The organism is Actinomadura decatromicini, assembly GCF_008121305.1.
GTDB classification, from domain to species: Bacteria; Actinomycetota; Actinomycetes; order Streptosporangiales; family Streptosporangiaceae; genus Spirillospora; species Spirillospora syzygii.
Map to the genome: position 1 here is coordinate 280,794 of NZ_VSRQ01000005.1, position 227,032 is coordinate 507,825.

213 protein-coding genes, 3 tRNA genes and 1 riboswitch (2 of these 217 only partly in view) are annotated in these 227,032 nt (G+C 70.9%); of the genes, 114 read left to right on the plus strand and 102 right to left on the minus strand.

Features of this window, described 5'->3' with window-relative positions:
* Both FXF68_RS24020 and FXF68_RS24025 read left to right on the plus strand, forming a co-directional pair.
* Positions 1-122 carry the final stretch of a tetratricopeptide repeat protein gene (locus FXF68_RS24020; RefSeq protein ID WP_187438077.1) on the plus strand. Its footprint begins 1,834 nt before the window's first position, so 122 of the gene's 1,956 nt are visible here — the last part of the coding sequence; its start codon lies off the left edge, out of view; its stop codon occupies positions 120-122.
* A 177-nt stretch (positions 123-299) separates the two neighbouring features.
* On the plus strand, positions 300-1,976 hold the full coding sequence (locus FXF68_RS24025; protein ID WP_246178909.1) for a carboxylesterase/lipase family protein: 1,677 nt from the start codon (positions 300-302) through the stop codon (positions 1,974-1,976).
* A 115-nt stretch (positions 1,977-2,091) separates the two neighbouring features.
* Here FXF68_RS24025 and FXF68_RS24030 read toward each other — a convergent pair whose 3' ends face one another.
* Entirely contained in the window at positions 2,092-2,622 is a 531-nt protein-coding gene (locus FXF68_RS24030; RefSeq protein ID WP_148762884.1) for a methyltransferase family protein, read from the minus strand.
* A gap of 4 nt (positions 2,623-2,626) precedes the next feature.
* Complete coding sequence (locus FXF68_RS24035) at positions 2,627-3,907, minus strand: nucleotide disphospho-sugar-binding domain-containing protein (RefSeq protein ID WP_148762886.1); 1,281 nt, start codon at positions 3,905-3,907, stop codon at positions 2,627-2,629.
* Positions 3,908-3,961: 54 nt separating this feature from the next.
* Between FXF68_RS24035 and FXF68_RS24040 the strand changes: the two genes are divergently transcribed.
* Positions 3,962-4,435: a MarR family winged helix-turn-helix transcriptional regulator gene (locus FXF68_RS24040; RefSeq protein WP_187438078.1), complete on the plus strand. Its 474-nt coding sequence runs from the start codon at positions 3,962-3,964 to the stop codon at positions 4,433-4,435.
* 371 nt (positions 4,436-4,806) lie between these two features.
* On the opposite strand, the gene FXF68_RS24045 is transcribed toward FXF68_RS24040, so the two are convergent.
* The 3 genes from FXF68_RS24045 to FXF68_RS24055 form a co-directional block, all read right to left on the minus strand.
* The gene (locus tag FXF68_RS24045) at positions 4,807-5,862 is read right to left on the minus strand and encodes a TIGR03118 family protein (RefSeq protein WP_187438079.1); all 1,056 of its coding nucleotides are present in this window, start codon (positions 5,860-5,862) and stop codon (positions 4,807-4,809) included.
* Between the two features lie 813 nt (positions 5,863-6,675).
* The gene (locus tag FXF68_RS44800; protein WP_148762892.1) at positions 6,676-6,888 is read right to left on the minus strand and encodes a helix-turn-helix domain-containing protein; all 213 of its coding nucleotides are present in this window, start codon (positions 6,886-6,888) and stop codon (positions 6,676-6,678) included.
* 390 nt (positions 6,889-7,278) lie between these two features.
* On the minus strand, positions 7,279-7,446 hold the full coding sequence (locus tag FXF68_RS24055; RefSeq protein ID WP_246178910.1) for a hypothetical protein: 168 nt from the start codon (positions 7,444-7,446) through the stop codon (positions 7,279-7,281).
* 688 nt (positions 7,447-8,134) lie between these two features.
* On the opposite strand from FXF68_RS24055, the gene FXF68_RS24060 reads away from it, so the two are divergent.
* The gene (locus FXF68_RS24060) at positions 8,135-8,932 is read left to right on the plus strand and encodes a hypothetical protein (RefSeq protein WP_148762894.1); all 798 of its coding nucleotides are present in this window, start codon (positions 8,135-8,137) and stop codon (positions 8,930-8,932) included.
* A 342-nt stretch (positions 8,933-9,274) separates the two neighbouring features.
* Positions 9,275-10,168, plus strand: coding sequence for a tyrosine-type recombinase/integrase (locus FXF68_RS24065; protein ID WP_148762896.1), 894 nt, complete (start codon positions 9,275-9,277; stop codon positions 10,166-10,168).
* A gap of 102 nt (positions 10,169-10,270) precedes the next feature.
* On the opposite strand, the gene FXF68_RS24070 is transcribed toward FXF68_RS24065, so the two are convergent.
* The 5 genes from FXF68_RS24070 to FXF68_RS24095 all read right to left on the minus strand — a co-directional run bounded on the left by FXF68_RS24070 (position 10,271) and on the right by FXF68_RS24095 (position 14,190).
* Positions 10,271-10,801 carry a hypothetical protein gene (locus FXF68_RS24070; protein ID WP_187438080.1) on the minus strand — a complete coding sequence of 177 codons (531 nt, stop codon included), beginning with the start codon at positions 10,799-10,801 and terminating at the stop codon, positions 10,271-10,273.
* Positions 10,794-12,065, minus strand: coding sequence for a tetratricopeptide repeat protein (locus tag FXF68_RS24075; RefSeq protein ID WP_187438081.1), 1,272 nt, complete (start codon positions 12,063-12,065; stop codon positions 10,794-10,796). Before FXF68_RS24075 ends, FXF68_RS24070 begins: the two co-directional genes overlap by 8 nt.
* Before the next feature lie 1,269 nt (positions 12,066-13,334).
* Complete coding sequence (locus FXF68_RS24085) at positions 13,335-13,802, minus strand: hypothetical protein (protein WP_148762904.1); 468 nt, start codon at positions 13,800-13,802, stop codon at positions 13,335-13,337.
* A 213-nt stretch (positions 13,803-14,015) separates the two neighbouring features.
* Positions 14,016-14,092 (minus strand) — tRNA-Phe (locus FXF68_RS24090).
* Positions 14,093-14,112: 20 nt separating this feature from the next.
* A tRNA-Asp gene (locus FXF68_RS24095) sits at positions 14,113-14,190 on the minus strand.
* A 253-nt stretch (positions 14,191-14,443) separates the two neighbouring features.
* Between FXF68_RS24095 and FXF68_RS24100 the strand changes: the two genes are divergently transcribed.
* The 3 genes from FXF68_RS24100 to FXF68_RS24110 all read left to right on the plus strand — a co-directional run bounded on the left by FXF68_RS24100 (position 14,444) and on the right by FXF68_RS24110 (position 18,928).
* Positions 14,444-15,868, plus strand: a complete 1,425-nt coding sequence (locus FXF68_RS24100; RefSeq protein WP_222870062.1) for an amino acid permease — start codon at positions 14,444-14,446, stop codon at positions 15,866-15,868.
* 124 nt (positions 15,869-15,992) lie between these two features.
* On the plus strand, positions 15,993-17,681 hold the full coding sequence (locus tag FXF68_RS24105) for an adenylate/guanylate cyclase domain-containing protein (RefSeq protein ID WP_246178911.1): 1,689 nt from the start codon (positions 15,993-15,995) through the stop codon (positions 17,679-17,681).
* Between the two features lie 200 nt (positions 17,682-17,881).
* Positions 17,882-18,928, plus strand: a complete 1,047-nt coding sequence (locus FXF68_RS24110) for a glycerophosphodiester phosphodiesterase (protein WP_222870063.1) — start codon at positions 17,882-17,884, stop codon at positions 18,926-18,928.
* An 84-nt stretch (positions 18,929-19,012) separates the two neighbouring features.
* Here FXF68_RS24110 and FXF68_RS24115 read toward each other — a convergent pair whose 3' ends face one another.
* Positions 19,013-19,915 (minus strand): LysR family transcriptional regulator, encoded by a 903-nt coding sequence (locus tag FXF68_RS24115; RefSeq protein WP_148762908.1) that lies wholly within the window; start codon positions 19,913-19,915, stop codon positions 19,013-19,015.
* Positions 19,916-20,107: 192 nt separating this feature from the next.
* On the opposite strand from FXF68_RS24115, the gene FXF68_RS24120 reads away from it, so the two are divergent.
* Positions 20,108-21,439 carry a sensor histidine kinase gene (locus FXF68_RS24120; protein ID WP_148763712.1) on the plus strand — a complete coding sequence of 444 codons (1,332 nt, stop codon included), beginning with the start codon at positions 20,108-20,110 and terminating at the stop codon, positions 21,437-21,439.
* 112 nt (positions 21,440-21,551) lie between these two features.
* On the opposite strand, the gene FXF68_RS24125 is transcribed toward FXF68_RS24120, so the two are convergent.
* Positions 21,552-23,210: a cyclic nucleotide-binding domain-containing protein gene (locus FXF68_RS24125; protein WP_148762909.1), complete on the minus strand. Its 1,659-nt coding sequence runs from the start codon at positions 23,208-23,210 to the stop codon at positions 21,552-21,554.
* 802 nt (positions 23,211-24,012) lie between these two features.
* Here FXF68_RS24125 and FXF68_RS24130 point away from each other — a divergent pair.
* Positions 24,013-24,885, plus strand: a complete 873-nt coding sequence (locus FXF68_RS24130; RefSeq protein WP_148762911.1) for a helix-turn-helix domain-containing protein — start codon at positions 24,013-24,015, stop codon at positions 24,883-24,885.
* A 377-nt stretch (positions 24,886-25,262) separates the two neighbouring features.
* Positions 25,263-25,472: a DUF397 domain-containing protein gene (locus FXF68_RS24135; protein ID WP_222870064.1), complete on the plus strand. Its 210-nt coding sequence runs from the start codon at positions 25,263-25,265 to the stop codon at positions 25,470-25,472.
* A gap of 152 nt (positions 25,473-25,624) precedes the next feature.
* Here the strand turns inward: FXF68_RS24135 and FXF68_RS24140 are convergent, their stop codons facing one another.
* From FXF68_RS24140 to FXF68_RS24180, 10 genes are all read right to left on the minus strand, one after another.
* A complete protein-coding gene (locus FXF68_RS24140; RefSeq protein ID WP_187438082.1) occupies positions 25,625-26,317 on the minus strand; it encodes a maleylpyruvate isomerase family mycothiol-dependent enzyme in 693 nt (230 codons plus the stop codon).
* 141 nt (positions 26,318-26,458) lie between these two features.
* Positions 26,459-29,413, minus strand: coding sequence for a right-handed parallel beta-helix repeat-containing protein (locus FXF68_RS24145; protein ID WP_246178913.1), 2,955 nt, complete (start codon positions 29,411-29,413; stop codon positions 26,459-26,461).
* 140 nt (positions 29,414-29,553) lie between these two features.
* Positions 29,554-30,171 (minus strand): alpha-ketoglutarate-dependent dioxygenase AlkB, encoded by a 618-nt coding sequence (locus FXF68_RS24150; protein ID WP_148762919.1) that lies wholly within the window; start codon positions 30,169-30,171, stop codon positions 29,554-29,556.
* A 52-nt stretch (positions 30,172-30,223) separates the two neighbouring features.
* Complete coding sequence (locus FXF68_RS24155; RefSeq protein ID WP_246178914.1) at positions 30,224-31,090, minus strand: helix-turn-helix domain-containing protein; 867 nt, start codon at positions 31,088-31,090, stop codon at positions 30,224-30,226.
* Between the two features lie 623 nt (positions 31,091-31,713).
* Complete coding sequence (locus FXF68_RS24160; RefSeq protein WP_148762921.1) at positions 31,714-32,787, minus strand: XRE family transcriptional regulator; 1,074 nt, start codon at positions 32,785-32,787, stop codon at positions 31,714-31,716.
* A gap of 243 nt (positions 32,788-33,030) precedes the next feature.
* Positions 33,031-33,690: a hypothetical protein gene (locus FXF68_RS24165; protein ID WP_148762923.1), complete on the minus strand. Its 660-nt coding sequence runs from the start codon at positions 33,688-33,690 to the stop codon at positions 33,031-33,033.
* Between the two features lie 54 nt (positions 33,691-33,744).
* Positions 33,745-34,512, minus strand: a complete 768-nt coding sequence (locus FXF68_RS24170; RefSeq protein ID WP_148762925.1) for a glutamate ABC transporter substrate-binding protein — start codon at positions 34,510-34,512, stop codon at positions 33,745-33,747.
* A gap of 144 nt (positions 34,513-34,656) precedes the next feature.
* Positions 34,657-34,836 (minus strand): hypothetical protein, encoded by a 180-nt coding sequence (locus tag FXF68_RS42520; protein WP_187438083.1) that lies wholly within the window; start codon positions 34,834-34,836, stop codon positions 34,657-34,659.
* A gap of 259 nt (positions 34,837-35,095) precedes the next feature.
* Positions 35,096-38,188, minus strand: coding sequence for a DEAD/DEAH box helicase (locus FXF68_RS24175; RefSeq protein WP_148762927.1), 3,093 nt, complete (start codon positions 38,186-38,188; stop codon positions 35,096-35,098).
* Positions 38,189-38,251: 63 nt separating this feature from the next.
* On the minus strand, positions 38,252-39,085 hold the full coding sequence (locus FXF68_RS24180) for an SUKH-4 family immunity protein (RefSeq protein ID WP_148762929.1): 834 nt from the start codon (positions 39,083-39,085) through the stop codon (positions 38,252-38,254).
* 66 nt (positions 39,086-39,151) lie between these two features.
* Here FXF68_RS24180 and FXF68_RS24185 point away from each other — a divergent pair, with 66 nt between their 5' ends.
* Positions 39,152-39,556 carry a YbaB/EbfC family nucleoid-associated protein gene (locus tag FXF68_RS24185; protein WP_246178915.1) on the plus strand — a complete coding sequence of 135 codons (405 nt, stop codon included), beginning with the start codon at positions 39,152-39,154 and terminating at the stop codon, positions 39,554-39,556.
* Here the strand turns inward: FXF68_RS24185 and FXF68_RS24190 are convergent.
* Genes FXF68_RS24190 through FXF68_RS24220 form a run of 7 tightly spaced genes read right to left on the minus strand, consistent with a single transcriptional unit; the run spans position 39,522 to position 46,283 of the window.
* Entirely contained in the window at positions 39,522-41,615 is a 2,094-nt protein-coding gene (locus FXF68_RS24190; protein WP_148762931.1) for a hypothetical protein, read from the minus strand. The genes FXF68_RS24185 and FXF68_RS24190 overlap by 35 nt on opposite strands.
* The gene (locus FXF68_RS24195; RefSeq protein WP_148762933.1) at positions 41,615-42,460 is read right to left on the minus strand and encodes a nucleic acid/nucleotide deaminase domain-containing protein; all 846 of its coding nucleotides are present in this window, start codon (positions 42,458-42,460) and stop codon (positions 41,615-41,617) included. The genes FXF68_RS24190 and FXF68_RS24195 overlap by 1 nt, the downstream gene beginning before the upstream one ends.
* Entirely contained in the window at positions 42,450-44,360 is a 1,911-nt protein-coding gene (locus tag FXF68_RS24200) for a HEAT repeat domain-containing protein (RefSeq protein WP_148762935.1), read from the minus strand. The genes FXF68_RS24195 and FXF68_RS24200 overlap by 11 nt, the downstream gene beginning before the upstream one ends.
* 36 nt (positions 44,361-44,396) lie before the next feature.
* Entirely contained in the window at positions 44,397-45,041 is a 645-nt protein-coding gene (locus tag FXF68_RS24205) for a nucleic acid/nucleotide deaminase domain-containing protein (RefSeq protein WP_148762937.1), read from the minus strand.
* Positions 45,034-45,528 carry a WXG100-like domain-containing protein gene (locus tag FXF68_RS24210; protein ID WP_148762939.1) on the minus strand — a complete coding sequence of 165 codons (495 nt, stop codon included), beginning with the start codon at positions 45,526-45,528 and terminating at the stop codon, positions 45,034-45,036. The genes FXF68_RS24205 and FXF68_RS24210 overlap by 8 nt, the downstream gene beginning before the upstream one ends.
* A gap of 3 nt (positions 45,529-45,531) precedes the next feature.
* Entirely contained in the window at positions 45,532-45,858 is a 327-nt protein-coding gene (locus tag FXF68_RS24215) for a WXG100 family type VII secretion target (protein WP_148347819.1), read from the minus strand.
* A complete protein-coding gene (locus tag FXF68_RS24220) occupies positions 45,855-46,283 on the minus strand; it encodes a YbaB/EbfC family nucleoid-associated protein (protein ID WP_148762940.1) in 429 nt (142 codons plus the stop codon). Before FXF68_RS24220 ends, FXF68_RS24215 begins: the two co-directional genes overlap by 4 nt.
* A gap of 231 nt (positions 46,284-46,514) precedes the next feature.
* On the opposite strand from FXF68_RS24220, the gene FXF68_RS24225 reads away from it, so the two are divergent.
* From FXF68_RS24225 to FXF68_RS24240, 4 genes are all read left to right on the plus strand, one after another.
* The gene (locus FXF68_RS24225) at positions 46,515-47,000 is read left to right on the plus strand and encodes a nuclear transport factor 2 family protein (RefSeq protein WP_148762943.1); all 486 of its coding nucleotides are present in this window, start codon (positions 46,515-46,517) and stop codon (positions 46,998-47,000) included.
* Positions 47,001-47,110: 110 nt separating this feature from the next.
* Positions 47,111-48,328: a hypothetical protein gene (locus tag FXF68_RS24230; protein ID WP_148762945.1), complete on the plus strand. Its 1,218-nt coding sequence runs from the start codon at positions 47,111-47,113 to the stop codon at positions 48,326-48,328.
* Positions 48,328-49,116 (plus strand): SDR family oxidoreductase, encoded by a 789-nt coding sequence (locus tag FXF68_RS24235; protein WP_148762947.1) that lies wholly within the window; start codon positions 48,328-48,330, stop codon positions 49,114-49,116. Before FXF68_RS24230 ends, FXF68_RS24235 begins: the two co-directional genes overlap by 1 nt.
* A gap of 12 nt (positions 49,117-49,128) precedes the next feature.
* Entirely contained in the window at positions 49,129-50,271 is a 1,143-nt protein-coding gene (locus FXF68_RS24240) for a sulfotransferase family protein (RefSeq protein WP_148762949.1), read from the plus strand.
* A 22-nt stretch (positions 50,272-50,293) separates the two neighbouring features.
* On the opposite strand, the gene FXF68_RS24245 is transcribed toward FXF68_RS24240, so the two are convergent.
* Entirely contained in the window at positions 50,294-50,557 is a 264-nt protein-coding gene (locus FXF68_RS24245) for a hypothetical protein (RefSeq protein ID WP_148762951.1), read from the minus strand.
* A 288-nt stretch (positions 50,558-50,845) separates the two neighbouring features.
* Between FXF68_RS24245 and FXF68_RS24250 the strand changes: the two genes are divergently transcribed.
* Positions 50,846-51,247 carry an STAS domain-containing protein gene (locus tag FXF68_RS24250; protein ID WP_187438084.1) on the plus strand — a complete coding sequence of 134 codons (402 nt, stop codon included), beginning with the start codon at positions 50,846-50,848 and terminating at the stop codon, positions 51,245-51,247.
* Between the two features lie 42 nt (positions 51,248-51,289).
* The gene (locus FXF68_RS24255) at positions 51,290-51,619 is read left to right on the plus strand and encodes a DUF3140 domain-containing protein (protein WP_148762955.1); all 330 of its coding nucleotides are present in this window, start codon (positions 51,290-51,292) and stop codon (positions 51,617-51,619) included.
* 13 nt (positions 51,620-51,632) lie between these two features.
* On the opposite strand, the gene FXF68_RS24260 is transcribed toward FXF68_RS24255, so the two are convergent.
* From FXF68_RS24260 to FXF68_RS24300, 10 genes are all read right to left on the minus strand, one after another.
* Positions 51,633-55,193 carry a CHAT domain-containing protein gene (locus FXF68_RS24260; protein WP_148762957.1) on the minus strand — a complete coding sequence of 1,187 codons (3,561 nt, stop codon included), beginning with the start codon at positions 55,191-55,193 and terminating at the stop codon, positions 51,633-51,635.
* A 152-nt stretch (positions 55,194-55,345) separates the two neighbouring features.
* Complete coding sequence (locus FXF68_RS24265) at positions 55,346-55,834, minus strand: Ohr family peroxiredoxin (protein WP_222870065.1); 489 nt, start codon at positions 55,832-55,834, stop codon at positions 55,346-55,348.
* A gap of 17 nt (positions 55,835-55,851) precedes the next feature.
* Positions 55,852-56,604, minus strand: coding sequence for a sigma-70 family RNA polymerase sigma factor family protein (locus FXF68_RS24270; protein WP_148762961.1), 753 nt, complete (start codon positions 56,602-56,604; stop codon positions 55,852-55,854).
* Positions 56,601-57,509 carry an RNA polymerase sigma-70 factor gene (locus tag FXF68_RS24275; RefSeq protein ID WP_148762963.1) on the minus strand — a complete coding sequence of 303 codons (909 nt, stop codon included), beginning with the start codon at positions 57,507-57,509 and terminating at the stop codon, positions 56,601-56,603. Before FXF68_RS24275 ends, FXF68_RS24270 begins: the two co-directional genes overlap by 4 nt.
* Positions 57,499-57,708 carry a hypothetical protein gene (locus tag FXF68_RS43150; protein WP_222870066.1) on the minus strand — a complete coding sequence of 70 codons (210 nt, stop codon included), beginning with the start codon at positions 57,706-57,708 and terminating at the stop codon, positions 57,499-57,501. Before FXF68_RS43150 ends, FXF68_RS24275 begins: the two co-directional genes overlap by 11 nt.
* 5 nt (positions 57,709-57,713) lie before the next feature.
* Positions 57,714-58,436: an alpha/beta fold hydrolase gene (locus tag FXF68_RS24285; RefSeq protein WP_148762965.1), complete on the minus strand. Its 723-nt coding sequence runs from the start codon at positions 58,434-58,436 to the stop codon at positions 57,714-57,716.
* Positions 58,433-58,651, minus strand: a complete 219-nt coding sequence (locus tag FXF68_RS43155; RefSeq protein ID WP_222870067.1) for a ferritin-like protein — start codon at positions 58,649-58,651, stop codon at positions 58,433-58,435. Before FXF68_RS43155 ends, FXF68_RS24285 begins: the two co-directional genes overlap by 4 nt.
* A complete protein-coding gene (locus FXF68_RS42525; RefSeq protein WP_187438085.1) occupies positions 58,648-58,878 on the minus strand; it encodes a hypothetical protein in 231 nt (76 codons plus the stop codon). Before FXF68_RS42525 ends, FXF68_RS43155 begins: the two co-directional genes overlap by 4 nt.
* Positions 58,875-59,657: a class I SAM-dependent methyltransferase gene (locus tag FXF68_RS24295; protein WP_148762967.1), complete on the minus strand. Its 783-nt coding sequence runs from the start codon at positions 59,655-59,657 to the stop codon at positions 58,875-58,877. Before FXF68_RS24295 ends, FXF68_RS42525 begins: the two co-directional genes overlap by 4 nt.
* A gap of 11 nt (positions 59,658-59,668) precedes the next feature.
* Entirely contained in the window at positions 59,669-60,415 is a 747-nt protein-coding gene (locus FXF68_RS24300) for an SDR family oxidoreductase (protein WP_148762969.1), read from the minus strand.
* Between the two features lie 431 nt (positions 60,416-60,846).
* Here FXF68_RS24300 and FXF68_RS24305 point away from each other — a divergent pair, with 431 nt between their 5' ends.
* Positions 60,847-61,350, plus strand: coding sequence for a DUF1269 domain-containing protein (locus FXF68_RS24305; protein ID WP_148762971.1), 504 nt, complete (start codon positions 60,847-60,849; stop codon positions 61,348-61,350).
* Positions 61,351-61,365: 15 nt separating this feature from the next.
* Here the strand turns inward: FXF68_RS24305 and FXF68_RS24310 are convergent, their stop codons facing one another.
* Genes FXF68_RS24310 through FXF68_RS24320 form a run of 3 tightly spaced genes read right to left on the minus strand, consistent with a single transcriptional unit; the run spans position 61,366 to position 65,641 of the window.
* Positions 61,366-62,382, minus strand: coding sequence for an LLM class flavin-dependent oxidoreductase (locus tag FXF68_RS24310; protein WP_148762973.1), 1,017 nt, complete (start codon positions 62,380-62,382; stop codon positions 61,366-61,368).
* A gap of 9 nt (positions 62,383-62,391) precedes the next feature.
* Positions 62,392-63,342: a PDR/VanB family oxidoreductase gene (locus FXF68_RS24315; protein WP_148762975.1), complete on the minus strand. Its 951-nt coding sequence runs from the start codon at positions 63,340-63,342 to the stop codon at positions 62,392-62,394.
* 10 nt (positions 63,343-63,352) lie between these two features.
* Positions 63,353-65,641 (minus strand): CaiB/BaiF CoA-transferase family protein, encoded by a 2,289-nt coding sequence (locus FXF68_RS24320; RefSeq protein ID WP_222870068.1) that lies wholly within the window; start codon positions 65,639-65,641, stop codon positions 63,353-63,355.
* A gap of 137 nt (positions 65,642-65,778) precedes the next feature.
* On the opposite strand from FXF68_RS24320, the gene FXF68_RS24325 reads away from it, so the two are divergent.
* Both FXF68_RS24325 and FXF68_RS24330 read left to right on the plus strand, forming a co-directional pair.
* Positions 65,779-66,315 (plus strand): FAS1-like dehydratase domain-containing protein, encoded by a 537-nt coding sequence (locus FXF68_RS24325; RefSeq protein WP_222870069.1) that lies wholly within the window; start codon positions 65,779-65,781, stop codon positions 66,313-66,315.
* The gene (locus FXF68_RS24330; RefSeq protein WP_148762979.1) at positions 66,305-66,712 is read left to right on the plus strand and encodes a hotdog family protein; all 408 of its coding nucleotides are present in this window, start codon (positions 66,305-66,307) and stop codon (positions 66,710-66,712) included. Before FXF68_RS24325 ends, FXF68_RS24330 begins: the two co-directional genes overlap by 11 nt.
* A gap of 16 nt (positions 66,713-66,728) precedes the next feature.
* On the opposite strand, the gene FXF68_RS24335 is transcribed toward FXF68_RS24330, so the two are convergent.
* The 5 genes from FXF68_RS24335 to FXF68_RS24355 all read right to left on the minus strand — a co-directional run bounded on the left by FXF68_RS24335 (position 66,729) and on the right by FXF68_RS24355 (position 72,094).
* Positions 66,729-67,463, minus strand: coding sequence for an IclR family transcriptional regulator (locus tag FXF68_RS24335; protein WP_148762981.1), 735 nt, complete (start codon positions 67,461-67,463; stop codon positions 66,729-66,731).
* Between the two features lie 141 nt (positions 67,464-67,604).
* A complete protein-coding gene (locus FXF68_RS24340; protein ID WP_148762983.1) occupies positions 67,605-68,480 on the minus strand; it encodes an alpha/beta fold hydrolase in 876 nt (291 codons plus the stop codon).
* 2 nt (positions 68,481-68,482) lie between these two features.
* The gene (locus tag FXF68_RS24345) at positions 68,483-69,433 is read right to left on the minus strand and encodes a DODA-type extradiol aromatic ring-opening family dioxygenase (protein WP_148762985.1); all 951 of its coding nucleotides are present in this window, start codon (positions 69,431-69,433) and stop codon (positions 68,483-68,485) included.
* Positions 69,430-70,761: a M20 family metallopeptidase gene (locus FXF68_RS24350; protein ID WP_148762987.1), complete on the minus strand. Its 1,332-nt coding sequence runs from the start codon at positions 70,759-70,761 to the stop codon at positions 69,430-69,432. Before FXF68_RS24350 ends, FXF68_RS24345 begins: the two co-directional genes overlap by 4 nt.
* 130 nt (positions 70,762-70,891) lie before the next feature.
* A complete protein-coding gene (locus tag FXF68_RS24355) occupies positions 70,892-72,094 on the minus strand; it encodes a Rieske 2Fe-2S domain-containing protein (RefSeq protein ID WP_148762989.1) in 1,203 nt (400 codons plus the stop codon).
* Positions 72,095-72,306: 212 nt separating this feature from the next.
* Between FXF68_RS24355 and FXF68_RS24360 the strand changes: the two genes are divergently transcribed.
* Positions 72,307-73,266: a quinone oxidoreductase family protein gene (locus FXF68_RS24360; RefSeq protein ID WP_148762991.1), complete on the plus strand. Its 960-nt coding sequence runs from the start codon at positions 72,307-72,309 to the stop codon at positions 73,264-73,266.
* Between the two features lie 2 nt (positions 73,267-73,268).
* On the opposite strand, the gene FXF68_RS24365 is transcribed toward FXF68_RS24360, so the two are convergent.
* Together FXF68_RS24365 and FXF68_RS24370 are read right to left on the minus strand one after the other, a co-directional pair.
* A complete protein-coding gene (locus FXF68_RS24365; protein WP_148762993.1) occupies positions 73,269-73,673 on the minus strand; it encodes a hotdog family protein in 405 nt (134 codons plus the stop codon).
* Complete coding sequence (locus FXF68_RS24370) at positions 73,670-74,167, minus strand: FAS1-like dehydratase domain-containing protein (protein ID WP_222870070.1); 498 nt, start codon at positions 74,165-74,167, stop codon at positions 73,670-73,672. Before FXF68_RS24370 ends, FXF68_RS24365 begins: the two co-directional genes overlap by 4 nt.
* 126 nt (positions 74,168-74,293) lie before the next feature.
* On the opposite strand from FXF68_RS24370, the gene FXF68_RS24375 reads away from it, so the two are divergent.
* Positions 74,294-75,154, plus strand: coding sequence for an alpha/beta fold hydrolase (locus FXF68_RS24375; RefSeq protein ID WP_148762995.1), 861 nt, complete (start codon positions 74,294-74,296; stop codon positions 75,152-75,154).
* Between the two features lie 52 nt (positions 75,155-75,206).
* Here FXF68_RS24375 and FXF68_RS24380 read toward each other — a convergent pair whose 3' ends face one another.
* Complete coding sequence (locus FXF68_RS24380; RefSeq protein WP_148762997.1) at positions 75,207-76,613, minus strand: amidase; 1,407 nt, start codon at positions 76,611-76,613, stop codon at positions 75,207-75,209.
* Between the two features lie 242 nt (positions 76,614-76,855).
* Between FXF68_RS24380 and FXF68_RS24385 the strand changes: the two genes are divergently transcribed.
* From FXF68_RS24385 to FXF68_RS24420, 8 genes are read left to right on the plus strand one after another with little or no spacing between them, the layout of a single operon-like run.
* Positions 76,856-77,884 (plus strand): ABC transporter permease, encoded by a 1,029-nt coding sequence (locus FXF68_RS24385; protein ID WP_148762999.1) that lies wholly within the window; start codon positions 76,856-76,858, stop codon positions 77,882-77,884.
* On the plus strand, positions 77,881-78,756 hold the full coding sequence (locus FXF68_RS24390; RefSeq protein WP_148763001.1) for an ABC transporter permease: 876 nt from the start codon (positions 77,881-77,883) through the stop codon (positions 78,754-78,756). Before FXF68_RS24385 ends, FXF68_RS24390 begins: the two co-directional genes overlap by 4 nt.
* Before the next feature lie 44 nt (positions 78,757-78,800).
* The gene (locus FXF68_RS24395; protein ID WP_187438086.1) at positions 78,801-80,354 is read left to right on the plus strand and encodes an ABC transporter substrate-binding protein; all 1,554 of its coding nucleotides are present in this window, start codon (positions 78,801-78,803) and stop codon (positions 80,352-80,354) included.
* A gap of 16 nt (positions 80,355-80,370) precedes the next feature.
* A complete protein-coding gene (locus FXF68_RS24400) occupies positions 80,371-82,227 on the plus strand; it encodes a dipeptide ABC transporter ATP-binding protein (protein WP_148763005.1) in 1,857 nt (618 codons plus the stop codon).
* Positions 82,224-83,651: an amidase gene (locus FXF68_RS24405; RefSeq protein WP_148763007.1), complete on the plus strand. Its 1,428-nt coding sequence runs from the start codon at positions 82,224-82,226 to the stop codon at positions 83,649-83,651. Before FXF68_RS24400 ends, FXF68_RS24405 begins: the two co-directional genes overlap by 4 nt.
* Before the next feature lie 38 nt (positions 83,652-83,689).
* Positions 83,690-84,478: an alpha/beta fold hydrolase gene (locus FXF68_RS24410; protein WP_148763010.1), complete on the plus strand. Its 789-nt coding sequence runs from the start codon at positions 83,690-83,692 to the stop codon at positions 84,476-84,478.
* The gene (locus tag FXF68_RS24415) at positions 84,475-85,704 is read left to right on the plus strand and encodes an MFS transporter (protein WP_148763012.1); all 1,230 of its coding nucleotides are present in this window, start codon (positions 84,475-84,477) and stop codon (positions 85,702-85,704) included. The genes FXF68_RS24410 and FXF68_RS24415 overlap by 4 nt, the downstream gene beginning before the upstream one ends.
* Positions 85,701-87,131 (plus strand): amidase, encoded by a 1,431-nt coding sequence (locus FXF68_RS24420; protein WP_187438087.1) that lies wholly within the window; start codon positions 85,701-85,703, stop codon positions 87,129-87,131. The genes FXF68_RS24415 and FXF68_RS24420 overlap by 4 nt, the downstream gene beginning before the upstream one ends.
* 16 nt (positions 87,132-87,147) lie before the next feature.
* On the opposite strand, the gene FXF68_RS24425 is transcribed toward FXF68_RS24420, so the two are convergent.
* Positions 87,148-87,768, minus strand: a complete 621-nt coding sequence (locus FXF68_RS24425) for a PadR family transcriptional regulator (protein ID WP_148763015.1) — start codon at positions 87,766-87,768, stop codon at positions 87,148-87,150.
* 122 nt (positions 87,769-87,890) lie between these two features.
* On the opposite strand from FXF68_RS24425, the gene FXF68_RS24430 reads away from it, so the two are divergent.
* A complete protein-coding gene (locus FXF68_RS24430) occupies positions 87,891-88,763 on the plus strand; it encodes an SDR family NAD(P)-dependent oxidoreductase (protein ID WP_148763017.1) in 873 nt (290 codons plus the stop codon).
* Here FXF68_RS24430 and FXF68_RS24435 read toward each other — a convergent pair.
* From FXF68_RS24435 to FXF68_RS24455, 5 genes are all read right to left on the minus strand, one after another.
* On the minus strand, positions 88,760-89,803 hold the full coding sequence (locus FXF68_RS24435; RefSeq protein ID WP_148763019.1) for a C40 family peptidase: 1,044 nt from the start codon (positions 89,801-89,803) through the stop codon (positions 88,760-88,762). The genes FXF68_RS24430 and FXF68_RS24435 overlap by 4 nt on opposite strands.
* A 6-nt stretch (positions 89,804-89,809) precedes the next feature.
* A riboswitch (cyclic di-AMP (ydaO/yuaA leader) is annotated at positions 89,810-89,960 on the minus strand.
* A 90-nt stretch (positions 89,961-90,050) separates the two neighbouring features.
* Positions 90,051-91,025 (minus strand): M56 family metallopeptidase, encoded by a 975-nt coding sequence (locus FXF68_RS24440; RefSeq protein ID WP_148763021.1) that lies wholly within the window; start codon positions 91,023-91,025, stop codon positions 90,051-90,053.
* Positions 91,026-91,029: 4 nt separating this feature from the next.
* Positions 91,030-91,410 carry a BlaI/MecI/CopY family transcriptional regulator gene (locus FXF68_RS24445; protein ID WP_148763023.1) on the minus strand — a complete coding sequence of 127 codons (381 nt, stop codon included), beginning with the start codon at positions 91,408-91,410 and terminating at the stop codon, positions 91,030-91,032.
* Positions 91,411-91,468: 58 nt separating this feature from the next.
* Positions 91,469-91,993: a DUF4396 domain-containing protein gene (locus FXF68_RS24450; protein WP_148763025.1), complete on the minus strand. Its 525-nt coding sequence runs from the start codon at positions 91,991-91,993 to the stop codon at positions 91,469-91,471.
* A gap of 40 nt (positions 91,994-92,033) precedes the next feature.
* On the minus strand, positions 92,034-93,434 hold the full coding sequence (locus FXF68_RS24455; RefSeq protein WP_148763027.1) for an MFS transporter: 1,401 nt from the start codon (positions 93,432-93,434) through the stop codon (positions 92,034-92,036).
* Between the two features lie 89 nt (positions 93,435-93,523).
* Between FXF68_RS24455 and FXF68_RS24460 the strand changes: the two genes are divergently transcribed.
* The 6 genes from FXF68_RS24460 to FXF68_RS24485 all read left to right on the plus strand — a co-directional run bounded on the left by FXF68_RS24460 (position 93,524) and on the right by FXF68_RS24485 (position 98,966).
* Positions 93,524-94,102, plus strand: a complete 579-nt coding sequence (locus FXF68_RS24460; protein ID WP_148763029.1) for a TetR/AcrR family transcriptional regulator — start codon at positions 93,524-93,526, stop codon at positions 94,100-94,102.
* Between the two features lie 92 nt (positions 94,103-94,194).
* A complete protein-coding gene (locus FXF68_RS24465; RefSeq protein ID WP_187438088.1) occupies positions 94,195-95,241 on the plus strand; it encodes a LuxR C-terminal-related transcriptional regulator in 1,047 nt (348 codons plus the stop codon).
* Positions 95,242-95,344: 103 nt separating this feature from the next.
* Positions 95,345-95,743, plus strand: coding sequence for a YybH family protein (locus FXF68_RS24470; RefSeq protein ID WP_187438089.1), 399 nt, complete (start codon positions 95,345-95,347; stop codon positions 95,741-95,743).
* Positions 95,740-97,236, plus strand: coding sequence for an aldehyde dehydrogenase family protein (locus tag FXF68_RS24475; protein ID WP_148763035.1), 1,497 nt, complete (start codon positions 95,740-95,742; stop codon positions 97,234-97,236). The genes FXF68_RS24470 and FXF68_RS24475 overlap by 4 nt, the downstream gene beginning before the upstream one ends.
* A gap of 16 nt (positions 97,237-97,252) precedes the next feature.
* Positions 97,253-98,461: an acyl-CoA dehydrogenase family protein gene (locus FXF68_RS24480; RefSeq protein WP_148763037.1), complete on the plus strand. Its 1,209-nt coding sequence runs from the start codon at positions 97,253-97,255 to the stop codon at positions 98,459-98,461.
* 16 nt (positions 98,462-98,477) lie between these two features.
* The gene (locus FXF68_RS24485; protein ID WP_148763039.1) at positions 98,478-98,966 is read left to right on the plus strand and encodes a flavin reductase family protein; all 489 of its coding nucleotides are present in this window, start codon (positions 98,478-98,480) and stop codon (positions 98,964-98,966) included.
* 65 nt (positions 98,967-99,031) lie between these two features.
* Here FXF68_RS24485 and FXF68_RS24490 read toward each other — a convergent pair whose 3' ends face one another.
* The 6 genes from FXF68_RS24490 to FXF68_RS24515 form a co-directional block, all read right to left on the minus strand.
* Positions 99,032-99,649: a hypothetical protein gene (locus tag FXF68_RS24490; protein ID WP_148763041.1), complete on the minus strand. Its 618-nt coding sequence runs from the start codon at positions 99,647-99,649 to the stop codon at positions 99,032-99,034.
* The gene (locus FXF68_RS24495; RefSeq protein ID WP_148763043.1) at positions 99,646-99,882 is read right to left on the minus strand and encodes a hypothetical protein; all 237 of its coding nucleotides are present in this window, start codon (positions 99,880-99,882) and stop codon (positions 99,646-99,648) included. Before FXF68_RS24495 ends, FXF68_RS24490 begins: the two co-directional genes overlap by 4 nt.
* 306 nt (positions 99,883-100,188) lie before the next feature.
* Positions 100,189-101,052: a hypothetical protein gene (locus FXF68_RS24500; protein WP_148763045.1), complete on the minus strand. Its 864-nt coding sequence runs from the start codon at positions 101,050-101,052 to the stop codon at positions 100,189-100,191.
* A 137-nt stretch (positions 101,053-101,189) separates the two neighbouring features.
* Positions 101,190-102,098, minus strand: a complete 909-nt coding sequence (locus FXF68_RS24505; protein ID WP_148763047.1) for a DUF5753 domain-containing protein — start codon at positions 102,096-102,098, stop codon at positions 101,190-101,192.
* Between the two features lie 412 nt (positions 102,099-102,510).
* Positions 102,511-103,341, minus strand: a complete 831-nt coding sequence (locus FXF68_RS24510; protein WP_148763049.1) for an SAM-dependent methyltransferase — start codon at positions 103,339-103,341, stop codon at positions 102,511-102,513.
* Positions 103,342-103,597: 256 nt separating this feature from the next.
* Positions 103,598-104,347, minus strand: a complete 750-nt coding sequence (locus FXF68_RS24515) for a hypothetical protein (RefSeq protein WP_222870071.1) — start codon at positions 104,345-104,347, stop codon at positions 103,598-103,600.
* A 918-nt stretch (positions 104,348-105,265) separates the two neighbouring features.
* Here FXF68_RS24515 and FXF68_RS43165 point away from each other — a divergent pair.
* The 3 genes from FXF68_RS43165 (at position 105,266) to FXF68_RS24530 (ending at position 108,407) form a co-directional block, all read left to right on the plus strand.
* Positions 105,266-106,924: a TIR domain-containing protein gene (locus tag FXF68_RS43165; RefSeq protein ID WP_342787179.1), complete on the plus strand. Its 1,659-nt coding sequence runs from the start codon at positions 105,266-105,268 to the stop codon at positions 106,922-106,924.
* Between the two features lie 187 nt (positions 106,925-107,111).
* A complete protein-coding gene (locus FXF68_RS24525) occupies positions 107,112-107,789 on the plus strand; it encodes an MIP/aquaporin family protein (RefSeq protein WP_148763053.1) in 678 nt (225 codons plus the stop codon).
* Between the two features lie 33 nt (positions 107,790-107,822).
* A complete protein-coding gene (locus FXF68_RS24530; protein ID WP_148763055.1) occupies positions 107,823-108,407 on the plus strand; it encodes a ferritin-like domain-containing protein in 585 nt (194 codons plus the stop codon).
* 86 nt (positions 108,408-108,493) lie between these two features.
* On the opposite strand, the gene FXF68_RS24535 is transcribed toward FXF68_RS24530, so the two are convergent.
* Together FXF68_RS24535 and FXF68_RS24540 are read right to left on the minus strand one after the other, a co-directional pair.
* Entirely contained in the window at positions 108,494-110,521 is a 2,028-nt protein-coding gene (locus FXF68_RS24535) for a hypothetical protein (protein ID WP_148763057.1), read from the minus strand.
* Positions 110,518-111,372, minus strand: coding sequence for an AfsR/SARP family transcriptional regulator (locus FXF68_RS24540; protein ID WP_187438090.1), 855 nt, complete (start codon positions 111,370-111,372; stop codon positions 110,518-110,520). Before FXF68_RS24540 ends, FXF68_RS24535 begins: the two co-directional genes overlap by 4 nt.
* Before the next feature lie 169 nt (positions 111,373-111,541).
* Between FXF68_RS24540 and FXF68_RS24545 the strand changes: the two genes are divergently transcribed.
* Positions 111,542-111,754: a DUF397 domain-containing protein gene (locus FXF68_RS24545; RefSeq protein ID WP_187438091.1), complete on the plus strand. Its 213-nt coding sequence runs from the start codon at positions 111,542-111,544 to the stop codon at positions 111,752-111,754.
* A 62-nt stretch (positions 111,755-111,816) separates the two neighbouring features.
* Here FXF68_RS24545 and FXF68_RS24550 read toward each other — a convergent pair whose 3' ends face one another.
* On the minus strand, positions 111,817-112,698 hold the full coding sequence (locus FXF68_RS24550; RefSeq protein WP_148763063.1) for a helix-turn-helix domain-containing protein: 882 nt from the start codon (positions 112,696-112,698) through the stop codon (positions 111,817-111,819).
* Between the two features lie 128 nt (positions 112,699-112,826).
* Between FXF68_RS24550 and FXF68_RS24555 the strand changes: the two genes are divergently transcribed.
* A complete protein-coding gene (locus tag FXF68_RS24555; RefSeq protein WP_148763065.1) occupies positions 112,827-113,459 on the plus strand; it encodes a hypothetical protein in 633 nt (210 codons plus the stop codon).
* 58 nt (positions 113,460-113,517) lie between these two features.
* Here FXF68_RS24555 and FXF68_RS24560 read toward each other — a convergent pair whose 3' ends face one another.
* From FXF68_RS24560 to FXF68_RS24570, 3 genes are all read right to left on the minus strand, one after another.
* Positions 113,518-114,264, minus strand: coding sequence for a hypothetical protein (locus FXF68_RS24560; protein WP_148763067.1), 747 nt, complete (start codon positions 114,262-114,264; stop codon positions 113,518-113,520).
* A 212-nt stretch (positions 114,265-114,476) separates the two neighbouring features.
* A tRNA-Glu gene (locus FXF68_RS24565) sits at positions 114,477-114,552 on the minus strand.
* 74 nt (positions 114,553-114,626) lie between these two features.
* A complete protein-coding gene (locus FXF68_RS24570) occupies positions 114,627-116,336 on the minus strand; it encodes a metallophosphoesterase family protein (protein WP_246178916.1) in 1,710 nt (569 codons plus the stop codon).
* Positions 116,337-116,368: 32 nt separating this feature from the next.
* On the opposite strand from FXF68_RS24570, the gene FXF68_RS24575 reads away from it, so the two are divergent.
* Together FXF68_RS24575 and FXF68_RS24580 are read left to right on the plus strand one after the other, a co-directional pair.
* A complete protein-coding gene (locus FXF68_RS24575) occupies positions 116,369-116,710 on the plus strand; it encodes a metallopeptidase family protein (protein WP_148763069.1) in 342 nt (113 codons plus the stop codon).
* 146 nt (positions 116,711-116,856) lie between these two features.
* Positions 116,857-118,206, plus strand: a complete 1,350-nt coding sequence (locus tag FXF68_RS24580; protein ID WP_148763071.1) for an MFS transporter — start codon at positions 116,857-116,859, stop codon at positions 118,204-118,206.
* Positions 118,207-118,218: 12 nt separating this feature from the next.
* On the opposite strand, the gene FXF68_RS24585 is transcribed toward FXF68_RS24580, so the two are convergent.
* Positions 118,219-118,539, minus strand: coding sequence for a PspC domain-containing protein (locus tag FXF68_RS24585; protein WP_246178917.1), 321 nt, complete (start codon positions 118,537-118,539; stop codon positions 118,219-118,221).
* Between the two features lie 129 nt (positions 118,540-118,668).
* Here FXF68_RS24585 and FXF68_RS24590 point away from each other — a divergent pair, with 129 nt between their 5' ends.
* Positions 118,669-119,820: an acyl-CoA dehydrogenase family protein gene (locus FXF68_RS24590; RefSeq protein ID WP_148763073.1), complete on the plus strand. Its 1,152-nt coding sequence runs from the start codon at positions 118,669-118,671 to the stop codon at positions 119,818-119,820.
* 114 nt (positions 119,821-119,934) lie between these two features.
* A complete protein-coding gene (locus FXF68_RS24595; RefSeq protein WP_148763075.1) occupies positions 119,935-120,954 on the plus strand; it encodes an aspartate-semialdehyde dehydrogenase in 1,020 nt (339 codons plus the stop codon).
* A gap of 16 nt (positions 120,955-120,970) precedes the next feature.
* On the opposite strand, the gene FXF68_RS24600 is transcribed toward FXF68_RS24595, so the two are convergent.
* From FXF68_RS24600 to FXF68_RS24615, 4 genes are all read right to left on the minus strand, one after another.
* A complete protein-coding gene (locus FXF68_RS24600) occupies positions 120,971-121,192 on the minus strand; it encodes a DUF2277 domain-containing protein (protein ID WP_148763077.1) in 222 nt (73 codons plus the stop codon).
* A gap of 467 nt (positions 121,193-121,659) precedes the next feature.
* Complete coding sequence (locus FXF68_RS24605; RefSeq protein ID WP_148763079.1) at positions 121,660-123,195, minus strand: M28 family peptidase; 1,536 nt, start codon at positions 123,193-123,195, stop codon at positions 121,660-121,662.
* 71 nt (positions 123,196-123,266) lie between these two features.
* The gene (locus tag FXF68_RS24610; protein ID WP_187438092.1) at positions 123,267-125,231 is read right to left on the minus strand and encodes a M4 family metallopeptidase; all 1,965 of its coding nucleotides are present in this window, start codon (positions 125,229-125,231) and stop codon (positions 123,267-123,269) included.
* A 356-nt stretch (positions 125,232-125,587) separates the two neighbouring features.
* The gene (locus tag FXF68_RS24615) at positions 125,588-126,616 is read right to left on the minus strand and encodes an alpha/beta hydrolase (protein WP_148763083.1); all 1,029 of its coding nucleotides are present in this window, start codon (positions 126,614-126,616) and stop codon (positions 125,588-125,590) included.
* 127 nt (positions 126,617-126,743) lie between these two features.
* On the opposite strand from FXF68_RS24615, the gene FXF68_RS24620 reads away from it, so the two are divergent.
* Entirely contained in the window at positions 126,744-127,478 is a 735-nt protein-coding gene (locus FXF68_RS24620) for an isocitrate lyase/PEP mutase family protein (RefSeq protein WP_148763085.1), read from the plus strand.
* A 116-nt stretch (positions 127,479-127,594) separates the two neighbouring features.
* Here the strand turns inward: FXF68_RS24620 and FXF68_RS24625 are convergent, their stop codons facing one another.
* A complete protein-coding gene (locus FXF68_RS24625; protein WP_246178918.1) occupies positions 127,595-128,728 on the minus strand; it encodes a cytochrome P450 in 1,134 nt (377 codons plus the stop codon).
* 247 nt (positions 128,729-128,975) lie between these two features.
* Between FXF68_RS24625 and FXF68_RS24630 the strand changes: the two genes are divergently transcribed.
* Positions 128,976-129,782: an SAM-dependent methyltransferase gene (locus FXF68_RS24630; protein WP_246178919.1), complete on the plus strand. Its 807-nt coding sequence runs from the start codon at positions 128,976-128,978 to the stop codon at positions 129,780-129,782.
* Between the two features lies 1 nt (position 129,783).
* Here FXF68_RS24630 and FXF68_RS24635 read toward each other — a convergent pair whose 3' ends face one another.
* On the minus strand, positions 129,784-131,208 hold the full coding sequence (locus tag FXF68_RS24635) for a pyridoxal phosphate-dependent decarboxylase family protein (RefSeq protein WP_148763091.1): 1,425 nt from the start codon (positions 131,206-131,208) through the stop codon (positions 129,784-129,786).
* A 70-nt stretch (positions 131,209-131,278) separates the two neighbouring features.
* Here FXF68_RS24635 and FXF68_RS24640 point away from each other — a divergent pair, with 70 nt between their 5' ends.
* From FXF68_RS24640 to FXF68_RS24650, 3 genes are all read left to right on the plus strand, one after another.
* The gene (locus FXF68_RS24640; RefSeq protein WP_148763093.1) at positions 131,279-132,232 is read left to right on the plus strand and encodes a helix-turn-helix domain-containing protein; all 954 of its coding nucleotides are present in this window, start codon (positions 131,279-131,281) and stop codon (positions 132,230-132,232) included.
* Between the two features lie 202 nt (positions 132,233-132,434).
* Positions 132,435-135,389 carry a glycosyl hydrolase family 18 protein gene (locus FXF68_RS24645; RefSeq protein WP_148763095.1) on the plus strand — a complete coding sequence of 985 codons (2,955 nt, stop codon included), beginning with the start codon at positions 132,435-132,437 and terminating at the stop codon, positions 135,387-135,389.
* Between the two features lie 108 nt (positions 135,390-135,497).
* On the plus strand, positions 135,498-136,256 hold the full coding sequence (locus tag FXF68_RS24650) for a DsbA family protein (RefSeq protein WP_222870073.1): 759 nt from the start codon (positions 135,498-135,500) through the stop codon (positions 136,254-136,256).
* Here FXF68_RS24650 and FXF68_RS24655 read toward each other — a convergent pair.
* Positions 136,237-136,989, minus strand: coding sequence for a phytanoyl-CoA dioxygenase family protein (locus tag FXF68_RS24655; protein ID WP_148763097.1), 753 nt, complete (start codon positions 136,987-136,989; stop codon positions 136,237-136,239). The two genes, FXF68_RS24650 and FXF68_RS24655, sit on opposite strands and share 20 nt — an antisense overlap.
* A gap of 50 nt (positions 136,990-137,039) precedes the next feature.
* Complete coding sequence (locus FXF68_RS24660; protein ID WP_148763099.1) at positions 137,040-138,842, minus strand: bifunctional metallophosphatase/5'-nucleotidase; 1,803 nt, start codon at positions 138,840-138,842, stop codon at positions 137,040-137,042.
* 394 nt (positions 138,843-139,236) lie between these two features.
* Here FXF68_RS24660 and FXF68_RS24665 point away from each other — a divergent pair, with 394 nt between their 5' ends.
* Genes FXF68_RS24665 through FXF68_RS24685 form a run of 5 tightly spaced genes read left to right on the plus strand, consistent with a single transcriptional unit; the run spans position 139,237 to position 144,870 of the window.
* A complete protein-coding gene (locus FXF68_RS24665; RefSeq protein ID WP_148763101.1) occupies positions 139,237-140,835 on the plus strand; it encodes an AMP-binding protein in 1,599 nt (532 codons plus the stop codon).
* Complete coding sequence (locus FXF68_RS24670; protein WP_148763103.1) at positions 140,832-142,061, plus strand: acyl-CoA dehydrogenase family protein; 1,230 nt, start codon at positions 140,832-140,834, stop codon at positions 142,059-142,061. Before FXF68_RS24665 ends, FXF68_RS24670 begins: the two co-directional genes overlap by 4 nt.
* 30 nt (positions 142,062-142,091) lie before the next feature.
* Complete coding sequence (locus FXF68_RS24675; protein WP_148763105.1) at positions 142,092-142,850, plus strand: enoyl-CoA hydratase/isomerase family protein; 759 nt, start codon at positions 142,092-142,094, stop codon at positions 142,848-142,850.
* An 8-nt stretch (positions 142,851-142,858) separates the two neighbouring features.
* A complete protein-coding gene (locus FXF68_RS24680; protein WP_148763107.1) occupies positions 142,859-143,791 on the plus strand; it encodes a VOC family protein in 933 nt (310 codons plus the stop codon).
* Positions 143,788-144,870 carry an acyl-CoA dehydrogenase family protein gene (locus tag FXF68_RS24685; protein WP_148763108.1) on the plus strand — a complete coding sequence of 361 codons (1,083 nt, stop codon included), beginning with the start codon at positions 143,788-143,790 and terminating at the stop codon, positions 144,868-144,870. The genes FXF68_RS24680 and FXF68_RS24685 overlap by 4 nt, the downstream gene beginning before the upstream one ends.
* Before the next feature lie 7 nt (positions 144,871-144,877).
* Here FXF68_RS24685 and FXF68_RS24690 read toward each other — a convergent pair whose 3' ends face one another.
* The 5 genes from FXF68_RS24690 to FXF68_RS24710 all read right to left on the minus strand — a co-directional run bounded on the left by FXF68_RS24690 (position 144,878) and on the right by FXF68_RS24710 (position 151,782).
* Positions 144,878-146,386 (minus strand): hypothetical protein, encoded by a 1,509-nt coding sequence (locus FXF68_RS24690; RefSeq protein WP_148763110.1) that lies wholly within the window; start codon positions 146,384-146,386, stop codon positions 144,878-144,880.
* Complete coding sequence (locus FXF68_RS24695; RefSeq protein WP_148763112.1) at positions 146,383-147,291, minus strand: tetratricopeptide repeat protein; 909 nt, start codon at positions 147,289-147,291, stop codon at positions 146,383-146,385. Before FXF68_RS24695 ends, FXF68_RS24690 begins: the two co-directional genes overlap by 4 nt.
* 5 nt (positions 147,292-147,296) lie before the next feature.
* Positions 147,297-149,795 carry an Hsp70 family protein gene (locus tag FXF68_RS24700; protein WP_148763114.1) on the minus strand — a complete coding sequence of 833 codons (2,499 nt, stop codon included), beginning with the start codon at positions 149,793-149,795 and terminating at the stop codon, positions 147,297-147,299.
* A complete protein-coding gene (locus FXF68_RS42535) occupies positions 149,792-150,319 on the minus strand; it encodes a nucleotide exchange factor GrpE (protein WP_187438093.1) in 528 nt (175 codons plus the stop codon). The genes FXF68_RS24700 and FXF68_RS42535 overlap by 4 nt, the downstream gene beginning before the upstream one ends.
* A 149-nt stretch (positions 150,320-150,468) precedes the next feature.
* The gene (locus tag FXF68_RS24710) at positions 150,469-151,782 is read right to left on the minus strand and encodes a hypothetical protein (RefSeq protein ID WP_222870074.1); all 1,314 of its coding nucleotides are present in this window, start codon (positions 151,780-151,782) and stop codon (positions 150,469-150,471) included.
* Between the two features lie 176 nt (positions 151,783-151,958).
* Between FXF68_RS24710 and FXF68_RS24715 the strand changes: the two genes are divergently transcribed.
* The 6 genes from FXF68_RS24715 (at position 151,959) to FXF68_RS24740 (ending at position 158,294) form a co-directional block, all read left to right on the plus strand.
* Positions 151,959-153,155: a histidine kinase gene (locus tag FXF68_RS24715; protein WP_148763118.1), complete on the plus strand. Its 1,197-nt coding sequence runs from the start codon at positions 151,959-151,961 to the stop codon at positions 153,153-153,155.
* Positions 153,156-153,218: 63 nt separating this feature from the next.
* Positions 153,219-153,974: a LytR/AlgR family response regulator transcription factor gene (locus FXF68_RS24720; protein ID WP_148763120.1), complete on the plus strand. Its 756-nt coding sequence runs from the start codon at positions 153,219-153,221 to the stop codon at positions 153,972-153,974.
* A 47-nt stretch (positions 153,975-154,021) separates the two neighbouring features.
* Complete coding sequence (locus FXF68_RS24725) at positions 154,022-154,396, plus strand: DUF485 domain-containing protein (RefSeq protein ID WP_246178920.1); 375 nt, start codon at positions 154,022-154,024, stop codon at positions 154,394-154,396.
* Positions 154,393-156,123 (plus strand): sodium/solute symporter, encoded by a 1,731-nt coding sequence (locus FXF68_RS24730; RefSeq protein WP_148763121.1) that lies wholly within the window; start codon positions 154,393-154,395, stop codon positions 156,121-156,123. The genes FXF68_RS24725 and FXF68_RS24730 overlap by 4 nt, the downstream gene beginning before the upstream one ends.
* Positions 156,124-156,318: 195 nt before the next feature.
* Positions 156,319-156,687, plus strand: coding sequence for a DUF485 domain-containing protein (locus FXF68_RS24735; RefSeq protein ID WP_148763123.1), 369 nt, complete (start codon positions 156,319-156,321; stop codon positions 156,685-156,687).
* Positions 156,684-158,294, plus strand: coding sequence for a solute symporter family protein (locus FXF68_RS24740; RefSeq protein ID WP_148763125.1), 1,611 nt, complete (start codon positions 156,684-156,686; stop codon positions 158,292-158,294). Before FXF68_RS24735 ends, FXF68_RS24740 begins: the two co-directional genes overlap by 4 nt.
* Before the next feature lie 155 nt (positions 158,295-158,449).
* Here FXF68_RS24740 and FXF68_RS24745 read toward each other — a convergent pair whose 3' ends face one another.
* Both FXF68_RS24745 and FXF68_RS24750 read right to left on the minus strand, forming a co-directional pair.
* Positions 158,450-159,007, minus strand: a complete 558-nt coding sequence (locus FXF68_RS24745; RefSeq protein WP_148763127.1) for a PIN domain-containing protein — start codon at positions 159,005-159,007, stop codon at positions 158,450-158,452.
* A gap of 2 nt (positions 159,008-159,009) precedes the next feature.
* Positions 159,010-159,465 carry an excisionase family DNA-binding protein gene (locus tag FXF68_RS24750; RefSeq protein ID WP_148763129.1) on the minus strand — a complete coding sequence of 152 codons (456 nt, stop codon included), beginning with the start codon at positions 159,463-159,465 and terminating at the stop codon, positions 159,010-159,012.
* A gap of 641 nt (positions 159,466-160,106) precedes the next feature.
* Between FXF68_RS24750 and FXF68_RS24755 the strand changes: the two genes are divergently transcribed.
* Together FXF68_RS24755 and FXF68_RS24760 are read left to right on the plus strand one after the other, a co-directional pair.
* On the plus strand, positions 160,107-160,565 hold the full coding sequence (locus FXF68_RS24755; protein WP_148763131.1) for a DNA-processing protein DprA: 459 nt from the start codon (positions 160,107-160,109) through the stop codon (positions 160,563-160,565).
* Positions 160,566-160,713: 148 nt separating this feature from the next.
* The gene (locus FXF68_RS24760; protein ID WP_148763133.1) at positions 160,714-161,034 is read left to right on the plus strand and encodes a hypothetical protein; all 321 of its coding nucleotides are present in this window, start codon (positions 160,714-160,716) and stop codon (positions 161,032-161,034) included.
* Between the two features lie 28 nt (positions 161,035-161,062).
* Here FXF68_RS24760 and FXF68_RS42540 read toward each other — a convergent pair whose 3' ends face one another.
* A complete protein-coding gene (locus FXF68_RS42540) occupies positions 161,063-161,563 on the minus strand; it encodes a DUF7161 family protein (protein ID WP_187438094.1) in 501 nt (166 codons plus the stop codon).
* Between the two features lie 261 nt (positions 161,564-161,824).
* On the opposite strand from FXF68_RS42540, the gene FXF68_RS24770 reads away from it, so the two are divergent.
* The 3 genes from FXF68_RS24770 to FXF68_RS24780 all read left to right on the plus strand — a co-directional run bounded on the left by FXF68_RS24770 (position 161,825) and on the right by FXF68_RS24780 (position 165,246).
* A complete protein-coding gene (locus FXF68_RS24770) occupies positions 161,825-162,055 on the plus strand; it encodes a hypothetical protein (protein ID WP_148763135.1) in 231 nt (76 codons plus the stop codon).
* A 217-nt stretch (positions 162,056-162,272) separates the two neighbouring features.
* Positions 162,273-163,640 carry a DUF2201 family putative metallopeptidase gene (locus FXF68_RS24775; RefSeq protein WP_148763137.1) on the plus strand — a complete coding sequence of 456 codons (1,368 nt, stop codon included), beginning with the start codon at positions 162,273-162,275 and terminating at the stop codon, positions 163,638-163,640.
* A 19-nt stretch (positions 163,641-163,659) separates the two neighbouring features.
* Positions 163,660-165,246, plus strand: coding sequence for a hypothetical protein (locus FXF68_RS24780; RefSeq protein ID WP_148763139.1), 1,587 nt, complete (start codon positions 163,660-163,662; stop codon positions 165,244-165,246).
* Here FXF68_RS24780 and FXF68_RS24785 read toward each other — a convergent pair.
* Entirely contained in the window at positions 165,236-166,498 is a 1,263-nt protein-coding gene (locus FXF68_RS24785; protein ID WP_187438095.1) for an SDR family NAD(P)-dependent oxidoreductase, read from the minus strand. The genes FXF68_RS24780 and FXF68_RS24785 overlap by 11 nt on opposite strands.
* A gap of 54 nt (positions 166,499-166,552) precedes the next feature.
* Here FXF68_RS24785 and FXF68_RS24790 point away from each other — a divergent pair, with 54 nt between their 5' ends.
* The 6 genes from FXF68_RS24790 to FXF68_RS24815 all read left to right on the plus strand — a co-directional run bounded on the left by FXF68_RS24790 (position 166,553) and on the right by FXF68_RS24815 (position 171,295).
* Positions 166,553-168,328, plus strand: a complete 1,776-nt coding sequence (locus tag FXF68_RS24790; RefSeq protein ID WP_148763141.1) for an AAA family ATPase — start codon at positions 166,553-166,555, stop codon at positions 168,326-168,328.
* 180 nt (positions 168,329-168,508) lie between these two features.
* A complete protein-coding gene (locus tag FXF68_RS24795) occupies positions 168,509-168,829 on the plus strand; it encodes a hypothetical protein (RefSeq protein ID WP_148763143.1) in 321 nt (106 codons plus the stop codon).
* A gap of 83 nt (positions 168,830-168,912) precedes the next feature.
* Positions 168,913-169,386, plus strand: a complete 474-nt coding sequence (locus FXF68_RS24800; protein WP_222870076.1) for a PGPGW domain-containing protein — start codon at positions 168,913-168,915, stop codon at positions 169,384-169,386.
* Between the two features lie 82 nt (positions 169,387-169,468).
* On the plus strand, positions 169,469-169,879 hold the full coding sequence (locus FXF68_RS24805; RefSeq protein WP_148763145.1) for a hypothetical protein: 411 nt from the start codon (positions 169,469-169,471) through the stop codon (positions 169,877-169,879).
* 57 nt (positions 169,880-169,936) lie between these two features.
* On the plus strand, positions 169,937-170,605 hold the full coding sequence (locus FXF68_RS24810; RefSeq protein ID WP_148763147.1) for a dienelactone hydrolase family protein: 669 nt from the start codon (positions 169,937-169,939) through the stop codon (positions 170,603-170,605).
* Between the two features lie 144 nt (positions 170,606-170,749).
* On the plus strand, positions 170,750-171,295 hold the full coding sequence (locus tag FXF68_RS24815) for a hypothetical protein (RefSeq protein WP_148763149.1): 546 nt from the start codon (positions 170,750-170,752) through the stop codon (positions 171,293-171,295).
* Positions 171,296-171,387: 92 nt separating this feature from the next.
* Here FXF68_RS24815 and FXF68_RS24820 read toward each other — a convergent pair whose 3' ends face one another.
* From FXF68_RS24820 to FXF68_RS44900, 4 genes are all read right to left on the minus strand, one after another.
* Positions 171,388-172,956, minus strand: coding sequence for an alpha/beta hydrolase (locus FXF68_RS24820; protein ID WP_222870077.1), 1,569 nt, complete (start codon positions 172,954-172,956; stop codon positions 171,388-171,390).
* 158 nt (positions 172,957-173,114) lie between these two features.
* The gene (locus tag FXF68_RS24825; RefSeq protein WP_222870078.1) at positions 173,115-173,984 is read right to left on the minus strand and encodes an intradiol ring-cleavage dioxygenase; all 870 of its coding nucleotides are present in this window, start codon (positions 173,982-173,984) and stop codon (positions 173,115-173,117) included.
* A gap of 95 nt (positions 173,985-174,079) precedes the next feature.
* Positions 174,080-174,454 (minus strand): hypothetical protein, encoded by a 375-nt coding sequence (locus FXF68_RS24830; protein ID WP_148763151.1) that lies wholly within the window; start codon positions 174,452-174,454, stop codon positions 174,080-174,082.
* Positions 174,433-175,044 carry an ATP-binding protein gene (locus FXF68_RS44900; protein ID WP_483902916.1) on the minus strand — a complete coding sequence of 204 codons (612 nt, stop codon included), beginning with the start codon at positions 175,042-175,044 and terminating at the stop codon, positions 174,433-174,435. Before FXF68_RS44900 ends, FXF68_RS24830 begins: the two co-directional genes overlap by 22 nt.
* A 30-nt stretch (positions 175,045-175,074) precedes the next feature.
* On the opposite strand from FXF68_RS44900, the gene FXF68_RS24840 reads away from it, so the two are divergent.
* The gene (locus tag FXF68_RS24840) at positions 175,075-175,890 is read left to right on the plus strand and encodes a helix-turn-helix domain-containing protein (protein ID WP_148763155.1); all 816 of its coding nucleotides are present in this window, start codon (positions 175,075-175,077) and stop codon (positions 175,888-175,890) included.
* The gene (locus tag FXF68_RS24845; protein WP_148763157.1) at positions 175,887-176,066 is read left to right on the plus strand and encodes a DUF397 domain-containing protein; all 180 of its coding nucleotides are present in this window, start codon (positions 175,887-175,889) and stop codon (positions 176,064-176,066) included. Before FXF68_RS24840 ends, FXF68_RS24845 begins: the two co-directional genes overlap by 4 nt.
* 54 nt (positions 176,067-176,120) lie before the next feature.
* Here FXF68_RS24845 and FXF68_RS24850 read toward each other — a convergent pair whose 3' ends face one another.
* The gene (locus FXF68_RS24850; RefSeq protein ID WP_148763159.1) at positions 176,121-176,714 is read right to left on the minus strand and encodes an RICIN domain-containing protein; all 594 of its coding nucleotides are present in this window, start codon (positions 176,712-176,714) and stop codon (positions 176,121-176,123) included.
* A gap of 479 nt (positions 176,715-177,193) precedes the next feature.
* Here FXF68_RS24850 and hisS point away from each other — a divergent pair, with 479 nt between their 5' ends.
* Positions 177,194-178,516 carry a histidine--tRNA ligase gene (gene hisS, locus FXF68_RS24855; RefSeq protein WP_148763161.1) on the plus strand — a complete coding sequence of 441 codons (1,323 nt, stop codon included), beginning with the start codon at positions 177,194-177,196 and terminating at the stop codon, positions 178,514-178,516.
* 18 nt (positions 178,517-178,534) lie between these two features.
* Positions 178,535-179,146 carry a hypothetical protein gene (locus tag FXF68_RS24860; protein WP_148763163.1) on the plus strand — a complete coding sequence of 204 codons (612 nt, stop codon included), beginning with the start codon at positions 178,535-178,537 and terminating at the stop codon, positions 179,144-179,146.
* 84 nt (positions 179,147-179,230) lie between these two features.
* Here the strand turns inward: FXF68_RS24860 and FXF68_RS24865 are convergent, their stop codons facing one another.
* Complete coding sequence (locus FXF68_RS24865) at positions 179,231-180,031, minus strand: hypothetical protein (RefSeq protein WP_148763164.1); 801 nt, start codon at positions 180,029-180,031, stop codon at positions 179,231-179,233.
* A gap of 99 nt (positions 180,032-180,130) precedes the next feature.
* Positions 180,131-180,598 (minus strand): hypothetical protein, encoded by a 468-nt coding sequence (locus tag FXF68_RS24870; protein WP_148763166.1) that lies wholly within the window; start codon positions 180,596-180,598, stop codon positions 180,131-180,133.
* Between the two features lie 98 nt (positions 180,599-180,696).
* Between FXF68_RS24870 and FXF68_RS24875 the strand changes: the two genes are divergently transcribed.
* Together FXF68_RS24875 and FXF68_RS24880 are read left to right on the plus strand one after the other, a co-directional pair.
* Positions 180,697-181,659 carry an ATP-binding cassette domain-containing protein gene (locus FXF68_RS24875; RefSeq protein ID WP_148763168.1) on the plus strand — a complete coding sequence of 321 codons (963 nt, stop codon included), beginning with the start codon at positions 180,697-180,699 and terminating at the stop codon, positions 181,657-181,659.
* A complete protein-coding gene (locus FXF68_RS24880; RefSeq protein WP_148763170.1) occupies positions 181,656-182,441 on the plus strand; it encodes an ABC transporter permease in 786 nt (261 codons plus the stop codon). The genes FXF68_RS24875 and FXF68_RS24880 overlap by 4 nt, the downstream gene beginning before the upstream one ends.
* Before the next feature lie 24 nt (positions 182,442-182,465).
* Here the strand turns inward: FXF68_RS24880 and FXF68_RS24885 are convergent, their stop codons facing one another.
* From FXF68_RS24885 to FXF68_RS24900, 4 genes are all read right to left on the minus strand, one after another.
* The gene (locus FXF68_RS24885) at positions 182,466-185,624 is read right to left on the minus strand and encodes an ATP-binding protein (protein WP_148763172.1); all 3,159 of its coding nucleotides are present in this window, start codon (positions 185,622-185,624) and stop codon (positions 182,466-182,468) included.
* A gap of 38 nt (positions 185,625-185,662) precedes the next feature.
* Positions 185,663-186,583 (minus strand): HAD family hydrolase, encoded by a 921-nt coding sequence (locus tag FXF68_RS24890; protein WP_148763174.1) that lies wholly within the window; start codon positions 186,581-186,583, stop codon positions 185,663-185,665.
* Between the two features lie 59 nt (positions 186,584-186,642).
* On the minus strand, positions 186,643-186,831 hold the full coding sequence (locus FXF68_RS24895) for a hypothetical protein (protein WP_148763176.1): 189 nt from the start codon (positions 186,829-186,831) through the stop codon (positions 186,643-186,645).
* A 164-nt stretch (positions 186,832-186,995) separates the two neighbouring features.
* Positions 186,996-187,673 carry a sigma-70 family RNA polymerase sigma factor gene (locus FXF68_RS24900; RefSeq protein WP_148763179.1) on the minus strand — a complete coding sequence of 226 codons (678 nt, stop codon included), beginning with the start codon at positions 187,671-187,673 and terminating at the stop codon, positions 186,996-186,998.
* 133 nt (positions 187,674-187,806) lie between these two features.
* Between FXF68_RS24900 and FXF68_RS24905 the strand changes: the two genes are divergently transcribed.
* The 8 genes from FXF68_RS24905 to FXF68_RS24940 all read left to right on the plus strand — a co-directional run bounded on the left by FXF68_RS24905 (position 187,807) and on the right by FXF68_RS24940 (position 196,448).
* Entirely contained in the window at positions 187,807-189,120 is a 1,314-nt protein-coding gene (locus FXF68_RS24905) for a putative quinol monooxygenase (RefSeq protein ID WP_148763181.1), read from the plus strand.
* A gap of 5 nt (positions 189,121-189,125) precedes the next feature.
* On the plus strand, positions 189,126-189,386 hold the full coding sequence (locus FXF68_RS24910; RefSeq protein WP_148763184.1) for a glutaredoxin family protein: 261 nt from the start codon (positions 189,126-189,128) through the stop codon (positions 189,384-189,386).
* A 317-nt stretch (positions 189,387-189,703) separates the two neighbouring features.
* A complete protein-coding gene (locus tag FXF68_RS24915) occupies positions 189,704-190,447 on the plus strand; it encodes a redox-sensing transcriptional repressor Rex (protein WP_148763186.1) in 744 nt (247 codons plus the stop codon).
* A 92-nt stretch (positions 190,448-190,539) separates the two neighbouring features.
* Complete coding sequence (locus FXF68_RS24920) at positions 190,540-192,108, plus strand: glutamyl-tRNA reductase (protein WP_342787172.1); 1,569 nt, start codon at positions 190,540-190,542, stop codon at positions 192,106-192,108.
* A complete protein-coding gene (gene hemC / locus FXF68_RS24925; RefSeq protein ID WP_148763188.1) occupies positions 192,105-193,025 on the plus strand; it encodes a hydroxymethylbilane synthase in 921 nt (306 codons plus the stop codon). Before FXF68_RS24920 ends, hemC begins: the two co-directional genes overlap by 4 nt.
* Positions 193,026-193,126: 101 nt before the next feature.
* Positions 193,127-194,659: a bifunctional uroporphyrinogen-III C-methyltransferase/uroporphyrinogen-III synthase gene (locus tag FXF68_RS24930; protein ID WP_281292234.1), complete on the plus strand. Its 1,533-nt coding sequence runs from the start codon at positions 193,127-193,129 to the stop codon at positions 194,657-194,659.
* A gap of 41 nt (positions 194,660-194,700) precedes the next feature.
* Positions 194,701-195,684: a porphobilinogen synthase gene (hemB, locus tag FXF68_RS24935; RefSeq protein ID WP_148763190.1), complete on the plus strand. Its 984-nt coding sequence runs from the start codon at positions 194,701-194,703 to the stop codon at positions 195,682-195,684.
* A gap of 113 nt (positions 195,685-195,797) precedes the next feature.
* Positions 195,798-196,448 carry a bifunctional DNA primase/polymerase gene (locus FXF68_RS24940; RefSeq protein ID WP_148763192.1) on the plus strand — a complete coding sequence of 217 codons (651 nt, stop codon included), beginning with the start codon at positions 195,798-195,800 and terminating at the stop codon, positions 196,446-196,448.
* An 11-nt stretch (positions 196,449-196,459) separates the two neighbouring features.
* Here the strand turns inward: FXF68_RS24940 and FXF68_RS24945 are convergent, their stop codons facing one another.
* Positions 196,460-198,157 carry a serine/threonine-protein kinase gene (locus FXF68_RS24945; protein WP_148763194.1) on the minus strand — a complete coding sequence of 566 codons (1,698 nt, stop codon included), beginning with the start codon at positions 198,155-198,157 and terminating at the stop codon, positions 196,460-196,462.
* Positions 198,158-198,420: 263 nt separating this feature from the next.
* Here FXF68_RS24945 and hemL point away from each other — a divergent pair, with 263 nt between their 5' ends.
* Positions 198,421-199,716 carry a glutamate-1-semialdehyde 2,1-aminomutase gene (gene hemL, locus FXF68_RS24950; protein WP_148763196.1) on the plus strand — a complete coding sequence of 432 codons (1,296 nt, stop codon included), beginning with the start codon at positions 198,421-198,423 and terminating at the stop codon, positions 199,714-199,716.
* On the opposite strand, the gene FXF68_RS24955 is transcribed toward hemL, so the two are convergent.
* Positions 199,713-200,582: a dihydrodipicolinate synthase family protein gene (locus FXF68_RS24955; protein WP_148763197.1), complete on the minus strand. Its 870-nt coding sequence runs from the start codon at positions 200,580-200,582 to the stop codon at positions 199,713-199,715. The genes hemL and FXF68_RS24955 overlap by 4 nt on opposite strands.
* Before the next feature lie 5 nt (positions 200,583-200,587).
* A complete protein-coding gene (locus FXF68_RS24960) occupies positions 200,588-201,511 on the minus strand; it encodes an EamA family transporter (protein ID WP_148763199.1) in 924 nt (307 codons plus the stop codon).
* A gap of 73 nt (positions 201,512-201,584) precedes the next feature.
* On the opposite strand from FXF68_RS24960, the gene FXF68_RS24965 reads away from it, so the two are divergent.
* The 8 genes from FXF68_RS24965 to FXF68_RS25000 all read left to right on the plus strand — a co-directional run bounded on the left by FXF68_RS24965 (position 201,585) and on the right by FXF68_RS25000 (position 209,085).
* Positions 201,585-202,535 carry a LysR family transcriptional regulator gene (locus FXF68_RS24965; RefSeq protein ID WP_148763201.1) on the plus strand — a complete coding sequence of 317 codons (951 nt, stop codon included), beginning with the start codon at positions 201,585-201,587 and terminating at the stop codon, positions 202,533-202,535.
* A gap of 6 nt (positions 202,536-202,541) precedes the next feature.
* Positions 202,542-203,180 (plus strand): histidine phosphatase family protein, encoded by a 639-nt coding sequence (locus tag FXF68_RS24970; RefSeq protein WP_148763203.1) that lies wholly within the window; start codon positions 202,542-202,544, stop codon positions 203,178-203,180.
* Positions 203,181-203,277: 97 nt separating this feature from the next.
* Positions 203,278-203,865: a TlpA family protein disulfide reductase gene (locus tag FXF68_RS24975; RefSeq protein WP_148763205.1), complete on the plus strand. Its 588-nt coding sequence runs from the start codon at positions 203,278-203,280 to the stop codon at positions 203,863-203,865.
* Between the two features lie 43 nt (positions 203,866-203,908).
* On the plus strand, positions 203,909-204,652 hold the full coding sequence (locus tag FXF68_RS24980) for a cytochrome c biogenesis CcdA family protein (RefSeq protein ID WP_148763207.1): 744 nt from the start codon (positions 203,909-203,911) through the stop codon (positions 204,650-204,652).
* A gap of 1 nt (position 204,653) precedes the next feature.
* Positions 204,654-206,462, plus strand: a complete 1,809-nt coding sequence (gene resB, locus FXF68_RS24985) for a cytochrome c biogenesis protein ResB (protein WP_148763209.1) — start codon at positions 204,654-204,656, stop codon at positions 206,460-206,462.
* Positions 206,463-206,466: 4 nt separating this feature from the next.
* Complete coding sequence (gene ccsB, locus FXF68_RS24990; protein WP_148763211.1) at positions 206,467-207,519, plus strand: c-type cytochrome biogenesis protein CcsB; 1,053 nt, start codon at positions 206,467-206,469, stop codon at positions 207,517-207,519.
* A gap of 184 nt (positions 207,520-207,703) precedes the next feature.
* A complete protein-coding gene (locus tag FXF68_RS24995) occupies positions 207,704-208,705 on the plus strand; it encodes a hypothetical protein (RefSeq protein ID WP_148763213.1) in 1,002 nt (333 codons plus the stop codon).
* A gap of 59 nt (positions 208,706-208,764) precedes the next feature.
* On the plus strand, positions 208,765-209,085 hold the full coding sequence (locus tag FXF68_RS25000; protein ID WP_148763215.1) for a hypothetical protein: 321 nt from the start codon (positions 208,765-208,767) through the stop codon (positions 209,083-209,085).
* A gap of 195 nt (positions 209,086-209,280) precedes the next feature.
* On the opposite strand, the gene FXF68_RS25005 is transcribed toward FXF68_RS25000, so the two are convergent.
* Positions 209,281-209,484, minus strand: a complete 204-nt coding sequence (locus FXF68_RS25005) for a BldC family transcriptional regulator (RefSeq protein WP_021593176.1) — start codon at positions 209,482-209,484, stop codon at positions 209,281-209,283.
* 318 nt (positions 209,485-209,802) lie between these two features.
* Here FXF68_RS25005 and FXF68_RS25010 point away from each other — a divergent pair, with 318 nt between their 5' ends.
* The 17 genes from FXF68_RS25010 to FXF68_RS25090 form a co-directional block, all read left to right on the plus strand.
* Positions 209,803-210,816 (plus strand): threonine ammonia-lyase, encoded by a 1,014-nt coding sequence (locus FXF68_RS25010; protein WP_148763217.1) that lies wholly within the window; start codon positions 209,803-209,805, stop codon positions 210,814-210,816.
* 12 nt (positions 210,817-210,828) lie between these two features.
* Positions 210,829-211,092, plus strand: a complete 264-nt coding sequence (locus FXF68_RS25015; protein WP_148763219.1) for a DUF4229 domain-containing protein — start codon at positions 210,829-210,831, stop codon at positions 211,090-211,092.
* A gap of 53 nt (positions 211,093-211,145) precedes the next feature.
* Positions 211,146-211,847, plus strand: a complete 702-nt coding sequence (locus FXF68_RS25020) for a demethylmenaquinone methyltransferase (protein ID WP_148763221.1) — start codon at positions 211,146-211,148, stop codon at positions 211,845-211,847.
* Positions 211,848-211,981: 134 nt separating this feature from the next.
* Positions 211,982-213,238, plus strand: coding sequence for a geranylgeranyl reductase family protein (locus FXF68_RS25025; RefSeq protein ID WP_148763223.1), 1,257 nt, complete (start codon positions 211,982-211,984; stop codon positions 213,236-213,238).
* A gap of 218 nt (positions 213,239-213,456) precedes the next feature.
* Positions 213,457-213,816 carry an NADH-quinone oxidoreductase subunit A gene (locus FXF68_RS25030; protein ID WP_148763225.1) on the plus strand — a complete coding sequence of 120 codons (360 nt, stop codon included), beginning with the start codon at positions 213,457-213,459 and terminating at the stop codon, positions 213,814-213,816.
* A 1-nt stretch (position 213,817) separates the two neighbouring features.
* Positions 213,818-214,363, plus strand: a complete 546-nt coding sequence (locus tag FXF68_RS25035; protein WP_148347591.1) for a NuoB/complex I 20 kDa subunit family protein — start codon at positions 213,818-213,820, stop codon at positions 214,361-214,363.
* A gap of 1 nt (position 214,364) precedes the next feature.
* A complete protein-coding gene (locus tag FXF68_RS25040) occupies positions 214,365-215,111 on the plus strand; it encodes an NADH-quinone oxidoreductase subunit C (protein ID WP_148763227.1) in 747 nt (248 codons plus the stop codon).
* Positions 215,108-216,454 (plus strand): NADH-quinone oxidoreductase subunit D, encoded by a 1,347-nt coding sequence (locus FXF68_RS25045; RefSeq protein WP_148763229.1) that lies wholly within the window; start codon positions 215,108-215,110, stop codon positions 216,452-216,454. Before FXF68_RS25040 ends, FXF68_RS25045 begins: the two co-directional genes overlap by 4 nt.
* The gene (nuoE, locus tag FXF68_RS25050; RefSeq protein ID WP_148763231.1) at positions 216,451-217,230 is read left to right on the plus strand and encodes an NADH-quinone oxidoreductase subunit NuoE; all 780 of its coding nucleotides are present in this window, start codon (positions 216,451-216,453) and stop codon (positions 217,228-217,230) included. Before FXF68_RS25045 ends, nuoE begins: the two co-directional genes overlap by 4 nt.
* Positions 217,227-218,525, plus strand: a complete 1,299-nt coding sequence (gene nuoF, locus FXF68_RS25055) for an NADH-quinone oxidoreductase subunit NuoF (RefSeq protein WP_148763233.1) — start codon at positions 217,227-217,229, stop codon at positions 218,523-218,525. Before nuoE ends, nuoF begins: the two co-directional genes overlap by 4 nt.
* The gene (locus FXF68_RS25060; protein ID WP_148763236.1) at positions 218,522-221,002 is read left to right on the plus strand and encodes an NADH-quinone oxidoreductase subunit G; all 2,481 of its coding nucleotides are present in this window, start codon (positions 218,522-218,524) and stop codon (positions 221,000-221,002) included. The genes nuoF and FXF68_RS25060 overlap by 4 nt, the downstream gene beginning before the upstream one ends.
* Complete coding sequence (nuoH, locus tag FXF68_RS25065) at positions 220,999-222,351, plus strand: NADH-quinone oxidoreductase subunit NuoH (protein WP_148763238.1); 1,353 nt, start codon at positions 220,999-221,001, stop codon at positions 222,349-222,351. The genes FXF68_RS25060 and nuoH overlap by 4 nt, the downstream gene beginning before the upstream one ends.
* On the plus strand, positions 222,338-222,946 hold the full coding sequence (gene nuoI, locus FXF68_RS25070; protein WP_148763240.1) for an NADH-quinone oxidoreductase subunit NuoI: 609 nt from the start codon (positions 222,338-222,340) through the stop codon (positions 222,944-222,946). The genes nuoH and nuoI overlap by 14 nt, the downstream gene beginning before the upstream one ends.
* Positions 222,943-223,836, plus strand: coding sequence for an NADH-quinone oxidoreductase subunit J (locus FXF68_RS25075; RefSeq protein WP_148763242.1), 894 nt, complete (start codon positions 222,943-222,945; stop codon positions 223,834-223,836). Before nuoI ends, FXF68_RS25075 begins: the two co-directional genes overlap by 4 nt.
* Positions 223,833-224,132: an NADH-quinone oxidoreductase subunit NuoK gene (nuoK, locus tag FXF68_RS25080; protein ID WP_067889564.1), complete on the plus strand. Its 300-nt coding sequence runs from the start codon at positions 223,833-223,835 to the stop codon at positions 224,130-224,132. Before FXF68_RS25075 ends, nuoK begins: the two co-directional genes overlap by 4 nt.
* Positions 224,133-224,142: 10 nt before the next feature.
* Positions 224,143-226,059 (plus strand): NADH-quinone oxidoreductase subunit L, encoded by a 1,917-nt coding sequence (nuoL, locus tag FXF68_RS25085; RefSeq protein WP_148763244.1) that lies wholly within the window; start codon positions 224,143-224,145, stop codon positions 226,057-226,059.
* Positions 226,056-227,032, plus strand: the 5' portion of a protein-coding gene (locus FXF68_RS25090; protein ID WP_148763246.1) for an NADH-quinone oxidoreductase subunit M. The gene runs 604 nt beyond the window's last position; only the first 977 of its 1,581 coding nucleotides appear in the window; the start codon lies at positions 226,056-226,058; its stop codon lies off the right edge, out of view. The genes nuoL and FXF68_RS25090 overlap by 4 nt, the downstream gene beginning before the upstream one ends.

The following is a 227,032-nucleotide window of genomic DNA, read 5'->3' on the forward strand; positions in this document are numbered from 1 at the left end:
GCGGCGACCCGGCTACGGCCCGCGCCCACCTGCAACATGTCGTGGACGACCCGACCGAACTCCGAGAAGGCGCCACCGCCGAGGACCTCCAAAGACTCTTCAACGCCGTCCACCCCCACTAACGAGACGCGCGGGTCATGCGGGCCATCCGCACGCCCGCGCCACCTACTCCGCTAAGGCTCATCACCGAGCAGGAAGGTAGAGCTAGGCCCACCAGAGATCTAGAGAAAAGGCTCCTGTGCCCGTGTACCGGTCCCGGCGACTGTAGAGGAAGTCGATTCAACGAGATGGGAGCCGTCATGGATACAGATCGGAAGCGGCGCGGGCGGAGAACGTCGCTGGCCGTTATCGGTGGTCTCGCCGTGATAGGCCTCGGGGCGACAGGACTCGGCGGGACCGGGTTCGGCGAGACCGGTTTCAGCGGGATCGCGATGGCGGCCGGTCCGGCGGCCGGTGACGGTTCACTAGTGCTCACCGACAAAGGCCCGGTGCGGGGCACCGTCAGCGCGGACCACCGGGAGTTCCTCGGCGTCCCGTACGCCTCGCCGCCCGTCCGGTGGGGTTCACCACGCCGGGCAAAGCCATGGACCTCACCGCGGGACGCGACAAAGCCCGGAAATGCGTGCGCCCAGAACGCGGGATTTTTCGGTGAGAAGGCGAGCGACAGCGAGGACTGCCTCTACCTGAACGTGACCACGCCCCGACGTCCCGCTGCCAACGGCAAGCGGCTGCCGGTAATGGTCTGGGTCCACGGCAGCGGATTCCGGAATGGCTCCGGTGCCCTGTACCGTCCGACGGAAATGGCCGTGCGCGGCGACGTGATCGTCGTGACCGTGAACTACAGGCTTGGCATCTTCGGCTTCCTCGACCACCCGTCGCTGGACGGCGGCCCGGCCAGGAACCGCTCAGGAAACTTTGGCTTGGAGGACCAGCAGGCCGCCCTCCGCTGGGTGCGCAGCAACGCGGCGGCGTTCGGCGGCGACGCCCGCAACGTCACAGTCTTCGGCGAGTCAGCCGGCGGAGTGAGCACATGCTCGCAGCTCACCTCCCCAGGTGCCGCGGGCCTCTTCCAGCGCGCGATCGTCCAGAGCGGTCCGTGCACGGTCGAGAACTGGCCCGACTGGGATGGGACGGTCGACCCCTCCGGCAGTTGGCTGCCGCGTTCGCGGAGCAAGGCCGAGCGCCAGGGCCAGGCGGTGGCCACCAGACTCGGCTGCCCCACTCCCGCCACGGCCGCCGCATGCCTACGCGCGCTACCGACGTCGAAACTGCTGAAGGAGTCGGAGTACGGCTTCGCGCCGGTGTACGGCGGCGGGGGCGTTCTCCCGTACTCCCCGAAGCAAGCGCTGCGCGAAGGAAAGTTCGCGAAGGTCCCGGTCATGTACGGCATGACGCGCGACGAATACCGCACCTTCGAGGCCGCGCAGCAGCTCATGGGCGTCCCCCCGCTGGCGGACGAGGCAGATTACGCCGCCCGCGTACGCGCCTACGTAGGCGCGGAAAAGGCACCGAAAGTCCTGGCCCAGTACCCGCTCCGAAACTACGGTTCGCCGAGCGAGGCATGGTCAGCTCTCGTCACAGACGCCACGTTCGCCCGTTCGGTAACGGACTTCGGCCAATCCGTCGCAAGGCGAGTGCCCGCATACGCCTACGAATTCGCCGATGCCCAGGCGCCCTGGGTCGCGGACGTGGGAACCCCTGGCTTCCCAACCGGCGCCTTCCACGCCGCCGAACTGCAATACCAGTTCGACACCGACTATTTCGACGAAGGCCGACTGAGCCCCGCCCAGCGTCGCCTGGCCGACCAGATGACGGATTACTGGACGAGGTTCGCCCGCACAGGCGACCCCAACGTCAAGGGCGCGCCAACCTGGCAGGAGGGAAACATCACCCAGGTCCTCGCACCCGGCAAGGGAGGCATCCAGCGAATCGATTTCGCAAAAGAACATGAGTACGCCTTCTGGAAGGCCCTTTGACCAGGGGAGAGGCGTAAAACGGTCGATGCTTCACCCCGCGGCCGACGGCAGATCGACTGCCGTCGGCCGTACCGAACGAACCCGTCCGAAAAAAGGCTGCACATCGTGGGTGATTTCAGTCTGCGGCAGGGCGCCCGGGGCGATCGTCCGGGTGGAATGGGCGGAGTCTGGGCAACCAGGCTGGCACGGCTTGGACGTACTGCTCGTATTGGGTGCCAAAACGGGCCCGGAGCGCGGGCTGCTCGTACAAGTGCACGAAGGCGACCATGACGGCGGTCGCGGTGGCGAGGTACCACAGGAGTATGCCGCGTTGGAGGATGAGTGTCTGTCCGGCGATCGTGGTGATGACCGCCAGGTACATGGGGTTGCGTACATGCCGGTAGAGCCCGCCGACGACCAAATGTCGGGTCGGGGCGATGGGGGCGGGCGTGCCGAGTCCTTCGGTCACGAACCGGACGAAGGCGTGGATGAGTACGAGACTGCCCGCCGTGACCAGGACGATCCCGGTGATGCGCAGCGGCACCGGCCACAGGAGGTGGTGTCGCGGTCGCCAGCCGGTCAGCCACAGGGGCGTCAGGCCGGCCACGACACCCGGGGCGGCGGCGAAGAACAGGGCGCTGCCCAGCGTTACGGACGGTGTGCGCATGCGGTCACCGTCCCTGAATCGGGGAGGGTGCCGTGGCGAGTTGCAAAATGGCTTCGGCGGCGCGTGCGGGGCCGTCGACATCATCGTAGAGCCGCTGGATTCGCTGGGCCGCTTGCCGGTAGCGGTCGTCGGCGAGCATCAGCCGTGCCAGTGTGGCCAGCTTGGCGGTTCCGGCGTGACGTGGCGGGATCCGGTGGGCGGCGCCTTGGCGTTCCAACAGTGCGACGTTGAGGTCCTGCTCGGAATGGAGTGGGATGCCCAGGGCAGGCGTCCCGGACGCCATCGCGGTCTGCATGCTGCCCTGCCCGCCGGTCACGACCGCGAGGTCCACATGGGGCATGACCAGATGGCTCGGCAGGACGGACTCGACCATCACCCGGTCGGAGGCGAGGTCTGCCAGGTCGTGGACGGTCGCGGCGACCAGGATGCGCGCGTCCACCCCGGCCAGAGCACCGATGACATCGCGGATCAGCTCAGGTCCGGTCGAAGTGAGCGCGACGTAGATGACCGGACCGGGCGGGTGGAGGAACGAGGCGACCCGCTCTGGGAGCGGGATATCAAGGTGGGCGAACAGCGGGCCGGTGTAGCGCAGCGTGGTGCCTTGCCGATAACGGGACCTCCCGCGCGGGCTCCAGGCCGCCATATCCGGCGCGGAAATCCCCACGACCTGCGGGATCTCCGGAACCAGCGTCAGGTCACCCAACAACAGCGCGAGCAGGCTGGGCAGACCCTCGACGCCCAACTCGGCGGCGATCCGGTTGAAGCCCGCGCAGTGGTACCGCAGTCGCGGGATCGCGCGGTTGATGGCCCAGCGCGGCAGCGCGCCACCGAGCAGCCGCGGCAAGCCACCCGGGGCGGGCACCAGGCCGCGCTCGAATACCGGGGGTACGAAACTGCCCGCGTGCTCGGTGACGAGCGGTATGCCGGCCAGCCGCGTTGAAAGCAACGCGGTCAACGTGAAGCCGGTCACCGCTACGGTGACGCGGTTAGCGCTGAAGTAGCCCGCCTCGGCGAGCACGTAAGACCGCAGCTCATCGTCGCTGTACATGCTCTGGTCGACAGATCCGAGCCCTATGGCGGAACGGACGAACGCGGCGCTGCGCTCGGCGTCCATCGGCTGCCCGACCACGTCGTACTCGACGCCCGCGGCCCGCAGCACGCTCTCGTGCACGCCGCCGTGCGTGGCGATTCGGACCGCCGCACCGCGCTCACGCAGAGCCCGGTGGATCTCCAGCATCCGCGTGGTCTCTGACAGGTACGCGCAGTTGGGAAGCAGGCAGATCACGGCTCTCCAACCTCCGCAATATATTGGATGATGCAATCAGGTAATATATTGCACATGGACGTGCCAGGGAAGTCCGTGTTCGACATCGGGCCCGACTCGGACCTTGAACCGGCAGTGCGCGCGTTCCGGGTACTGCTGCTGGTGGGACAGCGGCTGCACCGTCTGATGGACCAGCGGCTACGCGCCGACGGGCTCACCACTCAGCAGGCCGCGCTGCTCACCGTGGTGGCCGCGCTCGGTCAACCGTCTCTCAGCGAGGCCGCCGATGCCATGGGCACCACCCACCAGAACGCCGCCCAACTGGTAGCGGCCCTGAGTCGCAAAGAGTTCCTGCGCGTCGAACCCGACCCGGCCGACCGCCGTCGCCGTCGCCTCATCGCCACCGAGACCAACGACCAGTACTGGCGCGGCCGCGACGCCGCAGACCACAACGCGGTCGCCGACTGGTTCTCCACCCTGACCGACACCGAACTCCAGACCCTGAACACCCTGGTCGAACGCCTGCTCAAGTCCCTACCGGCCAACTGAAGACAACACCCCACGCGGTCGCACACCGCGCATTCCATGCCGCAGACCGGCCACCCGATGACAGATCTCGGCACCCATCCGGACGTACCCAGAAGCAGACGTTCGGCAGCTGCGTTCCAGGGTGTCGACGAGCGGGCGCCCAAGTGCCGGCCCGACCTCGGCCAGTCTGTCGATGGCTTGCTCGATCAACGCGCTGACGTGTCCAAGCCGGACTCACACAGCTTGAGTAACGAGTGCCGTTGGGCACCGGCGTCGCCGTCACTGATCCCACCCGTCGTCCCACCCGTCGTCCCGGCCTTCGGACCGCTGGACGGGCCGCTCGAAAGTGGGGACGGACCAGCGGCCGGTCCGGCCGCCGGTCGCGCCCATGTTCAGTGCAGGCGGGCCTTGCGCAGCAGGCCGACGAGGCCGTGCGTCTCGTCGTTCGGGCCGGACGAGAACCAGACGGCGTCGGTCCCACCGGTCGTCTGCGTCCCGCGCAGGAGCGCCCACAGGCCGTCGATCTCGATCGGGCGGCCGCTCGGCCCGCGCAGCGCGCCCCGCCAACGGCCATGCGGGGTGAAGGCGTTGATCCGGCCGTCGCCGAAGTTGCCGACGAGGACGTCCCCGGCGAAGTCCCCGAACGATCGGGGCGCGATCACCAGCCCCCACGGCGCGTTCAGCGGACCGCGGGAGGCGAAGCGGTGATGGGAGCGGCCGAACTGCCGGTACTTCACGACGAAGCCGAGCCCGGGGCCGGGGACGTCATCCTCGGCGTCCGCGTCCTGCTTGGCGTAGGTGACGAACACGGAGTCGCCGAGGACAGCGACGTTGAACGGTGCGAAGCCCGGTGGGATCGACGGGTCGTCGAAGCTCCCGCTGGGCAGCCTGAGGCGCCGGAACTTACCGTCGAAGACATCGATACGCCTGTTGTGGAAGTCGGTCGCCAGCAGGAACGCTCCATGGCGGGTGCGCAGCAGCGCCAGTCCCTTGTAGATGGCGCCGGGCGCGCCTGCCACGTGGACCGCGGTGGTCCCCGTGTTGCGGTTCCATGCGGTGATCGCGCCGCTCTCACTGCTGAAGATGAAGATGGCCGGCGCGCCGTTCACCGCGAAGTCGGCGGTGTCGTTGAAGACCTCTCCGGTGGGAGCGCCACCCTCGACGGTGACCTCTAGCGCCTGCTTCGTCACACCTCCCGCGCCGCCCGCGTACACGGTCGCGACGCCTGTGCCGTTGTTGGCGGCCCACAGTGGGCCGGTCGGGCTAAGCGCCAGACCCCATGGGTTGACGAGCTTGGGGTCCTGCAGACGCGCCCGCCCCGGGATGTCGGAGACCAGATCGGTCTGTGTGAACCGGGTGCGCCAGCCCGATCCGTCGGCGCGGTTCGCAGTCCCGGCGGACGCGGGACCGGTCGGGACCATTCCTGCCAGCAGGGCAAGAGCGGCCATGAGAATACCTATGGTTTTTCGCATTCAGATCTCCACTGGCTCGATCAGCCGGTCTGGACGGACCGCGGCGATCATTACCCCGGGCATGTTCGGCGAACCCGCCTGCCGCACCACGCGACGAAACCCTGACCAACAACAACGGCCGCTTTACGTTCGGGCCGATCGGCACACCCGGGCCCGGAGAACCAACCTCGTGAGGCGGAACAACCATCTCGGCCCGCCCGGACAGCCAACCCGCGAGCTGGCTGCAGGAAGTCAGGGCGAGAAGCCCGGAGCACAGGCCCCGTCCACGGTCAGAGCACCGGAAGCCCCGCGGTAGCGATCGCCCCGCTCTCGCTCGCCCAACCACGTACGGCGATCGTCTCGGGCCCCAGCAATCGTGTCGGCATATGTGATCGGCGCGCGAGCCAGGAGATTGATGAACTCACACCACCCCTCAGCGGCGGCGTCAGATCCCTAAACCCTTACGATAACCCGCCCAAATTAGATTGGCTGGACACCGCGACCCGCTCTCGGTCATGAATCTCACGAGCTAGATCAGCCTCATGTAAAGGTGCACGCCTCGGCCGGCATTCCTTCCTTGGCATCCACTAATGCGGCCTTGTCGAGGAATGCCCACCCTGAATATCGCCGAGAAAGCGCGTGAGGGCCGGCACGCCTCCACCGTCCTCGATGCGGGTCGAACCGCCGACCTTCCACTTTTCAGAAGTGGTGACCACCCTGCGGGTACCTCGTCAATCGAGGTCAAACGGTGGCCGATGTGCTCTCGTGAGGCTGCTCGGTTGGTGTCGTTGCCGTCACCGGTTGGTGCTGTCAGGCGACCTTGATCGAGTGGGGGCCGACGCTGATGGTGATGTCCACGTGTCCGCCGAGGGCGGTGGCGTAGGCACGAAGAGTCTCCAGCTCCATGGCCTCAAGGTTGCCGTTCTCGATTTGTGAGACGCGAGATTGGCTGACGCCGAGAATCTGGGCGACTTCGGCTTGTGTCTTGCCGATGGCTTTGCGGAGTTCCTTGAGGTTGCGCAGCTCGCCTGTGTTCCAGGGTGTCGACGAGCAGCCGTCCTAGCGTCGGCCCGACCTCAGCCAGCCTGTCGGTGGCTTGCTCGATCAACGCTGCGGTGCCCACTTCGGACTCACACAGGACACCTCACCAATATGACCCCTAGCTAATGGTGAGGGCCGACCGTCCGCTTCCTGACGATGGACGTTGCCGTCAAACACAGCAGCCCCGGGCCATGTGGCTCCGGGGCGTTTCGACTGGTCAGATGAGGTGGGCAGGGGCGGGGTCGAACCGCCGACCTTCCGCTTTTCAGAAGTAGCAACCACCCTGCAGCCGGGCCGTCTACCGAGGTCGTACGGTGCCCGACGTGTGCCCGTGGTGGGCGTTGGTTGTTGTCGTTGTCGTCAGGGCTGTCGTCAGCCTCCGGCGCGTCGACCACGGCCTTTCAACCGCCGGACACGCCGCTCGTGCTGCCCGGCGCGGCGCCGCTGGGCGCGGTCGATGCGCAACGTTCGCGGGTCGGCCGCCAGCTCGTACAACTCGACCTCGAACGGGTCAGCGTCGCACTCGATGAGACACGCCAAGGCGTACCGGTCCTGCTCTGCGGTCCCTCATCGACGCACCTGTACCCGCCAGACCGGCCCAGTCGCCTCCGCCTCGTCCATGCCCTCGAAGTAGCCAAGGGACGGCCACTGGCGCAGGACCGGAACCCACATGGTCCGAGGACAAACCCCGACCCGGAGCGCAGGGCCCAGCCACGGCCGAGCACCGGAAGCGGCGCGTCAGCAACCTGACCTCGCCCCGAGCAACGCCCATGCTCACGGCGACCCGCGTGATGACGCCTTCTATTTACAAGCAAGATCAGAAATGTCCAGGCATGTCCCCACATATCCACTGACCAGCGCAGCACTCTCCCAAGGGTCCACACCCATCCAAGATCATCCAACCCCTGTTGTTAGCAGCACCGTTAGCAGCCGCACCGACCTCAACCGGTCCGGGGTGCTTGTCCGCGCGAACGGCGCGCAAGGCATGACAGATCGTTTCGCGCGAACGAGTGCCCGGCTGATCTGGACCGCAAGACCCGACTCCCCCCGGCCCAAGCGACTGATCGGCGATATCTGGTGGCACACCTTTGGCTGGCTCGCTACGCTCACTCACCGCGAGGGCAGGGCAGGGCAGCGCCTCAGCCGGGGAGGGTGGATGGGTACAAGCACTTGGCGGCCCCGTTCAGTGCGTGAGGGCCTCCGATCCGCTAGCGGCCCATTCGACGGCGTGCCACGTCATCTCCAAGTCGCGCTGACCCATTGGCTTAGGCGTGCATTTACGCAGACTGAAGACTACACCGATGAGTGGGATTACCCGCTCATGATGGTAATCGCAAGTAGCGCCGAACTCTCCCTCCCACCGGACGTTGAAGCCAAGACGAGTGGGTCCAAATCGACGTATAATACGGAATTTTTCGACGCCTTCGTGCAGGAGTGTCGAAATAACGAAGAGAAGTTTCTCGACGCCATCGATGCAACTCTGAGATTCTCCAGGAACGCACAGGCGAATAAGGAGTTGGAGCAAATACTTCAAGCAGGTGGCTCCTCCTGGCGAGTTTCAGATGACGAGACTTCTCTGCAGCTTCGGGTCGAAGCCTCCGCACAGCGCGCAGCAGACGAGGCGATGCAACCTGCCGATCTGGCAAGTGATGAACTTCGTTCTGCCTGGGTCGCAGCTTACGGGAGGACGCCGAATGCTTCGGATGCATGGGATCACTCAATCAAGGCTGTCGAGGCAGTCTTGGTTCCCATCGTGTCCCCGAAGGCGGCTCAAACCGGTCGACTAGGGCAGGCCATCGGCCAACTGCGCAAACAAGGTCATCTCTACAGGCTGACAGTGCCATTTGGCGACGGCTCTCAGGATGTCGGAATAATCGTCGCCATGCTAGATAAACTCTACTCAAACCCCGATCGGCACGCTAATGGCATAAGGCGGGTACCTGGTCTCACGGAAGCTCAAGCACTACTGCACCTTGCGATAACCATCGTCCAGTGGCTACGACAAGGCATACTTGTCCGAATCTAGTATTGGCTTTATTGTCTAGCGGCTAGATACATGCTCTTGAGCCGAGCAAGTTTCTGTCTGTGGGAACTCCGGTGATGGCCGCACGATAGACCACAGCAGTCCACCCGACCTCGGTGCCAGTAGCCCTACCGGACAGCATCCTGCGCGGAAGCACGACGCTCCGGGGTGCTCGTTCGCGCGAACGGCGCGCACCCCGTGACAGACCGATCCGCGCGGGAGTGCCCTCCGGCTCCAGGAGGGGTCTGGGGAACCCCGTGGTTCAATGCCGTTGCTTTTGCGGGATCTGGCCGTGAACGTTGCCGTTGTTGACCCGCGCTGGTGCCGCCACGTGCCGGAGTGCATGTGCGGGAACTCCTCAACGCCGCGGCCACACGCCTCGACGGCCAGCCGGCCGCGCCGTCGACCGTCCAGCGCAACCGCGCGATCCTGCACCACGCGTGCGAATACGCCGTGGAAATCGGCGTGCTTTCCAACAACCCGATCAAGGCGACGAAATGGAAGGCACGGAGCAAGAGTTCCGCCGAGGTCGACCGCCGTTCGGTGGTCAACCACGCCCAAGCGCGCCGACTTCTCGAAGCGGTCCGCCGACAGAGGCCGAGCGGGGAACGCCTCATGGCGTTCTTCGCGGTCATCTACTACGCCGCCCTTCGCCCGGAAGAGGCCGTAAACCTCCGCGTCGAGAACGTCACGCTTCCCGCCCTGGTATGGGACGACGACGTACAGAAGTGGCAGGAACCCGCCGACGACTGGGGAGAACTGCACTTCAACACCGCCAGCCCCGAAGTCGGAACCGACTGGACCGACGATGGCGCCAACCGGGAACGGCGCCAACTCAAGGGCCGCGCCGAGGGCGCATGGCGCCGCGTGCCGACCCCGCCGCCGCTCACCCGCATCCTGCGCGCCCACCTGCGGAACATCGGCCCCGGCCCCGGCGGGCGCCTGTTCTGGGGGATCCGCGGCGGCGAGTTGGCCAGCATCACCTACCGCCGCGCGTGGGACGCAGCCCGCCAAGCGGCGCTGAGTGAGGCCGAGTACGCCTCGCCGCTCGCCGGGAGGGTCTACGACCTCCGCCACGCGTGCGTGTCCACCTGGCTCAACGGGGGAGTGCCGCCGGCCGACATCGCCGAGTGGGCTGGCCACAGTGTCGAAGTGCTGCTCCGCGTCTACGCGAAGTGCATCGAGGGGCAGAACGAGGCAGCCAAACGCCGCATTGAGCAGGCTCTACGGGACATCTGACCGCGACGTTCGCCCGCTCGCTGTCGAACGATACGAAGGGGCTTCCGGCTACACTTTTAGTCGGAAGTCACTTCGTCTCAAATTTGGTCATGCTGTTAGTCGCTACGAAATTATGCCAGCTATCTGCTCTCCAATTGCGGTGAGGTCGGATATCGCTGGAAGGGCGGCAACTATCCCTGTCCACAGAGATTGCACGACTCCCCTTCGGGGAGTGGAAGTCGCTAGTTCCTCGGACATGGCGGCGAAACTTTCGGCCGCTTCGACGTTCTCATTTTCTTCTATTATTTGAGCGAGTCGTTCGAGTGCCTTCGCGAGATCGTCGCCATGATTCGATCTTATACTGTTAAGGGATTGGTTCAGGACACTTCTATTTATGATAGTTGCGCCAGCTCCGATGTTTTCGAACTTATCTCCTTGCACTGAGCCCTCCTTGTAGGTCACGGAGATCGCCTCTGCAGTTGACGCCGACGCCCCATCTATAATGGTTACCATATTGGCTATGATATCTCGCGTGCCATCATCTATTCCTTTTAAATCCCGTGTAGTTCCAGGCGGGATTGACAGCATGCCCTCGATTATTGCTAGCTGCTTCTTGATTATTTCTAGTACTTGAGAAGCGTCAGGCTCACGCATCAACGTCTCCGGGGTCGCCATCGCCCCCTGCTGTGCGGGCTCTCTTCTCGAATTTTTTGAGCTGGTTCTCAACCTGGTTAGCTTTATCGGGCTGGCCCAGGGCTCGGTATGTTATGGCGAGGTTGCCTAGCCGGGCTTGCACCTCCGGGTGGCCGGGGCCGAGGGCGGCTTCGGTGATGGTGAGCGCGCGTTCTTCCAGTGGGAGTGCCTCAGCGGGCCGACCGAGTGTTCGGTAAGTTACCGCGAGGTTTCCTAGTCTGATCGCGGTGTTCGGGTGGTCGGGGCCGAGGGCGGCTTCGGTGATGGTGAGCGCGCGTTCTTCCAGTGGGAGTGCCTCAGCGGGCCGACCGAGGGCGTAGTAGGTGGCCGCGAGGTTTCCTAGTCTGATCGCGGTGTTCGGGTGGTCGGGGCCGAGGGCGGCTTCGGTGATGGCGAGCGCGCGCTGAACCAGTGGGAGTGCTTCCTCTGGCCGCCCCAGATCGCTCATTGTCGCAGCCAGGTTTCCCAGGTGGGCAGCAACGTCAGGGTGTTCAGGGCCATATGTTACTTCGGTGATGTCTAGTGCACGTTGAAAAAGTGGGAGTGCTTCCTCTGGTCGCCCGAGATCGCTAATCGTTGCAGCGAGATTACCAAGTTCAACAACAACGGCGGGGTGCACCGGACCGTATACTTTCTCAGTTAGATCAAGTGCACGTCTAAACAGTGGGAGTGCCTCAGCGGGCCGACCGAGTGTTCGGTAAGTTACCGCGAGGTTTCCTAGTCTGATCGCGGTGTTCGGGTGGTCGGGGCCGAGGGCGGCTTCGGTGATGGTGAGCGCGCGTTCTTCCAGTGGGAGTGCCTCAGCGGGCCGGCCGAGGGCGTCGTAGGTGGCCGCGAGGTTTCCAAGTCGAGTGGCTATGTCGGGGTGGTCGGGGCCGAGGGCGGCTTCGGTGATGGTGAGCGCGCGTTCTTCCAGTGGGAGTGCCTCAGCGGGCCGGCCGAGGGCGTAGTAGGTGGCCGCGAGGTTTCCAAGTCGAGTGGCTATGTCGGGGTGGTCGGGGCCGAGGGCGGCTTCGGTGATGGCGAGCGCGCGCTGAACCAGTGGGAGTGCTTCCTCTGGCCGCCCCAGATCACTCAGCGTCGCAGCCAAGTTACCCAGTCGGGCAGCAACGTCAGGGTGATCGGGACCGATGTTCTCCTGAACGATTCTTAGAGCACGTTGTTCAAGGCGGAATGCGTCAAATGGTCGACCAAGGTCGTGATACGCCCTGGCGAGCTTCTCCAAGTGTCCCACCAGAGCCGGATGATGGGATCCCAGTTGCTCTTCTACTTGACGCAGGTCAAGCTCTTCTTGCACCACCTGCTCGCCCGAGCGTACGTTTACGACTATGTCCCTGCCTTGGACTACCGATCCGAGAACGGTCCCGCCAACAACGTTAGATATGTGAACTGAAGAATCTTTTGATTCACTCATAGCCGCCCTGGCTGTTCTTGATATCCCGGCAACGTTCTTCGTAGGACCTTGACTGCTATCAGGGATGCTAGTCGTTTCCCTAGCGTTCCGGGAGGGTTGCCTGCCGGCAGGTGCTCGATTGACTGCCCTACCTCTTGGTTGATCTTTTTCCTGTGTCCCGCATTCAAATGCTGTGAGAGGCGCCCTGAGCACCTCGTTCGAGCGGCGCGCCTGATGCCGCCCACCGGGCTAGGCGAGCTCGGGCCTGTCTCGAAGTGGCCTCGGCCGCATGCGCGAACGCGTGATCTGGCCGGTGGAGCGAGGCCGGAGGCGAGCGGAGCCGGGCAGATCGCGAGGCGATGCCGTGTTCGCCCAGGCCCCGGCCACGTAGCGAGCCGCCAGGCGAGCGAAGTGGGCCGGGACTTCGAAACACGGCCTAGTTCTCGACCTCACGCTGCACCCGAGCGGTGGGGACGTGCTCCGCACGTATTCCGCACGGCCACCCGCAACCCGCCGGTGACAGCCGGACATGGCCGGACAGACGGGAACGGCCCCCGACCGCGTAAGCGCTGGTCAGGGGCCGTTCTTCGCTGCTTGGGGCGGTGGGCAGGGGCGGGGTCGAACCGCCGACCTTCCGCTTTTCAGAAGTGGCAACCACCCTGCGGTGACCTCATCGACCGAGGTCAGACGGTGCCTGACGTGTGCCCGTGGTGCCGGTTGATCGCTGACGTTGCCGTCATGGTTGCCGTCAGCGGTCGGTGTCCTTGGGGTGCCGAGGGGAGGCGTAGACGATCCAGATTGTTCGGTCGTCATCGTTGATCACATAGCGGACGCGTCCGCCGCTTGTGACCTCGTACTCCCATTGCTCAAGGTTCCGACCGTTGTGTTGGTGAGTTGCGAGGTCGCCGCGGAGTCGGTGCTGTCGCTCGTGGTTGGAACGGGATCGCGGCTCGGAACGCAGGGCTTCCAGACAACGACGGGTATTCGACAGAGCGAGACGGCATAGCTCTTCCCAGCCTCGTACCGCCTCACTGGTGCCGAACCTGACGTCCCATTCGTCGTCCGGTGGTGGGACGGTGACCCTGTCCCCTCGCTTGGGGCTCAAGGCCTTACCTCGACTGGACCGAAGTCACCCGAGGTTGGCCGAAGAGCTTCCTCGTGCTGTGTGCGGTCCGCCTTGATCCGCGCTGTGGCGCGCCAGCCGGTGATGACCTCTTGAGCGTTCGTGTCGAGATCAAGTTCGGCGGCGTCGGACAGAGCGTCGACCAGCTCCACGGTGAAGGCGCGGACCTCTTCAGTGCTCAGGTGACGGATCCAGGGGAACACGTCGGGCATGGCAAGGAGCAATGCCCGAGCGCTCGGATCATGCTTCATGAGCGCCAGGAAGATCCGTGACGCGGTCGTCAGACTTTCATCGCGCTGCTCTTCCCGGTCGGCGGCCGTGAGGTAGAAATCGGGAGCGTCGCGGTGGGTGACACGAAGCCGGCCCAGGCGCGCGGCGCGCTCAGCTACGGACTTGGGATTACGAGACAAGTCGGAGAAGGTCACTGCGTCTGCGGTGGTGCTCATGCCGCCATGATACTCAGATTATGTTCTGAAGTCGAAGCTGTGGGAGCCCTGGTGCAAGATCCTGGCTTCTCGGCGGGCGAGAGGGTTGCGGCTTCGGGGTGCGGCTCATTGATCTTGCGTTGACCTGTGATGACCGTCCGCTGCCGTAGAGGCTACGTTGCCGTCAAGAACAAAGCCCCGAGCCATGTGGCTGCGGGGCTTTCGCTGCTTGGGTGGTGGGCAGGGGCGGGGTCGAACCGCCGACCTTCCGCTTTTCAGGCGGACGCTCGTACCGACTGAGCTACCTGCCCAGGACGTGCGGCCGCACGTCTGGCGGTCCTGACGGGATTTGAACCCGCGGCCTCCACCTTGACAGGGTGGCGAGCACTCCTAGCTGCTCCACAGGACCTTGCGTTTCCGAGCCTGGCTGGCCTCGGAGGGGTGTCTTGACGACGTCCGAGAGCATACGCGATGGCCCAACGGTGCGCCAACTCGTTATCGGCCGGGAGGCGTAACGGCGAGATACCGGGCAGATACCGGTTGGCGGGGTGTGTTTCGTGTTGTGGCGTGGGCTCCTAGTCTGTCCGGGTTGCGCGCAGCGGCGCGTGACCGGAGGGTTGCGCCGCTCCCACTGGGGCGGCCGGAGATGTGAGGGAGGCCGCGTGGTCGCAAAGCTCCCAGACCAGAGCGCGGAAGGCTACCAGCGAGGGCTCGGGACCCGGCAGATCCAGATGCTGGCGATCGGCGGGACGATCGGCACCGGGTTGTTCCTCGGGGCCGGGGAGAACATCGCCAAGGCCGGGCCCAGTCTGATCCTGACGTACGCGGTGGCCGGGCTCGCGCTGTTCTTCGTCATGCGGGCGCTCGGCGAGTTGCTGACGTACCGGCGGGCGGAAGGGGGGTTCGCGGGTTACGCCCGGGAGTTCCTCGGTCCGTTCTGGGGTTATGCCACGACCTGGACGTACTGGATCATCTGGGTGACGACCGGGATGGCGGAGTTGACCGCGGCCGGCACCTACATCCAGAAGTGGTGGCCGGGCGTCGAGCAGTGGCAGACGGCGCTGGTGGCGCTGCTGGTCCTGTTCGTGGTGAACCTGATCTCGGTGAAGCTGTTCGGCGAGCTGGAGTTCTGGTTCGCCATGATCAAGGTCGCCGCGATCGTGATGATGATCCTGGTCGGGCTCGGGGTGCTGGTCTTCGGGTTCAGCGACGCCGGGGACACCGCCGCGGTGAGCAACCTGTGGTCGCACGGCGGCGTGTTCCCGGAGGGCGCCAGCGCGACGATCATGACGTTGCAGATGGTGATGTTCGCTTACCTGGGCGTCGAGCTGGTCGGGGTGACGGCGAGCGAGGCGAAGGACCCGGAGAAGAACATCCCGCGGGCGATCAACGCGCTGCCGCTCCGGTTCGCGCTGTTCTACCTCGGGTCGCTGCTGGTCATCCTGGCCGTCGTGCCGTGGACGGCGTTCAAGGGCGGCGCGAGCCCGTTCGTCCTGGCGTTCGACAAGATAGGCATTCCGGGCGGCGGGGACATCGTCAACTTCGTGGTGCTGACCGCGGCGCTGTCGTCCTGCAACGCGGGCGGGCTGTACTCGACGTCCCGCATGCTGCGGACGGCGGGCGTGAACGGCGACGGCCCGAGGGTGCTCGGACGCCTGAACGGGCGGGGCGTCCCGGTGCTGACGGTCGTTATCTCGGCGCTGGTCATGGGCATCGGCGTCGTGGTCAACGCGGTGGTGCCGGAGAAGGCGTTCGAGTACATCACCTCGGTGTCGACCGGCGGCGCGATCGCGGTGTGGACGGTCATCCTGGTCGCGCACATGATCTACCGGCGGCGGGCGGCGTCCGGGGCGCTGCCGAAGTCGCCGTACCGGATGCCGTGGGCGCCCTACACCAACTGGGCCGTGCTGGCGTTCTTCGTGTTCGTCACCGTGACGATCGCGTGGGAGCACGACACGCGGATCGCGCTGTACGTGATGGCCGCGTGGGTGGCGCTCGTCCTGATCGGGTGGCCGTTCGTCCGGCGGGCCTCGCAGACGGCCCCGGAGGTCAAGGTCGCCGTTGCCGAGGAGGGCTCGCACGCCTGAGCCTGCCTGGAAGGCGGCGTGGACAAGCCCCGGCGGTGGTCACCGCCGGGGCTTTTCGCGTCGTGGCATGATCCGTGCTGAGCGGTTCCATCCCCCCGGAGGCGCGCAGGTGACCAGCCGAAGCATGCTCGAGATCCGCGTGCGGTGGGTGCTGCTCGTGGTCGTGGGCGTGGCGAACGCGGTCGGGTCGCTGGTCGTGCTGCTGTTCGCGACGTTCGTCGTCCCGGATCCGCCGCTGGACGACCGCGACCACGCGCATCTCGTGAACGCGGCGGCGTTCTTCGGATATCCGGTGGTGGCGGTGCCGGTGGCGCTGTTGCTCGGGTTGCGCCTGTGGCGGCCGGTGGTGCGGCTCGTCCGGGACGGCGGGACGCCCGACCGGGGGCAGCGGCGCGCCGTCCTGCTGGGGCCGCTGCGGCTGACCCTGCTCGTCGGCGCGCTGTGGACGGTCGGCGCGCTCGGCTGGGCGGTGCTCGACCTCGTCCTGTTCACCGGGCGGCTGGCGGTGAAGACCGGCCTGACCTGCCTGCTCGGCGCGGCGACCACCTGCACGATCGTCTACCTGCTGTCGGAGCGGCTGCTGCGTCCGGCGGCGGCGCTGGTGCTCGCGGCGGAGCGGCCGCGGGCGGTCCGGCTGCCGGGGGTGACGACGCGGGTGATGCTGGCCTGGACGCTCGGGACGGCGATCCCGGTGTCCGGGCTGATCTGCGTCGCCGTCGCCGCGCTCGCCGCGCCGGACATCAACGTCACCCAGCTCGCGGTCACGATCCTCGGCGTGGGCGGCGCGGCGCTGGCCGCGGGCGGCTGCGTCACGTACATGGCGACGCGGGCGATCGCCGATCCGATCAGGGCCGTCCGGACGGGGATGGCGCGGGTCGAGCGGGGCGACCTCGACACCGAGGTGGACGTGTACGACACGAGCGAGGTCGGGCAGTTGCAGGCCGGGTTCAACCACATGGTCGCCGGGCTCCGCGACCACGAGCGGCTCCGCGACCTGTTCGGACGCCACGTCGGCGAGGAGGTCGCCGACCTGGCGCTGGAGCACGGCGACATCACGCTCGGCGGTGAGACGCGCGAGGTCGCCGTCCTGTTCGTCGACCTGACCGGGTCGACGCGGCTCGCCGACACGCGCAGCCCGGACGAGGTCGTCGGCCTCCTCAACCGGTTCTTCGGCGTCGTGGTGAGCGTGGTCGCGCGGCACGGCGGCTGGATCAACAAGTTCGAGGGGGACGCGGCGCTCGCCATCTTCGGCGCGCCCACCCGGCTGGAGGACTCGGCGGGCGCGGCGCTCGGCGCGGCCCGCGAGCTGGCGCTGCGGCTGCGCGCCGAGGTGCCGACGCTGGACGCGGGGATCGGCGTGTCCGCCGGGCCGGTCGTCGCCGGGTACATCGGCGCGGAGGAGCGGTTCGAGTACACGGTGATCGGCGACCCGGTGAACGAGGCCGCCCGGCTGTGCGACCTCGCGAAGGGCGAGGACGCGCGGGTGCTGGCCTCGGCGGCCGTCCTGGAGCTGGCGCACCTGTGCGAGTCGGGCAGGTGGGAGCTCGGCCGGTCGGAGACCTTGCGCGGACGGAGCCGTCCGACCCGGCTGGGGACGCCCCTTATGTCCTGGTCGCGGCGCGCCGCCGTCCCGGCCCCGGCTCCGTCCCTCGAAGCGGCTCCCGAGGCGGGACCGGCGAAACGTGCGGAACGCCGGGTCAGCCTGCCGCGGGCGCTGCGGCGGAGCCGCAAAGTGCTCATCGGAGCCCTGCTCCTGGCGAGATCGGCCAAGGAGAGCCGTCCCGAGGACGACGCTGCCGACGGCGGGGCGTAGCGCGAACCCGGGACGGCGGCGGGGCCGTACATGGCCATGACGGTTTCCTGATCTGGCCAAGACGCCGTGTCCGACCGGAGTCGCGCGGACACGTTGCGTATCGTCGCCGGTAGTACACGGTCCGCTACCGGCCCGTAACTCCGGCGTCACTGGACGCCCGGATGGTGGGGGCGTCAAGCCCCGGCTCCCGAGAGGTGAAGATGCACCGTCGGAATCGTCTCGCGCTGTTCGCCGTGACCGCCTCGGCGGCGGTCGTCGTCCCGGCGACGCCCGCTACCGCCGGTCCGGTTTCCGCCATCCCCCTCAAGTCCTCGCCTCAAGGGGCGCCCGAGCTTCTGGGGGCGCCCGAGCCGCCCCCGCCCGGCGCTCCCGAACTGTCCCTGCCCGGCGCGCCCGAACCGCGTCCGCGCACGGTCGCCGCGCTCACCGGGCACACCGCCGCCGGTGTTACGGACGTTGCGCACCGCGGCGCGTCCGCCTACGCGCCGGAGAACACGCTCGCCGCGTTCCGCCTCGCCAAGGACAAGAAGGCGGACGTCTTCGAGTTCGACGTCCAGGAGTCCAAAGACCACAAGCTCGTCATTATGCACGACACGACGCTGACCCGGACGACCAACGTGGAGCAGGTATTCCCCGGCCGGAAGTCCTGGAAGGTCTCCGCGTTCACGCTCGCCGAGATCAAGAGGCTGGACGCCGGCTCCTGGTTCGGGAAGAAATTCAAGGGCGAGCGCGTCCCCACGCTCGACCAGGTGCTGAGCGAGATGGACGGCCGCGGCATCGGCCTGCTGCTGGAGATCAAGAGCCCGGAGCTGTACCCGGGCATCGAGAAGCGGATCGCCGCGTCGCTGCGGGGGGCGCCGTCCTGGCTGCGGGCGGACCCGGTCGAGCGGCGCCTCGTCGTCCAGTCGTTCGACTGGGGGTCGGTGCGCCGGTTCCACGCCGAGCTGCCGAAGGTCCCGACCGGGCTGATCGGCACGCCCAAGACCGCCGACCTGCCGAAACTCGCCGCCTACGCCGACCAGATCAACCCGCCGTACGCCGATCTGACCGCGTCCTACGTGAAGAAGGTCCACGCGGCCAAGCTGGACCTCCAGACCTGGACGATCGACGACCCCGCCGCGATGCGCAAGGCGATCGGCCTCGGCGTCGACGGCGTCATCTCCAACAGGCCGGACGTGCTCCGCCGCGTCCTCCAGGAGTCCGCCGCCCGCAAGGCCGCCCGCAAGGCGGCCCACAAGGCGGCCTGACCGCGTACCAGGCCGCCTGATCGCTCGCGAGGCCGCCTGACCGTCCGCAACGCTGCAAAGCCGCCCGACCCGCGCGGCCCGGCGTCAGGGCGCCGGGCGGGGGAGCTGGTCGCGGGCGCGTGCGAGGAGGGCCCGTGCGGCAGGTCCGCGCGGGCCTTCGGCGCGCCAGGCGAGCGCGATCCGCCCGGTCAGCCGAGGCCGGACGATCGGCAGCGCGTGCAGGTCGCCCGCCGCGCCCGTCCCGCCCACGGCGGCCGACTCGGGCAGCACGGCGACGCCGAGCCCGTGCGCGGCGAGCTGCGCCAGCACCGGCGGCTCGCCCGCCTCGAACGCGACGCGCGGACGGAGCCCGGCGTCGGCGCACGCCTCGTCCAGGACGGCCCGGACTCCCGTCCCCTGCGGCAGGCAGATGAGGTCGTGCTCGGCGAGCGCCCGCAACGCGACCGTGGACCGCCGCGCCAGCGGATGATCGGACCGGACGGCGGCGTACAGGTCCTGCTCGATGACGGCGCGGATCGCGATGCCGTCCGGCGGGGTCGCGCCGAGGCTGAGGAAGGCGAGGTCGATCCGGCCGTCCCGCAGCCCGGCGGTCAGCGCGGCCGCCTGCTCCTGGACGACGGTGATCTCCACGTCGGGATGGTCGCGGTGGAAGCCGGCGAGGAGTCCGGGCAGGTCGAGGGACCTTATCCAGTCGATGGTGCCGATCGTGACGTGGCCGCGGAGCAGGCCCGTCAGCTCGTCCACCGCCAGCCGCGCGCCCGCGACCGCGGCGAGCGCCGCCCGCGCGTAGGGGAGAACGGCCTCCCCGGCCTCGGTCAGCCGGACGGTCCGTCCGGACCGGTCGAACAGCGGTTGCCCGAGCTCCCGCTCGAGCTGCCGGATCTGCGCGCTCACGCCGGGCTGCGCGACGTGCAGCCGGGCCGCGGCCCGGGTGAAGCCCGCCTCTTCCGTCACCGCCACAAAATACTCAAGCTGGCGCAGCTCCATAACCAGAAATGCTAACAGCGGTGTGGTTCAGCGCTGGGGCTTCTAGGACGGCCGCAACCCCGCGCACCATTTCTTTGATCTTTCTTGGGTGCTGCGCTGCTGTTCAGAGGACTGTTTTCGATCTGGGCGGTGATTACCTCACCAGCGGGAGGTCGGGTGAACGGACGGCGCACATGGTCCATACGGGTGCGGATGACCGTGATGGCCGGAGCGGTCGCCGCCCTGATCTGCGCCATCCTCAGCACCCTGGTCGTCGTCGGGCTGCACGGCCGGGCGGGCGACTACAAGCGCAACCAGGCGATCACCGCGGCGGTCCGGATCGCCTACGAGGTGCGGCGCAAGCCGCTGACGGGGCCGCTCGACGCGCCGGACGGGGTCATCGTGCAGCTCCTCGACCGCGACCGCCGGGTGATCGCCGGGACGCGCCGGGAGCTGCGCGGCTCGCCCATCGCCGGGTTCCGTCCGGCCGCGGCGAACATCTACAGCACCCGCGTCCTCTGCCCGCCGCGCGGGCTGAGGGGCTGCATGTGGGTGTTCGCGTACCGCGTCTACCAGCCGGGCGGGGACTGGTTCATCTACGCGGCCATCCCCAACACCCCCTGGTATGTCAGCGGGGCGCTCCTGCTGGTCCTGATCTGCGTCTCGCTTCTGATCGTCCTGCTGGTGAGCCTGCGCGCCTGGGGGACGGTCGACCAGACCCTGGCCCCCGTGGACGCGATCCGCGCCGAGCTGGCCGAGATCACCGCGAGCGAGTCGGGCCGCCGTGTGACGGTGCCGGAGAACCGGGACGAGATCAGGCGCCTCGCCGAGGCCGCGAACGCGACCCTCGACCGGCTCGACAGCGCACTGGAACGGCAGCGGAGCTTCACCTCGGACGCGTCCCACGACCTGCGCAGCCCGATCGCCGCCGCGCGCGCCCAGATCGAGGAGGCGCTGCTCGACCCGGACGACGTCGAATGGCCGAAGGTGGCGCGGTCCGTCCTGCAGAGCCTGGAGCGGCTCCAGGCGATCGTGACGGACCTGCTGCAGCTCGCCCGCCTCGACGCCGCCGCCTGGCACGGGACGGAGACGATCGACCTCGCCGCGCTCGTCACGATCGAGGTGGCGCGGTCCGACCGGACGAAGCGGATCGTCCCGCACCTGCAGGACGGCGTGACGGTGCACGGCGACCGGCTCCGGCTCGTCCGGCTGCTGACGAACCTGCTGGACAACGCCGAGCGGCACGCCGAGTCCAGGATCGACATCACGGTGCGGCGGGAGGACTCGGTGGCCGTCCTTGAGGTCCTCGACGACGGGACGGGCATCCGGCCGGAGAACCGCGACCTTGTCTTCCAGCGTTTCGCGCGGCTCTCCGACAGCAAGGCGCGCGACCCGGCGGGCACCGGGCTCGGCCTGCCCATCGCCCGCGAGATCGCGAAGATGCACGGCGGGACGCTCACGATCGAGGACAGCGACTCGGGCGCCCGGTTCGTCCTCCGCATCCCGCGCGGCCAGGACGACGGCCCGGGTGCCGTAGGCCCATGAGAAAGCGTCCGAGACGCGGAAAACCCCGCGTCGCGGGGGCACGCGGGGCATCTGGTCGGGGCCGGGGGCGGCCCGTGCGGGGGGACGGGCCGACGTCAGGCCGGGGACGGGATCACACGGCGGACTGCGCGCGCACTCCGCACAGATGGATCCACCCTTCGGTCTTGAGCTTCTTCACCCTGCAGCTGATGGGCTCGTACTCGGCTGGGTTCACGTAGCCGGGGCCGTGGGCGATGACGGACTCGTAGACGAAGGTGGACGCGATGAAGCCGAGGTCGGCTCCGGACGCGGCGAGGCGGTCCTTGAGCGGACGCGCGTCGAGCAGCCGGGCGGTGCGGATCAGCGCCCAGCCCGACACGCCGGGCGGATCGGGCATGACGGGGCCGACGTGCACCGCGACCCGCAACTGGAATCGGACCGGCGCGCTCGCCTTCTCGTTGTGCCGGCGCAGCCGCCGCGCCAGCGAGGCGATCACGGCGTCGACGACGGCGGCGGTCGGGACCTCGGGCGGGACGACGATCAGCGCGCCGTCGCCGCGGTCCTCCAGGTGGCAGACGCCCCAGGGCACTCCGGCCTCCTCGAACGCCTCGCGCAGCAGCGTGTACATGGCACGCCGCATGTCGAGACGGTCGCGGTCGTTGCGGTGGGACTGGCTGAAGCCCGCGATGTCGGTGTAGGCGATGGTGCAGTTCCGGCCCGTCCAGGAGGGTCCGGCTTGGGGGGACGGGGTGAGGACCATGGGCTGGGTCGCCTTGTCCTCGTCGTCGTCCTCGTCTTCGTAGGGGATGCTCGAAGCCGGGACGAGGTGGGCTCCCTGACCGTTTTGGTGCGTCGGGGGCAGGGCCATGGGCACGGTCGCGTAGGCATGCTGCTGCCCGTACAGGTTCGCCGCGCCGTCGTGCTCGGCCTCGGGCTGCGCCGCGTAACTGCTCTCCTGGCTGTTCTGGCCTGCGTAACCGCCCTGCCCGGCGTATCCGGGTTGGACGGTGTATCCGGCCGCCGTCTCGTAGCCGTGCAGCGTGCCGGGCGCGTACTGCATCCCGGACCCGTTCCGCGGGCCGCCGTACCCGTACTGGGCGGCGGGCCCGTACGGCGGCGGCGCCGTCCGCCTTTGGCCGGACTGCTCGGTCAGCCGGTCGTACAACTCCCGTTCGAGGACGTCGACCACCCGCGGATGGTCGCTCAGGTAGGCGGCGAAGGGCAGCGTCGTCATCCGCAGGCCGCGGACGGTCCCCATGGCGACGATCGTGGCCGACCGGCGCCGCATCAGCAGGGCCGCGCGCTCGCCGATGATGTCGCCCGGACGGCGGAACGCGATGATCCGCTCGTGGCCGTCCCGGTTCACCGAGACCCTGACCGACCCGGCCTGGATCACGACGGCCTGGTCGGCGGCCTGACCCTCCGCCCACAGGATCGTTCCGACGGGGTAGACGACCTCTTGCGCGATGGCGAGCAGCGCGTCCTGCTCGGTCTCGGTCAGAGCGCCCCAGAAGCCCTGGAGCGGGGGCGTCAGAACCTGCCGGACGCCTGCCGCGCCGCCCGCCGGAACCGGCGCCCCGGCCCGCCGCGCGACAGCCTGACTGCCGGTCCCCGGCCAAACATGCGCCTGGTCACGCTTCTCGGCGCCGCCGGGGGCGGGGGGTTGGTGGTCGGTGGTGTCCGCCTGGTGTTCGGCGGCGGTCGCCGGTCGGACGGAGTGCCGGTCGGCGGCCGCGTCGAGTTCGGACGGGACGATCTGGTCCGGGTCGTGATGGCGGGTGTGCTCGTCCATCACCGCACCCGACTGGCGTCCGGCCGGGGGGCGGACGCCGGGTTCGCGGGGCGGTCGGCGCCCGCAGGGTGGATGGAGCTCGAAGGGCCGATGTTCCTAGTGGGGTGGATGCCAAAGATAGGGGGATGAAACAGTTGTCCTGACATATCGAGAACCCCATGCTTCGAATTGCGCCTCGCACGCCCTCGGATCGGTCGGCCGAATTGTCGGCCGGGGATCGTCCGGAGCGCCGAAGTCGCCTTCACCTACTAGCCCGAAGCGCGTGATCGCGGCTAGACTGGGTGAGGTCCGCAGAGAACGTTTTGGCAGGTCAAGCCCAGGTCCTTCTGCGTTTTCACAGGGTGCCGGTAAAGGCCCGCCGCCACGGTCCACGCGGTCCCGAGGAGTCGCTCTCCGCTTTCCCTCCGATCGGCCTGGCTCGCGACCGGTGATCGTCGGAAGGCGGTGGGCGACTCTATTCTCTGTTTCCGGTGATGCTGAAAGGTCGTTGTCGCGTCGCGTGCCTCCCCGTCCGGGCGTCACCCTGAGTGAGAGCCGCCCTGCCCTCTGGTAGCAGCGCGCCCGCTGGCATACCGGAGTCTGGTAGTTTGCTACCTAGCACATTACAACATGGCCTACGGGCATGCAGCAGTCTGGAAGCTTCAGACCGGAGTTATGGGCGATATGACGGGGTCTGTTTCTTGAGTAGGGGCTCGCGGGGGCGACGTCAGGTGGCCGGATGGCGTGACGTACGATGCGAGGTAGCGAGCTGCCAGATTGCACGCGGCCTGGTGGCATCGACTACATAGAGTGAGCGATTGCGATGACCAGTGACCAGGGGCCGATCGTCCAGAGCGCACTTCTCCGGGCCGAGCTCGTCCGGCTGCGGAAAGAGAAGGGCCTGACGCAGGAGCACGTCGCCGGTGAACTCGAATGGTCCCCCTCGAAGCTCATCCGGGTGGAGGGCGGTAAGAACTCCATTACCCGCACCGATCTGCAGGCATTGCTGAGGGTGTACGGGGTCACCTCGGAGGAACGGCAGGAACGGCTGCAGGCCCTGGCCCGCGGCGCGCGCGAGCCCGCCTGGTGGAACGAGTACAAGGGCGAGCTCAATCCCAGCTTCCTCAACTACGTGGGCTATTCGGCGGGCGCGGCCTACATCCGGCAATTCCACGGGACGGTGGTCCCCGGGCTGATTCAGACCCCCGAATACGCGGAGGTGCTGGCCACCGGCAGGGCGTCCGAGCGGTCCCGGGTCCTCGCGGTGAAGCTCCGCATCCAGCGGCAGAAGGAGCTCGCCGAGCGCCGGAACCCGCCCCGGCAGCACTACATCATCGACGAGGCGGTCATCCGCCGCCACGTCGGCATCAGCACCGATCCCGCGATCATGCCCAACCAGCTGAACCACATCGCCGACGTCGCCGAACGCGACGACCTGGTGACCGTGCGGATCATCCCGTTCGCCGTGGGCGCGCACCCGGGGCTCGACGGGCCGTTCAGCCTGCTGGAGTTCGACGGCGACCTCGACGACGTCCTCTATCTGGAGGGCCGGCCCGGCGCCAGCGTGATGCTCTCGGGCGACGACGAGGCGATCCCCGAGTATCGCGACGCCTTCGAGGAACTCCGCGAGACGGCGCTGTCGGCCGACGAGTCGATCACGCTCCTCCGGCAGGCCGCCGAAGACCTGATGGGCTGACCGACCGAAGACCCGACGGCCCCGGCAGGACCGATGGCCCTCCTCGAAGACCCGATGGTCCGACTCGTCGAGCCGATGGCCTGACTCGACCGCCGTAACTCCGTTTCACCGCGAAATCGTCGTATCACTCCTCCCCGACGCCACCGGAGGTGACAGCCGCGCAAGGCACCCACAAGGCGAGTGGCCCGCATAGCACGCAGCGTGATCTTGTGGCCCCGTGTAGGCGGAATAACAGGAACCGTTTACACTCGTGATCGGGAAATTATCCACAAGGTCGTGGTTTGTTGTGCCCTGCTTGGTGTTCGCCGGGCGGGTGTTCTTGCCCGATCGGATGGCGAGACGGCACCCGCCGGCATTGGATGGAGGGTTGCTGGATCGTGAACCTGTCGAAACAAGTGGCGTCGCTGACCTGGCGCAAGGGCAGCAGGAGCGGTGGGGCGAACGAATGCGTCGAGGTGGCGCCCCTCGGCCGAGTGGTCCTGGTCCGGGATTCGCGCGATACCGCGGCGGGCGTCCTGACGCTCGATTCTGCACAGTGGAATGCGCTGGTGTCGGCGATCCAGAGCGGCGAACTGGACGCCCGTTGAGTCCCGCGACGCATTTACCGCACCGTGTTGGAAAACTGTGGACATAAACCGTCGCGCGACGGCTTGACTGTGCACTCCTGACAATAGCCGCCGAAAACGCGGGAAAGAGCCGGAGTGCGGCGCGGCGGAGGCGGCGGAGGCGGGCCGCCGCCTCAGTAGAGGAACGGGACCGCGATCCCCTCGGCGCCCGCGAGGGCGGCGCCGGAGGAGCGTCCCATCAGCCAGGCGAGCAGGGACGCCTCCGTCCCCGCGACGACGCGGTCGCCGCCGCCGAGGTCGCGTCCCGTGTCGGTGGCGCGCAGCCGCAGGTCGGGCGCGTCGTCCCGGCGGGCGAACGCGGCGACCACGGTGTCCAGCATCCGGGCCGTGAAGCCGGCGGGCCAGTCGCGGGGCGTGAACCCGGCGTCCAGGTCGACGTGGTGGACGAGCACCTCGGTCAGTCGCGCGTCCGACGCCCGCGCCGCCGGATGCCGGATGCCCGACGTCCACTGGACGACCCGCTCCCAAGCCTCTTCGGACATCAGCGTGTAGGCGTCGGCGAACCGGCGGGCGCTCTCCCGTACGTCGGCGACGAGCGCGGCGGCGGGACGTCCCGAGCCGTCCTCGATCTCGGCGGCACGGGCCTCCAGGCTCGGGTACTCGTAGGACTCGACGCCCGTCCGCGCCCAGGTCAGCAGGCGCGTGCCGCCGTCGGCGTTGCGCGCGACATGGGTGAGGACGTGCCCCCGCGTCCAGCCGGGCAGCAGGGACGGCGCGCGGCACGCCGCGTCGTCGAGCCGCCCCGCCGTGCCGAGCAGGGCCCGCGTCGCGGCCGTGATCGTGGCGAGCGGCTCGACCCCGCTCACGGCAGGGTGCCCCCTGCGATGCGGCAACACCTGCCGGTCATGGCGCAACACCTGCCGGTGATGGCGGGACGCCTGCCGGTCATGGCGCGACGCCCGCCGGTCATGGCTTGGTGCCCTCGGTCATGGCGCCTTGTTCTTCGGTCATGGCGCGATGTCCGCTGGGAGGAGGGTGGAGAGTTGCTCGGTCGTCAGTTCCGTGCCGCCGCCCGCGAGTTGCTCGGTGCGGCGGGCGTGCGCGGTGACCGCCGATCGGAACAGCTTGTCGACCTCGCGGCCGTTGCCCTCCCGGTACCGCTCGCGGTGCGCTTCCAGGTGCGCGACGAGGGCCTCCCGCGTCGGCTCCGGGACGAGGTAGTCCGCCGCCTCCGCCTTGCCCAGGAAGATCGACACGAGTCCGTCGACGTCGTAGGGACGGAAGGTCAGCGTCCGCGCGAAGCGGGAGGCGAGGCCCGGGTTCGCGGCGAGGAAGCCGTCCATCTCGGACGAGTACCCGGCGGCGATCACGATCACCTCGTCGCGGTGGTCCTCCATCAGCTTGACCAGGGTGTCGATCGCCTCCAGCCCGAAGTCGTGCCCGCCGTCGACGGGCCGCGACAGCGAGTACGCCTCGTCCACGAACAGGACGCCGCCGCGCGCCCGCTCGAACACCTCCGCCGTCTTCTGCGCGGTGTGCCCGACGTACTGCCCGACGAGGTCGACCCGCGCCGCCTCGACGACCTGCCCCTGCGCGAGGACGCCGAGCGCCGCCAGCAGCTCCCCGTACAGGCGCGCGACCGTCGTCTTGCCCGTGCCCGGCGGCCCGGCGAAGACCAGGTGCCCGGTGAACGGCTCCGCTTCGAGCCCGGCCTCGCGGCGGCGCCGGGACGAGGCGAGCAGGTCCAGCAGGTCGCTGATCTCCTGCTTGACCTCCGTGAGCCCGGTCATCCCGATCAGCCGGCCGAGGACGTGCGCGACCTGGTCGGAGTCGCGGGCCTCGCCGAACCGGGCGGCGAGGCCCGTCTCGACGTCGAGGTCCTCGGCGAGGAGCAGGCTCAGCTCGTCGCCGGACGGCAGCTCGGCGAGGTCGGCGAGGCGCTGCGCCTGCCGCTCCACCGCCGCCTCGAACACCCGGCGCGCGGCCCGCCCGTTGCCAAACGTCGCGTCCCGCCGGACGGACTTGAAATGGTCGAGGATCGCGTCGCGCGCGTCGTCGGACAGCCGGTAGCCGTCCTTCTCCGCCTGCGCCGCCGTGATCTGGAGGAGTTCGGCGGGGCTGTAGTTCTCGAACTCCACCGTCCGGGAGATCCGCGATTTCAGGCCGGGGTTCGCGGCGAGGAACTCGCGCATCTCCGCCGAGTATCCGGCCGCGATGACGACGACCTCGTCGCGGTGGTCCTCCATGAGTTTGACGAGGGTGTCGATGGCCTCCTGCCCGAAATCGGTGCCCGACGTCTTGCGGGACAGCGCGTACGCCTCGTCCAGGAACAGCACCCCGCCGCGCGCCCGGTCGAACGCGGCGGACGTCTTCAACGCCGTGCCGCCCACGTTCTCCGACACGAGGTCGGCCCTGCTCACCTCGACGACCTCGCCGTTCTCCACGACGCCGAGCGCCGCGAGAATGCGCCCGTACAGGCGCGCGACGGTCGTCTTGCCCGTGCCGGGCGGTCCGGCGAACACCATGTGGCGGCCGATCGCCGGGCCCGGCGGCAGCCCGGCGAGGCGCCGCTGCTCGGCCACCTTCTGCAGGTTCGTCAGCTTCCTGATCTCGCGTTTCACCCCGGCGAGGCCGACCATCGCGTCCAGTTCGGCGAGCAGCGCGTCGGCCGTGCCTCCGCCGCCGCCGCCGTCCGGGCCCGCGCCCGGCATGCGGCCCGCGCCCTTCGGCGGGACGGGGCCCGCGCCGGGTGCCGCCTCCGGTTCCCGCACCTGCGCGGTAGGCGGCTCCTCCGGCTCGAAGTCGGAGGCGTCCGGGACGGCGTTCCCCTCGCTCGTCACCCGCTCCAGCTGCACCCGCGCCGACGGGGTCGCGAGGACGCCCGACCCGCCGCTGTTCAGGATCGAGCAGTCGCGGAGGAGCACGTCCGAGTCGGGGTCGGCGTTCACCCCGCACGTCGTGCTGTCCGTGACGATGGTGCGGTCGAACGTCCCGTCGCCGTCCGTGCCCACGAGGACGCCGGTCGTCGCGCGCTCCACCCGGCCGCGCAGGAACGTGGCGCGGGCCCGCGCGCCGACGTACACGCCGTTCAAGGACGCTTCGACGACCTCGCAGTCCTCGAAGGTGGCGGTGGCCTCCTCGACGGCGATGCCGGTGCGCAGCGGCGACTCCGCCCGGACGCGCTTCGCGGTCAGCGTCCCGCCCGCCGTCACCCACACGGCCTCCAGCGTCGCGTCCGCGATCAGGCAGTCCTCGGCGAGCACGTTCGCGTTGTCGCGGACGACGAGCGAGCACTGCCCCGACCCGTGCAGCGCCGAGTTGCGGACGGCCGCGTCCGCGCGGTCGTCCACCAGGACGGACGCCGCCCCGGCGCCCGTCACCGTGCACTGCTCGATCAGCGGCCTGGAGCCCTCCGTCACCCAGATCCCGCTGCCGCCCGCGCCCTCGATCCGGCAGGACCGGACCGTGACCGCGCTGCCCATCCGGATCGCGACCGCGTTGCCGTCCGGCCCGGAGACATCGGTGGACTCCATGATCCCGGACGCGGCCGAGTACACGACCGCGCCGTCCTGCACCCGGCAGTTCTTCAGCGCGAGCCGTCCGCCGTTCCACGCCCGCACCGCCACCGCCTCGGACCGGCTCACGAACTGGCACTGCTCGGCGAGGACGCTGCCCTCGGAGACGTCCAGCGCGGCGCCCTCCGCGCTCCAGTTCCGGATGACGAGGCCCTGCAGCGTCACGTTGCCGGTCAGCTCGATCGTGGCGTCCGTGGCGCCGTCCAGCGTGACCGACCCCGGCCCGCCGACGGCCGTCAGCACGAAGTCGCCCGAACTGCGGAACCCGGTGTTCGGGTACTGGCCGGGCTCGATCAGGATGTGCCGCCCGGCGGGCGTGAACGGCGGGACCGGCGCCTGCAGCGCGTCCAGTACCGTCCGATACGCCCCCGGAGAGGTCTGAGACACGACCAGACGAAGCAACGGGCCTCCTCCCGAATCACCGTTATGGTGCCATGAGGTGACCTGTCCCTGCCGCCCGATGCCGCGCGCTCAACCCCCTTCCGTGCGCCTGCCCGAACCCCTGGCCGGTGGCTTGGTGGTGATGGTCAGCGGACTCCGCGGGGCCTGAACTGCACGCTGATCCGTGGGCCGGTCACGCGAGCGCTCTTCGGGATGGCGTGTTCCCACGTGCGCTGGCAGCTTCCGCCCATCACGATCAGATCGCCGTGCCCCAACTCGTGGCGGACGGTCGCGCCGCCGCCGCGAGGCCGCAGGAGCAGGCTCCGGGGAGTTCCCACCGACAGGATCGCGACCATGGTGTCTTCAGATGCGCCCCTCCCTATCCGGTCGCCGTGCCAGGCGACGCTGTCGCGTCCGTCCCGGTAGAGGCAGAGCCCCGCCGTACGGAACGGTTCCTTCAGTTCGCTTGCGTAGTGGTCGTCCAGCGCGGACTTCGCCTCGTCCAGGACGGGGTCGGGCAGGGGAGCGCCCTCGTCGTAGAAGGCGAGCAGGCGCGGGACGTCCACGACCCGGTCGTACATGTGCCGCCGCTCCGCCCGCCACGGCACGGTCTCCAGGAGCCGCTCGAACAGCGCGTCCGCCCCGGGGATCCAGCCGGGCAGGACGTCGACCCAGGCGCCCCCGGACAGCCGTGTCCGCCGCGCGTCGGTCAGCGGACGCGGACCGCGCTCGTCCGTGTCGTCCAGCAGTGAAGCCTGGAACATGCCACCACTGTACCCGCTGAATCAAACATGTGTTCGATCGGCGGCGCCGGACTCAGAATTCCTTCACCAGCTCCTTGAGGAGCGTGATGCTGCGCGCGGGCGGCGCGGCCCGGATCGCGAGCAGGTCCATGATGTGCTGGTAGCGCTCGGCCTCCCGGCCCTCCGGGTAGCGGGCGCTGGTGAGCTGTTCGAGGTAGACGACGTCGTCCAGCTCGTCCTCGCCGAACCGGATGATCGTGACCGGCCCGCCGAGCGCGAGGTGCCCGCCCGCCGCGAACGGCAGGATCTGGATGTTCACGTTCGGCAGCGCCTCCGCGACGGCGATCAGGTGCTCGACCTGGGCGCGCATCGTCGCCGTCCCGCCGATCGGCCTGCGCAGCGCCGCCTCGTCGATGACCGCCCACAGCCGGACCGGCGTGACCGAACGGAAAAGGATCTTCTGCCGCGTCAGCCGCACCGTGAGCCGCCGGTCGAGCCCGTCGTAGCCCGCGTCGAAATGCTCCAGCCCGATGACGGCGCGCGCGTACTCCTGCGTCTGGAGCAGCCCCGGGATGTACTGCACCTCGTAGGAGCGGATCGTCGTCGCCGACTGCTCAAGGCCGACATACTGCTCGAACCAGCTCGGCACGACGTCGCCGTAGCTCTGCCACCAGCCCGGCTTCTTCGCCTCCTGGACGAGTTCGACGAAGCTCTCCCGCTCGTCCTCGTCCTCGATGCCGTAGAGGTCCAGCAGGTCCAGGACGTCGCGGACCTTGAAGCCGTGCCGGCCCAGCTCGAGGCGGCACATCTTGGACTCCGAGCCGCGGATCGCCGCACCGGCCTCGGCCCGCCCGATGCCCCTGTCCTCCCGCATCCGACGCAGCCGCGCGCCGATCTGCATGCGCAGCGCGGTCGGACCGGCCTCCCGATTGTCCAGCACTCTTTCTCCAGTGCTCGTAGGCCACGACGACCCTCGGAGGGTCTCACAGGCATTGCCGGACGCGCAGGAGACCTCGCGTCAGAGATATGTCACTCTCGTCCCGGCTTTACAAATCACATCGTCAGCGTGATTGGCAAGAACCCCCATTGCCCACTCACCGCCCGACCTGCCCCGCACCCTTTCCTGCACCCGCCCCCTTGGTTGACTGCCGTCCCGCCGCGGGCAGACGCCGGGGTGTGCTCCTGCGGCGCCCATCCCCTTTCCCGTGTATGCGGACGGGGCGCCAGGCGGGGTGCCAGCCTCGTTGGGGGGTGCCGTGGGGTTCGGGTCGGGGGTGTCAGCTTCGGGCGGGGCGCTCCGGGTTCGGTGCCGGGCTCGTTCGGGGGCCGTGGGGGTCCGGTCGGGCGTGTCAGCTATGGGCGCGGCGTTCCGAGTTGGGTGCCGGGCTCGTTCGGGGGCCCGTGTGGGGTTCGGGTCGGGGGTGTCAGCTTCGGGCGGGGCGCTCCGGGTTCGGTGCCGGGCTTGTCCGGGGGCCGTGGGGTCCGCTCGGGCGTGTCAATTGCGGGCGCGGCGTTCCAGGTCAGGTGCCGGGCTCGTTGGGGGGCGTGGGGTTGGTCGGTGTGTCAGTTGTTGTTGGGGACGGTGGTGTGGCGGCGGTGGGGGACGAGTAGGTCCAGGTCGGCTCTGGTCACGTGGGCCAGGGCGGCGACCCGGTCGCGGTCGGTGCCCGCCGTGGCGACGATTTCCAGGGCCCGGGTCAGCATCGTCGGCTGTTCGAGCGGGCGCGCCGGGCCCGGCTCCTGGCGCCGCCAGCCCCGCGAGCTCAGCGCGGACATCGCCGTCCGGTACGCGGTCTCCGTCATCACGCCGAGCGTGCGCGCCCGATAGAGGAGCGCCGCCATGCTGACGCCCCAGGCCGCCTTCAGCTCGCCGAGCCGTTCCCAGTCGGCCTGGTTCGGCAGTTCATCGCCGATCTCGTCCGCGGGCATGAGGAATTCCGCCGCGAACCGATGCGCCTGATCTTCGACGATCTTCTCGCCGGGCTCGGCGTCGGCGTGCATCACCAAATGACCCAGCTCGTGCGCGCCGTCGAAACGGTTACGCCAGTAATCGCCTTTGGCCGGATTGAAGAAGACCATCGGGCGCGGATGGACGCCGACGCTGAACGCGTCCACCCGTTCCGCCGCGTCCGGCAGCACGAGCACGACCACGCCGTGCGCCTCCAGCAGGCGCACCACGTGCGGCACCGGCCCGGGCTCGGCGACCAGTGCCTTGCGCGCAAGCCTGGCCGCCTCGACGGGCCCGCTCCCGGCGATCTCGTCCGGCGGGACGACGTACTCCGGCAGCTCCACCTCGGGCAGGTCGACGAGCTCCTCAAGCGCGGCGACGACATCCGTGGCGATGCGCCCGTACGCGAGCGCCTGGTCGCGCTCGATCTGGCTGGTCGAGCGCAGCGAGCGGAAGTGGGCGCCGTCCAGCGACACCGGGCTCCGTCCGGCGCCGAAGAACGCCACGGGCACGCCGAGCGCGATCGCCAGGCGTCTGACGGTCGGCTCGTCGGGCCGCTGCACCCCGGCCTCGTACCGCCCGATCGCCTTCGGCGTCGTCCCGATGGCCTCCGCGAGCTGGTTCTTGCGCAGGCCCCTGAGCCGCCTGGCGAGCGTCAGCCGCTCGCAGTCGAACAGCACCCGCGCCACCCTTTGCTAACCCGATCTCCGTTGCCGACCCGATCCTGCCGCTAAGCCGCCCCAATTGCCAGGCCAACCTTGCCGCCAAGCCGACACCGCCCCGGGCCGACCTCGCATCGAGCTGGCCTGATCGCCAGGCCGACCTCACACGAGGCCGACCTGATTGCTAGGCCGACCTCACCCCAGGCCGACCTGGTCGTCAGGCTGACCTCTCCGGTGAACCCGATCCGGTTCGCCAGGCCGATGTCGTCGTCAGGCCGATCTCGTCTCCCTGCGGAGCCGCATGGGGACGTCGTCGGTGTCGTCCTTGCCGTCGGCGTCGTCCCAGAGCGGCATGGTCCGCTCGACGAGCTTACGACGTGGATCAGGCCCGATGGCGTCGTCGATCTCCCGTATCCAGTGCCAGGCCGTACCTCCGTCCGCGTTCCACCTGGGACGTCCCAGGAAAAGCTCCATTTCCAGCGGTTCCTCGCTGGCGCTGTGCGCGAGGACCAGCGTGATCACCCCGGGCGTGTCGCGCTGGATCCCGAGCGGCAGCTCCAACTGCGGATCGTCGACGTACCCCTGCCGCGCCACGGCCTGCTTGGTGGGACTGTCCCGGTCCCACCGGATCGACCGGACGTTGCCGAACTCGTGCCGCTTGAGCAGCACCCGGTAGGGCCCGTACCGCCACCCGGGCGACCCGTTCAGGTCGTCCCGGACGACCGTCTCCGCCAGGTCGCGCTTGAAGACGCGGTCGAGATGGCTCTCCAGCAACTCGAACGCGCCGACCCCGTACGTCCGCTCCTTGAACCCCGCGGCCCGGCTCAGCCCCCCGAACAGGACCAGCGTGGCCTCCCGGTGCGCGTCCCGCAGGGCATGCAGGAAGCCCGCCGTGCGGAGTTCGTCCCAAACGACCCTGTCCTCAGCCACGCTCGCCACCCTAGGCGGCGCCTCCGACATTCCGAGCCGCCGTCCTCCGAGCCCCTACGAGCAGCCCTCGAACTGCGGGACCTCCTCGACGAGCGGGATACGGCTCTTCCCGAACCATTTGCGCAGGAGCTTGGCGGCCGTCCCGTCCTGGTACATGGTGGTGATGGCCCGGTTGACCTTCTCGCACCGGTCGATCTCGCCCTTGCGCATCCCGACGCCATAACTCTCGTCGGTGAACGGCTGGTTGAGGATGTGCAGGTCGCTCGCCGCGAATCCGGCCAACACCAGATCCCCAGTGGAAACGGCGTCGACCGCCCCGGCCCGCAACTTCGCCACACAGTCGCTATAGGACGACCCCGGGACGAGCCTCGCCGGAATGCTCAGCCCCTTGACGACCCGCTCAGTCGAAACCGAACCGCTCGCCTTGCACATCCGCCGTCCCGCCAGGTCGCGCACACTGCGGATCGCCGTCTCTCCACTCCGCACCATCACGTCCTGATGCGCCACGTAATAGGCACCACCGAACGTCACCAGCTTCGCCCGGTCGGGCGTGATCGAGTACGACGCCAGCACGAGGTCGACGGAATGGTCGTTCAGCTTCCGTTCCCGGTTGTCCGACCGCACTTCCCGGAACCGCACCCGCGATGCCCCGAGCCGCCGAGCGATATAGGTCCCGACATCGACCTCGAACCCGCGGAACACCCCTTGCTCCCGGTAACCGAGACCAGGTTGATCCGCCTTGACTCCGATGACGATGACCCCGTCCCCCGAAACCGAAGCCTGCGCCACGGTGCACCCGACCAGCGCGACGCTCAAAGCCATGACCCCGAATACGGAACGCACCCGCCCATGGCTACAACCACGACGCGATCAAAAGATGAACACCACATGTTCTGCCCGCGACCACAACATGTCACCTACCAAAAGGCCGCAGGTCACACGGCTAACCCGAACCATGAACCGCCATCAGCCCTTACGCAGCTTCCGCTTCTGCTTCTGCCTCCGCTTCTGCTCCCGCTCCCGACTGCTCCGCACGGGCGGGGCCTTCCCCTCCGCCACGTAACTCTCGTGCTGCTGCCACCCCTGCAACCATTTCCACCCGGCCCCCAACGCCGCCGTGGCCCCCGCCACCATGAATGCGGTCACCTGCCCCTCGTCCAGATGAGCCCCAGGCACAGCCTGCGCCACAACCCCCGCCAACCACCCGGCAGCCACAGCGAACACAGGAGTCAACAAAGCAACCCCCCGCCCCAACCAAGACCCTTCCCCATCCGGCCCCTGCTCCGCCGGATTCCCCTCATCCGCCACTGCCCACCACCTGCTCCCTTGCAGAGCGACACGCCTACCTCGGCACGCTAAGCGTGATGGACCAACTACAGACCGCGCGCCTGACCTGGCGCAAGTGTCATCCGGTATTCACTTTGGCGTAGTGAAAGACATCAGCCGGAAGCGGATAGGTCAGCTCCCAGACGATGCGCATCGGCCGCTCACTTTCGTGCGAGAGGTACGTCATGGGCCCGGCGTAGTCATAGGCGTCTTCCTTCTCTTCACGCAGGAACAGGTGGACCGTCGAGCCGCGGGCAGCGTGATTGATGTAGCGCTGCCCGGTCTCCGAACGCTCCCGCGTCCGCCCCTGAGATTCCCACTGGAAGAGCGTCTGGCTGATCGCCCTGTCGTTGTACATCGTGGACGGAGTGAACTGCGCCTCGGTCTTATTGATCGTGACTAGGAAGACGTCCGCCTGCACCTCGGGGAACCATTGGACGCCAGCGACCATGTAGCCCGAGATCTCCAACCCGAACGCAGCCAGGGCCTCGCCCCGCGTGTAGCGGGCGTGAAGCCGTAGTGGCAGGTCAGAGACCTCGGGGATGGCCGGTGTGAGGCGGTCGATTCTCGCGTAGAGCACGTCGATCACTTCGAGGAGTTCTTCGCGGCGCGCGGAGTTGATCCACAACCGGGCCAGGTGCTGCTCCACCGCGCTGAGATCCTTGCGGGCATCGAAGGCCGTGTTCAGCATCGAGAGCAACAGCTGTTCCTGAAGGGTCGCCTCGGCAAGGCTGGGTGGCGTCGGGCGACTGAGAAGATTGCGAAGGAAGTTGAGGCGTTCCGGGTCGTTGATGTGGAGCAGCCGGCCGATCATTTTGCGCTGGCTCGTGTCGTCGTCCGCAGACGGGATCGGGCGCTGATCGAGATTTACATCTCGGCGCAGCGCCGCCCACCCACCTCTGCTGCCGCGGTAGAGATCCTCAACTTCCCGTCCGCTGTGATCGAGGAAGTCGCCCAGGGACACATCGCCTTGTTCTTTCAGCTCGGAAGTAAGGTCCTTCCAGCGAAGGCTGAGGGTCTGCTTGATGTTGGCGAGGACGATCTTGCTGACCTCGCGGTCCAGATCGATGGAGCAGCCGGCTGGCAGGGTGGGGAAACCGGCCTCTATCTCATGCTCTAGCTGCCCGCGACGCTTCCCGGTCAGCGCGGTGAAACGTCTATCGAACCGGAACTCCTTGCGCTGTAGACCAACAAAATCTAGAACAGTGAGGACGGGTTTATTGCTGGTCAGTCTGAGACCGCGACCCAATTGTTGAAGGAAGACGGTAGCGCTCTCGGTGGGTCTGAGGAACAAAACGGTATTGATGTCGGGGACGTCCACGCCCTCATTGAACAGGTCGACAGTAAAGACTATCTTGCTCTCGCTGCTGCGGAGTTTCTGTAGGGCGACGGCGCGCTCCTGGGCGGTCATCTTTGACGTTACGGCCAGGGCGGGAATCCCTCGCTGCGTGAACCGGGCGGCCATGAAATCCGCATGCGCGATGCTCACGCAGAAACCGACGGCCTTCATCGTTGCAAGGTCATCGAGCTTTCTTTCCAAGGCTTCGACGACCATGGAGACGCGGGCATCATGGCGGGTGTAGAGCTCGGTTAGCTCCTGAGCGTCGTAGTGACCGCTTCGCCAGGAGATGTGCGAGAGATCTACATCGTCGTGGATGCCGAAGTAGTGGAATGGCACGAGCATGCCGCGCTCCAGCGCTTCCCACAGGCGAAGCTCGGCAGTGGGGCGCCCTCCGTCGAACCAATGCAGGATGTCTTCGCCATCGGCGCGCTCGGGCGTTGCGGTGAGTCCGAGCAGAGCAACAGGGGTGATGTTGTCGAGAAGCTCACCGTAGGAGCGTGCCGCCGCATGGTGGAATTCGTCGACGATCACCATATCGAAACGATCGGATGCGAGATGAGGTAGGGATCTGAGCGATTGAATGGATGCGAACACGTGCCGCCATTGCGAGGGACGATCTCCGTCCACCAGTAGTTCGCCGAAGTTTGCGTCCTTTAGCACGGTCCGGAACATGGCTAGGCTCTGCGCCAAGATCTCTTTGCGGTGGGCAACAAAGAGAAGTGACTCTATCTTCCCGGCTTCGCGGAGGCGCTTATAGTCAAGAGCGGCCACGATGGTTTTGCCGGTGCCCGTCGCCATGACGACAAGGTTGCGCCAGTGGCCATGGTTCTCCCGTGCTGCCTGCAACACGTCGAGAACTTCTTGCTGGTAAGGCCGTGGCACGACGTCGATGTTGGCCACTTGGAGCGGAAGGTTCCGCTGTTCGCCTTGCTCGCTCGCGAGTGCGGCCGCGAGTCGCTGGTGGTCGCGTTCGGGGTCGTAGAGCTCGAAGGCGGGGTCGTTCCAGTAATCCTCGAAGGTTGCCGCGAACGTATCGACCAGATGTGGCTGCTCGGCTCGGGCGAGCCGCACATTCCACTCCACTCCGTCCAGCATCGCCGTCCGCGATAGATTGGACGAGCCTACATAGGCGGTATCCAGTCCCGAGTTCCGGTGGAACAGCCAGGCCTTGGCATGTAGTCGGGTGCGGTGCGTCTCGTATGAGACGGCCACCTCGGCACCCATGGAGACGAGCTTTTCGACCGCGCGGAGTTCCGTCGCGCCCATATAGGTCGTGGTGATGACCCGCAATTTTCCGCCGCGGGAGAGGAAGCCCTGCAGGGCGTCCTCGATGAGCCGAAGGCCGTGCCACTTGACGAAAGCGATGAGGAGATCGACCCGATTGGCGGAGGCCAGCTCCTTGACGACCTCACGCCCGATCTGCGGCTGCTCGCGGCCGTTGACCAGCAGGGCGCTGGAGGTCAACGGGACGTCCGGCCGTTCCGGGAAGGCGACGGCACCGTCCGGCAAGCGACCTTCGGCAATGGCGAGCAACACGTCCTGGCTCGAAGCGAGGAGGTCGTCGCCGCTCGCCGCCTCCGGGACCACGGACGCGATCGCATGGCTGATGCGGTTGGCGGCACTTACCTGGTCGGCGATGTTCGCCTGCTGCCCTCCGGCGATCCTGAGCGCGCGCCGGATCTGGGTTGCCAGGTGTCGGACGAGCAGTTCCTCGGCGTCGACTCTTTTCAAGTCATCGCGATGGACGAGGTCGTCGTCGACTGCCTCCAGGCGCCGCTGTAGCTCGGCGGTGACCACCTGCTCGTAGATGCCGGGGGCAAGCTCAGCCATGGGCCAACGGTAGGGGACGTCCCCGACAGAAACGCCGATAACTGGAGACTCGGCCAGGGGCGGTTAGGAGGTGGTGGTGGATTGGATTAGGTCTAGGAGGCCTGCTTCTCGGTTTTGGGCGGTGGGGCCGTAGTCGTGGCTGTAGGTGAAGTCGGCGTTGGGGAAGATGTTCAGCCACATGGCGCAGTAGTTGCCAGGCATGAAGCAGGGTTCTAGTTCGGTGTAGACGCGGGTCACCTGGTCGGGGTGGACGCCCTGAGCGGAGAGGCGTGCCCAGAGGGTGTGTTCGGGGTGTTCCACGCCGACGCGGGTTTCCTCGGTCTCTATGTGTTTGGTTCCGTCTGGTTCTTCTATTTCGAAGGCGACGGAGGCGGGGAAGCTCAAAGCGTGGCGGATGAGTTCCAGGACGCGGGGCCACCACGATTCGTCGTCGTCGAGGGCGGGGGCGTCTGTTTCCAGGAGGCGGGTGCGGAGGGTGCGGAAGACTTCGACGGGGTCCTGGGTGCCAGGGGAGCGGAGGGTGGGGAGGGCCTCGTCGAGGGCTAGGAGTGATTCTAGGAAGGACGCTACGTCGGCGTTTACGTGCATTGGGGCTACGTCGGCTACTACGAAGACGGCTTCGACTGCGCCGGTGGGGGTTAGGCAGATTTCGGCGCCTTGGTCTGTGCCCAGGCGGCACCATGTGGCCTTTTCGGGCGGGAGGTGCGGGGCGTCTATTGAGGCCGCGTATTCGCCGAGCGTTAGGGGTTCGTCGTCCGTGGCGTAGAAGTACGGCGGGACTTGGACGGGTAGTCCGGCGGCGAGGGCGGGGCGGGCCGCCTCGGGGACGGGCGCCGGGTCGATGGGGCGCAGGGCGCCGAAGTGCTCGGTGAGGCGGGTGGCCAGGTCTTCCCTCATCGGTCCAGTCTGGCAGTCGGGGGTGGGCGTTAGGCTCCTGTGGGTCGATCGTGAAAGGCGGGCGTGGTGGAGCCGGACGAGTTCGAGCGCGTGCTGGCGCAGGCGCGCAAGACGCTGGAGTCGATGCGGCGCGGCGGGCCGGCGGACGAGGGCGAACCCGTCGAAGGGGTCGGGGAGGCGGCCGAGGGGCGGGTCAAGGTGACCGCGGTGTCGGGCGGACGGCTCAAGAACGTCGAGATCAACCCGCGGGCCATGCGGCTGTCGCCGGAGGAGCTCGGCGGGCATCTGACGGCGGCGGCGAACGCGGCGCTCAAGGATCTGCGCGGCAAGCTCGCGGACGCGGCGGGCGACACGGTCGACGCCGGGGCGCTCGCCCGGCAGGTCGACGAGATCCAGACGGAGGGGCTGCGTCAGCTCGGCGAGTTCAACACGGCGATCAACGAGGTGCTGGGGAAGATCCGGGGCGGGTGATCCGCAGGGTCGCGGTGCCGTGCGGGCCCGCGACGGCGAGGAGGCCCTCGGGGGTGAGGGCCAGCGCGTTGACGGTGAGGCCGGGGTTCATGATCTGCTCCTCGCCGTCCAGGAGGTCCCAGATGCGCAGGTGGCCGTCCGTCCAGGCGACGGCGGCGACCGGGCCGGACGGGAGCACCGCGAAGGCCGCCGCGGTGACGCCGGTGTTGCGGCGGATCATCGGCTCGTCGATCGGGGCCTCGGCGACCGGCCAGAGGCGGACGGTCCCGTCGGCGCCGCCGCTGATCACGCTGAGCCGTCCGCTGCGGCCGTGCACGCCCGCGACGGCGGTCACCGGGCCCTGGTGCAGGCGGTGGGACCGGACCTGTTGCGGAGCGTTCGCGGGCCACACGTGCACCTGGCCGGACGTGTCTCCGGCGACGAAATGGCTCAGGTCGGCTGAGGCGCCGAGCGCGGTCAGGCCCGGCCAGGTCTTGAGGGTGTCGCGGACGGTGCCCGCCGTCACGGGGCCCGCGTCGTTGAGCAGGCCGCTGATGCGGTCGGCGCGGCTCTCGGACTTCGTGACGGCGGACGCGCGGACGGCGCGGTGCGCGTCCAGGTGCAGGACGCTGCCGTCCGAGAGCCAGACGAGGCCCCATATGTCCGGTGTGCCGCCGGCGATGCGTCCGACCGGGGCGCCGGTGGACGCGTTGAGGATGTGGAGCGCGCCGTCGGCGGTGGCGACGAGCAGGGCGCCGTCGCGGTGGACGAGGGCGGAGACGGGGCCCGTCCAGGTGTCGCCGCCGACGTCGCACCAGCCGGGGTGCCAGGAGGCATGGGGAGCGAACCGTCCGGTCAGGGAGTCGTCACCTCTGAGGCGGGCGGAGAGGGTCAGCAGTGACGCGCGTTCGGCGGGGTCGGACGACGCCATGAGCCCGCGCCCGACCGCGCGCCAGGTCGGCCAGAGCGGTGTTTCGAGTGTTTCGAGTACGGCCGTCGCCGCCCGCGGGTCGGCGTGCACGAGTTGCCCCGCGTCCTCGACCAGGCGGTCCGCGACGCCGGTCGCGGCGGCGTGCCGGAGCAGGTGCGTGGTCGTGTACGGGTCGCTGCGCGCCCACTGCGGGACGCCGCCGGAGTCCTTCGGGACCTGCTCGTAGAGGGCGCGGCCGAGCGCGTGCTCGATCTGCGCGGCGAGCTGCGGCGTCCGGGTGCGCAGGACCGCCTCGCGCAACGGGCGCAACGCGAGCTGGAAGCCGTCGTCGACGCGGGTGACGAGCGGCGCGGCCAGCGCGACGGAGGCCTGGGCGCGCTGGACGTCGCCGGTCAGCGCGGCGGTCAGCGCCGTCCACCGGGTGCCTTCGACCAGCCCGTATGCGGACGCCAGCACTTGGATCGCCGGGACGGCGTCCGGCGGCACCTGTGCCAGCCACCGTTCCGGGACGTTCTCCGACGCCCCCGCCAGGAGTGCCAGTTCGGCGAGGCCCACGTTCGGGAACAGCGCCTCGGCGGGCGCTGTTTCGCGGCCGTTCGCGCGCAGCCACGCCGTGAACGCCGCCCGGTCGGTCATCGCGGGATCGTCGAGGTGGACGACCTCGGCGGGCACCGTGAACGCGGCGAGCGACTCGGCGCGTCCCTCGGTGAGGAGCCGGACGTGCTGGGTGTCCAGCAGCGGGTTGAGGAGTTCGGTGATGATCGCGGCGGCGGAGGCGCCGTCGCAGGCGGGGCCGGACTCGTCCAGCTCGCTGATCACGATCGTGGCGGGACGACGATCCGCCGCGATGTTCGCGACGATCGTCTCCGGCGACCGGCCGGGCACCGACAACTGCTCCGCGAGCGCCCACGCCAGCCCGTGCAGGGTCATCCCGCGCGCGCTCAACATGGCGTGGACGGCCCGCACCGGACCCGTGTCGCTGAGCGCCGCCCATGCCGTGAGGTGGCTCTTTCCGCTGCCGGGCGCGCCGGTGACGACGCAGAGCCTCGGGCGCAGGACATCCGTGAGCCAGGCGCGGACGGCCCGTCCCGCCGGGTCCCGGCCCGCGCCGATGGACGGCGCCTGGCTCATCTCGACCGGTGTGTTCATCACGTTTCCTGGGCCGCCTGCTGCATGAGTTCGAGGAAACCGCGCTCGCGTTCGTCCGCCGTCGCGCCGTAGTCGAAACTGTACGTGAATTCGGCGTTCGCGTAGCGGGCGAGCCGCATTTGGCAGTAGTTACCGGGAAGAAAGCACGGCTCCAGCTCCGTATAAACGCGGGTAACCTGCTTTGGAGCGATTCCCTTGGCGTCCAGCCGTTCCCAGAGCAGGCGCTCGGGATGGGGCAGGCCCACACGCGCCTCTTCCGTCTCGACGTATTTCCCGCCGGACGCGTCCTGATATTCGATGGCGGCGGCGAACGGGTAGCTCAGCGCATGCCGGATCTGTTCGAGGACGCGCGGCCACCATGCCTCATCGTTCTCCAACGCGGGTTCGTCTATGCGCAGCAGCGCGGCGCGTAGCTCGCGGAAGAATTCGACGGGGTCTTTGTCGCCGGGCGATCCGAGCAGTGGGAGGTACCGGTCGAGGGCCAGCAGGGACGCGGCGAAGCGGGGCACGTCGCCGTTGGCGGTCATCGGCGGCGCGTCGACGGCCACGAACACGGCCTGGACGTCCCCGGCCTCCGTCACGCAGATCTCCGCGCCCTGGTCGGTCCCGACGCGGCACAATTCCGCGAAGTCGGGCGGCGGGTCGGGATGGCCGACGGACGCGGCGTATTCGCCGAGCGCGAGCGGCTCGCCCGTGGAGGCGGTGAAATACGGGCCGACCTGGAGAGGCAGGCCCGGATCTGCGAGCGCGTCCGCCGCGCCGGGCGGCAGCGGGCCCGGCAGTTCCTCGCCGGGAAAGCGCCGCAGCCCTCGCGGGCCGAAATGGGCGACCAATTCACCGCTCATCGGCGGCCTTTCCCGTGATGCGGGCGAGGGCGTCGGCGGCAATGGCCTGATAGGCGCGGTCGGTCGCAATGACCTCGGTGCTCGGGCCGTCCGCCAGAACGTGCGGGCTCTCGGCGATTTGCTGGATGTCGGGGACGGCCGCCGCCGCGTCCGCGCCGATGTCTCCGAGGCAGCGGACGGCGAGCATCCCGGTCGGGGTCGCGGCCACTGCGTCGACCAGGTGGGGCAGTGTCCTGGCTGTTTCGCCCGTTGCGTGCTGGACGATGGCGGCGCCCGCGGGCGTGGTCTCGTCCAGCAAGGGCAGGGCGGGCGCGGCGGCGGGGCCGAGGTCGAAGAGGCGCTCGGCGTCCTCGTCGTCGGGGCCGTCGCGGAGCGTCCCGGACAGGAAGCGCAGCGGCTCCTCCCCGTCGCCCGTGATTCGCCAGATCGCCCAGGCGGCGTTCTCGCTGTTCTGCGGGCCGTGCTTGCGTCCGAGATAACCGCGCAGGGCGGGCACCGCGTCCGCGGCGGACGGGCCGAGCGCCGCCAGCGCGCGCGCGGCGAACGGGACGCCCTTGCGACGCTCCAGCAAGGAGATCAGGTCGGGCAACAGTGGCAACGCGCGCTCGCCCCACGCGGCGAGCCCCGCCAAGACGCTGTTCAGATAATTGCCCCCGAACCCGGTGCCCTTCTTGGGGTCGCTCAGGAATTCGCGGACGGAATCGAGCAGCACGTCGGCGTGCGCGCTCATCCCGCCGAGCGCGGCGGACGGGTGGAACGACAGGCGCGGTTCGGCGAGGTCGGCGGCGAGGGCGGAGACGCAGCGCGGGTCTCCGACGCGCCCGAGCGCCTCCAGGGCGCTGCCCGCGATCAGGTCGTGCTGGTGGTCGAGCAGCGGGACGAGCGCGTCGGCGACGAGCGAGATGTCCGGTCCGCCCTGTTTGATCTCCCAGGCGGCGTCCTTGACGACCTCGGTCTCCCCGTTCCCGAGCAGCTCGGCGAGGGCGGGGAGCAGCTCCGCCGGCCCGGCCCGCCACGCCCGCATGACCTGGCCCGCGCGGTGGACGGCCGCCGTGTCGGGGACGGCGAGCGCGTCGCGCGCCAGGCCGATCTGCGCGCCCGGATGCAGGTCGAGCGCTGACGTGAAGAAGCCGACGCGGCCGCCGTCCAGCACCCAGAGCTGGTCGTCGAGCGCGGACTCCGGGGCCTGGATCTCGTCGGAGACGGCGCGGAGCAGGTCGTCGTCGAGGTCGTCGACCTCGCACCAGAGCAGGGCGACGGCGGCTGCGGCGCGCACCTCGCGCCGCCGGTCGGCGCCGCGCTCGCGCAGCCAGTCGAGCGGGCGTTCGTCGCGTTCGCAGCACATGTCGCCGACGGCGAGGACCATGCTGGCGGCGGCGCCCGCGTCGTCCTCCGCGACGGCGGCCGACTGGAGGCGCGGGACGAGGTCCGGCTCGTGGTCCGGGAAGTCGGCGAGGACGACCGGCGCGGCGGCGCGGACGGAGGGGTCGCCGTCGTCGAGCAGGCTCGACAGCGTCGGGACGCCCTCCTCGACGGCGGCCCGCGCGTCCCGCGCCCAGGTCAGGACGGTCGCGAGGTCGGGTTCGTCGTACTCGTCCTCGTCGTGCTCCTCGAGCTCCCAGAGGGCGCCCGCGATGTCGGAGAGCAGCCGGAGGATCTGCGGCCGGTGGTGCGTGCCCGGGGCGGAGACCAGCTCATAAAGGACGCCGACCGCCGGTACCGTCGCCGGATACACCCACCCCTGGTGGTAGATGCTCCCGGACAGGTCGTAGAGGGCGCGCTCGACGACCGCCGCGTCGTCGGACGCGACGCGCTCCAGCGTGTCGGGCAGGTCGGCGGCGGGACCGTAGGCGTGGACGAGCCCGGCCCAGTCGGCGACGTCGCCGAACCGTCCGCTCATCGCGGCTCCACCCTTCCGGGCATGGCCTCGGGTTGGTCAGAGTTTTCCGGCATGTCTCTTGACGGCCGAGTTCGCGGCTGACTTGGAACCAGGTATGTCATTGTCATAAGGATAGCTGTAGGTCACGTCGACCTTGTTCTTGAAGTATCTGGGTATCCATTCCTCGCACCACGCCCCCGGGACGTCGCACGGCTGCCGTTCGGTATAGACCTCTTTGAGCTTTCCGCCGCGTTCGAGGATCTCCATCCCGGCGCGCTTCTCGGAGTGGCGGCCGTCGCTGCGCGCGACCATGATGCGCTCTTCGCCGTTCTTGTCGATGTAGCGGAAGGCGGCGAAGTTGCGTCCCGACTTGTCGCCGGTGGCCTTGCGGGCGTCATCGACGGCGCGGGCGAGGTCGTTGCTGTCGCGGCCGACCTTGCGGGTTCGCACATTGGGACCGGTATTGCCCTGCTCGTCGGGCTTTCGGTCTTTCATGTGGTACTTCTTGGAAAGCTCGCCCTCCCGCGCCTTGTTCGGGTGGATCAGTTCGTATTCGCGGGTCTTTCCGCTGCGGCTGTGGAAGGTGCGGGTCTCCGAGAGGACCTTGGAGATGACCTTCGCCCCGGCCGCGCCCGGCTTGCCTCCCGGTTTGCCGCCGGGTTTGCCGCCCGCCTTGTGGCCACCGCCCTTGTGCTTAGCCATTGAGCAGCGCCTCCACCGCCATGTTGAGGAGCTGGTCGATGATCGCCTGACTGATGATCTTGAAGATCGGGATCTCCGCGAGGGACGCGCCGAAGGTGGCGACGGCGGTTGCGATGGCCTGCGCGATCTGAATGGCGAGAATGATCAGCTGGACGATCACGTTGATCTTCAACGCGAGCACCACGACGCCCGCGATGAGGAGCCCGGCGCCGACCAGCATGCAGTCGGTTCCGGCGCCGCGGATGTTGGCGGACGCGGCCTCCTCGTCCGTCCAGTCCTTCTGGAAGGCCTCGAAGTCTTCGCCTTTGTTGGACGTCCAGACGCCCTGCGCCACTTGGTCGGCGTTGGCGGAGGTGGATTGGAGCGTCCCGCCGAAGGAGATCCACTTGCCGCCCATCTCCATCAGCTTCGTCTCGTCGGCCTCCGGCCAGGAGAAGCCGAGCATCCCGAGCAGGCTGATGAGCTCACCGGGTAGTTGCAGGCCCATCGATCACCCCAGTGCCTTGGCGACGGAATTGACGCTCTGGACGTTCGACTCTTCCATCTTGGTGTAGTTCTTCGCGACCGCCTTGAGCGCTTCGGCGCGCTCCCCGAGTTCTTCGGAGTTCTCCTCGAAGCATTTCATCGCGGCCTCGAAACAGGCGGCGTGCGCGATCCCGATGAGCATTCCCATGTCGTCGCCGCCCCACGGCTCGCCGAATCCGGTGATCTCCGACTGGAACTGCGACACCTGCTGGGAGAACTCGTCCGCGACCTGCTTGAGCCGTTCGGCGGACGCGGTGATCTGGTCGGGTGAAACCTGGAAGCTCTCGGTCATCGCCGCCCTCCGTGCAACTGAGCCATCAGATCCGAGATCGACTGCGTCATCTGCCGCATCTGACGCATGCTCATGTCCTGGAGTTCGCGGGCCTGGGCAGTGAGCCGCTCGGTCGCGGCGGCGTCGGGCAGCGCGGCGGGTCCCGCCCGCAGGTCCCCGAAGGCCGCGTTGACGGCGGTGGCGACGTGCTCGCCGATCTCCTCGGACGACATCCGCATCGCGCGCGGGGCGAGGTCGATGGACGTGATCTCCCCGTCCGCCGAGACCGTCGCGCGGATCAGGCCGTCGGCCGCCTCGCCGCGTCCCTCGGCCTTCGGGCCGCCGCCCGGCTGGTCGGGCTTCGCGGCGCCCTGCGGCTCGGATCCCAGTACGGCCCGCGTCAGGTTGAGCAGATGTTCGAGCTCACTCCCCGCCATCCCCGTCATCGAGAGCCTCCCGGTTTAGGTCATCTGGGAGATCATAATCAATCGGACCGAATGTGGCGAGCGTTGGGAAAGGCGGCTGAACTGCGGGAATGGCGAAGTTTGCCGTCTCGGCTCGGTGATAATGATCACTCGTGCGGGAACGCCCAGAACGGCGGGAGCGGCGGGGTCCGTCCCGGCGGCGAAGTAGAACCTGTTCTTGTCTCGGCGGTCCGGACGCGTCAGGCTGGGCGCATGGACCTGATCGCCCTGGAAGAGATCCGCCGCCTGAAGCACCGCTACCTGCGCTGCGTGGACCTGAAGCTGTGGAACGAGTTCGCCGAGGTCTTCACCGACGACGCCATCGCCGAGTACGACACCCCGGTGCTCGGCCGGACCCTCACGCTGGAGGGGCGGGACGCCATCATCGGCTACATGCGCGCCAACCTCGGCCCCGGGATGATCTCCGCGCACACCGCCGGCTGCCCCGAGATCGACGTGGAGGGCGACCAGGCGACCGGCGTCTGGTCCCTGGACGACACGATCATCATCCCGGAGAGTCGCCTGCTCATCAGGGGCGCCGCGTTCTACCGCGACGTGTACCGGCGCGGCGCGGACGGCCGCTGGCGCGTCGCGCGGACCGGGCACCGCCGCACCTACGAGTACACGGTGTCGCTGGACGACGTCCCGAGCCTGAAGTTCACGACGACCGGCGGCCCCTCGGCCGGCGGCTCCCGGTGACCGGGACGGTGCCTTGACCGCGTCCTAGAACGAGTTCTAGCGTCCCGCGCAGTGACTCGGCCGCGACCGGCGCACCGTGCGGTCCGGCGCCGCGATTCCAGGGGAGCCCGGTGGCCAACGACCCAGCACCAAGCCCTGCGGGTGACGACGATGTCACCCGGCCGTTCGCCGACGCCATCGTGGAGGCCGAGCGGATCATCCGGGGCGCGCCGCACGTCAAGACCGACCAGGATCTCGCCGAAGGGCTGGATTACCTGGCCGGAAGCATCAAGGCGTGCCTGCACATGGTGGGCGCCTACCAGCGCGATCATCCGTATTTCGCGTCGTCGACCGGCCCGTACACCAAACTCGGGCTCGATAATCCGGACACGCTCTATTTCCACGCCTACATCCGGGACGACGCCGAATACGTCGTCACCGGACGCCGCGGCACCACCGCCGACCTGAGCTTCCAGGTGATGAACGGCGACTACTCGCCCGCCCGGTCGCCGGACAGCCTCACCGCGTTCGACGACCGCGAGCTGGACATCGCCGCCGACGGGACGTTCCAGCTCCGTTTCGGCCCGCCGAAACCGGACGCGGGACCGGGGTACGTCACGCTCGCGCCCGGGTCGGCGATGCTGATCGTCCGGGAGGTGTTCAGCGACTGGACGGGCGAGCGTCCCGGCGAGATCCGCATCCACCGCGCCGACACGCTCGGGACGTCGCCGCCGCCCGTCCCGGCCGACCGGATGGCCGCCCGGTACGCGGTGGCCGGGAAGATGCTGCTCGCCAGGCTGCGCACTTTCCTGGCCTTTCCGGAATGGCATTACCTGCAATTGCCGGTGAACACGCTGACGGAGCCTCGGCCGACGCCCGGCGGGCTTTCGACGCAGTTCTCGTCCGTCGGCCACTACGACCTGGACGACGACGAGGTCATGGTGATCACCGCCCCGGCCGCCGACCGCGCGGTCGCGCCCTACCAGGGCTTCCAGCTCGGCAGCATGTGGTACGTCTCGCTCGACTACATCAACCACCAGACGAGCCTGACCGCCGACCAGGCCCGGGTGGACGAGGACGGCATGATCCGCTACGTCGTGAGCGAGCGCGACCCCGGCCTCGCCAACTGGGTCGAGCGCACCGGGCACCGCCGCGGCTACCTGCAGTTCCGCTGGCAGCGCCTCGCCCGCGACCTCACCCCCGAGGACGGCCCGACCGCCGAGGTGATGCCGTTCGGCGACCTGCCGCGCCGCCTGCCGTTCCACGATCGGCAACGGGTGACGCGCGCGGAATGGGCGGACCGGATCGCCGCCCGGCAGGTCGCCGTCGCACGCAGGATGCTCGGCTGATGGGCGCCGCCGGGCTGCTGGCCGGAAAGGTCGTCGTCGTCTCCGGAGTCGGGCCCGGCCTCGGCCGCGGACTCGCCGTGCAATGCGCGAAAGCCGGGGCGGACGTGGTGCTCGCCGCGCGAAATGAAGAGCGCCTCGCTGAGGTGGCGGCAGAAGTCGAGAAACTGGGGCAACGCGCGGTGACCGTCCCGACCGACATCACCGACGCGGCTGCCTGCGAACGGCTGGCGGACACCGCGACGGAGGCGTACGGGCGCGTGGACGGCCTCGTCAACAATGCCTTCGCGACGCCTCCGCTGAAGGACCTCACAAAGGTCGACCTCGACGCCGTGCGGGCGGGCTTCGAGACGAACGTGCTGGCGGCGTTGCGGCTGACGAGGCTTTTCGTGCCCGCCCTCGAAGCGCGCGGCGGCTCGGTCGTCATGGTGAACTCGGCGGTGCTGCGCCATTCCCGGCGGACGTTCGGCGCGTACAAGATGGCCAAGGCGGCGCTGCTCGCGATGGCGCAGAACCTGTCGACGGAACTGGGGCCGCGCGGCGTCCGCGTCAACACGATCGCGCCGGGCTACATCTGGGCCGACAACCTCAAGTGGTACTTCGACCATCTCGCGAAGAAGCGCGGAGTCACGGCCCAGCAGGTGTACGACGAGAACGCCGCGACCACCGACCTGCGCAGGCTGCCCGAACCGGACGAGGTCGCCGACGCGGTGGTGTTCATGCTGTCCCCGCTGGCCCGCGCGATCACCGGCCAATGCCTGGACGTCAATTCCGGTGAATGGCACCACTAGAAGGGCGCACCGATGAGCGCGGGACGCGAGAACGTCGGGACGGTCGAGGATCTGCACGCCTCGGCCCGCAAGATCACCGGACTGGACGACTTCGGCGACGACGCCTATCTCGACGGGTTGAAGGTCCTGCTGGAGTCGTATGAGAGGGACGCCGGGCTCACGCCGTTCGGGAACAGGGCGCAGCGGGCGATGCTGCGCGGCGCGCTGACGGCCCGGCAGTTCTCGGAGGCGGCGTGGCGGCGGTTCCCCGCGCATTCCGGCGTCCCGGTCGAGCGTCCGATCTTCGTGACCGGGCTGCCGCGCACCGGGACGACCGCGCTGCACCGGCTGCTCACCGCCGACCCCGCCCACCAGGGCCTCGACCTGTGGCTGGCGGAGGTCCCGCAGCCGCGCCCGCCGCGCGGCACGTGGGCGGAGAACCCGGTCTTCCAGGCGATCGACGCCGGATATCGGCGGCACCACGTCGAGAACCCGGAGTTCATGGGCGTGCATTACATCTCGGCGGACACGGTCGAGGAATGCTGGCAACTGCTGCGGCAGAGCATGCTGTCGATCTCCTTCGAATGCCTGGCGCATCTGCCGACCTATTCGTCCTGGCTCGCCGGACAGGACTGGACGCCCGCCTACCGCAGGCACCGGCGCAATCTGCAACTGATCGGGCTGAACGACGGCGGGCGGCGCTGGGTGCTCAAGAACCCCAGCCATTTGTTCGCCCTGGACGCGCTGCTCGACGTGTATCCGGACGCGCTGATCGTCCAGACGCACCGGGCGCCGCGCACGGCGATGGCGTCGATGTGCAGCCTCGCCGCGCACGCCACCGCCGGATGGTCGGACGTGTTCACCGGCCCGACGATCGGACGCGACCAGCTCGATTTGTGGGCTCGCGGGCTTGAGTTGTTCCGGGCCGAGCGGGCGCGGCATGACCCGGCGCGGTTCGCGGACGTCGACTACGACGACTTCGTCCGCGACCCGATCGGGACTGTGGAAGGCGTCTACCGCCGTTTCGGGCTGTCGTTCACGGAGGAGGCGCGAACGGCGATGGCGGAACTGCACCGCGAAAGCGCGTCCGGCGCCGCCAAACCGGCACACCGTTACTCACTCTCGGACTTCGGTCTGACGCCCGAGCAGATCGACGAACGCTTCCCCGGATACTGACGCCGTCCCGGGTTCTCCCGCTTTACATCACGGCTGAGCCGGCGGCGTAGTGGTGCTCGGTTTCGGTCGTTTCGCGGTGGCGGCCGTGCGCGCTCGGGTCGCGCATCTCCTCCAGTTGCAGGGCGATGCCCATGGCGAAGAACGTCGGGGCCCATTCGCCGACGAAGATGCCCCAGCGGTCGGCGCGGTCCAGTCCGGCGGTCTCGAACAGGCCGGACGCCGCCCAGGACGCGAACGCGAGCCCGATCGAGGCGATCCCCGCCTTGTACATGAGACCGGAGCTCACCCCCCGCCGATGCAATGTCTTGATCACGTTTCCCCCTTTGATCGGTCGGCTGCCTACCCGCCGGCCGGGGACGCAAGCCGTCCTTGCGGGAATTTTGCGTCCGGCGGACCGATGTGCGGTCGAAACGGGTGGACGGCCGGGTGATGGTGGTGCTGACGGTGCTGATCATGGCCACCTGACGGCCACCCGCGCGTTGGACGGCGTTTCTGCGTTCAACCGACTTCATGGACGGGCTGCGGCATCCGCGGCTCGTCCAGGAAATTCCGACCACCCCCGTGGAGGCGCTTTGTGTCCTCTCCGGACCAGCCGGATCATGCGTCCGGCCCGCTTATGCTGGCCATTACCGTCCGAAAGGACGGTTCCACGACAGAACTGCACCTGAACGGCGAGCTCGACATCGCCACCGCCGAGGAGTTGCGTCGGCACATCGCCGAGGTGATCGCCGCGCACGATCCGGATCGGATCCTGCTGGACCTTTCCGAGCTCAGTTTCGCCGACTCCACCGGACTGGCGGTGATGGTGTGGGCGCATCAGCTCATGTCGGGCCGGGGACGCCAATTGCGGTTGTGGCGTCCGCAGTCGCGGGTGCTGCGCATCCTGAACATCTCCGGCCTGCACCGGCGCCTGCACATCATCCCCGCGGGGCCGGCCGGGCGTCCGGCGCGGCGCCGTCCGGGGCGCCGCCGCTGACCTCGCCGAGTAACCGTCCGGACGCCGGGTACCGGGCCTGACATGGGCGAACGCGAGGACACGACGGCTGCCGAGTTCCGCGAGGCCGTCAATCTGACCGCCGGGGAACTGGAGCGCTGGCTGGACACCGAGGAGTCGCGGTCGGTCGGGCAGAAGGACGACGGCGGGGAGTCGACCGGCCATGCGTCCGGTCGGCGGATCGTCGAACTGCTGCGGACCAAGGAGAAGGACCTGACCGAAGAGGACTACGCGCATATGCGGAAGGTCGTCGGCTACGTCCACCGCCATCTGGCGCAGCGTCCGTCCGGCGATGTCACGGATACGCGATGGCGCTATTCGCTGTTGAACTGGGGACACGACCCGCTGCGATGATGATCGGCCGGTTCTACTCGCCCACGTGGATGTGGGATGCCCAGATCGACGGGTGGTCCGGCCACCGGTCGCGCATTTCGCGGGTCGCGCCGTGTACGGCGGCGGCGATACAGGCGTCGGCGTTGATGGACGAATAGATCAGGTCGGCTATGTCCGCGGAATGCCGGTCGCCGACCGGCCAGAGAGTGCCGATGACATGCCGGTATCCGGCTAGCTGGAACGCGGAGGCGAGGTGAATTGCTTCGTCCGCCGGTCGCGCTCCCGGACGTGCTGTCGAACAGGCCGACAGGAATGCCAGTTCGGCGCCGTTCAAGCGGAGGCTGGGCAGATCCGCCACGGTCAGCGGGTGGTCGGAGAGGAGCAGGTGGCTTGACGCCGGGTCCGCCAGATCGGTGTGGCCGTGGCAGGCGAAATGCGCCCATCGCGCCTTGGGCAGCGCGGCGAGCACCGCGCCGTGGGTTGCGGCCGTTCCGGTCAGGATGCTGACCTCTCCGGGGAAATGGCGCTGGAGCAGGGACGCCTCCGCCTCCGCGACCGGTGGTTCGGGACGGTTTCCCGGCGTTCGCGGCATCGCGACCGCCACCGCCCGGTCCTCGCCGCTTCCAGCCGCCCGTCCGGTGAGCGCTCGGATGGTCGGGACGGTGGAGCACACGACCCGGTCGATCACCGTCGCGCCGGACGTCCCGCCGTGGTAGCCCGCCGCGTGCAGCGGAAGGATCGACGTGAACCCGGACGGGCACCACCACAGCCTGGGCCAGGGGTCGTCCTCCCCGGGCGGGCCGATGATCCCGAGGTGGTGGAGCACCGGACCGGCCACCGCGTCCCACAGCCATTCGAGCGTCCGCGTCATGCGGCGTTGGCCGTCCGCCCAGGTGCGCGTCGCGGAGAGCGCGCCGACCGCGTCGAGGAACGCGCCCGCCTCCGCCCGCACGACGCCGGGGGTGAGCTCGGGCACCGCCGACGCCTCCCCGTCCGCGGAGAGGATCAGCGCGGCCGACCGGAACTCGGACACGTTGACGATCACGACATGGCCCTCCGCGGGCGCGAGGTCGCGCACTCGGAGCGGGCGGAGGAAACACTCGAACCCTGGAAGTTCCCGGATCGCTTGGACGAGCCCGTCGAGTTCGGCGACGACGGCCCGGCGTTCGGCGGCCGTAGCCGCCGAAACAGGCGAATCACCGGGTTCCGGGTCGAGTTCCGTGCAGAGGGCGCGAAAGCGTTTCGCCAGCTTCGGGTGCCGTGCCGTCAACGCGGTGAGGTCGGTGCGGGTGTTGAGCGTCCGGTCGAGCAGCAGCCCGCGACTGCGCTCGAACAACTCGATGGCGTCCCCGGCCCGGCCCGCGCGGACGCAGCACGCGGCGGCGTCCGATCCGACGTTGACCGTCCCGTCGAGCGGGAAGTCCTGGTCACGACGTTCAAGGCCGTGCGGAACGGTCCGTCCGAGCAGGTCGACCGTCGCGGTGAAGCCGGACACGGCGTCCTCCCACCGGCCGCCCTTCGCGGCGAGCCGTCCCCACAGCGCGGCCGCCGCCGCTCGGATCCGGGACGGCGCGAGCTCCGCCGCCGCCCCGGTGCGGCAGGCGGCGAGCGCCTCGTCAAGGTCGGTCTTCTCACCGAGTCGGGCGTACCGGGCGCCTAGGCCCCGCGCCAGGTTCACGAGATATCCGGCGTGGTCGGGATGGTCGGGGGCGAGGGCTTCCGCCGCCGTCCGGGCGGAATCGACCGCCTCGTCCAGGTCCGCGAGGTGGCCGGTGTGGTCGTAGCGAGTCTGGAGCGCGAGCGCGCGGTCGTTCAGCACCGGTGCCCGGCGCGGGTTGCCGGGCGGGACGGCCTCGGCCGCATCCCGCGCGACGTCAACCGCCTCATCGATGTCGGCCCGGTCGTCGCTGATCGCGAAGCGTGTCCGGAGGGCCGCGCCCAGGTCGGACAGGCGATCCGCGCGGTTCGCGTGGTCGGACGGGGTGGCGGGCACCGCCTCCCGGCAGGCGCCGACCGCGGCGTCGATGTCCTCGCGCCGGTGCGTCGCGTCATACCGGAGCCGGAGGGCGGCGCCGAGTTTCGCGAGTTTCGTGCCTCGGTCCAGGCCCGTCTCCGGTGTCATGTCGACCGCCCGCTGGAAGGCGTCGACCGAGGCGTCGAGGTCCGGCCGTCCACCCGTGGAGCGGAACCGGCACAGCAGCGCCGCGCCGAGGTCGCCCAGGTGGGAGGGCAGTTCCGGATGGCGGGCGGTGGCTACGGCTTCGCGCCCGGCGGCGATCGCGGCTTCGAGGTCGGCCGCGTCTCCGCCGCGCTCGAACGACCGTCGCAGGACGTAACACAGGTTCGACAGGTAGGAGGCACGGCCGGGATCGTCGGGCGGGCAGTCGGCGGCGGCGTCCCGGGCCAGCGCGACCGCCGCGTCGACCTGGCCGCCGTCGCGCAGCGCGGCCAGCGCTCTGGCCAGGGTGGAACGCCGTCCGCGCAGGTCAGGGTGGTCGTCTGGGGCCGCCGCCAGCCCGGTTCGGGCGGCCTCGACAGCCTCCAGCAAATCCTGCTCCCGTCCTGTCCGGACGAATCGGAGCCGCAAGGCGTCGCTCAGTTTCGCCAGTTGCTCGGCGGCGTGGGCGGGATTGGCAGAGGCGACCGCGTCGCGGAGGGCTTGGACGGCGTCGTCCAGGTCGGCCGGGTCTCCGGAGTGCTGGAACCGGGCCATCAGTAACCCGCCGAATTCGGAAAGGCGTGCGGCGTTGCCGGGGGACGCGCAGAGCGAGGCGATCCGTTTATCCAGGTCGGAGGCGCGGTCGGTGTGGGCGGCCTTCGTCCGGAGTGCGCGGTCGAGGTCGGACGCCATCGCCGCGTGGTCCGGATGGTCGGGCCAGCCGGTCACCGCCGCGAGCCCGGCCTCCACCGCCGCGTCGAGATCCGCCGGGTCGCCGCCGAAACACTCGAATCGGGTCAGCAGCGCATTCCCGAGATTGGACAGGTAAGTCGCTCGGTCGGGATCGTCGGACGCGGCCGCGTCCACCGCCGCGCGGCCGAATTCGACCGCCTCCCGGAGATCCGCCGGGGATTCCGTCCGGTCGAAACGGGTCAGCAGGGAACTGCTCAGATCGGCCAGGCACCGACGGTATTCGGCATGGCCGGTTTCGGTAATCACGACGCCCCGCCGGAAAAGGACGATCGCCTGATCGAGGGCGTCGGCGGCGTCCGAGCGCGAAGCCTCCCGGTGGAGCGAGCGGCCGAGCCGGGCGAGCAGTCCGGGGCCGTCCGCCACGTGCCGCGGCTCGTCGTCGAACAGGTCGCGGATCAGCGTCGGGATCCCTTCCGGGCTCAGCCGGTGGACGGGCGTGAGCAGCGCCAACGCGATGTCGAGATCCGCTTCCCCGTCGATCGGCCCGCGTGCCGCGAAGCGCAGCCAGAACAGCCAGCCGGTCGCGTGCGCGACCTCGATGTCGGCCGTCGCGTCCGGGACCGCGCAGATCAGGGCCACCGCGTCCGCCACGGCCTCCGGGGCGAGGACGGCGCCCGCGTCCCGCGCGGAGTTGTATCGGTCCACCCGGTCCCGGACCCGCGCCAACCGATCCGTCCGCCCCACCCGAACTCCAACCCCGTCGCCGACATGGCAGCAGTAACGCACGATATCGGCACTGCCGCCGCGACCACGCGGACGAACGGTATTCGGGTCGGCGTCGATTTCACTGCGTGCCGTCCGGAATACCGAACGGAATCGCCATTAATGAAAAAGACTCACTTCTCGGTGAGGGTGATCGTGACGGGGATTCCCCGCCGGGTCATCCTGGAATACGGGCACAGCTCGGCCGCTTTCGCGAGCAACACGGCGGCCGTTTCCCGTGCCACGCCCGGCCAGTGCACCACGAGGTCGGCGCGCAGCTCGTAGCCGTCGTCGGCAGGGTCGCGGCCGAGCGCGACGACCGCGTCCACGGTGATCGGCGCGGGGTTGAGCGCGTGCCGTCGAGCGAGGAGGGCGAGCGCGCCGTGCAGGGACGCGGCGAACCCGGCGGCGAAGAGTTGCTCGGGGTTCGTGCCCGTCGCGTCGCCGCCCAGTTCCTCGGGCGTGCGCAGGTCCAGGTCGAGCGCGCCGTCCGAGGAGAGGGCCCGCCCGGTCGCGCGGCCGTGCGCGGACGCGCCGCCGGTCACCGTGACGCGCGCCGAGTAGATCGGTGCGAACGCGGCGCCGCCGTTGTCATGCGACGCGATCGGCGGCGGGTCGTCCACGGGTCCGTCCTCCCCGGTCATGGACGGTGCCAGCGCCGCAGCTTGTCGGGGTTCAGCACGATCCACACGGCCGTGACGCGGGCGTCGGCGACGCTGACGCCGACCACCGCGACCGCCTGCCCGGCCCGGCGCAGCACCACCCCGGCGCGCCCGTTCACCGACTCGACCGTGACGGCGGTGCCGCACTCACCCGGGCCGGACTCACCCGGGCCGGACTGGCCGGTGCCGGGCCGACAGGCCAGCAGGGTCGTGACGAAACGGGCGACCGCGTCCGCGCCGTGCGTCGGGTGGACGGGCGCGCGCACCTTCCCGCCGCCGTCGCTGACCACCATCGCGTCGGCGGCGAGAACCGTCCGCAACGCCGCCGCGTCCCCGCTGCCGCAGGCCGCCGCGAAACGCCGCGCAACATGGTCGTGCCGCGCGAGCAGCGCCGGATCGGACGGATCCTGCCGGGGGAACCGGCTCATCCAGTCGCGTGTGCCGTCCTCGGGCCTCGGCCGGGGGACCGGTCCTTCGGGGACGGGCGGCTCCCCGGCGCCGGAGGCGAGCAGGTCCAGGCAGATGCCGCCCGCGACGCGCGTCAGCCAGGCGCGGGGGACGGTGATCCGCGCGCGTTCGGCGTCGTCCAGGGCGTACCAGCGCCGGTAGGTCTCCTGGACGATCCGGTCCGCGGCGTCCGGCCCGAACATCCAGGCGGCGACGTCGAGGAGGTGGCGCCGCTCGTCCAGCATCTCCGCCAGCGAGCCCGGCACCGGCGCGGGGCCGGTCATCCCCGCCCCGCCCCGCCCCCGGTCCCGCCGGAGGCGGCGGTGAGCTTGCCGGGGTTCATCATCCACAGCACCCTGTCGATGCCCTGATCGGAAGCGTCGACGGTGAGCACGGCGAACACCTTTCCGTCGCTGCGCAACAGGGCGGCGGTTCGGCCGTTGACGTCGGCCCAGGCCACGTCCACCCCGTGCCAGAACCGGGACGCGAACGCGCGGTGGTACTTGGCGACGCGGTCCGCGCCGACCACGGGGAAACGGGACGCGCGCACACCGCCGCCGCCGTCCGAGTAGCTGACCACGTCGGCGGCGAGGATCTCCTCCAGCGCGGCGAGGTCTCCGGCGCGGGCGGCCGCGACGAACGCGGTCAGCAGGCGGCGCTGCTCGGCGGCGGTCACCGGCGTCCGGCGCTCGGAGCGCAGGTGCTTGCGCGCCCGGCTGACCAGCTGCCGCGCCGCCGCCTCGCTCACCTGGACGATCCCGGCGATCAGCGGATACGGATAGTCGAACGCCTCCCGCAGGACGTACGCGGCGCGCTCGTTCGGCGTCAGCTTCTCCAGCAGGAACAGCACGGCGAGTTCGAGCGCTTCGCCGCGCTCGGCTCCGAGGTGCGGGTCCGCGCCGGTGTCGACGGGTTCGGGCAGCCACGGGCCGACATATGTTTCGCGGCGGACCCGCGCCGACTGGAGGACGTTGATCGCGAGCCGGGTCGTCGCCGTCGCGAGGAACGCGGCCGGTTCGGTCACGGCGGCGCGGTCGGCGGTCTGCCAGCGGAGCCACACGTCCTGCACCAGGTCCTCGGCCTCGGTGGCGCTGCCGAGCATCCGGTAGGCGATGCCGAACAGGCGCGGCCGCACCTCGGCGAAGACGGCCGACGCGCGGTCGAGGTCGGCCGGCCTTTCATCGTCCAAGTTCCGCCCCCAGAAAGGCTTCGAGTTTGACGAGGAAACGCGGTGTGTACGCGGCGACGAATCTCGTCACCCGCGCGATCCCCAGCGGTGGAAAGCGCGCCTCCGCCTCCGCCGCGCTGCTCGGCATCCGGTACGCGATGCCGAACAGGCGGGGACGCGCCGCGACGAAGGCGGAGGTGGCCTCCCCAAGCGATGTCACCTGCGCTATCGGTCGTCGTTGGCGGCATCGACGATCAGAGCGGCGACCGCGTCCGGCTGGGAAACGGCGACCGCGTGCGAGGCCCCGGCGATTTCCCGGGTCTCCACGGAGGACGCCCTTTCGGCCATGAAACGCTGTGCCGCCACCGGAATGTTGCGGTCGAGTTCGGCGAGGACGAACCGGGACGGCTTCTCCCGCCACGCAGGCTGGGGCACGGTCAGGTTCTCGGTGAGCGCGCGTTCCGTCACCGGACGCTGCGTCGCCGCCATGAGCGCGGCCGTGCCCGCGTCGACGTCGGCGCAGAACTGCTGGTGGAACTTCTCGTCGGCGATACGGAACTCGTTGCCGCCGGACGACAGCGGATAGGGCACCAGCGCGTCGCCCAGCGTGCTCCCCTCGAACTTGCTGGACAGCAGCAGAGCGCTTTCGTCGAGGTCAGGCGCGAACGCGGCGACATAGACCAGGGAGCGGACGGCCTCATTCCCCGCAGCCGCCTCCGTGACCACCATTCCGCCGTAGGAGTGGCCGACGAGGACGACGGGCCGCCCGATCCCCGCGATGACGTCGCGCACATAGGCGGCGTCGTCCGCGAGACCGCGCAGTGGATTCCCCACGGCGACGGCGGGCAGACCATTCCTGTCCAGGTACTGGATGACGCCGTTCCAGCTCGCCGATTCGGCGAACGCGCCGTGGACGAGGACGGCGACGGACTTCTCTGGCGTGTTCATGATTCTGCTCCTTCGGTTGTCGGTTCCTCGCGGAAGCCGATCTCACGGTGGGTTCCGTCGCAGAGGGGTCGAGCGAATAGGTCGAGCGAATAGAGCGCGCAGAGATACGGCGGCCGGGTCGCGTGCTCCAGCTCGATCGCCCATTGAAGGTGCTCGCGCAGCTCGTCCAGCGTCGCGATTCCCGAGGCCGCGCGCCGTTCCGCCGGGAGGGTCACGGGCGTTCCGTTTCGCCGCGCCGGGACTCGCCGAGTTCCTCGACCGCGCCGAGGAGGTTGCGCAGCTCGATCTCCTCCGCCCGCACATCGGTCGGGTCGAACAGCCATTCCGAGGCGGGCAGCGCCGCCGCCTCCTCCGGACGGCTGGACTCGACGAGCGTCAGTTCGGCCTGCACCTCCACTTCCAACTCGATCTCGAACTCGTTCCCGCCGTCCGAGGGGTTCACGTTTCCTCCGCGCGTGTGAGCGCCGCCCACCGTCGGACGGCATGGATCAACTGCATCGAGATCTGCCCGGAATCGAACAGGCGGGTGAAGCTCTCGCTCTGCCGGGCGGCGAGCGCGTAGGCGCGGTCGGCCCGGTGCCGGGTGGCGACGACCTCCGCCACCCGCGCCGCGCGCCGCGACCACGACAGCGGCGCGTCACCCGGCCGGTCGATCTGCTCGACCAGGTCGAATCCGGCCTCGTCCAGCAGGTCGGAAAGCTCGGCCTGGGTCGGGAAGAGGTTGCCGTCCGGGACGGCCGGCGCCCGCGGGTCGTGCGCGACGACCACCAGCAGCCCCAGCGAGGCGCCCGGCCGCAGGACCCGGTGGACCTCGCGGAGCAGCCCGGCCTTGTCCGCGACCGTGCACAGCACCCCGAGGCACCACGCCGCGTCCATCGACCCGGCGCGGAGCGGGATCCGGGTGCCGGACGCGAGGACGACCGGCAGCCCGAACATGCGGGCGGCGGCCCGGCACGCGGCGGGCATCGGGTCCAGCAGGACCGGCCGGACGCCGAACCGCCGCGCCGCCCAGGCGGCCGGGCCGCCCGCGCCCGCGCCGACGTCCAGCAGCCGTGTGCCGGGCGCCAGCTCGCACGCCTCGGCCAGCCAGGCCAGCGCGGCCGGGCTGGCGCTGCCCCGGCACGCGGCCGGGATGGCGTGCTCCGCGCCGAGCTGGGCGACGGCGTCGGCGGTCCACGCGGCCACGTCGTCGAACTCGGCCACCATCGCGGGCGCGGTCATCGCCGTTCCTCTTACTTGTCGGCGGCGAGCCAGTCGGCGTACTTGACCTGTCCCAGTGTCGCGCCCTCCACCGGAACCAGGTCGGGCTCGTTCAGCTCGGCGCCGAAGTAGTGCGCGTGCGGATCGGTCACGACGTGCCGCTTGTCGCCCCAGGCGGTCAGCGCGGAGCGGAAGAAGTCGTCCATCTGGAACCGCTCCGGCCCGCCGATCTCGGCGTCCCCGTTCAGCGGCTCGCCCAGCGCGGCGCGGCCGACCGCCTTCGCGACCTCGTCGCCCGCGATCGGCTGGAACGCCACGGGCGGCATCCGCACCGCGTCGCCGTCGGTGGCGCCGTCCGCGATGGCGTGCGCGAACTCGAAGAACTGCGTCGCGTGGACGATCGAGTACGGGATCCCCGACTGCTTGATCAGCTTCTCCTGCGCGTTCTTCGCCGCGAAGTAGCCGATGTCGGGCCGCCGTCCCGTGCCCACCACCGACAGCGCCACATGGTGGCCGACTCCGGCCTTCGCCTCCGCGGCGAGCAGGTTGCCGGTCGAGGTCCGGAAGAAGTCCAGCACCGCCGCGTCCTCGAACGACGGCGAGTTCGACACGTCGATCACCACGTCCGCGCCCGCCACCGCGTCGGCCAGCCCCTCGCCGGTCAGCGTGTTCACGCCGGTGTTCGGCGAGGCGGCGACGGCCTCGTGGCCGCGCTCGCCGAGCCCCGCCACGAGCTTCGACCCGATGAGGCCGGTTCCGCCGATGACCACGATCTTCATAGGGAGCCCTCCGTTTCCGTTGAGGCGTTGGTTGCCCACTCGGTCGCCAGCTAAGACCGGGCGGAGAGCCGCCCTGTGACAGGTTCGCCGAAAGTCTTTTGAAGTCATTGACCCGGCGTTGGCTGTCACAGATCGGTGTGCTGTCCGGTCTAGCCGACGGGACGGAGCGATGGAAGCGGGCCTTGCCATTCGTCACGCGGGCCGTGTTTTTTTCGCTCAATAGTGCGCGCCGGAATCGAGGATCCGGCCGGCCGCCCCACCGCGCTGCGCTACGCCGCCGGGATCGCCGCCGCCTGCGTTCTGACGGTCGTCGGCAGCCTCGCTCAACGGAGAATTGACGAAGTCCGGTGGGAGACATGACGAAGACGGAGGTAAGTAACGCACGTGCACATTTCCTGTGCACACCGGCAAAGCAGCTCACAGGGGGAACCATGAGCGATCTGATCGCCGTCGCCTACGACGACCTGGCCGCCGCCGAACGGGCCAGGGACAAGCTCGTCCAGTTGCAGAAGGAGCACGTCATCGAGCTGGCCGACCTCGTCATCGTCGAGCACCGCGAGGGCGGCAAGATCAAGCTCCACCAGGCCCGGAACCTCGCCGCGGGCGGCGCGCTCGGCGGCGCCGCGTGGGGCGGGCTGATCGGGCTCATCTTCTTCATGCCGCTGCTCGGCATGGCGATCGGCGGCGCGGCGGGCGCGGCCATGGGCGCCTCGTCCGACCTCGGGATCGACGACGACTTCATGCGCAACCTGGGCGACCACCTGCCGCCCGGCGGCGCGGCGGTGTTCGTCCTCGCCGACAAGCGCAACCCGGACAAGGTCATCCCGGAGATGGCCCCGCTCGGCGGCCACATCATCCAGACGTCCCTCTCCGACGAGGAGGAGCAGCACCTCCGCGAGGCGGTCAAGACCGCCCGCGCCCCCCAGTACGCCTGATTCAGAGAGCCTGATTCAGAGAGCCTGGGTCAGAGAGGGCAGGACGTCGCCGCCCACGGCCTCGATGAGGTCGTGCGGCGGGTCGTAGGAGCCGACGTGCTGGAGGAAGACGCCTGACGCGCCCGCCGCGAACGTCTCGCGGAGCCGTGCCGCGATCTCGCCGGCGGTGCCGATGAGGCAGAAGGCGTCGGCGAAGGCGAGGGCGTCGGCGTCGGAGATCCAGCGGCCCGCGACCTCGACGGCCCGGTCCCAGTCCTCCGCGTGGACGAGGTCGGGGTAGACCTCGTCCACGCGGGCGGGCACCGATACGTCGATCCCGGCGAGCGCGAGGAAGGGCGCGCCGCCGTTCTGGGCGATCGACGCGCAGATGGGCTTCAGTTTCCGGGCGGACGCGGCCACGTCGTCGGTCACCTCGCAGAACGCCGAGACCGTCAGCGGGACGTCCGAGATTCGCCCGGCCTCGCGCGCGCCCTCCCCGACCTGCTTCGCGGCGGCGGCGAGGGTGTCGGGCGAGACGCCGCTGAGCAGCACGACCCCGTCCGCGACCGCGCCCGCCAGCCGCAGGTTGCGCGGCCCGCTCGCGGCCACCTGGATCGGGACGGACGGCGCCGGGTCCCGCAGCCGCGACCGCACCGGCCCGTAGTCCCACTCGTCGCCCGCGAGCAGCGCCCGGACCTGCGCGACGCCCGCCGCGAACTCCGCGCCGGTGCTCGCCCGCATCCCGACCGGCAGGACGGAGCTGTTCCCGACGCCGAGCCCGAGGGTGAAGCGGCCGGGCGCCAGCTCCGCGACCGTCCGCGCCGCCGACGCGACCACGGACGGGTGCCGGGTCGCGACGTTCGTCACGGCGGTGCCGAGCCCGATCCGCTCGGTGCGCAGGGCCGTCACCGACAGGACGGAGAAGACGTCCCGCCACAGCAGTTGCGAGTCGGGGAACCACACCTCGTCGAAGCCGAGCCGCTCCGCCCGCGCCACGACGGACGCGAGCCGGTCCGGACGGTCGCACGCGGGGATCCGGATGCCGACCTTCATGCTGTCTCCTCAGAGATCGAGGACGAGCCGTCCCGACAGGCAGCGGGAGACGCACGGCATCATCGTGCGCCCGGCCTCCCGCTCCGCGTCGGTCAGCAGCTCGTCGCGGTGGTCGGGGACACCGGCGAGGACGGGCGTCTCGCACGTCCCGCAGATGCCCTCGCCGCAGGCGGTCGGGACGGAGATCCCGGAGCGGTCCAGCGCGTCGACGACCGACTCGTCGGCGGCGACGTCCACGGTCAGGCCGGACCGCGCGCACTCCACCTGGAAGGCGGTGTCGTCGCCGTCCAGGGACGGGTCGCGGGGCGCGGCGGCGAAGCGCTCGACGTGCAGGCTGCCGTCCGGCCACGCCGCGCACCGCTCCTCGACCGCCGCGAGCAGGCCCTCCGGGCCGCAGCAGTAAACGGCCGTGTCCGGCTCGGGCGTGCCGAGGAGGGCGTCGAGGTCGGGACGTCCGCCGCCGTCCTCCGGGACGACGGTCACCGCGTCCCCATACGGCACGAGCTCCCGCAGGAACGCCATCGACGTCCGGCTCCGCCCGCCGTACACGAGCCGCCACGGGACGCCGTCCGCCGACGCCCGCGCCATCATCGGCAGCAGCGGCGTGATGCCGATGCCGCCCGCGAGGAACAGGTAGCGCGGCGCGTCCACCAGCGGGAACCGGTTGCGCGGCCCGCGCACCCGCACCACCCGGCCGGGCCGCAGCTCCTCGTGCACGTACGCGGAGCCGCCCCGGCCGTCGGGCTGGTAGAGGATGCCGATCCGGTAGGTCGCGGTGTCGGCGGGCGTCCCGCACAGCGAGTACTGGCGGATCCATTTCCCGAGGTCGAGCTCCAGGTGCGCGCCGGGCTCCCAGGGCGGCAGCGGCGCGCCGTCCGGCCGGGCCAGCACGACGGACAGGACCCCGTCCGCCTCCCAGGTCATCGACCGGACGAGCAGGTCGTGTTCGTTCTCTTCCATTGTGCGCGTCCTATTCCAGGACGCCGGCTGTGCGCAGGGCGTCCTGTTCGGCGGTGCTCAGGCCGAGCAGGTCCGTCAGCACCCCGGCGGTGTGCTCGCCGAGGCGCGGGGCGGGCGCGGCGACGCCGCCCGGGGCGCGGGCCATCCGGACGGGGAGGCCCTCGTGCAGGAACGTCCCGCTCGCGGGGTGGTCGAGCGGGCGGTAGAAGTCCCACGCGCGGAGGGCCGCGTCGTGTTCGACGAGCGTGCGGCCGTCGCGCACCGCGTACGCGGGAACCCCGTGCCGCTGGAGGGTGTCGGCCACCGACTCGGCGGGCCGGGATCGCGTCCAGGCGGAGAGGCGGCGCTCGATCTCGTCCTCGTGCTCCCGGCGTCCGGGCAGGGTCGTCCAGGACGGGTCGCCGGGCAGGCCGGTCGCGGTGAGGAGGCGGGCGAAGTCGTCGTCGTCGCGCGCCGCGACCGCCACCCACGTGTCGTCGCCGAGGCACGGGAACACGCCGTGCGGGGACATGCGCGGGTGCCGGTTGCCGATCGGCTCGACGTGCTCGCCGAACCCGACGCGGGCGATCGCGTCCCCGAGGTGCGCGGCGGCGGTCTCCAGTTGCGCGAGGTCGACGTGCTGGCCCTCGCCGGTGCGGTCGCGGACGTCCAGCGCGGCGATCGCGGCGAGGGCGGCGTGGTGCCCGGCGATGATGTCCGCGAGGCCGTAGACGACGCCGACCGGAGGCTCGCCCGGCTCGCCGGTGAGGCCCGTCCAGCCGGACAGGGCGGACACGGCGTCGGCGTAGGACACGTAGTCGCGCCACGGCCCGGTGTGCCCCATCCCGGACATGCTCACCACCACGACGTCCGGACGCGCCGCGCGCAGCCGCTCGTACCCGAGGCCGAGCCGGTCGAGGACGCCCGCCGCGAAGTTCTCCACGACGAGGTCGCAGTGCGCGGCGAGCCGCAGCGCGAGGTCGCGGCCCTCCTCGGTGCGGAGGTTGAGCGTGATGCTCTTCTTGTTGCGGTTGACGTTGTTGAAGTAGCCGCTGGTGTCCGGGTCGGCGTCGGCCGAGCGGGACAGGTGGAAGCCGGTCGAGAACCGGGTCGGGTCGGGCCGGTGCCGCGACTCGATCTTGATGACCTCGGCGCCGTGGTCGGCGAGGGTCTTCGTCGCGTACGGGCCCGCCAGGACCCAGGTCAGGTCGAGGACGCGCAGCCCGTCCAGCGCCCCGCCCGTCTTGCGGGACGCGGTGCGCCGCGCCGTGCCCTCACTCGACGGACGCGAGCCCGGCTCCGGCACCCGCAGCGGTTTCGGCGGTTCCGCGCCGCGCACCCGGGCGGCGAAGCCCACGTCCACGACCGGGCCGGAGCCGGTGACGAGTTCGGCGAAGAACCCGCGGTCCTGGAGCTGCGCGTTGGCGGTCAGCTCGTCCGGACGAAGCACCGCCGCCCACGGGAGCCTGCGCCCCTGGCCCTCGTGGAAGAGCCGGTCGCGGTCCCGGTCCCGGACGATCTTCGCGAGCCGCTGGAAGATCTCCTCCCGGTGCACCACGCGGTAGTGGGCGTCCTGCCAGCGCTCGTCGGCGAGGTCGCCCGCGTCGCCGGTCTCGACGAGCCAGGCGAGCAGCGCGTCGAACATCCGGGGGCTGCCGCCGAGACCGCCCGCGATGACGCCGTCCGCCGTGGCGAACAGCGTGTGCGGGGCGAGCGGGTGGGTGCTCCCGGTGCGCGGCGGGACGCGGCCGGTGTGGATGTAGGTGATCGCGCCGAACTCCAGGCTCGCGGCGACCGACGCCTGCGCCGACACCACCACCCGCTGCCCGCCGCCCGCGCGGACCGCGAGCAGCGCCGCGATCGCCGCGTTCACGCCCGCGAGCTGGACGGCCTGGTCGCCGTAGGGCCGCAGCGGCGGCCGGTCGGGACGTCCGACCAGCGCGAGCATGCCGCCCGCCGCCGCGACGGTCAGGTCGGTCGCCTGCCAGCCGGACGCCGGACCGGCGTCGCCGTAGGGCGTCAGCACGATGTGCACGACGCCCGGACCGGCGGCCCGCACCAGGTCGGCGGCGATGTCGGCGGTGGACGGGTCGCCGAGGGTGCCGTCCAGGATCACGTCGCAGGACGGCGCGAGGGCCGCCGCGTCCGCCGCCGTCGCCGCCGACTTCCCGCCCGCGCGGTGGGCGAACCCGACCGGGTCGGCGCGGCGCTCCGGCGCGCCCCCGGCGGGCTCGACGATCGTGACGTCCGCGCCGAGGCCGACGAGCGTGCGCCCGGCGTCCGGGGCGGCGAAGTCGCCGATTTCCAGCACACGGATCACGGGGGGACCTCCTGCGGATGCTCGGTGGGCGGGTGCTGACGACGGTAAGGACCGGACGCCCGGCCACCAACCGGCGCGGTCCGGTGAGCAGGACGATCGCCTTACCGCCCCGTCCACGCCGTGGAAACGTCGGCCCCGTGACGAAGGACGACGAGAGCGCTCCCGACCCGCTCGACGAGGTGTGCGCGCGGGCCGAGAGCCTGGTGGGCACGGTCGAGCGGGAGCGGCTGGGCGAGGTCACGGTCAGGGACGTCTGCCGGTACGCCGTCGCGGTCGGCGACGACGGGTACGCGGCGGTGGCCCGCGCGGACGAGGCCGCCGGACGCCCGGTCGTCGCGCCGCCGATGTTCCTGACCGGCGTCCTGAGCTGGGCGGACGGCCCACCCGAAGGCGAGCTGCGGCCGGACGGGCTCGCCGCGCGGGAGTCGCCGTGCACGGCGGGCCTCCCGGTTCGGCAGGTGCACGGAGGGCAGGCCGTCCGGCTGCTCGCGCCCGTCACGGCCGGGACGGTCGTGCACGCCGAGCGGCGGCTCACGAGCGCGTCGCGCAAACACGGCAGGGCCGGGGACTTCGTCGTCCTCGCCCTGCGCACGGACTACACGGACGCCGCCGGCACGCCTCTCGTGGTCATGGACGAATCGGTGATCGTGCTGGGAGACGACGATGGCGAATGAACCGGGCACCGCATGCCCGCCGATCGAGTACACCCCGACGCACCTGGCGCTCTTCCGGTTCAGCGCGGTCACCTGGAACTCGCACCGCATCCACTACGACCAGGCGCACGCCCGCGCCGAGGGATTCCCCGACGTGGTGGTGCAGTCGACCCTGCACGGCGAGATGTTCGCGCGGACCGTCCTGAACTTCGCCGGACCCGGCGCCGTCCTGCGCCGGGTCGAGTGGCGCAACCGCGCGACCGCGTTCGCGGACGTCCCGCTGACGTTCTCCGGGCAGGTCACGGCGGTGACGGACGACGGCGACGGCCGCCTCGTCGAGTTCGACCTGACCGGGACGGCCGCCGACGGGACGGTGTGCGCGACCGGCACCGCTGAGGTGCGCGTCCCATCGCGCTGACCGTCCCGCCGGCGGCCTAGGAGGCGGACTGGAGCGAGCGGGAGATCCCGTTCGCCGCCGTCCGCAGGCCCCCCGCGAACCGGCCGAGGTTCATCCGGAAGGTCGGCGCCGTGATCGACAGCGCCCCGACCAGCGCGTCTCCCTCGCCGAAGACCGGGACGGCCACGCTCATGTAGCCGAGCCTGGTCTCCTCCACCTCGACCGCGAGGCGTCCCGCGCGGGCCCGCTCCACCTGCTGGCGGAGCCGTCCCGGCTGCGTGACGGTCTTGCGGGTCAGCACGGTGAGCCCGTTGCGGACCACTTCCTGAAGCAGTTCGGGAGGCGAGAAGGCGAGGATCACCTTGCCCGTGGCCGTGCAGTGCAGCGGCAGCCGTCCCGCGATCCGGGACTGCTTGTTCAGCCCGCGATGGACGACGAGCTTCTCCACATAAAGCACTTCCAGCCCGTCGTGAATCGCGAAATGGACGGTCTCCTGCGTGGCGAGCAGCAGGTCCTCCATGTACGGGTGGGCGGCCTCGCGGAGATTGCGCTGCCTCGGCACCCGCTGGCCGATCTCGAACAGCCGCAGGCCGAGCCGGTACCGGTTCCCGGCCCGTTCGAGCACGCCCCATTCGAGCAGTTCCTGGGCGAGCCGGTGCACGCTGGCCTTCGTCACCCCGGACCGCCGGACCAGCTCGGCGAGCGAGAGCGCGTCGTCATCGGCGGTGAACGCCTCGACGATGAGCCGCGTCTTGCCGATGACGGAGTTCATCGAGTCGACGTCCGCGGAATGCTCCGCGGCGGCGACGGCTGTCGATCCAGAACGAGCGAACGGAACCACTGCCACGACTCTGACCTCGCAGGGGATTCGGCGGCCATGGGAGCCTGGATGATGTAACAAATCACATTCTGCTTACTTTGGCAATGCTCTGACCTGGGCGTCCGCCAGGAACGCCAAGCTCAGCGGGTTGTACTCGTCGGCCCGCTCGTGCTGCGGCCAGTGCCCGCAGCCGTTGAAGATCTCCAGCCGGGCGCCCGGGATCGCGTCGGTGATCGCCTGCGCCTCGGGCACGTCGCCGAACGGGTTCTTGTTGCCCCAGACCACCAGCGTCGGCGCCGTGATCCGGCCCATCCGCTCCGGCAGCAGCAGGTTCCGCTCGCGGACCTCGGTCTCCTGCAAGGCGAGCAGGTTCGGCAGGTTCTTCTGGAAGTCGGGGCGGTGGTAGATCGCGTAGCGGACCTCGGTCAGCTCGTCGCCGAGCTCCTCGTCCCAGTCGGCCCACAGGAGGCGCAGCCGGTCGCGGGTCAGCTCCACGTCCTCGTTCAGGGACGCGGCCGTCGTCGTCTTCTTGATGCGCTCCATCACGGGCGGGTTGACCTTGGTGCCGCCCATGCACAGCAGTTGCAGCGACGCGACCCGCTCCGGGTGCTCGCTCGCCGCCCACGCCGACACCCATCCGCCGAGCGACTCGCCGACCAGGTGGGCGCGCTCCGCGCCGACCGCGTCCAGGTAGGCGATCAGGTGCTCGACGTAGCGCGGGATCTCCTGCGGGACGTCCGGCTTCCCGGTGTACCCGTGGCCGAGCATGTCGACGGCGTGGCAGCGGTACTCGTCCGCGTGCGCCGGGAGGTTCCGGACGAACGCCTCCAGGTGCCCGCTGGTGCCGTGCAGGAAGACGACGTGCTCGCCGTCCTCGGGCCCGGCCTGCACGGCCCTCGTCCGGACGCCGCCCGCGTCGACGTAGGTGTGCCGGTAGTCGAGGTCCGACAATGCGGTCCAGATGCTCATCGCTAAACCTTTCGTGATGCGGCGGGGTCGATGACGGCGACGGCCATTCCGGTGAGCCAGTCGGGGATCGCCTCGTAGGCGAGGCGGCGGCCGGGCGCGTGCCCGAGCGCGGCGGCCATGACGAGCCAGGTGCGCAGTTCCTGCGCGCCGTTCCCGGCCGCCTTTTCGAGTTCCTCGGTCGTCTGCTCGGTGAGGCGGTGCGTCTCGCCCTTCTCGACCAGGTCGAGGAACTCCTCGTCGAATTCCGGGGTGATGGCGCTTTCGGCGGCCCGGACGATCTGCCGCCGCCGCGCGTCGTAGTCGCGCCAGTTGTTCCGGCCGTCGAGCCAGGCGCGGACCATGAACTCCTCGTCGTCGCCGTCCGGGCTCCGCCAGTCGGGCCAGGGCAGCCGGTGCGACAGGCCGCCGGAGCCGACGACGGCGACGCGCCTTTCGCCGGGGAAGGCGTTCACGGCCTCCCGGATCGCGTGGCCGAGCGCCTCGCAGCGGGCGAGGGTCGGCAGCGGCGGCGCGAACACGTTCACGACGAGCGGGACGATCTCCACGTCCAGCCCGTCGAGCAGGTACTGGATCGCGTGCGACTGCCCGTGGTCGATCTGCAGCCGGGCCGAGAAGGCGACGTCGAAACGGCCGCCGCCGACGAGCGTGTCGGCGATGTGCCGGGCCAGGTCCACGTCCACCGGCTGCGGGCCCTCCGGCGTTCCGGACTCGCCGCTCGCGACGCATTCGCCGACGCCGATCGTGAAGCTCGGAATGAGGTCGAGCCAGAACCCGCGGAAATGGTTCGAGCCGACCAGGACGACGGTGTCCGGACGCGCGGCCGCCAGTTCGTCGCGGGCCGCGCGGAGCCCGTCGCGGAAACGCTCCGCCTCGTCCTTGTGGGTCGTCTCCTCCCAATGGGTGTTCATCAGCGTGCTGTGCGACGCCCCGACACCGAGCACGATCTCCGTCACAGTCCCACCTCGGCTCGGGTTCGGGTCAGGGTGTCGACGGCGGTGCGGATCAGATGGCGCGTGAGCCTTTCCATCTCCCGGACGTCGACCGTGTTCATCCCCATCGAGAAGTCGATGTCGAAAGGCGCGTCGGTCACCTTGGGCATGCCGATCCGCACGGTCGGGACGCCCCGTCCGCGCAGGATGTTGGCGTCCGTCGCGCCGCTGTTGCCGCGGATCACCTCGTGCGGGCGTCCCGCCATGGCCTCCCACGCGGCGATGGCGCTGCGGCACACCCACATGTCCGGGTCGGACGCGGTGCCCGGAATGGCGAGCACCATTTCAAAGGCGACCTCGGTTCCGGGAAGGTCGGCGCGAATCTTCTCGATCGCGGCGGCGAACTCGCGCTTGGCCTGCATCGGCGTGGTGCGCGGGCTGAGCCTCAGGTCGACCAGCATCCGGCAGGCGGCGGGCGTGACCGCCGCCATCCGCGGCCAGCCGCCCTCCACCGACGCGACGACGCCCTGCGGCGCGACCGTCCCCTCGGTGTGCCGCTCGGCGTACTCCGGGAACCAGGCTTCGAGCCGCTTCGCGACCTCGCCCGCCGCGGCGATCGCGTTGCGGTAGGGCAGGCGGTGCCGCGACCCGACGTAGGTGTGGACGCCGTGCACCGTCACCTCGAACCAGGCGAGGCCGACCTCCTCCCAGGAGACCGTCCAGCCGGGCTTGGCGATGACCGCGAAGTCCGTCCAGTGGCCCTGTTCGAGCAGGAACGAGCAGCCCGCCCCCTGCCCGGTGTTGCGCCGGGCGTCGCCGGGCAGCGCGTTCGTCGGCATCCCGCCCGCTCCGAACGCGACGAGCAGGTCGCCGGTCAGCGGCACCCCGGCGCGGTGGATCGCCTCGGCGGCCATCAGCACGCAGGCCGCGTGGCCCTTCGGGTTGGACGCGCCGAGCCCGGTCACGAGGTCGCCGGCGTCCCGCGCCTCGGCGCGCATGTCAGGACGCAGCTCCGGCCCGATCCACGGGACGTCCTCGCCGGCGTCGCCGGTGGTCAGCGTGTCGATCGGCGCGTACAGCATGAGGTCGGGGCCGGTGCCGTCGCCGCGCAGCCGTCCCCACGCGTTCGCCTGCCGGTCGTCGATCGGCTGCGCCGCCGCCGTGATCCCGGCGGCGGCGAGCGTGTCCGCGATGTGCCGGGCGAGCGGGCCCTCGCGGCCGGTGGGGCTCGGCACGTCCACCAGGCCGCGCACCAGGTCGCGGAGCCGGTCGGCGGTGACGTGCCGCCACGCCGCCGCGATTGGCTCCCGGCGGCGGTCGTCCAGCCCGGCGAGGCCGTCCGGAGCGGTCACGGGTCGATCCGGTGGACCTGGGTGTTGACGGTGCGGGCGAGCCGCCGCCAGAGCAGCGGCGCGGCCACCGCGAGGGCCGCGCCCGCGAGCAGGGTGAGCAGGGTACGTCGCACGGATCTCTCCTCGGATCTCATTTCGCGCCCGCCGCCGCCTTCTTCTTGGCGAACTCGTCCTGCGCGAGGCCGCGCCAGGCGGTCAGGGACACGTCGGGGCGGTAGAGCTTCTCCGGCGGGGCGTCGGTGACGTCGACCATCCAGGCGTCCTGGCCGGTGAACTGGCCGTGGAACAGCCAGCGAATGGCGCCCAGGTACTTGACATAGAACCCGGCGGCCTTCCAGCCCTCGGTGAAGTTGATCATCACGCCGACGTACCGGTGGTTGTCGGCGTCCACCGGGACGTAGAACTCGTAGTGGATGAAGTTCGGGTAGACGATGCGCAGCACACCCGGCATGGACAGCGACGCGAAACCCGGGAAATCGCACTTCTCGATGACCGGGTCGACCTTCCTCGGCTTGCCGGTATTGCCGATGTTGAAGGTCTCCTTCGGCGGCTGGAGCTTCCACCACCGCTTGTTCGACCAGCGTCCGACGCCGGGGAAGTCCGCGTCCCAGTGGACCTCCTCCTGGACGCGGTAGATCCACCGCCCGCCAGGGACGATCTTGGTGATGTTCCAGGTGGGCATCGGTTTGAACATCCGCCACATCGAGGTGCGGTGCAGGTATTTCGCGTGCCCCTCGTCGAAGCCGTTCTCGGCGGCGAAACGCCAGTTCCCGGAACGGTCCTGCATCCGGCCGCCCATGACGAACTGGTTCTCGACCAGTTCCTCGGGAAGCTGAGAGTCGATCGAGTGCGGCTCCTCGTTCGCGAGGGGCACGTACACCCACACCATTCCGAGCCGTTCCTCGACCGGATAGGTCCGCACGGTGACCTTGCCGCAGATGCGCGATTCGGGCCCGTCGGTGATGACCGCGCACAACCGGCCGTCGTTCAGCCGGTACGTCCAGCCGTGGTACGGGCAGCTCAGCGTGCCCGGGAACTGCTGGTCGCCGAGCGACAGCGGGACGCCCCGGTGAGGGCAGCGGTCGTGCAGCGCGTACGCCCGGCCGCCGTCCCGGATCAGGGCGATCTTCTCCCCGCAGACCTTGATGGCGAGGGGCTTCCCGGTCACGTGACTGGACCAGGTGACCGGGTACCAGTAGCCGCGGAAGCCCTCGGCGGCGGCGTCGTACTCGGGCCAGGCGGACCAGTCCTGCCGGCCCGGCCGCGCCACCCCGCGCGTCCTGGGGCGGGCGCCGTCCCCGTCCTTCGGATCGGGCGAGTCTGAGCCGGTCATGCGCATCGTCCTTCCGGATGTCACGTTGAGCGATGCCGAGATGATTGGCCGCCGGAAACGGCTTGCCTATGGAAACGGACCGCTCAGCAAGACGCCGGAGGCCGGGCGGCGCGGACGGGCGGGCGGCGGGGCCGGACCGGCGGCCCGGCGGTCCGGTCAGCGGACCGCGCGCCATGCGGGCGCCCGGCGGCCGGTCCTACGGTGAGGGCGTGATGACCACGGTGAACGCGTCCAGGGCGCTCGTGCTGACCGAGTTCGGATCGACGCCGCGCGTCGAGACCCGTCCGGTCCCGCCGCCCGGGGACGGGGAGACGCTCGTCCGGATCGGCGCCGCGCAGGTCGGGCACCTCGACCTCAACATCGTGGACGGCCGGTTCGGCATCCTGCCGGCGCTGCCGTTCGTGCCCGGCACCGAGGCGTGCGGGACGGTCGTCGCGTCCGGCGCCCACCCGGTGGGCGCGCTCGTCCGGGTGCGCGGCGCCGGGCTCGGGCTGCGCCGGGACGGCGGCTGGGCCGAGCACGCCGTCGTGCCGGACAAGGCGGTCGTCGCCGTGCCGGACGGCGTCGACCCGGTGCTGGCCTGCTGCTTCTTCTCGCCCGCCGCCACGGCGTGGGCCGCGCTGCACGACGTCGCGGCGATCGAGGCGGGGGAGCGCGTCGTCGTGACCGGCGCGGCCGGGGCGGTCGGGTCGCTGGCCGTGCAGCTCGCGGTGCGGGCCGAGGCCGAGGTGATCGGCGTCGTCGGACGGCCCGGCAAGCTGGCGCACGTCCCGTCCGGGGCGCGGGCCGTCCTCGCCGCCGACCTGGCGGACCGCGACGCGCTCGGCGGCCCCGTCGACGCGCTGGTCGACACCGTGGGCGGGCCGGTGCTGGCGAACGGGCTCGGGCACGTCCGGCCGGGCGGCCGCGCCGCGCTCGTCGGGTACACCGCCGGTCGCGAGTTCACCGTCGACCTGGCCGACTTCCTGCTGGCCGACGTCTCGCTGCTGCCGGTCAACCTGATGGTGCGCGGCGGCGCGCTCGGCGAGGTCGGCGACCGGCTGCTGAAGGAGATCGCCGCCGGGGAGCTGAGCCTGCCCGTCGAGCGGTACGGGCTCGACCGGCTCGGGGAGGCCGTCGAGCGGCTGCGCACCGGCGCGGCCATCGGCAAGGTCGCCCTGACCATGCCCTGACCTCAAGAACTCCGGGCGACGACGGCGTGGCCGCGGCAGCAGACGGTGCCGTCGCCGCGCCGCTCCTCCAGGTCGAGGACGATCTCGTCCGGGCCGACCTCCCGGACGGTCCCGGTGACGGTCAGCCGGTCCCCGGCGCACGCGGGCGCGCGGTTCAGCCAGCCGACCGCGCGCACCGCCGCCGGGTCGCCGCCCGCGAACTCCGCCGCCGCGCGGTGGAACAGGCAGCCGTGCAACTGGGCCATCACGACCGGCCCGTCGAGTCCCTCGGAGCGGGCGAACCCGGCGTCGTAGTGGATCCGGTGCGCGTTCCGCGTCACCGCGCCGAACCGCAGCAGCCGGACCGCGTCGGGCGCGGACCGCACGGGCGTCACGTCCTGTCCCGGGACGGGTGCGTGCTCGCTCATCGGACGATGAACCTTTCCGTGACCTCGACGAGCACGCCGCGCTCCGGCGTCCCGTACGTCTTCTCGACGGTCAGCAGGACGAAGCCCGCCCCCCGCCCCTTCCGCTCGACGGAGACGAGCGTCCGGCGGACCTCGACGTCGTCGCCCACGCGAACCGCGCCCGTCCAGCGGACGTCCTGGCCACCGGCCATGAGAGAGACGTCGAGGCCGTCCGTGCCGGGGACCTCGTCGCGGTACATGCCGTCCGGGCGGAACTCCGCGTCGTCCGCGCCGGGCGCGCCGCGCAGCAGGCTGACGACGTACATCGGATGGACGGCGAACTCCGGGTGGTCCGGGTCGACGAGGCGCGGCGCGTCCTCCCCGGCGGCCCGCGCGAACTCGGCGGCGGCGTCGGCGCGTACGACGCCGAGCGACCGGCGCTCCACCCGTCCGACCAGGGCGCGGGCCCGCTTCTCGGCGAGGTCCACGCCCGTGTGGGACGCCTCCGGTTCCACCTGCCACCTCCATCGGGTCGTCCGGAAACGCACCATACGCACGGGTCCGATCCGCGGTAAGGGACGGGGACCGCTCAGCGGACCGCCGCCCTTCCAGCGCCCGCGCCCGCCGGTGATGATCCGTGGATGGACACCAAGCCGGGCCCCGAGGGCCTTTACGCCGAGGCAGACGGCGTGAAATACCACTACACGAGAATGGGTTCGGGCGCCCCGACGATTTTCCTGCACGGCGGCGGTCCGGGCTGCACGGCCTGGACGGACTTCGGCGCCGTCGCGCCAATGTTCGCGCGCGACCGGGACTGCTTCCTGGTCGACATCCTCCAGTACGGCCGGTCGGAGAAATGCGTTATCACCGGGCCGATGTGGGACTTCCACGCCGCCAAGACGATCGCGCTCATGGACACCCTGGAAATCGGCCGCGCCGACTTCGTGTGCAATTCCTGGGGCGGCACGATCGCGCTGAACCTGGCGGCGAAGTACCCGGAGCGGGTGCGGTCCCTGGTCGTCACGGGCAGCATGCCGGTGTTCTACGGGCCGCTCGCCCCGCTGCCGGAGGGCGGCCGGCGCGGCCGCAACGCCCGCGACGCCTACTACGGCGGGACGGGCCCGTCCTGGGAGAAGATGCGCGACCTGATCGCGCGGCTGGAGTGGTACGACGCGGAGGCCCTCCCGGACGAGACCGTCACGCTGCGCTACGAGCAGAGCCTCGACCCCGAGGAGATGGCGCTCGCCGCGTCCTCGGACAACCCGCGCGGCGACTGGCAGGACCTCACCGAGGAACTGGGCCGCGTCATCGCGCCCGTCCTGTTCGCGTGGGGCATGTACGACGCGTTCCTGACGCCCGACTATCCGCTGATGCTGGCCCGCATGGTGCCGCGCGGACACCTCTACGTCATGGACTACGCCTCGCACCACTTGCAGGAGGAGCGTCCGCACGACTTCTACTCGGTCGTGACCGGCTTCCTGAACCAGCGCCACGACGACTGACCTGACAGGACGCGGCGGGACGGGCCGGGCCCGTCCCGCCGCGCACTTGTCTTCAGGAAAGGGCGGGACGGTCGACGATCTGGAAGCCGCCCGTCTCGCGCTCGATCGCGGCGCACGCGGCGAGCACCAGGTCCTCCCGCCAGCACTGCGCGATGACCTGCACCCCGATCGGCAGGCCGCCCTCGACCCCGGCCGGGACGGACGCCGACGGCAGCCCGGCGACGCTGTAGGTGTGGGTGTAGTTGAACCCCTCGTACCGGCCGTAGTCGGCGGCGGCGACGCCCTGCGGCGGCTCGCCGTGCCGGGGCGCGGGCCCGGCGGCGACCGGGGCGAGCACGACGTCGTAGCCGTCGATCCACCGCCGCACCCGTGACCGCAGGCCGAACATCCGGTCGAGCAGCGCGAAGTAGTCCCCGGCGGACGTCGAGCTGCCGTGCCGCGGGTTGTCCAGCAGGTCGAGGAACTGCTCGGTGTGGTCGTCCGGCGCGTCCCCGACCAGGGCGCGGACGCCGTCGCCGCCGTCCGCCGCGAGGGCGGAGAAGAACAGCTCGGTCGCCTCGGTGACGGCGGGCGGCTCGACCCGGACGACCGCGGCCCCGGCCTTCTCCAGGATCCCGGCGGCGCGGCGGACGGCCGCGACGGTCGCGTCCGACGGGTGGGCGAGGCCGTCCTCGACGTACCAGCCGACGCGCAGGCCCGCGACGTCGACCGCCGACCAGTCGCGCAGCGGCACCGGATGCGCGAACGGGTCCGCGAGGTCCGGTCCGTGGATCACGTCGAGGAGCAGCGCGATGTCGGCGGTGGAGCGTCCCATCGGGCCGACGCAGGTGATGTCGAGGGTCGGGCCGGAGCGCTTGTCGGGCCAGCTCCCCGTCGCGGGGACGCGCCCGGTCGTGGGCCGCAGCCCGACGAGCCCGCAGTAGTGGCTCGGCACCCGGACGGAGCCGCCACCGTCCGTGCCGACGCCGAGCGGGGACGCGTCCGCGCCGATGACCGCCGCCTCCCCGCCGCTGGACCCGCCCGGCGTCCGCGCCGCGTCGAGCGGATGGTTCGTCCGCCCGTACACCTTGTTGTCGGTCTCGTAGGACGAGCCCAGCTCCGGCAGGTTCGTCTTGCCGAGGATCACGCCCCCGGCCCGCTTGATCCGCTCGACGACCACGGCGTCCGCCCGGGGCACGTCCTTGCGGGCGCGCGACCCGGCCCGGCAGGGCAGGCCCGCGACGTCCAGGCAGTCCTTGATCGTGACGGGCAGGCCGAGCAGCGGGCCGTCCTCGCCGCGGCTGCGGCGCTCGTCGGCGTCCCGTGCCGCCGCCCGGACGGCGTCCGCGTCGAGCGCGACCACGGCGTTGAGGCGGGGGTTCACGGCGCCGACGCGGGCGAGGTAGTGCTCGGCCAGCTCGACCGCCGAGATCTCCCCCCGCCCCATCCGGGCCAGCCATTCCTTGGCCGTGGGCTGCATGCGTTAACTCCTTCCGCCGGTTCGGTGCATGGTCGCGCACGCGGCGCGCCCGGCGGGAGGGCGGCGGTCCGCTGTCCGAACCGGCCCCGGCGCCCGGACCAGGACCGGCCGGTGATCAGCGGGTTCGCGGCGGCGAACCAGGTTCGGCCCGCGGTCCGCTCAGCGAGACGTGCGGGTGGCATCCGGAGTGTGACCTGAACAACCTTGCTGCCACTCGCAGGGGCAGGCGGCAGGAGGTTCGGATGAGCTCAGCGACACAGGCGCCTTCTCCGAAGGTGAGGCCACCGGAGGAGCGCGCCGCGCGTCGCCTGACGCCGCCCCCGCTCGTGCTCTTCCTCGGGACGCGGCTGCTGCGCGGCGTCCTCGTCATGTTCCTGCTGTCGATCATCGCGTTCGGGCTCGTCCACATGCTGCCGGGCAACTCGGTGGACCTGCTCGCGGGCCCCTACAGCACCCCGGAGACCCGCGCCCAGCTGACCCGCGACCTCGGCCTGGACGGCCCGCTCATCGAGCAGTACACGCACTGGCTCGCGAACGTCCTGCGCGGCGACTTCGGCATCTCGGTCTTCAACGGCCAGCCCGTCCGGACGCTGATCGCCGACCGGCTGCCGAACACGCTCGAACTCGCCATCGCCGCCACGATCGTCTCCATCGCCTGGGGCGTGCCGTTCGGGGCGATCGCGGCGATGAAGCGCGGCCGGTTCTTCGACCGGGTCGCGCGGAGCGCCACGTTCCTCGGCCTGGCGACGCCGGTCTTCGCGTTCGGCGTCGCGCTGGTGCTGTTCGCGTCGATGGTCGTGCCGTCCTGGCCGACGCTCGGCTGGGCCCCGTTCACGGCGGACCCGGTGCGGAACGTCCAGGCGCTGGTCCTTCCGGCGCTGGCGCTCGGCCTGCCGCTCGGCTCGACGATCTGCCGGTACATGCGGGCGTCGATGCTGGAGGTCTACGAGCAGGACTACATGCGGACCGCGCTCGCGACCGGCGCCACCCGGCTCCAGGCGACGGTCCGGCACGGGCTGCGGAACGCGTCCGGGCCGGTCGTCACCATCGCCGGGCTCCAGCTCGCGGGGATGGTCGGGCAGTCGATCCTCATCGAGAACGTCTTCGCGATCCCCGGCATCGGGCAGCTCACCGTCACCTCGATCCTGCAGAAGGACTACGCCGCCGCGCAGGCGTGCATCCTCCTGCTCGGCGGCGTCTTCGTCGTGATGAACCTCGTGGTCGACCTCTTCTATCCGCTGATCAACCCCAAGGTAGGTGGGCTGCGATGAGTGACATCGTCACGGTGGAGGACGTCCCGGCCTCCAAGGACGGACCCGCCGGGCGGTCGCTGCGGCCCGTGCTGCGCTCGCGGGCCGGGATCATCGCCGGGGTGCTGATCCTGCTGGCCCTGGTCGGCATGTCCTACCTGGTCGGCGTGCTGCGCCCGTATTCGCCGACGGAGGTCGCGGGCGACCCGTTCACCGGGCTCGACGGCACGCACTGGATGGGCACCGACGACCTCGGCCGCGACTACTTCGTCCGGCTGTGCATCGCCGGGCGGACGTCGCTGTCGATCGCCGTGTTCAGCGCCCTGCTCGCCCTGGTCGTCGGGTCCATGATCGGGCTCGCCGCCGGGCTCCAGGGCGGACGGCTGGACGCGCTGCTCATGGCGGCGGTCGACCTGCTGCTGTCGTTCCCGTCGATCCTGCTCGCGCTGGCCGCCATCACGGTGTTCTCGCCCACCCGCAAGACGCTGATCATCGTCCTCGCGGTGGTGTCGATCCCGCAGTTCGCGCGGGTGGTGCGGGCGCGCTGCCTCGAATTGCGGGAACGGGAGTTCATTCTTTCCGCCCGCATTTCCGGGGTGCGCGCCCCGGTCATCGCGGTCAAGCATCTTCTGCCCAATGTCTTTCCCTTGATGATGGTGCAGCTCGCCAATACGGCGGCGATCGTCATCCTGCTGGAATCGTCGTTGAGCTACCTCGGCCTAGGTGTGCAGCCGCCGACCCCGAGCTGGGGCCGGATGATCTTCGAATCGCAGAACTACATGGCCGACTCGCCCTGGCTTCCGCTGGGTCCGGCGGGTGCGCTGCTGCTCTCGTCCATCGGCTGGAGCCTGATCGGCGAGGGGTTCTCCGTCTCCCGCCGCTCGGTCGTCTGACCATTCTCAAGAAGAAGGAAGGCATCACTATGGCGGGCAAACGCATGGGAAGAGGCATGCTCGGCGCCCTGGCGCTCAGCACCGCGGCGACGCTGGCCGTCGCCGGGTGCAGCGGCTCCGGGTCGTCGTCGTCCGGATCGTCCGGGACGGCGGCGCGCGACGGCGCCCTGGTCGTCGCCGACGACAGCCAGCCGCTCAGCGGCCTCGACCCGATCATGGCCCAGGCGTTCAACGCCAAGCGCATGGTCGCGCAGTTCTACGAGGGCCTCCTCGCCCTCGACACCGACACGACGACGCTGAAGCCGGCGGTCGCGGAGTCGTGGAAGCAGGTGTCCCCGACCGAGTACGAGTTCACGCTGCGCAAGGGCGTCACGTTCCACGACGGGACGCCGGTGAAGGCGAGCGACGTCGTGTTCAGCCTCAAGCGGATCGTCGACCCGAAGACGCACTCGCCGTACGTCTCGCTCTACAGCTTCAAGGACGTCAAGGCGGTCGGCGAGGACAAGGTCACCATCACGCTCAAGGCGCCGCAGGCGTCGCTGCTGCACCTGCTCGCCCAGCCGTGGAGCGCCGGGATCGTCAGCGAGCAGTGGACGAAGTCCAAGTCGGAGAACGAGCGCAAGACCCAGGAGAACGGCACCGGCCCGTACAAGCTGGCCGCGTACCAGGAGGGCTCGCTCATCAAGACGGTGAAGTTCGCCGGGTACTGGGACAAACCCAAGCCCGGGTTCGACGCCATCGACTACCGGCTCATCCCGGACGAGTCCACCCGCGTCCAGGCCCTCCAGTCCGGCTCGGTCGACATGACGCAGGTGAAGCTGCCGAAGAACGTCGAGGCGCTGAAGCGGCGCGGCATCAACGTGGGCCCGACGCACAACGTCGGGTCCTACTGGCTCGGCATGAACGCGACGCAGGGCCCGCTCGCGAACGAGAAGGTGCGCAAGGCGGTCAGCGTCGGCATCGACCGTCAGCAGCTCATCAAGATCGGCTCGCAGGGCGTCGGGGAGCTCGCGGGCGTCGTCCCGCCCGCCGACCCGCTGGGCGCCGCCGCCACGGCCGACTTCCCGAACTACACCTACAACCAGGCCGAGGCGAAGAAGCTGCTGGCCGAGTCGGGCGCGAAGGACGTCAAGCTGACGATGGCCCTCCAGTCGGAGATCCCGCAGATCCTGCCGACGGCCCAGCTCATGAAGCAGCAGCTCTCCCAGATCGGCATCGAGCTGGAGATCAAGCAGCTCCCGTTCGGGCAGCTCGTCGGCAACCTGCTGTCCGGCAAGTGGAACGCGGACATGATCCAGCTCACCGCCGCCCTCAACGCCGACGCCAGCCAGTACCTCGCGCTGTGGTTCGCCAAGGGCATCCCGTCCACGAAGATCAACGACCCGAAGCTGTGGCAGATGATGTCGGACGCCGTCACGAAGGCGAAGGACGACGCCGAGCGCAAGCGGATGTACGCGGAGATCAACCGGTACGTCGCGGAGCGCGTGTACATGGTCGTCCCGTACGCGTCCCCGATCGCCTACGACGCGTGGGGCCCGAAGATCAAGAAGTTCGACGCGGACCCGTCCGGCACGCGCATCTTCCTGAAGAACTCCTGACCGGCCGAGGAGAGGCATGAAGGGCAGACCTGCGGCGGACACGGCGGCCCCGGACGGCGCGGACGGCGACCCGTCCGGCCCGGTCCTCGCGATCCGCAACCTGACCATCGGGTACGGGACCGGGACGCCGAGCGTCCGGGGCGTGGACCTCAGCGTGCGGAGCGGCGAGATCGTCGGGCTGATCGGGGAGAGCGGCAGCGGCAAGAGCTCGGTCGCGCTCGGCTGCCTCGGGCTGCTGCCGAAGGCCGCCGCCGTGACCGCGGACGAGCTGACGATCTGCGGCACCGACGTCCTCGCGGCGGACGAGCGGACGCTGACGCGGATGCGCGGCGACTCCGTCGCGATGGTCTTCCAGGACGCCATGGGCGCGCTCGACCCGAGCATGCGGATCGGGAACCAGATCGCGGAGGTCGTCACCCGGCACCGCGGGGTGAAGCGGGCGGAGGCGCGGGCCGTCGTCCGGGAGCTGCTGGACAAGGTCGGCGTCCCCGAGCCGGACCGGCGGGCCCGGCAGTACCCGCACCAGCTCTCCGGCGGTCTCCGGCAGCGCGCGGCGGTCGCGCTCGCGCTGGCCGGGGACCCGGCGCTGCTGCTCGCGGACGAGCCGACGACGGCGCTCGACGTCACCGTCCAGGCCGGGATCCTGGAGCTGTTCCGGACGGTCCGCGACGAGTTCGGCGTCGGCATCGTGCTCATCTCGCACGACATCGGGGTGATCGCCCAGACGGCGGACCGGGTCGCGGTCATGCTCGACGGGGAGATCGTCGAGCACGGCGGCGTCGAGGAGGTGCTGCTGGAGCCGAAGACGGAGTACACGCGGATGCTGCTGCGCTCCGTCCCGCAGCTCGACCGGCCGCGCGAGGAGACGGAGTCGCGCCCGGCCGCCGGGAAGCCGCTCTACGTCGTGGACGACGTGAGCCGCACCTACCGGTCGCGCGGACGCCTGATCCACGCGGTCCAGGGCGTGTCGCTCGACGTCCGGGAGGGGGAGGTGCTCGGGGTCGTCGGCGAGTCCGGATCGGGGAAGAGCACGCTGGCGAAGATGCTCGTCCACCTCGAACGGCCGGACTCCGGACGGCTGACGATGAGCGACCCCGGCGGCTCGGCGGCGGGCGGCGGCGGACGGGTCGGCAGGCTCCGCCGCCGGGTGCAGATGGTCTTCCAGCACCCGGCGGGGTCGCTGAACCCGAGGCTGCGCGTCGGGACGTCCGTGCGGGAGCCGCTCGCGGCGTCCGACACGGGCGCGAAGGCCGCCGCCGAGCGGGTGCGGGAGGTGCTCCGCGAGGTCGGCCTGCCCGAGGACAGCGCCGCCCGGCTGCCGGACGAGTTCTCCGGCGGCCAGAAGCAGCGCATCGCCATCGCCCGCGCCATCGTCGGGGACCCGAGGGTCGTCGTGCTGGACGAGCCGACGTCCGCGCTCGACGTGTCCGTCCAGGCGCAGGTGCTCGACCTGCTCTCGAAGATCCAGCGCGCCGAGAACCTGACGTACGTCTTCATCTCGCACGACCTGGCCGTGGTGCGGGCGATCAGCGACCGGGTCGCGGTGATGTACGCGGGACGCCTCGTCGAGCTGGCGGACGCGGCGAGCCTGTTCGCGGCGCCCGCGCACTGGTACACGCGGGAGCTGCTGGCGGCGATGCCGTCGCCGGATCCGCGGGACCGTCCGGAGCGTCCCGAGCGGCGGCCGCGGTCCGGGCAGGTGGAGTCCGGCCAGGCGGAGGAGGCGGCGACCCCGGCCGGGTGCGCGTTCGCGGCACGCTGCCCTGCGGCCGAGGACAACTGCCGGACGGTCCGCCCCGAGCCCGTCGAGCTGGAACCGGGCCGCGTGGTCGCCTGCCACCACCCCGCCGCCGACGGGACGGAGGGACGATGACCGATCTCGTGGACGTCGACGCCGTCGGCCAGGCCGAACTGGTGCGCCGGGGCGAGGCGACGCCGGAGGAGCTCGTCCAGGCGGCCATCGAGCGGATCGAGGCGACCGACGCGCAGGTCAACGCGGTCGTCCACCGCCGCTACGAGCGGGCGCTCGACGCCGCCCGGGAGACCGCGCCGGGCGCGCCGTTCGCCGGTGTCCCGATGCTGGTCAAGGCGCTGAACGACAGCGCGGGCGACCCGGCGGACCTCGGCTCGGCCTGGGTCGCCCGGTCCGGCCGGACGGCGCGCGAGGACTCGGCGATCAACCGCCGTCTCACCGGTGCGGGCTTCATCGTGGTCGGGCAGACGTCCACGCCGGAGTTCGGGCTCGTGTCCGTCAGCGAGAGCGAGGTGCACGGGATCACGCGCAACCCGTGGCGGCTCGACCTGACGTCCGGCGGCTCGTCGGGCGGGGCGTCGGCGGCCGTCGCGGCGGGCATGGTGCCCGCCGCGCAGGGCGGTGACGGCGGCGGCTCGATCCGGATGCCCGCCGCGTTCTGCCACCTCGTCGGGCTCAAGCCGAGCGACGGGCGGATCAGCGCGGGGCCGGGCGTCCCGAGCCGGTGGGGACACAGCGTCCCGGCGGTGGTGACGCGGACCGTCCGGGACACGGCGGCCATTCTCGACGCGGTCAGCGGCGGAGCGCCCGGAGACACCGGGCAGCCCCCAGCCCTCCCGGACGGCGGCCTCGCCGGGCTCGTCGGACGCGATCCCGGCCCCCTCCGCATCGGGGTGCTGTCATACGCTCCGGAGCACGCGCCGCAGGTCGTCCCGGTGGTACGCGACGCCGTCCTGGACATGGCGAACCTGCTCGACGGGCTCGGACACCGCGTCGAGGAGTCCCACCCCGACGCGCTCATGGACCCGCTGTGCCTGCCGATGTTCTTCGACGCGCTGAGCGTGACGGCCGCGCAGGACGTCGACGCCCTCGCCGCTGAGCTCGGGGCCGAACCCGGCCCGTCCGACCTCGACGAGATCACCTGGTTCTGGGTGAAGCGGGGCCGCGAGATCACCGGTCTCGAACTGGCCGGCGCGCTGACCTGGCAGGGACGGCTCCGCGCCCGCATGGCCCGCTGGTGGACGGGCGGCTTCGACCTCCTGTTGAGCCCGGTCTTCGCCACCCCGCCGAAGCCGGTGAGCTGGCCGTGGATCGAGCCGGACGGGATCCAGGCGTCGGTCGACGTCCTGACCTTCACGGCGCCGTTCAACACGACCGGGCAGCCCGCGATCTCCGTCCCGGCGACGGTCACGGACGCCGGGGAGCCGATCGGCGTCCAGCTCGTCGCCGCGTACGGGCGGGAGGACCTCCTCGTCTCGGTCGCGGCGCAGATCGAGTCCGCGCGCCCGTGGGCGCACCTCCGGCCGCCCGTCTTCGCCGGTTGACCTTGCCGGTTGACCTTGCCGGTTATCTAGGAGCCCGCATGCAGATCCGACGCTCGTACGCCGACACCCCGTTCGGTCAGATCCACTTCGCCGAGTGCGGGACCGGCACGCCGGTGCTCTTCCTGCACCAGACGCCCCGCTCCTGGACGGAGTACATCGACGTCCTCCCGCTGGCCGGGCAGCACGTCCGGGCCATCGCGATGGACACGCTCGGGTTCGGGCAGTCCGCCCGCACGTCCCAGACGTTCTCCATCGAGCTGTTCGCCGACGGAGTCGCCGCCCTGCTCGACGCCCTCTCCCTGGAGCGCGTCGCGGTCGTCGGTCACCACACCGGGGCCGTCATCGCGCTGGAGACCGCCGCGCGGTATCCAGCGCGGGTGGACGCGCTCGTCCTGTCGGCGATGCCGCACGTCACGCCGGAGCGGCGGCTGCTCGTCCGGGACCGTCCGCCGATCGACCACGTCGACCCCGAGCCGGACGGCGGCCACCTCACCGAGCTGTGGCGCCGCCGGGGAGCCTTCTATGAGAAGGGCGAGGAGGCCCACCTGACCCGGTGCGTGATCGACGCGCTCGGCGTGATCGACCGCGTCGAGGAAGGGCACGTCGCCGTGAACGAGTATCCGATGGAGAAGCGGATTCCCCTTGTCGCCGCACCGGTCCACCTGATCTGCGGCGCGGGCGACGGCTACTCGATGCCGGACCAGGAGCGGCTCGCGGAACTGCTCGGCGCCACCTTCCGGCTCATCGAAGGGGCCGGGGTGTCGCTCCCGGAGCAGCAGCCCGCCGCGTTCGCCGACGAGGTCGTGAAGTTCGTGACCGCGAGGTGAGTCCCGGGGGCGCGGCGTCCATGGGGCGGCGCGAATGGTCGATCGTCGCCGCGTCGGTGTTCTGCACGGTCTCCGCCGCGGTGCCGCCGTTCCTGGTCGGTGTCCTCGCCATCCACATCCGGGACGACTTCCCCTTCACGTCCGTGCACCTCGCGGTCGTCGTCGCCGTGTACTTCGGGGTGTCAGCGGCCATGTCGATGGCGGCGGGACGGATCGTCCGCCGGTTCGGCGCCCGGCGCTGCGTGCGGACCGCGATGGTCCTCGCCGTCGTGTCGCTCGCGCTGGTGGCGTCCGCGTGGAACTGGCAGACGCTGCTGCTCGCGCAGATCGCCGGGGGCGCGGGCAACTCGATGGTGCAGCCGACCGTCAGCCAGGCGCTCGGCACGGTGATTTCGAGGCGGTTCCGCGGGCTCGCGTTCGGGCTCAACCAGTCGGCGGTGCCGCTCGCCACGCTGGTCGTCGCGCTGCTGATCCCGTTCCTGGCGCTGACCCTCGGCTGGCGCTGGTGCGCGGCCGTCCTCGCGGTCGAGGCGGCGGTGGTCGCGTTCGGCGTCCCGGACGTCCGGGGCCGGGACGCGGGCCGCTCTGGAACGATCCAGACACGTCGCCGCCGTCGCCGGATCGGTGGTTCGCTGCCGCTGCTGATGTGCGGGGCGTCCTTCGCGTCGATGGCGGGGACGAACATCCCGGCGTTCCTCACCAGCTCGGCCGCCGACATGGGGATGACGGCCCGCTCGGCGGCGGCGCTCCAGATGGCGGGCAGCGCCGTGTGCGTCGCGGTCCGCGTCGCCGCCGGATGGTCCGGGAACGGGCGCAGACCCGACTACCTGCGTCCGGCCGCCGTGATGCTGGTCGGCGGCGGCGTCGGCTACGCGTTCCTCGCGAGCGGCTCGGTCGGCCTGTTCACGGCCGGGGCGCTCCTCGCGTTCGGCCTCGGCTGGGGCTGGTCGGGCCTGTTCCACCTCTCGGTCACGCAGCGCTTCGGCGATGACGTCGCCGGGGCCACCGGGGTCGTGCAGGCGGGCGTGTACGTCGGCGCGATGACCGGGCCGCTCGTGTTCGGGGTGGTGTTCGAGCGGCTCGGCGGCGGCGCCGCCTGGACGATCACCTGCGGCATGTCGCTCGTCGCCGCCGCCCTGCTGCTCCTCGCGCAACTCCATCTGTCGCGCGCCGCCCCCGCCACTCCGCATCCACCCGAGAAGGAAGGCACCACGTCATGGGCATGAGCGAAGAACTCGCAGGCATGGACGCGATCGGCCAGGCCGCGCTGGTCAGTGCCGGGGAGGTCACGGCGGCCGAGCTGACCGAGGCCGCGATCGCCCGGATCGAGGCCGTGGACGGACGCATCAACGCCGTCATCCACCGCCGTTTCGACAAGGCGCGCCAGGAGGTCGCGGACGGCCTCCCGGACGGCCCGTTCCACGGCGTCCCGACCCTCCTGAAGGACCTCGGGTGCGAGATGGCGGGGGAGCCGTCGCACTCCGGCAACCGGCTGCTCCGCGACCTCGGCCACCGCGCCACCGAGGACGCGGAGCTGACCAAGTCGGTCAGGCGGGCCGGGTTCGCGATCCTCGGACGCACGAACGTCCCCGAGTTCGGCCTGGTCAACACCACCGAGCCGGTCGCCTACGGCCCGGCACGCAACCCGTGGGACACCGGCCGGTCGACCGGCGGCTCGTCCGGCGGGTCGGCGGCGGCGGTCGCGGCGGGGCTCGTCCCGATCGCGCAGGCCAGCGACGGCGGCGGGTCCATCCGCATGCCCGCGTCGAACTGCGGGCTCTTCGGCCTGAAGCCGAGCCGCGGACGGATCAGCCCGGCGCCGGGCGGCGACAACATGGAGGGCCACACCACCCTCGGGTTCGTGTCGCGGTCGGTGCGCGACACCGCCGCCGCGCTGGATTTCGCCGCCGGTTACCGCACCGGCGACTCGATGGTCGCGCCGCACCGTCCGGACAGCTACCTCGCGCTTACCTCCACCGACCCGGAGCCGCTGCGCATCGGGCTGATGGACGTCCCGGACGTCAACGGCTTCCCCGTGGACGCCGACGTCAACGCGGTCGTCCGCGAGGCGGCCGAATTCCTCTCCGGGCTCGGCCACCGGGTTGAGGTGTCGCACCCCGAGGCGATGACCGACCCCGAGTTCCTTGACCGGTGGCTGCAACTGCTCAGCCCCACCGTCACGGCGATGTTCGAGGACCTGGAGGCGCTCGCGGGACGTCCGCTCGAACGCGGCGACGCCGAGGAGATGGCCTGGTGGTGGCGGGAGCGCGGCACGGAGATCGGCGCGGCCCGGCACATCGCCAACCAGGACTGGCGGGACCGCTTCCGCCGCCGGATGGCCTCCTGGTGGGCGGACGGCGGGTTCGACGTGCTGCTCTCGCCCGTCCTGCCGACGCCCGCGACCCCGCTCGGCTACTTCGACGGCGAGGAGGGGCTGCGCAGGTCGATCCGGATCCTCTGCTTCACGCCGCAGTTCAACATGGTGGGGCAGCCCGCCGCGTCCGTCCCGTTCGGGTTCAGCGCCGACGGCCTGCCGGTGGGAGTCCACCTGGCCGCCGCCTACGGGCGCGAGGACGTCCTCATCCGCCTGGCGGCCCAGATCGAGCGCGCCCGCCCCTGGGCGCGGCAACGGCCCGCGGTATTCGCGGGCTGAGGGGCGCGCGCCTCGCTCAACCGGTCGACCCGGTTCCGCCGGGCTGGGCTTCGTTGGGCCGGGCTTCGTCGGGCTGGGCTTCGTCGGGCTGGGCGGTGCCGAAGTCGTCGGCGGTCATGGGGTCGGTCTCCTGCGCCCAGCGGGCCCAGTCGACCAGCGCCTGGTTGACGCGGACGCCCGCCTCCAGCGCGATCCGCATCGCGCGCGCCTGGCGGCCGGTGCCCCATTCGCCGCGGTCCTTGCTCTCGGCGTAGCCCCGCAGCCGTTGGGCCATCTCGTCGTAGAACCGCTCCTCGCGGGCCAGGTGCGCCTTGAGGTCGTCCGGCTCCATGAGCCAGAAGAAGTAGGAGCGGAACAGCGTCTCCATCCGGAAGGTGTGGTCGACCTCCACCTCGGACAGCCAGCGACGCACCTCGGCTAGGCCCGCGTCCGTGAGCCGGTACGCCTTGCGTCCGCGCGGGCCGTGGCTGTCGACCTCGATGAGGCCCGCGGTCTCCAGCCGGGACAGCTCCATGTAGATCTGCGGATGCCGGGCGGGCCACACCAGGCCGAGGGCCTCGGAGAAGCGGCGCGCCAGGTCGTATCCGCTCGCCGGGCCTTCGGCCAGCAACCCGAGGAGGCCATGGCGCAGCGACATCCGCACACTCCAGCGACGAGATCCGATTCCCTGCCCTGCGCACATCTTGACACATCGGAACACACAGGTAAACGATGACATGTACAAACGAACATGTTCGTCCAATCAGCTGAGGTGATCACATGTCGGGAACGGGTGCGTCGCGGGCGGTCCTGCTGACCGGGGCCAACGGCGGGATCGGCCACGCCACCGCGCGGGCGCTGGCCGAGGAGGGCTTCCAGGTCTTAGCCGGAGTGCGGAGCAACGTCGGGCGGCTCTCCGAGATCCCCGGGGTGCGGGTCCTCCCGCTGGACGTCACCGACCCCGAGAGCATCGAGGAGGCCGTCCGCCAGGTGCGGATCAGCGTGGGCGACGACCTCCACGCCGTGGTCAACAACGCGGGGATCATCGTGCAGGGGCCGTTCGAGCTCGTCCCGGCGGACGAGCTGCGGCGCCAGTTCGAGGTCAACGTGTTCGGCCCTGCCGCCGTGACGCGGGCGTTCCTGCCGATGCTGAGGTCCGGCCGGGGACGGGTCGTCAACCTGACCGCCGCCACCGCGCGGGTGGCGGGCCCGTTCTTCGGCCCGGTCTCGGCGAGCAAGGCGGCGCTCGCCTCGATGTCGGACGCCCTGCGCCTGGAGCTGGCGCACTGGGGCGTCCGCGTCGTCGTGGTCGAACCAGGGCTCACGGACACCGCGATCTTCGCCAAGGCCGCCGCCGCCACCGAGGCGACGGCCGCCGGGCTGCCGCCCGAGCGGGTCGCGATGTACCGGGGGCAGCTCGACGCGGTCAACGCCTCGATGGCGCGGGCGAAGGCGGCGCCGCCGTCGGTCGTCGCGGCGGCCGTCGTCCGCGCGCTGACCGCGGGCAGGCCGAGGCCCCGCTACACCGTCGGACCGGACACGCGGCTGCTCGGCCTGCTCGCCCGCCTCCCGTTGCGGACGCGCGACCGGCTGCTGTCCCGGGCCCTCGGCCTGCACAAGGTCACCCCGGTGAAGGGCGAGCGACCGAGTTAGGCCACCCGGACGCCGCCCGCGAACGGCCGGCCGGCGATCGGGGCGATCTTCACGACGTCGCCGGTCTGCGGCGCGTGCACCATGTCCCCGTTGCCGATGTAGAGGCCCATGTGGTGCAGGTCGCTGTAGAAGAACACCAGGTCGCCGGGCTTGAGCTGGCTCTGCGAGACGCGGGTTCCGGCGGTGAACTGGGCACCGGTGTAGTGGGGGAGGCTGATGCCGACCTGGGCGTAGGCGTAGAGCGTCAGCCCGGAGCAGTCGAAGCCCTTGATGTTGGCGCCCTGCGCGGTGCCGTAGGTCGGCCCGGACGCGCTGCCCCCGCCCCACGAGTACGGGACGCCGCGCTGGCTCAGCGCCGCCGCGACCGCGGCCATGGCCTTCGCCGAAGCACCGCCGGGAGCGACGTTCACGGCCGGACCCGCGCCCGTGCGCGCCCCCGGCCCCACCCCCAGTTTCGCTTCGACCTTCTTCAGCCTGGCCTGCAGGTCCTTGCGCTTCTTCCTCGCTTCCTCGGTGAGTTCGCGGACCTGCTTGGCCCGCGCCTCGGCCGACTTCCGGGCGCGCTCCGCCGCCTGCATCATCTGGAGGAGCTGGGCGATGCGGGCGCCGTCCTGGCGGGCGAAGTAGTTGAGGGTGGCCGACTGGTCCAGCACGGCCTGCGGGTCGCCGGACGAGGCGAACGCGACCGCCGGGTCCGCCGGACCGTTCTTGTAGCTGTCGGCGGCGAGCTGGACGATCCGCGCCCGCGCCTCGTCCAGCGCCTTCTTCTGCCGCGCCGCGTTGCCCTCGGCGACCCTGGCGGCGCGCTGCGCCTGCTGGAGCCGGACCCGCAGCCCGTTGTACTGCTCGCTGAGCTTTTCCGCGTCGTCGGCGAGCTTCTTCTGCTGGGCGGTCAGCTCCTTGCGGGTCGGCTTCGGCTCGGCGACCGCCGCCGGGGGAGCCGCGAGGCTCACGGCGAGGGCGATGGACGCCGTCCACGCCGTGCCCGCGGCGATCCTTCGGCGGGCAGACGTTCCGGAATCGGCAGCGCGACGCTGCATGCGGTGGTGTCCTCTCCTGTACCGCCTACCGGGTGAGCTGCCGGGTTCGGGCCGGAGTCGCCCTACCGCTCACGGGAGCGGATTCACCCCAGGTGGAGAAACGGTTCCCCGGTTCCGCGGGCCGCGCGGGGCCCGCGAGATTCGGCACGGCCGCCACCGTCCCCGGCGGGGACGCGCCGCGACGGCCTCCGACGCAGCGTAGGAGATAACGACCTCATCTCGCCACCCAAGCGGCAGATCCGACAATTCAGCAGAGGTGGGTCAGCTCGGTGATCGTCGCGGCGGCGACGGCCAGCGGGGCGGCGACGGCGAGCGCGGCGAAGGCGGACGCGGCGAAGGCGGACGCGGCCGCCCGCCCGGCCCGGCGCGGCCCGCCCGTCCCCGCGCTCTCCAGCCGCAGCACCCGCTCCGCCAGCGCCCCGGCGTCCGGGCTCGCGGCGCCGAGCGCCCCGGCCACCCCGGACGCCACCCCGGACGCCACCCCGGGCGCCGCCGCGAGCCGCCGCAGCGCGCCGACGAGCGTCCGTCCTCCGCAGGCCCGTGCCGCCGCGTCGTCGGCGGCCATCTCCAGCAGCAGCGGAAGGGTCCGCTTCGCCCGCCGGATGGTGGGCGGCCAGGGCAGGACGGCGTGCGCCAGGTCGAGCATGAGCAGCAGCGCGTGGTGCCGCTGCCGCAGGTGGGCCCGCTCGTGGACGAGGACCGCGTCGAACTCCTCCGGCGTGAGGGCGTCCCGCGTCCCGGTGCTGACCACGATCGCGCGCCGCCGGTCGGGCAGCGAGTAGGCCACCGGGACCGGATGGTCGAGGACGAGGACGTCGCCGTGCCGCTCGTCCTCCCGCGCGACGAGCCGGAGCATCTCGCGGTGCCGCCGCCGGTGCCGCACCGCGCGCCGCAGCCGGGGCAGGCCGCGCGCGACCCGGAACCCGCACGCCGCGAGCAGGACCAGGGTCGCGCCCGCCGCCGTGGCGATCGCCTTCCCGCCGTGGTGCGGCAGGCAGTCGCGCAGCCATTCCAGCAGGCCGTGGCCGGGCGCGGGCGGCGACAGCAGCGCCGCCGCGACGACCCCGGCGCAGGCGATGAAGGTGCCGGTCACGGCCCCGACCCAGCAGGCGACGGCGGTCCCCGGATGCGCGGCGGGCCGTCCCAGCCGGTCGAGCACCGGCCCCGCCGCGCAGCCGAGCAGCACGGCGGTGGCGATCAGCCCGAGGACGAGGTAGACCACGCCGTCATTCCCCTTCGGCGCCGGAGGCGCGGCGGCGCAGGGCGTCCAGCAGGTGGCGCGCGTCCTCCGGCGGGACGCTCTCGGCGAACCGGGTGAGGATGCTCCCGTGGTCGGCGGACTCGGTGAGCGCGTCGAGCATCAACTCGACCGCGTACTCCTCCCGGGCGCGGGTCGGCGAATAGCGGAAGGCCAGCCCGTCCCGCGTGCGCCGCAGCAGCCCCTTCTGGGCCAGCCGCTCGGCCACGGTCTGGACGGTGTTGTACGCGAGCGTCCTGTCGGCGTTCTCGTTCAGTTCCGCCAGCAGTTCGCGGACCCGCAGCGGGCCGGGCGCCTCCCACAGCACGTCCATGATGGAGCGCTCAAGCGATCCACCCAGTCCTGCCATGCGAGACACCTCCGTTCCCCACATTGTGCCGGAGAACCCGGCGCCGCCTTGGAAGCCGTCAGTGGTGGTACTGGTGGACGACCGCGTGCCCCTTCCCCTTGCCGATCATCCAGCGGTTCACCGGGGTCGTGAGGACGAACGCGACGACGAACGCGATGGCAAGCGCGCCCCAGAACGTCGCGTCCGCCAGCCCCGCGTGCATGGCGCCGGGGATCAGCACCATGGTCGCGTTGTCCAGCACCTCCATGATCGCGATCGACACCGTGTCGGCGGCCAGCGCGACCTTGAACGCCGCCCGCAACGAAAGCCCGGCCTTCAGCACTCCGCGCATGGTCAGCGCGTAGCCGAACACGAACGCGAGGATCACGGCGAGGACGATCGTGGCCGCGTTCGACCAGCCGAACGCCGTCCCGATGACCATGCCGAGCACCTCGCCGATCGCGCATCCGGTGAGGCAGTGCAACGTCGCCTGCGCGGCCATCGTCCAGGAGACCGCCCCGGCATGCCCGTGATCGTCGTGCGCGTGGTGGTCGTGCCCGTGCGTGCCGCTCTGGTGCGACTCGTGCCCGTTGTGCGTGGTCATCCATACTCTCCAGCCGCTTGTCCGACTCGGGAAGTATGCCCTACACGTTGTAGGAGGTCGGACGTCCGGGGGTCAGTGCGGCCGCGGCGGCCGCTGTGACGGCGGCGACGATCGCGGCGAGGACGAACCCGTCCGTGAAGCCGTCGAGCGTGTCGCCGACGAGGCTGGCGGCGGCGACGCTGGAGATGACGGCGGCCCCGATGGACGCGCCGAACTCGTGGAACGTGCTGACGATGCCGGACGCGATGCCGGACTCGTGCGGGGCGACCCGACCCAGCGCGGTCGCGGACGCGACGACGAACATCGCGCCGGTCCCGGCGCCCGCGATCGCCGTCCCGGCCACGACGGTCGCCGGGTGCATCGACAGGGCGGGGAGCGCCATCCCGGCGGCGGCGACGAGCGGCCCGACGACGGCGAGCGGGCGCGCGCCCGTCCGGGCGATGGCGCGGCCGGTGAGGTCGGCGCCGAGCATCGTCGCCGCCGCGACCGGCAGGAACAGCAGGCCGGTGCGCAGGGCGCCGTAGCCGCGCGCGTGCTGGAAGTAGAACGTGCCGAGGAAAAACACCGCGATCATCAGGGCGGTGGCGACGAGGATCAGGAACGTGCCGGTGGCGACCGTCCGCCGGACGAGCAGCGCGACGTCCATCATCGGGGACGCGGCGGTCCGCTGCCGGATCACGAAGGCCGCGTAACCGACCGCCGCGAGCACGACGAGCAGCCCGGTCGCGGCCGTCAGCCAGCCGTGGTCCCCGGCGCGGATGAAGGCGTAGATCAGACTGCCGGACGAGGCCGTGACCAGCAGCGCGCCGAGGAGGTCGAGCCCGCCGCGCGCCCGGGGCACGTCCCGCCGGGGCAGCATCCGGGCGAGCGCGGCGGCGACGGCGAGGCCGATCGGCACGTTGACGTAGAACACCCACGGCCAGCCGGGTCCGGCGGTGAGCGCCCCGCCCAGCAGGACGCCGAGGGCCGCGCCGCCGCCCCCGAGCGCCGACCAGACGCCGAGCGCCTTGTTCCGCTCCTCGCCGTCGAACAGGCTCACCACGAACGACAGCGCGGACGGGGACAGCAGCGCCGCGCCGAGCCCCTGGGCGATCCGTCCGGCGAGCAGCAGTCCGCCCGCGCCCGCGAGCCCCGTCACCAGCGACGCCGCGGTGAAGATCAGCAGCCCGGCGAGGACGACGCGCCGCGCGCCGAACAGGTCGGCGGCGCGTCCGCCGAGCAGCATGAGGCCGCCGAAGGTGAGGGTGTAGGCGCTGACCGTCCAGGTCACGGCCTGGCGGCTCAGGTCGAGGTCGGCCTCGATGTGGGGCAGCGCGATGGCGACGACGGTGACGTCCAGGATCAGCATGAGCTGGGCCAGCCCGAGAAGGCCGAGGATGCGCCAGCGCAGCGGATGCCGCGCCCCCTGCTCCGTGGACGGTTCGTGGGCCTGGTCTGTCATGGGGGGGCTCCTCTTAACTCGTACTGCGGTATACGACTTCAATGTCCGGAGGTTAACACGTATTCCGCAGTACGAGTTAGAGTGTGCGCATGCCCACCGCCTCACCTGGACGGCGCCGCCGCGCGGACGCCGAGCGCAGCATCGCCCGCATCGTCGGCGCGGCCCGCGAATGCCTCAGCGGGAACTCGAACGCGAGCATCGACGACATCGCCCGGCACGCCGGGGTCGGCCGGATGACGCTCTACGGCCACTTCCCCAACCGGGCCGCGCTGGTGGAGGCCGCCCTGTCGGACGCGCTGCGCGCGGGCGACGAGGTGCTGTCGGCCATCGACCTCACCGGCGACGCCCGGGACGCGCTGAGCCGCCTGCTCGAATCCAGCTGGTCCCTGGTGGCCGAGTCGATGGCGCTGCTGGCGGCGGCCGAGGGCACCCTCCCCGCCGGACGCATCCGCGAGCTGCACTCGGCCCCGGCCGAGCGCCTCGAAGAACTCATCCGCCGAGGCCAGGACGACGGCGTCTTCCGCACCGACATGCCGATCGCCTGGCTGGTCGGCGTGATCCAGTACGTCCTGCACGGCGCGGCCGAGGAGATCCGCGCCGACCGGCTGGCCCGGGAGGACGCGCCGAAGGTCGTCACCGGGACGGTGCGGTCGATCCTGACCCGCTGACACCCTGGACGATCATGATTTCGCAGGTCGGAGCGATAATCAGTGGCCGTGCTGTCTAGCACGAACGTATGTCGGCGGCGCATACTCGCTGGATGGGCGACGACATCGATGTCGGCGACGCGATGGTCGCCGACGAGGAGCGCTTGAGTTCCGGGCTGGCCGTGCTCGTCACCGCCCGGGGGCTGGACGAGCTGCAGGACCGCTACTTCGAGTGGGTCGCGCGCCATGTGCCGTCCTTCGCCTTCGGCGTGTACCTGTTCGACCCCCGGACGGGCGAGACGCGCGCGTCGGAGGTGCGCGGGCTCAGCCGGTTCTACGTCCACCGCTACGAGCGCTTCGGCCGGGCGGTCGACCCGGTGCTGCGCGGCGCGGTCGCGGCCCGGCGGGCCTTCGACGACTCCCTGGTCGCGCCCGCCGACCAGTGGCGGCAGGCGCCGATCGTCCGGGAGCTGTTCCGGCACTACGACATGGCGCACGTGATGTGCGCGCCGCTGGTCAGCGGCGGCGAGATCGTCGGGACCGTCAACTTCGCCCGCAACGGCGGCGAGCCCGCCTTCGACCAGGGCGACCGGCGGCGCGCGACCGTCGCCGCGATGATGTTCCAGGCGGCGGTCGCCGCGACGGACCTGGTCACCGCCATCGACGCCGAGCGGGCGGCCTGGTGGGGCGCGCTTGAGGCGAGCGGCCAGGCGATCGTCGTCACCGACCTGGAGCGGGCCGAGCGGCACGCGAACCGTCCGGCGCGGGCGCTGCTCGACGCGGCGGACGACGCGTGGTCCGTCCTCGACGCGGCGATCGACGGCGGCGAGGCGACCCGGCGGCTGACCGTGCGGCCCGCCGGGAGCGGCGCGCCGACCGAGGTCAGCGTGACGTCGGCGCCGCTGCCCGAGCGGCCCTCGGTGATCGTGTCGATCCTGGCGGCGGAGTCGTCCGCGCCGGGGCTGCCGCCCGCGCTGCGCCGCCTGCTCACCGGCCGGGAGGCGGCCATCGCCGAACTCGTCGCCGCCGGACGGCGCGACCAGGAGATAGCCGCGCGCCTGCACATCAGCCCGAACACCGTGAAACACCATCTGAAGTCGATTTACGCGAAGCTCGATGTCCATTCACGGGTCGAGTTGGCCGGTCTGTTTCTGCGCTGATCCCGCGATCCCGCCTTCGCGGCGAGGTCCCACCTTCGGGTGACCGCAGCGTCCCCATAAACGGGTGATGTGCCGGGAATGGACGATTTGTAGCGTCTCCGGCATGGGATCACACAACAGTGTCACGGAGCTCAACGATCTGTTCGTCGAGACGATGAATGCCGGTGACCTGGAGGGCGCGCTCTCCTGCTGGGACGAGAACACGGTGTTCCAGACCGGCCCCGGGACGCCCCCGGCGCGCGGCATGGACCAGCTCCGCGCGGCGCTGGCGGAGTTCCTCGAACTCAAGCCGCACCTGTCGATCAAGGAACTGCACCGGGTCGAGGCCGACGACATCGTCCTGGTCGCGCTGCGCTGGGAGCTGACCGGGACGGGCCCGGACGGCACGCCGGTCGAGATGAGCGCGATCGACTCCAACGTCTTCCGCCGCCGCGCGGACGGCACGTGGCGCATCGTGATCGACAACCCGTTCCACTCCGCCCACATCGGACTCGACTCGTGACCACGGTCGCCACCGGCCGCCTGACGATCGACCGGCCGCTGCCGGCGATCGTCGGCGGTGAGCGGCGGCCGTTCGCCAAGCTGCTCCCGGCCGTCGAGCCGGCGACCGGCCGGACGTGGGCGCACATCGCCGACTGCGACGCCGAGGTCGTGGCCGAGGCCGTCGCGGCGGCGGCCGCCGCGTTCGAGACCTGGCGGACGACCTCCCTCGCCGAGCGGCAGGCCGTCCTCTGGGCGATCGCCGACCGGCTCACCACGACGGCGGCGGAGTGGCCCGCGCTGCTCGCCACCGAGAACGGGCGGGCGATCCGCGAGGCGCAGCTGATCGACGTCCCGACCGCCGCCGAGATCTTCCGCTACTTCGCGGGGATGGCGCGCGGCATCCACGGCGAGACGATCCAGGGCGCGCCGGAGTCGTCGCACGTCTACACCACCCGGCGCCCCCTCGGCGTGATCGCCGCGATCGTGCCGTGGAACTCGCCGCTCATCTCCGTCGCGCACAAGCTGGCCCCGGCGCTCGCGGCGGGCAACACGGTGGTGGTGAAGCCGTCCGAGCTGGCGTCGGTGAGCACCGTCCGCTTCGTCGAGGCGATCGCCGACCTGCTGCCGCCGGGCGTCGTCAACGTGGTCACCGGCCTCGGCGCGAGCGCGGGCGACGCGCTCGTCACCGACCCGCGCGTCGCCAAGATCAGCTTCACCGGCGGGACGGCGTCCGCGCGGACGATCCTCAGCCGGGCGGGCGGCGCGCTGATCCCAGCGCTGATGGAGCTCGGCGGCAAGGGCTCGCTCATCGTCGGCCCGGACGCCGACCTCGACACCCTCACCGACGACGTCCTCACCGGGATCTTCGCCGCGAACGGCGAGGTGTGCTTCGCCTCGTCCCGCGTCCTCGCGCACGCCGATGTGCACGACGAGCTGCTGGAGCGCGTCGCGGCCCGCGCCGACCGGATCCGCGTCGGCGACCCGCTCGACCCGTCCACGCAGCTCGGACCGCTGATCAGCGTCGCGCACCGGGATCGCGTCGCGGGCGCGGTCGACAAGGCCGTCGCCGAGGGCGTGACGGTCGCGGCCGGGCACGTCGTCCCCGAACTGGGCGGCGACCTCGGCGGCGGCGCGTTCTACCGGCCGACCGTCCTCGCCGACCCGGACGGCCGGACGAGCGCCTCGTGCGACGAGTTCTTCGGCCCCGTCCTCACCGTCGAGCGCTGGACGGACGAGGACGACGCCGTCGCCCGCGCGAACGCCGTCGCCTACGGCCTCGCCAGCGGCGTCTGGACGACCGACCTCGCCCGCGCGCACCGCATCGCCGGACGCCTTGAGGCGGGCATGGTCTGGGTGAACACCTGGTTCGCCACCCCCCTCGGCCAGCCCCAGGGCGGCGTGAAGGCCAGCGGCTTCGGGCGCGAGGGCGCCGCGGAGACGATCGCCGAATACCAGGCCACGAAGGTCGTCAACGTCAGTCTCGATACCGCGCGTCCCCCGATGTGGGACTGAACCTCGTGGAGGAATAATGGACTTCCGGCTGGACGAACAAAGCCTGAGAATGGCGGAGATCGGAAAACGGCTCGCGGCCGAGATCGCGCCGCGCGCCGCCGACGCCGACGAGCGGCGCGCCATTCCCGCGGAGAGTTTCGCCGCGTTGCGCGAGGCGGGACTGTACGGGGCGGGGCTGTCGACCGACCTGGGCGGGCTCGGCGCGCGGTCCACGGCGTGGCTCGCGACCGTCGAGCAGCTCGCGCAGGGCGACGCCTCGACGGCCCTCGGCTTCAACATGCACTACGTGGCGACCCGCATCGCCGCGGAACTGCCGTCGTTCGACCCCGAGGTCAAGAAGCACGTCGCCGCGCTGGTGATCGACGACGGCGCGCTGATCTCGGCGCCGCTGTCCGAGCCGTCCTCGTCGAGCCTGCTGCCCGGTACGTTTCTCCCGACGGTGACGGCCGCCCGCGCCGCCGACGGCGGACTGCGCGTCACCGGGACGAAGATGTTCGCGTCGATCTGGGAGGCGAGCGACTACGCCTTCATGTTCGCGCGTCCCGACTGGAGCGACGACCCGACGTCCGTCATCGCGTTCCTCCTCCCGGTCGACCAGCCGGACCACATCGTGGTCGAGGACGTCTGGGACACGCTCGGGATGCGGGCGACGCGCAGCAACAAGGTGAACATCACCGACGCGCACGTCCCGGCGGAACTCGTCCTCGGGCCGATCGACGACTTCGTCACCAACTGGATCGTCGCGCAGGCCGCCGTGAGCTGGGGCGGCTACACCGGCTGCTACCTCGGCCTCGCCGAGGGCATGGTGGCCTGGCTGACCGAGAACCTCGGCACCCGGACCGCCAAGGGCTACGCCCAGCCGATGGGCTACCACCCGACGATCAGCTCCGCGATCGGACGGGTCGCGACGCACGTCGAGGCCGCCCGGCTGATGATGTACCAGGCCGCGTGGAACGCCGACACGAACGGCCCGGGCCTGCCCACCTGCCACGCCTACCTGAAGGCGAAGCTCATGCTGGCGGACGCGATCGGACGCCTCGTCGAGCTCGGCACCGCGGCGGGCGGCCTCAACGCGCTGATGCGTCCGAGGGGCTACGAGCGGATGCTGCGCGACGTGACCACGGCGGCGATCATGCCGCCGAACGCGTACGCCTGCGCCGAGATGGCCGGACTGATCACGATGGGGCTGGACCCGGCGCGGGCCCCCTCGCTCGCCACGGCCTGACGGACAGGTGATCGAAATGCAGGAGGTCACCGAGGACGTCGCGGTGCTCAGACGGACCTTCGGGTGCTTCCCGTCCGGTGTCACCGCGGTGTGCGCGCTCGTCGACGGGACGCCGGCCGGCATGGCGGCGAGCACGTTCACCTCGGTGTCCCTCGCCCCGCCGCTGGTGTCGATCTGCGTCCAGAACACCTCGGAGACCTGGCCGAGGCTGCGGCACGCGCCGCGGCTCGGGCTGAGCGTGCTCGCCGAGAACCACAACGAAGCGTGCCTGCGCCTGTCCCGCAAGGAGGGCAACCGGTTCAACGGGGTGGACTGGGAGGCCCGTCCGGGCGGCGGGGTGTTCGTCCTGGACGCCACCGCCTGGCTGGACTGCCGCCTCCACGACGAGATCCCGGCCGGCGACCACGTGATCGTCCTGCTGGAGGTGCTGAGCCTGGCGGCCAGGCCCGAGACCCCTCCGCTGGTCTTCCACACCAGCCGCTTCCGCCGCCTCGCCCCGGTATGAGCGGCCCGCCCGGCACGGGCTCTGGCGCCCCCCGCCAGAGCCCGTGCCCGGCCCTCTCGTCCGGGCTACGGGTCGTCGAGCGGGATCCAGGTCCATCCGTTGGTGTGCGTCTCTTTGACGTCCACCTGAGTGCGGATGAAGGACTTGGCGCCGATGAGCCGGTAGTCCACGGCAATCTGGTGAACCTGGTCGGACAGGATGAGGCCGAACTCGGCGTTTCTCTCCTTTAGCTGCTGTTTGAAGGTCTCCGCCTCAAGGAGGCGGAAGAGGAAATTGACGGGCATTCCGATGACACCGTGCGGTTCCCGGTGCACGTAGCCGTCGGCGAGCGCCATTCGCAGCCGGAGTGCGTGCCGCTCGTCCGAGATGGTCCTGTTGTGGGCTCTGATGCCGCTGCGGATCTCGTCCAGGAAAACCGTGAGAAGCACTTCCAGGCCCGCCGACTTGGGAATCATCAGGATTCCGTCGCCGCGATCCTCGGGGCGGGCGGAGCGCCACGGGACGCCCGCCGTGTCGCATGCCTGCCGCGTGATCCGGTAAAGGGCCTTGTGCAGGCTGATCTTCGTTGCCTCGTCGTACTGTGAGAACCCGCGAATGTCGTTCGCGGCCAGCAGTTGGTGGCGCGGCTTGGCGCCGGCGGGGTTCGGCTGGCCGATGACGTTCCGCAGGAAGAAGTCGATCAAGACGGAAACACCTTGGCTTTCGTGGTGGCTTCGCGGAGCGGGTCGTCCCAGAACTCGACGAGCTCGTCGGCGCTGAGCTCGTGCATGATCGGCTTGCGGTCGAGGAGCCGGCCCGTCCGGACCATCCAGACGGTCGTCAGAGTCATGGCTAAGGCGGCCTCGTCCGCGCATTGCGGGCCGGTGCGGCGACCGCGCTCGGCGGCGCGGCGCGCGGTGGACATGGGGGGCGTCAACGGCTCTCTCTCCAGCGTGGTTCGGCAGGTCAGGGGCCCGAAACGATGTGACGAACTATTCCGTCCCGCTTGGACCGCGCTCGCCGCTTCGCCACGAAAGAAGAATTCGTGAAGCATAAAAGCCGATCGCCGACCGGTTGTGAACGCTGGTGAACGGCCGTGAACGATCGCGCGAGCCGTGTAATCGGCGGTAAACGCGCTCGACTCGCACCGGTTCGCCCGCCAATGCGGGTACTTGTCAGCAGCTGTGGGCGGCCGGGAGAAGTGAAAAGCTCAGTGTGAGCCGGTCATCCTGCGGACCCGGGCTCAGTGAGGCTCGTCGCCCTCGACGGCGACGGGACGGTCGCCGAGATCGGCTCGCAGGACGCAGAGCCGGAAGAACCGCAAGGCCGTCTCATGCCCGCTCGTCTCGGCCATGTCGGCCAAGGTCTTGGCGCGTGCGAGCGCATGACAAAGGTCGATGCCCTGCCCGGAATCGGGCACCAGGCCCGACGCAGTGGGATGTCCTGCCGCGGTGGCGTTGAGGAGATAGGCGACTGCCCTGACGCGGTAGTCGCGGTGGAGGGCCAGGACCACGCCGACCTGGTAGATGGCTTCGCGGTCGCCGAGCGCGGCATGCTCGTGCAGCACGTTTCCGTAGGCGCCGTGGGCGATGAGCGCGTCCACCTCGCCGGGCGCCAGGTGGACCGGGTCGGCGCGGCGGGGTGTGCCGGGGTCGATCAACGACACCGATGGCAGCACCGAGGACCGGTCGGCCGGCGCGGACGGGTTCGGCGCCGGGCTCGCGTCGCGGACGTCGTCCTGCTGCCGGGCCTCGCGGAGCCGTTTCTGCCACGCCTCCAGAATCGCCTCCCACCCGAGTGGGGCGTCGGTGGCCGGGTCGATTCGGATGCTGCCGTTCTCCGCCGCGCAGCGGAGGTGGCTGAGCACGATCACCGCGAGGTATTCGGCAGACGGCTGGCGGGCGCCGTTGAAGAACTGACTCAGATGTGAGCGGGACACGCTCTCCGGAAGGCTCGTGCGGCCGTGTTTGAGAGGGAAGAACTCGTCCAGTTTCGGCACTATGCCGATCAGGCTGGAGTAGTTCGGCTCGCCGCAGTCGGAGCGTAACCGTCGAAGATCGGCGGCGAACTCCTTGTTTCCCGCTGGGTAGAAGAGTCGGTTGCTCATGGTGGTCCCGTTCGGTGACGTTGGGGCATGCCGCGCGCGGCGGGCCTCTCACGCGCTGGCACCCACCCGGTTCCGTCAGCCTGGCATGGTGGACAGTGCCTTGTCTGTGCCGGATGACACGGTACGACATGACTTGATCACATAGAGTTGATCACCTGGTCGAGTATCGCGGGTGTTCGCTCGGGCGGCGGCGCCTGCGTCCCCAGAAGGTTCATGGCATGCCGGTAGTAGTCCCTGTCGCCGGGCCGGAGGGGATAGACCGCGCTGTCCAACTGCTCCAGAAAGACCAGGTCGCGCAGCTCGTGGGTGCGCCATCGCAGCATCGTGATCGGGCCGCCCAGCGCCGGATGGCCGCCCAGCTCGAACGGCAGCACCTGGACGGCGATGTTCGAACGCGCGCACAGCCCGCGCAGGTGCTCCAGTTGACGGCGCATCGTGTCCGGCCCTCCGAGGGGCCGGCGGAGCGCCGCCTCGTCGATGATCGTCCAGATCCGCGTGGGCTGGTCGGAGTGGAGGATGCGTTGGCGCCGCATTCGCAACTGGACTCGCAGGTCCAGCTGCTCATCGGTGATCTTGCCGGGCAGCGCACCCAACTGGGCGCGGGCATAGTCCGGCGTCTGCAGCAGGTCGGGAATCGACTGGACGGCGTAGGACCGAATGACCCCGGCCGTCTGCTCGGACCCCAGGTACGGCAGGAACCAGGCGGGGATCAATTGCCGGAAGGGCTGCCACCAGCCGGGGCGACGCGACTGGCGAGCCATCTCCACCAGCACCACACGCGTGCCGTGCTCCTCGACTTCATAAAGGTCGCAAAGCGCGACCACGTCGTCGAGCAGAGAACCGATCAGGCCCAGTTCCATGCTCACCAACCGGGCTTCGGAACCGACCACCCGCGCCGCGTCCTGCCTGTGCAGTCCGCGCTGCTTGCGGAGTCGGCGTAGCCGGGCGCCGAGCAGCAGCCGTGGCATCGTCGGGCCCAGGGCCTCATCGGCACTCATCTGCCCGTACAACTGGGCGATGAGCTGGCCTCCCAGCGCCACCGTCACACTGCCCCCTCTTGGCGCGTTCCAGCGAGGCTGTTTCGGGCGACGCGCGGCACCCATTCCCCGGAATCGCACAACGAGCCGAGATACCGGGTTCTCATTTCTAGCCGTACCAGTTCACGGCCGATGCCGCCACCCCGGCAGGCGTGCGGAACGGAGATTAGGGGTGGCCTGTTTCGCGGTACGGGCGGGAGCATGAATACCATCGGGCATCCTTCTCCTGCCTCGTGTTCGCGCGAATTCGGCTTCTGGTCAGACCCGCTTCCCCAACCCGACAAAGCATGCATGGTGCAGCCAGTGCGCGAGTCAGGACAAGGCGCCCGCCGAGCAGCCATGCTCCCAGAGACGGAAGGCCAGGGAAAGGACCGGTCAGCGGCCGGTCCGTATCGACTCGCACCGCGTACGGGTGAGATCCTCAACCCACTGATTGGGGCTTGCGGGCCACTCCGCAGTACTGATCAGAATCGGAGGGCTCTCCGAATGGCAGCGGCTCGGGACGCCAGCGCGTACAGGACACCACTCCGGGATCGACCAGTTCCAGGCCCGTGAACAGCGACGCGATCTGCGCCGGGCTGCGGTGGATACCCGGCGGCTTGCCGAACTGGTTCCATTGACGGATCGCCTCCGCCATCTTCTCGCCGGTGACCTCGATCGTGGGATGGGCGATGGCGAGATAGCTGCCGGGCGCCGTTTCCTCCATCAATCGTCCGACGATGCTGAGGGCCTCCTGGTCGTCGGTGATATGCCACACCACGCCCAGCATCGTGATCGCCACCGGCGAGGTGAAGTCAAGGGTTTCGCGCGCGCCCCGCACGATCGCTTCCGGATCGTGCATGTCGGCGTCCAGATACGAGGTGGCCCCCTGCGGGGAACTGGTCAGCAGAGCACGCGCGTGCGCGAGCACCAGCGGGTCGTTGTCCACGTAGACAATGCGCGATTTGGGGGCGAGGCGCTGGGCCACCTCATGGGTGTTGTCGGCGGTCGGCAGGCCCGTCCCGATGTCGAGGAACTGCCGAATCCCCTGCTCGACGAAGTAGCCGACGACACGCTTCAGAAACGCCCGATCGGCACGGGCCTGCTCGACGATATCGGGAAGCACCTCGGCGATCTGGTCGCCCAGTTGACGATCGACCAGATAGTTCTCCTTCCCTCCCAGCCAATAGTCCCAGATCCTGGCCGAATGCGACACCGAGGTGTCGATGTCAGGAGTCGACTGCAAATCCGGCGCCCGTGAATCGTCCACCATGGGAGTTCCCTCCGATCAGGAGAAACCATTCCGACAATATAGCAATACACACGCGAACTGAACCCCTCGCGGCGGTCTGCACGGCCATATCCGTGTACCCGCTCATCGGCCCCCGCCGACCGATCGCACAACTATAGCCGCGTGCGTTACCGCCTCTCCAGAGAATCGTTTGCCCCTGGGCTCCACCCGTTCTCCCGCGTTCCGCAAGTCTTGACTAAACACACATTTATCTGGAGACACCAAACCATCATCAGACTCATCGGATATACAGCCGCGAGACCGGAGCGCTTTCCGGCTGAAATTGGTCACCGCCCGACGCCAAAAGCCAAGCACCCGGGCGCGGTGGCCGGATAGTGCCACAGGCTCCGCCCGGCGTGAACGCGAACCGCGGGTCCCCGTCCCAGATACGCCCCCTCGCCGCCGGAGCCCTCTGCGCATGGAGGGCGGCGGCGTCGCGCGGTGTGGCTAGCGGGGGGCGGTGAGGCTGAGGAGTTGGTGTTGCTCGGCTTTCAGGCGGGCGAACGAGGTCCTCACGTAGTCGAGGTACGCGGTGCCCGGATGGGGGGATCAGGGCCTTGTTCGAAGCGTCCTTGGCCTCGGTGGTCAGCAGGACTTCGAAAGAGGTCACATGGGAGCAGAAGTCCTGGACGGGCGCCGGGACCTCGGGCTCGATCAGCAGGTCCGCGTGGCTGATGATGAGGTCCCGCATTCTGGTGTTGGCGGGCATCAGCGCCCCGTCACGCCACAGGGGCCAGTCTTCCCACTGGGTCTGACCGGGCTGCCGATCCTGTTTCGTAGGCAGGCCGGCATCGCGGAGGGATTCCCAGATCCGTTCGTTGACCTCGACCAGGGCGTGCAGCGGGCCATAGAGGTCGCGCAGTTGGCTGTTCACTCGTGCCAGGCGCGCCTGGCGAAGCTCCTGACGTACTTGCCCGCGCTGGTTGAGTACGTAGATGAGAACGGCCACGAGGACGCTCGCGGCGGCGGTGAAGGCCGCAGTCTGCATCCGTGAACATTAACCCGCCCACCAAGCGCCGTCCTGTCCCGGAATTCTTCCGTGGCGCGGAGTTCGTGGGAGATCCTGTGCTCGGGCGCCGTGGACGGGAGACGACGTGCACGTTCTGGAGTTGAACAACGAGGACGCGGGGACGTTCCGGGTGCGGTTACTGCGCCCGGGCGAGCCGTATGGGTTGTTTCATCGACTCACCTACGACAAAGGCGAGGCGCTGCTTGAGTTCTATCCCCCGGCCGTCGACGGGCAGCCCCTCAGCGAGGCCGGGCTTACCGCGACCGGCCGCGCTTCGAGCTTTCGACAGGCGCGAGATGAATGGTTCAAGGTGCCGGGTGGACCTCGGGTCAGCCCGGAGAACTCCCGCGAACTCGCCGCGTGGCTCGAAGGCGAACTGAGCGAGCCATGGACGCCGCCGCCTCCACCGGACCGGCCGCCGCTGCCCTCGCAGGCACGGTCGCGGGCGGGTGCCGAGCTGCATCAGACCGGTGACCGGCGGGTGACGTTCTATGTGGGAGGGATCCTGGGCTATATCCGGAAGGAGGCGCAGTGGCTGGAGGTCAATCGCCTCGCCGATGGGCAGCACGTCATCCACTGCCTGCTCAGAGGCCGCCGCCGAGTTCGTCGCCTGGTTCTCGAGCCCAACACTCCCTTGGTGGTCGTCCTCGGCTGGGACCATTCCGACCTGCAACCGCGGAGACAGCCGGTGGAGTACTCGTTCCCGTACGGCCAACAGACCCTGAAGGCCACTCTCACCGGCCCGAAGTACGTCGCCGGTGATCCGCGGTTCGAGCAGGACTTCGAAAGCGAGCTGGACGCGTATCTGACAAGCCTTCCGCTCGCCCAGGTCCTGCTGGACCTGCGAGGCGAGCGCGCTTCGGCGCCGTCGGAGCAGTTGGTCCTGGACGCTACGGAATTCGAGCCCCTGCCGATTCGTCCGGGCAGCAGAGCCCCGCCGCGGTCTTCGTCAGCTACTACCACGGCGGTAATGCTGCGGCCAGGGAGAGGTTCGAACGCGAGCACGGGACCGTCATCCGCAGCTCCTCCATCTATCCAGGAGAGATCAATACCGGGCCGGAGGTGCGCCGCGAGATCCGCAAACGGATCGCCGGGTGCGACTTCCTCGTGGTGCTCGTCGGACGCGAGACCTACACCCGGCGCTGGGTCGACTGGGAGATGCACGCCGCCTTGACCCGGACGCGCGGCACCGCCAAGCCGGTCGTGGGAATACTGCTCCCGGAAATGGCGGACGCGGGCGCGTTCCTCGCTCCGCGCCTGGAGCCGGTGCCGTCGCGCCGACCGGTCACCGAGGTGCTACGCCGATCCGATGAACTGTCACACGAGCTGCTGGCCGAGACGGGCGCCACACTGCCCGCAAGGCTCCTGGACAACCTCCTCACCGGCTATGCCACGCTCATCGGCTGGCCGGCCTCTCCGGAAGTGCTCATTGAAGCTCTGGCGAGTTCGACCGGTCGCGCTCGCCCGGTGACCAAACGCCCCTTGTTCGCCCGAAATCTGGGCCAGGCGATAAACAAGACCCCGCAAAAGGATCCTGCGCCCCGGGACGCGCCCATGGCGGTCGAGGACGCAACGGTCGAGGACGCGACGGCTGACGACGCAACGGCCGACGGCGCAACGGCCGACGGCGCGACGCCACGGCGGCCCGGCGCCGAGCCTCCCTCGCTGGAGCGACTGCTGGCCCGGTTGGCCCGGGTTCGACACTTCGGCGCGCCGAAAGTGGTCGCCGCACCGGACGGCACCTGGCTGGCGACGGCCTCCGAGGGACTGGTCGAACTGTGGGACCAGGCCACTCGCACCCGGCTTCACGTGTTCGACGGCATGTGGGGCGACATCGAGGGCTTGGCGGTGAGCCCCAAGGGCGACTGGATCGCCGCGGTCGATGGGATTCACGTGGTCCGGCTGTGGTCCGTCCCTTCCCATGAACTGCTTCTGGAAAGGTGGGCCGGCCAATGGGGAGCGGGTGCCGTGGCGGCCGACCCGGAGGGTCGCCGACTGGTCGTCGGTGGAAGCGACGTGCAAATCTGGGATATCCCGAGCGGCGAGCGGCTCCGGGTCCTGAAGCCGCCCGGCCGCGGCACGGAGGCGCTCTTCTACGGCCCCAACGGTCAATGGCTCGGCTGCGTCGGAGGATCTCATGCCACCGTCCGCATCTGGCCGATGCCCGGCGCGGAAACAAAGGTCGACCTCACCAATCGGGTGAAGAACGCTTGGATCGGCTATCTCGTCGTGGATCCGGCCGGTGGCTGGCTGGCCACCGCAGGCGGAAGAGCGGTGCAGGTCTGGGACGTCGGCACCGGAAAACGACTGCGGTCGCTCACGCCTCCCGGCGGATCGTTGGGGGAATTGATCGTCGGCCCAGAGGCCGAGTGGCTCGCCTGCGTAGGCAACGACGGAACGGCGGCCCGCATGTGGCCCGGCCAAACCAGACGCCCGGTCGAACACCTCGATCGACCACCGCGGCGAACAGGCCAATGGATCACGACGGGCACCCGCGGCACGGTCCAGATCTGGTCCCCTGCCCCCGGGACAAGTTCGCTCGACGGGCTCGATTGAACGCGCGACCAATTTGGCGTTTTCCAACGCGAACCTATTGCGGCACGGCCGACACCTATCTGTGAAGCGCTCATGGCCGTAATGAGCCCGTAAGGGCACCCGGCGTCTCCGAACTCGAATGGGGTGACACGATCGGTGGATGGCGGCAAATGAAATGCCGTGATTCCAGAATGACAGGGGGACGGACATGCGCAGTTATGCCACGGAGTTCATCGGAACATTCTTCCTGGTCTTCACCGTGGGCTGCACGGTCCTGGCGAAGGCTCCGCTCGCCCCGCTGGCCATCGGCGCGGTGCTGATGGTGATGGTGTACGCGGGCGGGCACGTGTCCGGGGCGCACTACAACCCGGCGGTGACGCTGGCGGTGTTCTTACGGGGGCGGATCAGCCTGGTCGACGCCTTCGCCTACTGGGCGGTCCAGGTCACCGCGGGCGTGCTCGCCGCGTTGGCCGCCAAGTACGTGGTGAACCCGGGCCGGGTCGCGGAGTTGTCGCCGTCCGGACGCGCACTCGGGACGGCGCTCCTGGCCGAGGTCGTGTTCACGTTCGCGCTCGCCTACGTCGTCCTGAACGTGGCGACCAGCAAGGACCACCCGAACAACAGTTTCTACGGGCTTGCCATCGGATTCACCGTCCTGGCCGGCGCGCTGGCGGTCGGGGGCGCCTCAGGAGGGGCGTTCAATCCCGCGGTCGCCCTGGGCGCCGCGACCATGGGCCTGTTCGCCTGGACGAAGATATGGATCTGGCTGCTGGCCGATCTGCTCGGAGGCGCCCTGGCCGGCGCGGTGTTCCTGGGCCTCAACCCCGAAGACCGCTCTCTTATGAACACCTCGGCGGAAACCCCGGCGGAGACGTCGCCGGTCTGACCGGCCCGTCGCCTCGCGAAGGGGAGACCACTCATGAGCAGCATCGCGCGCGAACTCGCCGAGCGCGCCGGTGTCGACGTGGACGCCCTCGTCCAGGAGTTGACGTCGGCCGCCCGAGCGAAACTGTCCGCGCACTACCGCTACACGGTTCTGCACGCGAGCCTGACCGCCGTAATGGGCCAGGATCTGCAAGAGGTGCTCACAGACATACGCGCCGAGCACCATCATCACTTCGACGCCCTGGTGACCAGGATCTACGAACTGGACGGACGTCTGCCGGACGACCTTAGCCTGTTCGCAACCGCCGGTCCCTTAGACGAGCCTCCACTAGCCGGCATCGGCGACGGCCCACGCGCATTGGTGACCGCACTCATCGAATCCGCTCGGGAAGCCGCGCGCCACTACACCCATCTGTGTGAACTCACCCAGGACAAGGACCACCGGACCTACGACATCGCCCAGGCGATCCTCTTCGAGCAGAGCGAACACGAGTCATGGTTCCGGGAGTTCCTCGCCACGGGCCCACCGGCCCGATTCCAACGCGGTTTCCGCGGCCGGTCCCCCTACCTCTCCCGCCTCCCGCCCACCACCCTGACCAATCCCCAGAATGACCCTTAGCGACGCGCCGCGCAGCACACCGACCGGGGCTCGCCCCGGCAGACACCGGCCACCGGGGCGCCGGGTGTCTGCGGCAGGAGGCCCGGCTACGCGTCACGCTCCTTGTCCGGTCCGGCGAACGGAGGGAATCCGCGGCGGCGCCGGCTCTGCGAAACGCGCTCGCCGCCTTCGGCCGCCACCTCCTCGAGCAGGCGAAGAGCGCTGTCGGCGACGGTGCCGTCGAGCGAGAGGTGCACGAGCCAGTCCACGTCGTCCTGCTCGCCGCGGGCCTCGCTGAGGCTCTCGATGCCGACGTGGAAGTTCTGGCCGTTCAGCAGGGCGAGCGTGAAGTTCTTGCTGACCAGCAGCCTGCCGTCGAGCGGGAGTACCTCGCGGCGACCGTCGGCGAAGCCGATGCCGATCTCCTGGATTCCGGCCGACGCGATCGCGTCGTACCGGAACGTCGTGCGCTCCTGGTTGCTCGCGACCCCCGTGGCGAAGTCCAGTTGGACGGTGACCTGGCGCACTCCCGCCTCGGTGAGCAGGTACAACCAGACGATGTACGCGCTGTACCGCCAAGGGCCGCGCCGGACGCGGGCACGGCGGGCACCCGGCGCGGGCTCGGTCAGCACCGCGTACTCGATCACGTCGACGTTGGCCAGGCGGTACTGCTTGCGGACCATCGTCATCAGGTGGATCTCGTCGTAGTTGAGCCAGTCCGCCATCTCCACATCGGTGGGCCGATCGCTGAGCACTCCCGCCCACCGCACGTACTCCTGGTACTCGGCGTTCCACCGACGCTGGGCGAGGTCGCGCTCGGCGGGAAGGCGGCGGAGCCGGAGGAGGTAGACGTCCAGGCGGCTCCCGGCGGTCAGCGCGGCGCCGCCGGGCAGCATCAGCAGCACGAGCAGCACGGCGGCCTTCATCACCAGGACGGCGGCGCCCAGGAGGACGAGCGTTCCAAGGCCGCCCGCGACGGCGCCGAGGACGACCCCCAGGATGTCTGTAACGGAGCGGTCCCGCTCCCGGAGGTCGCCCGCCCGCCAGCGCTGGAAGGTCTGCTCGGCGTGCCACCGGATCAGCCAGTCGATTCCACCGGGCCGGATGCGCGGGACGGCGTAGAGGCGCGCCAGTTCCTTGGCGAGGAGGCTCCTGATCCGACGGGTGCGCGCGATCCAGACGAGCCGATACCCCCCGGCGGGCCGTCCCGTGTCGGTGAAGATCCGGTCGACCGTGTCGCGGATGGAGGCGCGGAACGCGCGGTCGAGTGGGGAGTCCGTGTCGAAGGGGACGTACCGGGACGGGACGCACCGAGGACCGAAGTAGCCGAGGAGAGCGCCGCCCGTGGCGATCGGGATGAGGAGCACCAGGACGAACGCGGGCTTCTGCGAGAAGACCTTGACCAGGGGGAGGAGGAAGCCGAAGGCGAGCGTGGGGAGGCCGAGGACGGCGAGGAACACCTGAACGGACGTCAGCCGCGGCTCCTCCGGCATCCTCGCGCGCGGCTGCTCGGGCACGGGCTCGAAGTACTTCCACACGCGGTGTCGGCGGGACGGCCGCATCCGGTTGACGCGTACCTGCTCGGCCTCCACCTCCTCGACGGCGTCCTGGGTCGCACCCGTCTCGATCCGTTTGAGGTGGAACTGGATCTCGACCTGGCGCTCCACCATCAGGCCCCCGAAGCACTCCCTGGCCTTCTCAAGATCCGCCGGGTCGGTCTCCTCGGCCGTCTCCTGGCGGTGCCGGAGTTCGATGAACCTTCGGATCACTTCGATGGCCGCCGACCATGTGTCGGTGGGGTTGCGGTGGACGTAGGCGAACGCGTTGTTGAGGTCGCCGTACTCCTCTTCGTTCAGGTCGGCGAGCGTGCGCTGGCTCACGATCGCCAGGATCCAGTAGTACAGGACTTCGTTCGACGTGTCCGCCCCCGAGGTGAACAGCTCCCGGAGCCAGACCCGCGCCGGTGTCGCCATTCCGGCGGCGAGGCAGTTGCGGGCCTTTTCCAACCTCTCCCGCGGCGGCGCGTCGTCGCTCGTCACATAGAGGTGGACGTCGCCGTTGACGATGCCCTGGTTCGCGACATTCGAATGGTCCTTGGCGATGTTGTGGAACGGGTGCCCGGCCGCGCCGTTCACGACTGCTCCTCTCGTCCGGAGCCGCCCATGTGGATGGGGCCGTTGGCGATGCCCTGGTTGCCGACCCTCGCGTTTCCCGTCGCCGTGTTGGTGAAGACGGGGCCGGACTGCCGCGCCCGCTCTCCGGTCCGCGGAACCTCCCCTCCCGGGCCGCGGAGGACACGCAGGAGGCGATCGCTGGCCTGCACCCCCTTTCGCTCGGCCTCCCGCAGGACGTGCTCAAGGTCGGCCCCGCCCCGCCATCGGCCGTCCGACCGGAACTGTGCCGCGATCAGCAGGACGCGGAGGTCGTCCTCGGGGCCATTTCTCTCGTCGATGGTTCCCCGGATGTCGGCGACGAGATTGGGGTTGCGGCCGGAGCGGAGTTCGGCGAGAAACAACGCGGTCTGCGCCTCGCGGCGTTCTTCCTGAAGGGTTCGGCGGACCGAGTCGGCCCATTCCCCGTGTCGGCCGGGGAGGGGTTCGACGCTGCGGCCCCATTCGCCGAGCGCTTCTTGGAGGAGGGGCACGGCGTCCTCCGCGTCCGCCGTCTCGGCCTGGGCGACCTTCTCGCGGAAGCGGAAGACGTCGAGTTCTTCCTGCCCGACCGCGAGGCTGTAGCCGCCGGGCTCGGTTCGGACCACTTCGCGTCGCCGCAGAGCGTCGCGTACCTGGTGGGCCAGGCGGCGGAGCTGGTCCGGAGGGTCGCTGGGCCGGGCGCCTCCCCAGACGCACTCGACGAGCCGGTCGTGCCCGACGCGTCGTCCCTCGGCCAGCAGGAGCGATGCGAGGAACAGTTCACCCTGCGGCTGGAATGTGACCCAGCCTTCACCCGTGTGGGCCCGCACCGGGCCTAACAGTTCGTACTTCACGTCGGCCAGCCTTCGTCGAGTGGTGCTCGGATAATTCTTCGGGACGGCATGTTCGGCGCATGTGCAAGAAACATGCGAATAGCATGAATCGCGCTATGTCGTGCACATGGGCTTCTTGCTTGGATTGCAGGTGAAAGGAAACCTCACCCGAGAGAAAAGAGGGCTCCGAATGAAGCGCGATCTGCTTCCCGAGACCAAGCTTTCCTGCAACCAGGGGGGCTGCGTGCTGATCGAGGACAAGGGCGAAGTCGTGATCATCCGCGACTCCAAGAACCCCTACCAGCCGGGGCTGGTGTTCGGCGCCGACGAGTACGCCGAGTTCCGCCGCCGCATCATCGACGCCGAGCTTGAGCGCGTGAAGCACGAGCTCTTCGGCATCTGAGGCCGTCGCTCCGGGGGCGTTCCGGAATCGCCGGGACGCCCCCGGAGCGAAGGCGGGCGGACTCATCGGCACTCTCCCTCGAATGAGCGGGCGAGGTCGTCGAGAAGCGTCCTGGCCTCGTCGCCGTGAAGAGCCATGTGCTCCAGCCGTGACCACCGGCGGCGGTAAAGGTCCAGTCCCTCAGGGTCGTTCACGGTCAGATTGGCGTGGACGGCCTCGATCATCGCCAGGCCGTCGCCGTCCCTTTCCTCGTCCATTTCGAAGAGCACGAAGCCGTGCGGGGGAGTGGCGACGGCCTCGGCGTCCAGCGGGATGAGGCCGATGGCGATGTTGTCCTGGGCGCTGAGCGACGCGACGCGGTCGAGCTGGGCCCGCAGCAGCCTCGGCGGACCGGGGCGCCAGCGCAGCGCCGCCTCCGTGATCAGGAAGGCGAACGCCCGCTCCGGTTCGAACAGGGCCATCTGGCGCTCCAGCCGAGCGGCGAGGACGGTCGGGAGCTCGGCGGGCGTGATCTCGGGTTCGAGCAGCGTGAACACGCGGCGGGCGTACTCGGCCGTCTGGAGCAGGCCGGGCACGACGGACGGTTCGTACACGAGGATGCGCCGCGCGGTCCGCTCCAACCGGCCGATGCCGTCCTGCAGGTGCGTACGGTCGCGCCGCACGTCGCCCCACGTGTGCACATCGGTGAAGACCGCCTCGGTCAGGGCGACGAGCTGCGCCTTCGCCTCTTCCGCCGCCTTCACCGCGTCCGCCCACGCGACCACCGTGGGCAGCGCGGGGATCGCCGTCCCTGACTCGATCCGCGACACCTTGGACTGGCTGAGGCCGGTCAGCCGCGCGAGTTCCCGGCCGGACAGGCCGGCGAGGGTCCGCACCCGCCGCAGCTCGGCGCCCAGCCGCCGCCGTCTGGCCAGCACGTCCGGCTCGTCGTCGCCCGCAGTCATTGATCCCATGATTCATTATGAGTCGATTCGCTGCACAGGCAAGCAAGATGGCGAAGTGTCCGTCAACTGCTATTACAGGACTGGTCTAGCTCTTGACTGGCTGTGGCGACTGATTCAGCATGATTCATATGGATTCGGCGGAGAGGCGTCCGGTGCCGCGGCACCGGACGATCCTGGCCACGGACATCGAGAACTCCACCGCCTTCCCCGACCCGGGGAAGGCGCGGCTGCGGGCCGTCCTGTACCGGGCGCTCGAGGAGGCTCTGGCCGCCGCCGGTCTCGGCAGGCGCCACCGCGACGCGTTCGTCGACCGCGGAGACGGCGTCCTCGTGCTCATACGCGCCGTGGACGGCGCCCCCAAGACCCGCATGTTCGACACGGTGCTGCCCGCACTCGGAGCATCCCTCAGCGAACACAACGCGCTGGACCCTTCGCACCGGATGAGGGTCCGCGTGGTCCTTCACACGGGCGAGACCTACTTCGACGGGCGAGGGCACTTTGGTGAGGCCCTGGATGTCGCGTTCCGGCTCCTCGACCACGAACGCGTGAAAGAGGAACTCCGCCGGACGACGGCTCCGCTGGTGCTGGTCACCTCCGACGACCTGTACCGCGCGATCGTCCGGCACGGCCATGACGGCATCGAGCCGGGAGCCTTCCACCCCTCCGTGGAGGTGCGGGTGGGCGACCGCGTCCATCGGGGCTGGGTGCGAACCTGCGGAAACACTGTGATCAGCATGGCGCGCCACCGTCAGGGCGCCTGAGCCGCGGGCGCGAGCGGGCCGGTCGCCGCCACCCGAGAGTGACGGCGACCGGGGTGGTTCACTGGTAGGCCGCGCCTTGGTCAAGGCAGTACACGTAGACCTGAGTGTTGAACTTCTGGTTGACCTTCTCCGGGGTGAGGGGACCTTGTGTCGCGTCCGGATGGGTGTTCACGCCGGTCAAGTGCCCGAGCTCATGCAGCATGGTGACAAGCTGCAGGTCTGCTGTGGACAGCTGAACCGCCGGGAGATCGAAGTAGATGTCGGGGTCGACGTAGCCGAGAACGGACGGTGTAGCGATGTTGAGGGAGAAGAAGCCGGGATAGATCCCGATCGTCGCCTTGCCGTTTTCTCTGGACGCGTAAGCGGCGGCAGCGACCGTCTGGTTCGTGAACAGGACGTCTGCCGTGTCCAGCGCCGTGATGGGGTTGGTGGGGTCGGGCGAGCGGCTGTCGGTGGGGCTGAGGGTGTCGAAGCACTTGGGCTTGTCGACGAGCGCCCTCTTGGCGGCGTTGACGGCGTTGTCGATGGCCCTCCGTTGTTCCGGCGACGGTGTGTCGCCCGGGTCTCCGCCGCCACCGGTCCCGGGGTCGCTCCCCAGGCAGGGCTCGGTGGAGCACGGCCGCGGCGGAGGGTGGAAGCGCGGATCGTTGCCGGGATCGCCGCCCTCGTCGCCGGGTTCGGTCTGCGAATTGGTAGTGCCGGTGGGCGGGTCCAGCGGCGACGCGGAGGCTGGTCCCGCCCCCAGCAGCGCCGCAGTGAGTGACAGCGCAAGGATCGTGAGCAGCGCTGATATCCGTCTGTGCAAAAGAACCCCCGCGTAGGTGCGACGTGGTGGGCGCTCCGCCGCGGTTCTCGGCGGCGTTGCGCGCTGACATCACCTATTCGCCGCGACCCGACGTTTGGAGGATGTGACGGTCGTCACGAAGCGGGAGGGTCCGGCCGCACTGAATTCAGCGGAGGCCGTGAAGGTCGGCCGCGGCGTTCGGTCCGGGAGGCGACGCCGCGCGCCGGTCGTGGTGGTACCCCCTACCGGATTCGAACCGGCGCTACCGCCTTGAAAGGGCGGCGTCCTAGGCCGCTAGACGAAGGGGGCCCGGGTGGTGGCGGGGACGGCCGCCACTCGACCTGGCCAAGTGTAGAGGACGGGGCGGGGCGGCGCGCAAACGGTTACCCGGGTTGGGTGGTGCGGGGGGACGAGGTGGGGGACGTGCGAGGGGACGACGTGGGGGACGAGGGGGTCCGCGACGGCCAGTCGGACGGGAACTGGGACGGGAACGGCGAGGTCGGCGACGCGGGCGGGGACGGTGCGGGCGGGGACGGCTTGATGGCGCGGTCCGGCTTCGGTTCGAGGTGGCGTTCGATCTGGGCGGAGGTGAGGCCGAGGCCGCCGAGGCGGAGGTCGTCCCAGCCCTGGAGGCGGTGGGTGGCGCGGCTGAAGTAGAGGACGGAGAGCTCGATCGGGGTCGGTTCCTCGTGTTCGAGGCCGCGGAGGCCGGCGCCGCCGGTGGAGCCCTGGACGAAGAGGCGGGTGTCGGTGGGGAGCAGCTTGGTGGAGCGGGCGTGGGCGTGGCCGGAGACGATCAGGGGCGTCATGCCGGAGAAGGACTCGCCCTCGGACGGGTCGTGGACGACGACCATGTCCGGGGTGGTGCCGGAGGCGCGGAGGCGGTCGGCGACGACGAGGCCCTGGGCGCGCATCTGGTCGGCGCCGACGAAGTCGTCGCGGGTGCTCTTGTCGGGGGTGAAGCGGGGGTCGCCGATGCCGAAGATGCGGAGGCCCTTGACGTCGCGGGTGGCGTCGTCCAGGACGACGGCGTTCTTGTTCTTGGCGACGGCCCGCTGGGAGGACTTGGAGTCGTGGTTCCCGCGGACGTAGACGTAGGGGACCTTCAGGTTGGAGATCTCGCCCGCGAAGCGGTCCTCGGCCTTGCTGCCGTGGTCCATGAGGTCGCCGCTGTCGACGATGAGGTCGATTTTGAACTGGGTGGTGACCGACTTCATGACGTTCCACGCGGCCGGGTTGAGGTGGATGTCGGAGACGGACAGGACGCGGATGGTGGACGGGTCCGGCTCGTAGGTCGGGAGGGTGGACGCCGCCGCGTACAACTGGGAGACGTTCCCCACGAGGTGGGCGAGCTGGGCGCGGTAGGCGGAGAACCGTTCGTAGACGTTGCGGGTGTCGCCGAAGATCTGCGGGGCGTTGCCGAGCAGGCCGGTGTAGCGGGGCTCGGCGACGGACTGCGGGTTGAACGTCGTCCAGGTCAGGAGGGTGACGGCGACGAGCCCGAGGGCGGCGGAGCCGAGGCCGACCAGGGCGCGCCGCCAGGAGCGGAACAGCAGGAGGGCCGCGACGAACCCGGAGAGCAGCGCGAACAGGGCGGCGCGGATCAGCAGGTCGATCAGGCCCTCCCGGAGCTGGACCGCGATCTCGTCGGTGAGCCGGTCGACCTCGGAGCCGTTCTCGATCAGCTTCTGCGCCTGCTCGGGACGGACGTCGGTCAGGCTCGCCTCCAGCGACACCGGGCCCCAGTGGGTGTCGAGGCGGAGGGAGCCGAGCGGCGGCAGGTCGAGGGTCGTCCCGCCGTGCAGGGACGGGTGGAGGCTGAGCTGGACGTCGGTGGGCCCGACCGGGGTGACGGAGCGTCCGCCGAGGAGGAGGCCGACGTAGCCGCCCGCCAGGCCGACGGCGGCGACGAGGAGGAGGCGGGCCCAGCGGCTCGTGACGACGGGCCGGGCGCGCCGCGCCACCGGGGCGCCGACGGCGCGGACGCGGGCCGCTCCGGGGGCGGCGAGCCCGCGCAGGCGGCGCCAGGCGCGGGCGGCGCCGCGACGGGGGGTCGCGAGGGCGGTGGTCAGCGCGGCGGGGGCCTTCGGCACGTCTGTCCCTTCTGTCGAGCAGAATCGTCGGTGTGATGGAGTTGTCGCGCGATGAGTTCGAGGACCTGGTCTCCGAGGCCCTCGACACCATCCCGTCCGAGCTGACCGCGCACATGCGCAACGTCGTCATCGTCGTCGAGGACGAAGCGCCGGAGCGGGGGCTGCTCGGCCTGTACCAAGGGGTACCCCTTACCGAACGCGGAGACTGGTACGGCGGCGTCTTGCCCGATCACATTTCCATCTACCGCAATGAGATTCTCCGAATTTGCGACACCGCGGACGACGTGGTGGAAGAGGTCCGCATCACGGTCGTCCACGAGATCGCCCATCATTTCGGCATCGACGATCGGCGGCTCCATGACCTCGGATATTGATCCCTTTCGTCCGGGCCGGGCTGGCCCGCCGGACGAAAACAGGTCATGCCAGGCCATGATTTGCGCACTGTAGGTCACATAACTGCCACGCAGCGTGAGTTAATAGGGACGTCGCCCGAAGGCGGGGCGGCGGAACTGGAGCATGCGTGGCGGAAAGGCAGACCGGTCGGCATCGTCGTCCGCCGGAGGAGCAGGCGACCTACCGCGAGGTCTTCGCGGTGGGCGAGTTCCGTGCTCTCTGGCTGGCGCAGGCGCTGTCGTTCGTCGGCGACCAGCTCGCGCAGGTCGCGCTGGCCGTTCTGGTGTACGACCACACGAAGTCCGCGCTGCTCACGGCCGTAGTGTACGCGCTGACGTACCTGCCCCCGATCGTCGGCGGACCGGTGCTGTCCGGGCTCGCCGACCTGTTCCCGCGGCGCACCGTGATGATCGTGTGCGACGTGCTGCGGGCCGGGCTGGTCGCGTTCATGGCGCTCGTGGCGATGCCGGTGGGCGTGCTGTCCGCCCTGGTGTTCGTGACGGTCCTGCTGGGCACGCCGTTCACCGCCGCCCGCGCCGCCGTCCTGCCGGACGTCCTGGAGGGCGACCGATATGTCGCGGGCACGGCGATCAACAACATCACGCACCAGGGCACGCAGATGCTCGGCTTCCTCGCGGGCGGCGCGGTCGTCGCCGCCGTCGGGACCCACGGGGCCCTCGGCCTGGACGCGCTGACCTTCGGCGCGTCCGCGCTCATCCTGGTCGGCGGGCTGCGGCGGCGGGCCCCGTCCGTCCGGCGGGAGCGGGACGCGCTCCGGCTGTGGCGCGGGACGCGCGACGGCGTCCGCCTGGTCTTCGGCGACCCCGTGCTGCGGTCGCTGGTGCTGTTCGCGTGGCTGTGCGCGTTCTACGTCGTGCCCGAGGGGCTCGCCGCGCCGTACGCGGCGACGTTCGAGGACAGTGACGAACGCGCGGTCACGGTGGGCCTGCTGCTGTCGGCGATGCCGACCGGGATGGTCGTCGGGGCGTTCCTGTTCAGCCGGTTCGTCCGTCCGGCGAACCGGCTGCACGCGATGGGGTGGATGTCGATGCTCGCCTGCCTGCCGCTGGTCGGCGCGGGCGCGCACCCGCCGCTGTGGGGCGTGGTGGCGCTGTGGGCGCTGTCCGGCGTCGGCAGCGCCTACCAGCTCGCGGCGAACGCCGCGTTCGTGGCCGCGGTGCCGGCGTCCGGACGGGGCCGCGCGTTCGGCCTCGCCCAGTCCGGCATCCTCGCGGGCCAGGGCCTCGGCATCCTCGTCGGCGGCGCCGCGGCCCAACTGCTCGGCCCGGAGACGGTGGTGGCCCTCGCGGGCGCCCTCGGCCTCTCGGCCGCCGCCATGCTGACCCTGGTCTGGAACCGGCTCCGCGGCACCGTCGTCGCCGGCTCCCGCGACCGCACCGATCCCCTCGTCGTCGCCGCGCCCCCATCGGGCGGTGACGAGCTGTCGGGCGTCAGCGGGTCGGCGCCGGCTCCCTGAGCCGTCCTCCGGTCAGACGTGGGTGCGGTTCTTGTTCACGGCGTCCTTGGTCTTCTGCACGGCGTCCTGGACCTTGGGCGAGTCGCCGGCCTTCTTGAAGAGGTCCTCGGCGATCGACGTCTGGGCGCCCTCCTCGGGGATCAGGATCCAGGCGATCGCGTAGAGGGCGACGCCGGCGCCGCCGAAGAGGGTGAAGACGCCGAGGCCGAGCCGGACGATGTTGGCGTCCACGCCGAGGAACTCGGCGGCGCCTGAGCAGACGCCCGCGATGATGCGACCCTCGCGGGTGCGGCGGAGCTTCCTGTCTGCGGTGGTGTTCTTGTTCATGTCCATGCCTCGATGATGCCCAGCCTCGGAGGGCTATGACATCCGGATTCGCCCTGATTCGTCCCTGAGGGGGCCTCCGGCGGTTCAGGGACGGGCCCCGACGTACGCTCGTGGAAGCCCACCGGAGGAGGCCCCATGGACGTGCTGCGCGTCGACGACCGGCTCACGGACGAGGAGCGGCTCGTCCGCGACACGGTCCGGGCGTTCGTGGCGGAGGCGGTCGCGCCGCGGGTGGCCGGATGGTTCGAGGAGGGGACGTTCCCCGTCCGGGAACTGGCCCCTGAACTGGGGAAGCTCGGGCTGCTCGGGATGCACTTGACCGGCTACGGCTGCGCCGGGACGGGCGCGGTCGCCTACGGGGTCGCGTGCCGGGAGTTGGAGGCGGCCGACTCGGGGTTGCGCAGCTTCGTGTCCGTGCAGGGGTCGCTGGCGATGACGGCCATCCACAAGTACGGGTCCGAGGAGCAGAAGGGCGAGTGGCTGCCGAGAATGGCGGCCGGGGAGGCGCTCGGCTGCTTCGGGCTGACCGAGCCCGACCGCGGGTCCGACCCGGGCGACATGCGCACGCGGGCGCGCCGGGACGGCTCCGACTGGGTCCTGGACGGCGCCAAGATGTGGATCACGAACGGGTCGGTCGCCGACGTCGCGGTCGTGTGGGCGCGCACCGACGACGGGATCCGCGGCTTCCTCGTCCCCAAGGGGACGCCAGGGTTCAGCGCCGGGGACGTTCACCGGAAGATGTCGCTGCGAGCGTCGATCACGTCGGAGCTAGTCCTGGACGGCGTGCGCGTTCCGGGCGATGCGATGCTGCCCGGGGTGAAGGGTCTGAAAGGGCCGCTCGGCTGCCTGACCGAGGCGCGGTACGGGATCGTCTGGGGCGCCATCGGGGCCGGACGCTCCTGCTACGAGGCGGCCGTCGACTACGCCAAGACCCGCGAGCAGTTCGGAAGGCCGATCGGCGCGTTCCAGCTCACCCAGGAGAAGCTCGCGTGGATGGAGGTGGCCCTGGGGCAGGCGGGGCTCGTCGCGCTCCACATCGGGCGGCTCAAGGACGAGGGCGGCGCCACCCCGCAGCAGGTGTCGTTCGGGAAGCTCGCGAACGTCCGCGCGGCGCTGGACGTCGCGCGCGAGGCCCGGACGGTCCTCGGCGCCAACGGGATCACGCTCGAATACCCGGTGATCAGGCACATGAACAACCTGGAGAGCGTCCTCACCTACGAGGGGACGCAGGAGATCCACCTGCTCACCCTGGGCAAGGCCGTGACGGGGCTGGACGCGTTCCGTTAAGGGAAGCTTGAACCGTCTGCGTAGGGTTATTGACTGGACGACCCTTCCGACCTGGGCAACACTCCAGGTCAAAGCAACACTCCAGGTCACAGCGATCTACCCAGAGGGAGCGGCATGAGAATCGGGATCGTCGGCGCCACCGGCCAGGTAGGGGCCAAGATGATCGAGATCCTGGCCGAACGCGGATTCCCGGTCGACGAGCTGCGGCTGTTCGCGTCCGCCCGGTCGGCGGGGCGCAGGCTGCCCTGGGACGGCGCGGAGGTCACCGTGGAGGACGCGGCGACCGCCGACTACTCCGGGCTCGACATCGTGCTGTTCTCGGCGGGCAAGACGACGTCCAGGGAACTGGCGCCGAAGGTCGCCGCCGCGGGCGCGGTCGTGATCGACAACTCGTCCGGCTGGCGGATGGACCCGGACGTCCCGCTCGTCGTCGCCGAGGTCAACCCGCACGCCGCCGCGGACCGCCCCAAGGGGATCATCGCGAACCCGAACTGCACGACGATGGCCGCGATGCCCGTGCTGCGCCCGCTGCACGCTGAGGCCGGGCTGACCGCGCTCGTCGTGTCGACCTACCAGGCGGTGTCGGGCAGCGGCCTCGCCGGTGTCGCGGAGCTGCACGACCAGGCGGCGAAGACCGTCCAGGGCGCCGACCGGCTCACCCACTCCGGGGCGGCCGTCGAGTTCCCCGAGCCGTCGGTCTACGTGCGGCCGATCGCGTTCAACGTCCTGCCGATGGCCGGTTCGATCGTGGACGACGGCCTCGCCGAGACCGACGAGGAGCAGAAGCTCCGCAACGAGAGCCGCAAGATCCTCGGCATCCCGGACCTGAAGGTGTCCGGGACGTGCGTGCGCGTCCCGGTGTTCACCGGGCACTCGCTGCAGGTGAACGCGCGGTTCGAGCGTCCGATCGGGCCGGAGCGGGCGAGCGAGCTGCTCGCCGGGGCGCCGGGGGTCGTGCTCTCGGACGTCCCGACGCCGCTCCAGGCCGCCGGGCAGGACCCGACCTACGTGGGCCGCATCCGCCGCGACGAGACCGTGGAGAACGGGCTCGCGCTGTTCTGCGCGGGCGACAACCTGCGCAAGGGGGCGGCGCTCAACACCGTCCAGATCGCCGAGCTGATCGCCGCCGAGTAGCCGCGCGGCGCGGGGGCTAGGCGGAGCGGCGGGCGCCGCGGATCTCCAGGGCGTCGAGGAGGGCGGCGGTGCTGCGCGCGACCTCCTCGACCGCCCGGTCGAACGCCTCGGCGTTGTGGGCGGCGGGCGCGCGGAACCCGGAGATCTTGCGAACGTACTGGAGCGCGGCGGCCCGGACGTCGTCGTCGGTCACGTCCTCGCTGAAGGGCGGGCGGAGCGTCTTGATACTTCGGCACATGCTCCCATTGTGACCCGCGCCTCGGACGTTTCACGCCGGTCCGTTTCCCGCGCCGGTCCGGTCGCGTCCCGCCGGGCCCGTCGGGCCGTTCGCGTCGGGCCGATCGCGTCGGGCCGTTCGCGTCGGGCCGTTCGCGTCCCGCCGGTCCGGGTCACGCCGGGCGCCGGACCGGGCGCCCGGCGTGGTTACCGGAAAGTCAGGGCCACGACGCCGGCGGAGCGGCCGGCGTCGTGGCCCGGCGGGGGGCGGGGCCCCGATGGGAGCGGCGGGGGCACGGGCCGGGCCGAGATTCGTCCCGTGCGGCCGCCGGTTGTCAGCCCGGGGGGAGGGGGATGGGCTGTCCCAAAAAGAACACCGTGGCGGCCGGTACTCTGTCAACGAATCCATTCGCCACTGTATTTTCAAGGTTGTGAACGGAGCCTGTTGAATTTCTGAAAAAGGGCTCCTGAACTGCGTCGTTACCGTTCCTACTTGGTGATCTTGAAGTTGTCGAGGCCGGCCTCGACGAGGCTCGCGCCGCCCGCGTCGGCCGCCTCCGCGACGATTCGGACGCTCTGCCCGGCGTAACCGGAGATATCCGCCGTCTGGGTCTGCCAGGCCCCCGCGCGGTTGGCCGCGGCGCCCGACTGGTCGAGCACGGTCGTGGATCCGTTCGGCCCGACGACCCGCACGCGGAGGTGGTCGTCCGCCCCGCTGTTGTTCAGGTGGGCGAAGAGCCAGGAGAACGAGAGCGTCCGCGCGTCGGCGGGCAGCGTGAGCGCCGCCGACTGGACGGTGGTGACGCCGCCGTCGAGGTCGTTCGCCCCGGCGTCGGCCCCGGCGGCCGCGCCGGTCACGAGCGCGCCGCTGCCGCCCGCGGCGGCGAGCTGGAGACCGGTGCCCGAGTAGGACGTCGGCTGCGGCGTGCCGCGCTCCCAGGCCCCCGCGGTGGCCGTGTCGGTGCCGGACGGGTTGACCGTCCAGCCGGTCGGGGCCTCGAGGTCGTCGGAGTACACGACCTCGCCGGGCTGCTGCGTGCCGCCCGCGCCCGCGAGCGTCCAGACGGCGTAGGCGATGGCGTCGGAGTTGCGGTCCAGCGCGGTGTCGTTGATGTTGGACGTCGTGTCGCACGACGAGTGGTAGCAGCGGTCGAACGGCGCGTTGGCCTGGCCGCCCCACTTCTGCGCCTCGGCGGCGGTCTTGTAGTCCTCCGCGCCGGTGAACAGGCCGCCCGCCGCGATGCCGACGTCGATGAACGGGCCGTAGTCGGAGCGTCCGTCGAACGCCGTGTCCTCGACCGGCACGTTGATCTTGGCGAAGTAGTCGCGCAGCACCTTCTCGATCTCGGCGGACCCGGCCGGGCCGCCGCCGCCGCTCGTCCCGTCGCCGTCGTAGGCGAAGTAGCCGGGGTTCGGGGAGCCGACCATGTCGAAGTTCAGGTAGCCCTTGATCTTCGACCGCTCGGCCGCGGGCAGGCCGCTGACGTAGCGGCTCGACCCGATCAGGCCCAGTTCCTCGGCGCCCCACCAGCCGAACCTGAGATGCTTCTGCGGCTGGAGCTTCTCCCGCGCGACGGCGAGCGCGACCTCAAGGTTCGCGGCCGACCCGGACCCGTTGTCGTTGATGCCGGGCCCCGCGTTGACGCTGTCGAGGTGCGCGCCGGTCATCAGGACGTTGTTGGCGTCCCCGCCCGGCCAGTCGGCGATCAGGTTGTAGCCGGTGGCCCCGCTGTAGCTGAACGACTGGACGGACGTCTGGTAGCCGGCGGCGTCCAGCTTGCCCTTCACGTAGTCGATCGACGCCTTGAAGCCCGCGCGCCCGTGGGCGCGGTTGCCGCCGTTGGCGCTCGCGATGCTCTGCAACTGCGACAGGTGGGCCTTGACGTTCGCGACCGGGATGTCCGGCGCGGCCGCCGTGGCGGTAGCGGTGGCGGGGGTGGGGGAGGCCGCCGCGGCGGCCCCCGACAGCAGGGCGGTCGCCGCCAGGGCGGCTGCCCCGATGGTCGCCGTCATGCGCGATCTCATGTGTTCTCCTGGGAGGGATGCGGCCCGCGACGGGGGAGCGGGCCCCGTCGCGGGCCGCGGGCAGGGGGCGGTCAGGAACTGGTGACGGTGATGTCGTCGAGCCCGGCCTCGACGAGGCTCGCGGCGCCCGCGTCGGCGGCCTCCACGAGGACGCGGACGGACCGCCCGGCGCCGACCGTCAGGGTGTAGGCGGCCGTCCGGTCGACGGACGCGCCGTCGGCGAGGACGGTCAGCTTGTACGTGCCGTCAGCGGTTCCGGCCGGGACGTGCACGGTCATCGTGGACGACTGCCCCGCCGTGACGGTGCTCGGCGCGAACGTCGCGGTCGGGCCCGCCGGGCTGCTCGTCGCCGACAGCGCGACCTGCTGCGCGCTGCCGCCGGTGACCTGCGTGGTGACGGTGGCGGTCGCCGTCCTGCCCGCGATGGTCCGGCCGGACCCGGCGCTCAGCGCGAGGGAGAAGTCGTTCTGCTGGGTGCCGCACGACGCCTCGCCGCTCTGCGCCGGGACGTTCACCGCGTCCCACGCGGCCTTGACGGCGTTGCACTCGGTCGCGGAGCCGGGGAACGCCTGCAGCGCGGCGTTGATCGTCTGGACGCGCGCCGTGGCGTGGCTCCAGTTCGACACCTTGCGGTTCAGGCCGCCCATGAAGACCTGTCCGGCCTTCTGGATGCCGATGCCGGTGACGGCCTTGCCGTTGCAGGTCGGGCTCTTCGGGTTCCCGTTGGTCGGGTTCGAGCCCTCGGCCAGCAGATAGAACCAGTGGTTCTGCGGACCGGCCGCCGAGTGCACCTCGATGCGCGGGATCTGCGTCGAGTAGCAGTTCGGGTCGTTCAGCGCGCCCGGGTCGTACATGTTGCGGATCGGGCCCTGGCCGACGAGGTCGACCTCCTCGCCCACCAGGTAGTCCGGCGGGTCGAGGTTCGCGGGCTCGTTCATGTAGTGCTCGGTCAGCGCGCCGAAGATGTCGCCCGCCGACTCGTTCAGGCCGCCCTTCTCGTTGCCGTTCCCGCCGCTGTCGCCGCCGGGCGTGGTGGTGAAGACGGCGTGGCCGTTCTCGTGGGCGACGATGTCCGTGGACGTCGCCTGCCTGTTGCCGGCCGAGTTGTGGCCGAAGGTGGTGTAGCGGCCGTTCCAGAACGCGTTGGCGTCGTTCAGGCCGACGCGGAGCGGGAACCCCCTGCCGCCGCCGTCGATGCCTCTCCGGCCGAGCCACTGGCCCAGCATGTCCCATTCGTTCTGGACGGCGTACATGGAGTCGACGCAGGCGGTCTCCAGGTCGGTGCCGCTGCCGTTGCCCCAGGCGCTGTCGGGGCCGGTGAAGGGAGCGCCGTCCTGGCCGCCGCACTGGACGCCGGGCCGCAGCGGGTCCGTCATCGTCGTCGGGGCGGTGCTGAGGTCGACGGTGGCGTGGTAGAAGCTGCGGTCGTCGGCGATGTCCCTGACGTCGTCCCACTTCTGGACGACCTTGCCGCTCTTCGCGTCGACGAGGACGTGGAGCTGCGTCGGGGCGTTGTTCTTCCTTGCTCCGGTGACGACGGTCTCGTAGACGAGGCGTCCGGCCCCGTCCGCGAGGACGCTCAGCCGCGGCGCGCCGGTGTTCTCGACCTTGGCGACCTCGGCCCTGGACGTCTTCGCCGCGGCGGCGGCGGAGACCGTGGCCCTGGTCCCGAGGTTCAGCTTCGCGGGCTGGGCGACGGACGTGCTCAGCACGCCGCCGCTCGCGTTGGTGGTGACGACGAAGTCGCCGCCGATGACGGGCAGGCCGCTGTACGTGCGCGTGTACGCGACGTGCTGGAGGCCCTGCCGCTCGGACGTGACGCCGAGCCGGACGACCTGCTCCCTGGCCGTCTTCTTGAACGCCGCGGGCCTCGCCGCCACGAGCCGGTCGGCGGACGCGGCGGCGACGGCGCGCGGGTCGGGCTTGGCGGGGGACGCGGGGGCGGTGCGGGGCGAGGCACCTGAGGCGGGTGCGGACATCGCCACGGCGAGGCCGACGGACAACGCCGCCGCCCCGATCGCGGTCTGGTGTCTCACGGGTGCTCCTTTGCCAGCTGCCGGGCATGGCGCGGCGCCCGGAGGTCCGCGTGGGAGCGCTCCGCGTGGGGGCCGCCGCCCGTCCGGCGGGGGGATGGGGGTGCTCATCCGGATGAACTGACCCGAAGTGCACCTCTAATTGTTAAAAGTGTCAATGAATCCATTTGGTTCTGGATTTTCAATTTCCCGGGAACTGTCACATGGAATTTCGGAAAGAGGGGCGCTGAGCAGCGCGGACGGGCCGGGCCGATCGTGGATCGGCCCGGCCCGTCCGGTGTCTCGCGGATCGGTGCCGCCGCGCGGGAACCATCGCGGGGCGGCGCGCGTTGGGGCGCCCTCCCCCGGCGGGGCCTTCGTCAGGGGGCGATGGCGCGGCAGAGCCAGGCGAGGGCGAGGGGGTAGCGGTAGTCGATGCCGCCGTGGCCCGCGTCGAACAGCTCGAAGCGGATCACGTCCTCCTTGACGCCCGCGTCGAGGAGGGCCTGGCGGAACGCGTCCGCGCCGACGTCGAGGAACCACTCGTCGCGGGTGCCGCCGTCGATCCAGATCGCGCGCAGCCCGCGCATCGCGTCGGCGTGGGCGGGCACCATGCGGACCGGGTCCCAGGCGAGCCAGCGCTCCCAGACGTCCTGCCGCAGGACGCCGGTGACCGGGTCGAACGGCAGCTCCGGCGTGCCGTCCTCGCGCGCGGAGTAGCAGACGGCCATGCCGAGGACGTTGAGCAGCTCCATGTCCTCGGGCTTCGTGAACGAGGTCCGCGAGTTGAAGTCGGCCCACCAGCGCCAGATGTCGCCGTCGTACTTGCGCAGGTGCCGGACGCATTTCGGGAACTCGGGCAGGTAGCAGTACTCGAACAGCGCGTCGCCCGCGTGGGTCGCGAGCGCGCCGAACAGGTCGGGCCGCAGCATCGGGGTGATCATCGCGCCGTAGCCGCCGCTGGACTTGCCGCTGATCGCGCGGTGCGCGGGGGCGTCGAGCGTGCGGTAGCGGGCGTCCACCCAGGGGACGACCTCGTCGCAGATGTAGGAGTGGTAGCGGCCGGTGCCCGGCGAGTCGACGAACTGGCTGCCGCCGTGCGCCGTCCAGGCGTCGACGAACACGACGATCGCGGGCGGGGCCTCGCCGGAGGCGAACACCGCGTCCGCCGTCTCGGGGAACGGCTGCCGGTACGGCATCCGGTTCCGCCAGATGCCGACGTGCCCGGTGAACCCGGTGATCACGTACACGGTGGGGTAGCGGCGGTCCGGCTCGTCGTCGTAGCCCGGCGGGACGTACACGAGGACGGGCCGCTCGTGCGGGTCGTTCAGCGGGTTGCCGCGCAGCAGTTCACTGCTGACGACGTGCTCTTCCAGGCGTCCGGCGAACTCGATCGACCACGGCAGCATCGCGGTACCCCTTCGTCGATGATGATCACTTCGACGGTACCCGGACATGGACCGCGCCAGTGTCGGAGGCGGGTGTCACAATCGGGCGGTCGAGCCGGTCCCCTTGGGGGAGGGAAAGGAACCAGCCATGACCGATGACGCCGCCGCCGTTCTGCGCGCCCTGCACGTGCCCGGCGATCCGCTGCTGCTGCCGAACGTCTGGGACGCGGCGAGCGCCGCCGCCGTCCAGGAACTCGGATTCCCCGCGCTCGCCACGGCGAGCGCGGCGGTCTCCGCGATGCTCGGCTACCCCGACCATGAGGGCGCGCCGGTCGAGGAGATGCTCGCCGCCGCGGGCCGGGTCGTCCGCGCCGCGTCCGTGCCCGTGACGGTGGACGCCGAGGCCGGGTACGGGCTGCCGCCCGCCGAGCTGGTCGAGCGCCTGCTCGCGATCGGCGCCGCGGGCTGCAACCTGGAGGACTCGCGCGCCGGTGCGCTGGTCGAGCCCGCGGCGCAGGCCGAGTACCTCGCCGCCGTCCGGGCCGCCGCCGGGGACGCCCTGGTGATCAACGCCCGGATCGACACGTTCGTCACCCAGGCGCCGGACGCGCTGGACGCCGCGATCGCGCGCGGACGGATGTACGTCGAGGCCGGGGCCGACTGCCTGTACCCGATCACCGCGCCGTTCGAGGTCCTCCCGGACCTGGTCAAGGCCCTGCCGGGCCCGGTCAACGCGAACAACAGGCCGGGCGTGACGCCGTCCGACCTGGCCGCCGCGGGCGCCGCCCGGATCTCCTACGGCCCGCTCCCGTACCGCCGCGCCCTGGACGCCTTGAAGCAGTTCGCGACCCGCGTCAAGTCAGGCGAAGACCCGCACGCCTGACGCGGCCCGGGCGTCCGAGGGGCCTGGGCGTCCGAGGGGCCCGGGCGTCCGAGGGGCCTGGGCGTCCGAAGGGCCCGGGCGTCCGAGGGCCCGGGCGTCCGAGGGGGCCGGGCGGGTCAGCGGCGTGCGGTGATCCGGGTGGGGAGGGAGGCGAAGCCGCGGTCGTTGGACGAGCGGACCCGCACCGCCGCGTCGACGTCGATCTCGTAGTCGGCGACGATGCTCGTGATCTCGTTCAGCGCGAGCCGCGCCTCCAGCCGTCCGAGGTTCGCGCCGAGGCAGTGGTGGCGGCCGTTGCCGAACGCGAGCGACGCGCCGGTGTCGCGGTCGAGGTCGAAGCTCTCCGGCTCGGGGAAGACGTCCGGGTCGCGGTTGGCGGCGCCGACCAGCAGGAGGACGCGGGAGTCCGCCGGGATCGTCGTGCCGTGCAGCTCGACGTCCTCGGTGGTGGTGCGGGCGAGCGCCTGGGAGGGCGGGTCCCAGCGGAGGGTCTCCTCGATCCAGTCGGCGGTCCGCCCGCCGAGCGCCTCCTCGCGCTGCTCGGGGTGCAGCCAGGCGGCGTGCCAGGCGTTGCCGAGCGTCAGCATCGTCGTCTCGATCCCGGCGCCGACCAGCAGGATCAGGACGCCGACGATCTCCTCCGGGGTGAGCCGGTCGTCGCCCTCGGCGGCGTCGAGGAGGCCGGAGAGCAGGTCGTCCGCGCGCCGCTTGGATCGTTCTATCGTCAGCTCGGTGTAGTAGCCGACGAGCGCGCCGATCGCCTGCCGCGCCTCCGGCGGCAGGTCGCCGCCCGCGTCGTCCTCGTCCCGGTACATGATCGCCATGCCCAGCTCGCGGACCTTGTCGCGGTCGGACGCGGGCACGCCGACCAGCTCGGAGATCACGTCCGTGGGGAAGCGCCCGGCGACGTCCCGCATCAGGTCGAACGTGCCGCCCTCCAGGTGCGGCCGGACGCACTCGCGGGCGATCTCCCGGATCCGCGGCTCCAGCTCCTGGACGCGCTTCTGCGTGAACGCCCGCGACACGAGCCCGCGCATCCGGGTGTGCTTCGGCGGGTCCATCGCGACGAACGAGAAGAACCGCTCCGCGTCCGGGCCCCAGAACGCCGGTTCGATCCGCAGGCCGTTCCGGCTGGAGAAACGCGCCGAATCCTTCAACGCGGCGACCACGTCCGAGTGCCGCGACAACGCCCAGAAGTCGTCATTGTCGTTGCGGTACACCGGTGACTTTTCGCGCAGTGCCGAATACACCGGGTAAGGGTCATCCTGAATCGCGAAGTCGAACGGACTGTAGAAGAGGTCCACTGCTGCCTTCCGGGTCGGCGCCGTCTTGTGGAACGATCCTTTACCGTCGCGCAACGGTTCGCCCACCATTTCACAGCACCGGCCCGGGTGATCTGCCCCGGACGTGCGGAACGGCCGTCCGCCCTGCACAATGGGCTGTTGTGATCTCCATTTCCGGCGCGGGGGCGCGGCGGACGACGAATCGAGGTGGGGTGTGGAGGTTCCGCCGGGGATAGACCCGACGAAGGCGCATCCGTCCCGCCGGTACAACTACTGGCTCGGCGGCAAGGACAATTTCGCGGTGGACCGCGAGTCCGCGGAGACCGTCGCCTCCGCCTTCCCGACCGTCCGGCTGTCCGCCTGCGAGAACCGCGCGTTCCTGAAGCGCGTCGTCACCTATCTGGCGGGCGAGGCGGGCATTCACCAGTTCCTCGACATCGGCACCGGGCTGCCGTCCGCCGGGAACGTGCACGAGGTCGCGCAGGCCATCGAGCCGACGTCCCGCATCGTCTACGTCGACAACGACCCGGTTGTGCTCGTCCACGCCCGCGCGCTGCTGACCAGCGCGCCCGCGGGCCGGACCGCCTACATCGAGGCCGACCTCCGCGACCCGGAGAAGATCCTCGCCGACACCGACCTCGCGCACACCCTCGACCTGTCGCGCCCGGTCGCGCTGATGCTGGTCGCGACCATGCACTTCGTCACCGACGAGCACGACCCGTACGGGATCGTCCGGCGGCTGCTGTCGGCGCTGCCGTCCGGCAGCCACCTGGTCATGACGCACGCGACGAACGACTTCCTGACGCCCGAGCAGTACGCGGAGAGCGTGGAGGCGAACGAGCGCAGCGGCGTCCCGTTCCGGCTGCGGAGCACGGAGGAGTTCACGCGGTTCTTCGACGGCCTCGAACTGCTGCCGCCCGGGATCACGTCGGTGGTCGACTGGCGTCCGGAGATCCCCGAGGAGCAGCGGCCGTCCGTCGCGGACGTCTCCATGCTCTGCGCCGTCGCCCGCGTTCCCTGACTCACCCGCGCGCGTCGTTCACCGCCCGGACGAGTTCCTCCACGTCGGCGGACGTGGTGCGGTGGCTGATGACGCAGGCGCGCAGCGCGGGACGTCCGGCCAGCTCGACCGGGCTGATCCAGGCCCGTCCACCGTCGACGACCGTCCGCGCGAGCGCGTCGTGGTGCGCCCGCGTGCCGTCGCCGGGATCGGCGAAGCAGACCACCGGGAACGGGGAGTCGTTGACGATCTCCCACCCCGTTCCGGCGAGCCGCGCGCGGAGGAGGTCGGCCAGTTCGGCGTCGTGGTCGAGCTGCTCGGCGTATCCGGCGCGGCCCGCTACGGCCAGGCTGAGGAACAGCTTCAAGCCGATGAACCGCCGCGACCACTGCATGCCCGACGTGTACGGGTCGACGGTGTCGGGGACGTCCGCGGGCATGTAGGACGCCGTCACCCGGAACGTCTCCGCGAGGCCCGCCGCGTCCGTGCACAGGAACGCGCCCGCGCCCATCGGGACGCTCAGCCACTTGTGCGCGTCCACCGTGATCGAGTCGGCGCGCTCGATCCCGGCGAGGGCGGGCCGCAGCCGGTCCGACAGCGCGGCCGCGCCGCCGTACGCGGCGTCCACGTGCAGGCGGAGGCCCTGGTCGCGGCACAGGTCGGCGAGGTCGTGCAGCGGGTCGACGGCTCCGGCGGCGGTCGTCCCGGCCGTCGCGACGACGAGGAACGGCAGGTCGCCGCCCGCCCGGTCGGCGGCCACCAGCGCGGCGAGCCGGGCGCCGTCGAGCCGCAGGTCGGACCCGGTCGGGACGAGCCGCACGGCGTCCCGCCCGAGCCCGGTCGCGTGCGCGATCTTCAACCAGGCGAGGTGGCTCTCCGCCGACGCGTACATGACCGGACGTCCGGGCAGGGCGCGCAGGCCGTCGGTGCCGTAGCGCGGCCAGGTGCGGGTCAGCGCGAGCAGCACGGCGGTGTGGTTCGCCTCCGCGCCGCCGCTGGTGAACGACCCGGCGACCGCCTCCGCCGGGTAGCCGAGCCGGCCGCCGAGGAAGCGCAGCAGGTGCGCCTCGATCTCGGCGGCGGCGGGCGCGTGCGACCACGCGGCGAGCTGCGGGTTGAACGCCGCCGCGAGGGTCTCGCCGACGACGCCGAGCGGTGTCGGCGTCGGGTTGAACAGGCCGAAGTAGCGCGGGTGCGTGGTGTGGACGGTCGCCGTCCGCAGCAGTTCCGCGACCGCGCCGAGCACGTCCTCGGCGGGCGCCGGGCGAGCGAAGTCATAACCACCGATCACGGTTCGCAGGTGTGCGACGTCGATCGGCGGGCTGACCGCGCGTCCGGCGACGTCCGCGCGCTCGTCCTCGATCAGCTCGACGGCGCGCCGCCACAGCTCGTCCGCCGCGAGGCGGGACGGGCCGAACGACGCCCGTCCGACGGGAAAGGGCTCCATGGTCCGACTCTCGCGTCCGCGCCCGGCCGTCCCAAGTGGCAGGAGTGACCGTTGGCGCTAAATTAGTGACATGCCGCACCGCCTGGCCGTCGCCGTCACCGACGGGGTGCCGATCTTCGAGTTGGCCATCCCGTGCGAGGTGTTCGGCTACGAGCGGCCGGGGCTCGCGGAGTCCTGGTACGACTTCCGGCTGTGCGCGCCCGCCGGGACGCGCACCGCCGCCGGGTTCGCCCCGCACGCCGACGCCGGGCTCGAGGCGCTCGCGGAGGCCGACACCGTCGTCATCCCCGCGTGCGCCAACCTGCTGGACGACCAGCCGCCCGACCTGGTCGAGGCCGTCCGGGAGGCGCACCGCAACGGCGCCCGGATGGTGTCGCTGTGCACGGGCGCGTTCGTCCTCGCCGCCGCCGGGATCCTGGACGGACGCCCCGCCACCACCCACTGGATGCACGCCGGGCAGCTCGCCGCGCGGTACCCGAAGGTCCAGGTCGACCCGAGCGTGCTCTACATCGACGACGGCGACGTCCTGACCAGCGCGGGCACGGCGGCCGGCCTCGACCTGTGCCTGCACGTCGTCCGCGCCGACCACGGCGCGGCGGTCGCGAGCGCGCTGGCCAAGCGGCTCGTCATGCCCGCGCACCGGCCGGGCGGGCAGGCGCAGTACATCGAGGCGGCGACCGCCGTCCGGAACACCGACGACCTCGGCCCGCTCCTCGACTGGGCGCGGGAGCGCCTGCACGAGCCGCTCACCGTCGCCGCGCTCGCGCGCCGCGCCGGGATGACGCCCCGCACGCTGATCCGCCGCTTCCACGCCGCGACCGGCACGACGCCGATGGCCTGGCTGCGCGGCATCCGCATCGACTACGCACGGGAGTTGCTGGAGACGACGGCCCTGCCCGTCGACCGGATCGCCGAGCGCTCGGGCCTCGGCAGCCCCGCGAACCTCCGCCATCACTTCACGCGCGTCGTCGGCGTCCCTCCGACGGCCTACCGGAGGGCGTTCGCGGCCGACGCCGGCCGCTGATTTTCACTGGTCCAGTCGCCATGCTGGACCGGTTCAGACTGTATGACACCGTTGAAATTCAACTCTTGCACACCGCCTGAGGTGCGGTTATTGTCACGACAATTTGTATAGTTTCCTAACTATTTGAAGGGACAGGATTGCCGTGGCCGCAAGCCGCTCCCCACTCCGGGCGATCCTCACCGGGTGTAGCGCCATCCTCCTGATGCTCGGCATAACGGCGGTGCTGACAGCACCCGCCAATGCCGCCGGGCCGACCGCCGCCTGCCATACCGTCCAAGAATGGGGCGGTGGGGCACAGTACGGCTGCACCATCAGCAACGGTGGCAGCGCCTCCATGTCGAACTGGAAGCTGGAGTTCGACCTCGCCTCCAACGTCAAGATGGGCTCCTACTGGGACGCCTCGCTCGCCAGCTCGGGCAGCCACCACACGTTCACGAGCCGGGAGTACAACGGCACGGTCGCGCCCGGCGCGACCGCGACGTTCGGCTTCCTCGTCTCCTACACCGGCACGCTGACCGAGCCGCAGAACTGCCTGCTCGACGGCCAGCCGTGCGGTGGCGGCACCGTGGACGCCCCGCCGAGCGCACCCGCCAACCTCCGCACGACCGAGATCACGTCGACGTCCGTCACCCTCGCCTGGGACGGCGCGACCGACGACAAGGGCGTCAAGAACTACGACGTGCTGAACGGGACCGCCGTCGCCGCGACCGTCACCGGCACCACCGCCAAGGTCACCGGGCTCACGGCCGGGACGCGCTACACGTTCCGCGTCGTCGCCCGCGACACCGCCGACCAGGTGTCCGAGGCCGGGGCGGGCGTCACCGTCACGACCCCCGGAAACGGTGAGGACACCCCGCCGTCCAAGCCCGCCGACCTGAAGATCACCGAGACGACCAACGACTCGGTGTCCCTCTCCTGGGGCGCCGCGACCGACGACCACGGCGTCACCGGGTACGACGTGCTGCAGAACGGCTCGGTCGTCCAGTCGGTGACCGGCACCACCGCCAAGGTCTCCGGCCTGACGGCGGGCAGCTACAAGTTCGCGGTCCGCGCCAAGGACGCCACCGGCCAGGTCTCCGAGCTGAGCAACGAGGTCACCGCCAAGATCGGAGCGGGCAGCGCCGGCTGCCGTCCGGACGGCCTCTACCAGACGCCCGGCGTCACGCCGCCGTACTGCGACGCCTACGACAACGACGGCCGCGAGAAGATGGGCGACGGCCACCCGCGCCGCGCCATCGGCTACTTCACGAGCTGGCGGACCGGCAAGAACGGCGCGCCGCGCTACCTTGCGAGCGACATCCCGTGGGACAAGGTCACCCACATCAACTACGCGTTCGCGCACATCGACGGCCAGAACAAGGTCTCGGTCGGCAACGACTCGCCGAACAACCCGGCGACCGGGATGGAGTGGCCGGACGTCAAGGGCGCGGAGATGGACCCCTCGCTCCCGTACAAGGGCCACTTCAACCTGCTCAACAAGTTCAAGAAGCAGCACCCGAACGTCAAGACGCTGATCTCGATCGGCGGCTGGGCGGAGACCGGCGGCTACCTCGACGACAACGGCAAGCGCGTCGCGTCCGGCGGTTTCTACACGATGACCGACAGCCAGGACAAGATCAACACCTTCGCCGACTCGGTCGTCGCGTTCCTGCGCAAGTACGGCTTCAACGGCGCGGACATCGACTACGAGTACGCGACGTCGATGAAGTACGCCGGGCACCCGGACGACTTCACGTTCTCCAACGCGCGGCGCTCGACGCTGATGGCCAACTACGTCTCCCTCATGAAGACGCTGCGCGAGAAGCTCGACGCGGCGAGCGCGGCCGACGGCAAGTACTACATGCTGACCGCCGCCACCTCGGCGTCCGGCTGGATCCTGCGCGGTCATGACACCTACCAGGTGAACCCGTACCTGGACTACGCCAACCTCATGACCTACGACCTGCACGGTTCCTGGAACCACTTCGTCGGCCCGAACGCCGCGCTCTACGACGACGGCAAGGACAACGAGCAGGCCGACGGCGGCGTCTACACCGCCTACGGAATGGGCTACCTGAACACCGACTGGGCGTACCACTACTTCCGCGGTTCGATGCCCGCCGGACGCATCAACATCGGCGTCCCGTTCTACACCCGCGGATGGCGCGACGTCTCCGGCGGCACGAACGGGCTGTGGGGCAAGGCGGCGCTGCCGGACCAGACGAAGTGCCCGCCCGGCACCGGTAAGAACGTCGGCTCCACCACGCCTTGCGGAAACGGCGCCGTCGGACTCGACAACCTCTGGCACGACGACGACGCGGCGGGCGTGGAACAGGCGTCGGGCAGCAACCCGATGTGGCACGCCAAGAACCTCGAAAAGGGAATCCAGGGCGACGACTACATCGGCGCCTACGGCCTCGACCCGGCGAAGGACCCGGACGACCGCCTCACCGGCACCTACACCCGCCAGTACGACAACACGATGAAGTCGCCGTGGCTGTGGAACAGCACCAAGAAGGTGTTCCTGTCCACTGAGGACGACCAGTCCATCGCCGCCAAGGCGCAGTACGTGGCGGACAAGGGCATCGGCGGCATCATGATCTGGGAGCTCGCCGGAGACTACGCCTGGGACCCCGCCCGCAACGGCGGCAAGGGCGAGTACTTCATGGGGCAGACCCTGATCTCGGCCATCAACGACAAGTTGAAGACCGCGTCCCCGTACCAGAACCGCAAGTCGGATCACACGATGCCCACCGAGGTTCTCGACGTGAAGGTGGCGCTGACCAACTTCCCGGTCGGCGACGCCAACTACCCGATCACGCCGAAGATGACCATCACGAACAACTCGGGCCAGACCATTCCGGGCGGCGCCACGTTCAAGTTCGACTACGGCACCTCCGCGCCGTCGACGATGACGCAGCAGACCGGGTGGACGCTCTCCGTTCAGGCAGGTCACACCGGCAACAACACCGGTGGCCTGAAGGGTGACTTCCATAGGGCGACGCTCACCGTTCCCAGCTACACGAGCATTCCGAACGGTGGCACCGCGACGGTCGCGCTGAGTTACCAGCTACCGATATCGTCCCCGTCGAACTTCCAGCTCACGTTCGGCGGCAAGTCCTACGCGCTCGCGCAGGACTACCCAGTAACCGCGTCAGTAGGCGGCACACACCGCTGACCTGAGCGGCTTCACATAGAAGGCAGGGCGTATGCCACCACCCGGCATACGCCCTGCCCAGCCGTTTCCGGCCCCGAATTTCCCGGCCTGAGAACTGGAGAGTGTGCGGTGAACCGTGCGAGAGGCCGCTTGGCGGCGGTTCTGCTGGCGGTCGCGCTGGGCGCGGCGGTCGGCGGATGCGACGATTCCGGTTCGGGCCGGACCTCGGCGCGCCCCATGCCCTCCTACGCCGCCTTCACGGACGTGCCGGAAAGCCTTTCCCTGGACGGGACGACGGTCACGGTCGGGAATCCCGCCGCGCTCGTCCTCGTCCATTTGTACGAGGACCCGCGCTGCCCGACCTGCAAGGCGTTCGAAACGATCGGCGGCGGCCCCGTGCTGCGCGACTGGGTCGTGCAGGGCAAGGCGAGGGCCGACTACACGATGGCCTCGTTCCTGGACGGACGGCTCGGCGGCCACGGCTCAGAGAAGGCCGTCAACGCCCTGCGCGCGGCGTTCGAGCAAAAGAAGTTCGCCGAATACCACGAGGTCCTTTACCAGAACCAGCCAGAGGAGACCGTCGACGGCTTCACCACCGCGCGCCTCCTGGAACTGGCGGGCAAGGTCGACGGGCTGCGCGGACCCGCCTTCGACTCCGCCGTGAAGACGATGAAGTACCGGAATTTCGTCGACACGGCGCAGGTGGCGTACGTGCGGGCCGGGCGCAAGGGCGGAAAGGGGCCCGGCACGCCCACCCTGGACATCGGCGGAATCAGGGTCCCGGACGAAAGCTACAACTCCCTCTTCGACAAGACGGCGTTCACCCAGATACTCACCAGGGTGTACGCGGTGATGGCGAGGGAGACTCCTAAGCCAGCGCGCGCCTGATCGCCGCACCCACCGGTTCCGACGGGTCAACGGGGCCGTTCGCGTGGAGCGGTGGTTGCCCCAGGAAACGCGGGACCGTGCCGTGATGAGGCTGGCCCGCGTGGACCACGAACGGGTGGCAGAGATAGACGGTGCCCGCCGGGCCGGTGGCGTAGGCCGTGGGACGGTCGGCGCTCGCGGCTTCCGCTCGGCTCGCCAATTCCCGGGCGTCCAGGCCGTCGTCGCCCTCCGGTTCGAGGAGGCGCGCCACGTCCAGGTGGGAGCCGATCCGGAGGCGGGTGGGCGCGTCCTTCTCGGTCACGTCCGAGAAGAGGAAGAGCATCAGCAGCGCGCGGTCCTTGGAATGGACGTTCGCGCGCCAGGAAAGGTAGTCGGTCGGCGACGAAGCGGGGCCTGCGAAACTGACGTCCACGTGCCAGTTGTCGACGACGGCCGATTCTCCGCCGGGGAACCGGATGACGAACCCGCCGAGGCTGGCGGGCGGCGTCCAGCGTCCCGTGCCGACGAGCGTGTCGAACGCGGCGCGCAGTTTCGGCGTGTTGGCGGCGGCCGTGAACGGCGCCTGCCCGTAGCCCGGCCGCGTCGCGATGGGCCCCGGCCAACTGGACGCGTCGTCAGGGTCGGCGCCGAGATCGTTCCAGATGATGGCGCGGCATTCGTCGGCCAGGTCGCGCGGGAAGGCGTCCTCGACCCGGACGAAGCCGTGCTCGATGAAGGCGTCCACGTCGATCATGGACCCACTCTGGCCCGGACCGCGTTCAGCGGTCCAACGATTATTCGCGCTCAGAACACCGGCGTGCCGTCGCGGACGAGCCTCCAGTTGTCCACGTGAAAGGTCGCCGGGTCGATGGTGCCCGCCTTGGACGCGTACTCGACGATCGCCTCGCGAATGGCGACCTGCGCGTTGTAGACGACGGGCGCCGCCGTGATGTTCGGGAATCCGCCGCCGCCCGACTGGCGGTAGTTGTTCACCGCCACCACGAACCGCTGGTCGTCCGCGACGGGCTTTCCGTCGTAGGCGAGATTGGCGATGCGCGAGCCCTCCGCCTTCGCGATGTCCACGTCGTACGTGACGCCGGAGAGCTGGTCGTAGTTGTAGTCGGGACGGTTGTGCGCGTTCGTCCACGACGCGGGATCGACGGGCGCGCTCGCCGCGACCTGCTTGAAGTACTGCGCGGAGTATTCGAGGTACGTCCTGATCTGCGAGCCGGTCAGCACGCTGGCCAGAAGCGTGTTGTCGTAGATGTAGAGCCCGGCGATGTCCTTGATGGTGACCTTTCCGGCGGGGAACGTCGCGGAACGGCTGAACGGCGCGGCTATCGACAGCACGGGGAGGGATGCGTTCTCCGTCCCGGCGATGGCCTCCTTCACCTTCGCCGTTTGCACGAGGTGGATGTAGTCCAGGATCGCGGTGTCCTTCCAGCAGGACTCCGCCGCCGACATCTCCTCCGTGGAGGTGGCGACTTCTTTGTTCACATAGGCGACGACGGCGTCGTGCTGCTTCTTGACGATCGTGACGAGTTCCGGGTCTTCCTGGACGGTGTTCGTGTTCACCGACGTCGCGGATTTTCCCGTGACCTTCCAGCGTCCCCGCTCGTGGGTGAGCGTGAGGTCGAAGACGGAGAGCCGCTGCCCCCAGCATTTCGGCTCGCTCATCACGACCGTCCGGCCGGTGGCCTTGTTCGTGACGAAACGCTCCGGGATGTCGAGGTGCGCGTGCCCGAACAGGATGGCGTCGATGCCCGGCACCTGCTCGGCGACCAGCGCGGCGGCGTTCTCCACGGGCAGGTCGCCGGTGTAGGACGACGTGCCGCTGTCCCCGGAGTGCGCGCTGACGATCACGACGTCCGCGCCCTGGCGGCGGATCACCGGCACCCACCGGCGCGCGGTCGCGACCAGGTCGAGGAAGTCGAGCTTGCCGGAGACGTTGCCCCGGTCCCAGATCGCGACGCCCGGGTTCGTGAGCCCCAGCACGCCGACCGTGATCGGCGGGAAGCCGTGAACGCGCATCCGCTTGAGCATGTACGGCCGGAAGGCGGGACGGCGCGTCCCCGCGTGGACGGCGTTCGCGGCCAGCACCGGCGCGCGCATCTGACGGATCCACGTGTTCAGGAACGGCAGGCCGTAGTTGAACTCGTGGTTGCCGAGGGCCACCGCGTCATATCCGATGGCGTTCATCTGCCGCGCCATCGGGTGGACGGCGCCGGTGTCGGTGATCGGCTCGACCGACGCGTAGTAGAAGCCGAGCGGCGTGCCCTGGATCGTGTCCCCGGCGTCGAACAGGAGGGTGCGCTCGCGCCCCCGCGCGGCGCGGATCTGGTTGACCAGGCTCGACACCCGCGCGAGGCCGACGACGTTCCCATCGCGGTCGTGGTATGCGGCGTCGGTGTAGTAGTCCCAGTCGAGGGCGTGGCTGTGGAGGTCGGACGTGCCCATGACGGTGATCGTCACCGTCCGGCCGCGCGGCGCGGCGTCCGCTTGGCCGGGCCAGCCCGCGAGGGCGAGGGCGCCCGCGGCGGTCAGCCCGCCGAGGACCTGCCTGCGGCTGACGTCGGGAACGTGGCAGGAACACCAGCGCGGCTGCATATCGGACCGTTCCTTCCGCAGGGGACGGGAGAACGATAAGCCCGCCGCGCGGAGCCGGGACTGGTGAAATCTTCCGATTCCCCGGGGAGATCGTTGGCAGTCCGCGCCAAACCGGACATCCCCTCCGCCGAGCGGTCGCCGACGCGAAATCGAAGTGTGGGCTACATCACAAAGCGCACTGAATCGCCCTGGAGATCACTCTTGAAGCGCCTTCTCCCTTTTCGGAGCTGTTGCCGGGTATAGCGATTCGTGCTCATCTATTTACAGCGATGTCCGGTTGTGGACGCTCCCAGCCGGTCCACCCCACCCGACCACCCCGCCACCGAGCCACCCCGCCACCGAGCCACCCCGCCACCAGCCACCGACGACGCACGCAGCGACAGCGGAGGTCCGGATGCGCAAGGAGACGCTGGAGAGCTTCGTCCTCGGGGACGTCCTCCGGTCACAGGCGCAGGTTCACCGACGGCAGACGTTCCTCAAGTTCCGCGACGGCGAGATCACCTACGGCGAGGTGGACGACGCCGCCGACCGCATGGCCCGCGCGCTGTCGGCCGCCGGGATCGGGCGCGGCGACCATGTCGGCCTGATGCTGCCGAACTGCGCCGACTTCGTCCATCTGGTGTTCGCGCTGGCGCGGATCGGCGCGGTCGCCGTGCCGATCAACATCGCCTACCGGGGGGAGTTGCTGCGGCACGTCCTGGACAGTTCCGACTCGTCCTGGCTGATCGTCGACGGGCCGTACGCGGAGCGGCTCACCGAGATCGCGGCGCGGCTGCCGAAGCTCGGCGGCGTGTTCGTCCGGGACGCGGCTGGCAGCGGCGTGCTGCTCGACCGGCTCGGCAAGCCCGCCCGCGAGCTGACCGCGCTGCCGGACGACGGCGACGGCGACCGCCGCGTCGACCTCGACATCCGCTTCGGCGACCTCCAGGCGATCATGTACACGTCCGGGACGACGGGCCCGTCCAAGGGCGCGATGGTGCCGCACGCGCTCGCCCTGACCTGCGCCTACGACTCGCTCGACTTCCTCGACCGGTGGGGCAAGACGATCTACTGCCCGCTGCCGCTGTTCCACGCGGCCGCGCTCTGGGACGGCATGCTGTCCGCCCTCCTCGGCGGCGGCTCGATCGCGATCGTGGAGCGGTTCAGCGCGTCCAGGTTCTGGGACGACGTCCGCCGCTTCGACGCCCAGGTGTGCATGAGCGTGTTCTCGATGATCCCGATCCTGCTGAACCGTCCGCCCACGTCACGCGACCGCGACCACCGGTTGGAGACGTTCTACATGGGAAAGTCCAACCTGGACGAGCCCATGCGCGAGCGGTTCGGCGTCCGGTCGGTGGAGACGTACACGAGCACCGAGGCGGGCATCGCGACCGGCAGCCCGTACGGGGAGTGGCGCGTCGGGTCCTGCGGGCAGGCCCACGACGAGCGGTTCCACGTCGCGGTCGTGGACGAGCACGACCGCGAACTCGGCTCCGGGGAACCGGGCGAGCTGGTGCTGCGGCCGAAGCAGCCGTTCGTCCTGACGACCGGCTACTACGGGAACTGGGAGGCGACGACCCGCTGCTTCCGGAACATGTGGTTCCACACCGGAGATCGGGTATGGCGCGATGACGACGGTTACTTCTACTTCCTTGACCGGATGAAGGACGCCATCCGCCGGCGCGGCGAGAACATCTCCGCCTTCGACCTGGAGACGGAGATCAACCAGCACCCGGCGGTCCTGGAGTGCGCCGCGATCGGCGTGCCCTCGGAACTGGAGGACGAGGACATCAAGGTGTCGATCGTGGTGCAGCCGGACACCGGCATGGACCCGGCCGAGCTGATCGCCTACTGCGAGGAGCGGCTGCCGCGGTCGATGGTGCCGCGCTACGTCGAGTTCGTGGACGCGCTGCCGCGCACCCCAACCGACAAGGTCGCCAAGTACAAGCTGCGGGCGCAGGGCGAGCACGGCGTCACCGAGACCACCTGGGACCGGGAGGCGGACGGCCGGTGAACTGGGACGACACGCCGGAGCAGGCCGCCTTCCGCGAGGAGGTCCGCGCCTTCATCCAGGACAACTTCCCGGCGGGCTACCGTCCGGCCGGGGAGGAGGAGCAGAGCCTCGAACCCGAGGACGTCGCGGGCTACAACTGGCCCGTCGACCGCGTCGCCGACGACCCGGAACGCCGCGAGGGCGCCCGCGCGTGGGCGGCGGCGCTCGCCGAACGCGGCTGGATCGCGCCGCACTGGCCGGAGGAGTTCGGCGGCGCGGGGCTGTCGGCGCTGGAGGAGTTCGTCCTGCACGAGGAGATGATGCGGGCGCGGGTGCCGACCGTGAACGGCATCGGCGCGTTCCTCCTCGGCCCGACCCTGCTCGTCCACGGCACGGACGAGCAGAAGGCCGCGCACCTCCCGCCGATCGCGAAGGGCGAGGCGACGTGGGCGCAGGGCTTCTCCGAGCCCGGCTCCGGCTCCGACCTCGCGTCGCTGCGGACGCGGGCCGTCCGCGACGGCGACGAGTACGTGGTCGACGGACAGAAGGTGTGGACGTCCCTCGGCCAGTACGCCGACTGGCTGTTCGTGCTCGTGCGCACCGACCCCGACGCCGAGAAGCCCCACCGCGGCATCACGTTCCTGCTCGTCGAGGCGGACGCGCCCGGCGTGACGATCCGCCCGATCGAGGACCTGCGCGGCTCCGCGCCGTTCTGCGAGATCTTCTTCGAGGGCGTCCGGGTGCCGGTGGCGAACCGGGTCGGGGACGAGAACCGCGGCTGGTACGTGGCGATGTCCGCGCTCGGCTTCGAGCGGGCCGGGATCGGCGCGACGATCAAGTACGAGCAGGCCCTCGCCGAACTGGTGAGCTACCTGCGCTCCCCGGACGGTCGCCGCCACGCCCGCGTCACGCCCGCCCTCCGGCAGGAGATCGCGCGCCGCAAGACGGAGATCCGCGTCCTGTACAACCTGGCCCGCTACACGGTGTCGCGGCAGGCGGAGGGCGCGGAGCCCGACTTCGAGGCGTCCATCAACCAGCTCTTCGGCGCGGAGCTGCACCAGCGCCTCGCCCGGACCGGCGCCCGCGCGTTCGGCCGGTCCGCCGCGCTCTGGCAGCGCGACGGCGCGCCGCTCGACGCCGTGTTCACCCACATGCGCCGCGACTCGGTGGCGTCGACCTTCCTCGGCGGCACCACCGAGATCCAGCGAAACGTCATCGCCACCCGGGGCCTGAGCCTGCCCCGCTGACCGGACCGACCCACCGGAGGAGCGAACCGCATGCCCGCCGAGAACCCGTACGAGACCGTCGACCTGCGGATCGAGGAACGCGTCGCCTGGCTGACCCTCAACCGCCCGGAGAAGCTCAACGCGCTGACCCCGACGACGATGACGGAGCTGCGCGACATCTTCACCCGCGTCGACGACGACGAGGACGTCTGCGTCGTGGTGCTGCGCGGCGCGGGCGAGCGGGCGTTCTGCGCCGGGATGGACCTCGGCTGGTCGGAGAAGCTGACCCCGCGCGAGCGGATCGAGCAGGGGCGGCTCGGCGAGAAGACGTTTGCGATGATGGAGCGGCTGTCGGTCCCGGTGGTCGCGGCCGTGCACGGCTACGCGGTCGGCGGCGGGCTGGAGCTGGCGCTCGCGGCCGACTTCATCATCGCCTCGGACAACGCGAAGATGGGCCTGGTCGAGATCACGCTGTCGGCGCGCCCGCCGTACCGGCCGAAGATGACCGAGGACGGCGACCCCGACCAGCCCGAGTTCGGCGGCTCCGCGCCCGGCTGGGGCGGCGTGAAACGGCTCCCGGAACGCATCGGGAAGGCCCGCGCGAAGGAACTCCTCTTCACCGGAGCGCGCATCGACGCGGAGCGGGCGCTGCAACTCGGCCTGGTCAACGACGTCTACCCGGCCGAAGAGTTCGACAAGCGGATAGGCGAACTGGCCGAACGCATCGCGGCGATGAACCGCTACAACCTGCGTCTCGTCAAGGAACTGGTCACGTACGGCTACGACTGGATCGAGCCCCACCCGAGCTAGGAGGACCCGTGCAGATCTACCGCATCGACCACGTCGCGCAGGTGACTCCCGACCTGGACGGCCAGGTGGAGTTGCTGGAGCGGCTGTTCGGGTTCCGGCGCGTCCGGGCCTGGGACAACCCGGCCGAGGGCGTGCGCGGCGCCCGCCTCGAGATCCCCGGCAGCCGCGGTCAGGCGTGGGAGGTGCTCGCGCCCGCCGGTGACGGCTCGGCGTTGCAGACCTTCCTCGACGAGCACGGCGGACGTCCCGGCCTGCACCACGTCGGCGCCGAGGTGCCCGACCTGGAGGCCGCCCGCGCCGAGCTGGAGTCGCGCGACCTCAAGCCGACCGATGGCGTGCGCGGACGCTGGCTGGAGGCGTCGCTGACGCCGCCCGAGCACGGCCCCGGCGTCCTGTGGCGGCTCCGCGGCCCCGGCAGCCTCGACATGTGCGGCGACACTCCCGGTTCGGAGGCCGAGCCTGGCTCACCGGACGGCCCGAACCTCGGCGTCGTCGCGCTCGACCACATCTGCCAGGCGTTCCACGACCGCGACGCGCTCGCCGACTGGTACCGCGACCTCGCCGGGTTCGTGCAGGTCTGGCGGACGCCCGAGGACGAGCACCCCGACATGGCCGACCTCGTCCTCAACATCCCCGGCTCCGCGATCTGCTGGGAGGTGATCACGTCGCGCGGCGAGGACTCGTTCATCGACCGGTTCCTGGAGCGCAGCGGCCCCGCCGCCCACCACGTCACCTTCGAGGTCGACGACTGGGACAGGGCGCTCGCCGCCTGCGACCACCACGGCACGCCCACCTTCGACGACGAGGAGGGCGTCACGGACGGCGCGGCCTGGAAGCACACGTTCATCCACCCGAAGCACACCGGCGGAATCCTCGTCCAGTTGTTCTGGGAGGAACGGCCGGGCGTGTGGGTCCGCTCCGACAAGATCCCGCCGTCATGAACCTGAGTCTCACCGAGGACCAGGAGCTCATCGCGTCCACGGCCCGCGAGCTTCTGGAGTCGCGCGCGGCGACGGCGGGCGCGCGGGCGGTGGACGCCGATCCCGCCGGGTACTCGGTCGCGCTGTGGAAGGAAATGGTCGACCTCGGCTGGACCGGCCTCGCGTTCCCCGAGGATTTCGGCGGTGTCGGCGGCGACTTCCTCGACGTGTGCCTGCTGTTCGAGCAGCTCGGATACGCGCTGGTCCCGAGCCCGCTGCTGGCGTCGGTGGCGTGCGCCGGGATGCCGGTCGCGCGGTTCGGGACAGATGCGCAGAAGGAGCGGTGGCTCGGCGCCATCGCCGAAGGGCACGTCGTGACGGCGGCGCCGCTGCCGTGGGACCGTCCCGGCGACGCGCCGGTCGCCACGCCCGACGGCGACGGGTTCACGCTGAGCGGGACGGCGACGTTCGTGCCGTTCGCCGCGTCCGCCGAGAGCCTGCTCGTGGCGGCGCGGCTCGACGGCGAACCGCGCGCGTTCTGGGTGGACGCCTCGGCCGTCACGATCCGTCCGCTGGACACGGTCGGGCTGGACCGTCCGTGCCATGTCGAGTTGGCGGACGTCCGCGCCGACGACGCGCTCGGGCCGGACGCCGTCCAGGCCATGGCGCGGTTCGGCGCGGCGGCGATGTGCGCGGAGATGGTGGGCGGGGCGCAGCGCGTCCTCGACATGACGGTCGCGTACGCGACGGAGCGGGAGCAGTTCGGCAAGCCGATCGGGTCGTTCCAGGCCGTCCAGCACCACTGCGCGGACATGGCCATCGACGTGCTGGGCTCCCGGTTCATCGCCTACGAGGCCATCTGGCTGCTGGCGTCCGGGCGCGACGCCGCCGACGAGGTGTCCATGGCGAAGGCGTGGGTGAGCGAGGCGTACGAGCGGGTGTGCGCGCTCGGCCACCAGGTGCACGGCGCGATCGGCTTCACCGCCGAGCACGACCTGCACCTGTTCTCGCGGCACGCCACGTCCGCGGCGCTGGCCTTCGGCGACGGCGACCAGCACTACGACGTCCTTGCGGGCGCCCTCGACGTCCAGGACACCTGACGCCGGGTCACTGGACGCCGGGCGGTTTCCCGCCCAGTTGCCAGCCCGCGTCGAACTTCTCCTGGACGGCCGGGAACCTGTGCAACACGCGGTTCGCCTCGGCGGGGAGGGTGCTCGTGGCGGCGTAGCCGATGGCGAAGGGCAGGCCGACGACGGCGATGACCACGAACAGGACGCCGATACCCATCCCGGCGGAGAGGAGGGCGCAGGCGAGGGCGAACGCCGCGGCGTCCGCGCCGAGGGCGCAGGCCCACACCTTGGCGCGGCGGCTCCGGTGGGCGGACGCGCAGTCCGCGCACCGCGGCACCGTGATCGTCAGCTTCCGCCAGGTGATCCGGGTCGTGTAGTGCGGGGTCAGCTCGCGCTTGACCTCGCCGTGCATCGCCACCCCGACCCCGGCGCCGTCGCCGCTCGGCCGCTCCCCGCAGAACCAGCAGGTGCCGTAGACCAGGTTGTCCCGGACGATCCGGAGGTTCTCGGCGACGTCCGCCTTGACGTTCGGGGAGTCCGCCATGGCCTCGGCCCGTTCGAGGACGCCCTCCGCCGGTCCCCAGTCCTCGGTCTTGTTGATGTAGCGGACGACGCAGCGCATCACGGTGTCCGCGACCTCGTCGCGCAGCCCGGCGAGGACGGGATGCCCGGCCGGGAGGACGGCCGCGAACCCCGCGAACACCGGGTCGGCCCGCTCCGCGAGGCGCACCGCCTCCCCGTACCCGGTCTCCGGGTCGGCGGACGCCCGGTCGAGGGTGTCGTCGCTCGACGACCTGAGCCGGGACGCCTCCGGCGCTGCGGCTTCAGACAGCGCGGCATCGACCGCCTCCGCGTCGAACCCGGCACCGCGCATCAGCCTTACGTGCGCGGCGGCCTCGTCGTGCGCGCCCGACTGCCCCGCCCGCACGGCCAGTGCCGCACTCACCGACAGGACGGCGGCGGGCAGCCGTTCGCGCAGTTCGTCGGCCGTGCCGGACGCGACGCGCGGATCGTCGGCGGCGCGGGCGCGGGCGGCGACCAGGTCCCAGAAGGCGCCGGTGTCGAGGACGGTCCGCCAGCCGCGCAACGCGCCTTTCCAACGCTCCTCGCCGAGGTCGCCGGAGTCGAGCGCGCGGGCGTGGGCGAGGACGGCGAGGTTGTGCGCGGCGACGGCGGCCGGACGTCCGGGGCCGGGCTCGGACCAGAGCCGCTCGGCGTCCGCGGCCCTTCCTTCGCGCAGCGCCTCGTCGGCGTCCCCTCCCGACGGCCAGAACCAGAACAGCTCGTCCGCCAGCCGGAGCAGCGGGTCGCGGAGCCGCTGGAACGCCCGCTGGACGGCGTCGGCGTCGGGCGGCGGATCCAGCGGGAGGAGCGGGGAGCCCGTCCAGGAGCCGTCCCCGAACCTGGCCCTGACCCGCAGTTCCTCGGCCCGCCTGCGGATGTCGCGGTCGGTGGCGTCCACGGGGAGGCCGGTGATCCGGAAGGGGTTGTCGCGGTAGAGGTCCGGGCCGATCCCGGCGAAGAACGCGGTCTCGGTGGCGGTCATCGCGCGACCGCCGCGGAGATGCGCATGCTGACCGTGCGGTCGCGCGGGTCGTCGGGCGCAACGCCGCCGTCCGGGAAGGGCGGCAGCGCTCCGGCCAGCGTGGACGTCGAGAAGCGGACGGCCGGGATCCCGGCGGCCGCGCTCAGCACCTCGCGGACGACCGTCACGCGCAGCATCCCCAGCTCGGCGTTGCTCGCGTAGCCGCCGCCGGGCCGGACGGCCGTCCGGTCGGTGTGCCCGATCACCGCGACGGCGAGCCGCCCGGCCTCCGGACGCAGCCGTTCGCCCAGCTCCCGCAGCGTGGCCCGGCCGCGCCGGGTGAGCGTCGCGTCGCGTTCGAACAGGCCCCGGTCGAACGTGACGGCCAGCTCGCCGTCGCGGCGGACGACCCGCACCCCCGGTGTTCGCAGGTGAAGCCCGTCCAGCGGGTCCGGCGCGGGCGACGCGGACGGCGACACGGACGGCGACCCGGATGGAGCGGCCGTGGCCGGGGGAGCGGCCACGGCCACCCGTCCGGGGGTGTCGGCGCGGTCGAGCCACAGGTCGGCGAGCATGGCCAGGGCGAGCAGCGCCGCCAGCGCGCCGCCCGCCCTGACCGCCCCGCGCGCCACGCGGACCCGTCCCGGCCGCGCCGCCCGCGCCCGGATCTCCGCGATACGGCGGCGTCCCTCGGCGGCGGACCGGTCGCCGGGGGCGAGCGCAGCGGCCTCCGCCCAGCAGCGGTCCGCCTCGTCCCACCGGCCCTGCTGCGCGTGGATGCGGGCCCGCAGGTCCAGGACGGCGACGTCGTGCTCGCCGCCGAGCAGCTCCGCCGCCTCGGTGTAGCGGCCCGCGCGGGCCAGCGTCCGCGCCTGGGCGAGCGCCGCCTCCCGGACGGCGAGCCGCGCGGCCGGTGCCGGCGCCATGGCGGTCACCGGCCCATCCGCACCGTGCTGAGCGGGTCGAGCCGGGTCCGCTCGGGCAGCAGGTCGGTGAGCGCCGAGTTCACCCGGCGCAGCGCCGGGGCGTCGCCCGCGTCGGCGGCGCGCCGCCCGGTCGCGATCAGGTGCGCGGCCTCGCGCTGGTCGCTCATGTCGGGACGCATCGAGCACAGCCGGTCGAACAGCAGGAACGGCAGCTCGCCGGAGTAGTCCAGCACCTGGACCAGGACCCGGCGCAGCTCGACGGTGCGCTGCCGCAGCAGGTCGGCGTCGTGCGCGGCCACCGCGTCCTGGAGCGCCTCCTCGGCGCGCCGCAGCGCCGACCGGTGGCTCTCCTCCCCGGCCTCCTGGACGACCTCCCGCACCGTCGGCAGCAGCTCGTTCGCCGCGGCGACCAGGGCGGGCCACTCGATCTCGTCCTCGACCTCGTCGACGGAGGCGCGCAGGTCCATCAGGCGGCGGCCCGCCGCGGCGGCGGCGTCCGGGTCGGCGGACGCCGCGTCGACCTCCGCGTCCAGGGTCGGCACGACGCGCTCGGCGTCGATCCGCGCCAGCACGCCGGCGCCGCGCGCGTCGCCCAGCTCGTCCGCCTTCCGGCGCACCTCCGCCAGCCGCTCCTTCTCGGCGGCGACCTCGCGGGCCAGCTCGGCCGGGTCGGGCGGGGCCTCGGTCCGCAGGTCGAGGACGCAGTCGAACTCCTCGTCCAGCAGCGGGACGTAGGCGCGGGCGACGACCGTCCGGGACTCGTCGACCGTGACCGTCAGCTCGACCGCGCTGCCCTCGGGGACGTCGCGGACGACCTGGTCGGGCCGCACCTCGATGCGGCCGACGCGGCGGTTGCGGTTGGCGCGGGCGTGCTCGCCCTCCAGCACCGGAATGCGGATCATGCCCCGCCCGCGCTCGCCCTGCCCGGCGCCCCGGCTGACCGCGACCGTCGTGCGCAGGCGCGCCCGGCGGCGGGCGGGCAGCGGCGTGCCCTTCCGGAACAGCGGCTCGACCTTGTTGCCGTCCAGCCCGACGCCGATCGAGTGGGTGAGAGGAGGCTGCGTGTCCACGCCGCCGACCGTGTAGGTCAGCGTGTCCGGGGTGACGGGCCGGCGCGCCCCCGTCGCGTCGGTCAGCTCGATCCGGAAGGCGTTGGCGCGGCCCTTCTCGGCCCACAGCGTCGTCGTGAACATGCCGTCCGCGGACAGCGGGATCCGGCCGCTGCGCCACGGCGGTCTCGTCCCGTCGTTGACGAACTCGACCGAGCAGCCCGCGGTGTCGGCGCCGGTCACCCGCCCGCCGACGAACGGCTCGATCTCCGGTCCCATCGGCCGGTACTCCAGCTCGACCGCGTACTCGCCGCTCGGCGGCGGGGGACCGGCGAGCGCGGGGTCGAGCCGCTGCGCGCCCGCGAACACGGCGGCGCCCCGCGCGACGACGGTGATCGGGTCCTGGCTCCAGTCCAGCGGAATTCCCAGCCCCGCCTGCGGGTCGGCGAGCCGTTCCCGCAGGTAGGGCGCCAGCGTGGGACCGCCGACGAGCAGCGCCCGCTCGACGTCGCCGGGCCCGAGGCCGCTGTCCGCGAGCGCCTTGCGGCACAGGTTGACCGTCCGGACGACGAACGGCTCCGCCAGCCGCTCCACCTCCGCGCGGGTCAGGTCGTAGAAGAACTCGAACGGCCGGTCGGAGTCGTCGTGCAGCTCGACGACGATCTCCGTGGACGCGACGCGGGAGAGCTGGATCTTCGCCGCCTCCGCCGCCAGCTTCAGCTTGCTGACGTGCCTGCGCCGCGCCGGGTTGCCGCGCCGCAGGTCGCCGATCGGGTGCTCGCGGGCCACCGCCGGGATCAGCAGCTCCTCCACCACCGCCCAGTCGACCTGCTTGCCGCCGAGGTTGTTGTCCCCGCGGTGGTCGACGACCGTCAGCTCGCCGTCCCTGATCCGGACCACGGCGGCGTCGAACGTCCCGCCGCCGAAGTCGTACACCAGCCAGAACGCGTCGTCGGCCGACTGGAAGCCGTGCGCGAGCGCCGCCGCGGTCGGCTCCTGGAGCAGCGGCGACTGGACGAGCCCGGCCCGCTCGGCGGCGGCGCGGGTCGCGTCGCAGGCGCTCAGCTCGAACGCCGCCGGGACGGTGATCACGGCCGCCTCGACCTCCGCGCCGAGGTGCTTCGCGGCGTCCTGGCGCAGCGAGCGCAGCACCTCGGCGGACAGCTCCTCCGGCGCCATCGACCGCCCGGTCGCGGCGAACACCTTCGGCGGGACGGCGATGCCCATCTGGAGCTTGAACTCCACGCAGGTGTTGTCCGGGTCCTCCTCGCTGCGCTGCTTGGCGGCCCGTCCGACCGAGACGCGGCCCTGCCTGTCCACCCGCACCGCCGACGGGGTGACGTCGGACTGCTCCGCGTCGTTCTTGACGATCCGCGGCTCGACGCCGTCGAGGACGGCGATCGCGCTGTTGGTGGTGCCGAGGTCGATTCCGACGTCGATCGTTGTCCTGGTCATCGTGTCCGCGTTTCCCTCGTCGCTTCGGCGGGCGCGCCGGGGTTGCCGGGCGTGCCGACGATCACCTCGGCGAGCTGGATCGAGCGGCTCCCCAGGTACACGCCCGGCCGGATGGTCTCGATGATCTGCTCCCGGACGAGCCCCGGCGTCGGCTGGTAGGCGGCCACCGACATCGCGAGGCCCGGGTCGAACGGCTCGCCCGCGTGATCCTTGATCTCGACGCCGCCGTCCGCGAGCGCGTCCCACGCCGTCTCGACGTGGTGGACGACCGCGCGGGGCGGGTCGTCCATCCGGGCGACGCGGGCGCGGAGCCGCCACACGCAGGTCGCGACGTCCGCCAGCTCGTCCTCGGGGAAGCCGCTCCCGTTCCTCGGCGCAGAGATCCCGGGTGGCGCGGCGTCGGCGGTGGCGCGGGCGAGCGCGGCGAGCGCGTCCGCCGACCACGCGGACGCCTCGATCCTGAACTCGCGCGGATGCCGCCACTGCCGGAGCGCCGCCCCCGCTCTCGCTGCGACACGCCCCATGTCCGTGAGCCCTTTCGCCCGGCTGCCCGTGTGCGACGCAACCGTGCCAGGCCCTTGGCGGGACCCCTCCCGGAAGGAACCGGGAACCCGCCCGGAACGCGTGACGCCCGGCCGGAGTAAGCCCCGGCCGGGCGCCTTTCAGAGCATCGCTACGGATAGACGGAATAGACCATCCGCTTGCCCGGGTGCTCGCCCAGCGTCCAGATGGTGCCGAGCGTCGGGCTGTTGGGATCGGAGCCGCCCTGCCAGTGCGACAGGTCCTCCGGGCCGATGGCGAGGTCCTGATCCGTCGCCGTCTGCAAGGTGGTGGTGGACGACGTCGCCGGCTCGGTCGTGTAGAGCGTCCCGGCGCCGGTCTCGCCGTGGCTGCGGCTGAGGTACCAGCGTCCGTTGAACCTCAGCGCGCCCTGGACGTTGCTGACCGGCAGCTTGTGCGCCACGTCGGCGTTCCACGAGTACTCGGGGTCGAGGATCAGCTCGCCGCTCGTGGTGAAGGCGTTCGTGATGGGCCACGCGGCGACCCGTCCCTTGGCCGTCTGGTCGCCGTCGCAGTACTCGCCCGAGATCACGTGGTCGGCGCCGCTGCGGTCGAGGGAGACGTAGGAGAAGTTGGGCGATCCGTCGTTCGCGGTGCACGTGGTGCCGGTCGGGGCCGTCCGGGTCCAGGAGCCGACCTGCGGCATGATGTAGCGGTAGCCGTACCCGTAGTAGGTGTCGCCGACCTTGCCGACCCAGTCCGGGTTGGACGTCGTCCCGTTCTCCGACGCGCCCAGGTCGTAGATGCGGCGCATGTCGAACATCCGGTACCCGCGCTCGGTGTCCGCGACGAACAGGTGGTTGCCGTACCAGAGGATGCCGCCCGCGTGCAGCGGCTTGCTGTAGTCGGTACTGGCCGGGTCCTCCGAAACGCGGATGGTGTCGTAGTCGCCGTTGGCCCGCGGATACACCAGCAGGACGTGCCGGTAAGCGCCGGTGTACGGGTTGATGAAGCTGATCCGGACGCCCTTGACGGGGTTCTTGGGGCCGCCGGCGTGGTCGTACCAGCTCACCAGGACGGGCTGGTACCCGTCGCCCCACACGCGGTCGCCCTGCATGTCGGCGACCGTGGTGATGCCCTGCGGGTACCACTCGGTGGTGTTGTTGTCGCCGCTGTTCCAGCAGATGCTCCGCTGGATGGCGACGGAGCTTCCGGACGCCAGCGCGGCGGGCTGGCAGGCGGACCCGACCGCGACCGGCCGCGTCGTGTCCTTCCGGTTGAGGTCGTTCATGATGGTGGTGACGGTGCCCTTCACCAGCGGAAGGGCGTCGGCGCGGTCCCGGAGTTCGGACCCGTAGGCGTTCGGGCGGAGCGCGAAGTTCGCCAGCGACAGCTCGTCGGCGGAGGCGGGGGCCTGTAGCGCGGCGACGAGCGGGGCGGCGAGGGCGAGGGCGGCGATTAAGGCGAGACTGCGACGACGGCGCATGCGCACTCCTCACGGCCGGGCCCGCGTCGGTGCGTCCCGGGGGCGCGGGCGCGCGGCCAAGATCGTTTCTCTGGCGAGTGAAACATGACACGGATATCCCGATTCGGCCATACCGAGTATGCGTCAAGGTGATCAACCTCACATCTCGTCCACCCGGTGACAAGTAGGTTTGCGGGATGGACGTGGTAGTCGCCGTCGCCGCGACGTTGCTGCTCACCTGGGTTCCGGCGCTGGCGTGGCGGTGGTGGCGGCGCGGGCGCGGCGGCGATCTCGGCGGGCCCGCGCGGCGCGCCACCTTCGAGACGCTGCACACCGCGTCCCGGGCGACGCCCGCGTTCCGCGCCGGGCTGACCAGGCAGGGCGCGCAGAAGGCCGCCCGGCACCTGCGGGCGCTGCTCGGCTGCGAGGCCCTCGCGATCACCGACGGGGAGCGGCTGCTCGCCTGGGACGGCGAGCACGACCACCACTCCGCCGAGAGCCCCCGGCACGCGGAGACGACGCTCGCGACCGGCCGCACGCAGGTGCACGACGTGCCCTGCGACCGGCTCGACTGCCCGATCCGCCGCGTCGTGGTCGTGCCGCTCGCCACCGACGACCGCGTCGTCGGGACGCTCGCCGCCTACGGCGAGGACGTCCCCGCGGGCCTCATCCGCGCCGCCGAAGAGGTCGCCCAATGGGTGGACGCGCAACTCGAACTCGCCGAACTCGACCATTCCCGGACGATGTTGATGGAGGCGGAGATGCGGGCGCTCCGCGCGCAGATCTCGCCCCATTTCATCTACAACTCGCTGACGACGATCGCGTCGTTCGTCAGGTCGGATCCGGAGCGGGCGCGGGAGCTCCTGCTCGAATTCGCCGGATTCACGCGGTACTCGTTCCGGCGGCACGGCGACTTCACGACGCTCGCCGAGGAACTGCGCTCGATCGACCGTTATCTGCTGCTCCAGCGCGCCCGTTTCGGCGAGCAGTTGCGGGTCACGTTGCGGATAGCGCCCGAGGTGCTGCCGGTCGCCGTCCCGTTCCTGTCGCTCCAGCCGCTGGTGGAGAACGCCGTCCGGCACGGGCTCCAGGACAGGTCCGAGCCCGGCCTCATCACGATCGTCGCCGAGGACGCCGGATCCGACTGCGTGATCAGCGTGGAGGACGACGGCATCGGCATGGACCCCGACGACGTCCGGCGGCTGCTCGCCGGGGAGGAGCGCGCCGCGAACGACGACGGCGAGACCGCCGGGATCGGGCTCGCCAACGTCGACGGGCGGCTCCGCCAGGTGTACGGCGACGAGTACGGCCTCGCCGTCGAGACCGGACCGGGGGCCGGGACGAAGGTCACCGTCCGGGTTCCTAAGTATCGTCCTGGTGTCACCGCGTCCTGACCTATTGACTCGGCGGTCGTCCGTTGACTGGAATGTGGCGAGCGCTTTGGGAAGGACGGTGCGGTGGGCCTGCGTGTCCTCGCGGTCGATGACGAGGCTCCCGCGCTGGACGACCTCGTCCACCTGCTGCGTGCCGACCCCAGGATCGGCGAGATCCACACCGCCCGCGACGGCGCCGACGCCCTCCGCAAACTCGACCGGGCCCTCGCGGACGGACGTCCCATCGCCGCCGTCTTCCTCGACATCCGCATGCCGGGCCTGGACGGCACCGTCCTCGGCCGCGTCCTCGCCCAGTTCGCCCGCGCGCCGCAGATCGTGTTCGTCACCGCGTACGAGGGGCACGCCGTCGACGCCTTCGAGATCAAGGCGACCGACTACATCCTGAAGCCGGTGCGGCCGGAGCGGCTCCGCGAGGCGATCCGGCGGGTGTCGGAGTCCGCCGAGCTGGACGACGAGGCGCCGCCCGCCGTCCCGGCCGAGCCGGAGCCGATGCCCGTCGAGCTGGGCGGCGTCATCCGGTTCGTCACGCCCTCCGAGGTGCTGTACGTGGAGGCGCAGGGCGACTACGCGCGGCTGCACACGTCCGGCGGCAGCCACCTGGTGCGGATCCCGCTGGCCGCGCTGAGCGAGCGGTGGACGGGCGCCGGGTTCGTCCGGGTGCACCGCAGCCACCTGGTCGCGCTGTCGGCGATCAAGGAGCTGCGGCTCGACTCGGGCCGCTGCACCGTCCTCGTCGGCGACGCGGAGCTGCCGGTGAGCAGGCGGCACGTCCGGGAACTGCGCGACCTCCTGGTCCGCAGGGCGAGGCGATCCCCCTGAGCGCGGGCGGCGACCCCGACCGGCCGCAGGGGATCGCGCCGGGACGGGTGCTGGTCACCGGGCCGCGGACGCGGGCCGTCCGGCGTCCGCGGTATCCGGTCACGCGGGAGATCGACGAGCAGACCGGGCTCGGCGAGGCGTACATGCGGTCGCTGGTCCGCACGCAGCTCCGGCTCGCGGCCGGGCTGTGCCTGGTGCTCGGCGCCGTGGCGTTCGGGCTGCCGCTGCTGTTCGAGGTGTTCCCGGCCGTCCGCGAGCAGGAGGTGCTCGGCGCGCCGCTGCCGTGGGTGCTGCTCGGCGGGCTGATCTACCCGTGGTTCGTCGGGGTCGGCTGGTGGTACGTCCGGCAGGCGGAGCGCAACGAGGACGACTTCGCCGAGCTCGTCGACCGCTCGGAACGCTCCGCCGCGGAGGAGCCGTGAGCGCCGCCTACGGGCTGGCGGGCGTCGTGCTGGTCGTCGTCGCGACCGTGCTGATCGGCGTGCTCGGGGTGCGCATCTCGCGGACGACGTCCGACTTCTACGTCGCGTCCCGGACGGTGACGCCGCTGCGCAACGCCTCCGCGATCGGCGGCGAGTACCTGTCGGCGGCGTCGTTCCTCGGCATAGCGGGCCTCATCCTCGCCTACGGCGCGGACATGCTGTGGCTCCCCGTCGGCTGGACGGGCGGCTACCTCGTCCTGCTGGTGCTCGTGTCGGCGCCGCTGCGCCGCTCCGGCGCGTACACGCTGCCCGACTTCGCGGAGGCACGGCTCGAATCCATGGCGGTGCGGCGCGTCGCGAGCGTGCTCGTCGTGCTGATCAGCTGGCTCTACCTGCTGCCGCAGTTCCAGTCCGCCGGGCTCGTCCTGCGGACGGTGACGGGCGCGCCGGTGTGGGCGGGCGGCGTCCTCATCGCGGTCGTCGTCGCGGTGAACGTGCTGGTCGGCGGGATGCGCAGCGTGACGCTCGTCCAGGCGTTCCAGTACTGGATGAAGCTGACCGCGCTCGCCGTCCCGCTGGTTTTCCTGCTCCTCGCTTGGCGGTACGACGGCGCGCCCGGCCTGTCGTCGGACGTCCCGCCGCGGTTCGACGACCGCACCACCGTCAGCGTCGGGCTGGCCGTCACCGTGAACGTGACCGCGCCCGTCCAGGTCGTCGTGGACGGCCGGGTCGACGGCCGCGACCACCGCTCCTCCCCGCTGGTGCTGGCGGCCGGGGAGCACCGCATCGAGGCGGACACGGACGTCACGTTCCCGGCGGGCGCCGACGTCCCGCACGTCCGCGGCAGCCCCGTCAGCACCGACCGCCAATGGATGCTGCCCCTGGACGGCCGCGACCATTCCCTCTACGGCACGTACTCGCTGATCCTCGCCACGTTCCTCGGGACGATGGGCCTGCCGCACGTCCTCGTCCGCTTCTACACGAACCCGGACGGACGCGCCGCCCGCCGCACCACCGTGATGGTCCTGTCCCTCCTCGGCGCGTTCTACCTGCTGCCCGCGCTGTACGGGGTGCTCGGCCGCCTCTACACGCCCGAGCTGCTGATGACGGGACGCGCGGACGCCGTCGTCCTCACCCTCCCCGGACGGCTCATCGGCGGCCTCGGCGGCGACCTGCTCGGCGCGCTCGTCACGGGCGGCGCGGTCGCCGCGTTCCTGTCCACGTCGTCGGGGATCACCGTGTCCGTCGCGGGCGTGCTGGCGCAGGACATCCTGCGCGGCGGCGTCCGCTCGTTCCGGGCCGGGACGCTGCTCGCGCTCGTCGTCCCGCTGGCCCTCGCGATCACGGCCCGCTCGCTCGCCGTCGCCGACGTCGTCGGGCTGGCGTTCGCGGTGGCCGCGTCGACGTTCTGCCCGCTGCTCGTCCTCGGCGTGTGGTGGCGGCGGCTGACCGTGCCCGGCGCGTTCGCCGGGCTCGTCGCGGGCGGGCTGCTCGCCGGCACCGCCGTGATCGTGACGATCGCCGCCGGACCGCCCGGCGGCCTCGCGGGCGCGCTGCTCGCCGAGCCCGCCGCCTGGACGGTCCCGATCGCGTTCACCGTCATGATCGTCGTGTCGTGGTTCACGCCGGGGCGGGTGCCGCCGGGCGTGGCGCGCATGATGGTGCGCCTGCACACGCCCGAGTCCCTCGACGTCGACCGGGGCACCTGGCGTCCGCGAAGGGTCTGAACAGGGCCTCGGGGGCCCTCGGGGGCCCGTTCGGCCCGACCGTTCGTCGTGCCAGACGGACCGCTCACCGACGCGGCGCGCAGGCCGCCGACGATGAATGGCTGCTGACCGCAGCCCCGGGGCGGGACCCTCGCCCGATCCCTGGAGCGTCCTTACGGTGGCGCGTGACCGGGGTCACAACACAGGAGGGTGGTCGTGTCCTTCGAAAAGAACGCCTCCGGCACCGTTTACGAACGGTTCCAGAGCAGCGCGGAGTTCCAGGATCTTCGCCGCAGATTCCGCCGATTCGCATTCCCGATGACCGCCGCCTTCCTCGCCTGGTACCTGCTCTACGTCGTCCTGTCCGGATGGGCGCGCGGCTTCATGGGCAAGGAGCTGTTCGGCTCCATCAACGTCGCGCTGGTGTTCGGCCTGCTCCAGTTCGTGTCCACGTTCCTCATCGCGTGGCTGTACTCGCGGCACGCCGGCCGCAGCCTCGACCCGGCCGCCGACCGGATCCGCGCCGCCGTCGAAGCGGCCGGCTCCGGAGACGCCGACGCCCCTGAGACGGAGGTGGCCCGATGAGCGATGAGAATCTTTCGATCACCCTGTTCCTGGTCTTCGTCGGCATCACGCTGGTCATCACTGTGTGGGCGAGCCGGAACACCAAGGACGCCACCGACTTCTACGCGGGCGGGCGCTCCTTCTCCGGCGCGCAGAACGGCCTCGCGATCGGCGGCGACTACATGTCCGCCGCGTCGTTCCTCGGCATCGCCGGGCTCATCGCCCTGAACGGCTACGACGGGTTCCTGTACTCGATCGGGTTCCTCGTCGCATGGCTCGTCGCGCTGCTGCTCGTCGCCGAACTCCTCCGCAACTCCGGCCGGTTCACGATGGCGGACGTGCTGGCGTTCCGGATGAGCCCGCGTCCCGTCCGCACCGCCGCCGGCGTCTCCACCATCGTCGTGTCGATCTTCTACCTGCTGGCGCAGATGGTCGGCGCGGGCGCGCTCGTCTCGCTGCTGTTCGGGTTCAGCAGCGACTTCGCGAAGGGCGCCACGATCGCGCTCGTCGGCGTCCTGATGATCGTGTACGTGGTGTTCGGCGGGATGAAGGGCACCACCTGGGTGCAGATCGTCAAGGCCGTCCTGCTGATGACCGGCGCCATCCTCATCACGCTGCTCGTCCTCGGCCACTTCAACTTCAACCTCTCGTCCCTGCTGGACGACGCCGCCGGGCAGAGCGGCAAGGGCAGCGCGTTCCTGGAGCCCGGCCTGCGCTACGGCACCGAGGCCCAGGGCCTCAAGGGCAAGCTCGACCTGATCAGCCTCGGGCTCGCCCTCGTCCTCGGGACTGCCGGACTCCCGCACATCCTGATCCGCTTCTACACCGTCCCGACGTCCCGCGACGCCCGCAAGTCGGTGCTCTGGGGCATCGGCATCATCGGCGTGTTCTACCTGCTGACCCTCGTCCTCGGGTTCGGCGCCGCCGCGCTCGTCGGCAGCAAGGCCATCGCCAAGGAGAACCCGGCGGGCAACACCGCCGCGCCGCAGCTCGCCGAGAAGATCGGCGACATCGTGTTCGGCAGCGCGGGCGGCACCATCCTGCTCGCGGTCATCGCGGCGGTGGCGTTCGCGACGATCCTCGCCGTCGTGTCCGGGCTGACGCTCGCGTCCTCGTCGTCCTTCTCGCACGACCTGTACGCGCACGTGTTCCGCAGGGGCAAGGCCACCGAGCGGGACGAGGTCCGCGTCGCGCGCATCTCCGCGTTCGTCATCGGCGCGGTCGCGATCGTCCTCGGCATCTACGCGCAACGCCTGAACGTCGCGTTCCTCGTCGCCCTGGCCTTCGCGGTCGCCGCGTCCGGGAACCTGCCCGCGATCCTCTACAGCCTGTTCTGGAGGCGTTTCAACACCACGGGCGCCGTCGCCGCCATCTACGGCGGCCTCGGCTCCGCGATCTTCCTGGTCGCGTTCTCCCCGGTCGTCTCCGGCACGCCGAAGAGCCTGTTCACCGACGTGGACTTCCACTGGTTCCCGCTGGAGAACCCGGGGATCGTCTCCATCCCGTTCGGCTTCCTCTGCGGCTTCTTCGGCGCCCTCCTCAGCAAGGAGCACAACGCCGAGAAGTACGCGGAGATCGAGGTCCGCTCCCTCACCGGAGCGGGCGCGGAGGCAGCCACCGATCATTGAGCACTTCCCGTCCACCGTGTGCCCGGAGCCTGCCCCGCACAGGCTCCGGAGACGCGAAGGCTCAATGACCCCCCGCGCGGGCACCCCCCGCCCAGCGCGGCCGCGGCCCCGTCCCACCCCCCTAGGGACGGGGCCGCCCCCTTTGTAGGGGCGCGCTAGCCGCGCGTCCGCAGCGCCGCGACCGACTCCACCAGCCCGGCCCGTTCGAGCGCGTCGAGCACGTCCTCCAACGTCTCTGGCGGATTCCTGCGCGAGTCGACGATCTGCTGAACACAAGCCCAGATCCTCCGGTCGTCGAAGTCGATCTGGTCGAGCACGAAATCGTCCGGCCCCTTGGCCTCCACACCCCAGGGGGCGAGCACATGCGACGGGAAGTCCCTGAGGTTCGATGTGACGATCATCTGAGCTCCGCACTTGATCGCCGCCGCCAGGACGTGCCGATCGTCCGGGTCGGGAAGCTTCAACCCCTCGATCAGCGGCTCATACCCCTCGACGAGGATGTCGGGAACCGCCTGGTTCATCAGGGCCCGTAACCGGGCGAGCTTCTCCGGTGGGATGTCGGGGCGGTTCGCGGCAAGGTTCTCCTGCATCTCATCGAGGATGGCGTTCGTCCACTTGGCCTGGACGAGCCCGGACTGGGCAACGCGTATCAGTAGGTCGCGCTGGGTGTTGCCGTACAGGACGCAGGCGTCGTAGACCGCGACGAACGTCATGGTCAGATGCCCAGTTCCTGGCCGAGTTCGGCGAGTTCGTCGGCTGCGGCGCGATTCTTCGCCTCGGACTCCCGCTTGTAGGCCATGAGGTCGTCGTACCTGATGCGCCGGTGCCGCCCCACCCTCCGGTACGGGATCGTCTCCCTCTCCAGCAGCCCGATCAAATAGGGCCGGGAGACGTTCAGCAGGTCGGCGGCCTGCTGGGTCGTCAGCTCGGCATGCGAGGGCATCACCGACACGCCTCGTCCGGCGGCGGCCTGGGACAAGATGTAGGTCAGCAGGCTCACCGCCTGCCGCGGCAGCACCAGAGCCTCTTCCTCACCGACCTCGGCCTGCACTCGGATGTTCTGCTCGTCAGGGTGCCGCTGCAGATACGCCTTGATCCGCTGGACGGCTCGCGCGGCCTGCGCGGAGTCGATCGCGCCTGGCTCTATCCGTTTGACCTGTACGTCTGCCATGCTCACACCTCCTATTCGCAGTATGCGAAGCAAACGCAATAAACGCAAGCCTGCGGTGTAGGCGGGGACGGCGCGGCGTGTGGGGCACCGCCGTGCCGTCCCCGGTTCAGGGGGTTGCGCCGAGTGTGGTGGCGACGAGGGCGGCTGCTCGTGCGGGATCGGGGGCGAGGCGGGTGTCTTTGTGGGGCCGTTGTGCCAGGTGTAGGACGTGTCGTCCCAGCGGATGAGCCACGGACCGGCGTCGCGGCAGGTGACGGTGACGCGGGTGAGAACCGCCTCCTCGTCCTGGACGGGCGCCGCCGCGATCTGCGGCGCGCGCCTGCGGACGGCGCGTGGAGCCGCTCAGCGGGCCCGAAGTCCTCGAACTGTCTCCCCCGGAAGACGGCGGCGTCGGTGACACGTCCGGCCTCGGCGATGGGTTCGTTCCAGGACGTGAAGAACCACGGCCGCCTGCCGTCCTCAGGACGCGTGCCGCAGGCGCCCAACGCCGTCCGGGGCCGTTCGTTTCGTGTGACGGGTGCTCACCGGCAGGTTTGGAGTCGGCCTCGCGGTAAGAGGCTTGGTGAGTCCCTCGACGTGATCGAGCGAACTGCGTTCGTCGCCGATAGGCGAGATGACATCTGGTGACATGAGGACGGGGAATGCCGCAGGTTGTGACGATCACCGGTACGCGCTCAACCGGTTACCGCATGCTGGGCGAGTATTGGGCCGTGTTCGATGAGTACGTCCGACCATTCGCGCGCCGTGGCGTCCGCTTCCGTCTCGGGGGCGCGTCCGGTATCGATTCGCTCGCGTTGCGTTGGCTTGCGGACGAGACGGAGGCCGAACTCGTGGTCGTCGCTCCGGCCAGGCTCACTGAGCAGCCGAAAGACGCTCAGGACGCGGTCGCGGCCGTCCGTGACGGGGGCCGTCTCGCCGAACTGGTCGAGCTCAGCGGCTCGCTGAACACCGAGGGCTATTTCGAGCGCAACCGCTGGGTGGTCGACCGCAGCGGGTTCGTCATCGGCTTCCCGTTGAAAGGCACGACGTCCAGCGGCACCTGGTACACCATTGCTTACGCGGCAAACCAGCATAAACCGCGATTGATAATGCCGGTTTAGAATTCCGGTGATGTACTGCCAGGGTGGACGGACAACGGTGCGAGATCTTTCTTGGAGAGCCGGAGGCCGCCGAACGCCGATTGGCGAAGTCCGCCGAGGAATTAGTGAGCCCGCGAGAGCGGGGCAGCAGGGTGGGGTGGGGCGCCGGTTGCAGTGGTTCCGAAGTTACTGGGATGAAGAAGACATCTGGTTCTACTTCGAGGTCGGCGCCGACGACTGGGTGATCCGGCAGGTCGAACTGCGAGGCATCGACCGCACGCCGATCGCCGCCGCCTCGCTGGCCGAATCGCTTCAAGCTCGTGACGGCGGTACCTACGCCGCCTACGCCGCAGCCTACGGAGAGACCGCGGGACTGCCCGTCAGCCAATGGGAAGGCCACGACGTAATGCCGCTCACCAGGGACGAGTTCGAGGACATCTGGACTACTGCCCGTCAAATCCTTGAGGCTCCGCACCCGCCCGAACTCTGACCCGCACTGCTGGACAGCCTGGCGGCGGTTATGTGTCGGGTTGGGTTAGTTCGGATTCTAGTTGGTCGGCTAGGGCGGCGCGTTCGGTTTGGTGGCGGTGGAGGAGGGGGGCGCTGTAGGTCGTCCAGGCTTTTTCTTGGGCTTCGGTCATGTGGGCGTTGGTGAGTTCGGATTCTACGTTTGGGTGGGCCTCTAGGAATTCTGTGAAGAGTTGGCTCATTTCTATGCTGTGGCGTCGGTTCAGGGCTATGCGGCGGGGGTCCATTCCTCCTGGGAGTGGGGTTTCGGCTAGTGCTAGTTGGTCGTAGACGACTAGGGCCGTGTGGGTGGGGTCGTTTGGTGGGTGGACGCGGAGCGTGTGGTGGGGGTTTGGTTCGTCGTCGAGGATGATGGCAATTTTGGTGCCGGGTGGGAGGTCGGCGGGCCAGTTGACTTCGTCGGTGGGGTCGTCAACGAGGACGTGGGCGAGTTTTCCGCGTAGGCCCTTCGCGTTGTAGGGGAGGGGCTTGCGGTTCTGGCTCTTGCTCATGCGGTGGCCTCTCCGCTTGGGGTTCGGGAGTTTATGCGGGGGTGTGGCGGGGTTCTCGCGGGCGGGGTTTCATGATCAAATGTGGGGATGCGGGTCGGTAGCGGCGGGGTTCTGCTGGTTGTTGTCGGGCTTCTGACTGGGTGTGGTGGGGCGGGCAGTCCGGCCTCTGAGGCGGCGGCGCCGGTTGCGCCTTCGCCGATGCAGGCGAGTGTGCCGCCTGATGGTGGGTTTCGGGGGTGTCTGCAGGAGCACGGGATCCGGTTGCCTGAAGATGAGCGTGACAGCGGTAACGAGGAGCGGATGCGGACGGCCGTCGAAGCCTGTGCATCGCTGCTCGGTGCGGGGGAGGCCGCTCGGGTTCCCGTGGTGGCGGGCAGCGTGTTCCAGGAATGCCTTGGGCGCCATGGCGTGAAACTGCCCTCGGTGGGGGAATGGCTGCGGCTCAATCCGGGTGAGGATCCTGCCGTGGCGGCGGCGCTCAAGCGGTGCTGACTCCAGAAAATCGGTCGTGCGGATCGGTGGGGGAGGCTGCATGATGGGGGTATGAGCGATGATCGGCAGGATGAGGGTGGCCGGTGGCGGACTCTGCCGCCGCGGACTCCGTTGGACGAGTTGGTGGCCGGGCAGGAGGTTCCGCCCAAGCCGCAGGTGATCGCGGACCCGGGCAGTACCGAGATCGATGAGGCGCTGAGGTATCCGGTCTGAGCCGATGGCTTTCGGGGACGGGCGTCGAGTCAGGGCGCCCGTTGTCGCACTGGGGGATCGGCGGGCGCTGGAGGCGTGGCGGCCCGCCGATGACGGTGTGGTCGAGGCGGCGCGGCGGCTGAAAGAGCGGGCGCTGCTGGAACTCGGGATGAGCCACAGCGCCATCGCGTCATGGCTTTACAGTAAGTGTCATCACCAGATTCCTACGACGGCCGTTGAGACTGCGGCCGTGGTCGCGTCGGGGGACGGGTCCTGCCTTCTTCTTTATAATCCTCAGTTTTTCGTGGATATCGGGGCTGAGGGCGTTCGGTTCGTGCTGTTTCATGAGGCGCGGCATCTTGTCCAGCGGCATCTGTTCGCTGACGTTGATCTGCGGAGTGATCCGGTTTTCACGGTGGCGTGCGAGGTCACCGTTAACCATGTCGCTTTGACGCGGCTGGGCGGGGCATTGCCTGAGGTGGGCGGGAAGCCGGTCGGGATCTCGCCGCAGGATGTTTATGGCACCTATGTTAAGGATTTGGGTGGTCAAGGGCTCGATCCGGTTCGGTTTGAGGAGTGGATCGAGACGGATATGAGCGTTTACCGGGAACTGCGGAGGATGCGCCAGCCGCCGGGGGCTGGGGACGCCGTGTGTGTCCATGTTCTCGTTGACGTGCTCGATCAAGAGACCGTCGAGAGGGTCGGGAACGACGTCCTGCGGAGCGTGCTCATCGCGGCGCGGCGAGGGAATAGGGCAGCCGAAGAGGAGCTGCTCGAACTGCTGCGGAGAACGGAGGGCGGGGGCGAGGGCGTCGACCGGATCTGGGGTGATCTCGGGGCGCACGCGCTGCGCGGGGTCACGCAGTCGACGCGGCGGGTGGAATGGTGGCAGCGCTGGCTCGTGGACGTTCTCGCGTCGAAACTCCGGGAGGGCGAGCGGCTCGTCTATCCGAAGAAGCGCGGGGCGGTGCTCGCCGCGCTCGGGCATGAGCCGATGCTGGCGCGGCGCGGACCGGAGCGGGTGAAGACGCTGGTCATCGCGCTGGACACGTCCGGTTCCATCCCGTCGGGCGTCGTCGAATGGCTGAGCGGGCTCGTCGGACGCATCGACGGAGTCGAGCCGGAATGGCTTTCCTTCGACGCGGCGGTGAACCCGTTCCGGCCGGGCGAGCCCATGTACGGCGGCGGCGGGACCGACTTCGGCGCCGTCCAGCGGCATGTCGAAGCGAGAGACGAATTTCCGGACGCCGTCATCGTGGTCACCGATGGATATGCCGACCCGATCAGCCCGGCGGAGCCCGGGAAATGGATCTGGCTGATCACGCCTGGCGGGGACGAATGGCCGGAGCGGCGGGATCCGCCGATGGCGTGTCATCGCGTCCGGCCCGTGTGACTCGCTACGGTCATGCCTCATGGCCCCCCAACGCAAGTCCTGGAGAACCGTCCGCGCCCGGAATATCGCCCGCTGCACGGCGGGACTGCTCCGGTTCGCGACGCCCGGCGAGGTCGATGAGCTGCTCGGGCACCTCTCGGACAACCGCGTCCGGCATGCGACGGCAAGTTTCGGGATGCCGAACCGGGTCGTGATCGAGGCGCTGCTGAGGCGCGGCCGGACGGCCGACCTCGACCTGCTGATCCAGCACGCCCTGCTCGTCGGGGACCCGCCGTCCCTGCTCGGACGCCTCCTCGACCTGGACGATCCCGAGGTCAACGCGACCCTCCTGACCGCGGAGAGCGCCCTCGCACGAATCCCGCGCAACCTGCGCCGCCAGCTCGCGCGGCAGACCTCGCGCCGGGACGGCGTCACGCCCGTCCCGCTCCCGGCGTCGTTCCGGGACGACCTGTTCCCCATGCATGGCGGGGCTCTCGATCACGCGCTCCTTTACGCGGCCGATCCCGAGCTGGCGGGAAGCGTGCTGCGATTTCTCGGGGCGGGCGCCGATCCGCATGGCGCTGTTTGGGCCTGTCTGACGCTTCTCGATTCAGGTCGCACGCATGAAGTGCGGCAACTCGTCGACGATGCGCGCCTTCCCGCGTTCCGATGGGGGGTCGGCGAATCGGAGCCGAGTGTGCTCGCCTATGCACAGGCGGCATTGCAAAGCGAACAGGGGAAGGAACGGCTGCGGGAACTGTCGGGTCGGGTACGGCGTCCTGAATTCCTGCGGTCGGTGGCCGAGCTCGCGGACGCGGCCGGTTGCGAGCCTTGGCGGGACGCGCGGCCGCTCGTTCGCACGGTGGTGAATCGGCGGCATCCGTGCATTCCGCGCGTCGACTGGGACGCGGTGAGCGCCGACCAGAGCCCGATCCCGGCCAGGGCCGCGCGGTTCATCGTGAAGCGGACCGACGTGCCCCTCGCGCTGATCCGGCGGGCCGTCAATGAACATCCCGAGCTGGCCGTCTTCATCAGCGACCCCGCCCCCGAAGTGCTCGCGGATTTGTGCGGGCAGGGCGCGCGTCCAGGCGCGGACGTCATCCTCAAGGTCGCCGGAAACGGTTTCGTCGCCGGGACGATCGACGCCGCCTTCGTGGTCGAGACCGTCCCGGAGGAAGCGCTGCGGACGGTCGCCGACTCGCTCTGGCTCCCCGGAATCCGCGGCACCGCCCAGGTCAGAGCACTACTCCAAAGAAACGGCGATATCGAACTGTCCCCGCCGTTCCTGGACGAGACCGGCCACGGCCGCACCCGCCGCCTCCGCGAGCCGGGTGTCCTCAACCACTGGAATCCCGAACTCGCCTACGGGCCCGAAGCTCTGAAACTGTTCCGCGACCGCCCGCGCATCACCGCCGACGAGGTTCTCGCCGTGGCCCAGCCGGACGAATTGCTGGCCCCGTCCAAGGGCCTTCCCGACCCGCGTGTGCTGCGCCGTCTCGCCGAGCACATCGACAGGCACATCGGCGGACGTCCCGAGGCATGGCTGGTGGCGCTCAAACTGCTGGAGGACGGTTTCGTCGGCACCCTCCCCGAACTGTTCGCGACCGCCGGAGCCGTCACCAGTTGACGACCTGGAAATCCTTCAACAGGCAACCATGCGGCGGATTCCCGTCGCTTTCACCACGAACGATCGGATCGTAGACGCGGGCGGCGGCGTCGACGGCGTCCAGCGGGGGACGGAACCCGGCTGCGGCACGCCGCGCCTTGTCCGGTTCCGGTTGCTGATCGGTGAACCAGCCCGGATCGACGCTCGTCATGTAAACGCGGTGCGACGCGAGTTCGGACGCCGCCGTCCGCGTCAGCATGTTCAGCGCCGCCTTCGCCATATTCGTGTGCGGGTGTTCGGCACCCTTGTAGACACGATCGAACTGCCCTTCGACCGCCGACACGTTCACCACGTACCGCCGCGGATGCGGCGACAGTTCCAGCAACGGACGCAGGCGTCCGACCAGCAGGAAAGGCGCCGTCACATTGATGAGCTGCGCCTCCAGCAATTCCACCGGATCGACCTCGTGCACCAGCCGCGTCCAGGAATTGACCGGCGACGGATCGGGAAGCAGACCCGCGACGTCCACCGCGCCCGCCGCCACCGGCAGCGCGGGCGAGGGAAGCGCGGCCAGGCCCTCGCCCGCCAGCAGCGGCGCGTACGACTCGGGCGGATGGCGGAGCGTCTGCGCGGCGAGGTTCACCAGAATGTCCAGCGGCTCGCCTTCGGCCACCAGCGAATCGCACCACCGGACGACCGCCGGGACGTCCCGCAGATCCATTCCGGTAATGGTGAGCCGGTCATGCCACAGATCGCGGTCGGGCACTTCCGCGAACCGCCGCCGCGCGTCCGCCGGGAAGCGCGTCAACGCCGTGACCGACGCGCCGTCCCGCAGCATTTTCAACACCAGCTCGAAACCGGCGCGGATTCGCCCGCCGGTGACGATGGCGCGGCGTCCCGTCAGATCGGTGCGCGCGTTCCGGTGACGGCGATGTTCCGCCGCGCACGGCGGGCACAGCCGGTGGTAAAAGGCGTCCACCTCACCGAAATGCGCCTTGCACACGTAGCAGGAACGAAGCCCGCCAGACGGCGTCCCGGAGGGCAGGATCTCGACAGCCGAAGCGTCATCGACCCGGTTCACTGGCCGACCCGCCAGAATCGCCGCGTCCTCGGCGGCGCGCCGCCGCCGCGCCGCCGCCCGGTCGCGCTCCCGCACCCGCTTTCCGAACGCGCTGACCGCCATCCGCACCCGCTCCAGGTCGGGATCGCCGTCGGGCGCGTCCGCCATTTCCTTCAGGACGCGCAAGCAGATCCCCACCTCGTCGTCGCGCATGGGGCACATTAAATCGGGTGAGCCCGGACGTCCCGTACCGGTGTACTTGATCGCATGAGCATGCCGGACGGGCCGCGCCTCGCCCGCTTCATCGACACCATGATCGACCTGGGCATCACCGGGCAGGTCTTCGGCGAGCACGGAATCGGGAAGACGTCCACGTTCTTCAGCCATGTCCGGCGCCGCCGCGAGGACACGGCGCTCGTCTACGTCCCCGCCGCGAACCTCACTCCGGACGACCTGCTCGTCAACGCGCCCGTCCGGCAGAACGGCGGCGAGTTGGTCCTGAAACAGCTCATCATGCGGCAGCTCAAGCCGGGAAAGCCATTCGTGCTGCTCATCGACGACTCACTCCAGGCCGGGACGACTCTCCAATCACAGCTCATGCAGATCGCCTGCCACTGGACGCTCGGAGAGCACGACCTCCGCGAACTCGGCTGCATAGGCGTGTTCCTCACCGACAACGAGTCGCTGAGCGAGACAGCCGCCCGCCGCACCGACCTCGCCATTCTCGACAGAATGGCGACGCTGCGGGTCACGGCGGCCGACACCGCGTGGCGGGCGGCGCTGTCCCGCAAATTCCGCGGCGTCGACCTGACCGGCGTGTTCCGGATATGGGCGTCGCTGCCCGCCGAACTGCGCCGACTCCTGTCGCCGCGCACGCTGGAGCACGTCCTCGACTGCGCGCTCGCCGGATTCCCGCTGGCCTGGGGCCTGCCGCTGGTGGACGGTCACCGCCTGCCCCTCGCCGTCCCCAAACCGGACGGCAAACCCGGTACGGACCAGGCCCCCGACATCCTCGGACGCATAGCCGCCGAACTGCGCCGCGCGGGCGCCGACGTGCCGAACCCGCCGCACATTCCCGATGCCGTCCGCCGGCTGGTGAGGACGGCCATCGAGCGCCGCTGGGCGGTGCTTGTCCAGGGCCCGCCCGGCTGCGGCAAAACGGAGGTCGTCAAGGAGGTCGTCCGCGACGAGCTCGGCATCGACCCGCTCTATTTCTCGCTCCCGGTCACCAATGTCGAAGACCTGTGCGCGCCCGTCCCGACCCTGGACGGCACCCTCGACAACCTCCTCGCCGCGCCATTCCTGGAGCCCGGCGACAAGGCCATCGTCTGGGACGAGTACAACCGTCCCAAGGACAAGTCCACGTTCGCGCGCCTCATGGAGGTGACGCAGGAATGGTCCTTGGCGGGACGCCGCATCAAGGGCCTGCGCGCCCAGATCGCCTTGCAGAACCCGCCCTACCACCTCGGACGCAAGCTGCTCGTCTCACGCAACACCATCGCACAGGCGTCGCGCTTCACCGCGTCCCTGGAAATAGAGCCGGACGACATCCCCGCCAACGAATGGCTCATCTCCCGCTATGGCCCGGTGGCGGAGACCGTCCTCGAATGGTGGAAGAACGACATCGACGACGATGGCCGCCAATGGATGACCAAGCGAACCCTTGAGCGCCTGATCCGCCTCCACGGCAGCGGCCTTCCCCTGGAAATCGCGAAGGTATACCTGGGGGACGGCGAGTACGCGCCCGTCCCGCTCGCCGATCTGGAGTCGCGGCTCGCCCTCCGCCAGGTCACCGGCCTGCGCGAACTGGCCGCCGACCTCGACGGCTGGACGGCCCGGCTCCGCGCCGCCGGTCCGGAGGGCTCGGACGCGACCGACGTCGTGCACCGCGTCCTCGCCAACGCCGAGCTGTCGCAGCTCCGCGCGCACGCGGAGACCGCCGCGCGGCTGGCCCCGCTGCTGCCGCCCAAGCTCAAGGCCACCTACCTGTTCGGCGCCGACCCCGAGCGCCAGCGCTTCTGGACGAACCTCTTCACCGCCTGACCTCCAGGTGCACCTGCTCGCGGACGCGGTCACCCCGCCCGACGGCGCCACCTCGCGGGCGGCCCGCCCGGCCTCGCCGCCGCCGCGACCCGGCACCGCCGACTGGACGAGCTGCTCATGCGCCCGGTCGAACTGCTGCTCCCGATTCCGTCACTGCTCGTCATTGAAGGGAGCGGACACATGACCGACGAGTCCGCGCCTCGGTTGAACGCCGCCGCGACCGCGTTCCACGAGGCCCGCATGAGCCGCGAGCGGGCGGCCGGGGCGCTCGACTGGGCGGGCTGGTGGGACGCGGTGGCGGGCGACCCTGTCCTGTCCGGGCCCGCGCGCCGCCGCTTCGAGATCTTCGGTGACCCGCGCGACCATGGCTACGCGGCCGCGAACCGCGACCGTCCGACCTCGGCGCGGTGGCACGCGGACGCCCTCCGCGACCAGGGGTTCAGCGAGGCGCGCCAGGTATGGTGCTCCCCGAGCGACGCCCTGATGGCGGCGCTGCGCTGACCGGGGGTTCGGGCCGCGATCAGGCCGACTCTTTTCCCGCGACCGGGGGAGGTACGCGGGAGCATCCCGCTAGACGATCTAGCGTGGCTACTGCACGGGCGCTGGACGAGCACGCGCGGGGACGCGCCGGACGGAGGCGGAGCATGGGATACGTCAGGCATGCCAGACGCGGCGTGGTGATCGTCGTCGGCGGTTTGGTCCTGCTCGGCGGCGTCGCGCTGCTCGTCCTGCCCGGACCGGGCCTGCTGCTGGTCCTCGCGGGCCTGCTCATCCTCGCCCGCGAGTTCCCGGCCGTGGACAAGTACGTCGAACCCGTCCGGGACAGGGCCATCCAGGCGGCGGAGGAGAGCGTCACGTCCTGGTGGAAGCTCACCGGCTCGATCCTGACGGGCCTGGCGCTGCTCGCCGCGGGCGTCGCCTGGGGGCTGGTGGACGAACTGCCGTTCTCGGGGTGGAGCGCGGGATCGGGCCTCATCCTGTCCGGCATCATCCTGTTCGCGTTGCTGATCTGGAGCCACCGCCGAGTCCGCGCCGCCCGCGCGGCCCGCGGCGCCTGATCCGGCCATTTTCTTGGGCGGAGTTGATCCGTGGGACGGGTATGCCCGTGCAATGGGCATGGGCATTCTTCTGCGACTTCTCGTGGCCGGTGGGCTGGCGGCGGACGCCGTCGTCCACTGGCGGTTCGCGCCGGACATGGCGCCGGGCCCGCACACTCCGAGCGACACCATCCCCGGCGACGACCTGTTCTACGGCCAGGCGATCGCCGCCGCCGTCGCGGCCGTGCTCGTCCTGGTCTGGGCGCGGAGATGGACGTTCGCGATCGCGTTCGTCGTCGCGGCGAGCGCGGCCGGGGCCGTCCTGCTGTACTACTCCGTCGACTTCGGACGGCTCGGCCCGATCCCGCGCATGTACGACCCGTCCTGGTACAGCGACAAGACGATCAGCCTGGCGGGTGAGCTGGTGGCGGCGCTCGCGGCGCTGGTCGGGTTCTTCACCGTCCGGCGGCCGGAACGCAGCGAGGAGCCCGCGCCCGCGTCCGTCCGGCGGTGACGTCCGTCCGGCGGTGACGTGCGGCATGGGCGGGCGGGGGAGGGGTAGCCCGGCCGTATGGACACCGCGGACGTGACGCTCGACCTGGCGGACGCGACGCTGCCGGGCGACCTCGCCCTGCCCGGCGACGAGCCCGGCGGCGTGGTGCTGTTCGCGCACGGCAGCGGCAGCTCGCGGCACAGCCCGCGCAACCGGGCCGTCGCCGCCGGGCTCAACGAGGCGGGGATCGGCACGCTGCTGATCGACCTCCTCACCGCCGAGGAGGACGAGCGCGACGCCGTCACCGCCGAGCTGCGCTTCGACATCGGGCTGCTGACCAGGCGGCTCGCCGGGGCGATCGACTGGCTCTCCGCCATGCCCGCGACGGCGGGCCGGCCGGTCGGGCTGTTCGGCGCGAGCACCGGCGCGGCGGCGGCGCTCGCGGCGGCGGCGGAACGTCCCGGACGGGTCGCGGCCGTGGTGTCGCGGGGAGGCCGCCCGGACCTCGCCGGGGACGCGCTCGGCCGGGTCGCCGCGCCCGTCCTGCTGATCGTCGGCGCCCGCGACCCGGTGGTGCTGCGGCTGAACGACGAGGCGGCGGGACGGCTCCGGGGCGCCGTCCACCGGCTGGAGGTCGTACCGCGCGCGTCGCACCTGTTCGAGGAGCCCGGCACGCTGGAGCGGGTCACCGACCTGGCCGCGCGGTGGTTCGGCCGGTACCTGACGCAGCAGTCGGCCGTGCCGTAACCGGGCCGCGTACCCCGCGCGGCGTAGGCGCGCCGCCGTGTTGTGCGCCGTTCGCCGTACCTCCGGTGTCGCCGCGCACGGGACGTCTTTCCGTCCGCGAACCGGGATCGTCTTTCCGGGACGCACCGGAAAGGACGTGACGACATGGCGGCACAGGAAACCCGTACCGTACGCGCGCCGAGCCCGACCGCCCGGCTCCCGCTCGGACGGGGCTGGCGGCGGGCGACGCTCATCGTGCACATCGTGTCCGCCGGGGCGTGGATCGGGATCGACGTGATCGTGGCCGTCCTCGTCCTGACCGGGCGGTACGGCGGGAGCGAGGACGTCCGCGGGCTCGCCTACCGGGCGCTGGCGACGTTCGTCGTCTGGCCGATGCTGACCAGCGGGCTCATCTGCCTGGTCAGCGGGCTCGTGCTCGGGCTGGCCACGAAATGGGGCCTGGTGCGCTACTGGTGGGTGGCGATCAAGCTGACGCTGAACCTCGTCCTCTGCTCCCTGATCCTGGTGGCGCTGCAACCGGGGATGGACGAGGTCGACGACTACGGCCGGACGCTCGCGGCGGGCGGCACGCCCGATCCGGGGCGGGTCTCGGATCTGTTCTACCCGCCCGCCGTGTCGCTGACGGCGCTGACGCTGGCGACCGTCCTCGCGGTGACGAAGCCGTGGGGCCGCCTCCGCCGCCGCGCTTGAGAGCCCGTGGTCGAGCGACCCGTGGTGGAGCGGCGCGTGGTGGAGCGGCGCGCCGCCCGGCGTGCCGGATCGCCGGACGACGCGCCGCGGTCTCAGCGTACGAGCGGCGCCGGGTCCGGTCGCTCGGCCCCCGGGGTCGCGGCCACCGCGGGGGCGGCGGCGACCCAGGCCGGGTCCGGATCCGGCAGCTTGTCGCAGGTGCGGTCGACGAGGCCGCGGTTCGCGGGCAGCGTGCCGTCCCGCAGGTAGGCGACGAGGGTGTCGTCCAGGCACCGGTTGCCCGCGAACGTGATGGCGTGGCTGCCGCCGCCGCGCTCCACGACGAGCCGGGCCCCGGGCAGGGCCCGAGCCGTGTCGACGCCGCCCTCGTATGGCGTCGCCGGGTCGTCGGTCGCCTGGAAGAGCAGCATCGGCGGCAGGCCGCGTCCGTCGATGCGGGTGCGGTTCCCCGCCTTGACCGGCCACGTCAGGCAGGCGGCGTTGAACCACATGTTGTTGTAAGTGTAGAAGGGCGCCTTCTCGTTGACCTTCGCCTGGTCCTTCTTCCAGAAGCGGAAGTCGCGGGGCCACTTGCTGTCCGAGCATTGGACGGCGTTGTAGAGGTCGAACGAGTCGTCCGTCGGATCGGGCGCCGCATACCGCTCATAGGCCGTGACGAGCGGGGCGGTGTCCTTCGAGTTCGTATACGCGGACAACACGGTCGCGAGCCGAGGCCACCGCAGGATGTTGTAGCCGCCCGCGACCTGGGTGTCGTCGAACTCGTCCGGGCCGATGCGTCCGACCGGGTGCGCGCGGAGCGAGGCGCGCATGGCGTACCACTTGTCCTCGACGTCGTCCGGGTCGGTGCCGAGGCGGTAGACGCCGTCCGCCTTGGCGACCCACGCGGCGAACGCCTTGAACCGCTTCTCGTGCTGGAGGTCCTGCAGCACGTTGTGGTCGTACCAGGGGATGGACGGCCCGACGATGCTGTCCAGGACGAACCGGCGGACGTGCGACGGGTAGAGCTGCGCGTACGTCGAGCCGAGCGTCGTCCCGTACGACCAGCCGAAGAAGTTGATCTTCTCGGCGCCGAGCGCGCGGCGGATCGCGTCCATGTCCCGGACGTGGTCGACCGTCGAGAGGTGCGGCAGCAGTTCCGCGTGTTTCTCCGTGCAGTTCCGGACGTATCCCGCCGCCTTCGCGAGCCAGGTCTCCGCCGTTCCCTGGCTGACCTGGAAGTCGGGACGCGGCCCGTCGAAGTAGTGCGGGTCGCAGGACATGCGCGGCTCGCTGTGCTGGGACCCGCGCAGGTCGAAGCCGATCCAGTCGTAGGCGGCGGCGACGTCCGGCGGCAGTTGGGACGGAATCCACGACGCCATCCACAACCCACTGATGCCGGGCCCGCCCGGATTCAGCAGAATGGGCCCCTGCCGCTGGCCTTCGGGCGCGGTGGCGGGCAGCCGATTGATCGCGATCTTCACCGTCCGCCCGTCCGGCCGGGCGTGGTCGAGCGGGACCTCCACCATCGCGCACTGCAAGGTCGGAGCCTCCGGCTCCGCGCATGACCGCCATTGCACACCCTGCGCGGCGGCGGCCTGCGGGACGCCGCCCACCACCGCTCCCACGGCGACCCCGGCCGCGGCGATGACCGCGCCCGCGCGTCTCCTTCTCCGGGCTCTCACCGGCTGCCTCCCTGATCTCAGTGTGAAATTGCAGTGTACAATTGCACACCTCCTGAGAGCTGTCCAGGGAGCAGCCGGAGGCTTTGAAATCCCCTGTCAGGACGGGGTTCCTTGCCTGCGGGGGGCCGGTTCAACGAACCAGGAAGACTGCCCCCGGCTCAGTTCGTCGAGGGGGTGGCGGTCGGATCGACGCCCAGCGTGACGGTCGCGAGGAGCCCGCGCTCGATCCGGCCCTTGTGGAGTGGCCGGATCGTCAGCAAGCCCGAGTTGGCCTGCTGGTAGATGAAGTCGTCCTCCAGTTTCACGCGTTCCAGAGTGTTGTCCTTGTAGGGGGACAGCTTGGCGATCTTCTCCGCCAGATCCTCAGCGAAGTAGAGCTGGCCGGTGTGGCTCACATGGCCACCCGTGTAGGTCTTCTTCTGGGGGTCGACCTTGCCTCCGATGTGGACTTTCACGTGGATGTGGAGTGCGCGCCCCTGGTACCAGCCGGGGTAGACGGTCGCGAACTCGGCGTCGCCGTTCCCGTTGGCGAGTTGGACGCCGCGCAGAAACGTCAGGTCGTTGACCGGCTCCTGGTGCATGCCACCGCCACCACCGGGCGGCGGCCCGGTCGGAGCGCCGGTAGGAGGCGTCCCTCCGCCGGGCAGGGTGTTGCCGTCGTAGCCGGAGTAGACGCCGCCCGCGTCGCAGTGCCAGATGTCCACGGCCGCCTTGGGGATGGGACGGCACGTCCGGGAGTCGACCACGGTCGTCCGCAGGATGAGCGGGACTCCTGGCCGGTCCTCGGTGACGTTGCGCCGGACCATCTCGTAGTCCAGGTAGTACGGGCCTTCGATCGACTCGGGCGACAGCACGCACGACGGCTGCTTGGTACCGGACGCGGGCTTGGCGGTTCCGCTGTCGGCGCCACCGGCGAGCACGACGCCGCCCGCGGCGGCGCCGACCGTCAGGCCGACGCCGCCCATCGCTGTCAACGCGGCCCGGCGACTCAGCCCTGTGCGCTCCACTGCCTTCTCGTCTTCGTGCATGGGGAGCCTCCTCGTGGGGGAACGGGGCCGCGGTCAGCCAAACGAGAACACCTTAGATCTCAATAGGGCGAAGATGAGATTTGTGTGAGCTTTTCTCAGAAGGTGGACGGGAAAAGCCGGTGCTTGAGAACGCGGTCGATCTGGATGGCGGCGGTCTCGGGGTCCCCGCAGGGGCACAGGTAGCCGTGGCGTCCCCAGGTGGCTTCGTGGTACGCCCAGCCGCCGCCGGGGACGGCGAGGACGTTGACGACCATTCCGATGTCCTTCGTCGCCCTCGCGTAGACCCACAGCAGGGGGACGGGCACCGGGAATTCGTCCCGCCGGTAGAAGCGCATGAACCGCCAGCCGCGCGGCGCGAGTTCGTCGGCGAGGTCCTCCAGGTATTGCGTCGCCGTCTCGTGGCCGCCGAGGGTCCGCCAGCGCAGCAGAATGCGCTGGGCCTGGACGACTAGAGCCCGCATTTCGCCCACGTGACCTTTCCTCCGTCCGGCAGCGGCCGGACACCCCAGTCGCACGCGAGGCAGGCCACGAGCGCCAGCCCTCGCCCGTGGATCGCCGCGCAGTCCTCCGGCCGGACGACCGGCCGCCCGGCGCCGCCGTCCCTGACCTCGATGACCGGCAGCCCGTCGCGCTCGTCCTGGAACACGTGCACGGCGACAGGCCCGTCCCCGTGCAGGACGGCGTTCGTGACCAGCTCGGACACGATGACGCACCCGTCGTCGTCCACGAGTCCCCACTCGGCGAACCGTGCTGCGAGGAACCGTCGCGCCCTACCCGGAGCCTCCGCATTGGGTTGGAGGACGCATTCGCCTTCTCCGCTCATCAGGGCCGCCCCCTTTGTGAATGCGCTCATTGCCCCGCCCGATTTGCCGGACGAGTGGCGAAAATGCATTCCGTTATGACCGGTTCGGGGGGAACTGTCAAAACGATCGTCTCGAACATCCCGGCCTCCATTTCCATCGACCTCTAGCCGAGCATCGCGCAAAGTGCCATGCTGTTTAACGTGTTCGGCACGCCATGAGCCGGACCCGGGGCTAAGCCGGGTCTCATTGGTCGTCATGGGTCATCGACTGGTCATCGGGAGACGTAAATGCCGCAGCCGCCAAAGCTCCTCACGCCCTCGAACAGCCCGCTCGACCTGTTCGGCTCAGAGGTGCGCAGATACCGCGTCCTGGCGAATTACAGCATCAAGCAACTCGCCGCCAAGATCCCCTACAGCCCCTCATTCATCGGCGTAGTGGAACGCGCGGAATCGCACTGCGAGCGTGCCTTCGCGGAGCACTGCGACGCCGTCCTCGACACCAAGGAGGCCCTGTCCCACCTCCACGACGGCCTCTTCGGCAACAAAAGGGACGCCTTCCCCGAGTGGTTCCGCAAGTGGCCTGGCGTAGAAGAGGAGGCCGACACTCTTCAGGTCTACGAGCCCACCGTCGTCTACGGATTGCTCCAGAAGGAGGAGTACGCGAGCGCCTTGCTCTTCGGCGACCACGAAGCAATCGACGCGCGGTTGGCTCGGCAGGCCATCCTTACGCGAACGGACCCGAAGCCTCCGCGTCTCGTGTACGTACTTCCTGAGGTCGTGCTCTGGTACGACGTGGGAGGCGCGGATGTCATGCGGGCCCAACTCCAGTACCTCGCGGAGGTCAGCACGCCGCGCCTCAGTGTGCAGGTGATTCCCAATGGTCAGCCGCACCCGGGTAACCAGGGGGCGTTCGTCCTGGCGACGCTCTCTGATGGCAGCGAGATCGCCCTTGCCGAGACCGCCGCGCGTGGGATCATGATGGAAGCGCGGGAGGACATCTCACGACTCAAGGACAGGTTCGCTGCAATATGCACACAGGCGCTTCCCGTGAGCATGAGCGGCGATTTGATTAACCGCACGATTGAAGAGAAGTGGACTCCATGAACCGAGAGCTCACCTGGCGTAAGTCCAGCCGCAGCGGCAGCGACGGCGGCAACTGCGTTGAGCTGGCCGGATTGAATGACGATGTGGCGATCCGAGACTCGAAGGACCCGCACGGCCCGATCCTTGTCGTGTCGCGTGCTGGGCTTCGTGACGCCATTCGGGCGGCGGAGGAGTGAAGGTCACCCGGCCTATGGTCGGATGACCTTCACTCCAGAATGTTCAGTGCGTTCCTAGGCCGCGCGCCACAGTTGTGCGCCGGTCCCAGCGCAGGTCCATTGGATGACCCAGGCGCCCAGGTTGGTCCGGCCGCCGCCGACCGAGACGCACTTGCCGCTGTTGACGTTCACGATTTCGAAGTAGACGAGACCCGGGATGGGCTGGGGCACCGGCACCAGCTTGAAGAGTTGGTCGGCGGTGCCGTTGCAGGTGAAAACGAAGGCCGCGGCCCCGTCGTTGCTGGAGCCGCCCGCGATGCTCAGGCACTGGCCGTTGTGCTTGTTCTTGATTTCGTAGGTGTCGCCGCCGGTGTTCACGTCCTCCCAGAAGATGGTGTTGTCGGCTCCGGCGCCGTTGAAGCAACTCTCCTGGCGTGCCGCGCCCCGTGATTCCACGTCGTAGGCCAGGCACAGTCCGCTGTTGACGTTGCCCCACCTGCGGCCGGTGAGGGGGACGTCGGCCGGCGAGGCCGTCCCGGACGCCTTCGACACGCCCACGGCGCCGACGGCGGCGCTCGCCGGAGCCCCGGTCAGCGCCGTGGCCAGCGCCGAAACGAGGAGCGCGGTCAGCAGGGCGGCCGGGGCAAAGAACCGTACTTCGCGTCGCATGAGACTCCTCCACAGTTGGCAACCGGCCAGAGGCGAGCCCGAACCGGCGGGACCAGCGCACCTGCCGGCATTCCGTCCACAGGGAGATATGCACGAGGGTTACGTCACGGCGCGCGAGCGACTCTGGGACGAATTCGAAGCCGCCTACTTCTGGTCGGTGTAAATGGCGCAGTCGACCTTCCGCGCGGCCCGGAGGCGACTGTGTCGAGTCGGTCAGCCTGGAAGGCACGGTTGGCGTGTGACACTCGAAGGGGTCGGAAGGGCTGGTTCTTGTCATCCGATCGGCCGTGTCGTCTGCGGCGGTCCGGCTCGCGCGCGGGCAGTGGCGTGGTGGCTCCCAGCGGTTCGCCGGTTCGGGAGTGAGGTCCGTCGATACGATCGGAGGACGACGGTCCCCCGGTTCGCCCGGCGTCCGGGTGTGGGCCGATTCTCATGATTTCGCGTTGGCTCGTTGCCGGTTTCGTTGGTCAGGAGACGCCATGGCATCACGACAGTTCGAGCCCCCGTCAGGCACGCGTGACTTCCTCGCGGGTGCGCTGCGCACCCGCGAGCATGTCTTCGCGCAGATCCGCGGGGTGTTCGAGCGGTACGGGTTCGAGCCGCTCCAGACCCCGGCCTTCGAACGGCTGGAGACCCTGACCGGCAAGTACGGCGACGAGGGCGACAAGCTGATCTTCAAGATCCTGCGCCGCGGGGAGCACGAGGCCACCGGCGAGGCCGACCTCGCCCTGCGCTATGACATGACCGTCCCGCTCGCCCGTGTGGTCGCCGGTTACGGCTCGCGGTTGCCGACTCCGTACAAGCGGTACGCGATGGGGCCGGTGTGGCGGGCCGACCGTCCCGGCCGGGGCCGTTTCCGTGAGTTCGCGCAATGCGATGTGGACGTGGTCGGCTCGGCGTCGCCGCTCGCCGACGCCGAGGTGGTGTGCGCGCTGACCGACGCGCTCGACGCGGTCGGCCTGCGTGAATACCGGGTCCTGGTGAACTCCCGGCAGGCGTTGTCGGGGCTGTTGGACGTTTACGGCGTTCCGGTCGAGCTGGGCGGTGGGGTGCTGATCACCTTGGACAAACTCGACAAGCTGTCGCCCGACAAGGTCGCGGCCGAACTGGTGGACGCCCGGTCGCTCGCTCCGGACATCGCACAGGCCCTCGTGGGCGACCTGACGGCACCCGACGCCGTGGACCGGATGCAGACCGCCTTGAAGGACAGCGAAGCCGGACGCGCGGGGCTGGAGGAGATCGGCCGGTTGCTGGAACTGGCGTCACCCAAGGTCGGCGAGGACCGGATCACCTTCACCCCCAGCCTGGTCCGGGGGCTGGATTATTACACCGGGGTCATCTTCGAGGTGGTGGCCGAGGGGATGCCGGGGTCGATCGCCAGCGGCGGCCGATACGACGGGCTGATCTCCGCTCTCGGGGGCCCGGACGTTCCGGCCTGCGGCGGCTCCCTAGGCGTCGAGCGGATCATCGGCCTGCTCGGGGACGACGAGGGCGCCGCACACCGGATCGATGTCGCGGCCACGGTGATCGCTGAGGACACCGCGTCCGAGGTCATGGGGTTCGCCGCTCGACTGCGGGACGCAGGGTTGCGGACCGAGGTGTACCTGGCCGCCAGCCGCAAGCTCGCCAAGCAGCTCAAATGGGCCGCCGACCGCAAGGCGCGCTTCGCGCTGATCTACGGGGCGTCCGACAAGGAGGCCGGGGTGATCACGGTCCGGGACATGGATTCGGGCGAGCAGTCCGAGGTTCCGGCCGACGAGCTTGCCGCGTACCTCACCGGGAGGTGTGCGCCGTCTAGGTAGTTCCAGATTGGAGCCAAGATGGGTGTGCAAGGCGATCGCATATTCGCCGCGATCGAGCAGAGGGGCTTCCCTGACCCCTGGTCGGCCTTCGGGGAGTGCCTGTCCTGGGAATCCGCCTACGCCGTCCAGCTCAAGCAGGTCATCGACCAGGCACGGAAAGGTCCGGACGAGCAGCTCCTCCAAACCGTCTCCGATCTCTTCGAGAAGAAGACCGCCAATCTCATCGACGCCGGCAAGCTCCTCGCTGACGCGCTCGCCGAGTACGACCAGAACGGCATGTGGCAGATGCTGGACGAGCGCGCCGCCCGTCTGGACATCGACGACGTCTCCGAACGCTGGGCCCGGGGCCTGGTCGAGCACCCGTTCCCCATCGCACTGCTGTCGCTCCAGTTCAACTGGCGCTACATGAAGGAACACGGGGTCCGTGCCTTCTACGAGATGACCTCCCGCTACGTCGACGACCTCAACGCCAATACCCGCCGCTGGGCCGATGCCTGGGCCGCCGAGGCGGAAACCGGTGTGATCGACCGCGTCACCACCGTCGAGTGCGACCTCGCTTCGGAGGAGGCGCCCATGCACTGTGACATCTGCAAGAAGACCATCACCGCGCTGCTTTACCTGGACCGCTGATCGTCCATCGCGTCCATGGGCTGCTGCCGGGGCGGGTTCTTGGACCGTGGTGCCTTGGGGCCCGCTCCGGTGCCAGGGCGTCGGCTAGTCCATTTCGAATTGTTCGACTACGTAGTCGACTACGTCTTTGCCGTACTTGGTGTTCAGGGTGGCGAGGTGGGGGTCGTAGAGCTTCTTGATGGGGGCGAGCTTTTCGCTGTCCTCGCCCAGCACGTCCTCGCGTGTGCGGATCAGGACGTTGTACTCGAGGCTGGTGGTCTCCATGTCGGGGGCGGGCTTCTTGCGCTTGCTCGCTGAGGGGCTCGTACTGCTCTCACTGCTCGGACGCATTCGCTCCGCCACCAGGCCGGAGGCGAAGCTGATCACGGCCAGCACCTGGTTGGCCCGCAACGCGGGCGACTGGTGCTGCGTCGTCGCGGAGAAGTCTCCCTCTTTGACCTGTTTGGTAAGCGTGCCGATCTTCTCGGACTCTCCGCCGATGCCCTTGAGGGCGGTGTGGAATCGGTAGAAGGGCAGGACGTGCAGTTCGAATTCGTGGAGCCCGGTGGTGATGAGCCTCGCGCTTGACGTTCCGATTTCCGCCGAGTTCAGCCAGACCTCGACCTGCGTCGATTCGAGGGCGCCCGCCCACTCGGAGAGGCTGGCGATGTCGGGCGTCTGGGCGATTAAGGCGAACGGGTCCGTGGTCGACTTCTTTCCGTAGAGCCCGGCGAAGGTCCAGCCCAGCACGTTGGTGAGCGTGGTCGCGGGCGGCAGCGCGGAATAGGTGAAGGTGACGGTGAAGTCCTTGGCCTCGTTAATGGCGCGCACCGTGTCGGGCGCGGTGCTGTGGGCCTTGATCGCGTCGAGGACGGGCTGGGTGGTGGTGTTGGCCTGGAACACCATGGCGGAGTCTCCCCGTGTGGTCGCGTGGCGAAGTGCGGCACGCCCATCGTCTGCTCTCCCGGTGCCGCCGGCATCCCCCATCCGCCGTAGCCGGAGAGGTTAGTTCTTGGTGCCGGGGTCGCAGTCGTACTTGTTCACCGCGTCGAATGCCGGTCTGTTCTTCTTGCCGTAGAGGGGCGTGACGACGTCGCGGACCAGGGCGCCCTTTTTCAGGTGGCTCGATGAATCCTTGATCGCTTTCAGGACGGTGCGGAAGTGGGCGGCGATGCCCGGTGGGGCCGTTGACTCCATTTCCTCGCCCCAGGTGAGGATGAGGGTGGCCTTTCTGCGGAGTTCCTTGAAGTCCAGTGGCTGGCCTTCCATCGCCCGGCCCGCGTCGGCGGTGTAAGTGACCAGGCCGACCTGGAACGTCGAAAGGTCCAGGCAGAACGCTGATGTGGGTGAGCTTGATGGCGACGGTTTCGGTGCGGTGGCGTGGGGGACGGCCGGGGAGTCGTCCGAGTCCGAGCAGCCCGCGATCAGCAGCGTTGCCAGCAGGAGCGCGGCAAGGGTGCGGGGAACGGTCATGGGCGGAGGGTAGGGAGCGGGGCTCGGGAGGGGTCCCGAAGGCGTCCTGAAACCGGGGTGAAAGCAGCCTGAAGGCGCGGCCCCGCAGGGTTCAGGGCATGAACACGGAACCACGGCAGACGGCCATTTTCGCGAAAGGGCTGCGGAAGGCGTTCAAGGACAAGGTCGTCCTCGACGGGATCGATCTCGACGTTCCGCGCGGCACGATCTTCGCGCTCCTCGGCCCGAATGGCGCTGGGAAGACCACGGCGGTGCGGATCCTGTCGACGCTGCTCCGGGCGGACGGCGGGGAGGCGCGGATCGCCGGGTGCGATCTCGTGAAGGACGCCGACGGGGTGCGGCGCGCGATCGGGGTCACCGGGCAGTACTCGGCGGTCGACGGGCTGCTCACCGGGCGGGAGAACCTGATCATGGTGGCCGACCTGCACCATCTCGGCAAGGAGACCGCCAGGAGGGTCGCGGACGACCTGCTGGAGCGGTTCGACCTCGTGGACGCCGGCAAGAAGCAGGTCAGTACCTACTCGGGCGGCATGCGGCGGCGGCTCGACCTCGCGATGACGCTGGTCGGCGACCCGCGGATCATCTTCCTCGACGAGCCCACCACCGGGCTCGACCCGCGCAGCCGCCGCACCATGTGGGAGATCATCCAGGGCCTCGCCCGCAACGGCGTCACGATCTTCCTGACCACGCAGTACCTGGAGGAGGCGGACCGGCTCGCCGACCGGATCGCCGTCCTGGACGGCGGACGCCTCGTCGCCGAGGGCACGTCGGAGGAGTTGAAGCGGCTCGTCCCGGGCGGGCACGTCCGGCTGCGGTTCGCGGACCTCGCGGCGCTCGACGCGGCGGCCCGGACCCTCGGCGTCGTCACCCGGCACGACGACGCGCTGGCCCTCCAGGTGCCGAGCGACGGCGGCGTCCGATCGCTCAGAGCCCTCCTCGGACGGCTGGAGGACGCGGCCGTCGAGGTCGAGGAGATGTCCGTGCACACCCCCGACCTGGACGACGTGTTCCTCGCGCTGACCGGACGTCCCGAGAACAACGAGAAGGTGACCTCGAAATGACCGCGTTCACGCAGGCGACCGCCGACTCCGCCACCATGCTGCGCCGCAACCTGCGGCACGCGCTGCGCTACCCGTCCCTGACGATCGCGGGGATGATGATGCCGATCCTGATCCTGCTGCTGTTCGTCGGCGTGTTCGGCAACGCGCTCGGCGACGGGGTCGGCGGCGGCGCGAAGGGCGACTACATCTCCTACGTCGCGCCGGGGATCATCCTGATGGCGATCGCGTCCGGGTGCCTGTCGACGTCCATCGCCATCTGCACGGACATGACCGAGGGGATCGTCGACCGGTTCCGCACCATGGCGATCGCGCGGTCGTCGCTGCTCACCGGGCACGTCGTCGGCAGCATGATCCAGACGGTGGTGAGCACGGCGGGCGTCGTCGCGGTCGCCGTCGCGATGGGCTACCGGACGCACGCCTCCCTGCTCGACTGGCTCGCCGCGACCGGCCTGCTGGTGCTGCTCATGTTCGCGCTGACCTGGGTCGCCGTCACGCTCGGCCTGATCGCGAAGAACCCGGAGGGCGCGAGCAACTCGCCGCTGATCATCCAGTTCCTGCCGTTCGTGGGGAGCGCGATCGTCCCGCCGGAGTCGATGCCCGCCGGGGTGCGGTGGTTCGCCGAGTACCAGCCGTTCACGCCGGTCAACGAGGCGCTGCGCGGGTTCCTCGCGGGCCACCCGAACGGGCACGACACGGTGGTCTCGCTCGTGTGGTGCGTCGGTCTCGCGGTGGTCGGCTACACCTGCTCGAAGATCCTGTTCGACCGGAAGGCGCCGCGCTAGCCGCGCCGCGCTTGCCGCGCCGCGTTAGGTGATGAGCGCCCGGACGGCGTCCCGCAGGTCCGCACGGCCCAGCCCCGCGTACTCCGACACCGCGTCGGCGTACGCGGGGCCGTCGGCGTCCTCGGCGATGGCGTGGGCCGCCGCCGGGGACATCGTCGGCTGGAACACCCGCACGAAGTGCAGCCGCTCCGCCAGCGCCACCGCCCGCGCCGTGCGAGTCCGGACGCGCGGCGGGGCCTCGGCCGTCCAGCCCGCGCGGGCGAGGTCGGCGAGGGCCAGGGCCAGCAGCAGCCCGCCGCAGATCGGCAGGTCCATGAACGACACCGGCATCGGGGGCTGCGGCTCGGCGAGCAGCCCGGCGAGCATCGCGGGCAGCCCGGCCGCGACGTCCTCGACGAGGTCGAGCCGTCCGTGCCTGGCGTGGGCGACGACGGTGACGCTGTGCGCCTCCAGCGTCCACGGGTCGGCGACGGGCGGCGCGACCGGGTTCTTTTCCTCGGCCAGCCGCTCGACCGCCTCCCGCCACAGCCGCAGCCCGGTCTCGGCGTCGCCGCGCGCGAACGCGATCTCGGCGCGGGCGCCGAGGTTGAAGGTGGCGGTGCCGAACGTCTCGTCCGGACCGGACACGAGCGACCGGTCGAGCCAGCGCTCCGCCTCGTCCACCTCGCCCAGGTGCAGGTGGACGGCCCCGAGCGCCCAGAGCAGCCCGAACATGTCCCGCCAGCCGAACCGTTTCAGCAGGTCGAGCGACACGCGCAGGTAGTGCGCCGCCCGTTCGCCCTGGTCGAGCTGCATCAGCAGCTCGCCGAGCCGCGAGTTCGCGACCAGCCGCAGGCACGGGTTCCGGGACGTCTCGGACGCCGCGAGCATCGCCTCGGTCGCCGCGACCGCGCCCGCCACGTCGCCGTTCCGCTCCCGGACGTACCCGGCGACGCAGTTCGCCAGCCCGGCGAGGACCAGGTCGTCGCTCGCGCGCAGACCGTCCAGGACGGACGTCTCGCCGTCCGCGAGGATCTCCGGCGCCGCCGCGGCGAGGACCGCCGCCGCGCGCGGCAGCCCGCCGGACTCGGGCGGCGGCAGCCTGCGCAGCGCGACGAGCGCCCGCGTCACCGACGGGCCCTTCAGCAGGAACGTGGTCAGGACGTTCAGCGCCAGCGCCGCCCGGGTGACCTCGACGTCGGCCGGGCCGGGACGGAAGCGGCTCAGCGTCCCGGCCGTGTCGTACGCCAGGACGATCATCCGGCCGTAGGCGGACTCCAGCGTCCACATCCCGGCGAGCGTCGCCGTCACCGCCGCGACGGAGGCGGCGTCGTCGCGGTCGAGGCCCTCGCGGAGCGCCTGGAGGAGGTTGTCCTGCTCGGCCCGGACGCGCCGCATCGGGGCGATCGGCTCCACACCGAACAGCGACTCGTGGTGCTCCGCGCCGAACTCGCGGGCCCAGGCGAGGAATCCGTCGACGGCCCGGTCCGTCTCGCCCTCCGCGTCGCGGTGCGCCGCGCAGAACTCCCGGACGGTCTCCAGCATGCGGAACCGCGTGCCAGCCTCGCCCTCGACCGTCTCCAGCAGCGACTGGCCGACGAGGTCGTCCAGTATCTCCAGGGTGTCGCCGCCGAGGAGGTGGCGGGCGGCGTCGGCCGTGAAACCGCCGGGGAAGACCGACAGGGCGCGCATGGCGGCGCGTCCGGACGGCCCGAGCAGGTTCCAGCTCCACTCGACGACGGCGTGCATGGTGCGGTGCCGGGACGGCGCGTCCCGGGCGTTCCCGCGCAGGAGGGCGAACCGGTCGTCCAGGCCGCGCGCGATCTCCGCCACCGACATCACCCGGACCCGCGCCGCCGCCAGCTCGATCGCGAGCGGCAGCCCGTCCAGGCGGCGGACCAGCCCGGTCACCGCGTCCGCCGGGACGTCGGCGGCCGGACGCGCCGCGTGCGCGCGCTGCCGGAACAGCTCGGCGGACGTCGCGAGGTCCAGCGCGGGCAGCGGGTACACCGACTCCGACGACAGGCCGAGCGGGGCGCGGCTCGTCGTCAGCACCCGCAGGTCGCGGGTCATCGACACGAGCGCGCCGACCAGGTCGGCGGCGCCTTCGACGACGTGCTCGCAGTTGTCCAGGACGAGCAGCACCGGCCCCGGACCGAGCGCCTCCACGATCCCGCCCGCGCGGTCGGCGGGACCGGCGAGCCGTCCGCGCGCGGCCTGGTGCGGGCCGCCGACGCCGAGCGCGGACGCGACCTCCGCCGACACGTCCCCGTCCCGCGACACCCCGGCCAGCGGCACGACGTGCACGGCGCGGTGCGGGGCGTCCCGCGCGACGGCGTTCGCCAGCCGCGTCTTGCCGAGCCCGCCGGGGCCCACGACCGACGTCACCCGGGACGTCCGCAGCAGGCCGAGCACGGCGGCGACGTCGCCGTCCCGGCCGAGCAGCGGGTTCGGCTCGTGCGCCACCCCGCGCCGGACCGCCGGCGCCTCCGCCCGCAGCAACTCCTGCTGGACGGCCCGCAGCGCGGCCCCCGGATCGGTGCCGAGCTCGTCGCGCAGGGCGCGCCGGTAGTCCTCGAAGCGGGCCAGCGCGGCGGACGGTCCCGCCGTCGCCGCCTCGCAGCGCAGCAGCTCGGCGAGGACCTCCTCGTCCCTCGGGTACTCGCGGGCCGCCTCGGCGAGCGCCTCGAAGCCCTCCGCGCGGCGGTCGAGCCGGGCCAGGGCGAGCGCGCGGGAGCGAATCAGCGTCCAGTAGGTGGAGGCCCGGTCGGCGCGCAGCGCGGACAGCGGGTCGTCCCCGTCGCCCGGTTCCGGCGGGCCGTCCCAGAGCGCGAGGCCGTCCTCGGCGTGCGCGAGCGCGGCCTTGTGGTCGCCGTCGCGGGACGCGCGGGCGCTCGCGGACGCGGCGAGCAGCACCGCCGACGCGTCCACCGCCGCCTCGGGAAGGCCCAGCCGGTAGCCGGCCGGGGCGCTCGCGACGACGTCCGCGCCGAGTTGCGAACGGGCCCGCGACACGACGACCTGGAGCGCCTTCGCCGGGTTCTCCGGACGCTCGTCCGGCCACAGGCCCGCGACCAGCCGCGCCACGGACGCCCCGGCGCGCGGCTCGGCGGCGAGCAGGGCGAGCAGCGCCCGCAGCCGGGGGCTCGTGACGTCCCGGCCGCGGCAGGCGACCCTGGACAAAAGCGTCAGCTCGACGGTCACGGGCCCAGGCTAGACGGCCCGCCGCCGCCCGGCGGCCCTCAGGCGCGGTAGTGGCGGCGCAGCGCGATGCCCGCGGCGACCCCGCCCGCGAGCGCGCCCGCGCCCGCCGCCGCGGGCAGCGCGATCATCGTGACCCGGCGCCCGGTGCGGAAGTCGTGGATCGGCCAGCCGTTCTCCTTCGCGTGCTCGCGCAGCCCGGCGTCCGGGTTCACGGCGTGCGGCTGGCCGACGGCCGTGAGCATCGGCAGGTCGTTGATCGAGTCGCTGTAGGCCGCGCAGCGCGCGAGGTCGAGGCCCTCCCGCTGCGCCAGCGCGCGGACGGCCTCCGCCTTCGCGGGACCGTGCAGCAGGTTGCCGACGAGCCGCCCCGTGTAGACGCCGTCGCGGGTCTCGGCGACGGTGCCGAGCGCGCCGGTGAGGCCGAGGCGGTGCGCGATCGTCCGGGCGACCTCGACGGGCGTCGCGGTGACGAGCCAGACCTGCTGGCCCGCGTCCAGGTGCTGGAGGGCGAGGGTGCGGGTGCCGTGCCAGATCCGGTCCGCCATCACCTCGTCGTAGATCTCCTCGCTGAGCTGGACGATCCCGGCGACCTTCTGCCCGGCGACGAACGCGAGCGCCGCCTCCTTCGCGCTGCCGATGTGCTCGGAGTTCTCGGTGCCGCGCATCCGGAACGCGGCCTGCCCCCACGCGAACATGGCGAGGTCGCGCATGGTGAACAGCTTCCGCGCGGCGAGCCCGCGCGCGAAGTAGTAGATCGACGCCCCGCGCAGCATCGTGTTGTCGACGTCGAAGAACGCCGCCGCGGCCGGGTCGGGATCGGGCGGCGGCGCGGGCTCGGCCGCCGCGGCGGCGGCGGCCTTCCCGGCGCTCACGTGGTCCTGGTTTCTGCCGCGCCACTGCAGGACGCTCAGGGGCCGGGACACGCGCTGCCAGATCACCCGCTGCCGGTTTCGCCGCATGGGCCGAGCCTAGTTGAACGCTTTTCGCCTTCCCGCTCGCCATCCCGGGCGAACGGGGATCAGTCGACCGTCTCCCGCGCGACCTCCCCTCGTCCGTGGTCGTGGAAGTCCTCGCCCCGGCCGCTCGCCGCCGCGACGAGCCGCTCGCGCAGCACGGCGCGGAAGCGCGGGTCGGGACCCGCCTCGCTCACCCTCAGCCGGGCGAGCGAGCTTCCCTGTTCATCGGTCTTGCCCCGCCTGGTTCTCACTGGCCGCTCCCTTGCGGAGTCCAGGCGCCATCGCGCTCTCCTGCCCGGGAAACGACCGAGCGGCACGGAGGGTTACGGCCGCTGGTCGGAGGAGTGGTGCGGATAACGGCCCGGCGGTGCGCCGAGCGGTACCACCGCTCCGATGAGCGGCAGGAGGGCGGGGCTCAGCGGCGCAGGTCGTCCGGGAGCATGCGGCCGAGCGACCGGACGGCGCGGTACTGCAACGCCTTGATGGCCCCAGGCTTCTTGCCCATGACGAGCGCCGTCTCCGCGACCGACAGCCCGTGCAGGAACCGCAGGACGACGCACTCCTGCTGCTCGGACCCGAGCCGCCGCACGGCCTCCAGCAGCGTCCGGTTCGTCATCGCGTCGAGGACGGCCCGCTCCGGCCCCTCCTGGTGCCGGTCCGGCTCGACCAGTTCGCCGGTGCAGACCTCCAGCCGGTACCGGCTGGACTTGAAGTGGTCGGCGACGAGGTTCCGCGCGATCGTGACGAGCCAGGCCCCGAAGTCCTTGCCCTGCCAGTGGAAGTCGCGGATGCGGCGGAGCGCGCGCAGGAACGTCTCGCTCGTCAGGTCCTCGGTGAGGGAGTGCGTCCCGACCCGGTAGTAGACGTAGCGGTAGACGAGTTCGACGTAGTGGTCGTAGAGGCAGCCGAAGGCTTCGGCGTCGCCGTCCCGCGCGCGGAGCACCAGCGCCTTGAGCACTTCGGCGCGGTCGGCGTCGCGCCGCGCGGCGCCCGGCCGGGCCAGCGGACGGGCCAGCGGACGGGGCAGCGCGCGGGGTTGGTGGCTGGGCCGGGGAAGCGGGAGGACCCCGGCGTCGAGGGACAAGCTGCTCATGCAGTTCTCCTCGGGGCGTACGCGACCTCCGGCGTGAAATTGCCACTCTAGATACCGATAGGTACGCCGGGCAATGGTGTAGGTGGACGGGCGGTTACCCGTCGGGCCCCGGCATCGGGCACCATGGGGCGCGATGGTCGATGCTCTTCTCGCGCTCCTCGCGACCCTCGGCGCTTTAGTGGCCACCGGGTTGCTGGTTCAGCGCGCCTACAAGGACCGGCTGCTCTACCTGATCGCCTGGTCGTTCACCCAGGTGGGGCTGTCGCTCGCGCTGCTGTGCATGGGCGTCGGCTTCCTCGCCGGCTTCAACGGGCCGCTGTTCCGCGTGCTGGAGCTCGGGGCCGCGCTGATCGGGCCGGTCTGGCTCGCGCTCGGCATGGTCGAGCTGATCGCGCGGTACGTCCAGGTGCGGTTCGCGGCCTGGCTGTTCGCCATCTCCTACACGTTCGTCGCGCTCGTCATCCTCGTCCTCGACCCGCTCAAGGGCTCGCTGACGAAGAGCCTGCCGAAACCGGGCTCGACCTACGACGCGCTGCCGCTGCTGCTGATCGACGGCGCGCACGTCGTCGCGGTGATCGCGCTCGTCGCGTGCACCGGGCTCACCGCCTGGCTCGCCAGCAAGCAGGACCAGGAGGCCGCCGAGCTGCTCATCCCGGTCGCGCTGGTCGCGCTCGCGGGCGTCCTCGTGGTGAGCGGCACCCGCGGGTTCCTGCCCGCGCCGCTCGCGGTGATCGCGCTCGGCGGCGCGGCCGGGCTCGTCTGGTACGGCGCGATGCGCACGATCCCCGTCTACGACGACGAGGACTACGACGAGTACGGCGACGAGCCCGCCACCGGATACGAGGAGCAGGGGTACCCGTCCCGGCCGGAGCACCCGGGGGCGCGCGCCGAGCGGGCGGAGCCCGTCGCGGCGCCGACCCCGCCGCCGCCCGACCCGCGGCGCGGGGAGCTGCGGTTCCCCGACCCGCCGCACGAGGAGCCGCGCTTCCCGGACGACCCCGCGGGCCCCACGGCCGTGGACGGGGTCGGCATCGGGATCGGCAACGCGCTTGTCCCGGAGCAGGCGTCCCCCGCGCTCGCGCCGCTCGGCGGTCGCGGTCCCGGCGGCGAGCTGGCGGGGGCGTGCGGTCAGATCACCGTCTACACCCTGCTCGACGGGCGCGAGGCCGCGTTCGACCGGCTCGCCGGAGACCTGGTGAAGGCCGCCCGCGCGACCGAGCCGGACACGGTGATCTTCGCGTCCCACGAGGTCGTCGGCGCGCCCACGCAGCGGATCTTCTACCAGCTCTTCCGGGACGAGGCCGCCTTCGCCGCGCACCGCAAGACGCCGCACCTCCAGCGGTTCCTGGCCGAGTCCCGCACGCACATCATCGCCACCAACGTGATCGAGATGCGGCTCGGCGCGGCGAAGGTGCCGCTGCCCGCGCCCGAGTTCCCGGGACGGTGACGCCGGTGTCCGGAGGAGTGCTGATCACGCTGCTCGGCAAGCCGGGCTGCCACCTGTGCGACGACGCCCGCGCGGTGATCGAGCGCGTCGCCCGCGACCTCGGCGTCCCATGGGAGGAGCGCGACATCACGCTCTCCGAGCGCGACACCGAGCAGTATTGGGAGCAGATCCCGGTCACGCTGATCAACGGCGTCCAGCACGACTTCTGGCGGGTGGACGAGTCCCGCCTCCGCGCCGCGATCGAAAACCTCCGCGAGACGTCCTAGCCGGGTCCTGGGGCGTCTCGGCGGTGCCTCGGGTGTCTCGTCCGTCACATCGGTGGGGCGGGTGCGGCGGGTGCGTCCCGGGGCGGAAAGCCCTGCTGGGCGGGGCTGCGGCGGCGGGTTTCTGGACCGGTTCAGGGGCCTGCCTGCAGGCCCGCCGACCGCGTCGCCGGGGGGTGACTTTGTGCGCGTATTCACAAAGGCTTAACCTGGTGGACAGCCCTGAAGCGGTCGAGCCGCGGCCGGACGGCCGGCGCCGCGCCCGCCCGGGCGAGGGGCCCGCCGCCCCGTCCCCAGCGCCGACTTCCGAAGAGCAGGCCGTGACGACACCTCGACAGAACCGCCGGCGCGACCGCGCGGCCCGCGGCATCCCCGAAGCCACCGTGGCGCGGCTGCCGGTGTACCTGCGCGCCCTCACCGGGCTCCAGGAGCGCGGCGTCGCGACCGTGTCGTCGGAGGAGCTCGCCGCGGCGGCCGGGGTGAACTCGGCGAAGCTCCGCAAGGACCTCTCCCACCTCGGCTCCTACGGGACGCGCGGGGTCGGCTACGAGGTCGAGTACCTCGTCTACCAGATCTCCCGCGAACTCGGCCTCACCCAGGACTGGGTCGTCGCGATCATCGGTGTCGGTAACCTGGGCCGTGCACTGGCCGGCTACGGCGGATTCGCGTCCCGCGGCTTCCGCGTGGCGGGCCTGCTCGACGCGGACGACTCCATCGTCGGCCAGGAGATATCCGGCATGACGGTGGAGCACATCGACCGGCTGGAGGACATGATCGCCCGGCACGGCGTCTCCATCGCCGTGATCGCCACCCCGGCGGGCGCCGCCCAGGGGGTGTGCGATCGCGTGGTCGCGGCGGGCGTGACGAGCGTCCTGAACTTCGCGCCGACCGTCCTCACGGTGCCGGACGGCGTGGACGTGCGCAAGGTCGACCTGTCCATCGAGCTGCAGATCCTGGCCTTCCACGAGCAGCGCAAGGCGGGCGGGCCGGACGGCCTCGCCCCGCTCGTCGCCGGGGACGCGCCGCCCGGCACGAAGCAGTACGTGGAGCCAGTAGAGGCATAGACCAGAGCAAGGGGCAGGGCACGGGGCGGGGCGCGGAACGTGAACGGCGGGCGGTGGACGAGAGTGGACGGGGAAGCCTGGGAGGGCGGGACGTGAGCATTCTGGTCGTGGGGCTCAGTCACCGGAGCGCGCCCGTCGCGGTCCTGGAGCGGGCGGCCGTGGCCGGGGACGACCTGGCCAAGCTCCTGCACGCGGTGCACGGGTCCGCGAACGTCGCCGAGGCGGCGATCGTGTCGACCTGCAACCGGGTCGAGATCTACACCGTCGTGGACAGGTTCCACGGCGGCGTCACGGCCGTCTCCGAGCTGCTGGCGCTGCACTCCGGCGTCCCGCTGGACGAGCTGTCCCGCCACCTGTACGTGCACTACGAGGAGCGGGCCGTCCAGCACGTGTTCGCCGTCGCGTGTGGGCTGGAGTCGATGGTCGTCGGCGAGGGCCAGATCCTCGGGCAGCTCCGGCAGGCGTTCCGGCTCGCGCAGGACGAGGGCACCCTCGGCCGCGAGCTGCACGACGTCCTGCAGCAGTCGCTGCGGGTCGGCAAGCGCGCCCACCACGAGACCGGCATCGACAAGGCGGGCGCGTCGCTCGTCAGCGTCGGGCTGGACGTCGCCGCCCGGCACCTCGGGCCGCTGGAGGGCGTCCGCGCGCTGGTCGTCGGCGCCGGGTCGATGAGCTCGCTGGCCGCCGCGACGCTGAGCCGGGCCGGGGCGCGCGAGGTCGTCGTCGCGAACCGGACGCACGAGCGCGCGGTGCGGCTGGCCGAGTCGCTGGACGTCCCGGCCCGCGCCGTCGAGCTGTCGGTGCTGGACGCCGCGATCGCCGAGGCCGACCTCGTCGTGTCCTGCACGGGCGCGACCGGCCTCGTCGTGACGGCCGCGCGGCTGACCGCGCGCGGCGTCGGCGCGGACGGGCGGCGCCGCTTCTTCCTCGACCTGGCCCTCCCGCACGACGTCGAACGGTCCGTCGGCGACCTGCCGGGCGTCGCCCTCGCCGGGCTGGACGACCTGCGCACCGCCGAGGAGGCCGCGCACGCCATCGGCCCGGAGGCGGTCGAGGCCGTCCGGCGGATCGTGGGCGCGGAGGTCGAGGTGTTCCTCGGCGCGGCCCGCGCCGCCGCCGTCGCCCCGACCGTGGTCGCGCTGCGCAGCAAGGCCGCCGAGGTCGTCGAGTCCGAGCTGGCCCGGCTCGGCGGGCGGCTCCCCGAGCTGGACGGGCGGGCCCGCCGCGAGATCGAGCAGACCGTCCGGCGCGTGGTCGACAAGCTGCTGCACGCGCCGACCGTCCGGGTGAAGGAGCTGGCGGCGGCGCCGGGCGGCGACTCCTACGCCGACGCGCTGCGCGAGCTGTTCGACCTGGACCCGTCGAAGCCCGAGGTCGTGGCGCGCGCCGACCTGCGCGACGAGGAGCCCGCCGCCCGTGCCGCGCCCGTGCCGTCCGTGATCGACCCGTCCGTGATCGACGCGGAGTGCGCCGAGGCCGACTGCCTGAGCCTGCCGCCCGGCGTGCCCGGTCTGCCTAGTGTGCCCGGCGTGCCCGGTGTGCCGGGCGTGCCCGAACCGGCCGGTCCGGCGATGACCGTGCGGGACGTGACCGCGCAGGCCGCGAACGTCCGCGCGGTCAGCACGCCGGACGCGGCCGCCCCTGAAGGAGACGAGAGATGAGCACCGCGAGCACGGGGCCGCTGCGGCTCGGCACCCGCAAGAGCCTGATGGCGACGACCCAGTCGCGGCAGGTGGCCGACGAGGTCACCCGGCTGACCGGGCATGCCGTCGAGCTGGTCGGGGTAACGACGCAGGGTGATGTCTCCAAGGCCCTGCTCGCCCAGATCGGCGGGACGGGGGTCTTCGTCAACGCCCTGCGCGACAAGATCCTGTCGGGCGAGGTGGACTTCGCCGTGCACTCGCTGAAGGACCTGCCGACGTCCGAGACGCCGGGGATCGCGCTCGCCGCGACGCCGGTCCGCGACGACCCGAGGGACGCCCTGTGCGGTCCGGCGAAGCTCGCCGACCTGCCGCGCGGCGCCCGCGTCGGGACGGGCTCGCCGCGCCGCGTCGCGCAGCTCCGCGCGCTGCGCCCGGACCTGGAGATCGTCCCGATCCGCGGCAACGCCGACACGCGGCTCCGCAAGGTCGCGGACGGCGAGCTGGACGCCATCGTCCTCGCCCACGCGGGCCTGCGCCGGATCGGCCGCCTGGACGCGGTCGCCGAGGTCTTCGAGCCCGACCAGATGCTGCCCGCCCCGGGCCAGGGCTCGCTCGCGCTGGAGTGCCGCACCGACCGCGAAGACCTCCGCGCCCTGCTTGGAACGGTCGACGACGCGGCGACCAGGAGGACCGTCACCGCCGAGCGGACCGTCCTCGCCGTCCTGGAGGCGGGTTGCTCCGCTCCCGTGGGGACGTACGCTGCCGAAGTAGATGAAAGGCTGCACCTGACGGCGGCCGTCGTGGCGTACGACGGGAGCCGGCAGGTGCGGCTGTCCGCAAGCGGCCACCCGGACGCCGCCGAGCAGATCGGGCGCGACCTCGCGCACCGGCTGCTCGCGCAGGGGGCCGACCAGTTGATGGGGGAGCGCGATTGAGCCCCGCCGCGAAGACCACGACCGGCACCGAGAGCACGGAGAGCAGGGCGACGACCGCCCCGGAGGGCGCCGACGGCGCGCCGCCCGGGGCGGGCCGCGTCGTGCTCGTCGGCATGGGGCCGGGCGACCCCGGCCTGCTGACCCTGCGCGCCGCCGCCGAGCTGGCGCGCGCCGACACCGTGATCGTCAGCCGCGAGCACTGCCCGCCGGAGATCCTGTCCCACTGCCGTCCCGGCGTGGAGATCGTCGACTCGGCGGCGGGCGACCCGGCGCTGCTCGCCGAGCGGGCCGCCAAGGCCGGACGGCGTGTCGTCCGGCTCCTCCAGGGTGATCCCGGGCTCGGCTGCGGGCTCGCCGCCGAGGGCGGCTCGCTGGCGAAGGCCGGGGTGCCGTTCGAGATCGTCCCCGGGGTGTCGGCGGTGACGGGCGTGCCCGGCTACGCGGGCATCCCGCTGACCGACGCCGCGCACCGCGAGGTCCGGGTCGTGGACGCGTCCCAGGGCGGCGTCGACTGGGAGCGCTTCGCCTCCCCGGACGCCACCCTCGTGGTCATCGGCGCGGAGGGCGCGGTCGCGGAGGTCTGCAAGGGCCTCGTCGCGGCCGGGCGCCCCGACTCCACGCCCGCCGCGATGACGAGCCTCGGCACGACCACCGAGCAGGAGACGGTCGTCTCGACGCTGCACAAGCTCGCGTCCGACACCAAGGGCATGGAGTCGCCCGCGCTGATCATCGTCGGGGACGTGGTCAACCGGCGCGACGAGCTGTCCTGGTTCGAGACGAAGCCGCTGTTCGGCTGGCGGGTGCTGGTGCCGCGCACCAAGGAGCAGGCCGCCTCGCTGTCGGACCAGCTCCGCGGGTACGGGGCCGTCCCGGACGAGGTCCCGACGATCTCGGTCGAGCCGCCGCGCACCCCGCAGCAGATGGAGCGGGCCGTCAAGGGCCTCGTCACCGGGCGGTACGAGTGGGTCGTGTTCACGTCCACGAACGCGGTGAAGGCCGTCCGGGAGAAGTTCGTCGACTACGGCCTCGACGCCCGCGCGTTCGCCGGGCTGAAGGTCGCCGCCGTCGGCGAGCAGACCGCCGCCGCGCTCGTCGAGTTCGGCATCCAGCCCGACCTGACGCCGTCCGGCGAGCAGTCGGGCGAGGGCCTCGCCCGCGAGTGGCCGCCCTACGACGCCGACCTCGACCCGATCAACCGGGTCCTGCTGCCGCGCGCCGACATCGCCACCGACGTCCTCATCGCCCGGCTGACCGAGCTCGGCTGGGAGTGCGAGGACGTCACCGCCTACCGGACGGTGCGCGCCGCGCCGCCGCCGGAGCCGATCCGCAACGCGATCAAGGGCGGCGGCTTCGACGCGGTGCTGTTCACGTCGTCGTCCACGGTGAAGAACCTGATCGGGATCGCCGGGAAGCCGCACAAGGTGACCGTCATCGCGGTGATCGGCCCGCAGACCGCGAAGACGGCCGAGGAGTACGGGCTGCGCGTCGACGTCATGGCCGACAAACCGTCCGTATCGGCACTCGCGGCGGCGCTCGCCGAGTACGGTGCGAAGCGGAGGGCGGCTCAGATCGAGGCGGGGGACCCGCTGCGCAAGCCGAGCCAGATGCGCCGGGGAGCCCGGCGCCGCAGGTAGCGCGGGGGTTCCGCGCGTCCCCGGATTCCGGAAGAAGGAAGATGTCTGCTCAGTTTCCCGTGGTCCGTCCGCGGCGGCTGCGGCGCGCGCCCGCGCTGCGCCGGATGGTCGCCGAGACGCGGCTCGCCCCGGCCGACCTGGTGCTGCCGATGTTCGTCAAGGAGGGCGTCGGCGAGCCGCAGCCGGTGCCGTCCATGCCGGGCGTGTTCCAGCACACCCGCGACAGCCTGCGCAAGGCCGCGCACGAGGCGGCCGAGGCCGGGGTCGGCGGGATCATCCTGTTCGGCATCCCCGCGGTGAAGGACGGAGCCGGCTCCGGCGCCGACGACCCGGACGGGATCGTCCAGCTCGCGCTCCGCGACCTGGCGTCCGACCTCGGGGACGAGACCGTGCTCATGACGGACCTGTGCCTGGACGAGTACACCGACCACGGGCACTGCGGCGTCCTCACCCCGGCCGGGGAGATCGACAACGACGCGACGCTGGAGCGGTACGCCTCGATCGCGCTCGCGCAGGCGGAGGCGGGCGCGGCGGTCGTCGGCCCGTCCGGGATGATGGACGGCCAGGTCGGCGCGATCCGCACGGCCCTCGACGGCGCCGGGCACACCGACGTCGCGATCCTCGCCTACTCGGTGAAGTACGCCTCGGCGTACTACGGCCCGTTCCGCGAGGCCGCCGAGTGCGCCCCCCAGTTCGGCGACAGGTCCACCCACCAGCAGGACCCGGCCAACGCCGAGGAGTCGCTCCGCGAGGTCCTCCTCGACATCGACGAGGGCGCCGACATGGTCATGGTGAAGCCCGCCGGGGCCTACCTCGACATCGTCCGCCGCGTCCGCGACGAGGTGCGCGTGCCGGTCGCCGCCTACCAGGTGAGCGGCGAGTACGCGATGGTCGAGGCCGCCGCCGAGCGCGGCTGGATCGACCGCGAACGCACGATCATGGAGTCGCTGACGTCGATCCGCCGGGCCGGGGCCGACATAGTCCTGACCTACTGGGCCACCGAGGTGTCCCGCCGCCTGTCCTAGATCACCTAGTCCTTCTGGGCGGTTTCCGGGGGTTGCCGTGTCTCGGAATCGGGCCGCCGGGCATCATCGTTGACCAGTGAACCCACGTCGGACCTTGGGTATTGGGGGCGGAGATGCTGGCGGTCTCGGGGAACAGCAGGCGGCAACGGGCGGCGCGCGACCGGATGGCGGCGGCGGCCCGCGAATACGCCGGGTTCGGCTGGCCGTCGTTTCCGGGCGCGCATCCCCCGGCCGGCGGCGACCGGGCCTGTTCGTGCGACCGGATCGGCTGTCCCGACCCGGCGGCGCACCCGGTGTCGGCGGCGTGGGCGCACCAGGCGAGCGTCGACGCCGCCGTGATCGGACGCTGGTGGTCCGAGCGCCCGCTGGCCAACATCATCCTGCCGACCGGGCGGGTGTTCGACGTGTTCGACGTCCCGGCCGCGGCGGGCGCGGCGGCGCTCGACCGGATCGACCGCGACGGCCTGCCGGTCGGGCCCGTCGCGTCGTTCGGCGGCGACCGGCACCTGTTCTTCGTCGCGACCAGGGGCGCGCCCGTCGACGAGGACGAGTGGTGGTCCTGCCACCTCGACTGCTCGCCGGAGGACGTCGCGGAGACGCCCGGCATGCGGTGGCACTGCCGCGACAGCTACGTCGTGGCGCCGCCGTCGGTGCTGCCGTCCGGGCGCGAGGTGACGTGGCTGCGGCCCCCGTCCGCGGGGCCGCTGCCCGACCCGCTGCGCCTCCTCGAAGTCCTCGCCGACTCCTGCGACGCCGCGGGCTGACCCCCCGGGGGCTAGTGCGGCGCCTGGATGGCGGGCTTGCGGCCCCAGTTCGAGTACGAGCCGCGCAGCACCTCGTTGCGGCCGTTCTCCGGCCCGGCCCGCACCCAGAACTTGATCGGACGGCTCCCCGCGTCCAGCTTCACGGCGAACGCGATCTGCTGCGCGCCCGTCGCCTGCGCCATCCGCGCGTACATCGTCCCCATGCCGGGCTCCCGCGTGAGCGTCGCGACCGGCGCCTCGCCCTCGTAGATCTGCCCCGTCTTGGCGAGCTTCGTCGCCGACTTCAGCAGCGTCGTCAGGTTCGCGACGGACGAGCCCCGGCTGATCTGCTCGGCCGTCGCCGGGTAGCCGCGCCCACCGAGCGGCGACGACCGCCACCGCTTCCCGACGCGCACGTACAGCCGGTCCTGGACGATCACCCCGTGCACCGCCTTGCGGGCCGGGCCCGACCCGGACAGCGTCAGCGTGTACGACGACCCGCCGCCGGGCACGACGCCGAGCGTCCCCCTGCCGGTGGCGGCGAAGCCGCAGCATCCCGACTGCTGGTAGCTGAACAGGGCGCCCGGGGCCTGCGCGACGGCCTGGTCGATCTCCGCGACGAGCGGCCGCGGGTCGACGCCCCCGGCCGGGACGGTCGGCTGCGGCGTGCTGCTCTGCGCGGGCGTCGTCGGCGGCGGCTCCTTGTCGTCGCCCGTCAGCACGGTCGCGGCGGTCGCGCCCGCCGCGCCGACGACGAGGACGGCGACCGCGGCGAGCGCCCAGCGCGTCCGGGACCCGCCGCCCTTCCCGCGCCCGCCCGCCGGGACGGTCTGGTTCCGCCCGCTGCTCCGGGACGGCTTCGGCTTCGGCGGCTCCGGCAGCAGCGCCGCCTGCGCCGCCAGCTCGGTCAGCCGGCCGCGCCCCTGCGCCTCCCAGGACGGCCCGTACGCGGAGACGGCGGCGTCCTCCAGGGCGGCGAGGAAGTCGGCGGCGGACTTCGGACGGCTGTCCGGGTCCTTCGCGAGGCCGTGGTGGATCAGGTCGCGCAGCGGCCCCGGCGCGTCGTCGGCCGGGATCGGCGCCTCGCGGTGCTGCCGCGCCATGTTGCGCCCGGCGAACGGGGGCCGTCCGGTGAGGCACTCGTAGAACACCGCGGTGGCGCCGTAGACGTCGGTGGCGACGGTCGCGGGGACGCCGTCCCACAGCTCGGGCGCCGCGTACTGCGGGCCGTGCTGCGCCTCGGTGCCCGCCGGGGACGTCGCGAAGTCGCTGAGCCGCGCGTTGCCCTCCGCGTCGACGTAGACGTTCGACGGGCGCACCGCGCCGTGCACGATGTCGTGCTCGTGCGCCGCCGCGAGGCCGAGGAGCGTTCCGCCGAGCAGCGACAGCGCCGCGAGCGGGCCGGTCGGCCCCTGCGCGGCGAGGACGCGCCGCAGGCTGACGCCCTCGACGTACTGCGACACGATCGCGGCGCCGTCCACGGTCTCCACGAAGTCGTAGAGGTCGACCACGTTCGGGTCTTCGAGCTGGGACAGGCTCCGCGCGACCGCGCGGAACCGCTCCAGGAACGCCTCGTCGCCGCGCAGCGCGCCGTCGAGGTACTTGATGGCGACCTTCGTGCTGGTCAGGTCGTCGACCGCCAGCACCACCCGGCCCGAGACGCCGGCCCCCAGCTCCCGCTCGTGGGTGAAGCCCTGGACCGTCCAGCCGTCAACCACGTTGAAAGCCATCCCTCCGATACGCCTGTCCCGGCGGACCGCGCCAGTCGAGCCGGGCGCCGCCGGTGAGTCGGGGAGGCGCCGTGAAGACCGCTTGCCGTGAAGACCGCTTGGTGAGACAGGGCGCCGATGTCGTACTTGGTGGAATATCGGCCCGTACCCGGCGAGGTCAAGGCAAGTCGCCGAACTGCAACGGAGACTGAATCATTCCGGGCCCCGCGCGCTCACCCGGTAGGGGCGCACGGGGTCGCGGACGGGAATGGTTCACTGAATCGGTGACTGGTATCAAGCGTTCGCAGGAGTTGTTCGACAGGGCCGCCGGGGTCGTGCCGGGCGGGGTGAACTCGCCGGTCCGCGCGTTCGGGGCCGTGGGCGGGACGCCCCGGTTCATGGCGTCCGGTCGGGGCCCCTACCTGACCGACGCGGACGGGAACGAGTACGTCGACCTGGTGTGCTCGTGGGGCCCGCTGATCCTCGGGCACGCGCACCCGGCCGTGGTGGACGCGGTGCGGGACGCGGCGGGGCGCGGCACGTCCTACGGCGCGCCGACGCCCGGCGAGGTCGAGCTGGCCGAGGAGATCGTCGCGCGGACCCCGGCGGAGCGGGTCCGGCTGGTGAACTCGGGCACCGAGGCGACGATGTCGGCGATCCGGCTGGCGCGCGGCTTCACCGGCCGCACCAAGATCGTGAAGTTCGCTGGCTGCTACCACGGGCACGTCGACTCGCTGCTCGCGGCGGCCGGGTCGGGCGTCGCCACGTTCGGCCTCCCGGACACGCCCGGCGTGACCGGCGCGACGACCGCTGACACGCTGATCCTGCCGTACAACGACGTCCCGGCCCTGGAGACGGCGTTCGACGAGCACGGGCGCGACATCGCCTGCGTCATCACCGAGGCCGTGCCGTGCAACATGGGCGTGGTGCCGCCGCTGCCCGACTTCAACGCGCTGGTGAAGCGGCTGTGCGAGCGGTACGGGGCGCTGCTGGTCATGGACGAGGTGCTCACCGGGTTCCGCGCGTCCAGGTCCGGCTGGTTCGGGGTCGAGGGCGTCGCGGGCGACCTGACGACGTTCGGGAAGGTGATGGGCGGCGGGCTGCCCGCCGCCGCGTTCGGCGGACGCGCCGACGTCATGGACCAGCTCGCCCCGTCCGGTCCCGTGTACCAGGCGGGGACGCTGTCGGGGAACCCGCTCGCCACCGCCGCCGGGCTCGCCACGCTGCGGAACGCGACGGACGAGGTGTACGCCGCCCTCGATCGCTCGGCCGGGATCGTCGCGAAGGCGGCGTCGGAGGCGCTGGAGCGCGAGGGCGTCCCGCATTCGACGCAGCGGGCCGGGAACCTCTTCTCGGTGTTCTTCACGGCCGGGAAGGTCGGCGACTTCGTCGCCGCGCAGCGCCAGGACGTCAAGGCGTACGCGGCGTTCTTCCACGCGGCGCTGGAGCACGGGGTCTACCTGCCGCCGTCGGCGTACGAGGTGTGGTTCCTGTCGGCCGCGCACGACGACGAGGCGCTCGGTCGCGTCCTGGAGGCCCTCCCGCACGCCGCCCGGGCCGCCGCACGGGCGGCGTCCTAGGCGGCCGTCCGGAACGCTCTCAGCGCCGCGGCGACCGGTTCGGGACGCGGCGCGTGGAGCGGGGCGCGGACGCGGGGGTCGTCGATCAGCCCCTCCGCCGCGAGGCACGCCTTGAGCACCGCCGGGGACGGCTCGGCGAACAGCGCCTCCGCCATCGGGAACAGCGCGTTGTGCAGGGCGAGGGCGCGGGCGGCGTTGCCGTCCCGCACCGCCGCGGCCAGCGCGGCGTAGGCGGCGGGCGCGAGGCAGGCCGCCGCCGCGATCCCGCCGGACGCGCCGAGCTGGAGCATGGGATAGATGTACATGTCGTCGCCGCACAGGATTCCCTTGCCCGTGCGGGCGGCCAGCACGGCGAGGGTGTCGCGGTCGACGGCGCCCGCGCAGTGCTTCATCCCGGCGACGCAGTCGAGGGACAGCAGCCGGACGAGCGTCTCGGCGGACAGGTGCTTCCCCGTCCGGTACGGGATGTTGTAGGGGAGGAGCGGGACGTCCACCGCCGCGCCCACGGCCGCGAAGTGGTCGATGACGCCCTCGTCGGACGGGCGCAGGTAGTAGGGGACGACGACGAGCAGCGCGTCCGCCAGCGGGGCCCGCTCCCTCGCCTCGCGGATCGTGTCGGCGGTGCCCATCGTCCCGGCGCCGACGATCAGCGGGGTGCCGTGCTGGATGGACACGGCGCGGCAGACCTCCAGGACGGTCCGCCGCTCGGCGTCGTCGAGCAGGGCCGCCTCGCCGGTCGTGCCGAGGGCGACGAGCCCGTCCGCGCCGTTCTCCAGGCAGTGGACGGCGAGCCGTTCGAGCGACTTCGCGTCCACCTCGCCGGAACCGGTGAACGGCGTGACGAGCGAAGCGTGGATTCCGCGCATGGTGATCACCTCGTTGTCTCCACAGGGAGTGGTTCGGGCGCTGGGACCCGTGGCCTGGACCGCGGACGGACGCTCCCGGCGGCGACCCCGGCGATGATCAGCCCGGCCCCGGCGAGCCGGGCCGGGGTGACGCGCTCGTCCAGGATCAGGGCCGCCGACAGCAGCCCGAAGGGCGGGACGAGCAGCGAGTACATCGCGACCGTGCTGGCCTCGTAGCGGCGCATCAGCCATCCCCACACGCCGAAGCCGAAGAGGGTGGACACGTACGCGATGAACGCCATCGACGCCGCCCCGGTGAGCGTCAAGTCGTGCACCGCGTCCGGGACGGCCCCCGGCCCCTCGAAGATCAGCGACAGCGCGAGCAGCGGAAGCGGCGGCACCAGCGACATCCACACCATGAACCCGAGCGCGTCGACCGGCCCGGTGGCGTATTGATTCATGCGGCGCATGGCGACGTTGGCGAGGCCCCAGCTCGCCGCGCCGACCAGGCAGACCACGAACGCGCCGACCGGGCTGCCGCCCTCCGCCTGCGCCACGCCGAGCAGCGCGACGCCGCCGAACGCGACCGCCATCCCCGCGACCTGCCGGGCGGACAGCCGCTCGCGCAGCAGCAGCCCCGCGAAGAGCGCCGTGAACACCGCCTGCACCTGGAGGACGACCGAGGCGAGCCCGGCGGGCATCCCCATCCGCATGCCGATGAACAGCAGGCCGAACTGCCCGACCCCGAGCGGCAGCCCGACCAGCGCCAGCCAGCGCGCCGGGACCGGCGGCCGCCGCACGAGGAACACCGCCGGGACCGCCGCGAGGACGAACCGCAGCGCGGCCATCAGCAGCGGCGGCAGGTCCTCCAGCGCCCAGTGGATGGGGACGAAGTTGAACCCCCAGCACGCGGCGACCAGGGTGGCCAGCAGGATGTGGCGCGAATTCATCTCCCGATCGTCACGCCGCAGGTCGTTTTAGGACAAGCGAGACCTTCTTGACACCTCGTTTTAGTATTGCTACATGCTGGATCTGGAGCGCCTGCGCGCCCTGCACTCCGTCGCGACCTACGGCTCGGTGAGCGCCGCCGCCGACGTCCTGCACGTGACCACGTCCGCCGTGTCCCAGCAGCTCGCGAAGCTGGAGCGGGAGACCGGGCAGAAGCTGCTCGAACGCAACGGGCGCGGCGTCCGGCTCACCGACGCCGCCGAGCTGCTCGTCGCGCACGCCGAGCGGATCCTGTCGCTCGTCGAGCAGGCCCAGGCCGACCTGGAGGCGCACCGCGGCTCGGTCGTCGGGCAGCTCGCCGTCGCGGCGTTCCCGACCGCGATCCGCGGGCTGATGCCCGCCGCGCTGCGCGCCCTGCGCGCCGCCCATCCCGAGCTGCGCGTCCTGCTCCGCGAGGAGGACCCGATGCGCAGCATGCCGCTCGTCTCGCGCGGCGACTACGACATGGCCGTCGTCCAGGACTGGAACAACGAGCCGCTCCCCATGCCCGAGGGCCTGCACAAGGGCATCATCTGCGACGACGTCGCCGACGTGGCGCTGCCGTCCACCCATCCGCTCGCCGGGCGCGGCACCATCCACCTCAAGGAGCTGGCCGGCGACCCGTGGATCAGCTCGTCGTCCGACAGCATCTGCTGCGACTGGCTCATCCGGACGCTCCGCGCCGTCGACAGCGAGCCCAACATCGACCACATGGCCTACGAGTTCGCCACCCAGCTCTCGCTCGTCGCCGCCGGGCTCGGCAACGCGATCCTGCCCCGGCTCGGACGGTGCGACGTGCCGCCGGGGGTGGCGATCGTCCCGCTGTCGGCGCCGCTCTCGCGCCGCGTGTACGCGGTGTGGCGGGAGGAGGCGGCCCGCCGCCCGGCCATCCGCGCGACCCTCACGGCGCTGCGCGCCGCCGTCCCCGGCGGCGTTCCGGACGGCGTCCCCGATGGACGGAGGCGCGAGGCCGCGCGGGTAACCTGACCGGCGATGACTGAGACAACGACCGTCCACCTGCTGCGGCACGGTGAGGTGCACAATCCCGAAGGCGTCCTGTACGGGCGGCTGCCCGGCTACCGCCTCAGCGAGGACGGCGTCCTCATGGCGAAGGCCGCCGCCAAGTGGTTCGCCGACCGGGACGTCACCGCCGTGTTCGCCTCCCCGATGCAGCGGGCGCTGGAGACGGCCGCGCCGCTCGCCGACGCCTTCGACCTGCCCGTGACGGTGGACGACCGGCTCATCGAGGCCGACAACCACTTCGAGGGCCACACGTTCGGCGCGGGCTCGGGGTCGCTGCGGCGCCCGGAGCACTGGCGGTACCTGGTCAACCCGTTCCGCCCGTCCTGGGGCGAGCCGTACAAGGAGCTCGCCGCCCGGATGCGGGCCGCCGTGATCAGGGCGCGGGAGGCGGCGCGCGGGCACGAGGCCGTGTGCGTCAGCCACCAGCTCCCGATCTGGATCCTGCGGCTGCACGCCGAGCACCGCCGCCTCTGGCACCACCCGAAGCGGCGCGAATGCGGCCTGGCCAGCCTGACGAGCCTGACGTTCACCGGCAGCCGGCTGGTCGAGGTCGCCTACTGCGAGCCCGCGGCGGGCATCGCGAAGGCCCCCGGTGTCGCGGGCGCCTGACCCCACCGCTAAGTTATCTACTACGCCCTGTAGTAACACATTTCCGACGCTGCTTCCGACCGTGTTCCCGACCGTGTTCCCGACCGAGGAGGGTCCGTTGAGCCCCCGAGTCTCCCCGGCCCGCGCCGCCGTGGCCGCCGCCGCGCTCTGCGGGCTGCTGGCCGGGTGCGCCGGGACGAGCGCCTCGGGCGACGGGCAGGGCAGCGACACCCGCTTCGTGTCCGGCGACGGGAACGTGACGGAGTACGAGGCGGCGGGCCGCAAGACCGTCCAGGACGTCGGCGGCGACGCCCTCGACGGCAAGCCCGTCAAGCTCGCCGACCTCAAGGGCAAGGTCGTCGTCGTGAACTTCTGGGCGTCCTGGTGCGCGCCGTGCCGCGGCGAGGCGCCCTCCCTTGAGCAGGTCTACACCGAGAACAAGGCGAAGGGCGTCGAGTTCCTCGGCGTCAACTTCAAGGACTCCAAGGCCAACGCGCAGGCGTTCGAGCGGAAGCTCAAGGTCACCTACCCGAGCCTGTTCGACGCCGACGGGCAGGTCACGCTGGCCTTCCGGGCGGTGCCGCCGAACGCGATCCCGAGCACGCTCGTCCTCGACCGGCAGGGCCGGGTCGCCGCCCGGATCATCGGCTCGACGACGTACTCCAAGCTCAATCCGCTGGTGGCCAAGGCCGTGGCGGAGAAATGAGCGGCCGGGAAACGAGCGGCCGAGCAGTGAGCGCCACGCCGACGTGAGCACGGTCAGCGAGACGGTCGTCAGCGGGTCGCTGGTCGCGGCGGCGCCGCTGGCGGCGCTCGCCGGGCTCGTCTCGTTCGCGTCGCCGTGCGTGCTGCCGCTCGTCCCCGGCTACCTGTCGTACGTGACGGGCATGACCGGCGCCGAACTCGCCGAGCAGCGGCGCGGCCGGCTCCTCGCCGGGGTGCTGCTGTTCGTCGCCGGGTTCAGCGTCGTGTTCGTCAGCTACGGCGTGATCTTCGGCGGGCTCGGCCGGTGGCTCCTCGAATACCAGGACACGATCACCCGCGTTCTCGGCGGCGTCACCATCGTCTTCGGGCTGGCGTTCATGGGCCTCATCCCCGGCCTCCAGCGGACGGTGAAGTCCGGCCGCCTCCCGGCCGCCGGGCTCGCGGGCGCGCCGCTGCTCGGCGTCCTGTTCGGGCTCGGCTGGACGCCCTGCATCGGCCCGACGCTCGGCGCCGTGCAGAGCCTCGCCGTCACCGAGGCGAGCGCCGAGCGCGGGGCGCTGCTGTCGCTGGCCTACTGCCTCGGCCTCGGCCTGCCGTTCGTCGCCGCCGCGCTCGCCTACCGCTGGGCGCTCGGCGCGTTCGACGCGGTGAAGCGCCACTACCCGCTGGTCATGCGGACCGGCGGGGGCATGCTCGTCCTCATCGGGGTGCTGCTGGTCAGCGGCCTGTGGGGAGACCTGACCATCGAGCTGAGGTCGTGGATCAGCGGCTTCGAACCGGTGATTTGAGATGACAGAGACCAGGCACGCCGACACCGACGTCCGGGAAGCGGGCACCGAGGCCCCGGAGGCGCGCCGCGCGCCGGGCGAGGCGGGCGGGCGGCCGCTCGGCCTCGGCCCGCTCGGCTGGCTGCGCTGGGGCTGGCGGCAGCTCACCACGATGCGGACCGCGCTGATCCTGCTGTTCCTGGTGGCGCTCGGCGCGGTGCCCGGATCGGTCCTGCCGCAGCGCGGCCAGGCGCCGGAGAAGGTCGTCCGCTACCTGGACGAGCACAAGACGCTCGGGCCGTGGCTCGACAAGCTCTCCATGTTCGACGTGTTCGCCGCCCCCTGGTTCGCGGCGATCTACATCCTGCTGTTCGTCTCGCTCGCCGGGTGCGTCGTCCCGCGCGCCGGGAAGCACTACCGGTCGATGCGGGCCCGGCCGCCCGCCGCGCCGCGCAACCTCGGGCGGCTGCCGCAGTCCGCGACGTTCGAGACGGACGCGGCCCCGGAGGACGTCCTCGCCGGCGCCCGCGAGGCGCTGCGCGGACGCCGGTTCCGGGTGGACGTGTCCGGCGGCGCCGCGTCCGCCGAGAAGGGCTACCTCGGCGAGACCGGCAACCTGCTCTTCCACCTGGCGCTGCTCGCGCTGCTGTTCGCGCTCGGCCTCGGCAACCTGTTCGGCTACCGGGGCAACGTGCTGCTGACCGAGGGCAAGACGTTCGCGAACTCGCTGAGCCAGTACGACCAGTTCACCCCCGGACGCGCGTTCAGCGACGGCGAGCTGGCCCCGTTCACCGTCACGCTGGACGACTTCAAGGCCGAGTACGAGCCGGACGGCGAGAAGCGCGGCCAGGCCACCGAGTTCAACGCCAAGATCCACTACCGGAAGTCGCCGGACGGCGAGGACCGGGCGTACGACCTCCAGATCAACCACCCGCTGAAGGTGGGCGGGGCGAAGGTCTATCTGCTGGGGCACGGGTACGCGCCGGTGTTCACCGTCAAGGACGCCAAGGGCAACGTCGCCTTCCAGGACTCCGTCCCGTTCCTCGCGATGGAGCCGCGGAACCTGACGTCCGAGGGCGTCATCAAGGCCCCGGACGCCGAGCCCGACCAGCTCGCCTTCTACGCCATCCTCTGGCCCACCGCCATGGCCAGCGAGGATCAGAAGCAGATCGTCTCGGCGTTCCCCGCGCCGCTCCGCCCGGTCGTCACGATCACGGCCTTCAAGGGCGACATCGGCCTCGACTCGGGGACGCCGCAGTCGGTCTACCGGCTGGAGGGCATCGGCAAGACGCTCCAGCCGGTCAAGGGCGGGCAGAAACTGCTGGAGCCGGGGGAGACGTTCACCCTGCCCGGCGGCGCCGGATCCGTGACGTTCGACGGCCTGCGCGAGTACGCGACGCTGTCGGTGAACCACGACCCCGGACGCATCCCCGCGCTGATCGCCGCCGTCCTCGCGGTGCTCGGCGTGGCGACGTCGTTCATGGTCCGGCGGCGCAGGGTGTGGGTCCGTGCGAGCGCCGGGAAGGGCGGGCGTACGGTGGTCGAGGTCGGCGGACTCACGCTGGGCAGCCCGACCTCGGAGTTCGACGACATCGTGACCGCCCTCCGCGGCCCGTCCCCCGACTCCGACCAGCCCGGCGAGACCGGCGAGACCGGCGAAGCCAGCGAGACCAGCGAGACCGGCGAAGCCAGCGAGACCGGCGAGACCGGCGAAGCGGAACCGGGCGTCGAAACCGACGAGCCCGGCGAGACGGAGCCGGGCGCCGCGTCCGGCGCGAGCGAGCCCGACGCCGACCGGGACTCCGGCCCGGCGACCGAACCGAAGGAGTGAGCCGGTGAGCAACGCCGACCTCGCGAACCTGAGCGACAAGCTCATGCTGACCACGGTGCTGATGTACGTCGTCGCCCTGGTCGCCTACGCCGTGGACCTCGGCTTCGGGCGCCGGGGCGCCGCCTCGTCCGCCGTGGAGGCGAAGGCCGAGAAGACCGCCGAGGCCAAGGTGGAGGCGAAGGCGGAGGCCAGAGCGGAGGCGAAGGTGCTCGTCGGCTCGGCGGGCGCCGCCGCGCCTGACGCCGCACCCGACGCCGCACCCGCCGCCGCGCCCGCCGCCGAGAAGGGCGGCGACGGCGGCGGCGAGGAGCGCCGGCAGGTCGACGCCATCCGGCTCGCCGTGCTGCTGAGCGTGCTCGGCTGGGGCGCGCACCTCGGCGTCCTCGTGACCCGCGGGGCCGCCGCGCACCGGTGGCCGTGGGGCAACATGTACGAGTTCCTCACCGCGATCTCGTTCGCCGCGGTCACCGCGTTCCTCGTGGTGATGTTCCGCTACCGGGCGCGGTTCCTCGGCGCGCCGATGATGGCCGCCGCCGTCGTCGCGCTCGGCGTCGCGAACATCTGGCTGTACGACTCGGTCGGCCCGGTCAGCCCGGCGCTGAACTCGTACTGGATCGCCATCCACGTGACCGCCGCGATCATCGCGACCGGGTCGTTCTCCGTCGCGGGCGCCGCCACGATCCTCTACCTGCTGAAGATCCGCGGCGAGGCGCGCGGGGCCGCCGCGGCCGGGTTCCTCGCCCGCGTCCCGTCCGCCGAGACGCTCGACCGGCTGTCGATGCGGGTCACCATGTTCGCGTTCCCGATCTGGACGGCCGCGATCATCATGGGCGCGATCTGGGCCGACCAGGCGTGGGGCCGCTACTGGGGCTGGGACCCGAAGGAGGTCTGGTCCTTCGTCACCTGGATCATCTACGCCGCCTACCTGCATGCCCGCGCGACCGCCGGGTGGCGTGGCCGCAAGGCCGCGATCCTGTCGCTGATCGCGTTCGCCGCGCTGCTCTTCAACTTCTTCGGCGTGAACTACATGTTCTCGGGGCTGCACTCCTACGCCTGACCCGGCGCCCGCTCCGCCGCCGCCCGGGTGCCTGATCAGGGGGTAACGGTCCGTCCCGGCCGGGGAATCCGTGACTCCTGGGGATGACGGAATGTCGGCTTCCGGCTTACCCTTCCTCGGGTGGGATCCGGTCGGGCGGCGAGCGCCGCCCGCTCCCCGCGGGTCCCGTCGACAGAGGAGCCTGATGCGCTTCAAAGGCGTCCATCGAAAGCCCCGGGAGCTGTGGGGCCAGGAGTCGTCGCGCGGCGGGCGGGTCCGCGGGGCCGAGGTCCGCGAGCAGATCCGCCCGGAGGTCCGCGAGGACGCGGCGTACTCGCCGTCCCCGCCCGACTCGGGGCAGGTGCGGCCGCGCAGCAACCAGCCGCGCGACAGGTTCGGACGGTTCCGCAAGGCGGGGCGCGACGACGAGTTCTCCACCGGCGCGGACGGCCCGGCCGCCGGGCGGTTGGACGCCGCGCCCGGTCCCACCGGCCGGTTCGGCCGCCGCCAGGTCCGCCCCCGGTCCGGCGACTACGCCTGGAGCGACTTCGAGCTGGACGACGACCGGCTGCGCGTCGAGCCGCACCCGCCGGGCATGCCGCACGCCGCGGACGGGCGGCGCAACTGCGGCGTCCTCGAAGGCGTGCTGTACCGGCAGTGGGACGACCGGCAGGGCCCGCCGCCGCCCGAGGTGATCGGCGCCGTCGACAGCCTGGCGTCGCTGCCGGACCGGCTGAAGGAGAAGCTCGCCGCCGGGCTGGACGGCATCTACGTGGGCCCGGGCGGCGTCCCGCAGCTTGACGACATGGGCCACCTGCGCGACCGCCCGCTGCCGTCCGGCCGCGCCACCTGGGACATCTGCGCGGGCGCGTACGGCGACCGGAAGATCGTGGTCGGCGACCGGCCGTCCCCGACCCCGGACGTGATGCTCCACGAGGTCGGGCACGCGCTGGACGACATCGACGGCGACGACGGCGAGTGGACGTCCGACAGCCCCGCCTTCACCCGGCTCTACGAGGAGTGCCTGCCGTATCTCGCGAGCGACTTCCACCGCCAGCCGAACGCGCTCGGCCGCCGCGAGTTCTTCGCGGACGCGTTCGCCGCGATCTCCTCCCGGCAGCGGCCCGCGCTCGTCGATATGCTCCACGGCAACATCCGGATGGCCCTAGAGGTCATGCTCTTCTTCAACCGCAGATACGGGATCTAGGACCTTTGGACACCGTGATGTCAGGCCGCGCAACGCCGAAACCGCGAGGATGATCGACGATGTACGTGATCCGACTCCCCGACGGCACGCTGCGGGTGCCGCACAGCGTCCTGTCCGACGCCGACGAGGCGGGCCCGTCCGGTGGCGCGCCCGGCGGCGGCGCGGCGGCCGAGCCCGGGACGACGCGGCGCGAGGAGCGGATCATCGCCGACGCCTACGTCGAGATCGGCCCGGACGACCCCGACTACGACCGCCTGTTGCGCGACTCGCTCACCGAGGAGGAGTTCGAGGACCGGCGCCGCCGGTGGCGGGAGGGGGACGCCGACCTCCTCCGCCAGTTCGAGGAGTGGAAGGCGAGCGACGCCGACGAGCGGCCCTAGGGGGTGCGGGCGGCCGTTGGAGCGTTGCAATCGCAAGCCGGACGGAACGGGAGGTGCGGGGTGGAGGAGACCCTGGCCGCCCGGGCGTGGGGACCGGCCGTGAAGGGGCGGTCCGGGCGGCAGGGCCGACAAGCGGGGTGTGCGGTCGGCCGTTCCGGCCTGGCGGCGGCCAGGGTCAGATCGGCCGGTGCCGGGTCAGCGGGCCGAATGCTCGGCGACGGGCTCCTCGCCGCGCAGCAGCGCGTGCACCTCGGACTCCCGGAAGCGGCGGTGCCCCCCGGGAGTGCGGATGCTGCTGATCCGGCCCGCGGCGGCCCACCGGGTGACCGTCTTCGGGTCGACCCGGAAGAGGGCGGCGACCTCTCCTGGGGTCAGCAGGCGCTCGCTCGTGCTCTCCACGTTTTCTCTCCCCCTTTGTCCCGCTCTCGGCGCGGGTGGACTGTTTAACAGTGTGGCGGGTCAAGACCGATTTCTCCCTTGTTTTCGGAAAAGATCACGGACCGTAGTTCGCCGAGCAGCGGCGATGACACTCGGTGCCCGCGTCATCGGCCACAGCGACCCCGTTGACCCCGTTTGACCTGCCAGGTCACGCTCAGAACCGGCGTGCGCGCCCCCGCCCGCCGTCCCGTCCGGCGCGCCGCCGCCGTGGCGGGGACGCCTTCCGGAACGCCTTTCCCGGACGGCGTGGCGCGGCGCGCGCGAAGTAGTCTCCGAGCCATGTCCGATCTTGTCACGCTCCCGGAGATCGAGCGGGCCGCCGAGCGGATCGCCGGCGTCGCCGTCCGGACGCCGCTCGTCCCGTTCCCCCGCGACCCGGCCCCCGCCGCGGCCGGGGAGCCGGTCCTGCTGGTGAAGCCCGAGTCGCTCCAGCCGATCGGCGCCTTCAAACTGCGCGGTGCCTACTCGGCGATCTCGTCGCTGCCCGCGGCCGAGCGCGAGCGCGGCGTCGTCACCCACTCCAGCGGCAACCACGCGCAGGCCGTCGCCTACGCGGCCCGCGCGCTCGGGATCCGGGCCGTCCTCGTCATGCCGCACACCACGCCCGGCGTGAAGGTGGACGCCTGCATCGCGCTCGGCGCGGAGGTCGTCCACGTGGAGCCGACGTCGCGGGCGAGGTCCGAGACCGCCGCGAAGCTGGCCGAGGCGCACGGCTTCACGATGATCCCGCCCTACGACGACCCGCGGATCATCGCCGGGCAGGGGACGGCGGGGCTGGAGATCGTCCAGGACCGCCCGGACGTGGACGTGGTGCTCGTCCCGATCAGCGGCGGCGGGCTGATCGCCGGGATCGCCGCCGCGGTGAAGGCGCTGCGCCCGGAGGCGCACGTGATCGGCGTCGAGCCGGAGTTCGCCGCCGACGCCCGCGACTCGATGGCGGCGGGACGCCCGGTCGCCTGGGCGGCGGAGGACACCGGCCGCACCATCGCCGACGCGCTCCGCGTCCAGCAGGTCGGCGACCTGCCGTTCGCGCACATGCGCGCCCACGTGGACGGCGTCGTCACCGTCGCCGAGCACGAGATCCGCGGGGCGATGCGCCGCCTCGCCCGCGAGGCCCGGCTGATCGCCGAGCCGGGCGGCGCCGTCGCGACCGCCGCCTACCTCTACCACCGCGAGGAGCTCCCCGAGGGCCGCGTCCACGTCTCGGTCCTGTCGGGCGGCAATGTCGACCCGGCCCTGTTCCAGGACGTCCTGCGCGGACCCCAGACGGAGGCGGCGGAAACACGGGGATAAGCTCAAGGCGTCATGCGTTCCGTACTCCTCTACACCACCGCGCGGCTCGTGATCTTCATCGCGACCGCGGGCGTGCTGGCGCTGTTCGGGGCCCGCGGGTTCCTGCTCCTGCTGCTGGCGCTGCTGATCAGCGGCGTCGTCAGCTACGTCCTGCTGTCCGCGCAGCGCGACCGGATGTCGGCCGTGGTCGCCCGGGGCGTCCGCGGCGGGCGGGAGCGGGTCGAGAAGGCGGTCACCAAGGAGGACGGCGTCCGCCCCGGCGCCGACCGGCGCTGAGCACGCGCGCACCCGGGCTCCGGGCGGTCGTCCGGGGCTTCTAGGCTGGTGGCATGAGCCGCGCCTCCCTGGAGAAGAAGCCCGCCGACGTCGCGGCGATGTTCGACGGCACCGCCGAGCGCTACGACCTGCTCAACACGCTGATGACCGGCGGCCGCGACCGGCGCTGGCGGCGCGAGGTCGTGCGGTCCCTGGCGGCGCGGCCGGGCGAGCGCGTCCTCGACCTCGCGGCCGGGACGGGTACCTCCTCGGTCCCGTTCGCGGACGCCGGGGCCGAGACCGTCGCCTGCGACTTCTCGCTCGGCATGCTCCGCGTCGGGACGCGCCGCCAAGCGGGCGTGAAGCGGTTGAGCTTCGTCGCCGGCGACGCGCTGCGCCTCCCGTTCGCGGACGGCTCGTTCGACGCGGTGACGATCTCGTTCGGCCTGCGCAACGTCGCCGACACCGGCCGCGCGCTCCGCGAGCTGCGGCGCGTCGCGAAACCGGGCGGGCGGCTGCTGATCTGCGAGGTGAGCCACCCGCCGAACCGGCTGCTCGCGTTCGGGCACAGGGCGCACCTGCGGTACGGGCTGCCGCTGCTGGCGCGGGTCAGCTCCAACCCCGACTCCTACCACTACCTCGCCGACTCGACGCTCGCGTGGCCCGACCAGGCGGCGCTCGCGCGGCTCGTCCAGGACGCGGGGTGGGAGCAGGTCCGATGGCGCGACCTCACCTTCGGGGTGGCCGCACTGCACCACGCGGTCAACCCGGGCTAGCGCGGAGGCCGGTTTCCGGACCGATCCATTCGTGGACCCGCCCAGAAGTACGCACCAGTCGTGATAAAGGAATAGACTCCCCACCGGATCCTTGTGAAGTACTTCACAAGCGAACGAGCGCAAAGAGGAACGCCGTGACCGACTCCACCCGACACGCGGACGTGATCGTCGTCGGGGCAGGCCCCGCCGGATCGTCGACCGCCTACTGGCTGGCGCAGGCCGGCCTTGACGTGTTCCTGCTGGAGAAGGCCACGTTCCCGCGCGACAAGATCTGCGGCGACGGGCTCACCCCGCGGGCCGTCCGGGCCCTCATCGGCATGGGTGTCGACGTCAACGACCCGGGCTGGGGCCGCAACCGCGGCCTCCGCATCTACGGCGGCGGCGTCAAGGTCGAGCTGCCGTGGCCGGAGCTCGCGTCGTTCCCCGACTTCGGGCTCGTCCGCAAGCGCACCGACTTCGACCAGCTCCTCGCCGAGCACGCGGCCAAGGCGGGCGCGCGGCTGCTCCAGGGCTGCACGGTCACCGGCCCCATCCTGGACGAGCGCACCGACCGCATCGTCGGCGTCACCGCCGAGTACGAGGGCGAGGAACTGGAGTTCCGCGCGCCGCTGGTCGTCGCGGCCGACGGCAACTCGTCCCGGCTGTCGCTCGCGATGGGGCTGCGGCGGCGCGAGGACCGTCCGATGGGCGTCGCGGTCCGCCGCTACTTCGAGACCCCGCGCCACGACGACGACTTCATGGAGGCGTGGCTCGAACTCTGGGACGGCGAGCGCCTCCTGCCCGGCTACGGCTGGGTGTTCGGCGTCGGCGACGGGACGTCCAACGTCGGCCTCGGCCTGCTCAACACGAGCAAGGCGTTCCAGAACGTCGACTACCGGGGCATGCTCAAGCGCTGGTGCGCGCAGATGCCCGCCGACTGGCGGTTCGACGAGGACCACGCCACCTCCAAGATCCGCGGCGCGGCGCTGCCGATGGGCTTCAACCGGCAGCCGCACTACACGCGCGGCATGCTGCTCGTCGGCGACGCGGGCGGCATGATCAACCCGTTCAACGGGGAGGGCATCGACTACGCGCTGGAGTCCGGGCGGCTCGCCGCCGACATCATGGTGCAGGCCCTCGGCCGCCGCACCCCCGCCCAGCGGGAGCGGACGCTCTACGAGTACCCGCGCATCCTGAAGGACGAGCACGGCGGCTACTTCACGCTGGCCCGGGTGTTCGTCCAGGCGATCGGCGACCCGCGCGTCATGAAGTTCCTCACCGCGCACGGGCTGCCCCACCCCACGCTGATGCGTTTCACGCTCAAGCTGCTCGCGAACCTCACCGACCCCAAGGGCGGCGACGCGATGGACCGGGTCATCAACGCGATGCAGAAGGTGGCTCCGGCGGCATGAACGAGCATCGCAACGAGCGCATGGCGGGCGCGAAACCGCAGGTGAGCGGACTACAGTGCATTACCCGACCCCCTGAGGGGAGCGCATTTTGATCACCTTGGCTAGGGTGGCGGCGGCTCGCGGAGGACCCGAGTCCTTCCGGGGGGCGTGGGGGGTCGGCCCCCCACAAGAGTCCGTCCCGTACAACGCCGTACGTCGCGAGGAGAGGCCGTAGAGAGATGGATCTCTATATTCCGGTCATCGCGCTGGGGGTGCTCGCCTTCGGCTTCGCCGCCTTCTCGGTGGCGATGGCGTCGCTCACCGGGCCGAAGCGGTGGAACCGCGCGCGGTTGGACGCCTACGAGTGCGGCATCGAGCCGACTCCGCAGCCGGTGGGCGGCGGGCGCTTCCCGATCAAGTACTACCTGACGGCGATGCTCTTCATCGTCTTCGACATTGAGATCATCTTCCTTTACCCCTGGGCGGTCGCGTTCGACCGGATGGGGCTCTTCGGCCTTGTCGAGATGGTCCTCTTCATCGTCACCGTGCTCGTGGCGTACGCCTACATCTGGCGGCGCGGCGGTCTGGAGTGGGACTGATATGGGACTGGAAGAGAAACTCCCCAGCGGATTCCTGCTGACCACGGTCGAGCAGGTCGCGGGGTGGGCGCGCAAGAGCTCGGTGTGGCCGGCGACGTTCGGCCTGGCGTGCTGCGCGATCGAGATGATGGCGACGGGCGACCCCCGGCACGACTTCTCCCGGTGGGGGATGGAGCGCGCCTCGGCGACGCCGCGGCAGGCCGACCTGATGATCGTCGCGGGCCGGGTGAGCCAGAAGATGGCGCCGGTGCTGCGGCAGATCTACGACCAGATGACCGAGCCGAAGTGGGTCATCGCGATGGGCGTGTGCGCGTCGTCCGGCGGCATGTTCAACAACTACGCGATCGTGCAGGGCGTCGACCACATCGTCCCGGTGGACATCTACCTCCCCGGCTGCCCGCCGCGGCCCGAGATGCTGCTGGACGCGATCCTGAAGCTGCACGACAAGATCCAGAACACCAAGCTGGGCCCGCAGCGCGCGAAGCAGATCGAGGAACTGGAAGTGGCCAAGCGCCGCCAGTTGCCGCTGCTCGGACAGGGGGCGTGAGTTGAGTTCGCAGCACCCCGAGCAGCAGGCCGAGCAGGGCGCCGACAAGCTGCCCGCGCACACCGAGGAGGAGCGGCGCGAGCAGCCGGTCGTCCGCAAGGGCATGTTCGGCGCGCGGACGACGGGCGACACGTCCGGCTACGGCGGGCTCGTCGTCCGGCAGAGCCCGAAGGTGTCGGCGGCCCGCCCGTACGGCGGCCCCGGCGGCGCGGCCGAGCCCGGCGAGTTCGACGACGTCGCCGACCAGCTCGAACGCGCCTACCCCGACTTCGGGGACGCGATCGAGCGCGTCGTCGTCGACCGCGGCGAGCTGACGTTCTTCGTCAAGCGCGAGCACCTGCGCGAGGTGGCGAAGACGATGCGGGACGAGCCGTCCCTGCGCTTCGAGCTGTGCTCCGGCGTGTCCGGCGTGCACTACCCGCAGGACGAGGGCGCCGAGCTGCACTCCGTCGTGCACCTGCTGTCGATCACGCACAACCGGCGGGTCCGGCTTGAGGCGACCTGCCCGGACGCCGACCCGCACATCCCGTCGCTGGTGCCCGTCTACCCGACGAGCGACTGGCACGAGCGGGAGACCTACGACTTCTTCGGGATCGTCTACGACGGTCACCCCGCGCTCACGCGCATCGAGATGCCGGACGACTGGGTCGGCCATCCGCAGCGCAAGGACTACCCTCTCGGCGGCATCCCCGTCGAGTACCGCGGAGCGGAGATCCCGCCGCCCGACGAGCGGAGGTCGTACACATGAGCAGCACGAAGTACACCGAGTACGACGCCTACGCTGCCGAGGAGGCGGCCGAGGGCAAGGTCTTCGACATCGGCGGGCAGGACTGGGACCAGGTCGTCGCGGGCGCCGAGGACCTCGGCGACGAGCGGCTGGTCGTCAACATGGGGCCGCAGCACCCGTCCACGCACGGCGTGCTCCGCCTCATCCTCACCCTCGACGGCGAGACGGTGAACGAGTGCCGGGTGGGCATCGGCTACCTGCACACCGGCATCGAGAAGAACATGGAGTTCCGCACCTGGACGCAGGGCACCACGTTCTGCACCCGGATGGACTACCTCGCCCCGATCTTCAACGAGACGGCGTACTGCCTGAGCGTCGAGAAGCTGCTCGGCATCACCGACCGGATCCCGGAGCGCGCCGAGATCATCCGCGTGATGATGATGGAGCTGAACCGGATCTCCTCGCACCTGGTCGCGATCGCCACGTTCGGCCTGGAGATCGGCGCGACGACGGTGATGCTGAACGGGTTCATCGAGCGCGAGTACACGCTCGACCTGTTCGAGGAGATCACCGGCCTGCGGATGAACATGGCCTACGTCCGTCCGGGCGGGGTCGCGCAGGACCTGCCGTCCGGCGCCACCAGCAAGATCCGCGACTACCTCGACCGGATGCCGAAGCGGATCCAGGCGCTGCGCAAGCTGATGGACGAGAACCCCGTCTTCAAGGCGCGGACGAAGGACATCGCCTACCTCGACCTCACCGGCTGCATGGCGCTCGGCGTGACCGGGCCCGTGCTGCGCGCCACCGGCCTCCCGTGGGACCTGCGCAAGTCGCAGCCGTACTGCGGCTACGAGACCTACGACTTCGAGGTCGCGACGCAGGACACCAGCGACGTGTACGGCCGCTACCTCGTCCGGATGGACGAGATGGAGGAGTCGCTCAAGATCGTCGAGCAGTGCCTGGACCGGCTCCAGTCGGCCAAGGGCCCGGTGATGATCGAGGACAAGAAGATCGGCTGGCCGGCGCAGCTCGCGATCGGCGCGGACGGCATGGGCAACTCGCCCCGGCACATCGCGCACATCATGGGCACCTCCATGGAGGCGCTGATCCACCACTTCAAGCTGGTGACCGAGGGCTTCCGGGTGCCGGCGGGCCAGGCGTACGCGCCGATCGAGTCGCCGCGCGGCGAACTCGGCGCGCACGTCGTGAGCGACGGCGGGACGCGCCCCTACCGGGTGCACTTCCGCGAGCCGTCCTTCGTCAACCTGCAGGCCGCGCCGGTGATGTCGGAGGGCGGCATGATCGCCGACGTCATCGCGGCCGTGGCCAGCATCGACCCGGTCATGGGGGGAGTGGACCGTTGAGTTTCGAACCGGAGGTGCGCGAGCGCCTGGAGCGGGACGCCAAGGAGATCATCGGCCGCTATCCGCGGCCGCGGTCGGCGCTGCTCCCGCTGCTGCACCTCGTCCAGTCGGCCGAGGGGCACGTCTCGCAGGACGGCATCGACTTCTGCGCCGAGCAGCTCGGCATCACCCCGGCGCAGGTGACGGGCGTCGCGACGTTCTACACGCAGTACAAGCACGCGCCGGTCGGCGAGTACCACGTCGGCGTCTGCATCAACACGCTGTGCGCGATCATGGGCGGCGACCAGATCTGGGACGAGCTGTCCGAGCACGCGGGCGTCGGTCACGACGAGGCCACCGCCGACGGCAAGGTCAGCCTTGAGCGGATCGAGTGCAACGCGGCCTGCGACTTCGCCCCGGTGATGATGGTCAACTGGGAGTTCTTCGACAACATGACTCCCGAGAAGGCCAAGCAGCTCGTCGACGACCTGCGCGCGGGCCGCAAGGTGCTGCCGACGCGCGGCCCCGAGCACCTGGCCACGTGGAAGGAGGCGTCGCGGGTGCTCGCCGGGTTCCCGGACGGGCGCGCGAACGAGGGCGTCCAGGCCGGGCCGGAGTCGCTGGTCGGCCTCAAGCTCGCGCAGGAGCGCGGCTGGACGGCGCCCCGCGCGGACGTCGACCGCGAGCGGCCGGACGAGCCGGTCAAGCCGGAGCACATCGCCGAGCCGCCGCACGAGCCGGGCAAGCCCGTCCCGGGCGAAGCGAAGCCCGGCAGCCAGGAGGGACGGAACAAGTGACCACGCTCACCCCGGTCCTCACCGGCAACTGGGACCAGGCCGACTCGTTCACCCGCGCAGGCTACGAGCGCGGCGGCGGGTACGAGGCGCTGCGCAAGGCGCTCGGGATGGCGCCGGACGAGATCGTCCAGGCGGTCAAGGACTCCGGGCTCCGCGGCCGCGGCGGCGCGGGCTTCCCCACCGGCATGAAGTGGGGCTTCCTCCCGCCGAGCAGCCCGAACCCGCGCTACCTCGTCGTCAACGCGGACGAGTCCGAGCCGGGCACGTGCAAGGACATCCCGCTGATGATGGCCAACCCGCACGTCCTCATCGAGGGCGTCGTCATCAGCTCGTACGCCATCAAGTCGAACCTCGCGTTCATCTACGTGCGCGGCGAGGTGCTGCACGTGATCCGCCGGCTGCACCAGGCCGTCGCGGAGGCGTACGAGGCCGGCTACCTCGGCAAGGACATCCTCGGCTCCGGCTACGACCTGGACGTGGTCGTGCACAGCGGCGCCGGCGCCTACATCTGCGGCGAGGAGACGGCGCTGCTCGACTCGCTCGAAGGGTTCCGCGGCCAACCCCGGCTCAAGCCCCCCTTCCCGGCCGTCGCGGGCCTGTACGGCGGGCCCACTGTCATCAACAACGTCGAGTCGATCTCCTCGGTTCCCTCGATCGTCGCGAACGGCCCCGACTGGTTCGCCTCGATGGGCACCGAGAAGTCGCAGGGCTTCGGGATCTTCTCGCTGTCCGGGCACGTGACGCGGCCCGGCCAGTACGAGGCGCCGCTCGGCATCACGCTGCGCGAGCTGCTCGACATGGCGGGCGGGATCCGCGAGGGGCACCGGCTGAAGTTCTGGACGCCCGGCGGGTCGTCCACGCCGATCTTCACCGACGAGCACCTCGACGTCGCGCTCGACTTCGAGTCGGTCGGCGCGGCCGGGTCCATGCTCGGCACCCGCGCGCTCCAGATCTTCGACGAGACGACGTGCGTCGTCCGGGCGGTGCTGCGCTGGTCGGAGTTCTACGCGCACGAGTCGTGCGGCAAGTGCACGCCGTGCCGCGAGGGCACCTACTGGTACAAGCTCATGCTGAAGCGGCTGGAGGCCGGGCAGGGCACCGAGGACGACCTGGAGACCCTGCTCGACATCTCCGACAACATCCTCGGCCGCGCGTTCTGCGCCCTCGGCGACGGCGCGACCAGCCCGGTCGTGTCGTCCATCAAGCTGTTCCGGGACGAGTACCTCCAGCACTTCGAGCAGGGCGGCTGCCCGTTCGACCCGGCGAAGTCCACCCTCTGGGGAGGTGCCAAGTGACCGTCACCGACGACAAGTCGGCGGTGGAGAAGGTGGAGATGGTGTCCTGCACCATCGACGGCTTCGAGATCGAGGTGCCGAAGGGCACGCTGATCATCCGGGCCGCCGAGCTGCTCGGCATCCAGATCCCCCGGTTCTGCGACCATCCGCTGCTCGACCCGGTCGGCGCCTGCCGCCAGTGCCTGGTCGAGATCCCGGACGCCGGGAACGGCCGAGGGATGCCGAAGCCGCAGGCGTCCTGCACCACCACCGTGATGCCGGGCATGGTCGTCAAGACCCAGCTCACCTCGCCGGTGGCCGACAAGGCCCAGCACGGCATCATGGAGTTCCTGCTCATCAACCACCCGCTGGACTGCCCGATCTGCGACAAGGGCGGCGAGTGCCCGCTGCAGAACCAGGCGATGTCCAACGGCCGCGGCGAGACGCGGTTCGTGGAGACCAAGCGGACGTTCCCGAAGCCGATCCCGCTGTCCAGCCAGGTGCTGCTCGACCGCGAGCGCTGCATCCAGTGCGCCCGCTGCACCCGGTTCTCCGACCAGATCGCGGGCGACGCCTTCATCGACCTGTTCGAGCGCGGCGCGAAGGAGCAGGTCGGCGCGGCGGACGGGCAGCCGTTCCAGTCGTACTTCTCCGGCAACACCGTGCAGATCTGCCCGGTGGGCGCGCTGACCGGCGCGGCCTACCGGTTCCGGTCGCGGCCGTTCGACCTCGTGTCGACGCCGAGCGTGTGCGAGCACTGCGCGTCGGGCTGCGCGATCCGGACCGACCACCGGCGCGGCAAGGTGACGCGGCGGCTGGCCGGCGACGACCCGCAGGTCAACGAGGAGTGGAACTGCGACAAGGGCCGCTGGGCGTTCACCTACGCGAGCCAGCCGGACCGGCTGACGCACCCGCTCGTCCGGAACGAGGACGGCGTGCTGGAGCCCGCTTCCTGGCCGGAGGCGCTGACCATCGCGGCCGAGGGCCTCGCGCGGGCGCGCGGCTCGGCGGGCGTGCTGACCGGCGGGCGCCTCACGCTTGAGGACGCCTACGCCTACGCCAAGTTCGCGCGGATCGCGCTCGGCACGAACGACATCGACTTCCGGGCCCGCCCGCTGTCGGACGAGGAGACGCGGTTCCTCGCCGCGTCCGTCGCCGGACGCTCCATCGAGGTCTCCTACAGCGACCTGGAGAAGGCGCCCGCCGTCCTCCTCGCCGGGTTCGAGCCGGAGGAGGAGTCGCCGATCGTGTTCCTGCGGCTCCGCAAGGCGTTCCGCAAGAACCGGCTGAAGGTCCTCGCGGCGGCACCGTTCGCGACGCGCGGGCTCGCGAAGGTCGGCGGCACGCTGCTGCCGACCGCGCCCGGCGCGGAGGCCGACACGCTCGCCTCGATCATCGGGGACGCGGAGCACTCCGACGTCCGCACCCTGCTGGAGACGCCCGGCGCGGTGATCCTCGCCGGGGAGCGCCTCGCGACCAGCCCCGGCGCGCTGACCTCGGCGCTCCGGCTGGCGCGGGTGACCGGCGCGAAGCTCGCGTGGGTGCCGCGCCGGGCCGGGGAACGCGGCGCGGTGGAGGCCGGGGCGCTGCCCGGGCTGCTGCCGATCGGCCGTCCGGTGGCCGACCCGGAGGCACGGGCCGAGGTGGCCCGCGCCTGGGGCGTCGCCGAACTGCCCACCGGCCCGGGCGAGGACGCGGACGGCATCATCGCCGCGGCCGCGGCCGGACGGCGCCGCGCGCTGCTCGTCGGCGGCGTCGACCCCTACGACCTCGCCGACCCGGACGCGATGCTCCGCGCCCTGGACGCCACCCCGTTCGTGGTCAGCCTGGAACAGCGGCCGAGCGCGGTCACCGACCGCGCCGACGTCGTGTTCCCGGTCGCGGCGGTCGCGGAGAAGTCCGGGACGTTCGTCGACTGGGAGGGCCGCGGCCGCCAGTTCGACATCGTGCTGAAGTCCGCCGGGAAGATGTCCGACCTGCGGGTGCTGGACGCGCTCGCCGACGAGCTGGACGTCCACCTCGGCCTGCCAGGACCGGACGCCGCGCGCGGCGAGCTGACCAAGCTCGGCGGGTACCGCGGCGAGCGCCCGGCCGCGCCGGACGTCCCGCAGCAGCTCCCGCCGCGCGTCGAGCGGGGCGAGGCGCTCCTCTCCACCTGGCGGCTGCTGCTCGACAAGGGCCGCATGCAGGACGGCGAGCCGTTCCTCGCGGGCACCGCGAAGGGCGCGCTCGCCCGGCTGTCGCCCGCGACGGCCGCGGAGCTCGGCGCGACCGACGCGGTCACGGTGACCGGTCCGCGCGGCGCGGTCACGCTCCCGCTGCTCGTCACCGGCGACCTGCCCGACCGGGTGGTGTGGCTGCCGGCGAACTCGGCGGGCCTCGCCGTCCACCGGGACCTCGGCGCGGCGGCCGGAAGCGTCGTGAAGGTCGCGAGCGGGACGCTCGCGACCGCCGCCGAGAACGCCGGTGGCACCGAGAACGCTGGAGGCACGGAATGAGCGCGCTCGCGCCCTACGCAGCCGCTCCCGCCGAGGGCGGGCAGCTCGCGGGCTTCGGCGAGGACCCGTGGTGGCTGATCGGCGGCAAGGTCGTCGCCGTGTTCGCGTTCCTGGTCGTGACCGTGCTGCTGACGATGTGGATCGAGCGGCGCGTCATCGGCCGGATGCAGCTGCGCGTCGGCCCGAACCGCGCCGGGCCGCTCGGCCTGCTGCAGGGCCTCGCGGACGGCGTGAAGCTGGCGCTCAAGGAGGACATCGTCCCCCGGCACGTCGACAAGGTCGTGTTCGTCCTCGCGCCGATCATGTCGGCGGTGCCCGCGTTCATCTCGTTCGCGATCATCCCGTTCGGGCCCGAGGTGTCGATCTTCGGGCACACGACGGCGCTCCAGCTCACCGACCTCCCGGTGGCGGTGCTGCTCGTCCTCGCGATGTCGTCCATGGGCATCTACGGGATCGTGCTCGCGGGCTGGTCGTCGATGTCGCCGTACTCGCTGCTCGGCGGGCTCCGCTCGTCCGCGCAGATGATCTCCTACGAGATCGCGATGGGCCTGTCGTTCGTGGCGGTGTTCATGTTCGCGGGCTCGATGTCCACCTCGGAGATCGTCGCGGCGCAGCACAAGACCTGGTTCGTGATCCTGCTCGCGCCGTCCTTCGTCGTGTACGTGATCACGATGATGGGCGAGTCGAACCGCATCCCGTTCGACCTGCCCGAGGGCGAGGGCGAGCTGGTCGGCGGCTTCCACACCGAGTACTCGTCGCTGAAGTTCGCGATGTTCTTCCTCGCCGAGTACATCAACCTGACGACGCTGTCGGCGCTCGCGACGACGCTGTTCCTCGGCGGCTGGCGCGCGCCCTTCCCGATCTCCACGGTGTGGTCGGGCGCGAACTCCGGCTGGTGGCCGGTCCTGTGGTTCCTGGCGAAGGTGTTCCTGTTCATCTTCTTCTTCATCTGGCTGCGCGGCACGCTGCCGCGCGTCCGCTACGACCAGCTCATGAAGCTCGGGTGGAAGGTGCTCATGCCCTTCTCGCTCGGCTGGATCCTGCTCGTGGCGACGATCCGGGCGCTGAAGAACGACGGCCACGACATGCGGACGATCGTCATCGGCACCGCGGTGGCCGCCGCGGTGGTGCTGGTCGCCACGGTGGTCTGGGAGCTGATGCGCGGCGGCGAGGACGACAAGGAGATCGTCCCCGGCGCGGCGGAGCGCGGCGGCGGCCCGGCCGCGGCCGCCGGCGGGTTCCCGGTGCCGCCCCTGGACGCGCCGCACTACCACGGGCGGGCCCGCGAGCCGGGCGGGGCGTCCACGATCGAAACCCCTCCTGAGGAGGTCACCAGTGGGACTCACTGATTTCCTGAACCCGGTAAAGGGGTTCGGGGTCTCGTTCCACCAGATGTTCATGAAGAGCGAGACCGTTCAGTACCCCGAGGTGAAGAAGCCGACCGCCCCGCGCTTCCACGGGCGGCACCAGCTCAACCGGTGGCCGGACGGACTGGAGAAGTGCGTCGGGTGCGAGCTGTGCGCCTGGGCGTGTCCGGCCGACGCGATCTTCGTCGAGGGCGCCGACAACACGGCGGACGAGCGGTACTCGCCCGGCGAGCGGTACGGCCGCATCTACCAGATCAACTATCTGCGGTGCATCCTCTGCGGGCTGTGCATCGAGGCGTGCCCGACGCGGGCGCTCACGATGACGAACGAGTACGAGCTCGCCGACGACAGCCGCGAGAGCCTCATCTACACCAAGGAGATGCTGCTCGCGCCGCTGCGGGAGGGCATGGAGGCGCCGCCGCACGAGATGCGGCTCGGCGACACCGAGGAGGAGTACTACCGCCTCGGCCTCCAGGACGAGCCCGCGCCGACCATCCCCAACGAAGGCGGCGGGCGCGCGAGTGCCGACCAGGCCGTCAAGCGGGAGAAGAAGCGCAAGGGCGGTGACGGGAAATGACGCACCTCCTCGCCGCTGAGGTCGCGGACAAGCAGGCGGGCGAGCCGTTCTTCTTCTGGCTCCTCGCCGCGATCTCCGTCTGCGCCGCGCTCGGCATGATCCTGGTCCGGAAGGCGGTGCACTCGGCGCTGCTGCTCGCGACCGTGATGCTCTCGCTCGCCGCGCTGTACGCGATCCAGAACGCGCCGTTCCTGGCGTTCGTCCAGGTGATCGTCTACACCGGCGCGGTGCTGATGCTGTTCCTGTTCGTGCTGATGCTCGTCGGCGTCAGCTCGACGGACTCGCTGGTCGAGACGATCCGCGGCCAGCGGTTCTGGGCGGTGATCGCCGCGCTCGGGTTCGTCGTCCTGCTGACGGTCGGGCTCGGCAACGCGGCGCTCGGCGGCTCGAAGGGCCTCGACCAGGCCAACGCGGAGGGCAACGTCGTCGGCCTGGCCCGGCTGCTGTTCTCCAAGTACGTGTTCGCGTTCGAGGCGACGAGCGCGCTGCTGATCACGGCGGCGCTCGGCGCGATGGTGCTGGCGCACCGGGAGCGCACCGAGCCGAAGGCGACGCAGAAGGACATGTCGAAGGCGCGATTCCTGTCCGGCGACCACCCGGGCCCGCTGCCGGGCCCCGGCACCTACGCCCGGCACAACGCCGTCGACATGCCGGCGCTGCTGCCCGACGGGACGCCGTCCGAGCTGTCGGTCAACCCGGTCATCGCGGCCCGGACCGACACCGCGGAACGGCACGTCGACCTGTTCGGCGGCACCGAGGAAGAGGCGGTCGAGCGGGACGTCCGCGCCGTCCAGGCCGCGACCGAGGAGGCCGCGGACGCGGACGCCGAGTCCCGCTCCGTCAAGTCCGGGTCACCGGCCTCCGGACGTGAAGGGGAGGCGGGCCAATGAGCCCCGGGCACTACCTGGCGCTCTCGGCGATCCTGTTCACCATCGGAGCGTTCGGCGTCCTCGTGCGGCGCAACGCGATCGTGGTGTTCATGTGCGTCGAGCTCATGCTGAACGCGACGAACCTTGCGTTCGTGTCGTTCTCCCGCATGCACGGCAACCTGGACGGCCAGATCATCGCGTTCTTCGTGATGGTGGTGGCCGCGGCGGAGGTCGTGGTCGGCCTGGCGATCATCATGACCGTCTTCCGGACCCGCAGGTCCTCGTCGGTGGACGACGTGAACCTGCTGAAGTACTGAGAGGCTCGGGATGAAAGCGGAAGGCATCCAGGCCGCGTCCTGGCTCCTCATCGCGCTGCCGCTCGCCGGCGCCGCGATCCTCCTGCTCGGCGGGAGACGCACCGACAAGTGGGGGCACCTGCTCGGCGTCGCCATGTCGGTCGCGTCCTTCGCGGTGGGCGCGGCGATGTTCGTCCAGATGCTCGGCTACGACGCCGCCGACCGGCGCCGCACCGTGCACCTGTGGGACTTCATCGACGTCGGCTCCTTCAAGATCGGCATGGACCTGCTGGTCGACCCGCTGTCGATCAGCTTCGTCCTGCTGATCACCGGGGTCGGGTCGCTGATCCACATCTACTCCATCGGCTACATGGCCGAGGACCCCGAGCGCCGCAAGTTCTTCGCCTACCTGAACCTGTTCGTCGCGGCGATGCTGCTGCTGGTGCTCGGCGACAACTACCTGGTCATGTTCCTCGGCTGGGAGGGCGTCGGCCTCGCCTCGTACCTGCTGATCGGCTTCTGGCAGTACAAGCCGACCGCGGCGACCGCGGCGAAGAAGGCGTTCGTCGTCAACCGCGTCGGCGACATGGGGCTGATCATCGCGATCGCGCTGATGTTCGCCACGTTCGGGACGGTCGGCTTCGGCCCGATCCTCGGCACCGGCGCCGAGCACGTGGGGCTCGCGTCCCAGCTCGGCACCGGCACGGCGACGGCGATCGGGCTGCTGCTCCTGCTCGGCGCGTGCGGCAAGTCGGCGCAGCTCCCGCTCCAGTCCTGGCTGCTGGACGCGATGGAGGGCCCGACCCCGGTGTCGGCGCTGATCCACGCGGCGACGATGGTGACCGCGGGCGTGTACCTGATCGTCCGGTCCGGGCCGATCTTCGAGATGTCCGACACCGCGCAGCTCGTGGTGACGATCGTCGGCGCGGCCACACTGCTCGCCGGTGCGATCATCGGGTGCGGCAAGGACGACATCAAGAAGGCCCTCGCCGGGTCGACGATGTCGCAGATCGGCTACATGCACCTCGCCGCGGGCCTCGGCAAGCCCGGCTACGTCTTCGCCATCGCGCACCTCATCGCGCACGGCTTCTTCAAGGCGGGCCTGTTCCTCGGCGCCGGGTCGGTCATGCACGGCATGAAGGACGACGTGAACATGCGCCACTACGGCGCGCTCCGCACGGTGATGGTGATCACCTACGCCACGTTCGGGCTCGGGTACCTCGCCATCATCGGCTTCCCCGGCCTGTCCGGCTGGTTCACCAAGGACGGCATCATCGAGGCCGCGTTCGAGAAGGGCGGCACGTCCGGGGCGATCCTCGGCTCGTGCGCGCTGATCGGCGCGGGCATCACCGCGTACTACATGTCGCGCGTGATGTTCATGACGTTCTTCGGCGAGAAGCGCTGGGAGGACGACGTCCACCCGCACGAGTCCCCGGCCGTCATGACCTGGCCGCTGATGGTGCTCGCCATCGGGTCCGTGGGCGCGGGCGGGTTCCTGATCCTCGGCGACTTCTCCGACTTCCTGGAGCCGGTCGTCGGGGCGCCCGAGCACGAGGCCGGCTTCAAGCCGCTGTCGATGGCGGGCATCGCGACCTTCGTGCTGATGCTCGTCGGCGCGGCGATCGCGTGGCGGCAGTACGGCAGCCGGAAGGTGCCGCGCGAGGCGCCGAAGGGCTCGTTCGTCACCGTCGCGGCCCGCAAGGACCTCTACGGCGACGCGATCAACGAGTCGCTGCTGATGCGTCCCGGCCAGTGGCTGACCCGGCTCGCGGTCTGGTTCGACGGGCGCGGCGTCGACGGCGCCGTGAACGGCACGGCCGCCGGGATCGGCGGGACGTCCGGCCGGTTCCGCCGCGTCCAGACCGGCTTCGCCCGTTCCTACGCCCTATCGATGTTCTGCGGCGCCGCCCTGGTGGTCGCCGCCCTGCTGGCGGTGAATGTGTCGTGAACGACTTTCCCTGGCTGAGCGTCCTCATCGCGCTGCCCCTCGTGGGCGCGGTGCTGCTCAGCGTCATCCCGCGGGAGCGGGAGGCGCTGGTCAAGCAGTTCGCGATCGGCGTCTCGCTCGTCGTCGCGGTGCTCGCCGGCGTGATGGCGGCCGGCTTCGACGCCGGCGGCGACCGCTTCCAGTACACCGAGAAGTACTGGTGGATCAAGGAGTTCGGGGTCCACTGGGCGGTCGGCGTCGACGGCGTCGCGCTGGTGCTGATCCTGCTGTCGGTGATCCTCGTCCCGCTGGTGATGCTCGCGTCCTGGACGGAGGCCGACCGCTCCGGCGGCGTCGACGTCCCGGCGAAGCGCTCGGTGAAGACGTACTTCGCGCTGCTGCTGTCGCTCGAAGCGGCCATGATCGGCGTCTTCGCGGCGACCGACGTGTTCCTGTTCTACGTCTTCTTCGAGGCGATGCTCATCCCGGTGTACTTCATCATCGGGTACTACGGCGGCGCGCAGCGCTCCTACGCCGCGGTGAAGTTCCTGCTGTACTCGCTGTTCGGCGGGCTGCTCATGCTGGTCGCGGTCATCTGGCTGTACCCGCTGTCGAGCAAGCCGGTGTCGGAGGGCGGGCTCGGCCGCGGCACGTTCATGTTCGACGAGCTCGCGAAGATGAACATCGACCCGACCACCGCCAAGTGGCTGTTCCTCGGGTTCTTCGTCGCGTTCGCGATCAAGGCGCCGATGGTGCCCGTGCACACCTGGCTCCCGGACGCGGCGCAGCAGTCGCCGCCCGGCGCGCTGGTGCTGATCGTCGGCGTCCTCGACAAGGTCGGCACCTACGGGATGCTGCGGTTCTGCCTGGAGCTGTTCCCGGGCGCGTCCAAGTGGGCGACGCCCGTGGTGCTCGCGTTCGCGGTGCTCAGCATCATCTACGGCGCGATCCTCGCGATCGGGCAGGTCGACCTCAAGCGGCTCATCGCCTACAC

Bases quoted from the DNA above. Each gene is read 5' to 3' on its own strand.
- FXF68_RS24025 (WP_246178909.1), top strand. From the start codon at position 300: ATGGATACAGATCGGAAGCGGCGCGGGCGGAGAACGTCGCTGGCCGTT.
- FXF68_RS24030 (WP_148762884.1), bottom strand. From the start codon at position 2,622: ATGCGCACACCGTCCGTAACGCTGGGCAGCGCCCTGTTCTTCGCCGCC.
- FXF68_RS24040 (WP_187438078.1), top strand. From the start codon at position 3,962: ATGGACGTGCCAGGGAAGTCCGTGTTCGACATCGGGCCCGACTCGGAC.
- FXF68_RS24045 (WP_187438079.1), bottom strand. From the start codon at position 5,862: ATGGCCGCTCTTGCCCTGCTGGCAGGAATGGTCCCGACCGGTCCCGCG.
- FXF68_RS24070 (WP_187438080.1), bottom strand. From the start codon at position 10,801: ATGCGTGAGCCTGACGCTTCTCAAGTACTAGAAATAATCAAGAAGCAG.
- FXF68_RS24085 (WP_148762904.1), bottom strand. From the start codon at position 13,802: ATGAGCACCACCGCAGACGCAGTGACCTTCTCCGACTTGTCTCGTAAT.
- FXF68_RS24105 (WP_246178911.1), top strand. From the start codon at position 15,993: ATGCTCGAGATCCGCGTGCGGTGGGTGCTGCTCGTGGTCGTGGGCGTG.
- FXF68_RS24110 (WP_222870063.1), top strand. From the start codon at position 17,882: ATGCACCGTCGGAATCGTCTCGCGCTGTTCGCCGTGACCGCCTCGGCG.
- FXF68_RS24115 (WP_148762908.1), bottom strand. From the start codon at position 19,915: ATGGAGCTGCGCCAGCTTGAGTATTTTGTGGCGGTGACGGAAGAGGCG.
- FXF68_RS24120 (WP_148763712.1), top strand. From the start codon at position 20,108: ATGACCGTGATGGCCGGAGCGGTCGCCGCCCTGATCTGCGCCATCCTC.
- FXF68_RS24125 (WP_148762909.1), bottom strand. From the start codon at position 23,210: ATGGACGAGCACACCCGCCATCACGACCCGGACCAGATCGTCCCGTCC.
- FXF68_RS24130 (WP_148762911.1), top strand. From the start codon at position 24,013: ATGACCAGTGACCAGGGGCCGATCGTCCAGAGCGCACTTCTCCGGGCC.
- FXF68_RS24150 (WP_148762919.1), bottom strand. From the start codon at position 30,171: ATGTTCCAGGCTTCACTGCTGGACGACACGGACGAGCGCGGTCCGCGT.
- FXF68_RS24170 (WP_148762925.1), bottom strand. From the start codon at position 34,512: ATGGCTTTGAGCGTCGCGCTGGTCGGGTGCACCGTGGCGCAGGCTTCG.
- FXF68_RS24175 (WP_148762927.1), bottom strand. From the start codon at position 38,188: ATGGCTGAGCTTGCCCCCGGCATCTACGAGCAGGTGGTCACCGCCGAG.
- FXF68_RS24180 (WP_148762929.1), bottom strand. From the start codon at position 39,085: ATGAGGGAAGACCTGGCCACCCGCCTCACCGAGCACTTCGGCGCCCTG.
- FXF68_RS24190 (WP_148762931.1), bottom strand. From the start codon at position 41,615: ATGAACACACCGGTCGAGATGAGCCAGGCGCCGTCCATCGGCGCGGGC.
- FXF68_RS24195 (WP_148762933.1), bottom strand. From the start codon at position 42,460: ATGAGCGGTGAATTGGTCGCCCATTTCGGCCCGCGAGGGCTGCGGCGC.
- FXF68_RS24200 (WP_148762935.1), bottom strand. From the start codon at position 44,360: ATGAGCGGACGGTTCGGCGACGTCGCCGACTGGGCCGGGCTCGTCCAC.
- FXF68_RS24205 (WP_148762937.1), bottom strand. From the start codon at position 45,041: ATGGCTAAGCACAAGGGCGGTGGCCACAAGGCGGGCGGCAAACCCGGC.
- FXF68_RS24210 (WP_148762939.1), bottom strand. From the start codon at position 45,528: ATGGGCCTGCAACTACCCGGTGAGCTCATCAGCCTGCTCGGGATGCTC.
- FXF68_RS24215 (WP_148347819.1), bottom strand. From the start codon at position 45,858: ATGACCGAGAGCTTCCAGGTTTCACCCGACCAGATCACCGCGTCCGCC.
- FXF68_RS24220 (WP_148762940.1), bottom strand. From the start codon at position 46,283: ATGACGGGGATGGCGGGGAGTGAGCTCGAACATCTGCTCAACCTGACG.
- FXF68_RS24225 (WP_148762943.1), top strand. From the start codon at position 46,515: ATGGACCTGATCGCCCTGGAAGAGATCCGCCGCCTGAAGCACCGCTAC.
- FXF68_RS24235 (WP_148762947.1), top strand. From the start codon at position 48,328: ATGGGCGCCGCCGGGCTGCTGGCCGGAAAGGTCGTCGTCGTCTCCGGA.
- FXF68_RS24240 (WP_148762949.1), top strand. From the start codon at position 49,129: ATGAGCGCGGGACGCGAGAACGTCGGGACGGTCGAGGATCTGCACGCC.
- FXF68_RS24255 (WP_148762955.1), top strand. From the start codon at position 51,290: ATGGGCGAACGCGAGGACACGACGGCTGCCGAGTTCCGCGAGGCCGTC.
- FXF68_RS24270 (WP_148762961.1), bottom strand. From the start codon at position 56,604: ATGACCGGCCCCGCGCCGGTGCCGGGCTCGCTGGCGGAGATGCTGGAC.
- FXF68_RS24285 (WP_148762965.1), bottom strand. From the start codon at position 58,436: ATGAACACGCCAGAGAAGTCCGTCGCCGTCCTCGTCCACGGCGCGTTC.
- FXF68_RS24295 (WP_148762967.1), bottom strand. From the start codon at position 59,657: ATGACCGCGCCCGCGATGGTGGCCGAGTTCGACGACGTGGCCGCGTGG.
- FXF68_RS24300 (WP_148762969.1), bottom strand. From the start codon at position 60,415: ATGAAGATCGTGGTCATCGGCGGAACCGGCCTCATCGGGTCGAAGCTC.
- FXF68_RS24305 (WP_148762971.1), top strand. From the start codon at position 60,847: ATGAGCGATCTGATCGCCGTCGCCTACGACGACCTGGCCGCCGCCGAA.
- FXF68_RS24310 (WP_148762973.1), bottom strand. From the start codon at position 62,382: ATGAAGGTCGGCATCCGGATCCCCGCGTGCGACCGTCCGGACCGGCTC.
- FXF68_RS24315 (WP_148762975.1), bottom strand. From the start codon at position 63,342: ATGGAAGAGAACGAACACGACCTGCTCGTCCGGTCGATGACCTGGGAG.
- FXF68_RS24330 (WP_148762979.1), top strand. From the start codon at position 66,305: ATGGCGAATGAACCGGGCACCGCATGCCCGCCGATCGAGTACACCCCG.
- FXF68_RS24335 (WP_148762981.1), bottom strand. From the start codon at position 67,463: ATGAACTCCGTCATCGGCAAGACGCGGCTCATCGTCGAGGCGTTCACC.
- FXF68_RS24340 (WP_148762983.1), bottom strand. From the start codon at position 68,480: ATGAGCATCTGGACCGCATTGTCGGACCTCGACTACCGGCACACCTAC.
- FXF68_RS24355 (WP_148762989.1), bottom strand. From the start codon at position 72,094: ATGACCGGCTCAGACTCGCCCGATCCGAAGGACGGGGACGGCGCCCGC.
- FXF68_RS24360 (WP_148762991.1), top strand. From the start codon at position 72,307: ATGACCACGGTGAACGCGTCCAGGGCGCTCGTGCTGACCGAGTTCGGA.
- FXF68_RS24365 (WP_148762993.1), bottom strand. From the start codon at position 73,673: ATGAGCGAGCACGCACCCGTCCCGGGACAGGACGTGACGCCCGTGCGG.
- FXF68_RS24375 (WP_148762995.1), top strand. From the start codon at position 74,294: ATGGACACCAAGCCGGGCCCCGAGGGCCTTTACGCCGAGGCAGACGGC.
- FXF68_RS24380 (WP_148762997.1), bottom strand. From the start codon at position 76,613: ATGCAGCCCACGGCCAAGGAATGGCTGGCCCGGATGGGGCGGGGGGAG.
- FXF68_RS24385 (WP_148762999.1), top strand. From the start codon at position 76,856: ATGAGCTCAGCGACACAGGCGCCTTCTCCGAAGGTGAGGCCACCGGAG.
- FXF68_RS24390 (WP_148763001.1), top strand. From the start codon at position 77,881: ATGAGTGACATCGTCACGGTGGAGGACGTCCCGGCCTCCAAGGACGGA.
- FXF68_RS24395 (WP_187438086.1), top strand. From the start codon at position 78,801: ATGGGAAGAGGCATGCTCGGCGCCCTGGCGCTCAGCACCGCGGCGACG.
- FXF68_RS24400 (WP_148763005.1), top strand. From the start codon at position 80,371: ATGAAGGGCAGACCTGCGGCGGACACGGCGGCCCCGGACGGCGCGGAC.
- FXF68_RS24405 (WP_148763007.1), top strand. From the start codon at position 82,224: ATGACCGATCTCGTGGACGTCGACGCCGTCGGCCAGGCCGAACTGGTG.
- FXF68_RS24410 (WP_148763010.1), top strand. From the start codon at position 83,690: ATGCAGATCCGACGCTCGTACGCCGACACCCCGTTCGGTCAGATCCAC.
- FXF68_RS24420 (WP_187438087.1), top strand. From the start codon at position 85,701: ATGAGCGAAGAACTCGCAGGCATGGACGCGATCGGCCAGGCCGCGCTG.
- FXF68_RS24425 (WP_148763015.1), bottom strand. From the start codon at position 87,768: ATGTCGCTGCGCCATGGCCTCCTCGGGTTGCTGGCCGAAGGCCCGGCG.
- FXF68_RS24430 (WP_148763017.1), top strand. From the start codon at position 87,891: ATGTCGGGAACGGGTGCGTCGCGGGCGGTCCTGCTGACCGGGGCCAAC.
- FXF68_RS24435 (WP_148763019.1), bottom strand. From the start codon at position 89,803: ATGCAGCGTCGCGCTGCCGATTCCGGAACGTCTGCCCGCCGAAGGATC.
- FXF68_RS24445 (WP_148763023.1), bottom strand. From the start codon at position 91,410: ATGGCAGGACTGGGTGGATCGCTTGAGCGCTCCATCATGGACGTGCTG.
- FXF68_RS24450 (WP_148763025.1), bottom strand. From the start codon at position 91,993: ATGACCACGCACAACGGGCACGAGTCGCACCAGAGCGGCACGCACGGG.
- FXF68_RS24455 (WP_148763027.1), bottom strand. From the start codon at position 93,434: ATGACAGACCAGGCCCACGAACCGTCCACGGAGCAGGGGGCGCGGCAT.
- FXF68_RS24460 (WP_148763029.1), top strand. From the start codon at position 93,524: ATGCCCACCGCCTCACCTGGACGGCGCCGCCGCGCGGACGCCGAGCGC.
- FXF68_RS24465 (WP_187438088.1), top strand. From the start codon at position 94,195: ATGGGCGACGACATCGATGTCGGCGACGCGATGGTCGCCGACGAGGAG.
- FXF68_RS24470 (WP_187438089.1), top strand. From the start codon at position 95,345: ATGGGATCACACAACAGTGTCACGGAGCTCAACGATCTGTTCGTCGAG.
- FXF68_RS24480 (WP_148763037.1), top strand. From the start codon at position 97,253: ATGGACTTCCGGCTGGACGAACAAAGCCTGAGAATGGCGGAGATCGGA.
- FXF68_RS24485 (WP_148763039.1), top strand. From the start codon at position 98,478: ATGCAGGAGGTCACCGAGGACGTCGCGGTGCTCAGACGGACCTTCGGG.
- FXF68_RS24500 (WP_148763045.1), bottom strand. From the start codon at position 101,052: ATGAGCAACCGACTCTTCTACCCAGCGGGAAACAAGGAGTTCGCCGCC.
- FXF68_RS24510 (WP_148763049.1), bottom strand. From the start codon at position 103,341: ATGGTGGACGATTCACGGGCGCCGGATTTGCAGTCGACTCCTGACATC.
- FXF68_RS24515 (WP_222870071.1), bottom strand. From the start codon at position 104,347: ATGCAGACTGCGGCCTTCACCGCCGCCGCGAGCGTCCTCGTGGCCGTT.
- FXF68_RS24525 (WP_148763053.1), top strand. From the start codon at position 107,112: ATGCGCAGTTATGCCACGGAGTTCATCGGAACATTCTTCCTGGTCTTC.
- FXF68_RS24530 (WP_148763055.1), top strand. From the start codon at position 107,823: ATGAGCAGCATCGCGCGCGAACTCGCCGAGCGCGCCGGTGTCGACGTG.
- FXF68_RS24545 (WP_187438091.1), top strand. From the start codon at position 111,542: ATGAAGCGCGATCTGCTTCCCGAGACCAAGCTTTCCTGCAACCAGGGG.
- FXF68_RS24550 (WP_148763063.1), bottom strand. From the start codon at position 112,698: ATGACTGCGGGCGACGACGAGCCGGACGTGCTGGCCAGACGGCGGCGG.
- FXF68_RS24555 (WP_148763065.1), top strand. From the start codon at position 112,827: ATGGATTCGGCGGAGAGGCGTCCGGTGCCGCGGCACCGGACGATCCTG.
- FXF68_RS24585 (WP_246178917.1), bottom strand. From the start codon at position 118,539: ATGGACATGAACAAGAACACCACCGCAGACAGGAAGCTCCGCCGCACC.
- FXF68_RS24590 (WP_148763073.1), top strand. From the start codon at position 118,669: ATGGACGTGCTGCGCGTCGACGACCGGCTCACGGACGAGGAGCGGCTC.
- FXF68_RS24595 (WP_148763075.1), top strand. From the start codon at position 119,935: ATGAGAATCGGGATCGTCGGCGCCACCGGCCAGGTAGGGGCCAAGATG.
- FXF68_RS24600 (WP_148763077.1), bottom strand. From the start codon at position 121,192: ATGTGCCGAAGTATCAAGACGCTCCGCCCGCCCTTCAGCGAGGACGTG.
- FXF68_RS24605 (WP_148763079.1), bottom strand. From the start codon at position 123,195: ATGAGATCGCGCATGACGGCGACCATCGGGGCAGCCGCCCTGGCGGCG.
- FXF68_RS24615 (WP_148763083.1), bottom strand. From the start codon at position 126,616: ATGCTGCCGTGGTCGATCGAGTTCGCCGGACGCCTGGAAGAGCACGTC.
- FXF68_RS24620 (WP_148763085.1), top strand. From the start codon at position 126,744: ATGACCGATGACGCCGCCGCCGTTCTGCGCGCCCTGCACGTGCCCGGC.
- FXF68_RS24635 (WP_148763091.1), bottom strand. From the start codon at position 131,208: ATGGAGCCCTTTCCCGTCGGACGGGCGTCGTTCGGCCCGTCCCGCCTC.
- FXF68_RS24640 (WP_148763093.1), top strand. From the start codon at position 131,279: ATGCCGCACCGCCTGGCCGTCGCCGTCACCGACGGGGTGCCGATCTTC.
- FXF68_RS24645 (WP_148763095.1), top strand. From the start codon at position 132,435: ATGCTCGGCATAACGGCGGTGCTGACAGCACCCGCCAATGCCGCCGGG.
- FXF68_RS24655 (WP_148763097.1), bottom strand. From the start codon at position 136,989: ATGATCGACGTGGACGCCTTCATCGAGCACGGCTTCGTCCGGGTCGAG.
- FXF68_RS24660 (WP_148763099.1), bottom strand. From the start codon at position 138,842: ATGCAGCCGCGCTGGTGTTCCTGCCACGTTCCCGACGTCAGCCGCAGG.
- FXF68_RS24665 (WP_148763101.1), top strand. From the start codon at position 139,237: ATGCGCAAGGAGACGCTGGAGAGCTTCGTCCTCGGGGACGTCCTCCGG.
- FXF68_RS24675 (WP_148763105.1), top strand. From the start codon at position 142,092: ATGCCCGCCGAGAACCCGTACGAGACCGTCGACCTGCGGATCGAGGAA.
- FXF68_RS24685 (WP_148763108.1), top strand. From the start codon at position 143,788: ATGAACCTGAGTCTCACCGAGGACCAGGAGCTCATCGCGTCCACGGCC.
- FXF68_RS24690 (WP_148763110.1), bottom strand. From the start codon at position 146,386: ATGACCGCCACCGAGACCGCGTTCTTCGCCGGGATCGGCCCGGACCTC.
- FXF68_RS24695 (WP_148763112.1), bottom strand. From the start codon at position 147,291: ATGGCGCCGGCACCGGCCGCGCGGCTCGCCGTCCGGGAGGCGGCGCTC.
- FXF68_RS24700 (WP_148763114.1), bottom strand. From the start codon at position 149,795: ATGACCAGGACAACGATCGACGTCGGAATCGACCTCGGCACCACCAAC.
- FXF68_RS42535 (WP_187438093.1), bottom strand. From the start codon at position 150,319: ATGGGGCGTGTCGCAGCGAGAGCGGGGGCGGCGCTCCGGCAGTGGCGG.
- FXF68_RS24710 (WP_222870074.1), bottom strand. From the start codon at position 151,782: ATGCGCCGTCGTCGCAGTCTCGCCTTAATCGCCGCCCTCGCCCTCGCC.
- FXF68_RS24715 (WP_148763118.1), top strand. From the start codon at position 151,959: ATGGACGTGGTAGTCGCCGTCGCCGCGACGTTGCTGCTCACCTGGGTT.
- FXF68_RS24740 (WP_148763125.1), top strand. From the start codon at position 156,684: ATGAGCGATGAGAATCTTTCGATCACCCTGTTCCTGGTCTTCGTCGGC.
- FXF68_RS24745 (WP_148763127.1), bottom strand. From the start codon at position 159,007: ATGACGTTCGTCGCGGTCTACGACGCCTGCGTCCTGTACGGCAACACC.
- FXF68_RS24750 (WP_148763129.1), bottom strand. From the start codon at position 159,465: ATGGCAGACGTACAGGTCAAACGGATAGAGCCAGGCGCGATCGACTCC.
- FXF68_RS24755 (WP_148763131.1), top strand. From the start codon at position 160,107: ATGCCGCAGGTTGTGACGATCACCGGTACGCGCTCAACCGGTTACCGC.
- FXF68_RS42540 (WP_187438094.1), bottom strand. From the start codon at position 161,563: ATGAGCAAGAGCCAGAACCGCAAGCCCCTCCCCTACAACGCGAAGGGC.
- FXF68_RS24775 (WP_148763137.1), top strand. From the start codon at position 162,273: ATGGCTTTCGGGGACGGGCGTCGAGTCAGGGCGCCCGTTGTCGCACTG.
- FXF68_RS24780 (WP_148763139.1), top strand. From the start codon at position 163,660: ATGGCCCCCCAACGCAAGTCCTGGAGAACCGTCCGCGCCCGGAATATC.
- FXF68_RS24785 (WP_187438095.1), bottom strand. From the start codon at position 166,498: ATGCGCGACGACGAGGTGGGGATCTGCTTGCGCGTCCTGAAGGAAATG.
- FXF68_RS24790 (WP_148763141.1), top strand. From the start codon at position 166,553: ATGAGCATGCCGGACGGGCCGCGCCTCGCCCGCTTCATCGACACCATG.
- FXF68_RS24795 (WP_148763143.1), top strand. From the start codon at position 168,509: ATGACCGACGAGTCCGCGCCTCGGTTGAACGCCGCCGCGACCGCGTTC.
- FXF68_RS24810 (WP_148763147.1), top strand. From the start codon at position 169,937: ATGGACACCGCGGACGTGACGCTCGACCTGGCGGACGCGACGCTGCCG.
- FXF68_RS24815 (WP_148763149.1), top strand. From the start codon at position 170,750: ATGGCGGCACAGGAAACCCGTACCGTACGCGCGCCGAGCCCGACCGCC.
- FXF68_RS24825 (WP_222870078.1), bottom strand. From the start codon at position 173,984: ATGCACGAAGACGAGAAGGCAGTGGAGCGCACAGGGCTGAGTCGCCGG.
- FXF68_RS44900 (WP_483902916.1), bottom strand. From the start codon at position 175,044: ATGACGACCAATGAGACCCGGCTTAGCCCCGGGTCCGGCTCATGGCGT.
- FXF68_RS24840 (WP_148763155.1), top strand. From the start codon at position 175,075: ATGCCGCAGCCGCCAAAGCTCCTCACGCCCTCGAACAGCCCGCTCGAC.
- FXF68_RS24845 (WP_148763157.1), top strand. From the start codon at position 175,887: ATGAACCGAGAGCTCACCTGGCGTAAGTCCAGCCGCAGCGGCAGCGAC.
- FXF68_RS24850 (WP_148763159.1), bottom strand. From the start codon at position 176,714: ATGCGACGCGAAGTACGGTTCTTTGCCCCGGCCGCCCTGCTGACCGCG.
- hisS (WP_148763161.1), top strand. From the start codon at position 177,194: ATGGCATCACGACAGTTCGAGCCCCCGTCAGGCACGCGTGACTTCCTC.
- FXF68_RS24860 (WP_148763163.1), top strand. From the start codon at position 178,535: ATGGGTGTGCAAGGCGATCGCATATTCGCCGCGATCGAGCAGAGGGGC.
- FXF68_RS24865 (WP_148763164.1), bottom strand. From the start codon at position 180,031: ATGGTGTTCCAGGCCAACACCACCACCCAGCCCGTCCTCGACGCGATC.
- FXF68_RS24870 (WP_148763166.1), bottom strand. From the start codon at position 180,598: ATGACCGTTCCCCGCACCCTTGCCGCGCTCCTGCTGGCAACGCTGCTG.
- FXF68_RS24875 (WP_148763168.1), top strand. From the start codon at position 180,697: ATGAACACGGAACCACGGCAGACGGCCATTTTCGCGAAAGGGCTGCGG.
- FXF68_RS24880 (WP_148763170.1), top strand. From the start codon at position 181,656: ATGACCGCGTTCACGCAGGCGACCGCCGACTCCGCCACCATGCTGCGC.
- FXF68_RS24890 (WP_148763174.1), bottom strand. From the start codon at position 186,583: ATGCGGCGAAACCGGCAGCGGGTGATCTGGCAGCGCGTGTCCCGGCCC.
- FXF68_RS24900 (WP_148763179.1), bottom strand. From the start codon at position 187,673: ATGAGCAGCTTGTCCCTCGACGCCGGGGTCCTCCCGCTTCCCCGGCCC.
- FXF68_RS24905 (WP_148763181.1), top strand. From the start codon at position 187,807: ATGGTCGATGCTCTTCTCGCGCTCCTCGCGACCCTCGGCGCTTTAGTG.
- hemC (WP_148763188.1), top strand. From the start codon at position 192,105: ATGAGCACCGCGAGCACGGGGCCGCTGCGGCTCGGCACCCGCAAGAGC.
- hemB (WP_148763190.1), top strand. From the start codon at position 194,701: ATGTCTGCTCAGTTTCCCGTGGTCCGTCCGCGGCGGCTGCGGCGCGCG.
- FXF68_RS24940 (WP_148763192.1), top strand. From the start codon at position 195,798: ATGCTGGCGGTCTCGGGGAACAGCAGGCGGCAACGGGCGGCGCGCGAC.
- FXF68_RS24945 (WP_148763194.1), bottom strand. From the start codon at position 198,157: ATGGCTTTCAACGTGGTTGACGGCTGGACGGTCCAGGGCTTCACCCAC.
- FXF68_RS24955 (WP_148763197.1), bottom strand. From the start codon at position 200,582: ATGCGCGGAATCCACGCTTCGCTCGTCACGCCGTTCACCGGTTCCGGC.
- FXF68_RS24960 (WP_148763199.1), bottom strand. From the start codon at position 201,511: ATGAATTCGCGCCACATCCTGCTGGCCACCCTGGTCGCCGCGTGCTGG.
- FXF68_RS24965 (WP_148763201.1), top strand. From the start codon at position 201,585: ATGCTGGATCTGGAGCGCCTGCGCGCCCTGCACTCCGTCGCGACCTAC.
- FXF68_RS24970 (WP_148763203.1), top strand. From the start codon at position 202,542: ATGACTGAGACAACGACCGTCCACCTGCTGCGGCACGGTGAGGTGCAC.
- resB (WP_148763209.1), top strand. From the start codon at position 204,654: ATGACAGAGACCAGGCACGCCGACACCGACGTCCGGGAAGCGGGCACC.
- FXF68_RS24995 (WP_148763213.1), top strand. From the start codon at position 207,704: ATGCGCTTCAAAGGCGTCCATCGAAAGCCCCGGGAGCTGTGGGGCCAG.
- FXF68_RS25000 (WP_148763215.1), top strand. From the start codon at position 208,765: ATGTACGTGATCCGACTCCCCGACGGCACGCTGCGGGTGCCGCACAGC.
- FXF68_RS25010 (WP_148763217.1), top strand. From the start codon at position 209,803: ATGTCCGATCTTGTCACGCTCCCGGAGATCGAGCGGGCCGCCGAGCGG.
- FXF68_RS25015 (WP_148763219.1), top strand. From the start codon at position 210,829: ATGCGTTCCGTACTCCTCTACACCACCGCGCGGCTCGTGATCTTCATC.
- FXF68_RS25020 (WP_148763221.1), top strand. From the start codon at position 211,146: ATGAGCCGCGCCTCCCTGGAGAAGAAGCCCGCCGACGTCGCGGCGATG.
- FXF68_RS25030 (WP_148763225.1), top strand. From the start codon at position 213,457: ATGGATCTCTATATTCCGGTCATCGCGCTGGGGGTGCTCGCCTTCGGC.
- FXF68_RS25035 (WP_148347591.1), top strand. From the start codon at position 213,818: ATGGGACTGGAAGAGAAACTCCCCAGCGGATTCCTGCTGACCACGGTC.
- FXF68_RS25045 (WP_148763229.1), top strand. From the start codon at position 215,108: ATGAGCAGCACGAAGTACACCGAGTACGACGCCTACGCTGCCGAGGAG.
- nuoH (WP_148763238.1), top strand. From the start codon at position 220,999: ATGAGCGCGCTCGCGCCCTACGCAGCCGCTCCCGCCGAGGGCGGGCAG.
- FXF68_RS25075 (WP_148763242.1), top strand. From the start codon at position 222,943: ATGACGCACCTCCTCGCCGCTGAGGTCGCGGACAAGCAGGCGGGCGAG.
- nuoK (WP_067889564.1), top strand. From the start codon at position 223,833: ATGAGCCCCGGGCACTACCTGGCGCTCTCGGCGATCCTGTTCACCATC.
- nuoL (WP_148763244.1), top strand. From the start codon at position 224,143: ATGAAAGCGGAAGGCATCCAGGCCGCGTCCTGGCTCCTCATCGCGCTG.